This is a genomic window from Tenacibaculum tangerinum (assembly GCF_029853675.1).
GTDB lineage: Bacteria > Bacteroidota > Bacteroidia > Flavobacteriales > Flavobacteriaceae > Polaribacter > Polaribacter tangerinum_A.
The window spans coordinates 662,672-893,357 of the sequence record NZ_CP122539.1 but is presented as its reverse complement, the minus strand read 5'-3'; the positions used below and the strand labels follow the sequence as shown (position 1 = coordinate 893,357).

208 protein-coding genes, 1 tRNA gene, 9 pseudogenes and 1 riboswitch (2 of these 219 cut by a window edge) are annotated in these 230,686 nt (G+C 33.4%); of the genes and pseudogenes, 77 read left to right on the top strand and 141 right to left on the bottom strand.

The features are described from left to right. Both P8625_RS03805 and P8625_RS03800 read left to right on the top strand, forming a co-directional pair. Positions 1 to 35 carry the 3' portion of an ABC transporter permease gene (locus P8625_RS03805; RefSeq protein ID WP_279652169.1) on the top strand. 1,183 nt of this gene lie to the left of the window's left edge, so only the last 35 of its 1,218 coding nucleotides appear in the window; its start codon lies off the left edge, out of view; the stop codon is at positions 33 to 35. Between the two features lie 33 nt (positions 36 to 68). Then, on the top strand, positions 69 to 1,172 hold the full coding sequence (locus P8625_RS03800) for an efflux RND transporter periplasmic adaptor subunit (protein WP_279652168.1): 1,104 nt from the start codon (positions 69 to 71) through the stop codon (positions 1,170 to 1,172). A gap of 533 nt (positions 1,173 to 1,705) precedes the next feature. On the opposite strand, the gene P8625_RS03795 is transcribed toward P8625_RS03800, so the two are convergent. Together P8625_RS03795 and P8625_RS03790 are read right to left on the bottom strand one after the other, a co-directional pair. Continuing rightward, complete coding sequence (locus tag P8625_RS03795; RefSeq protein WP_279652167.1) at positions 1,706 to 2,593, bottom strand: 3-hydroxybutyryl-CoA dehydrogenase; 888 nt, start codon at positions 2,591 to 2,593, stop codon at positions 1,706 to 1,708. A gap of 326 nt (positions 2,594 to 2,919) precedes the next feature. Further along, on the bottom strand, positions 2,920 to 3,879 hold the full coding sequence (locus tag P8625_RS03790) for a Gfo/Idh/MocA family protein (RefSeq protein WP_279652166.1): 960 nt from the start codon (positions 3,877 to 3,879) through the stop codon (positions 2,920 to 2,922). 219 nt (positions 3,880 to 4,098) lie between these two features. Between P8625_RS03790 and P8625_RS03785 the strand changes: the two genes are divergently transcribed. Beyond that, entirely contained in the window at positions 4,099 to 4,740 is a 642-nt protein-coding gene (locus P8625_RS03785; RefSeq protein WP_279652165.1) for a protein-L-isoaspartate(D-aspartate) O-methyltransferase, read from the top strand. A 167-nt stretch (positions 4,741 to 4,907) separates the two neighbouring features. Here the strand turns inward: P8625_RS03785 and P8625_RS03780 are convergent, their stop codons facing one another. From P8625_RS03780 to rlmD, 10 genes are all read right to left on the bottom strand, one after another. Beyond that, on the bottom strand, positions 4,908 to 5,816 hold the full coding sequence (locus P8625_RS03780; protein WP_279652164.1) for a hypothetical protein: 909 nt from the start codon (positions 5,814 to 5,816) through the stop codon (positions 4,908 to 4,910). 251 nt (positions 5,817 to 6,067) lie between these two features. After that, the gene (locus tag P8625_RS03775) at positions 6,068 to 6,241 is read right to left on the bottom strand and encodes a hypothetical protein (RefSeq protein WP_279652163.1); all 174 of its coding nucleotides are present in this window, start codon (positions 6,239 to 6,241) and stop codon (positions 6,068 to 6,070) included. An 18-nt stretch (positions 6,242 to 6,259) separates the two neighbouring features. After that, on the bottom strand, positions 6,260 to 7,120 hold the full coding sequence (locus tag P8625_RS03770; RefSeq protein WP_279652162.1) for a substrate-binding domain-containing protein: 861 nt from the start codon (positions 7,118 to 7,120) through the stop codon (positions 6,260 to 6,262). Next, positions 7,121 to 7,990, bottom strand: coding sequence for a nucleoside phosphorylase (locus P8625_RS03765; protein ID WP_279652161.1), 870 nt, complete (start codon positions 7,988 to 7,990; stop codon positions 7,121 to 7,123). Next, on the bottom strand, positions 7,991 to 8,935 hold the full coding sequence (locus P8625_RS03760; protein ID WP_279652160.1) for a DUF1835 domain-containing protein: 945 nt from the start codon (positions 8,933 to 8,935) through the stop codon (positions 7,991 to 7,993). A 144-nt stretch (positions 8,936 to 9,079) separates the two neighbouring features. Next, positions 9,080 to 9,403, bottom strand: a complete 324-nt coding sequence (locus P8625_RS03755) for a translation initiation factor (protein WP_279652159.1) — start codon at positions 9,401 to 9,403, stop codon at positions 9,080 to 9,082. Positions 9,404 to 9,409: 6 nt separating this feature from the next. After that, positions 9,410 to 10,357 (bottom strand): isopenicillin N synthase family dioxygenase, encoded by a 948-nt coding sequence (locus tag P8625_RS03750; RefSeq protein ID WP_279652158.1) that lies wholly within the window; start codon positions 10,355 to 10,357, stop codon positions 9,410 to 9,412. A 62-nt stretch (positions 10,358 to 10,419) separates the two neighbouring features. Beyond that, the gene (locus P8625_RS03745) at positions 10,420 to 11,145 is read right to left on the bottom strand and encodes a DUF6048 family protein (protein WP_279652157.1); all 726 of its coding nucleotides are present in this window, start codon (positions 11,143 to 11,145) and stop codon (positions 10,420 to 10,422) included. Then, positions 11,126 to 11,602 carry a DUF6452 family protein gene (locus P8625_RS03740; protein ID WP_279652156.1) on the bottom strand — a complete coding sequence of 159 codons (477 nt, stop codon included), beginning with the start codon at positions 11,600 to 11,602 and terminating at the stop codon, positions 11,126 to 11,128. The genes P8625_RS03745 and P8625_RS03740 overlap by 20 nt, the downstream gene beginning before the upstream one ends. A 100-nt stretch (positions 11,603 to 11,702) precedes the next feature. Further along, the gene (rlmD, locus tag P8625_RS03735) at positions 11,703 to 13,154 is read right to left on the bottom strand and encodes a 23S rRNA (uracil(1939)-C(5))-methyltransferase RlmD (RefSeq protein ID WP_279652155.1); all 1,452 of its coding nucleotides are present in this window, start codon (positions 13,152 to 13,154) and stop codon (positions 11,703 to 11,705) included. A 165-nt stretch (positions 13,155 to 13,319) separates the two neighbouring features. Here rlmD and P8625_RS03730 point away from each other — a divergent pair. Continuing rightward, positions 13,320 to 13,508, top strand: a pseudogene (locus P8625_RS03730) (S16 family serine protease); the annotation flags it as partial. Between the two features lie 134 nt (positions 13,509 to 13,642). On the opposite strand, the gene argH reads toward P8625_RS03730, so the two are convergent. The 10 genes from argH to P8625_RS03680 form a co-directional block, all read right to left on the bottom strand. Then, positions 13,643 to 14,917 carry an argininosuccinate lyase gene (gene argH, locus P8625_RS03725; RefSeq protein ID WP_279652154.1) on the bottom strand — a complete coding sequence of 425 codons (1,275 nt, stop codon included), beginning with the start codon at positions 14,915 to 14,917 and terminating at the stop codon, positions 13,643 to 13,645. 839 nt (positions 14,918 to 15,756) lie between these two features. Beyond that, positions 15,757 to 16,815 carry a M20 family metallo-hydrolase gene (locus P8625_RS03720; protein WP_279652153.1) on the bottom strand — a complete coding sequence of 353 codons (1,059 nt, stop codon included), beginning with the start codon at positions 16,813 to 16,815 and terminating at the stop codon, positions 15,757 to 15,759. Then, a complete protein-coding gene (gene argB / locus P8625_RS03715; RefSeq protein WP_279652152.1) occupies positions 16,812 to 17,591 on the bottom strand; it encodes an acetylglutamate kinase in 780 nt (259 codons plus the stop codon). The genes P8625_RS03720 and argB overlap by 4 nt, the downstream gene beginning before the upstream one ends. Positions 17,592 to 17,599: 8 nt before the next feature. Beyond that, positions 17,600 to 17,731 carry a hypothetical protein gene (locus P8625_RS03710; protein ID WP_279652151.1) on the bottom strand — a complete coding sequence of 44 codons (132 nt, stop codon included), beginning with the start codon at positions 17,729 to 17,731 and terminating at the stop codon, positions 17,600 to 17,602. Between the two features lie 145 nt (positions 17,732 to 17,876). Next, positions 17,877 to 18,812, bottom strand: coding sequence for an N-acetylornithine carbamoyltransferase (locus P8625_RS03705; protein ID WP_279652150.1), 936 nt, complete (start codon positions 18,810 to 18,812; stop codon positions 17,877 to 17,879). Between the two features lie 124 nt (positions 18,813 to 18,936). Continuing rightward, positions 18,937 to 20,064 carry an aspartate aminotransferase family protein gene (locus P8625_RS03700; RefSeq protein WP_279652149.1) on the bottom strand — a complete coding sequence of 376 codons (1,128 nt, stop codon included), beginning with the start codon at positions 20,062 to 20,064 and terminating at the stop codon, positions 18,937 to 18,939. Then, positions 20,061 to 20,858, bottom strand: a complete 798-nt coding sequence (gene proC, locus P8625_RS03695; protein ID WP_279652148.1) for a pyrroline-5-carboxylate reductase — start codon at positions 20,856 to 20,858, stop codon at positions 20,061 to 20,063. The genes P8625_RS03700 and proC overlap by 4 nt, the downstream gene beginning before the upstream one ends. Before the next feature lie 11 nt (positions 20,859 to 20,869). Next, positions 20,870 to 21,847 (bottom strand): N-acetyl-gamma-glutamyl-phosphate reductase, encoded by a 978-nt coding sequence (gene argC / locus P8625_RS03690; protein WP_279652147.1) that lies wholly within the window; start codon positions 21,845 to 21,847, stop codon positions 20,870 to 20,872. A 255-nt stretch (positions 21,848 to 22,102) separates the two neighbouring features. Beyond that, on the bottom strand, positions 22,103 to 23,281 hold the full coding sequence (gene argG, locus P8625_RS03685; RefSeq protein ID WP_279652146.1) for an argininosuccinate synthase: 1,179 nt from the start codon (positions 23,279 to 23,281) through the stop codon (positions 22,103 to 22,105). After that, positions 23,278 to 23,889 carry a GNAT family N-acetyltransferase gene (locus P8625_RS03680; RefSeq protein WP_279652145.1) on the bottom strand — a complete coding sequence of 204 codons (612 nt, stop codon included), beginning with the start codon at positions 23,887 to 23,889 and terminating at the stop codon, positions 23,278 to 23,280. Before P8625_RS03680 ends, argG begins: the two co-directional genes overlap by 4 nt. Positions 23,890 to 24,783: 894 nt before the next feature. Between P8625_RS03680 and P8625_RS03675 the strand changes: the two genes are divergently transcribed. The 6 genes and pseudogenes from P8625_RS03675 (at position 24,784) to ilvA (ending at position 32,523) form a co-directional block, all read left to right on the top strand. After that, positions 24,784 to 25,671 carry a branched-chain amino acid transaminase gene (locus P8625_RS03675; protein ID WP_279652144.1) on the top strand — a complete coding sequence of 296 codons (888 nt, stop codon included), beginning with the start codon at positions 24,784 to 24,786 and terminating at the stop codon, positions 25,669 to 25,671. A 4-nt stretch (positions 25,672 to 25,675) separates the two neighbouring features. Beyond that, the gene (gene ilvD, locus P8625_RS03670; protein ID WP_279652143.1) at positions 25,676 to 27,352 is read left to right on the top strand and encodes a dihydroxy-acid dehydratase; all 1,677 of its coding nucleotides are present in this window, start codon (positions 25,676 to 25,678) and stop codon (positions 27,350 to 27,352) included. A 109-nt stretch (positions 27,353 to 27,461) separates the two neighbouring features. Continuing rightward, a pseudogene (ilvB, locus tag P8625_RS03665) lies at positions 27,462 to 29,196 on the top strand (biosynthetic-type acetolactate synthase large subunit). Positions 29,197 to 29,202: 6 nt separating this feature from the next. Beyond that, the gene (gene ilvN / locus P8625_RS03660; RefSeq protein ID WP_279652142.1) at positions 29,203 to 29,730 is read left to right on the top strand and encodes an acetolactate synthase small subunit; all 528 of its coding nucleotides are present in this window, start codon (positions 29,203 to 29,205) and stop codon (positions 29,728 to 29,730) included. Positions 29,731 to 29,750: 20 nt separating this feature from the next. Further along, on the top strand, positions 29,751 to 31,253 hold the full coding sequence (ilvC, locus tag P8625_RS03655; protein WP_279652141.1) for a ketol-acid reductoisomerase: 1,503 nt from the start codon (positions 29,751 to 29,753) through the stop codon (positions 31,251 to 31,253). Positions 31,254 to 31,257: 4 nt separating this feature from the next. Further along, entirely contained in the window at positions 31,258 to 32,523 is a 1,266-nt protein-coding gene (gene ilvA / locus P8625_RS03650) for a threonine ammonia-lyase IlvA (protein WP_279652140.1), read from the top strand. A 148-nt stretch (positions 32,524 to 32,671) separates the two neighbouring features. Here the strand turns inward: ilvA and P8625_RS03645 are convergent, their stop codons facing one another. Continuing rightward, on the bottom strand, positions 32,672 to 33,253 hold the full coding sequence (locus tag P8625_RS03645; protein WP_279652139.1) for a hypothetical protein: 582 nt from the start codon (positions 33,251 to 33,253) through the stop codon (positions 32,672 to 32,674). A 158-nt stretch (positions 33,254 to 33,411) separates the two neighbouring features. After that, positions 33,412 to 33,735 carry an FEKKY domain-containing protein gene (locus P8625_RS03640; RefSeq protein WP_279652138.1) on the bottom strand — a complete coding sequence of 108 codons (324 nt, stop codon included), beginning with the start codon at positions 33,733 to 33,735 and terminating at the stop codon, positions 33,412 to 33,414. A 1,054-nt stretch (positions 33,736 to 34,789) separates the two neighbouring features. On the opposite strand from P8625_RS03640, the gene P8625_RS03635 reads away from it, so the two are divergent. Continuing rightward, positions 34,790 to 34,942, top strand: a complete 153-nt coding sequence (locus tag P8625_RS03635; protein ID WP_279652906.1) for a transposase — start codon at positions 34,790 to 34,792, stop codon at positions 34,940 to 34,942. A gap of 250 nt (positions 34,943 to 35,192) precedes the next feature. On the opposite strand, the gene P8625_RS03630 is transcribed toward P8625_RS03635, so the two are convergent. The 3 genes from P8625_RS03630 to P8625_RS03620 all read right to left on the bottom strand — a co-directional run bounded on the left by P8625_RS03630 (position 35,193) and on the right by P8625_RS03620 (position 39,103). Next, the gene (locus P8625_RS03630) at positions 35,193 to 36,002 is read right to left on the bottom strand and encodes a toxin-antitoxin system YwqK family antitoxin (RefSeq protein ID WP_279652137.1); all 810 of its coding nucleotides are present in this window, start codon (positions 36,000 to 36,002) and stop codon (positions 35,193 to 35,195) included. A 155-nt stretch (positions 36,003 to 36,157) separates the two neighbouring features. Continuing rightward, the gene (locus P8625_RS03625; RefSeq protein WP_279652136.1) at positions 36,158 to 37,576 is read right to left on the bottom strand and encodes a hypothetical protein; all 1,419 of its coding nucleotides are present in this window, start codon (positions 37,574 to 37,576) and stop codon (positions 36,158 to 36,160) included. Between the two features lie 774 nt (positions 37,577 to 38,350). Beyond that, positions 38,351 to 39,103: a DUF4844 domain-containing protein gene (locus P8625_RS03620; RefSeq protein ID WP_279652135.1), complete on the bottom strand. Its 753-nt coding sequence runs from the start codon at positions 39,101 to 39,103 to the stop codon at positions 38,351 to 38,353. A 511-nt stretch (positions 39,104 to 39,614) separates the two neighbouring features. On the opposite strand from P8625_RS03620, the gene P8625_RS03615 reads away from it, so the two are divergent. Continuing rightward, on the top strand, positions 39,615 to 40,835 hold the full coding sequence (locus P8625_RS03615) for a transposase (protein ID WP_279652134.1): 1,221 nt from the start codon (positions 39,615 to 39,617) through the stop codon (positions 40,833 to 40,835). Positions 40,836 to 41,188: 353 nt separating this feature from the next. On the opposite strand, the gene P8625_RS03610 is transcribed toward P8625_RS03615, so the two are convergent. From P8625_RS03610 to P8625_RS03585, 6 genes are all read right to left on the bottom strand, one after another. Continuing rightward, complete coding sequence (locus P8625_RS03610) at positions 41,189 to 41,938, bottom strand: hypothetical protein (RefSeq protein ID WP_279652133.1); 750 nt, start codon at positions 41,936 to 41,938, stop codon at positions 41,189 to 41,191. Further along, entirely contained in the window at positions 41,925 to 42,626 is a 702-nt protein-coding gene (locus P8625_RS03605) for a hypothetical protein (protein ID WP_279652132.1), read from the bottom strand. The genes P8625_RS03610 and P8625_RS03605 overlap by 14 nt, the downstream gene beginning before the upstream one ends. Before the next feature lie 300 nt (positions 42,627 to 42,926). After that, on the bottom strand, positions 42,927 to 43,619 hold the full coding sequence (locus P8625_RS03600) for a hypothetical protein (RefSeq protein ID WP_279652131.1): 693 nt from the start codon (positions 43,617 to 43,619) through the stop codon (positions 42,927 to 42,929). A gap of 153 nt (positions 43,620 to 43,772) precedes the next feature. Beyond that, the gene (locus P8625_RS03595) at positions 43,773 to 44,090 is read right to left on the bottom strand and encodes a hypothetical protein (RefSeq protein WP_279652130.1); all 318 of its coding nucleotides are present in this window, start codon (positions 44,088 to 44,090) and stop codon (positions 43,773 to 43,775) included. Between the two features lie 182 nt (positions 44,091 to 44,272). Beyond that, positions 44,273 to 45,055 (bottom strand): hypothetical protein, encoded by a 783-nt coding sequence (locus P8625_RS03590; protein WP_279652129.1) that lies wholly within the window; start codon positions 45,053 to 45,055, stop codon positions 44,273 to 44,275. 149 nt (positions 45,056 to 45,204) lie between these two features. Beyond that, positions 45,205 to 46,431 carry a POT-type proton-dependent oligopeptide transporter gene (locus P8625_RS03585; RefSeq protein ID WP_279652128.1) on the bottom strand — a complete coding sequence of 409 codons (1,227 nt, stop codon included), beginning with the start codon at positions 46,429 to 46,431 and terminating at the stop codon, positions 45,205 to 45,207. A 232-nt stretch (positions 46,432 to 46,663) separates the two neighbouring features. On the opposite strand from P8625_RS03585, the pseudogene P8625_RS03580 reads away from it, so the two are divergent. Continuing rightward, positions 46,664 to 47,053: pseudogene (locus P8625_RS03580) on the top strand (transposase); the annotation flags it as partial. A 240-nt stretch (positions 47,054 to 47,293) separates the two neighbouring features. Here the strand turns inward: P8625_RS03580 and P8625_RS03575 are convergent. From P8625_RS03575 to P8625_RS03540, 8 genes are all read right to left on the bottom strand, one after another. Beyond that, a complete protein-coding gene (locus P8625_RS03575; RefSeq protein ID WP_279652127.1) occupies positions 47,294 to 47,980 on the bottom strand; it encodes a hypothetical protein in 687 nt (228 codons plus the stop codon). Between the two features lie 144 nt (positions 47,981 to 48,124). After that, complete coding sequence (locus P8625_RS03570; protein WP_279652126.1) at positions 48,125 to 49,210, bottom strand: ligand-binding sensor domain-containing protein; 1,086 nt, start codon at positions 49,208 to 49,210, stop codon at positions 48,125 to 48,127. A 773-nt stretch (positions 49,211 to 49,983) separates the two neighbouring features. After that, positions 49,984 to 50,364: a hypothetical protein gene (locus P8625_RS03565; protein WP_279652125.1), complete on the bottom strand. Its 381-nt coding sequence runs from the start codon at positions 50,362 to 50,364 to the stop codon at positions 49,984 to 49,986. 92 nt (positions 50,365 to 50,456) lie between these two features. Beyond that, on the bottom strand, positions 50,457 to 50,819 hold the full coding sequence (locus P8625_RS03560; protein ID WP_279652124.1) for a tyrosine-type recombinase/integrase: 363 nt from the start codon (positions 50,817 to 50,819) through the stop codon (positions 50,457 to 50,459). A gap of 143 nt (positions 50,820 to 50,962) precedes the next feature. After that, entirely contained in the window at positions 50,963 to 51,754 is a 792-nt protein-coding gene (locus P8625_RS03555; RefSeq protein WP_279652123.1) for a TrmH family RNA methyltransferase, read from the bottom strand. A gap of 211 nt (positions 51,755 to 51,965) precedes the next feature. Next, the gene (locus tag P8625_RS03550) at positions 51,966 to 53,267 is read right to left on the bottom strand and encodes an amidohydrolase family protein (RefSeq protein WP_279652122.1); all 1,302 of its coding nucleotides are present in this window, start codon (positions 53,265 to 53,267) and stop codon (positions 51,966 to 51,968) included. Between the two features lie 19 nt (positions 53,268 to 53,286). Then, the gene (locus P8625_RS03545) at positions 53,287 to 56,229 is read right to left on the bottom strand and encodes an amidohydrolase family protein (RefSeq protein ID WP_279652121.1); all 2,943 of its coding nucleotides are present in this window, start codon (positions 56,227 to 56,229) and stop codon (positions 53,287 to 53,289) included. A gap of 76 nt (positions 56,230 to 56,305) precedes the next feature. Beyond that, positions 56,306 to 57,352 (bottom strand): oxidoreductase, encoded by a 1,047-nt coding sequence (locus P8625_RS03540; protein WP_279652120.1) that lies wholly within the window; start codon positions 57,350 to 57,352, stop codon positions 56,306 to 56,308. Positions 57,353 to 57,502: 150 nt separating this feature from the next. Here P8625_RS03540 and P8625_RS03535 point away from each other — a divergent pair, with 150 nt between their 5' ends. After that, a complete protein-coding gene (locus tag P8625_RS03535) occupies positions 57,503 to 58,462 on the top strand; it encodes a patatin-like phospholipase family protein (protein WP_279652119.1) in 960 nt (319 codons plus the stop codon). After that, positions 58,459 to 59,352 carry a DUF72 domain-containing protein gene (locus P8625_RS03530; protein ID WP_279652118.1) on the top strand — a complete coding sequence of 298 codons (894 nt, stop codon included), beginning with the start codon at positions 58,459 to 58,461 and terminating at the stop codon, positions 59,350 to 59,352. The genes P8625_RS03535 and P8625_RS03530 overlap by 4 nt, the downstream gene beginning before the upstream one ends. A 28-nt stretch (positions 59,353 to 59,380) precedes the next feature. Here P8625_RS03530 and ric read toward each other — a convergent pair whose 3' ends face one another. Both ric and P8625_RS03520 read right to left on the bottom strand, forming a co-directional pair. After that, a complete protein-coding gene (gene ric, locus P8625_RS03525; RefSeq protein WP_279652117.1) occupies positions 59,381 to 60,100 on the bottom strand; it encodes an iron-sulfur cluster repair di-iron protein in 720 nt (239 codons plus the stop codon). Beyond that, complete coding sequence (locus P8625_RS03520) at positions 60,081 to 60,359, bottom strand: hypothetical protein (RefSeq protein ID WP_279652116.1); 279 nt, start codon at positions 60,357 to 60,359, stop codon at positions 60,081 to 60,083. The genes ric and P8625_RS03520 overlap by 20 nt, the downstream gene beginning before the upstream one ends. A 163-nt stretch (positions 60,360 to 60,522) precedes the next feature. Between P8625_RS03520 and msrB the strand changes: the two genes are divergently transcribed. From msrB to P8625_RS03490, 6 genes are all read left to right on the top strand, one after another. Beyond that, positions 60,523 to 60,969: a peptide-methionine (R)-S-oxide reductase MsrB gene (gene msrB / locus P8625_RS03515; RefSeq protein ID WP_279652905.1), complete on the top strand. Its 447-nt coding sequence runs from the start codon at positions 60,523 to 60,525 to the stop codon at positions 60,967 to 60,969. An 11-nt stretch (positions 60,970 to 60,980) separates the two neighbouring features. Further along, on the top strand, positions 60,981 to 61,535 hold the full coding sequence (gene msrA / locus P8625_RS03510) for a peptide-methionine (S)-S-oxide reductase MsrA (RefSeq protein WP_279652115.1): 555 nt from the start codon (positions 60,981 to 60,983) through the stop codon (positions 61,533 to 61,535). After that, entirely contained in the window at positions 61,532 to 63,097 is a 1,566-nt protein-coding gene (locus tag P8625_RS03505; protein ID WP_279652114.1) for a protein adenylyltransferase SelO, read from the top strand. The genes msrA (P8625_RS03510) and P8625_RS03505 overlap by 4 nt, the downstream gene beginning before the upstream one ends. Before the next feature lie 183 nt (positions 63,098 to 63,280). Then, a riboswitch (SAM riboswitch) is annotated at positions 63,281 to 63,394 on the top strand. A 198-nt stretch (positions 63,395 to 63,592) separates the two neighbouring features. Further along, positions 63,593 to 64,885 carry an O-acetylhomoserine aminocarboxypropyltransferase/cysteine synthase family protein gene (locus tag P8625_RS03500; protein ID WP_279652113.1) on the top strand — a complete coding sequence of 431 codons (1,293 nt, stop codon included), beginning with the start codon at positions 63,593 to 63,595 and terminating at the stop codon, positions 64,883 to 64,885. Between the two features lie 132 nt (positions 64,886 to 65,017). Next, on the top strand, positions 65,018 to 68,416 hold the full coding sequence (gene thrA, locus P8625_RS03495) for a bifunctional aspartate kinase/homoserine dehydrogenase I (protein WP_279652112.1): 3,399 nt from the start codon (positions 65,018 to 65,020) through the stop codon (positions 68,414 to 68,416). 108 nt (positions 68,417 to 68,524) lie between these two features. Further along, a complete protein-coding gene (locus tag P8625_RS03490; protein ID WP_279652111.1) occupies positions 68,525 to 69,703 on the top strand; it encodes an O-succinylhomoserine sulfhydrylase in 1,179 nt (392 codons plus the stop codon). Positions 69,704 to 69,768: 65 nt separating this feature from the next. Here the strand turns inward: P8625_RS03490 and gcvT are convergent, their stop codons facing one another. Continuing rightward, complete coding sequence (gene gcvT, locus P8625_RS03485; RefSeq protein ID WP_279652110.1) at positions 69,769 to 70,851, bottom strand: glycine cleavage system aminomethyltransferase GcvT; 1,083 nt, start codon at positions 70,849 to 70,851, stop codon at positions 69,769 to 69,771. 168 nt (positions 70,852 to 71,019) lie between these two features. Here gcvT and P8625_RS03480 point away from each other — a divergent pair, with 168 nt between their 5' ends. Then, a complete protein-coding gene (locus P8625_RS03480) occupies positions 71,020 to 72,645 on the top strand; it encodes an aminopeptidase P N-terminal domain-containing protein (RefSeq protein WP_279652109.1) in 1,626 nt (541 codons plus the stop codon). A gap of 61 nt (positions 72,646 to 72,706) precedes the next feature. Further along, on the top strand, positions 72,707 to 73,255 hold the full coding sequence (locus P8625_RS03475; RefSeq protein WP_279652108.1) for a TlpA family protein disulfide reductase: 549 nt from the start codon (positions 72,707 to 72,709) through the stop codon (positions 73,253 to 73,255). Between the two features lie 39 nt (positions 73,256 to 73,294). Here P8625_RS03475 and P8625_RS03470 read toward each other — a convergent pair whose 3' ends face one another. Then, entirely contained in the window at positions 73,295 to 73,645 is a 351-nt protein-coding gene (locus P8625_RS03470; protein WP_279652107.1) for a hypothetical protein, read from the bottom strand. Positions 73,646 to 73,894: 249 nt separating this feature from the next. Between P8625_RS03470 and P8625_RS03465 the strand changes: the two genes are divergently transcribed. Together P8625_RS03465 and priA are read left to right on the top strand one after the other, a co-directional pair. After that, positions 73,895 to 74,593, top strand: a complete 699-nt coding sequence (locus P8625_RS03465; RefSeq protein WP_279652106.1) for a hypothetical protein — start codon at positions 73,895 to 73,897, stop codon at positions 74,591 to 74,593. Next, positions 74,593 to 77,037, top strand: coding sequence for a replication restart helicase PriA (gene priA, locus P8625_RS03460; protein WP_279652105.1), 2,445 nt, complete (start codon positions 74,593 to 74,595; stop codon positions 77,035 to 77,037). Before P8625_RS03465 ends, priA begins: the two co-directional genes overlap by 1 nt. Here priA and P8625_RS03455 read toward each other — a convergent pair. The 6 genes from P8625_RS03455 to P8625_RS03430 form a co-directional block, all read right to left on the bottom strand. Next, positions 77,015 to 77,755, bottom strand: a complete 741-nt coding sequence (locus tag P8625_RS03455) for a hypothetical protein (RefSeq protein ID WP_279652104.1) — start codon at positions 77,753 to 77,755, stop codon at positions 77,015 to 77,017. The two genes, priA and P8625_RS03455, sit on opposite strands and share 23 nt — an antisense overlap. 271 nt (positions 77,756 to 78,026) lie before the next feature. Continuing rightward, on the bottom strand, positions 78,027 to 78,488 hold the full coding sequence (locus tag P8625_RS03450; protein WP_279652103.1) for a VOC family protein: 462 nt from the start codon (positions 78,486 to 78,488) through the stop codon (positions 78,027 to 78,029). Positions 78,489 to 78,672: 184 nt separating this feature from the next. Then, positions 78,673 to 78,876, bottom strand: coding sequence for a helix-turn-helix domain-containing protein (locus P8625_RS03445; protein WP_279652102.1), 204 nt, complete (start codon positions 78,874 to 78,876; stop codon positions 78,673 to 78,675). Between the two features lie 2 nt (positions 78,877 to 78,878). Next, positions 78,879 to 79,385, bottom strand: a complete 507-nt coding sequence (locus P8625_RS03440; RefSeq protein WP_279652101.1) for a DUF2975 domain-containing protein — start codon at positions 79,383 to 79,385, stop codon at positions 78,879 to 78,881. Positions 79,386 to 79,694: 309 nt separating this feature from the next. Next, positions 79,695 to 80,243: an acyl-CoA thioesterase gene (locus P8625_RS03435; RefSeq protein WP_279652100.1), complete on the bottom strand. Its 549-nt coding sequence runs from the start codon at positions 80,241 to 80,243 to the stop codon at positions 79,695 to 79,697. Then, on the bottom strand, positions 80,233 to 80,607 hold the full coding sequence (locus P8625_RS03430) for a 6-phosphogluconate dehydrogenase (protein ID WP_279652099.1): 375 nt from the start codon (positions 80,605 to 80,607) through the stop codon (positions 80,233 to 80,235). Before P8625_RS03430 ends, P8625_RS03435 begins: the two co-directional genes overlap by 11 nt. Before the next feature lie 105 nt (positions 80,608 to 80,712). Here P8625_RS03430 and P8625_RS03425 point away from each other — a divergent pair, with 105 nt between their 5' ends. Then, complete coding sequence (locus tag P8625_RS03425) at positions 80,713 to 81,888, top strand: GlmU family protein (RefSeq protein WP_279652098.1); 1,176 nt, start codon at positions 80,713 to 80,715, stop codon at positions 81,886 to 81,888. Between the two features lie 140 nt (positions 81,889 to 82,028). On the opposite strand, the gene P8625_RS03420 is transcribed toward P8625_RS03425, so the two are convergent. From P8625_RS03420 to P8625_RS03395, 6 genes and pseudogenes are all read right to left on the bottom strand, one after another. Then, positions 82,029 to 84,404, bottom strand: a complete 2,376-nt coding sequence (locus P8625_RS03420) for a TonB-dependent receptor plug domain-containing protein (RefSeq protein ID WP_279652097.1) — start codon at positions 84,402 to 84,404, stop codon at positions 82,029 to 82,031. Further along, complete coding sequence (locus tag P8625_RS03415; protein WP_279652096.1) at positions 84,401 to 85,318, bottom strand: FecR family protein; 918 nt, start codon at positions 85,316 to 85,318, stop codon at positions 84,401 to 84,403. The genes P8625_RS03420 and P8625_RS03415 overlap by 4 nt, the downstream gene beginning before the upstream one ends. A 71-nt stretch (positions 85,319 to 85,389) precedes the next feature. Then, complete coding sequence (locus tag P8625_RS03410; RefSeq protein WP_279652095.1) at positions 85,390 to 85,908, bottom strand: RNA polymerase sigma factor; 519 nt, start codon at positions 85,906 to 85,908, stop codon at positions 85,390 to 85,392. A 62-nt stretch (positions 85,909 to 85,970) separates the two neighbouring features. Then, the gene (locus P8625_RS03405) at positions 85,971 to 87,719 is read right to left on the bottom strand and encodes a M14 family metallopeptidase (protein ID WP_279652094.1); all 1,749 of its coding nucleotides are present in this window, start codon (positions 87,717 to 87,719) and stop codon (positions 85,971 to 85,973) included. Positions 87,720 to 87,738: 19 nt separating this feature from the next. Beyond that, a complete protein-coding gene (coaD, locus tag P8625_RS03400) occupies positions 87,739 to 88,191 on the bottom strand; it encodes a pantetheine-phosphate adenylyltransferase (protein WP_279652093.1) in 453 nt (150 codons plus the stop codon). Next, positions 88,191 to 89,173 (bottom strand): annotated as a pseudogene (locus P8625_RS03395) (D-alanine--D-alanine ligase). Before P8625_RS03395 ends, coaD begins: the two are co-directional and overlap by 1 nt. Positions 89,174 to 89,325: 152 nt before the next feature. On the opposite strand from P8625_RS03395, the gene P8625_RS03390 reads away from it, so the two are divergent. Both P8625_RS03390 and P8625_RS03385 read left to right on the top strand, forming a co-directional pair. After that, a complete protein-coding gene (locus P8625_RS03390; RefSeq protein ID WP_279652092.1) occupies positions 89,326 to 89,907 on the top strand; it encodes a PASTA domain-containing protein in 582 nt (193 codons plus the stop codon). Between the two features lie 10 nt (positions 89,908 to 89,917). Then, the gene (locus P8625_RS03385) at positions 89,918 to 90,952 is read left to right on the top strand and encodes an RluA family pseudouridine synthase (protein ID WP_279652091.1); all 1,035 of its coding nucleotides are present in this window, start codon (positions 89,918 to 89,920) and stop codon (positions 90,950 to 90,952) included. Positions 90,953 to 91,184: 232 nt separating this feature from the next. On the opposite strand, the gene P8625_RS03380 is transcribed toward P8625_RS03385, so the two are convergent. The 3 genes from P8625_RS03380 to P8625_RS03370 all read right to left on the bottom strand — a co-directional run bounded on the left by P8625_RS03380 (position 91,185) and on the right by P8625_RS03370 (position 97,282). Continuing rightward, positions 91,185 to 92,324, bottom strand: a complete 1,140-nt coding sequence (locus P8625_RS03380) for an NAD(P)/FAD-dependent oxidoreductase (protein WP_279652090.1) — start codon at positions 92,322 to 92,324, stop codon at positions 91,185 to 91,187. 14 nt (positions 92,325 to 92,338) lie between these two features. Beyond that, a complete protein-coding gene (locus P8625_RS03375; RefSeq protein WP_279652089.1) occupies positions 92,339 to 95,524 on the bottom strand; it encodes a LodA/GoxA family CTQ-dependent oxidase in 3,186 nt (1,061 codons plus the stop codon). 192 nt (positions 95,525 to 95,716) lie between these two features. Beyond that, a complete protein-coding gene (locus tag P8625_RS03370) occupies positions 95,717 to 97,282 on the bottom strand; it encodes a hypothetical protein (protein WP_279652088.1) in 1,566 nt (521 codons plus the stop codon). 132 nt (positions 97,283 to 97,414) lie between these two features. Between P8625_RS03370 and P8625_RS03365 the strand changes: the two genes are divergently transcribed. The 6 genes from P8625_RS03365 to P8625_RS03340 all read left to right on the top strand — a co-directional run bounded on the left by P8625_RS03365 (position 97,415) and on the right by P8625_RS03340 (position 105,362). Beyond that, positions 97,415 to 98,590: a 2-isopropylmalate synthase gene (locus P8625_RS03365; RefSeq protein WP_279652087.1), complete on the top strand. Its 1,176-nt coding sequence runs from the start codon at positions 97,415 to 97,417 to the stop codon at positions 98,588 to 98,590. Next, positions 98,590 to 99,972, top strand: a complete 1,383-nt coding sequence (gene leuC, locus P8625_RS03360; protein ID WP_279652086.1) for a 3-isopropylmalate dehydratase large subunit — start codon at positions 98,590 to 98,592, stop codon at positions 99,970 to 99,972. The genes P8625_RS03365 and leuC overlap by 1 nt, the downstream gene beginning before the upstream one ends. Then, positions 99,972 to 100,559: a 3-isopropylmalate dehydratase small subunit gene (leuD, locus tag P8625_RS03355; RefSeq protein WP_279652085.1), complete on the top strand. Its 588-nt coding sequence runs from the start codon at positions 99,972 to 99,974 to the stop codon at positions 100,557 to 100,559. The genes leuC and leuD overlap by 1 nt, the downstream gene beginning before the upstream one ends. 128 nt (positions 100,560 to 100,687) lie before the next feature. Continuing rightward, on the top strand, positions 100,688 to 101,803 hold the full coding sequence (gene leuB / locus P8625_RS03350) for a 3-isopropylmalate dehydrogenase (RefSeq protein WP_279652084.1): 1,116 nt from the start codon (positions 100,688 to 100,690) through the stop codon (positions 101,801 to 101,803). A 711-nt stretch (positions 101,804 to 102,514) separates the two neighbouring features. Beyond that, positions 102,515 to 103,387, top strand: coding sequence for a M57 family metalloprotease (locus tag P8625_RS03345; RefSeq protein ID WP_279652083.1), 873 nt, complete (start codon positions 102,515 to 102,517; stop codon positions 103,385 to 103,387). A gap of 544 nt (positions 103,388 to 103,931) precedes the next feature. Next, positions 103,932 to 105,362: an OmpP1/FadL family transporter gene (locus P8625_RS03340; protein WP_279652082.1), complete on the top strand. Its 1,431-nt coding sequence runs from the start codon at positions 103,932 to 103,934 to the stop codon at positions 105,360 to 105,362. Between the two features lie 329 nt (positions 105,363 to 105,691). Here P8625_RS03340 and P8625_RS03335 read toward each other — a convergent pair whose 3' ends face one another. After that, positions 105,692 to 106,144, bottom strand: coding sequence for a hypothetical protein (locus P8625_RS03335; RefSeq protein ID WP_279652081.1), 453 nt, complete (start codon positions 106,142 to 106,144; stop codon positions 105,692 to 105,694). A gap of 581 nt (positions 106,145 to 106,725) precedes the next feature. On the opposite strand from P8625_RS03335, the gene P8625_RS03330 reads away from it, so the two are divergent. After that, the gene (locus P8625_RS03330; protein WP_279652080.1) at positions 106,726 to 106,965 is read left to right on the top strand and encodes a transposase; all 240 of its coding nucleotides are present in this window, start codon (positions 106,726 to 106,728) and stop codon (positions 106,963 to 106,965) included. 120 nt (positions 106,966 to 107,085) lie between these two features. On the opposite strand, the gene P8625_RS03325 is transcribed toward P8625_RS03330, so the two are convergent. Beyond that, on the bottom strand, positions 107,086 to 108,183 hold the full coding sequence (locus P8625_RS03325) for a serine hydrolase domain-containing protein (protein WP_279652079.1): 1,098 nt from the start codon (positions 108,181 to 108,183) through the stop codon (positions 107,086 to 107,088). Between the two features lie 405 nt (positions 108,184 to 108,588). Here P8625_RS03325 and P8625_RS03320 point away from each other — a divergent pair, with 405 nt between their 5' ends. Further along, the gene (locus tag P8625_RS03320; RefSeq protein ID WP_279652078.1) at positions 108,589 to 108,774 is read left to right on the top strand and encodes a hypothetical protein; all 186 of its coding nucleotides are present in this window, start codon (positions 108,589 to 108,591) and stop codon (positions 108,772 to 108,774) included. 54 nt (positions 108,775 to 108,828) lie between these two features. Here P8625_RS03320 and P8625_RS03315 read toward each other — a convergent pair whose 3' ends face one another. After that, entirely contained in the window at positions 108,829 to 110,499 is a 1,671-nt protein-coding gene (locus P8625_RS03315; RefSeq protein ID WP_279652077.1) for a MutS-related protein, read from the bottom strand. A 163-nt stretch (positions 110,500 to 110,662) separates the two neighbouring features. Beyond that, positions 110,663 to 111,262 (bottom strand): DUF4738 domain-containing protein, encoded by a 600-nt coding sequence (locus P8625_RS03310; protein WP_279652076.1) that lies wholly within the window; start codon positions 111,260 to 111,262, stop codon positions 110,663 to 110,665. 356 nt (positions 111,263 to 111,618) lie between these two features. Here P8625_RS03310 and P8625_RS16430 point away from each other — a divergent pair. Next, positions 111,619 to 112,593 (top strand): annotated as a pseudogene (locus P8625_RS16430) (IS110 family RNA-guided transposase). Positions 112,594 to 112,638: 45 nt separating this feature from the next. On the opposite strand, the gene P8625_RS03300 reads toward P8625_RS16430, so the two are convergent. The 3 genes from P8625_RS03300 to P8625_RS03290 form a co-directional block, all read right to left on the bottom strand. Further along, positions 112,639 to 113,253: a hypothetical protein gene (locus P8625_RS03300; protein WP_279652075.1), complete on the bottom strand. Its 615-nt coding sequence runs from the start codon at positions 113,251 to 113,253 to the stop codon at positions 112,639 to 112,641. Positions 113,254 to 113,396: 143 nt separating this feature from the next. Beyond that, positions 113,397 to 114,491, bottom strand: coding sequence for an outer membrane protein assembly factor BamB family protein (locus P8625_RS03295; RefSeq protein ID WP_279652074.1), 1,095 nt, complete (start codon positions 114,489 to 114,491; stop codon positions 113,397 to 113,399). 1,653 nt (positions 114,492 to 116,144) lie between these two features. Next, a complete protein-coding gene (locus P8625_RS03290) occupies positions 116,145 to 116,477 on the bottom strand; it encodes a hypothetical protein (RefSeq protein ID WP_279652073.1) in 333 nt (110 codons plus the stop codon). Positions 116,478 to 116,613: 136 nt separating this feature from the next. On the opposite strand from P8625_RS03290, the gene P8625_RS03285 reads away from it, so the two are divergent. After that, positions 116,614 to 117,324 carry a hypothetical protein gene (locus tag P8625_RS03285; protein ID WP_279652072.1) on the top strand — a complete coding sequence of 237 codons (711 nt, stop codon included), beginning with the start codon at positions 116,614 to 116,616 and terminating at the stop codon, positions 117,322 to 117,324. A 326-nt stretch (positions 117,325 to 117,650) separates the two neighbouring features. On the opposite strand, the pseudogene mnmE reads toward P8625_RS03285, so the two are convergent. Beyond that, positions 117,651 to 119,044, bottom strand: a pseudogene (gene mnmE, locus P8625_RS03280) (tRNA uridine-5-carboxymethylaminomethyl(34) synthesis GTPase MnmE). A gap of 259 nt (positions 119,045 to 119,303) precedes the next feature. Here mnmE and P8625_RS03275 point away from each other — a divergent pair. Further along, entirely contained in the window at positions 119,304 to 119,639 is a 336-nt protein-coding gene (locus P8625_RS03275) for a DUF4870 domain-containing protein (RefSeq protein ID WP_279652071.1), read from the top strand. Between the two features lie 221 nt (positions 119,640 to 119,860). Here P8625_RS03275 and P8625_RS03270 read toward each other — a convergent pair whose 3' ends face one another. Together P8625_RS03270 and miaE are read right to left on the bottom strand one after the other, a co-directional pair. Further along, positions 119,861 to 120,298, bottom strand: a complete 438-nt coding sequence (locus P8625_RS03270; RefSeq protein WP_279652070.1) for a DUF4268 domain-containing protein — start codon at positions 120,296 to 120,298, stop codon at positions 119,861 to 119,863. A 273-nt stretch (positions 120,299 to 120,571) separates the two neighbouring features. Continuing rightward, the gene (miaE, locus tag P8625_RS03265) at positions 120,572 to 121,153 is read right to left on the bottom strand and encodes a tRNA-(ms[2]io[6]A)-hydroxylase (protein WP_279652069.1); all 582 of its coding nucleotides are present in this window, start codon (positions 121,151 to 121,153) and stop codon (positions 120,572 to 120,574) included. 241 nt (positions 121,154 to 121,394) lie between these two features. On the opposite strand from miaE, the gene P8625_RS03260 reads away from it, so the two are divergent. The 11 genes and pseudogenes from P8625_RS03260 to P8625_RS03210 all read left to right on the top strand — a co-directional run bounded on the left by P8625_RS03260 (position 121,395) and on the right by P8625_RS03210 (position 142,499). Further along, a complete protein-coding gene (locus tag P8625_RS03260) occupies positions 121,395 to 126,914 on the top strand; it encodes an alpha-2-macroglobulin family protein (RefSeq protein ID WP_279652068.1) in 5,520 nt (1,839 codons plus the stop codon). A 411-nt stretch (positions 126,915 to 127,325) separates the two neighbouring features. After that, on the top strand, positions 127,326 to 128,141 hold the full coding sequence (locus tag P8625_RS03255) for a hypothetical protein (RefSeq protein WP_279652067.1): 816 nt from the start codon (positions 127,326 to 127,328) through the stop codon (positions 128,139 to 128,141). Between the two features lie 19 nt (positions 128,142 to 128,160). Next, positions 128,161 to 129,402, top strand: coding sequence for a hypothetical protein (locus P8625_RS03250; RefSeq protein ID WP_279652066.1), 1,242 nt, complete (start codon positions 128,161 to 128,163; stop codon positions 129,400 to 129,402). A gap of 6 nt (positions 129,403 to 129,408) precedes the next feature. Then, a complete protein-coding gene (locus tag P8625_RS03245) occupies positions 129,409 to 130,329 on the top strand; it encodes a glycosyltransferase family 2 protein (RefSeq protein WP_279652065.1) in 921 nt (306 codons plus the stop codon). A gap of 7 nt (positions 130,330 to 130,336) precedes the next feature. Beyond that, positions 130,337 to 131,497: a phenylacetate--CoA ligase family protein gene (locus P8625_RS03240; protein ID WP_279652064.1), complete on the top strand. Its 1,161-nt coding sequence runs from the start codon at positions 130,337 to 130,339 to the stop codon at positions 131,495 to 131,497. 131 nt (positions 131,498 to 131,628) lie between these two features. Then, positions 131,629 to 131,946, top strand: coding sequence for a hypothetical protein (locus tag P8625_RS03235; RefSeq protein WP_279652063.1), 318 nt, complete (start codon positions 131,629 to 131,631; stop codon positions 131,944 to 131,946). An 80-nt stretch (positions 131,947 to 132,026) separates the two neighbouring features. Next, entirely contained in the window at positions 132,027 to 136,355 is a 4,329-nt protein-coding gene (locus P8625_RS03230; protein WP_279652062.1) for a CusA/CzcA family heavy metal efflux RND transporter, read from the top strand. Between the two features lie 7 nt (positions 136,356 to 136,362). After that, on the top strand, positions 136,363 to 137,487 hold the full coding sequence (locus P8625_RS03225) for an efflux RND transporter periplasmic adaptor subunit (protein WP_279652061.1): 1,125 nt from the start codon (positions 136,363 to 136,365) through the stop codon (positions 137,485 to 137,487). Between the two features lie 4 nt (positions 137,488 to 137,491). Then, positions 137,492 to 138,211, top strand: a pseudogene (locus P8625_RS03220) (VIT1/CCC1 transporter family protein). 139 nt (positions 138,212 to 138,350) lie between these two features. Further along, entirely contained in the window at positions 138,351 to 140,618 is a 2,268-nt protein-coding gene (gene pbpC / locus P8625_RS03215; RefSeq protein WP_322790507.1) for a penicillin-binding protein 1C, read from the top strand. Between the two features lie 57 nt (positions 140,619 to 140,675). After that, positions 140,676 to 142,499 carry a cation:proton antiporter gene (locus P8625_RS03210; protein ID WP_279652059.1) on the top strand — a complete coding sequence of 608 codons (1,824 nt, stop codon included), beginning with the start codon at positions 140,676 to 140,678 and terminating at the stop codon, positions 142,497 to 142,499. On the opposite strand, the gene P8625_RS16330 is transcribed toward P8625_RS03210, so the two are convergent. Then, positions 142,488 to 142,694, bottom strand: a complete 207-nt coding sequence (locus tag P8625_RS16330; RefSeq protein ID WP_407704785.1) for a hypothetical protein — start codon at positions 142,692 to 142,694, stop codon at positions 142,488 to 142,490. The genes P8625_RS03210 and P8625_RS16330 overlap by 12 nt on opposite strands. 143 nt (positions 142,695 to 142,837) lie before the next feature. After that, a pseudogene (gene dnaX / locus P8625_RS03205) lies at positions 142,838 to 144,184 on the bottom strand (DNA polymerase III subunit gamma/tau); the annotation flags it as partial. Between the two features lie 145 nt (positions 144,185 to 144,329). Here dnaX and msrA (P8625_RS03200) point away from each other — a divergent pair. Continuing rightward, positions 144,330 to 144,986, top strand: coding sequence for a peptide-methionine (S)-S-oxide reductase MsrA (gene msrA / locus P8625_RS03200; protein WP_279652058.1), 657 nt, complete (start codon positions 144,330 to 144,332; stop codon positions 144,984 to 144,986). A 79-nt stretch (positions 144,987 to 145,065) separates the two neighbouring features. Here the strand turns inward: msrA (P8625_RS03200) and P8625_RS03195 are convergent, their stop codons facing one another. The 6 genes and pseudogenes from P8625_RS03195 to purB form a co-directional block, all read right to left on the bottom strand. Then, positions 145,066 to 145,626 carry a type 1 periplasmic binding fold superfamily protein gene (locus tag P8625_RS03195; protein WP_279652057.1) on the bottom strand — a complete coding sequence of 187 codons (561 nt, stop codon included), beginning with the start codon at positions 145,624 to 145,626 and terminating at the stop codon, positions 145,066 to 145,068. An 11-nt stretch (positions 145,627 to 145,637) separates the two neighbouring features. Beyond that, positions 145,638 to 148,025, bottom strand: a complete 2,388-nt coding sequence (locus P8625_RS03190; RefSeq protein WP_279652056.1) for a TonB-dependent receptor — start codon at positions 148,023 to 148,025, stop codon at positions 145,638 to 145,640. 58 nt (positions 148,026 to 148,083) lie between these two features. Next, positions 148,084 to 148,344, bottom strand: coding sequence for a hypothetical protein (locus P8625_RS03185; RefSeq protein WP_279652055.1), 261 nt, complete (start codon positions 148,342 to 148,344; stop codon positions 148,084 to 148,086). 158 nt (positions 148,345 to 148,502) lie between these two features. Continuing rightward, the gene (locus P8625_RS03180; protein ID WP_279652054.1) at positions 148,503 to 149,291 is read right to left on the bottom strand and encodes a TerC family protein; all 789 of its coding nucleotides are present in this window, start codon (positions 149,289 to 149,291) and stop codon (positions 148,503 to 148,505) included. A gap of 2 nt (positions 149,292 to 149,293) precedes the next feature. After that, a complete protein-coding gene (locus P8625_RS03175) occupies positions 149,294 to 149,710 on the bottom strand; it encodes a hypothetical protein (RefSeq protein ID WP_279652053.1) in 417 nt (138 codons plus the stop codon). After that, a pseudogene (gene purB / locus P8625_RS03170) lies at positions 149,710 to 151,054 on the bottom strand (adenylosuccinate lyase). The gene P8625_RS03175 and the pseudogene purB overlap by 1 nt, the downstream one beginning before the upstream one ends. A gap of 245 nt (positions 151,055 to 151,299) precedes the next feature. Between purB and P8625_RS03165 the strand changes: the two are divergent. The 4 genes from P8625_RS03165 to P8625_RS03150 are packed head-to-tail and all read left to right on the top strand — an operon-like array spanning position 151,300 to position 153,254. Then, the gene (locus P8625_RS03165; RefSeq protein WP_279652052.1) at positions 151,300 to 151,608 is read left to right on the top strand and encodes a hypothetical protein; all 309 of its coding nucleotides are present in this window, start codon (positions 151,300 to 151,302) and stop codon (positions 151,606 to 151,608) included. A 12-nt stretch (positions 151,609 to 151,620) separates the two neighbouring features. After that, positions 151,621 to 151,836, top strand: a complete 216-nt coding sequence (locus tag P8625_RS03160) for a hypothetical protein (RefSeq protein WP_279652051.1) — start codon at positions 151,621 to 151,623, stop codon at positions 151,834 to 151,836. Between the two features lie 9 nt (positions 151,837 to 151,845). Beyond that, the gene (locus P8625_RS03155) at positions 151,846 to 152,760 is read left to right on the top strand and encodes a hypothetical protein (protein WP_279652050.1); all 915 of its coding nucleotides are present in this window, start codon (positions 151,846 to 151,848) and stop codon (positions 152,758 to 152,760) included. Between the two features lie 2 nt (positions 152,761 to 152,762). Continuing rightward, the gene (locus tag P8625_RS03150) at positions 152,763 to 153,254 is read left to right on the top strand and encodes a hypothetical protein (protein WP_279652049.1); all 492 of its coding nucleotides are present in this window, start codon (positions 152,763 to 152,765) and stop codon (positions 153,252 to 153,254) included. Between the two features lie 229 nt (positions 153,255 to 153,483). Here the strand turns inward: P8625_RS03150 and P8625_RS03145 are convergent, their stop codons facing one another. Both P8625_RS03145 and P8625_RS03140 read right to left on the bottom strand, forming a co-directional pair. After that, positions 153,484 to 154,095, bottom strand: a complete 612-nt coding sequence (locus P8625_RS03145) for an SH3 domain-containing protein (RefSeq protein ID WP_279652048.1) — start codon at positions 154,093 to 154,095, stop codon at positions 153,484 to 153,486. A 269-nt stretch (positions 154,096 to 154,364) separates the two neighbouring features. Continuing rightward, positions 154,365 to 155,057 (bottom strand): DUF6896 domain-containing protein, encoded by a 693-nt coding sequence (locus P8625_RS03140; protein ID WP_279652047.1) that lies wholly within the window; start codon positions 155,055 to 155,057, stop codon positions 154,365 to 154,367. A gap of 238 nt (positions 155,058 to 155,295) precedes the next feature. On the opposite strand from P8625_RS03140, the gene P8625_RS03135 reads away from it, so the two are divergent. Beyond that, positions 155,296 to 155,634, top strand: coding sequence for a transposase (locus P8625_RS03135; protein ID WP_279652046.1), 339 nt, complete (start codon positions 155,296 to 155,298; stop codon positions 155,632 to 155,634). Between the two features lie 85 nt (positions 155,635 to 155,719). Here P8625_RS03135 and P8625_RS03130 read toward each other — a convergent pair whose 3' ends face one another. The 3 genes from P8625_RS03130 to P8625_RS03120 form a co-directional block, all read right to left on the bottom strand. Next, positions 155,720 to 156,049, bottom strand: coding sequence for a hypothetical protein (locus P8625_RS03130; protein ID WP_279652045.1), 330 nt, complete (start codon positions 156,047 to 156,049; stop codon positions 155,720 to 155,722). Then, positions 156,039 to 156,440 (bottom strand): contact-dependent growth inhibition system immunity protein, encoded by a 402-nt coding sequence (locus P8625_RS03125; protein WP_279652044.1) that lies wholly within the window; start codon positions 156,438 to 156,440, stop codon positions 156,039 to 156,041. The genes P8625_RS03130 and P8625_RS03125 overlap by 11 nt, the downstream gene beginning before the upstream one ends. A gap of 159 nt (positions 156,441 to 156,599) precedes the next feature. Beyond that, the gene (locus P8625_RS03120) at positions 156,600 to 157,505 is read right to left on the bottom strand and encodes a hypothetical protein (RefSeq protein WP_279652043.1); all 906 of its coding nucleotides are present in this window, start codon (positions 157,503 to 157,505) and stop codon (positions 156,600 to 156,602) included. A 283-nt stretch (positions 157,506 to 157,788) separates the two neighbouring features. Between P8625_RS03120 and P8625_RS03115 the strand changes: the two genes are divergently transcribed. Continuing rightward, positions 157,789 to 158,682: an IS982 family transposase gene (locus P8625_RS03115; protein ID WP_279650008.1), complete on the top strand. Its 894-nt coding sequence runs from the start codon at positions 157,789 to 157,791 to the stop codon at positions 158,680 to 158,682. 553 nt (positions 158,683 to 159,235) lie between these two features. Here the strand turns inward: P8625_RS03115 and P8625_RS03110 are convergent. The 11 genes from P8625_RS03110 to P8625_RS03060 form a co-directional block, all read right to left on the bottom strand. Further along, positions 159,236 to 159,478, bottom strand: a complete 243-nt coding sequence (locus tag P8625_RS03110) for a hypothetical protein (protein ID WP_279652042.1) — start codon at positions 159,476 to 159,478, stop codon at positions 159,236 to 159,238. Positions 159,479 to 159,480: 2 nt separating this feature from the next. Then, positions 159,481 to 160,506 carry a nucleotide-binding protein gene (locus tag P8625_RS03105; RefSeq protein ID WP_279652041.1) on the bottom strand — a complete coding sequence of 342 codons (1,026 nt, stop codon included), beginning with the start codon at positions 160,504 to 160,506 and terminating at the stop codon, positions 159,481 to 159,483. A 586-nt stretch (positions 160,507 to 161,092) separates the two neighbouring features. Continuing rightward, positions 161,093 to 162,565 carry a hypothetical protein gene (locus tag P8625_RS03100; RefSeq protein ID WP_279652040.1) on the bottom strand — a complete coding sequence of 491 codons (1,473 nt, stop codon included), beginning with the start codon at positions 162,563 to 162,565 and terminating at the stop codon, positions 161,093 to 161,095. A 55-nt stretch (positions 162,566 to 162,620) separates the two neighbouring features. After that, a complete protein-coding gene (locus tag P8625_RS03095; RefSeq protein ID WP_279652039.1) occupies positions 162,621 to 163,232 on the bottom strand; it encodes an SPOR domain-containing protein in 612 nt (203 codons plus the stop codon). 106 nt (positions 163,233 to 163,338) lie between these two features. Then, entirely contained in the window at positions 163,339 to 164,073 is a 735-nt protein-coding gene (gene fdhD, locus P8625_RS03090; RefSeq protein WP_279652038.1) for a formate dehydrogenase accessory sulfurtransferase FdhD, read from the bottom strand. 220 nt (positions 164,074 to 164,293) lie between these two features. After that, positions 164,294 to 165,475, bottom strand: coding sequence for a class I SAM-dependent methyltransferase (locus P8625_RS03085; RefSeq protein WP_279652037.1), 1,182 nt, complete (start codon positions 165,473 to 165,475; stop codon positions 164,294 to 164,296). A 59-nt stretch (positions 165,476 to 165,534) separates the two neighbouring features. Next, a complete protein-coding gene (locus P8625_RS03080; RefSeq protein WP_279652036.1) occupies positions 165,535 to 166,227 on the bottom strand; it encodes a hypothetical protein in 693 nt (230 codons plus the stop codon). A 39-nt stretch (positions 166,228 to 166,266) separates the two neighbouring features. Further along, on the bottom strand, positions 166,267 to 166,710 hold the full coding sequence (locus tag P8625_RS03075; RefSeq protein WP_279652035.1) for a heme-binding protein: 444 nt from the start codon (positions 166,708 to 166,710) through the stop codon (positions 166,267 to 166,269). An 11-nt stretch (positions 166,711 to 166,721) separates the two neighbouring features. Next, entirely contained in the window at positions 166,722 to 167,624 is a 903-nt protein-coding gene (locus tag P8625_RS03070; protein WP_279652034.1) for an ATP-grasp domain-containing protein, read from the bottom strand. A 38-nt stretch (positions 167,625 to 167,662) separates the two neighbouring features. Continuing rightward, on the bottom strand, positions 167,663 to 168,322 hold the full coding sequence (locus P8625_RS03065; RefSeq protein WP_279652033.1) for a pyridoxamine 5'-phosphate oxidase family protein: 660 nt from the start codon (positions 168,320 to 168,322) through the stop codon (positions 167,663 to 167,665). Between the two features lie 103 nt (positions 168,323 to 168,425). Further along, positions 168,426 to 168,944, bottom strand: coding sequence for a DinB family protein (locus P8625_RS03060; protein ID WP_279652032.1), 519 nt, complete (start codon positions 168,942 to 168,944; stop codon positions 168,426 to 168,428). Positions 168,945 to 169,025: 81 nt separating this feature from the next. Here P8625_RS03060 and pdxR point away from each other — a divergent pair, with 81 nt between their 5' ends. Continuing rightward, positions 169,026 to 170,510, top strand: a complete 1,485-nt coding sequence (pdxR, locus tag P8625_RS03055) for a MocR-like pyridoxine biosynthesis transcription factor PdxR (protein WP_279652031.1) — start codon at positions 169,026 to 169,028, stop codon at positions 170,508 to 170,510. 205 nt (positions 170,511 to 170,715) lie between these two features. On the opposite strand, the gene P8625_RS03050 is transcribed toward pdxR, so the two are convergent. The 7 genes from P8625_RS03050 to P8625_RS03020 form a co-directional block, all read right to left on the bottom strand. Further along, positions 170,716 to 171,090 carry a hypothetical protein gene (locus P8625_RS03050; RefSeq protein ID WP_279652030.1) on the bottom strand — a complete coding sequence of 125 codons (375 nt, stop codon included), beginning with the start codon at positions 171,088 to 171,090 and terminating at the stop codon, positions 170,716 to 170,718. Between the two features lie 38 nt (positions 171,091 to 171,128). Continuing rightward, the gene (locus P8625_RS03045; protein ID WP_279652029.1) at positions 171,129 to 171,671 is read right to left on the bottom strand and encodes a PAS domain-containing protein; all 543 of its coding nucleotides are present in this window, start codon (positions 171,669 to 171,671) and stop codon (positions 171,129 to 171,131) included. 142 nt (positions 171,672 to 171,813) lie between these two features. Continuing rightward, positions 171,814 to 172,011 carry a hypothetical protein gene (locus P8625_RS03040; RefSeq protein ID WP_279652028.1) on the bottom strand — a complete coding sequence of 66 codons (198 nt, stop codon included), beginning with the start codon at positions 172,009 to 172,011 and terminating at the stop codon, positions 171,814 to 171,816. Between the two features lie 12 nt (positions 172,012 to 172,023). Continuing rightward, positions 172,024 to 172,395, bottom strand: coding sequence for a hypothetical protein (locus P8625_RS03035; RefSeq protein ID WP_279652027.1), 372 nt, complete (start codon positions 172,393 to 172,395; stop codon positions 172,024 to 172,026). Positions 172,396 to 172,430: 35 nt separating this feature from the next. Continuing rightward, entirely contained in the window at positions 172,431 to 172,760 is a 330-nt protein-coding gene (locus P8625_RS03030; RefSeq protein WP_279652026.1) for a roadblock/LC7 domain-containing protein, read from the bottom strand. Positions 172,761 to 173,379: 619 nt separating this feature from the next. After that, positions 173,380 to 174,270 carry a peptide chain release factor N(5)-glutamine methyltransferase gene (gene prmC / locus P8625_RS03025; protein ID WP_279652025.1) on the bottom strand — a complete coding sequence of 297 codons (891 nt, stop codon included), beginning with the start codon at positions 174,268 to 174,270 and terminating at the stop codon, positions 173,380 to 173,382. 25 nt (positions 174,271 to 174,295) lie between these two features. Further along, a complete protein-coding gene (locus P8625_RS03020; RefSeq protein ID WP_279652904.1) occupies positions 174,296 to 174,787 on the bottom strand; it encodes a GNAT family N-acetyltransferase in 492 nt (163 codons plus the stop codon). Positions 174,788 to 174,838: 51 nt separating this feature from the next. On the opposite strand from P8625_RS03020, the gene P8625_RS03015 reads away from it, so the two are divergent. From P8625_RS03015 to P8625_RS02990, 6 genes are all read left to right on the top strand, one after another. Continuing rightward, complete coding sequence (locus P8625_RS03015; protein ID WP_279652024.1) at positions 174,839 to 175,303, top strand: LEA type 2 family protein; 465 nt, start codon at positions 174,839 to 174,841, stop codon at positions 175,301 to 175,303. Positions 175,304 to 175,307: 4 nt separating this feature from the next. Next, positions 175,308 to 176,390: a bifunctional diaminohydroxyphosphoribosylaminopyrimidine deaminase/5-amino-6-(5-phosphoribosylamino)uracil reductase RibD gene (gene ribD / locus P8625_RS03010; protein ID WP_279652023.1), complete on the top strand. Its 1,083-nt coding sequence runs from the start codon at positions 175,308 to 175,310 to the stop codon at positions 176,388 to 176,390. Beyond that, positions 176,383 to 176,991, top strand: coding sequence for an HAD-IA family hydrolase (locus P8625_RS03005; protein WP_279652022.1), 609 nt, complete (start codon positions 176,383 to 176,385; stop codon positions 176,989 to 176,991). The genes ribD and P8625_RS03005 overlap by 8 nt, the downstream gene beginning before the upstream one ends. A gap of 1 nt (position 176,992) precedes the next feature. After that, positions 176,993 to 177,853: an EamA family transporter gene (locus P8625_RS03000; RefSeq protein ID WP_279652021.1), complete on the top strand. Its 861-nt coding sequence runs from the start codon at positions 176,993 to 176,995 to the stop codon at positions 177,851 to 177,853. Continuing rightward, on the top strand, positions 177,853 to 178,467 hold the full coding sequence (locus P8625_RS02995; RefSeq protein ID WP_279652020.1) for an IMPACT family protein: 615 nt from the start codon (positions 177,853 to 177,855) through the stop codon (positions 178,465 to 178,467). Before P8625_RS03000 ends, P8625_RS02995 begins: the two co-directional genes overlap by 1 nt. Before the next feature lie 122 nt (positions 178,468 to 178,589). Next, positions 178,590 to 179,042 carry a hypothetical protein gene (locus P8625_RS02990; protein ID WP_279652019.1) on the top strand — a complete coding sequence of 151 codons (453 nt, stop codon included), beginning with the start codon at positions 178,590 to 178,592 and terminating at the stop codon, positions 179,040 to 179,042. 323 nt (positions 179,043 to 179,365) lie between these two features. Here P8625_RS02990 and P8625_RS02985 read toward each other — a convergent pair whose 3' ends face one another. Next, positions 179,366 to 180,877: an NADP-dependent isocitrate dehydrogenase gene (locus P8625_RS02985; protein WP_279652018.1), complete on the bottom strand. Its 1,512-nt coding sequence runs from the start codon at positions 180,875 to 180,877 to the stop codon at positions 179,366 to 179,368. A gap of 285 nt (positions 180,878 to 181,162) precedes the next feature. Between P8625_RS02985 and rpsA the strand changes: the two genes are divergently transcribed. The 5 genes from rpsA to P8625_RS02960 all read left to right on the top strand — a co-directional run bounded on the left by rpsA (position 181,163) and on the right by P8625_RS02960 (position 188,027). Further along, on the top strand, positions 181,163 to 182,932 hold the full coding sequence (gene rpsA, locus P8625_RS02980; RefSeq protein ID WP_279652017.1) for a 30S ribosomal protein S1: 1,770 nt from the start codon (positions 181,163 to 181,165) through the stop codon (positions 182,930 to 182,932). A gap of 151 nt (positions 182,933 to 183,083) precedes the next feature. Then, complete coding sequence (glmM, locus tag P8625_RS02975) at positions 183,084 to 184,478, top strand: phosphoglucosamine mutase (protein WP_279652016.1); 1,395 nt, start codon at positions 183,084 to 183,086, stop codon at positions 184,476 to 184,478. Positions 184,479 to 184,942: 464 nt separating this feature from the next. Further along, positions 184,943 to 186,409 (top strand): aminotransferase class V-fold PLP-dependent enzyme, encoded by a 1,467-nt coding sequence (locus P8625_RS02970; RefSeq protein WP_279652015.1) that lies wholly within the window; start codon positions 184,943 to 184,945, stop codon positions 186,407 to 186,409. A 1-nt stretch (position 186,410) separates the two neighbouring features. Next, the gene (locus P8625_RS02965; protein ID WP_279652014.1) at positions 186,411 to 187,466 is read left to right on the top strand and encodes a M14 family zinc carboxypeptidase; all 1,056 of its coding nucleotides are present in this window, start codon (positions 186,411 to 186,413) and stop codon (positions 187,464 to 187,466) included. 81 nt (positions 187,467 to 187,547) lie between these two features. Continuing rightward, a complete protein-coding gene (locus tag P8625_RS02960) occupies positions 187,548 to 188,027 on the top strand; it encodes an Lrp/AsnC family transcriptional regulator (protein ID WP_279652013.1) in 480 nt (159 codons plus the stop codon). A 135-nt stretch (positions 188,028 to 188,162) separates the two neighbouring features. On the opposite strand, the gene P8625_RS02955 is transcribed toward P8625_RS02960, so the two are convergent. From P8625_RS02955 to hisG, 27 genes are all read right to left on the bottom strand, one after another. Continuing rightward, positions 188,163 to 188,870, bottom strand: a complete 708-nt coding sequence (locus P8625_RS02955; protein ID WP_322790506.1) for a pseudouridine synthase — start codon at positions 188,868 to 188,870, stop codon at positions 188,163 to 188,165. Next, positions 188,863 to 190,062 carry a multidrug effflux MFS transporter gene (locus P8625_RS02950; protein ID WP_279652012.1) on the bottom strand — a complete coding sequence of 400 codons (1,200 nt, stop codon included), beginning with the start codon at positions 190,060 to 190,062 and terminating at the stop codon, positions 188,863 to 188,865. The genes P8625_RS02955 and P8625_RS02950 overlap by 8 nt, the downstream gene beginning before the upstream one ends. 793 nt (positions 190,063 to 190,855) lie before the next feature. After that, positions 190,856 to 191,242, bottom strand: a complete 387-nt coding sequence (locus P8625_RS02945) for a hypothetical protein (protein WP_279652011.1) — start codon at positions 191,240 to 191,242, stop codon at positions 190,856 to 190,858. Positions 191,243 to 191,411: 169 nt separating this feature from the next. Further along, positions 191,412 to 191,600 (bottom strand): hypothetical protein, encoded by a 189-nt coding sequence (locus P8625_RS02940; RefSeq protein ID WP_279652010.1) that lies wholly within the window; start codon positions 191,598 to 191,600, stop codon positions 191,412 to 191,414. A gap of 138 nt (positions 191,601 to 191,738) precedes the next feature. Further along, on the bottom strand, positions 191,739 to 192,170 hold the full coding sequence (locus tag P8625_RS02935) for a hypothetical protein (protein ID WP_279652009.1): 432 nt from the start codon (positions 192,168 to 192,170) through the stop codon (positions 191,739 to 191,741). 79 nt (positions 192,171 to 192,249) lie between these two features. Then, a complete protein-coding gene (locus P8625_RS02930; RefSeq protein ID WP_279652008.1) occupies positions 192,250 to 192,810 on the bottom strand; it encodes a YcbK family protein in 561 nt (186 codons plus the stop codon). Position 192,811: 1 nt separating this feature from the next. Further along, positions 192,812 to 193,024 carry a hypothetical protein gene (locus P8625_RS02925; RefSeq protein ID WP_279652007.1) on the bottom strand — a complete coding sequence of 71 codons (213 nt, stop codon included), beginning with the start codon at positions 193,022 to 193,024 and terminating at the stop codon, positions 192,812 to 192,814. 2 nt (positions 193,025 to 193,026) lie between these two features. Then, positions 193,027 to 193,392 (bottom strand): hypothetical protein, encoded by a 366-nt coding sequence (locus P8625_RS02920; protein WP_279652006.1) that lies wholly within the window; start codon positions 193,390 to 193,392, stop codon positions 193,027 to 193,029. Continuing rightward, positions 193,392 to 193,541: a hypothetical protein gene (locus tag P8625_RS02915; protein ID WP_279652005.1), complete on the bottom strand. Its 150-nt coding sequence runs from the start codon at positions 193,539 to 193,541 to the stop codon at positions 193,392 to 193,394. The genes P8625_RS02920 and P8625_RS02915 overlap by 1 nt, the downstream gene beginning before the upstream one ends. Beyond that, on the bottom strand, positions 193,538 to 194,377 hold the full coding sequence (locus tag P8625_RS02910) for a hypothetical protein (RefSeq protein ID WP_279652004.1): 840 nt from the start codon (positions 194,375 to 194,377) through the stop codon (positions 193,538 to 193,540). Before P8625_RS02910 ends, P8625_RS02915 begins: the two co-directional genes overlap by 4 nt. After that, positions 194,370 to 195,137, bottom strand: coding sequence for a hypothetical protein (locus tag P8625_RS02905; RefSeq protein WP_279652003.1), 768 nt, complete (start codon positions 195,135 to 195,137; stop codon positions 194,370 to 194,372). Before P8625_RS02905 ends, P8625_RS02910 begins: the two co-directional genes overlap by 8 nt. A 100-nt stretch (positions 195,138 to 195,237) precedes the next feature. Beyond that, positions 195,238 to 196,296 (bottom strand): rolling circle replication-associated protein, encoded by a 1,059-nt coding sequence (locus tag P8625_RS02900; RefSeq protein WP_279652002.1) that lies wholly within the window; start codon positions 196,294 to 196,296, stop codon positions 195,238 to 195,240. A gap of 233 nt (positions 196,297 to 196,529) precedes the next feature. Further along, positions 196,530 to 196,826 (bottom strand): hypothetical protein, encoded by a 297-nt coding sequence (locus P8625_RS02895; RefSeq protein WP_279652001.1) that lies wholly within the window; start codon positions 196,824 to 196,826, stop codon positions 196,530 to 196,532. Positions 196,827 to 197,282: 456 nt separating this feature from the next. Next, positions 197,283 to 197,858 carry a hypothetical protein gene (locus P8625_RS02890; RefSeq protein ID WP_279652000.1) on the bottom strand — a complete coding sequence of 192 codons (576 nt, stop codon included), beginning with the start codon at positions 197,856 to 197,858 and terminating at the stop codon, positions 197,283 to 197,285. A gap of 925 nt (positions 197,859 to 198,783) precedes the next feature. Next, the gene (locus P8625_RS02885) at positions 198,784 to 199,701 is read right to left on the bottom strand and encodes a hypothetical protein (RefSeq protein ID WP_279651999.1); all 918 of its coding nucleotides are present in this window, start codon (positions 199,699 to 199,701) and stop codon (positions 198,784 to 198,786) included. 638 nt (positions 199,702 to 200,339) lie between these two features. After that, positions 200,340 to 200,525 carry a hypothetical protein gene (locus tag P8625_RS02880; RefSeq protein WP_279651998.1) on the bottom strand — a complete coding sequence of 62 codons (186 nt, stop codon included), beginning with the start codon at positions 200,523 to 200,525 and terminating at the stop codon, positions 200,340 to 200,342. 41 nt (positions 200,526 to 200,566) lie between these two features. Then, on the bottom strand, positions 200,567 to 200,743 hold the full coding sequence (locus tag P8625_RS02875) for a hypothetical protein (RefSeq protein WP_279651997.1): 177 nt from the start codon (positions 200,741 to 200,743) through the stop codon (positions 200,567 to 200,569). 222 nt (positions 200,744 to 200,965) lie between these two features. Beyond that, positions 200,966 to 201,640 (bottom strand): type 1 glutamine amidotransferase domain-containing protein, encoded by a 675-nt coding sequence (locus tag P8625_RS02870; protein WP_279651996.1) that lies wholly within the window; start codon positions 201,638 to 201,640, stop codon positions 200,966 to 200,968. A gap of 175 nt (positions 201,641 to 201,815) precedes the next feature. Further along, a complete protein-coding gene (locus tag P8625_RS02865) occupies positions 201,816 to 202,895 on the bottom strand; it encodes a class I SAM-dependent methyltransferase (protein ID WP_279651995.1) in 1,080 nt (359 codons plus the stop codon). Between the two features lie 232 nt (positions 202,896 to 203,127). After that, entirely contained in the window at positions 203,128 to 203,712 is a 585-nt protein-coding gene (gene hisIE / locus P8625_RS02860; protein WP_279651994.1) for a bifunctional phosphoribosyl-AMP cyclohydrolase/phosphoribosyl-ATP diphosphatase HisIE, read from the bottom strand. Next, positions 203,703 to 204,461 (bottom strand): imidazole glycerol phosphate synthase subunit HisF, encoded by a 759-nt coding sequence (gene hisF, locus P8625_RS02855; RefSeq protein ID WP_279651993.1) that lies wholly within the window; start codon positions 204,459 to 204,461, stop codon positions 203,703 to 203,705. The genes hisIE and hisF overlap by 10 nt, the downstream gene beginning before the upstream one ends. Before the next feature lie 3 nt (positions 204,462 to 204,464). Further along, positions 204,465 to 205,181 carry a 1-(5-phosphoribosyl)-5-[(5-phosphoribosylamino)methylideneamino]imidazole-4-carboxamide isomerase gene (gene hisA, locus P8625_RS02850; RefSeq protein WP_279651992.1) on the bottom strand — a complete coding sequence of 239 codons (717 nt, stop codon included), beginning with the start codon at positions 205,179 to 205,181 and terminating at the stop codon, positions 204,465 to 204,467. A 131-nt stretch (positions 205,182 to 205,312) separates the two neighbouring features. Continuing rightward, positions 205,313 to 205,897, bottom strand: a complete 585-nt coding sequence (hisH, locus tag P8625_RS02845) for an imidazole glycerol phosphate synthase subunit HisH (RefSeq protein WP_279651991.1) — start codon at positions 205,895 to 205,897, stop codon at positions 205,313 to 205,315. A gap of 85 nt (positions 205,898 to 205,982) precedes the next feature. Next, positions 205,983 to 207,116 carry a bifunctional histidinol-phosphatase/imidazoleglycerol-phosphate dehydratase HisB gene (gene hisB, locus P8625_RS02840; protein ID WP_279651990.1) on the bottom strand — a complete coding sequence of 378 codons (1,134 nt, stop codon included), beginning with the start codon at positions 207,114 to 207,116 and terminating at the stop codon, positions 205,983 to 205,985. Positions 207,117 to 207,130: 14 nt separating this feature from the next. After that, complete coding sequence (gene hisC / locus P8625_RS02835) at positions 207,131 to 208,189, bottom strand: histidinol-phosphate transaminase (protein ID WP_279651989.1); 1,059 nt, start codon at positions 208,187 to 208,189, stop codon at positions 207,131 to 207,133. Beyond that, entirely contained in the window at positions 208,182 to 209,471 is a 1,290-nt protein-coding gene (hisD, locus tag P8625_RS02830; protein ID WP_279651988.1) for a histidinol dehydrogenase, read from the bottom strand. Before hisD ends, hisC begins: the two co-directional genes overlap by 8 nt. A 10-nt stretch (positions 209,472 to 209,481) precedes the next feature. After that, the gene (gene hisG / locus P8625_RS02825) at positions 209,482 to 210,339 is read right to left on the bottom strand and encodes an ATP phosphoribosyltransferase (protein WP_279651987.1); all 858 of its coding nucleotides are present in this window, start codon (positions 210,337 to 210,339) and stop codon (positions 209,482 to 209,484) included. A gap of 651 nt (positions 210,340 to 210,990) precedes the next feature. On the opposite strand from hisG, the gene P8625_RS02820 reads away from it, so the two are divergent. The 5 genes from P8625_RS02820 (at position 210,991) to ccsA (ending at position 218,329) form a co-directional block, all read left to right on the top strand. Continuing rightward, on the top strand, positions 210,991 to 212,247 hold the full coding sequence (locus tag P8625_RS02820) for an alginate export family protein (RefSeq protein WP_279651986.1): 1,257 nt from the start codon (positions 210,991 to 210,993) through the stop codon (positions 212,245 to 212,247). A 3-nt stretch (positions 212,248 to 212,250) separates the two neighbouring features. Further along, entirely contained in the window at positions 212,251 to 212,973 is a 723-nt protein-coding gene (locus tag P8625_RS02815) for a DUF542 domain-containing protein (protein ID WP_279651985.1), read from the top strand. A 21-nt stretch (positions 212,974 to 212,994) separates the two neighbouring features. Continuing rightward, on the top strand, positions 212,995 to 213,591 hold the full coding sequence (nrfH, locus tag P8625_RS02810; RefSeq protein WP_279651984.1) for a cytochrome c nitrite reductase small subunit: 597 nt from the start codon (positions 212,995 to 212,997) through the stop codon (positions 213,589 to 213,591). 9 nt (positions 213,592 to 213,600) lie between these two features. Continuing rightward, complete coding sequence (gene nrfA, locus P8625_RS02805; protein WP_279651983.1) at positions 213,601 to 215,094, top strand: ammonia-forming cytochrome c nitrite reductase; 1,494 nt, start codon at positions 213,601 to 213,603, stop codon at positions 215,092 to 215,094. Positions 215,095 to 215,176: 82 nt separating this feature from the next. Beyond that, positions 215,177 to 218,329, top strand: coding sequence for a cytochrome c biogenesis protein (gene ccsA / locus P8625_RS02800; protein WP_279651982.1), 3,153 nt, complete (start codon positions 215,177 to 215,179; stop codon positions 218,327 to 218,329). Between the two features lie 62 nt (positions 218,330 to 218,391). On the opposite strand, the gene P8625_RS02795 is transcribed toward ccsA, so the two are convergent. From P8625_RS02795 to P8625_RS02760, 8 genes are all read right to left on the bottom strand, one after another. After that, entirely contained in the window at positions 218,392 to 218,946 is a 555-nt protein-coding gene (locus P8625_RS02795; protein ID WP_279651981.1) for a 3'-5' exonuclease, read from the bottom strand. A gap of 90 nt (positions 218,947 to 219,036) precedes the next feature. Next, the gene (locus P8625_RS02790) at positions 219,037 to 219,552 is read right to left on the bottom strand and encodes a hypothetical protein (protein WP_279651980.1); all 516 of its coding nucleotides are present in this window, start codon (positions 219,550 to 219,552) and stop codon (positions 219,037 to 219,039) included. Between the two features lie 6 nt (positions 219,553 to 219,558). Then, on the bottom strand, positions 219,559 to 220,245 hold the full coding sequence (prfH, locus tag P8625_RS02785) for a peptide chain release factor H (RefSeq protein ID WP_279651979.1): 687 nt from the start codon (positions 220,243 to 220,245) through the stop codon (positions 219,559 to 219,561). An 8-nt stretch (positions 220,246 to 220,253) separates the two neighbouring features. Further along, on the bottom strand, positions 220,254 to 220,805 hold the full coding sequence (locus P8625_RS02780; protein ID WP_279651978.1) for a hypothetical protein: 552 nt from the start codon (positions 220,803 to 220,805) through the stop codon (positions 220,254 to 220,256). Positions 220,806 to 220,923: 118 nt separating this feature from the next. Then, the gene (locus P8625_RS02775; protein WP_279651977.1) at positions 220,924 to 222,315 is read right to left on the bottom strand and encodes an RtcB family protein; all 1,392 of its coding nucleotides are present in this window, start codon (positions 222,313 to 222,315) and stop codon (positions 220,924 to 220,926) included. A gap of 705 nt (positions 222,316 to 223,020) precedes the next feature. Next, a complete protein-coding gene (locus tag P8625_RS02770; RefSeq protein WP_279651976.1) occupies positions 223,021 to 223,758 on the bottom strand; it encodes a hypothetical protein in 738 nt (245 codons plus the stop codon). A gap of 47 nt (positions 223,759 to 223,805) precedes the next feature. After that, on the bottom strand, positions 223,806 to 224,582 hold the full coding sequence (locus tag P8625_RS02765) for a M90 family metallopeptidase (RefSeq protein ID WP_279651975.1): 777 nt from the start codon (positions 224,580 to 224,582) through the stop codon (positions 223,806 to 223,808). Between the two features lie 119 nt (positions 224,583 to 224,701). Then, on the bottom strand, positions 224,702 to 225,583 hold the full coding sequence (locus tag P8625_RS02760) for an FKBP-type peptidyl-prolyl cis-trans isomerase (protein WP_279651974.1): 882 nt from the start codon (positions 225,581 to 225,583) through the stop codon (positions 224,702 to 224,704). A 79-nt stretch (positions 225,584 to 225,662) separates the two neighbouring features. On the opposite strand from P8625_RS02760, the gene P8625_RS02755 reads away from it, so the two are divergent. Both P8625_RS02755 and P8625_RS02750 read left to right on the top strand, forming a co-directional pair. Beyond that, positions 225,663 to 226,052, top strand: coding sequence for an RNA-binding S4 domain-containing protein (locus tag P8625_RS02755; protein ID WP_279651973.1), 390 nt, complete (start codon positions 225,663 to 225,665; stop codon positions 226,050 to 226,052). A gap of 27 nt (positions 226,053 to 226,079) precedes the next feature. Further along, positions 226,080 to 226,583, top strand: a complete 504-nt coding sequence (locus P8625_RS02750; RefSeq protein WP_279651972.1) for a phosphoribosyltransferase family protein — start codon at positions 226,080 to 226,082, stop codon at positions 226,581 to 226,583. On the opposite strand, the gene P8625_RS02745 is transcribed toward P8625_RS02750, so the two are convergent. Continuing rightward, positions 226,575 to 227,093: a shikimate kinase gene (locus P8625_RS02745; protein ID WP_279651971.1), complete on the bottom strand. Its 519-nt coding sequence runs from the start codon at positions 227,091 to 227,093 to the stop codon at positions 226,575 to 226,577. The genes P8625_RS02750 and P8625_RS02745 overlap by 9 nt on opposite strands. A gap of 106 nt (positions 227,094 to 227,199) precedes the next feature. Here P8625_RS02745 and P8625_RS02740 point away from each other — a divergent pair. Next, positions 227,200 to 227,272, top strand: a tRNA-Lys gene (locus tag P8625_RS02740). A gap of 137 nt (positions 227,273 to 227,409) precedes the next feature. Here P8625_RS02740 and P8625_RS02735 read toward each other — a convergent pair. The 3 genes in view from P8625_RS02735 to P8625_RS02725 are tightly spaced (at most 46 nt apart) and all read right to left on the bottom strand, a layout consistent with a single transcriptional unit that may run on beyond the window. Further along, a complete protein-coding gene (locus P8625_RS02735; RefSeq protein WP_279651970.1) occupies positions 227,410 to 229,146 on the bottom strand; it encodes an alpha-amylase family protein in 1,737 nt (578 codons plus the stop codon). Between the two features lie 15 nt (positions 229,147 to 229,161). After that, a complete protein-coding gene (locus P8625_RS02730) occupies positions 229,162 to 230,088 on the bottom strand; it encodes a carbohydrate kinase family protein (RefSeq protein WP_279651969.1) in 927 nt (308 codons plus the stop codon). Between the two features lie 46 nt (positions 230,089 to 230,134). Then, positions 230,135 to 230,686 carry the 3' portion of a trehalase family glycosidase gene (locus P8625_RS02725; RefSeq protein ID WP_279651968.1) on the bottom strand. 1,317 nt of this gene lie beyond the right edge of the window, so only the last 552 of its 1,869 coding nucleotides appear in the window; its start codon lies beyond the right edge, outside the window; the stop codon is at positions 230,135 to 230,137.

The window sequence follows — 230,686 nt, the reverse complement described above, 5'->3', positions numbered from 1 at the left end:
TAATTCAACCTATAGAAGCACTCAGAGAAGAATAAATAGTCAATTAACAAGAAAATAAATACAGACAAATGAAAAGAATAATCGTTTTTGGTGGAATAGCGTTAGCATTGATAGCGGTGTTAATATGGTTTGGTAAAAAAAACAGCGCATCACCAATTGAATATGAAACAGAAAAACCTTTTAAAGCTACTATTGTAAAAAAGAGTGTAGCTACAGGAAAAGTGGTGCCGTTAGAAGAAGTAGAGATTAAACCTCAAATAACAGGTATTATAGATAGAATTATTGTAGAAGAAGGAGCTATTGTAAAAGCAGGAGACTTGTTAGCAACAGTGAGAGTGGTGCCAAACGAACAGTCGTTACAAAGTGCCAGAGGAAGAATAAATTCAGTACAAATTCAATTAAACAATGCTCAGACTCAATACGAAAGAAATAAGAAGTTGTTTGATAAAGGAGTAATATCTAGTCAAGAATTTGAAGCCTCTCAATTGTCGTACAATCAAGCAAAAAACGATTTAAAAAATGCACAGAATGATTATCAAATCATCAAGAGAGGATCTGTAGGGTCGGCAGGAGCAAACACCAACATTCGAGCAACAACCTCTGGTATGGTAGTAGAAATTCCTGTAAAAAAAGGATACCAAGTAATCCAGTCAAATAATTTCAACGCAGGAACAACTATTGCCACTATTGCTGATATGACAAAAATGATTTTTGAAGGGCAAGTTGATGAGTCAGAAGTAGGTAAACTAAAAAAAGGAACGAATATAGAAGTAGCGTTAGGCGCAATTGAAGACAAAAAATTTCCAGCAGTACTAAATTTTATTGCACCAAAAGGAAAAGATGAAGGAGGAGCAGTACAATTTAAAATCAAAGCAGATGTTTCATTAGATGAAGAGCATTTTATTAGAGCAGGCTATAGTGCCAATGCAGAAATAGTTTTAAATAAGAAAGACAGTGTTCTATCTATAAAGGAGGCTTTATTACAATTTGATAGAAAAACAGAAGAACCTTATGTAGAAGTAAAAACGGGAGATCAAGAGTTTGAAAAAAGAGAGGTTAAATTAGGAATTTCAGATGGAGTTAATGTTGAAATATTGGAAGGAATAACCGAAGATGATGAAGTGAAAATTTGGAATAAAGTATCAAAAGATGAAGAGAAAAAAGAAAACTAAAATGATCAACTAACGGTATAAAAATTCAAGGCAGTCCTAAGGGCTGCTTTTTTTTTGAGATAAGATAACTAACACTAATGATGAAAAACAAGTCGCTTAAGGAAAAAATTAAGAAAACAACCATTTATTTTATGAACTTTGTATTGTTCAAAAACTACACATCTGAGTACTTAATTTAATTAGTAGAAATAAATTAAGTTATTTTACATTTAAGGGGAAATAAAAAACCGTCTAAAGAGTTAATTTTAGGCGGTTTTTTGATGAGCTAGTTTTTAATAAGTTGAAGCAAATTTAATTAACAGAACTCCTTAACCCTTGCGTCAGGTTTTGCGTAAAAATATGTGCTTTTTGAGTTTATGAAGATACACGTTCAAAGTCAAGATAAAGAACAGGAATCTCAAAAGATGCACAAGTCATAATTCAAATTGTTATCATGCCTCTTATTCTTGGATTTTGATAGTTCATTTTAAGCAAAAAGTCTCAATATAATAATATCAGTAAAACTTCCCTTTTTGTATGGTAAAAACCAACGTTTACGAAAACATCTTCGCTACTTTCTCCGCTTTTCTGCTTTCTGAATAATCGTAAAAACCTTCGCCAGATTTTACGCCTAATTTACCCGCAGTAACCATATTTACTAATAACGGACATGGAGCGTATTTCGGATTTTTAAATCCGTAGTACATTACGTTTAAGATAGATAAACAAACATCTAATCCAATAAAATCAGCTAATTGTAAAGGTCCCATAGGGTGTGCCATTCCTAACTTCATAACGGTATCAATTTCAGCAACACCAGCAACACCATTATACAACGTTTCAATACTTTCGTTAATCATAGGCATTAAAATACGGTTGGCAACAAACCCCGGATAATCATTAACTTCTACAGGAACTTTGTTAATTTTCTTAGTCAAATCAACAGTAAAGTCCATTACATCATCAGCCGTATTGTATCCTCTAATAATTTCTACCAATTTCATAATGGGTACAGGGTTCATAAAGTGCATACCAATTACTTTTTCAGGTCGATTGGTAGCAGCAGCAATCTGTGTAATTGAGATTGATGAGGTATTAGTAGCCAAAATAGTTTCTTCAGGACAAACTTCATCTAAATCTTTAAAAACTTTCAACTTTAAATCTACATTTTCAGTTGCAGCCTCAACCACCAAGCTAGCATACTGAACTCCCTCTTCGATAGAAGTGTAGGTAGTAATATTGTTTAAGGTATTATTTTTATCGTCTTCAGTAATTTTTTCTTTCGCAACCATTCTATCTAAGTTTTTAGTAATGGTGGCTAAACCTCTATCTAAGGCAGCTTGCGAAATGTCGATAAGTTGAACATTGTATCCAAATTGAGCAAAGGTATGCGCAATTCCATTTCCCATTGTTCCTGCTCCAATTACGGCGATATTTTTCATGTTTATTTTGTTTTTTAGTTTGAAAGTTAAAAGGTTAAAAGGTTAAAAGGTTAAAAGGTTAAAAAGTTAAAAAGTTAAAAAGTTAAAAAGTTTAAAAGTGTACCATTCATTAAATTCTGTTGTATTTATTTTATATGTTTTCATTAAGTGTGTATGCGTTATTTGGGCGTTCCCTTTGGGGCGGGCTTTCGTTACTCGCTTTTTGAGCATTTCGCCTACGCTAAATGCTCAAAAGAGCTCAAACAAACCACTCAATCCCTAACGCAATATTTATGAAAAGGTTTAAAAATAAAAAAAGTTGAAATCTTTAATCTGTTAAGTACCATTTAAAAACAATCTATAATCTGATGTGCTACACGTAAAGCTTCGGTACCTTGACGCAACGAAACAATAGGAGTTGTATTATTATGAATAGCATCTGCAAAAGACTCTAATTCATCTAAAATAGCATTGTTGGCTTCCACTTTAGGATTGTCGTAATAAATTTGTTTTTTAACACCTTCAGCATTCTGCAAAATCATAGCAAACTCGTCAGGTTTTTCGGGTACATCTTTCATTCTAACGACTTCAGATTCCTTTTCTAAGAAATTTACTGAAATATAGGCGTCTTTTTGAAAAAAACGACTCTTACGCATATTTTTCATCGAAATTCTACTCGCAGTTAGATTGGCAACACATCCGTTTTCAAATTCGATACGGGCATTGGCAATATCAGGAGTTTCTGAAATTACCGATACACCACTAGCATGTATATTTTTTACTTTAGATTTTACAACCGATAAAATAATATCAATATCATGTATCATTAAATCTAACACCACAGGCACATCGGTTCCTCTAGGATTGAACTCAGCCAAACGATGTGTTTCGATAAACATAGGAGTGTCTATCAAATCTTTTACAGCTACAAAAGCAGGATTGAAACGCTCTACATGCCCCACTTGTCCGAGAACATGGTATTGACTTGCCAAGGTTTTAATAGCTTCTGCTTCTAATAAGGTGCTGGTAATAGGTTTTTCAATAAAAATATGCTTTCCTTTTTCAATGGCTTGTTTAGCACAATCGAAATGAGAAAGTGTTGGAGTAACAATATCAACTACCTCAACAGCATCAATCAATTCTTCTACCGAATCGAATAATTTATACCCAAACTCGTCAGCTACTTTCTGTGCATTTTCTGTAAAAGAGTCGTAAAACCCTACTAATTCGTATTTTTCTGATTGTTGTAACAAGCGCAAGTGAATTTTCCCTAAGTGACCTGCGCCTAAGACTCCAGCTTTTAACATAAGTGAAAGATTATTAGTTATTTGATTGGTCTGTTTAAAAAGAAATTTCTTTAACAAAAAAATCAACGTAAACAAAGATACACTTTTATACAGATTTATTACTACTTTTAGCCTGCCGAAATTTTATAATTAGTAGCCCTATAATGGGTTTTTGAAACAAGAAATAATAGGTTTTACAGCAATATAAGGAGCCATTCCTATAGCTAGAGTAAGGTAATAATGAGGGACACAACTAAACATCAAGGACTTAGAAATCAATTAGCAAACGTTTTAGAAGCAAAAGGAATTACTGACGGAAAAGTGTTAAATGCGATTAGAAAAATTCCAAGACATTTGTTTATGGATAGTAGTTTTGAGGCACATGCGTATCAAGACAAGGCATTTCCTATTGCTGCCGAACAAACCATTTCTCAACCTTATACAGTGGCATTTCAATCACAAGTATTAGAAGTACAATCGGGTGAGAAGATATTGGAAATTGGTACAGGATCTGGATATCAAACAGCGGTATTATTAGAACTGGAGGCAGAAGTGTATTCGATAGAAAGACAACATGAGTTGTTTAAAAAAACTTCGCTGTTTTTACCAAAGTTAGGGTATAAACCAAAGCGTTTTGTTTTTGGAGACGGTTACAAAGGATTGCCAAAAGAAGCTCCTTTTGATAAAATTATTGTTACTGCTGGAGCTCCTTACGTACCCAAAGCATTGTTGTCGCAAATAAAAGTAGGAGGTAGGTTGTTAATTCCTGTGGGAAATCAAGAGCAAGTAATGACTCTTTTTATTAGAAAGTCGCCAAAAGAATTTGAAAAGCATGAGTTAGGTGATTTTAGGTTTGTACCTATGTTGGCAAAGAAGAATTAACAGTTTTCGGTAAAAAGAGAATTTTTTTATGTTTATTTCAAATTATAAAAACATACAATATCAACCGTATTCTTTATAAAATCTTATAGTAGTGTATAAAAAAATACCTGAGCAATACTCAGGTATTTTTATGATACATTTTTTGACTTGAATATGTTGTTATTTTACTAATAATCAAGACTCAATAAAAAGCCAATAGTGAAGTTAGCATCCCAGTCAAAAATAATGGTATTGGTTTGAGAAGCATCGGCAACTGCTTTAAAAATAGTTAATCCAGATGCTACTTTTTTCCCCTTTTTTTCTACAACTTCTTTATATAGTTTAGTGTCTTTATCTAAAACAGTATACCTTTCGTCACCTTGTCTTAAATATTTTGCTAATTCATAAGGAACGCCTCCAATCATAAAATTTTGAGCTCTCCTTCTTTCGGGTACTGTTTCGATAATGTTAAACACCTCTTTATACACGATACTATCGTTAATGTTTTTCTGAAAATATTTAGCACCATACGTTTCTTTACCAATGATTTCATCATCATTAATGTAAGATATTTTGGTATTTCCTGAACCGATATCAACCACAAAACCAGTTTGTTCAAATCTTTTAGGTAATACTGATTTTAAAGCGTACTTTCCTTCTTCTTCAGGAGTTACAATATTAATTACATATCCTATTTTTTCAAGTTCTTTTTTTATTGTTTGTGTCACATCTTCTTTTTCGGCACCAGAACTTACAACAAAGTGAATCTCGTCTGGAGCTACACCAAATTCAACAATTTTCTGAATGTACTGTTTTAATTTAGCATTGACTTCCTCAGGACTGGTAAGTCCTTCAGCAATTAAACTATTACCAAATTCTTTGCTTTTTACTTCCCAGTTTTTGTCTTTGTCTAATTCAATAATAAAAGAGTTAAAACCAGAGGCTCCTAGCTCAACAACTCCTTTTAGTTTGCCATTTACAGGTTTTTTGTTTTTGTAATTAAATTTGGCGAGTTTGGTTTCGGTTGCAGTGTTGTCTTGCGTTGCTTCTTTTTGGGGAGTGGGGTTGGTTGCTTCTTTTTTTCTTTGTTTTCGCAAGAAACAAAACTGAGTAACATAATTGATAGAATACTTAAAAGAATTTTTTTCTTCATAAAGTTGGATTTATTTATTAAATATTATTGATTTTTGTGAAGATATGTATTTTTTTGCTACAAATAAAAAGTAACTTAAAGAAGATAAAAATTAAAGAGAGAATTAGAAAGGAAAGCGTAATTTATATGCTCTATAAAATTAAAAAATCCGCCTGAAAAAGCGGATTTATTGAATTTGAATTAAGAAACATCAACTTATTCAGCAATCGCTACTACTGTTGCTTCGGCAGCTACTATTTCTTGTTGTTGATGTTGTTTTTGTTTGTTTTGATTAGTTTTTGCTAAACCACAAGGGCTCGTACTTCCACAAGAAGAAAAACCTAATAAACTAACAGTACAAATTGCAATAAATACTACTTTTTTCATCATTAATCAGTTTTATAAAAATCAAATATACATATTTCTGATAAAGTTACCAGAATTTTCCTTCTTTTCAATAACGTTAAAAGCTACCATTTTATTTTGTATGTCGGTAATTAAATTTTCAGAAATAGGTTCGCCATCATTCCATTCGGTAATAGATAACCATTCTTGAATGTCTTCTAGTTGTTGTTCGTATCTATTGGCGAGAATTTCATCAATATTATCAAAGTCTTTAAAATCTTTAGTACAATTATTAATGATATCGTGTACTTTTTTAACTTCTTCAAAATGATTTTCTAATATGTCATTACGAACGGCAATTACAAAACAAGGCCAAGGGGTAGGGCAGTTGCCAACTCTTCTAAAAGTGCCATTATCTACTAGGGGCTTGGTGGTAAAGTGTTCCCACATAAAGTAATCAGCTTCTCCATTGGTTAAGGTATCAATCCCTCCTTGTAAATCTCCAACTACTTTAAACTGTAATTTGCTAATATCCCAACCGTTGTTATGGGCATTTACGATTGCCATAAGGTGAGATCCTGAGCCAAACCGACTAATGGCTACGGTAGCATTTTCTAAATCATCAATTGTCTTGAATTTAGAATTGGCACCGACATGAATTCCCCATACGAGTGGACTTTTTACAAAGGTTTGCGTAATTTTTGAAGGATTTCCATTTATAATATCCTTTATAATTCCCTCAGTAAGTACCAAGGCAATATCAACTTCACCAGAACGTAGCGCTTTGCACATAGCTCCTGTACCTCCAGGATAATCTTCCCAGCGTAAGTTGATACCTTCTTTCGTGTATTCTTTATTTTTTAAAGTGATGTACCACGGATAATTAAAGTGTTCTGGAACACCACCTATTTTTAATTTCAGCATTTATTCAACTAATTTCTCAAGTGTATATACAATTAAATCATTTACCACTTTGTACGGATCTTCACTAAACGTTCCATTAGCTCTATTGGCAATTATAGCATTCATTGAAGCTGCATTATGTCCCATTAATTTAGCTAACCCATAAATAGCAGAAGTTTCCATTTCAAGGTTTGTAATTCGGTAGTTATTGAAATTGAAACTATCTATCTTCTTATTCAAGTCAGCATCTTGTAAGGGCAATCGTAGCACACGCCCTTGAGGTCCGTAAAAGCCACCAGCGGTAGCTGTAATTCCTATATAAACCTTGTCAGATAATAGCTTGTCTTCTAAAGTTTTTCCATTAGAAACAATTGTAGGATACGATTTCTTTGTGCTCCAATGGGTGTGTTTTATAAAAGCTTCTTCAATATCAGGATGTGAAATGTCATCTACTTGATAATACTGTAACATTCCGCTTAGATCTAATCCGTGAGAACTTAATAAAAAGCTATCTACAGGAATATCGGCTTGTAAAGAACCCGAAGTTCCTATTCTGGTAATGTTTAATTGTGTGAGTTCTTTTTTTACCTGACGTGTGTTCAAGTCGATGTTGACTAAGGCATCTAACTCGTTTAAAATAATATCAATATTATCAGGACCTATTCCTGTAGAAACTACAGAGATTCTTTTTCCTTTATAGGTACCTGTTGTGGTTTTAAATTCTCTTTTTTGGGTGCTAAATTCAATAGTATCAAAGTGTTTGGTGACTTTATCGACACGATATTGGTCTCCAACAAAAATGATATCGGTAGCAATATGCTCAGGTTTTAAATTCAAATGGTAAATGCTGCCATCTGGATTTAAAATGAGTTCAGAATGTTGTATGCTCATTTATGATGTAATTTTCAGTAGCTTACCTGTAGTGTTTACGTAGAGATAGCTATACTTTTTTGCGCCACCAAGATACGAAAAATCGGAACGAATTTTAGCATAATAGTTTGTTTGGTTTTGCAGTACTTTCTTTCCTGTTTTATTAAGTTTTACAGGGTCGAAAGAGGTAAATAATTTTTTAAGATTTTCGAGTTTGTTAACATATTGATTATCACCAAAACCATAGTTTTTTTGATGGGCTAAAAGGTCGGCTACAAATTCATTTTGATTAGCAAATGTGTGTTCGTTAGCAGTTTTTAAAATATTATTTTCTATATGGTTCAATCCGTTTTCGATAGAAGGAAAACGAAGTAAATGTGATTTTATCGCATCTTCTAAATATACGAATGGTGATTCTGGGTTAAATTTATGGGCGTTCTCAAGAGGTAACGGACTGTCAGAACAATACAATTGCCATATATAATCTGCATATTCTATATCGTCTTGCGTAAGTTCTATCTTATTTTCAAAGTGTTCTTTTAATTGACTATCTGATAATTCACCTAACCCATGTAGTTTTTTAGAGTCGTTTACTTTACCACTTGTAACTAAAGATATCTTATGGTTTTTGCGATATCTTTTTAGCCAGCTAATTACTGCAAGCATGTTTATTTGGCAAAATAGGTCGTATTCAAACCACAACACAATTTCGTCTTGTTGTTTATGGTTACATAGGTTGCGGTATTCTTTTAAGGTGTAATCTATAAACTTCTTTTTACTAACCTTATACGTGGTTTTTAAAAAGTCAAAACGTGTTTTCCAAAAGTCTTCACTACCTACATCTACTGATGTTTGACCTTCGCACAACATTTCACGCCATGTAATAATATCGCCTTCGATGTTTAATTTTTGAAGTCTTTGAGTTGTGATATCTCCATTGGTTATGTGTAATAAAGAATGTTTCATGATTTTAAGGGAATTGATTTGGTTTTCTTTACCTTGTATAAAATAAACGGTTTATTTTACACGTTATTATTAATTATGATCTTTTTTTGTAAAAGATGTAAATATAAAAAAAATGTCGAGGAATCAAATTCCTGACATTTTTACTTATCCTCCAACGCGTTTTACGTTGAATCCTTTGTCTTTTAAAAGTTGCATTATGGTATCTCTATAGTCTCCTTGAATAATAATAGTATCATCTTTAAAACTGCCTCCAACACTTAGTTTGGTTTTAATTTCTTTAGCAAGCTTTTTAAAGTCTTGTGTGGCTCCATTATAACCGTCTATGATGGTAATTGGTTTTCCTTTACGTTTTTCGTATTTACAAAGTAAGGGCTCTTCTTGTAACCAAATAGCAGGTTTTTTCTCGACGGTTTTTTCTTCGAACTGATGCTCTGGAAATAAATTTTTTAGTTGATCTTGTAAGTCCATGTCGATTTATTTTTTCAATCCTAATTCTCGCAAACGTTCTTCTAAAAATTCACCAGCCGTTATATCTTCAAACTGTTTTGGGTTGTTTTCATCAATACAGTTTTCTAAAACATCTAGTTTCATATCAGAAACGGGGTGCATAAAAAATGGAATTGAATAACGTGATGTTCCCCATAATTCTTTAGGAGGATTGGTAACACGATGTATTGTTGATTTTAATTTATTGTTACTATGGCGAGATAACATATCGCCTACATTGATCATCAATTCGTCTGGTTCTGCAATGGCATCAATCCATTCTCCTTTATGGTTTTGCACTTGTAGCCCTTTTCCTTGTGCTCCCATAAGTAGGGTAATTAAGTTAATATCGCCATGAGCAGCTGCTCTAACAGCTCCTTTAGGTTCTGTAGTAATAGGAGGGTAGTGAATTGGGCGTAAAATACTGTTTCCGTTTTTAATGTAGTTGTCAAAATAAGTTTCTTCTAAGCCTAAGTGTAATGCTAATGAGCGTAAGACATATTGAGCTGTTTTTTCTAGCATTTGATATGCTTTTTTACCTACTTTATTAAATTCAGGTAATTCTTCAACTTCTACATTTTGTGGGTACTCTTTTGCATATTTTGAGTCTGCATCAACATACTGACCAAAGTGCCAAAACTCTTTTAAATCGCCTTCTTTTTTTCCTTTAGCACTTTCTTTACCAAAAGAAACATAGCCTCTTTGACCACCAATTCCTGGGATTTCGTATTTTTCTTTAACGCTTGTAGGTAAATCAAAAAACTTTTTAATTTCAGTATATAAGTTAGCTACTAATTTGTCATCTAAAAAGTGCCCTTTTAAAGCCACAAACCCTATATTTTCATAAGCATCACCAATTTCATTAATGAATTTTTGTTTTCTTTCAGCATCGTCCGACAAAAAATCTGCTAAGTTTACACTAGGGATTTTATTCATTGTTAATAAGTTTTAGTTTTGAGAGAGAGTAAAGTTAATAAAACCAACTGTATGGCAATAATTTATTTATTAACAAAAGGAATTAAATACGATATTGTGTAATTAAACCCGAAACCAGTATCGCTCGCAAAAACACGATTAAACCCAGGGGTATATAATGTTTTAAACCCTGTTTGATCATCGAGACTTAACATAATTTTATACGAGAAGCTAAAGCCTATAAACAAGTTTTTTAAAGTTTCAGCTTTTATACCCAGCTGTAATTCAGTCCAATGAGCGGTTAGCCCTTCATCGGTTACAGATGTTTGTATTGTGTTGGGGGAGAAGTAAGGAGGAACTCCTGTAGTTCCTGTCGTAACATTAGGGGTATAGCTATTCAGCGTATGGTCAAACATGGCAAAACCATAGCGCATGCCCACATATATCTCGTTATTCATGTCTAACCAATTTTCGTATGCGTTGTAATTAGCTCCTAAACGTATATAACTTCCTTTAGAGGTTGATGCCGTAAAATCTTCAAAGGTAATTTCTTCTTCGTATCCTAGTTCTGTAGCAACATACCACTTTTCAGATACTCTATAATCCCCCACTATTTCTAGCCCGCTATAACTTTTATCAACAATAGCAAGCACGGGTTTACTAATATCTGCACCAATCCGCAGTCCGTAACCTGTTTTATAAATAACGGTATCTTTTTTTTCTTCAGATTTTTCTTTAGGCGTATTTTCTTGTGAATATCCGTTCACAAAAGCCAATACGAAGCATAGATTAATGAAATACTTGTACATGAGCGCGGGCTTGGTTATCGATTAAAGGAATTTCTTTGGTTGATAAACTATCTATCCAATTTGTATGGTCTAAGGTTACATTTTCAAAAATAATTCTGAAACCGCATGAGCGAGATACATAGTCTTCTTTTGGGTTATATTCAATAGTAAGCGTAGCAGTTTGATTGGTTGCTATCGTACCGTCTACGTCGTTTATTTTTAGATTATACACTGTTTTTTGCGATAAACTGTTTAATGGAATAGCAATACTGTCTGTCGTTCTATTTATAAAGAGACTGTCTGTTTTTCCTTCTGCAATTACAGAAAGTCGTGCTGCATTTTTTTTGTCATTGGTTTCATCTTTATCATAAAAGGTTAGTACCAAATTAGGAGTTACAGGATTTTGAGTACAGAAATCATCCTTTTCACAAGCTGCTAAACCCGCTATAAGTATGAATAAAGCAATGTATTTTTTCATTTAATTTAGATGTAAATTTATTTATGATTTTAATAGCTTCTTCTGTTTAGTAGTTTAAAATTAAACCTTTAAACAGTTAAACGTATTAATTCTTACTTAATTATTTCTCAAACAAAACAACTGTTTCTATGTGTGATGTATGCGGAAATTGGTCTACTAAACTAATCTTTTTTAATTGATATCCGTTTTTTATCAATTCTTCCGTATCACGAGCCTGTGTTGCTGGGTTACAAGATACATAAACCATTCTGTCTGCGTTTAAGTTGATGATTTTTTTTAGCGTTTTGGGAGCAATACCCGCACGAGCTGGATCTAAAATAAGGGTTCTTATATTGTTTTTATACTGTGGATGCTCGTTTAAGAACTTTCCTACATCAGCGGCATAAAACTGCAAACCGTCAATATTATTTCGCTCAGCATTTTTTTTGGCATCTTCAATGGCAGAAGCTACGATGTCGACTCCTACAATTTTTGTATTCGTTGCTTTTGAGGCGATAATTTGTCCAATCGTTCCTGTTCCACAGAATAAATCCATTACTACAGTATTGTCTATAGCCTCTTTGTTTTCTAATGCGTACTCAACTACTTTTGTATATAGTTTTTCGGCAGATTTAGGATTGGTTTGAAAAAAGCTTTTCATGCTAATTTCAAAGTTTAATCCTAACAGTTCTTCAACGATTTTATCTTTTCCGTATATCAATTGAATGCTTCCTGAGGTAGCGATGGTTCTATCGCCAGTTTCATCGTTAATAGTGTGCAGTAAGCCCGCAACTCTATCGCCAAATAACGCTACTAAATAGTTGGCAAATTTTTCTAAATCGAATTTTTCTAAATCGTGAGAAGTGGTAACTAAATTGAATAATAATTCATTGGTTTTGTACGATTTTCTTACTACAAAATACCTAAAAAAACCTTCCTTTTTAGGTCCGTGCCAAGGTGCTAAACCAGTTTTTTTACAATATTCTCTAATGTTTTTAATATTGTCTTCTACTTGTTTGTCGAACAAACCAGAATCTTTTTCAAGATTATCACCCATCCACCAAACACCACGACGTTTAAAGCCTAAAGTAAATTCATCTATATCGGTTTTATTTTCACGGTCGTAACCAATGGCAGAAAAACCATATTCCATTTTATTTCGATAGTGAAATACATTAGGGGAAGCAATAAACTCATCAAATAAATCTTCAATGTTTTCAACTTTACCAATACGTTTAAATAATGATAGGGTACTTTCTTTTTTGTATTGATGTTGTAATTCTATAGGTAATTGAATATAAGGAGCTCCTGGAATGTCTTGATACGGAACAGTTACTTCATCATCTGAATGTTGTAAAACATCAATCAGTTTACATTCAGCATATTTCTTTTTCGATTTTTCAACACGAGCTTTTACCAATTGTCCTGGTAACGTATTGGGTACAAAAACTACAAAGACACCTTCTTCAGAACGTATTCTTCCAATTCCTTTTCCGCCGAAGGCATAATCTTCAATTAAAATCTCAATTACTTGTCCTCTTTTTACAAACTTATTTCGCTCTCTTCTTGGCATTTTATGCTATGTTTTATAGTGTGCAAAATTAGGAAAAGATATGGTTTGTGTAACTTTAAACTCAAACATTAATTTTTGACTTTAATATGAAATTAAACCTCTTTGTTTTTTCTGTATTTATATAGAGTGTAATTAATTATGAAAAACTTGAAAAATAGGATCGATAAGATGTTGCCAGTAGGAGGTATCAAAGAAAAAATATTGACTGCTAAGCAAGTCAATATTAAAGAAATCGTCTTATGAGCAGATAATAAAAGAGATATAGAAGAAATAAAAGAAAGTTACTTAAAAGGACTCAAATTCCATTATGTAACTGATATGAGCGAGGTAATTGATATAGCACTTACCAAGTAAAAAGTTAAGAATGCTAAGAAATTAGTTTAAATACAATCTTATAAAGCTTTTTATTGGGGTTCGACTTCTTAAAAGTCGAACCCTTTTTTTCAGCAGAAAATTGACATCTATTTGTTGTTAATTTAGTCAAAAACTTACAGTTTTAACTTCTCTCTTATTTTCTCCAAACACAAATTATCAATACTACCAACGTGCGTATGTTTTTTAGAAGTATCGGGAGTATACGTTCCGTTATTTACCTCACCTCCAATTTTTTGGTAAGCCTCTCTGAAGCTCATACCATTTTCTACCAGCGTATTTATATTATCTACCGTAAATAAATACTTGTATTTCTCGTCGTGTAAGTCAACATCTTTTACAATAACTTGTTGAATGGAATAGTTAAAAATATCTAGCACATCTTTTAAATCTTCAAAAGCATTGATGATGTTTTCTTTCAGTAATTGATAATCTCTATGATATCCGCTTGGTAAATTGTTGGTGATTAATAAGGTTTCAGTATATAACGCCTGAATTTTATTACACTTTCCACGAATTAGTTCAAATACATCGGGATTCTTTTTATGAGGCATAATGCTACTTCCTGTAGTCAATTCATCAGGAAAGGAGATAAAATCAAAATTCTGACTCATATATAGGCAGATATCCATGGCAAAACGAGCCAGCGTGTTGCTAACACTTCCTAATGCCATCGTAAGGGTACGTTCGCTTTTTCCTCTACTCATTTGTGCGGCAACTACATTGTACTTCAACGTAGAGAAACCAAGTTCTTTCGTGGTAAATTCTCTATCAATAGGAAACGAACTACCGTAACCCGCGGCAGAGCCTAACGGATTTTGGTCTACTGTTTTTAAAGCAGCCTGTACCATGTACACATCGTCAATTAATAGTTCGGCATAGGCAGAAAACCACAATCCGAAAGATGAGGGCATGGCCACTTGTAAATGTGTGTAGCCTGGTAAAAGTTTCGATTTATACTGTTCGGCTAATGCTAATAAGGTGTTAAAAAGAGTATGTGTTTTTTTAGTAATTACTTGTAGATTCTCTTTGTAATACAATTGCAAAGCCACTAATACTTGATCGTTTCTAGAACGTGCAGTATGTATTTTTTTACCAATCTCACCGCATATTTTAGTAAGCTCGAATTCGATTTTAGAATGCACGTCTTCAAACTGCTCGTCAATTACAAACGTACTGTCTGTTACTTGTTGTTGCAGTAGGTCAATACCGTTTATTAATTGTGTTAGTTCTTCTGAAGAAATAATTCCTATTGAAGATAGCATTTTAGCGTGTGCTAACGACGCTTGCAAATCGTATGGAGCGATGTGCAGGTCAATTTCTCTGTCGTTTCCAATGGTGAAATGTTCAATTTTTTTGTCGATGGATATCCCTTTGTCCCAAAGTTTCATAATTTTTATGTTTTATTGTGTCATTACGAGTGTAGCTTGCGGAACGAAGTAATCTGTTTAAGGTTATTGCTTCCTTTCATGAGATAACCACGTCGCTATCGCTCCTCGTTATGACGGTTATTTTTTAGAACCAAGAGAATAGACCGTTTCACTGTTAGGGTTAAGACTTCTTAGAAGTCTATTTTTTCATCTCTTTTTTCTATGTTTTTTAATGTTTGTTGTCATTACGAGTGTAACTTGCGGAACGAAGTAATCTGTTTAAGGTTGGTGCTTCCTTTCATGAGATAACCACGTCGCTATCGCTCCTCGTTATGACGATTATTATTTAGAGCCAAGAGAATAGACCGTTTCACTGTTAGGGTTAAGACTTCTTAGAAGTCTATTTTTTCATCTCTTTTTTCTATGTTTTTTAATGTTTGTTGTCATTACGAGTGCAGCTTGCGGAACGAAGTAATCTGTTTAAGGTTGGTGCTTCCTTTCATAAGATAACCACGTCGCTATCGCTCCTCGTTATGACGGTTATTTTTTAGAGCAAAGAGAATAGACCGCTTCGCTGCTAGCGTAAAGACTTTTTAAAAGTCTATTTTCTCATCTCTTTTTTCTATGTTTTTTATTGTTTGTTGTCATTACGAGTGTAACTTGCGGAACGAAGTAATCTGTTTAAGGTTAGTGCTTCCTTTCATGAGATAACCATGACGCTATCGCTACTCGTTATGACGATTGTTTTTTAGAGCAAATAGAATAGACCGCTTCGCTACTAGCGTAAAGACGTTTCTATAAGTCTTTGTTCTTGTTTGTTTGTTTGTTTGTTTGTTTGTTTGTTTGCCAATTTCTAACTTCTACAATACTTTTTCTAATAATTTAATATACAATTCAATTCCGTCTTCAATTTCCTGAAGATAAATAAATTCATCGGCCGTATGCGAACGAGTACTATCACCAGGACCTAATTTTAATGACGGACAGCTCAATACAGCTTGGTCAGATAGCGTAGGTGAACCGTAGGTGTTTCTTCCCAAAGCGATACCAGCTTGTACCAAAGGATGCGTTACTGGTATGGAAGAAGAATTTAATTTTAAACTTCTAGGCTTTATGATACATAGAGCATTCTCTTGTAAAAAATCATTGATTTCCTGATTGGTATATTGGTCGTTTACACGAGCATCTACGACTAAGCTTACTTCAGCAGGCACAGCATTGTGTTGTTTTCCCGCATTAATTTGGGTAACTGTAAGCTTTACATCTCCGAGGGTTTCTGAGGTTTTTTCAAACGACAAATCTTTAAACCATTGCAACACTTCAATAGTATTGTAAATAGCATTGTTATTATTTGGGTGTGCAGCATGACCGGGAGTACCTTTTACCACGGCATCAAAAACTACCAATCCTTTTTCAGCAATCGCCAAATTCATTAAAGTAGGTTCTCCAACAATGGCAACATCAATAGTAGGAAGGATTTTAAGTAATCCGTTTAAACCGTTTGGTCCGCTACTTTCTTCTTCGGCTGTTCCTGCAAATACGATATTATAGTTTAGGTTTTCTTGTGCATAAAAATAGGTGTACGTTGCGAGTAGCGATACTAAACAACCTCCAGCGTCATTACTTCCTAGTCCGTATAGTTTACCATCTTCAACAATAGCTTTAAATGGGTCTTTGGTATAGCCGTTATTTGGTTTTACTGTATCGTGATGCGAATTAAGGAGCAGCGTAGGCTTGTTAGTATCAAAATGTTTGTTTGTAGACCATACATTATTTTGAGTTCTGGTGTAGGGAATATTAACCTCCTGAAACCAATTTTCTAATAGCTGTGCGGTTTGCTCTTCTTCGGAAGAAAAAGAAGGGGTTTCTATCAAGTTTTTTAATAAGTTGATAGCCTTTGTTGTCAGTTTTTGTATCATAATAATTGTAAAGAAGTGTGTTTGTTTTTTGAGTTGAAAAGCATGGCTGTGCTACCTATATGTACTGTTTTAACCTTGTTTTTGAGGGCATGAAAACAATTGTCTAATTTAGGAAGCATTCCTTCAAAAATTACTCCATCAGCTTTTAGTTTTCTATAGCTTTCGATATTGATATGTTCGATAACAGAATCGTCGTTTTCAACATCGGTGAGTACCCCAGGTTTTTCAAAGCAATAATACAATTCGGTAGCAAAATTATTGGATAATCCTATGGCAATTTCCGAAGCAATCGTATCGGCATTGGTGTTTAATAATTGTCCGTTTTTGGTATGTGTAATGGCACAGAATACAGGAGTTACATCGTTGTTGATTAACAAAGTAGGGATTTCTGGGTTTACTGTAATTACATCACCAGCGAATCCGTAATCAATAGGTTTTGCAGGACGTTTTACCGATACAATAGTATTTCCATCAGCACCGGTAAAACCTACAGCATTGGTATTGTGTGCTTGCAACTGTGCTACAATTTGCTTGTTGATTTTCCCTGCATAGACCATCGTAATCACATCTAGCGTTTGTGCATCAGTTACACGTCTACCTTCAATCATGGTTACTGGTATGTTGAGTTTTGTTGCCATTTCAGAAGCTAATTTTCCCCCTCCATGTACCAAAACCTTCGGTCCTTTCAATTCAGCAAAATCAGCTAAGAAACTGTGCAACGCTTTTTCGTTGTTAATTATGTTTCCGCCTATTTTAACAATCTTTATGGTTTTCATTTTTTATTCTAATTTATTTGTTCATTTTTTCTTGATAAAAAACGAACCAAAAAATCAAGTCTATATATAGAAAATTGCTGCGCACCACTCATTGCTAAAGCTTCATGCTTTAAGCTGTGCTTAGCACTTCCGCTTTTCATTCGTTATTTCTTATTATAGACAGTTATCATTTTATAGTTAAGTATTGATATTTAGTTTTTTATATTCAATAATCATTATCAAATCTTCAAATTATCTAAATTAAATAATAGCATTGTTACGTCGCTACATTACTACATTGGTATATTACAAGTTTGTTAAAATCTCCTGCAATACCACTTGAGCTGCAAAAGTTCGGTTGTTGGCTTGTTCAATCACAAGAGAATTATTACTGTCTAGCACAGCATCTTCAGCAACGACATTTCTTCTTATGGGCAAACAGTGCATAAATTTGCCATCACCCATTTTTTCCTCAGTAATCATCCAGTTTGAGTCTTCGTTTAGTACCTTACCATATTCGTTGAAAGAACTCCAGTTTTTTGCATAGATAAAATCTGCATTCTCAAAAGCTTTCTGTTGGTTGTATTCAATGTGAAACCCTTTCGTAACTTCAGGGTTTAACTCATAACCTTCGGGATGGGTAATTACAAAATCTACATCCATTCTATGCATAAGGTGTACAAAAGCATTAGGAACAGAGTGGGGCAGTGCCTTGGGGTGTGGCGCCCAAGACAATACAACTTTGGGTTTGCTTGTTGTTTTTTTTTCTGTAATTGTAATGGCATCTGCCAAGGCTTGCAAAGGGTGGTCAGTAGCACTTTCCATATTCACAATAGGTACGGTAGCATATTTTACAAAACTATTCAGTACTATTTCTGCAGTATCTTTTTCTTTGTCTTTTAACGTAGGAAAAGCTCTTACTGCAATAATATCAGCGTATTGCGAAATCACTTGGGCAGCTTCTTTAATATGTTCTGACGTGTTTACATTCATTACCGTACCGTCTTCAAACTCCATGCTCCATGCATTGGTAATATTTAGTACACTTACTTGCATGCCTAAGTTTTTTGCCGCTTTTTCCGTACTTAACCGAGTACGTAAACTTGCATTGAAAAACAACATGACTAGTGTTTTTTGCTTCCCAAGATGAGCAAATTGGTAGGGATTTTCTTTTAATTGAATTGCTTTTTGAATTGTTTCAGAAAGGTTTTCAATATCGTTAAGACTGGTGTATTTTTTCATCTTTATTTGTTTTGTCATTGCGAGTCTTTCGACTGTCGCTCAAGACAGGCTAAAGCGTGGCAATCTGTTCTAAATTCGTGTTTTTTGAGAGATAACCACGTCGCTCTCGCTTCTCGTTATGACGTTATTTAAGTTCTTTTTTTAGTGCATCAAAAAACACGTCGATGTGCTGTTTTTGCATAGTTAATGGGGGTAGAATTCTTAATAAATTCGGATTCTTAGCACTTCCAGTAAAAATATGGTGCTCATAGATTAACTTTTTTCTTAATGCTGCAACTGGAAAATCGAATTCCAATCCTAACATAAAGCCTCTCCCTTTTACCCTTGTTATCTGCGGAATTGTAGCAGTTTGTTTCATAATATAGTTTGAAACTTGTTGTACGTTTTCCATCAATTCTTCTTTTTTAAGCGTTTCGATAACCGATAGCGCAGCAGCACAAGCTAGGTGATTCCCACCAAAAGTAGTTCCCAGCAATCCGAAAGAAGCTTTAATGCTTGGGTGAATTAAAATTCCACCTACAGGAAATCCGTTTCCCATTCCTTTTGCCATGGAGATGATATGCGGAGTAATTCCGTGTTTTTGAAACGCAAAGAAATCACCTGTTCTACCAAAGCCGCATTGAATTTCATCGGCAATTAATACGGTGTTGTACTGATTGCATAGTTTTTCTAAGTGTTGGTAAAACGCAGTGGTCGCTTCGTCCAATCCGCCAACACCTTGAATAGTTTCTATAATAATGGCACAGACCTCATTGTTTTGTAAGGCTTTTTCAACATCGGCTACGTCTTCAAATTCTAAGAAAATTACTTCTTGTTGTGCGTTGATGGGTGCAACAATTTTTGGATTATCGGTTGCCGCAACCGCCGCTGAAGTACGTCCGTGAAACGAGTTTTTAAAAGCGATTACTTTCTTTTTATCGGTGTGAAAAGAGGCTAGTTTCAAGGCATTTTCATTCGCTTCAGCTCCAGAATTGCATAAGAATAACTGGTAGTCTTTGCAACCCGATACCTCTTCTAATTCAGAAGCTAATTGAACTTGTAGCGGATTTTGAATCGCATTGCTATAGAATCCTAATTTGCTTACTTGCTCGCTAATGTTTTTTACATATGTAGGGTGTGAGTGCCCGATAGAAATTACGGCATGTCCACCGTATAAATCTAAATATTCATTGCCCTTGTCGTCGTATACATACACGTCGTTGGCTGTTACTGGGGTGATATCAAATAGAGGGTATACGTTAAATAAACTCATGATTGTTTTTTTATGCTGTTAATTTTATTGAAAGAGGCTACCATTCCTTGTATGAGTGCTGCACTTAACCCTTTGTGTTCCATTTCATTCAAACCTTCAATCGTACAACCTTTCGGAGTGGTTACTTTGTCTATTTCTTCTTCAGGGTGATTTTGGGTGGTTATTAACAAATTGGCAGCACCTTCACTGGTATACATGGCTAATTTTTGCGCTTCTTTAGCATCAAAACCTAACTGAATAGCGGCTTGTGTAGTGGCACGTATCAAACGCATCCAAAAAGCGATACCGCTTGCACAAACCACGGTGGCAGCTTGCATTTGATTTTCAGGGATTACCATGGAAGTTCCTAGTTGATTGAATATTTTTTGAGCAATGGCTAGCTGTGTTTTATCATCGTTATTAGCTGCTAAACAGGTCATCGACTTTCCAACGGCGATAGCTGTATTTGGCATGGCTCTTACAATACAAGTTTCTGTGCCAATAATTGTTTCAATTCTATCAATAGAAAAACCTGTTATGGTTGATATGACTATATGATTTGTAGAGAGTAGTGGTGCTGTTTCTTTTAATATGGCTTCGAAATGAGCAGGTTGCACGGCAAAGATTAACACATCAGATTGGGTAATTGCTTCCTTGTTATTTGAACCGATGCAAACATTTGCCACATTTGTAAATTCATTCAATTCTTCAAGATTTCTTTTGGTTAGAAAAAGTTGCGAGAACGAATTATTTTTTATTAATCCCTTTGCGATAGATTTTCCTAAATTTCCTGTACCTATGATCGCTATTTTCATATTTTTTTAGTTTAAAAATAGGTTGCTTTGAGATGTAGTGCTGTATCTTCTTGAAGTCTAAACATGAGATTCATGTTTTGAATTGCTTGCCCAGAAGCACCTTTTAATAAGTTGTCAATAATGCTTGTGATGAGTAGTTTATCTCCGTGTTTATGCAAATGAATTAAACACTTATTGGTATTCACCACTTGCTTTAAATGCAATTCATTTTCTGAAACAAAAGTAAAAGCGGCGTCTTTGTAGTATTCTTTATATACTTGTGTTGCTTCTTCTAAGCTTCCTTCGAATTTAGTGTATAGTGTTGCGTAAATTCCTCTAGAAAAATCACCTCGGTTCGGTAAAAAGACTACTTCCGATTCAAAACTTTGCTGAAGTGTGTGTAGGGTCTGATTAATTTCTCCTAAATGTTGATGTGTAAACGCTTTGTAGTAAGAGAAGTTATTAGCTCTCCACGTAAAATGCGTAGTAGCAGAAAGAGAAGTACCTGCTCCTGTAGCACCCGTTACCGCATTGACATGAACATCATTTTGCAATAAATTGGCATTGGCTAACGGAAGCAATCCTAATTGAATAGCGGTAGCAAAACAACCCGGATTGGCAATATACGAGGCATTCTGTATGGCTTCTTTTTGCAATTCAGGCAAGCCGTATACAAACTCTTTTCCTTTAAAAACACTATCCGCTTTCAACCTAAAATCATTTCCTAAATCAATTATTTTTGTGGTATCTGAGAAGGAATTTGCTTCTAAAAACTTTTTAGAATTTCCATGTCCTAAACATAAGAATAGTACATCTACCGTGGTATTGATTTTATTGGTAAATTCTAGTGCCGTACTTCCTACTAAATCTTGGTGTATATTCGCTACTTTATTACCAGCATTTGAAGTGCTATATACAAAGTTGATAGTTGCTTTTGGATGCTGTAATAAAAGTCGTATCAATTCTCCTGCGGTATATCCTGCACCTCCTATAATTCCTACTTGTATCATATTGTTTGTTGTTTGTTTTGTAATCCGTTTTTTGAGATAACCAAGTCGCTCATTTCGACTTCGCTCCATGATCTTCTCATTATGACGGTTATTTTAGAACCAAGAACAAAGATCGCTTCGCTACTTGTGTAAAGACTTTTCTATAAATCTCTTTTCTTTCATCTCATTGCTTACTTCTTGATTCTTGCCTCTTGTTTTTATGGAGTTTAAAAATAGCTGAAATAACAAAATTCTAACTCCTATTTTGCCTACTGCCTACTGATTCACTTGTTGGTATATTTTATTCTGATTTCCTAAGATTTTGATAAAACCTTTCGCGTCTTCCGCTGTCCAACCTTTGTTTAGCTCCCCGTAGCTTCCGAATTTAGCATTCATTAAATCGTGCGGAGAATCAATTCCATCTAAAGTAAAATGATATGGTCTTAAGGTTACAAACACCTCTCCCGTGACTTTCGACTGACTGTTTTCTAAGAAAGCCTCTATATCTCTCATTACAGGGTCTAAATACTGACCTTCGTGTAAATGCATTCCATAAAAACTTGCCAAGTACTCTTTATGTTGCAATTGCCATTTCGTTAGCGTGTGTTTTTCTAACAAATGGTGTGCTTTAATGGTAATTAACGCTGCTGCTGCTTCAAAGCCCACTCTTCCTTTAATTCCTACAATAGTATCACCTACATGAATGTCTCTACCAATTCCGAACTCAGAAGCTATCGCATTCAAATACTCAATATTTTGTACAGGAGTTTCTTTATGGTCGTTAACGGCAACCAATTCTCCTTTTACAAACGAAAGTTTTACTTGCTCGGGTGTTGTTTTCGTTACTTGTGACGGATAGGCATGCTCTGGTAGTGGGTTCTTAGAGGTTAAGGTTTCTTCACCACCTACACTAGTTCCCCACAGCCCTTTGTTTACAGAATATTTAGCCTTTTCCCAAGATAAATCAATGCCGTTGTTTTTTAAATATTCGATTTCTTCCTGTCTTGAAAGTTGTAAATCTCTAATAGGTGTGATGATTTCGATTTCAGGAGCTAAGGTTTGAAAAATCATGTCAAACCTCACCTGATCGTTTCCAGCCCCCGTACTTCCATGAGCAATAGAATTGGCACCAATACTTTTGGCATACTCCACAATTTTGATGGCTTGTATAATTCTCTCGGCACTCACCGAAAGCGGGTAAGTGTTGTTTTTTAACACATTGCCAAAAATTAAGTACTTAATTACCTGGTCGTAATAATCTGTTACGGCATTAATGTTTTTATAGGTAGCCACTCCCATGGTGTACGCATTTTTTTCAATGTTTTTAATTTCTTCGGAAGAAAATCCACCTGTGTTCACGCTTACAGCATGCACTTCATATCCTTGTTTTGATAAACTAACGGCACAGTATGAAGTGTCTAATCCGCCACTATAAGCAATTACTAATTTTTTCATTTTTTGTCTTTTTTTAAGAAGATAGTTTCTTTGATTCTTTTAAGTCTTTGAAAAACTTTTTCTTTCACTTTAATATGTGGTGTCTTTTTATTAGGGTCGTATAACATGCCCGTACACAAACACATTTTTTGTTGAGTACGCTGTAAAACATCGTAGTTTTTGCAGGTTTGGCAACCATTCCAAAAAGATTGGTCATCGGTAAGTTCAGAAAAGGTAACAGGTTTATACCCTAAATCGCTGTTTAGTTTCATAACCGCTAAACCCGTAGTAATACTAAATATCTTTGCATTCGGAAATTTTGCTCTGGAGTGTTCAAAAACTACTTTTTTAATTTTCTTAGCCAATCCAATACCTCTGTAGTCGGGGTGAACAATTAACCCTGAATTAGCAACAAACTTACCGTGACTCCATGCCTCGATATAGCAAAATCCAGCGAACTTATCTCTGTCTAAAGCGATAACAGCGTTCCCATTTTCTAGTTTAGTAATAATATATTCTGGTTTTCTTTTGGCAATTCCTGTGCCTCTAACCAGAGCAGCTTCGTCAATAGTTTGACAAATAATTTCAGCATACTTACTATGCGATTGATTGGCAATAACAACTCTCATTGAAATTGATTTTTAAATATATTTTGTTAGTAATCTTTGAACTGAATGAAGAACCGGACACACCTAGGTTCCCAAAAGAAACAACACCCTTACGGGCGACGTCGGTTAAAAATAGGTCGTACACAAATTGCGTTATTAAAAATAATAACAGGAATTTGGAACGGTGTAGAAATGTAACTAGTTGAAATCAAAAGAAAAAAATAAAATTATACAATATTCAGTTTTGTGTAAGGGAAGACCTAGCGTCGGTTAACAAACCGCACTAGAAAACTGGGTATATGAGTATATGTTTTATTTGTTTGCATAATGCGACAAATCTATAAAATAAATTTTAATAATTACAACAAAAAAAAGTATTTTTTTTATAAGTGCAACAAATACAGTAGTTTATAAAGTTGTTTTTAGCAAAAAACACAGAAAAAAATAAAAAAGATTAGGATAATTAAAAAATAATTTTAAATATTTGTGACATCAGATGAAAAAACAAATGTTACATATCATTTCTATTATTGTCATTGTGATTAGCTCACAAGGATAGGGAAGTGGTATTTACAAGTTGAAAATATAAAGTACAAAAAGGCTTCCTAAATTTTAGGAAGCCTTTTTTAATATCGTAAAAAGATGAATCAATTTTTTAACATCGTAGTAATTAGTATTGTCATTATTAGCTCTCCACCGAGTTGATACAGATAATAATTACCTATAAGTAAGCCTGTATCTAATTTATGATACAGGCTTTTTTATTCTTGTGAATATCATAAGTTTAAAATGTTAAAACACTTAAAAACAGTTATTTATATTCTTTTTATACAGAATAGAAATCATTAAAATACTAAATACCAAAGTATAAATAAAAAAACGAAAAATAATTTTGAACACTGAAACCATTAAAAAATGTATTACAACGAACAAACAGTAATTTATCAGAATGGGCAATTTATTAAGGCAAAAGACGCCACTGCCAATGTATACAGCCAAAGTTTACACTACGGAAATGGAGTTTTTGAGGGTATAAGAGCATACCACACGAATGAAGGAACTAAAATATTTAAGCCGTATGAACACTATAAAAGGCTAAAGTTCGGAGCAGGAGTAATGAACATTCCATTAGCGTATTCAGAAGAAGAGCTAACCCAAATCACCTACGAATTGTTAGAACGTAATGGATTGAAAGACGCTTATATACGTCCGTTGGTTACTACCGGAGTCGATATGAGTTTGTTTAGCTCTAAAGAATCGAATTTAACTATTCAATGTTGGGAGTGGGGAAAATATATGGGAGATAAATTACTACGTGTAAGAACTTCCTCATTTCAACGCCCGAATCCGAAGTCATGTTTTGTAGAAGCAAAAGTAACAGGACACTATATCAACTCTATATTAGCAACAAACGAAGCAAAGAACGATGGCTATGACGAAGCGCTGTTGCTAGATATGAACGGTAATGTAGCAGAATGTTCAGGAGCAAATGTTTTTATGCAGAAAGACGGAAAATTATACACACCACCAAGAGGTCATATCATGGCTGGAATCACTCGTTCAACGGTTATCGATTTGTGCAGAGAAGAAGGAATATTGGTAACAGAAAAGCACTTTACCCTAGAAGAGTTAAAACAGGCCGATGCGTGCTTTTTTACAGGAACCGCAGCCGAAGTAGTAGGATTACAATCGTTAGATGAATATCAATTTCCATTAGCATGGGAAAAAACACACGGATATCAATTAATGAAATTATATAAAGACGAAGTATTAGGACTACGCCAAAAACGCAAAGCAAGCTAATAATATGGAATTAAATAAATTCAGTAAACAAGTAACGCAAGACGATACACAACCAGCAGCACAAGCGATGTTGCACGCCATTGGCTTATCAAAATCAGATTTAGAAAAACCGTTAATAGGAATTGCAAGTACGGGTTACGAAGGAAATCCGTGCAATATGCATTTAAATGATTTGGCAAAATTGGTAAAAGAAGGAACTGAAAATGCTGATTTAATTGGATTGATATTTAATACCATTGGCGTTTCTGATGGAATTTCTATGGGAACCCCAGGTATGCGTTATTCACTACCTTCTCGTGATGTCATTGCCGACTCTATGGAAACCGTAGTACAAGCAATGTCGTATGACGGATTGGTAACAGTGGTAGGATGCGATAAAAATATGCCCGGAGCCTTAATGGCAATGTTGCGTTTAAACCGTCCGTCAGTTTTAGTGTATGGAGGTACCATCGCATCAGGATGTCATGAAGGAAAAAAATTAGATGTAGTCTCTGCCTTTGAAGCTTGGGGAGAAAAAGTAGCAGGCACCATTACCCAAAAAGAGTACCAAAGTGTTATAGAAAAAGCATGCCCAGGAGCAGGCGCTTGTGGCGGAATGTACACCGCAAACACCATGGCTTCGGCGATAGAAGCTTTAGGAATGAGCTTACCCTATAATTCATCAAATCCTGCCATTAGTAACGATAAAGAACAAGAATGTATTGCAGCAGGGGAAGCATTGCGAGTATTGTTAGAAAAAGACATTAAACCATCAGACATTGTTACCAAAAAATCTCTAGAAAATGCGGTGCGATTGGTAACCGTTATGGGAGGTTCAACCAATGCTGTATTGCACTTTTTAGCCATAGCCAAAGCAGCAGAGGTGCAATTTACCCTAGAAGATTTTCAACGCATTTCTGATGAAACCCCATTTTTAGCCGATTTAAAACCGAGTGGAAAATACTTGATGGAAGACGTACACAAGGTAGGCGGAACTCCAGCAGTTTTAAAATACTTATTAGAAAAAGGCTTGTTACATGGAGACTGTTTAACAGTGACTGGAAAAACACTTGCCGAAAATCTTACCGAAGTTCCAAGTTTAACAAACGGACAAGAAGTTATCAAACCAACAGAAAACCCTATCAAAGCCACGGGGCATTTACGTATGCTCTACGGAAATTTAGCAAAAGAGGGTTCCGTAGCTAAAATAACAGGAAAAGAAGGCTTGTATTTTTCAGGAAAAGCCAAAGTTTTTGAAGGTGAATATGCAGCGAATGATGGCATACGCGACGGAAAGGTGGCCAAAGGAGATGTTGTTGTAATTCGGTATGAAGGTCCCAAAGGCGGACCAGGAATGCCAGAAATGTTAAAACCAACAGCCGCAATTATGGGAGCAGGATTGGGTAAAGAAGTAGCCTTGATTACCGATGGTCGTTTCTCGGGAGGTACGCACGGGTTTGTAGTCGGGCACATTACGCCAGAAGCTCAAGAAGGAGGTGTCATTGCTTTGGTAAAAGACGGAGATACCATCACCATCAATGCTGAAACGAATACCATTAATCTAGAAGTTTCAGAAGAAGAATTAACAAAAAGAAAACAAGAATGGGTGGCGCCACCTTTAAAAGTAACAAGAGGCGTACTCTATAAATATGCAAGAACCGTGGCATCTGCCTCTAACGGATGTGTAACCGACGAATTTTAGTTTGAGAAAAGAATAAAAGAGTCAAGATTAAAGACGATGTTGAATAACGTTAAAATTTAATAAAATAACTAAGCATATAGCCAAAAGCTAAAAGCACAAAGCTGAGTTTATGGAAGCAAAAACACAACAACAAACAGCACAAGAAACCACCCAAAAAGTAACCATTACAGGTGCAGAAGCCGTAATTAAATGTTTATTGGCAGAAGGAGTCGATTTGTTATACGGATATCCAGGAGGGGCTATTATGCCAGTATATGACGAGTTGTATAAATACCAAGATCAATTACATCATGTATTAACACGTCACGAGCAAGGGGCTACCCATGCGGCACAAGGGTATGCAAGAGCAACGGGAAAAGTGGGAGTAGCTATAGCAACTTCGGGTCCAGGAGCGACGAATTTAATTACAGGAATTGCCGATGCACAGATTGATTCAACCCCAATGGTTTGCATTACGGGTCAAGTCGGGTCTCACTTATTGGGTTCCGATGCGTTTCAAGAAACCGATATTGTAGGTATTTCAACGCCTGTAACCAAGTGGAATTATCAAATAACCAAAGCAAGCGAAATCCCTGAGGTAATGGCAAAAGCATTTTACATTGCCCGTTCAGGACGACCCGGTCCTGTTTTGGTTGATATTACCAAGAATGCGCAGTTTGAAGAGTTTGATTTCGAATATAAAAAGTGTACGTCTATACGAAGTTATCAACCAGTTCCTACGATGGATATGCAAAGCGTTGAAGCGGCTGTAGCCTTTATTAATGCGGCGAAAAAAGCCATTGGTGGTTTGGGGGCAAGGAGTAATTCTTGGAGAAGCAGAAGAAGAATTCAAAGCGTTTATACAAAAAGCAGGAATTCCATCGGCAAGCACCTTATTAGGCTTATCAGCTTTACCAACCAAACATCCGTTGCATGTAGGTATGGTAGGTATGCATGGTAATTATGGTCCGAATAAATTGACCAACGAATGTGATGTGCTAATCGCTATTGGAATGCGTTTTGACGACCGTGTTACGGGAGATTTGAGTCGTTATGCAAAACAAGCCAAAGTAATCCATTTTGAAATAGATCCTGCAGAAGTTGACAAAAACGTGAAAACAACTGTTGCTGTTTTAGGAAATGTAAAAGAGACCTTGGCAGCGGCGCAACCACTATTACAAGAAAATTCACACAAAGAATGGTTGCAAGAGTTTAGAAAATTAGATGCCATAGAGTTTGATAAAGTGATACAAAATGATTTGTACCCTACCAAAGAAGGACTCACGATGGGAGAGGTTATCAAACAGCTAAACGAAGCTTCAGAAGGAAAAGCTATTGTAGTTACCGATGTGGGGCAACACCAAATGATAGCAAGTCGTTATGCTGAATTCAATCAATCTAAAAGTAGTATTACTTCTGGCGGATTAGGTACCATGGGCTTTGCATTACCAGCAGCGATTGGAGCTAAAATGGGAACTCCAGAACGTGAGGTGATTGCGGTAATTGGCGACGGTGGCTACCAAATGACCATACAAGAATTAGGAACGATTTTACAAACGAAAGCTGCTGTGAAAATAGTGGTGTTAAATAACGAGTTTTTAGGAATGGTACGACAATGGCAACAATTGTTTTTTGACAAACGATATGCCTCGACTGAAATGACGAATCCTGACTTTGTTACGATTGCCAAAGGATATCATATAGCCGCAAATAGAGTAACTAAAAGAGAAGATTTAGCAACCGCTGTTCAAGAAATGATGCAATCTAAAGACGCTTATTTTTTAGAAGTATGCGTAGAAAAAGAAAACAACGTATTTCCAATGATTCCTACAGGAGCATCGGTATCAGATATTCGATTAAAATAACAAAAAATGAGTACAAAAAACACCTATACAGTTTCTATTTATACAGAAAACAATGTTGGATTGTTAAATAGAATATCAGCCATATTTCAACGAAGACATATTAATATTGAAAGTATAAACAGTTCTTCTTCGGAAATTAAAAGTGTTTCTAGAATTACACTTTTAGTAAAAATCACAGAAGAGCAAATGAAAAAAATAATTGGTCAAATTGAAAAGCAAGTAGAGGTTATCAAAGCTTTTTACCATACCGATGAAGAAACGGTTTACCAAGAATCATGCTTGTTTAAACTCAGTACCGATTTGTTAACCAACAACGATGAAATTCAAACGATTATCAATCAAAGTAAATCAAGAGTCATCAACATTAATAAAAACTTTTTTGTGTTGGAAAAGTCTGGCAAAAAGGAAGAAGTGGAAGAGTTGTATCATATTTTAGACAAACACGGTATCATGCAATTCGTACGATCAGGAAGAATAGCCATTACGAAGGATGAAATGCCCGTATCTCAATTATTACAATTAATAAAAGCATAAAAAACACAAATACGAAAGAAATGAAAAATTATTTCAACCAATTATCATTAAGAGAAAAATTAGCGCAGTTAGGAAAATGTAGGTTTATGAACACAGAAGAGTTTTCTGAAGGAATTGCCGCATTAAAGGGTAAGAAAGTGGTAATTGTAGGATGTGGAGCACAAGGATTGAACCAAGGATTAAACATGCGCGATTCAGGATTGGATATTTCTTACGCACTACGTAATGAAGCCATCAAAGAACAGCGTCAATCCTATAAAAATGCCACCGAACACGGTTTTAAGGTAGGAACTTATGAAGGGCTCATTCCAACAGCCGATTTGGTGTGCAATTTAACACCAGATAAGCAACATACTCAAGTGGTAGAAGCGGTAATGCCCTTGATGAAATCAGGAGCTACTTTATCGTACTCTCACGGATTTAATATTGTGGAAGAAGGAATGCAGGTACGCAAAGATATTACTGTAATTATGGTGGCGCCTAAATGCCCAGGAAGCGAGGTACGAGAGGAGTATAAGCGTGGATTCGGAGTACCAACACTTATCGCTGTACACCCTGAAAATGATCCAGAAAACAAAGGATGGGCGCAAGCAAAAGCCTATGCCTATGCAACAGGAGGTCATAGAGCAGGAGTGTTAGAATCGTCGTTTGTTGCCGAAGTAAAATCAGATTTAATGGGAGAACAAACCATTTTATGTGGGGTGTTACAAACAGGGTCTATCTTATCATTTAATAAAATGGTCGAAGAAGGTATTGAACCTGCGTATGCTTCAAAGCTCATTCAATATGGATGGGAAACCATTACCGAAGCATTAAAACATGGAGGTATTACCAATATGATGGACCGTTTATCGAATCCAGCAAAAATCAAAGCCTATCAACTTTCCGAAGAATTAAAAGAAATATTAGCTCCATTGTTTAGCAAGCACATGGACGATATTATGTCAGGACATTTTTCAAAAACGATGATGGAAGACTGGGCGAACGATGATGTAAACTTACATACATGGCGCGCAGCGACTGGAGAAACAGCCTTTGAAAAAACAGCCGCTACTTCCGAAGAAATTTCAGAACAAACGTATTTTGATAAAGGAACTTTGTTAGTTGCTTTCGTAAAATCGGGCGTAGAGCTCGCTTTTGAAACCATGGTAAAATCAGGAATTATTTCAGCCTCGGCCTATTACGAGTCGTTACATGAATTGCCATTAATAGCCAACACGGTAGCTCGTAAGAAACTGTTTGAGATGAACCGTATTATCTCTGATACTGCTGAATATGGGTGTTATTTATTCGACCATGCAGCAAAACCCTTGTTAACTGATTTTATGAAATCTGTACATACTGATGTTGTTGGGAAAGAGTACAGTACAAGCAATGAAGTAGATAATTTAGAATTAATTAAAGTAAACAACGCTATTCGCAATCATCCGATTGAAAAGATAGGAGCAGAGTTACGTGAGGCGATGACGGCGATGAAGGTAATTAAAACAAATGTGACTAAAGAAGAACCTGTGTTAGCATAAAAATATGGAAGTTCAAAGAAAAACTTATTTTCCTAAGTTAGAAGCAATAGAGGAAGCTGCTGCAACTTTAAAAGAAGTTGTGGCGGTTACTCCGTTGCAAGAAAATTTTAATCTGTCATCCCATTTTGATGCCAATATCTTTTTAAAGAGGGAAGATTTGCAACAAGTTCGTTCGTATAAAATTAGAGGTGCTTACAATAAAATAAGTTCTTTGACAAAAGAGGAATTAGAAAACGGAATTGTGTGTGCAAGTGCAGGAAATCATGCGCAAGGAGTTGCCTTAGCCTGTAGAAAGAAAGAGATTTACGGAACGATTTATATGCCCGCACCAACTCCGAAACAAAAGGTAGAACAAGTAAAAATGTTCGGAGGTGATTTTGTAGCTATCAAATTGGTGGGCGATACCTTCGACGATGCTTATAAAGCGGCGAAGTTAGTATCTGATAGCTTGCAAAAAACATTTGTACACCCGTTTAACGACGAAAAAATTATTGAGGGTCAAGCAACGGTAGGACTAGAAATTTTAGAACAAGCACAACAAGCTATCGACTATGTATTTGTGCCTGTAGGCGGCGGCGGATTGGCTGCTGGTTTGTCGAGTGTTTTTAAGTTGTTATCACCAACTACAAAAGTAATAGGAGTTGAGCCTTTAGGAGCCCCTTCTATGAAAAAATCTATAGAAGCAAATAAAAATATTATCCTAGATAGCATTGACAAGTTTGTAGATGGTGCAGCCGTACAACAAGTAGGAAAGTTGACGTACAAAATTTGTCAAGAGAACTTATCAGAAGTCGTTACGGTTCCTGAAGGAAAAGTATGTCAGACAATTCTAGAAATGTACAATAAAGAGGCCATCGTAGTGGAGCCTGCTGGCGCTTTAACCATCAGTGTACTTGATTTTTATAAAGAAGCATTAAAAGGTAAAAATGTTGTATGTGTGGTGAGCGGCAGTAATAACGATATCACTCGCACTGCCGAAATAAAAGAGCGTGCGTTGTTATATGGCGGATTGAAACACTATTTTATCATTCGTTTTCCACAGCGTGCAGGGGCTTTAAAAGAATTTGTTGCTGAGGTATTGGGCGAGAATGATGATATTACCTTTTTCGAATATTCTAAAAAAACCAATAGAGAAAACGGACCGGCAGTTGTGGGTATAGAACTAGAAAAGAAGGAGGATTTGCAACCGCTTATTGAAAGAATGAAAACACGAAATTTTTATGGTGAATATCTAAACGATAAACCTAATTTATTTGAGTTTTTGGTATAAAACAATTTTGAATTTGAAGTTTAAATTGTTAGGTTTTTGTGGATAGATGTCCGTTTGATTTAAGGATGCGTTACAAGCGTAATGCAAATACTGTAAAGAAAAGGAGTTTTCTATTTTGGTTGTTTGTTAACACCAGTATTTTTCTTTTTCATGGTAAGAGCAGAAATCTTATTCCGCCCCAATGGTTTCTATAATTACCTTCAAAACTCAAAAGTTCATTTGATTTAGGTAATTTATTATTTTCGGCATATTCATTAAACTCAGATTCTGTTTTGAATTCAGTTATTTTGTCCGTTTTCAAGTCCAATACAAAATATGTGTTCTCAAAGTCATAAAACCAACTTTTTAGATTTCCACATAATTTATCATTCGTAACTTTAAAGTGTGTTGTTTCTATATTAATTCCGTCGCTAGTTTTTTTTCCTTTCAAATATCCGTATTCAGTCCAATTTGTATTTTCAATCGTTTCCCAATGTCCGATTGGAATCATTGGTGCGTCTCCAAGTCCGTGATTTCCCCAATATGTAAAAGAGAAAATAAAAAGTCCTATTGAGATTAAAAGACCAAAAGAAAACCAGTATTTTTTCTTTTCTACTTTTACTCTTTTTATAAAATCAGTCGGTTTAAATTTTCCAATAAATAATAAAATTCCGATTAAAATAAAGGAATAAATAGACGCAAGAATTCCTATTTTAATTAACTGAAATATGAAGTGAAAAAGTACTTCCATGGATTTGGTTTATATTGTTGCTAACGTTTATGTATAAGAATAGTGTGGTCTTGTGTATGAGGATTTTCCGAAGGAAAATCAGACACAGCAATAGCAAAATGCCATTTAGTTAAGCACTAATTTAGCAACTATTTTTATACGGTTATACATAGGTTTTTTTATTCGGTCAATTTATTTTTAATCAAGTAGTCTAATTCCGCTTGATATTTTTTTCTCCAATTTTTTCCGTTTTTCTTGTTCAGATATTTTTCAATTTCAGCGTTATAAGAGTCAATTCCACGTAATTCTGGTTTAGTTACAATACATCCAGTATTTGATTGGTGAAATCCATATTTTTCATTAAGAGAAATAACTGGAACTCCATAGTTGAAATTAGGTATTCCAACTTGAACAATTCTTGCTTGATCTCGCCAAGAATCAATTTTTGCTGTTAAGTAATTATATCGAGTTAGGAATCCGTATTGCCAGAGTAATACTGTCAAGAGTATAACTCCAATTCCGATTTTTATTTTTTTTCTGCGTATCATTCGTCAACTTATTTGTGTATGATTTTTTGCGGGAAAATCAGAGGCAGCAATAGCGCAATGCCCTTTAGTTAAAGCACTAATTTAGTAATTGTTTTTATACTGTGTGGGCCACTGGCTTTTTTCAGTTTGCTAATTTCTTAATTATTAATCCGCTAATAAAAGTCGAGATTATTGTTAAAAATAAAATCATTCTATAATTCACATTATTTTGGTGATATTTTAAAATTCCGTCATTCATTATTGGGTTCGTTATTGTTATTTTTATGAACTGACTTTCGAGAAAGCAATAAAGACAGTAAAAGGTCGGAATTAAAATCAGATAGATTAGATTCATTCCGATTATTTTTTTCAGAGAATTTACCTTTCGAGATGTTAAATAAAATCCGATTGGTATTAAAGTCAGAATAAAAGCAACGTCCGTTTCAAAAAAACGAAAGTCCTTTCCGCCATAAAACCCGAGTTTGTAATTCGCCAAGTATTTTATCGCTTTGCGAGTCAAAATTCGATAATCCAATTCGTATCGCATTCCGAAAATGAAAGTCAGAATTACAATAAAAATTAGTAAAATCAGTTTTTGTTTTCCTTTCAGCATTTCGTTTTTCAGCTTGTTACCAACGTTTGGTGTTTTGACCCATATAAACCCAATGAATAAACAAGTAATTCCAAGTAAAAACAAAACTGTACTTGTCGGATGACCAATTTTTGTTGTAAAACCTATTCCAATCATTAACCAACCTGAAATTAGTAATATTATTGATGATAATATTTTCAATGTTCTACTCATTTCTCAAATGTGTGGTAACGTTTTGTGTATGATTAGTGGCGTGTTTAAGCACGCTCAAAACTAGCCATTAATTATAGCCATTATGCCTGTTAGACAACCCCAATATACGATTTTATTTTTTTCAATAAACGAGCTATTTCCATGTTATACTAGTATATCAATCACCTATTACCCCACCCAGAATGAGTTCAACATGCCTGGGTAAGACGTCTACAGGAAGGCTACATAAAAGCCAAACGGCAAAGCTCGGTAGAACTTTTTTTTGGAATCCCCACTCAGTATATGGGCTTGCGCAAAGTTAATGTTAGGGGTATCGATGGGGCCAACAAGTGCATGCTCATGGCTGTGGCGGCTTACAATATTAAAAAAAACTATTAAAACTCTTGGGTACACCTACTAAAACTGAGGCCAAAGCAGCTGCTTTTGTGTTTTGGTTAAAAAACGTACGATATCACTTAATAAATTTCGTTTTAAGCTCAGAAAAAAAGCAAAATAAGGAGTTAAAAATTTTGGCTTCGTTCTAAATACAACCCTTACATAGCTTTAAAAGGAAATCCGTTTTTTGAAATTTGGGGGTTGTGCATCAGCTACCATTGTTAGCCACTGGCTTTTTTTATTTCGGTTTCTATTATTTTCCATCTTTCCAAGTCTCAACTTTTGTAATTTCTCCTTTGGAATTATAGAAGTATTGTTTGTCAATTGGTTTGTCGTCTTTAAAAATCCCCTCGTATTTTGTATTTCCATTTTCGTAAAATTCACGATAAATTCCGTTTTTATCGAGGTCAATAATTTCGGACTCCGTTTTTAAAAATCCGTTTGGATAATATTCTTTGAAACTCTCTTTTTCTATGTCGTCTTTTAACTCTTGAATTACTCTTTGAATCTTTAGTGAACCGTCTTTATAATATTCCGTTTCGACAGTTCTTTTTAAATCGTGTCCATCGTGTTCGGAATATTCATAAGAGTAAGTTGAGATTTTTTCCAAAAGTCCATTTTCATAGAATTCTTGAGTTCCCATTTCTTTGTCGGCAGTATAAAAGTCAATCCAATATAATTTTCCGTCTTTTTGGTAATTGTAAAAATTCCCTTGTCTTAAACCACAGAAATAGTTGTATTTAGATTCGAGAATTCCATTTTCGTAATAATCTTTCCATTCTCCGTGTTTTTTTCCTTTTCTGATTGTTGAATTATTTCCAACTCCACAACCTGCAACGTAGATTTTTGTGTGATTAGTTTCGTATTCACAATTCTTGAATTCTCCAGTTGTTTTTACCTGTCCGTTTTTATAATATTCCGTGTATTTTCCAATTAAGACACTATCGATTAAAAATCCCTGAATTTTGATTTGACCATTATCATATTTTTCAGCATACTCACTCTGCGAGTAAATCAAACTCGAAACTAAAATGGTAAGAAGTAATGACAATTGGTATTTCATAAATTTGGTTTCAGCTTGTGGCTAACGTTCAGGCTATGAGTAGTTGCGTGACTAAGATATAACTTTTGCAAGTACACACCAAACTGAAAATTTCGCAAAAATTTTCAGATGTAGCCCATACCCAAGCAATTACTTATAGCCATTGTTGGCAACTGTTATTTTATTTCAGGAAACTTTATTAAATCTCCCAATTGTTTTTTTATTTCTTTTCTACATAATTCGGCAAATGTCAAATCATTAGATTCCTTTATATATCTGCTGACTAAAAATAAATCAACTGTATTTATTAGACCTATTTTCTCTCTTTTTGCTCCTGTTTTGCATTTTTTCGTAAAATCTAACTTTCGCTTATTTGGCTCAATTAGTCTCTGCGGATTTCCAAAAAGAAGTCCAAATGCTTTTTCTTCAACGTTTTCTTTTTCAAAATCAGCATTAAGTCCATCCAATAATTGTCTGAATTTTGACACATCAATATCTTTATTGTCTTTGCCTTCGCATTCTCCAATAAATCTATCTCCTTCAGGTGACACAATTATCTGGTCTAATTCAAGTTCTCCATCATCATAATTTTCTGCTTTATAGCCCAAGATTTTTAGAGCTAAAATAACAGCTTCTTCTAGAGGTTTACCTGTTTCAAAAAGTAAATCTTTTAATTTTTCTTGTTCATCAAAAACTTGAGATAAATTTTCATTTTCTTTGAGTCTCTTTTCTATTTCGCGTTGATTTTTGTCAATTATTTTCTTTGTTTCAACTGCTTCAAATATTTGATAATTTTTTTTGTCAACCCAGTTAGGTTTAGGTGATTTTTGATTGTTTTTTGATAGAACTTTATCAATTTCGACTAAACAGTTTACAAATATTTTTCCTTTAGTTATAGCTTCTTTTGTCCAAAACTCTTCATCAGTTTCTTTTTCATATCTAGTAAATGAAGGTATATCTAAATTTAGATTTGGTAGGAAAACTATATGACCTTCTTTGACTTTCAAGGTTGCTCCTAAAATTCTATCTTTCTTTTTTGTTGTGAATGTAGGTTTTTCAATTTTTTCGCTGACCAAATATGTTTCAAAAGAAAAGAAGTCTTTAAATTGATTTATAATATTCTTGTAAGTAGATGATTCGGTGTAAACGTTTTTACCACTCGCAGAATGATATTCTATCTTGGAAAATGGTAAAAACTCGTAATTGTTCAATGGTGCAACGTGATTTGTCGTTTTTTGATTTCGACCTGTTCCACTAATATCTTTTGTTCCAGTGTAAATAAAGAAATCTTGTTTTTTACAAAGCACAACAAACAAAGTTCCACCTTTTACAACAAAGTTCATTAACTCCTTTTTCCAGTGTTTGATATGTTCAAACATTTTGGCAGAAGATTCTTTATTGTAAAGTTTCTTTCCCTCGTATTCTTCGTGATTACTATTAAATACATCGCTATTGTAACTAGAATAAGAAGTTGTACTTAAATTCGGTGAAAATACTGCTATGTCTGTTTCTGAAAGAGAACTATTGCTATCAATACTTAAATGATCATCATTTTCAGATGGTATTGAAAATCCAATTCCTTTTATTTCTTTCATTTGCAGTTTGTTTTAATTGTTGCCAACTCGTTTTATACCAAACTTTAGTTTTGTTATCCCAATGAAAACATGGGATAAACTAAAATTTAACAATTATTATACGCTATCAAATATATCAAAACCAATGCTTTATCAAAAGTAAAGTTATTAACGAGTTATTGCTATTTGTTAATTAATTATAAAAATCGAGTTGTTCTTACAATTCTTGCGAATCTAAAACATTGATCACATACGATCTTACGGCATCCCATACCCCCCCATTATTTACGTAATAAAAGACGTTTCAAGGAGTATCAAAGGTTATACAGGTCGCAGCTATCACGGCGTGCTCCGCTAATACTACGGCATGGGTCGCAGCTATCACGGCGTGCTCCGCTAATACTAAGGCATGAGTCGCCGTTATCACGGCATGCTCCGCTAATACTACGGCATGGGTCGCAGCTATCACGGCACGCTCCGCTAATATCACGGCATGGGTCGCCGCTATCACGGGGGCGGGAAAGTTTATAAAAGTTGTACAATTCTTATTAAGCCGAATAGTTTTCGGCTTTTTACATCATATTTCTTTTCAAATCTGGGTTTTCTCCAATCTCGCTGCAGGCTTCTATACAAATGGAGTCTTTATTTAGGACGAATCATGTTAAAACAAGCCTTTGCAATTATAAAAAGTGGTTTGCCTTATGGTATAAACTATCAAAGTAGCTTGGAGTGAAAAAATATAAAAAAATTAGTTGTTTTTACCTCATTTCTTTGTTAGCTATAGTTTTTATTTAATTAATCTTCTTCGCCTTCTGGGACAATCACAAATGCCCATTCCGCTTCATCCGGAACTCCGTATTTTACTAAAAATTCTCCTCCAAGTCCACTGACTTGTGATTTTTTGTCTTCTATTTCAAGTCCGTAAGTTTCTCCAAACATAAATTTTACACCATTGTTTAATTCAAGCGTGTCTGTGTCTACCATATTGAAAACTTTGAATTTGTTGGGTTGTATTTTAATTCTTTCTGAAACTTGAATTTCATTTAGAGTTTCATTAAAAATAAACACCTTATAGGTTTTTTCAGTTTTCTCGTATTTAGCTGGAATGATGGAAACTTCATTTCCCTTTTGAATAAAGACATTTCCGTGTTCATCTGTCCATTTCGATTCTTTTGCTATTTCTATTGGGTCAAAACCGTATATAAATTTATTTAATTGTCCATTCGAGCTTTCTAGTCCAACTATATTCATTAATTGCTCAATATAAGCACAAACCATTTCTCGGTCTTCGGTATCTAATTCCAGATAGTTTTCTTTAAATCTTGAAAGACCTATTGCAATCTGTTTTTGATAATCTTTGTCAGTAGGATTTTCAGATTCCACAACGTTTTTAAAGTCAGATGCTATTTCGTTAATTTTCTCTGTGAAAATTGGTCTCATTTTTTCATCTGAGATTCCTGGATAATAATTCGGATAAGGTTGAGCAACAAATTTTTTCTTGGCAATGAATTCCGTAAACTGCTCATTAGCATTCTCAGGTGTTTTCATTTTAGTTGCTTTTTGTCCGCAAGCAGATAGGGTTAAAAAAAGTATGAAAATTTGTGTGTATTTCGTCATTTCTCAAATTGTAGCTAACGTGTTTCAGCAACTAATTTAGCAAATACAAACCGAATAGAAAATCCGTGAGGATTTTCGTAGGTAGGCTTGCACTAGGTATTAATTTTATAAGGTGTTAGTCACTGATCTTATTAAGATCTACATATTTTTTTACTTTCTGAATTTTCAAATAATCTTCGTTATCTAGGCACTTTCATAAAATAGAAATCCCTTGTTTTTACAGGGGATTTGTTGTACCTTATCTTCAAAACAAACCCCGAAAATCACCTAAAAAGGCAAAAAACGGGGTTTTCACATTACTTAATTATGAAAATACGAAGAATTTCTGAAATGCAACACCGTATTTCAATTTTTTCCCCTAAGCGAGAATTATGATGCTCATTATGCACGTTTTTTAGAGGGAGATTTAGGCAAAATCCATGCTGCTATTCCTTGGGATGATTTGGTAAATACTTTTGGTATCCACGAACAATCAACAGGGCGAAACTATCTTTTTAGTCCTAAAGGGAGGCTTGGTTTAATGTTTTTGAAGCATTACGCTAATTGTTCAGATAAGAAATTAATAGAGCAATTAAATTCTAATCTTGATTATCAATTTTTTTGTGATATTGAACTAGGATTTGAACGTTTGACCAATTATAAAATAGTAAGTCAAATACGTTGTGAATTATCAGAGAAATTAGAGATTAGTTCAGTTGAAAAAGTTCTTTTTTCTTTTTGGAAAGGTCAAATAGAGAGCGCCAATCAAATAGTTATGGATGCAACTTGTTATGAGAGTGAACTATCTTATCCTAGCATTCAAAAATTACTTTGGCAGTCTGTGCATTGGCTTTATAAACAACTACAAAAAACCTGCTCAGTGTTAGGAGTTAAAATGATTCGAAGTAAGTATTTGAAATGGAAGAAACGGTATCAAGGGTTTAGTAAAATGCGAAGAAAAACCAAATCAAAACGAATCTCATTAACTAGAGCATTATTAAAATTACTATTGAAGTTTATCAATTTTGAAAAAGAACTACAAATCCATTCTAACCTAGAGTTTACCCCACAATATTATAAGAGAATAACTACAATTCAAAAGATTTACGAGCAACAAAAGCATCACTTTGATACAGGAGAGAAAATAAAGGATAGAATTGTGAGTATTCATAAGGATTATATTCGTCCTATTGTCAGGGGAAAAGAAGTAAAACCTGTTGAATTTGGAGCAAAAGTGAACAAAGTTCAAATAGACGGGATTAGTTTTATAGAACACATCAATTTTAATGCTTTTCACGAGGGAAATCGTTTTATACAAACGGTTCAAAAAGTGCAAGGATTAACTCGAAAGAAAGTAAAAATAGCTGGAGCAGATAAAATTTATGCCACCAATAAAAACAGAAAATACTGTAGTTCTAAAGCTATACAAACAGACTTTATTCCTAAGGGGAAAAAATCTAAAAACCACAAAGAAAAACAGAAACTTAGAGCTATTATTTCCAAAGAAAGAGCTACAAGATTAGAAGGGTCTTTTGGTAAGGATAAAGAACATTATCATTTAAAAAAGATAAAGGCTAAAACTAAAAAAAATGAGATTCTTTGGATTTTCTTTGGAATACACACAGGGAACGCACTTGAAATTGGTCGTAGAAAAGCGAGAGAAATAGACAAAAAAACAGCCTAATTTTAAAGCCCAAAAATAAGGTTAATGAGAGAGGTATGTCTTGTCGGATCTTTTTCCTAAAATTTTACCTTGAAGAAACTCAAAAAAGCCACTAAAATCAAAAATCGGGATTAAATTTGTAAAATTCGAATACCGATTTTTCTTAAATCTCAGAAAACAATCTGTTTTCTGAAAGTGCCTATCTAAATACTGGCATATTTGATATGTTTTGAGCCCTCAAAAAAGTAAAATCAGGAGTTAAAATTTTGGTTTTGTTCTAAATAAAGCCCTTACATAGCTTTAAAATGAATTCTATTTTTTTAAAATTTGGGGTTGTGCATCAGCTAACATTGTTGCAGGCAATTATTTTCAGTTTATTTTTTGCTTTTCGAGTCAATCAGTTCAATTAATTTATTCAGCGATGACTTAATTTTGTTCGACTCAGCTTTTTTTAGGATTAATTGCGCTTTGTTTTTCATTCCGTTGTAATTTGCGTCTGGATAAAGTTCAATCAGGGCTGGAAAATAGTTGTCAATTCCGTTTGCAAGTTTTGTTTTTCCCTTTTCTGTGAATGCTTTTTCGTTATTTATCTCGTCCAGATAAATCAGATAGTTTTCTATTAAAGTACTTACGTTTGAGTTAATGTTATTTATAACTCTTGAAGAATTTGGGTCGTCTGCATTTTCTTTTATTTGGTCATTCCCTAATTTGAAATATTTGAGTTGAAGCCCTAAACCAAAATGCCAAACAGCAAGCATTTCTTTATCGTATAAATATTGGTCTTTTCTATCAAGCGCATCATAGATGTTATTCATATCTTTCCATTCGCTGAAGAATTTTTCTGCCACTTCGTTTCTGTGCTTTATTCCTAATTCGTTATCATCAAGAACAATATTAAAATTCTGTTGGTCAGTAAGTTTTTCAACAATAATTCTTGTTTGTGGGTCGTCAAAAGTTGGAAGTTTTTCGTCTGCTTCGTAACCATAATTTAATTCCAAAACTACTTTATCATAGTCGTTTAAGTCCCAATAGCGTTTGTCAAGTGGAAATTTGTGTTTTTCTGTATTGCAATTTGTAAGTGTTATGCTTATTAAAGCAAAAAGTATAATTCTAATTTTTATCATTAAATTCAATTTTTGGTTCTTTATATTCGGTCAGCAAATTTAGTAAACTGTCAACTTCTTTCTCGTATCTTTTTTGTTCACTTAAAACATAACTGTGAAAAGTGTTGTAGTCGTATTCCGTTTGAAATTTTCGTTCTTCTTTTTTTGCTTGTCTAATTACTCCCTTAATCTTGTTCTCGTCAAATCTATTGAGTTTTGATATTTTTTCTTTTGCTTTACGAGCGAACAGTTCAGTTATTTTGATGTGATATTTCTCGTGTGTTAATAGTTCTTTGCTGTTAGTATTCTTTTTGTAAACAAAAGAGCGAGATGGATAGAATAGAGACCGAATTTTTACAGAATTATCATCAATTTCACTCTCAATTGATGTAACAACATATGCAAACCTTTCATTACCGTAAAGTGATTTTTTAAAAAACTCTAATCCTCTAAAGTTTTCAAATGTTATTTGGTCATATTTGTCAAAAGTTAACGGTTTTTCATAGTTCAGATAGTTTGTGTGGCTCAAAACTCCAAATCCGATAAGAATGGGAACTATTATAGCAAGGCTGTATTTCAAGAATTTTTTAAACTTCTTTAGCGGAATTTTATTTCCGTCTTTATTTTCTTTTAAAGCGAGATACAAATGATAAAAGACTGGTGAAAAATAAACCATAAATATTAAAGTAAGAATTAAATAATCATTCATTTTATTTGATTGATTCTATTTGCCTACAACGTCAGTCTGTCTCAAAAGTAGCATATATGATTGAGTATTTTAGGTGAATACGTCATTTTTTGAGTAAAAAGGTTTCGTTTTTAGATTGTTTCAAAATGCATTCTTTTGGTTTGTAAAGCTTTTCTGTATAGTACTGAAATATGGGTATGGTTAGTTGCATGGTTACATGATTAATTTAGTAAACATTCTTGAAATATAAGAAAATCTGTAAGATTTTCTAAGTAAGAAGAAACCAAGCAATTAGTTGTAGCGATTATTGGCGATAGTTTTTTATTCGTTCATTTTAATTTTGTGTTCAGAATATTTTAAAGATTCAATGTCCAAAATATTAAATCCTTGTTCAGAAATATAGTCCACATTTTCTTTCATTGAAACTTGAATTTCTTTTTTAATTGTCAGATTTCCATATTCTTCATAGGCTTCTGGTAGGTAGATTGAAAATGATTCTCCGCTTCTAAAAGTTCCGATTAGCGTGTCTCCATATTCGTTTTCAGGGTCTAAAAAGCACAAGTAATCTTCTTGTGAATCAGCTTTATTTTTAGAAAATCCAATTGAAAGTTTGGGAATCGCTGTATCTTCCTCATAGCCACTTAACCAACAAACAAGATTGTGATAAACATAAAAACTAATCGATGGGTCAATTTTTATAATTTTCCAATCTCCGTATTCAGCAATTCCGAACGTGTATATTTTAAATTCTTCATTCCCTGATAGTTCTCCATATTCTTTAATTCCTTTGAGAATATAACTTTTGGTTGTGCTTTTTGTAAGTATATATCTGCTGTAATCTTCGCTATTTATTTTCTTCAGATTACTGAGAGTTGATTTATCTTTCTCAGAAGTATTGCCTTTAGTTTCAAAACTATTTCCGCTTAAAAGGATTAAATTATTTTTCTTTTTTCCTCTAAATTGATTGAAAAGAACTAAAATAATTGTGATTACGCCTATTATTATGTACTTCATTTGCTTTTTAAATTACTGGTATACTCCTTTTTTATGGGATAAGCGGCAGGCTTTAGCAACTCTATACGTTAAAATATTAAAATTAAACATAAGAATGTAAAGCTTATAAAGCTGAGAATTACTTTTTAAGGAAGCTATTCTTTACAACATCATTTATTCTTCATCATATTTGAATGTAAAGTTTTCGTCAGTTGTTAATGCTAATCTTTCAGATTTATTCTTTTTTACTAACCATTCAGCTCCATAAGATCCAGTTCCGTCCGAGAAGGTTCCGAAAACTAAAATTCCATTGTCATTTTCATTGAATATTATTTGATGATGAAAGACGTCTCTTTTTCCAAACCAAGGATTACACATTTTTGATGTTTCTAATGATATTTTTTGCCCATTTAGTTTAACGTAAGCTTCTGAAAGTTCATATTCAGGAAAGTCGCCGTCAGTTCCAAAGAAAGTTTCTCCGTCAATGGTCAATTTGCTTTTATCAAGTTTATGTTTTTCAGGCTCAAATTTTTTTCGAACAAGAAAGAACACAATGTCTTTATACTTAATTTTTACAGTATCGATTTCTGAAGGAATTTGAATTATTTAAATATCGCCAACATTTTGCGTAAAATGCGCTTTTCTGCATTTTTCCGCAGTATTGTGTAGCATTTTTATCCTATTTTTAATTTTATCAAAACGATTATGATTATGATATTTAAAGGAAGTAGCCACCAAACCCATTTCGTATTATTATTTCCGAATATAGTACCCGAAATAAACCCATCCATTTTATCATAAAGTTTAGTACTTGCTTCAACCTTATTACCTTGTGAAATATCTTCTTTTAAATCAATTAACATTCCCACGAATGGTATTTTGTTTAAGATCATAATAATTCCTTTTCTTAAAAATTTCGGTGTCTTTTGATATTTAGAGTTTACCATTTTACCAAAATCTAATGCTTTGGTTAATTGATTATCAGTCAAGTCAACTTTATTTTGAAATAAATTCTCTGCCTTGTCGATTATTAGTTCGCTTATTTTATGAAAAAATGACGATAAGTTTTCATAAATCACTCGCATAGTATCAATAATTACGTACTGATATGTTCTATATGCAGAGTAGATGGTGATTCCTAATCCAAGAACTAGCACTAATAAAACAAATAAGATTTTTATAAACTCAAAATCTGTAGAGAGTAATCGACTGATTGCATAAAAGAACAATACCGTATTTGAGAAAGCAAATAAAAACAATATGGTAAAAAAACGTTTTACCCCATTTACACCTAATTTTCCACCTTCTTTTATAAGTCGCCAAGGATAGTTAAGCAATTCCAACAGCTGGTTATTTCTTTCTTCATTTTCAGGTAGGTTGTCATATTCTATAGCAAATTCTTTTTCTTTATTACCATTCACTTGGTAAGTTCCATCTATTTTATATTTTTTTTCCATCTTTAATTTTTATGTTAGACAACTAGCTTATAAACAATATAAAATTACTGGTATACTTGTTTTCTAGTAGGATAAACGGAAGTTTTAGCAATTTTATACTTTCAAATATAAAGAATAAATATAAGACGTAAAGCTTATAAAGCTGAGAATTATTTTTCATAGAAATTATTATCGTAAGTATTTTTATTATTAATGATTATATACCCAATCAGTCCAATTCCGATAATAGTCATTCCAACTATTCCAATTTTTAATCCTAATATCGGATTGTCATACAATTTATCGTTGAACAGACCTAAAACTAAAGAAATTAACTTTGTTGGTAAAAATGCCAAGCTAATTAGAATTGCTAAATATTTAGGGTTAGAATACTTTGTTAAAATCGAATGAATTATTGGTGCAATATGAATTTCTGAAATTGCAAGAAAAAGTAATGAAATTAAATAGAGTATTGTATGTTGTTCAGTAGGTACTTCTGGAATTAATAATACTATTCCGAATGAAATTACTCCAAAAATAAACCCAAGCATTAATTTAAAGAATTGACTACTGTAAAAGTAAGTCCATAAAATAATTACAATTATACTAATTGGTAAAAAAAAAATAGAGTTGATTGATTGCCATAAATGATTTGGGATATCTAAAGTGGATATTTCACTCAATTGTAATTGTAAATCGAAAGTTCGAATGCTTGATACTTCGTAAAACCCCCAAAATAATCCAACAACAATAAATGCAATCAAGATGTTTAAAACTCTTTCATTTATTGGAAACTCATTTTTCTCAATTTTATCCAGCCTTTTTTCCTCTGAAAGAAAAATAGGGATTGTTGAGATTAACATTAATACTCCAGATATCACAAACCCTATATTATAGCCATATGTTTCTCCTAAATATCCAACTAGTAAAATTCCGAGGAAAGAACCTAAATTTATTGCGAGATAAAATATCATAAATGCTGAATCTAACAATTCAGTCTTATTCAAATATGTCTTGCCGAAATTTGAAATGATATTTGGTTTGAAAAGCCCGTTACCTAAAACGACAAGAAACAAGCCTAAATAAAGTGCTTTTGTGGACGGAATACACAAACTAAAAGCCCCGATTGCTTGAATAATTCCACCAATTATTATTGATTTTTTATTTCCGATAAGTAAATCTCCAAAAAGTGCTCCTATGATTTGAGAAAAAACTAATGAAGCTGTAAGCCAGACATAAATGCTTAACGCTTCTTTATCTCCCATTTTCAGTGTTTCTCCAACCATATAAAGAACCACAAGGGCACGAAAACCATAATATGATGCTCTTTCCAACATTATGGAAATAGAGTAGTGGAGCGTTTCTTTTGTGTGTTTCTGATTTTTAATTTTTTCCATTGGGTCTCTTGGATTGGTAAATTACTCACAACTAGTTTATAAACAGCATAAAATTAATGATATACTTCTTTTTCGGTAGGATAAGTGGAAGATTTCAGCAATTTTATACTTTCAAATGTAAAAAATATAAATAAGAAAGTAAAGTTGAGAGAATTACGCCTTTCTGTAAGCACAGGGTATCGAAGCTTACATTCCACCACACGGTACTTACAAAGGGGGGGCTGAGGGTTTTGTGTACAACCGCGAGAAAGACCATTACATTTGTCCTCAAGGCGAGGTTGTGCCCTTTAAAAAAGTATTCTTAGACTACAGAACCAAAACCAAAAAGAAGGAATACCGTACCAGTTCCCTACAGTGTAAAGGCTGCCCAATGGCAAGTGGCTGTCTAGGTAAAACAGCCAAAGAAAAGAAGTTTTCGGTAACCTATTACAGGGATCAGTACGAACGGACTAAACAGCGGCTCGAAACTCTTTTAGGCAAACGTTCCAAGGGGATACGGCAGAGCCGGGTGGAGCCTGTTTTTGGAACTCTCACGCAGTATATGGGCTTGTGCAAAGTCAATGTTAGGGGTATTGATGGGGCGAATAATTGCATGCTCATGGCGGGGGCTGCATACAACATTAAAAAACTATTAAAATTCTTGGGTAAACCTACTAAAACTAAGGCCAAAGCGGTTGCTTTTGTGTTTTGGTTAAAAAACGTACGATATCACTTAATAAATTTCGTTTTAAGCTTTCTAAAAGAAGAAAATCAGGTGCTTAAATTTTGGCTTCGTTCTAAATACAACCCTTACATAGCTTTAAAAGGAAATCCGTTTTTTGAAATTTGGGGGTTGTGCATCAGCTACAATTGTTGTAAGCAGTTATTTAAATCGGTTTATATTCTTCTTAAAATAATTCTCAATATTTGGTTTCTGTTCAGTTTGTCTAAATTGAAACACTGTGTTTTCAGTTGTTGTTTCGTTAGTTCTATATTCGGTTTCACTTTTAATAACAAAACTTAAATCAGATTTAATAATTCCGTTCATTTCATACAAATAAGCTGAATTAAATGAATCTTTTCCAGGTTTTTGCATTTCAATACTGTAAAACTGAATTTTGATTCTATCATTATTGATTTTAGCTAAACCTTTATTCCCAATGTCGTTTGGTTTAAACCCGCAAATCCGTTTAGTTCGTTTTTCTTCTGAATTTTGAGATTCAAGCATCAATTCAATTGCTTTGTGTGCACTTTCATAAGAGTTTTCAAAAGTTTTTCCTTGCGAACAAGTGTAATTTGTAATTCCGTCAATTCCACGAATATTCACAACAAAGCCATCTTCATAAATAAAAAATGCAGAAAGATATTTAATTTTTTCTCCTTGAATTTTGTCAAAACTTTGAGCTTCACGCTCTAATTCCGCAAAGTAATAACCATTCAATTTTAAAGTCTTTTGAAGAATTTGATTATTCTCAAAATCAATCAGTTTATCCTTATGATGAGTCTTAAAAATTCCGCAAGAATTGAAAGTCAAAACCATTATAATTATCAGTAATATTCTATTTCTCACGGTTTTTCTTTTAATTGCTGCTAATGGTTAGTGTATGAGTAGTAGTGGATTTTTACTCACAAACCTTTCGGTTGTCTACTGACCTTTGTTTTATGTTTATACTTTCGTTTTTATCACTTAAACCGCCATTACTTATACACCGTGTTAGCGGCTGCTTCTATGTTTTGGTTCAAATTTTTCAAATCCTTTTCCTGTTTGTTTGTAAACTCCGTCATTGTTTGTCCCGAGCCAAAGTGTTCCGTTAGTATCTTGATAGATACAAATCAATAAAAGATCTTCTTCTCCATTATTTATTTCAAAGTTCAAGAGGTCTTGTCCATCATATTTCCAAACGCCACCACCATAAGTTGTCATCCATAAATTTCCTTCATTATCCGCAATTCCAGAATTGAAGTACAGTATTTTATCTCTTACGATTTCTTCGGATAGGTCAACGGCCTTTATTCTCTCATATTCCTTGGTTGAATTTGGCGTAATACTATATTTGCTCTTAAAATTACTCAACCAAATATTTCCATCACTATCTTCTAAAATTGAGCGAACTCCAGGTTCTCGTCCATCCGGAAGTCTTGATAATTCTTTTTCTCCAATCCATAAAAATGACTTGCCGTCAAAACGAAATGCTCCTGCCAAAACAGTTCCAAACCAAATATTTCCGTTTTTGTCCTTATTAATTCCAAATACCGTGTATGGGTTTTCACTTTTCCTGATTCCTAAAGTGTTTTCTATATCTTGTGTTGGCAAGTTAAGCTCATATAAATTTTGTCCGTCATATCTGTAAACATTATTTGCATTACCATTACAGTTGAACCATAAATCATTTGGTTCTAATTTCCATCGATTGGTGGTTGATTTTATGACTTCTAGTGTGGTAAACTCTATTCCATCAAATTTATTTACTCCATCTGGTGTCTCGATGTAGACGTTGCCTTTTATGTCTTCTTGTATTCCACGAATTTGGTTACTAATTAGTCCGTCATTTTGGGTGAATTGCTTTAGCTCTTTTCCATCATAGAAATAAATGCCAGTTCCATTACTGCCGAACCAAAAATTTCCTTTTTTGTCTTGAAAAACTGCCCAAATTTGATTGTCAAGTTCTGAAACAGCTTTGCCTATTTCGGTGGTTTTAGTTTCTTTTTGTTTAGGTTCAGATTTGATCTGACCATTGCAAGATTGGTAACTATTTGAAATGAGTAATAAGAAAAATATTTTGGTTAAGTATTTTATCATTTCTGTTTTCGAGTTTTTTTCTCAAGTTGCCGCTAACGGTTAGTATATGGCAAGTAGGGCAGTAGAAAGCGATAAACTTTCAAATTTGCTCTGAGCCAAAGCGTTGTATTTTGTTTTTAATTTATTCATTTTTAAAAGCCAAATCAACGATTTGGCGGTGTTGGTAAATATCACTGAACTTTCGTAAACCACCGAACGCCCTATTTGCTATATACAGTGTGCCTGTTGCACAACCCCAATATACGATTTATTTTTTACAATATGGAAGAGGTTTTTTGTGTTAAGTTATTGTTTTTCAAATATATAAATCGTATATTTAATTATGCAAGGCAAAAAAACGCATCAAGAAAAACTGTTCACTTCCTTTCAGTTGAGTGCGCATGTACCGCAAGAAAATTTTTATCGTAGATTAAATTGTGGAGCCTGTTTTTGGAACCCTCACACAGTATATAGGCTTACGCAAAGTAAATGTTAGGGGTATTGATGGGGCGAATAATTGCATGCCCATGGCGGGGGCTGCATACAACATTAAAAAACTATTAAAATTCTTGGGTAAACCTACTAAAACTAAGGCCAAAGCGGTTGCTTTTGTGTTTTGGTTAAAAAACGTACGATATAACTTAATAAATTTCGTTTTAAGCTCAGAAAAAAAGCAAAATAAGGAGTTAAAATTTTGGCTTCGTTCTAAATACAACCCTTACATAGCTTTAAAAGGAAATCCGTTTTTTGAAATTTGGGGGTTGTGCATCAGCTACCGGTGTTGTAGTGCGTTTTTATTCTTTTGTCAAAATATAAACATCTCCTATAGAGTTTGTCATATTTAATGTGTTATCGTTAATTTGATATTTCCAGATTCCATTTAACACAAGATTTGGGTCAAATTCAGTTGTTATAATGAGTTGTTTATTATCAAAATTCAGAGTGTTGTTTTGGACTGAAAAGGATCCAAAGTATATAGCTGGAAAATTAATTCTATCGCTTTCTCCAGAAAAATTTCCCTTATTAAAATTAAGTTCAACTTTTGATATCATTCCGTTTCTTTCAAAAGTTCCAATGTATTGTCCTTCAAAATTTGGCTCAGTAGAGTCATCATCATTATTACAAGCAAAAGCCATAATTATTATTCCGATTAAAATTAAAATTTTTGTTTTCATAATTTTCCCTTTTTCATTAGATGCTTTTTTATGCAAAACGTTGCGTTAAAATGCACCACAACTTGTTATATACAAACAAATATATGGTTTATTTAGGTAATATTTCGGGATAAAAGAACATTAAGGTTGTTATTATAGTCTTTTTGAATTTTCTTCAAAGCTGAGTCAAGTGGGTTTGTAATTTCTAATAAATCTTTTCTTTGTACATGTGTATAAATCATTGTTGTTTCAGGTTTTGCATGACCTAATAATGATTGTTTATATCTTATATCCACTCCATTTTCTAATAAATGAGTTGCATAGCTATGTCCTAAGTTGTGTGGTGTAACTGTTTTATTTATGCTTGCTAATTTTGCACTTCTTTTTAAAAACTGTCTTACACTTTCTGCGCTATACATAAGACTATCTTTTCCTTTATATCTTTTGAATGAAATAGTAATGGTTTCTTTTTTCATCTTTTTCAATTTTACAATCTATTTTAGTTCTATAAAAATAACCATTTAATGAATACAAATAATACAATTAATATATAAAACATAGACATCAAATTATATGATTTAGATGTGTAAATGGTTTTAGTAAAAAAAGTAGTGGCTTTTTAAAATCCTCGTTGTCGTTTGGCTTCAAACGTTAAAATAGCTGCGGCTACCGACACATTCATCGAGTCTATTTCACCTTGCATAGGAATATGGATATTCTGAGTGGCTTGGTCTCGCCAAATTTGTGTTAGTCCTGTAGCTTCAGTTCCAACGACCAAAGCAGTAGCTTTGGTATAGTCGTTTTTGTGGTATTGGTTTGAGTTTTGTAGGGTAGCACTATAAATATTGATGTGGCGCTTTTGCAAGTATGTTACGATGTCTTCAGAAGTGCCTACACCAATCTGGTTGGTAAAGACACAGCCTACGCTAGAGCGTATAATGTTCGGATTGAATACGTCTGTTTTTGGATTGGCGATAAAAACAGCATCTACCTTAGCAGCATCGGCAGTTCGTAACATAGCACCAATATTCCCTGGTTTTTCAATGCCTTCCATTACCAATACCAGTGGAGTAGTGGTGTTGAATTCAATAGCGTCTATATCGAAGTTTTTAGCTTTCACTACGGCAATAATTCCTTCGGTAGTATCGCGATAGGCAAGTTTTTGGTAAACTTCTTTTGTTATTTCTATAAGGTTGGAAGCCTTATTTAGAATTTTGTTTGTACTTTCATCAGTAATCATATCAGCAACAAACAGTAGGGTATCTATTTCATAGCCTCCTTTACGCACCAACGAAATTTCACGCTGTCCTTCTACTAAAAACAGCCCTTTTTTCTTGCGTTCTCTAGATTTTTCTTGAAGTTTTAAAAGTTCTTTTATGTAGGTGTTTTGTGTACTGCTAATTTGTTTCATCGACTGTAATATCTGAATACAAAAGTACTATTCTGTTTTATAAAAAAACATCATCCTAGTAAAAGAATGATGTTTAATAGTTTATTAAATTGAAGAGATTCCTTTGTCATTGTTTCGACTTCGCTCAACAAACTCCTCGGAATGACGTTAAAATTGTTGTCATAGCGAGGAATGATAATGACGTGACTATCTCTTAGTTTAGAAAGACATTCTACTGGTTTTTATACTTATTAGCATAACGCTTCCATAATTTTGTTTGATGTGATTCTAGGCTGATTTTTCTTCCTTGTATAAAAGCATCGTTTAAACTATTGGTGCGCATATCTAAGGCATCGCCTTCAGAAACAAATAGGGTAGCGTCTTTACCAACTTCTAAGGTTCCTACCATGTCGTCAATACCTAAAATTTTAGCATTGTTTTGGGTAATTAATTGTAAGGCTTTCTCTTTACCCAATCCGTAAGCAGCATGAGTTCCAGCGTAAAAAGGTAAGTTACGTGTACTCATACGTTCCATGTCTCCTTCCATACCTAAGCCCACTAAAATACCCGCATCGGTTAATATTTTTGCCGCACGAAAGGGTTTGTCGTAATCGGTATCTTCACTATTGGGTAAGCGATGCGCACGTTCTAAAATAACAGGTATATTGTTTGCTTTTAATAGGGTCGCTACTTTTTCAGCTTCTCGTCCGCGAACAATCACGATGTTTTTAACGCCTACTTCTTTACAAGTAGTCACAGCGTCAGTAATTGCTTTTTCTCCCGATACGTGCACAAACATTTTTTGTGTACCGTTTAAAACTCCTTGTAAAGCTTCGTATGGTAAGTTTTTAGGTGTTTTGTTACCTGCTAGGTAGCTTTTTGCATTAGCGAAAAATTCTTTAAGGTTATCAATGCTTTTTTGATAGTTTTTGTTAGGTTTTAATCCTGGATCTTCACCCATCCACCAACGACCTCTAGAAAATACTTGAGGCCAGTTCATGTGAACACCATCATCGGTTTTGATAGTAGCATCTTCCCAGTTCCAAGCATCTAATTGTACCACAGAAGAGGTACCAGAAATAACACCACCACGTGGAGCAATTTGAGCCATGAACACTCCGTTAGGTCGCATAGTTTCTACTACTTTACTTTCGGCATTATAGGCTATAATACTACGGATGTGGGGTAGCATAGCACCTACCTCATCATCATCGATGGTGGCACGTACCGCATCAATTTCAGCTAAACCTAAAGAGGTGTTTGCTGCAATGAATCCTGGGTATATGTGTTTTCCTTTGGCATTGATCACAGTACCTTTTCTGGCTATTCTCATATTGGCACTTCCTACGAAGTCAATTTTTCCGTTAGAGAACATGATTAAAGAGTTTTCAATCACTTTTCCGTTTCCTAAATGTGCTGTGGCACCTTCAATACTATAAGCTTGCGTTTGTTTGGGTGCGGGTGTTTGTTGCGCAATCGTGTTTCCTAAGAATAAGAAACCTACTACTAAACTGTATATGTATTTAATTTTCATGTTATGTATTGTTAAGTTTCTATTCTGTATCACAGTGAAATAATTTTTGAGTTTTCTTTTTAGGAGCTTGTGTTTTGCCTCCTTTAATCTTCTCTTGTAACATCATATTGATTAGCTTGGCACGTTCTGCTTTTATCGCTGTACGTTTTTCTAAGTCTTTTTCAATATCAAAATAAATAGCTCCGTCAATAATAGTTTTTTCTGCTTTAGAATAGATGGAAAGTGGATTTCCGCTCCATACAACCACATCAGCGTCTTTACCTACTTTAATACTTCCTGTACGGTCGTTTAGGTGTAATAGTTTGGCAGGGTTGATGGTTACGGTAGCCCAGGCTTCTTGTTCGCTTAAACCTCCGTATTTAATGAGTTTAGCGGCTTCTTGATTCAGTCTGCGAGACATTTCTGCATCGTCTGAATTAATAGCAACAGTAACTCCTTGATTGTGCATAATTGCTGCGTTGTAAGGAATGGCATCGTTCACCTCATATTTGTACGCCCACCAATCTGAAAACGTTGAACCACCAGCTCCGTGTTCTTTCATTTTATCGGCTACTTTATAACCTTCTAAAATATGTGTAAATGTGTTGATGTTAAAGTTGAATTGTTCTGCCACCTTCATTAACATATTGATTTCTGATTGTACGTACGAGTGACAAGAAATAAAGCGTTCTTTATTTAAAATTTCCGCCAAAGTTTCTAACTCAATATCTTTACGATACGGTTGTCCGCTTTTCTTTTTTGCGTCGTATTCTTTGGCTCTTTGGAAGTAGTCTATATATACCTGTTCTACTCCCATACGTGTTTGCGGAAAACGAACGGTGTTCATTTCTCCCCAGTTCGATTGTTTTACGTTTTCTCCTAAGGCGAATTTGATAAATTTTGGGGTATTATTGTATAACATTCCGTCGGCATTCTCTCCCCATTTTAGTTTGACAATTGCTGAACGTCCACCAATTGGGTTTGCAGAACCGTGTAGTATTTGAATAGAGGTAACACCTCCTGCAAGATTTCTGTAGATGTTTACATCGCTAGGGTCTACAACGTCTTCAATAGTTACCTCAGCAGACGAGTTATGACCAGATTCGTTAATAGCAGAAGCGGCAATATGTGAGTGTTCATCAATAATACCTGCGGTTACATACTTACCCGTTCCGTCGATAATTGTTGCACCTCTAGAAGATAGGTTGGTACCTATTTGGGCTATTTTTCCATTTTTAATCAATACATCGGTATTGTTGAACACTTCCTTGTTCTCAGAAGTCCAAACCGTGGCATTTTTAATTAAAATAGTCTCTTTTTGAGGTTGAACAACATTTCCAAATCCGATGTTCGGATAGGTAACCGGTACTACTTTAGGAGTATTGTCTTTTTTCTTGTCATCTTTCTTATCGGTATCATTTTTTCCCATAAAAATAGCATTCCACTTACTTTCATTTCCATCATTGTCAATTGCAGTACCCTTGAGTTGTTTATCATCAACTTGACCTGTTAAACGGGTAAAGTTATCTTCTTCTCTTAATGTAATGTGCAACCAATCGTTGGCAAAAGAAAAATTGGACTTAATTTTGGTATCTTCTTTTTTAATTTCTGCGGTTTGTTTAGCTCCTGTACCCTTAATGGTCATATCATACGATTTCCCGTTCACTGTTAGGGTATACTTACCTGTAATATCTTTGATATCCATTGAATTGATGGTGTTTTTTGCACCTTGCACCCAGTTTTCATACAGGGTAGTTTGCTTGTCAAAAATATCACCAGAGGTAATTAAGAAGTTTGCATGACTCCCTGCTTTCAAATTTCCTATTTTATCATTCTTTAAAATTTGAGCAGGTACTGTTGTTAGGGCTTCTAAGGCAGTAGTTGTATCTAATCCGTAACCAATGGCTTTTTGAAGGTTGCTATGAAACTCTTTTGTCTTCTTTAATTTGTAGGTAGTCAGGGCAAAAGGAATCTTGTTTTTTGCAAATATTGATGGATTTGCTGGTTCTTGATTCCAAGCACGCATATCACTCAACGCAATTTTATCGGCTAAGAAAGAATTCGATACATCGTAAGCGTTTCTAAAATCAATAGGAAGAATGTAGGTAGCATTGGTTGCTTTGATATCGTTGATTCTTTCATACTCATTTCCTCCTCCTAGAATGGTATACTGAATTCCGAATTCATCCCCAATTTTATCAGCACGCATATTGTCTAGATATCCACCCGCATTAAATATTTGAGGTAGTTCTTTTTTATTTTGTAGTGCTTCTAAAGCCAAATCGGTGTTTTTAGCATTTCCTTTGGCATACCAGTCGGCATCTAAATAAGTTTGACGTAACAATGCCATGGCGCCCATACGTGAAGTAGGGTAGCTTTGACGTGTTTTAGCACTTTTAGTAAACGATAAATAGTTTCCTGATTGTTTATCTAATATTCTGTAGGCATCAGAACTATGTGGGTTTAAAGCAACCAAAATTCCGTTACCTTGCATAATACCATCTTCTACATGCGTATTAACAGCACCGAAACCTAATGATAATAATTCTTTGGCTTTTTTAGCATCAAAATTGAATTCGGTAGCAGCGTCTACATCCGGACGAATATGGTCGTTCCAATAATATCCTTTTCTACCAGCGTCGTATTGGGGTCTTCTGCTGCGACTGCTTTCGCGTTTAGGTGTTGCAATGCCAAAAGTAGAATAAGCATCTACGAACGAAGGATATACAGATTTTCCGTCTAAATTTATAATCTGTGCTTCTTTAGGAATGTCAACCGATTTACCTACAGAGACAACTTTACCGTCTTTAATAAGTAGTGTTCCTTTCTTTACTACTTGGGTAGGCGTCACATAAATGGTAGCATTGGTAAATGCGTATAGGTTGTTTTTTGAGGACTTTACTCCTGTATTGGTAGGGAAGTATTCTTGTGCAAAAGAAGTGCTCATACACAATGATAAGAGTAAGAATAGTATTTTTTTCATGTAAAATTGAGTTGACTCGCCTATAAAAATATAGAGTTAAAAAGGAAAATAGTTTCTTTTAACAAAACATTAAGAATTAATTAAGAACTAGCTTACCAATCTTTTCATGGCCAGATAACCAAGCAGTATTGCTATTAACAAACTGAATTGCATAGTAGCTTTCATTACTTACTTCTTTCCAGGTATATCCGCCATCGTTAGAAAATGAAATTCCGGTTTTTCCAACGGCAAAAATTTCCTTTCCGTTCGTATTGGGTACGTATTGTACGCAGCTTTTATAATTAGGATTCATATTGTCAGCTACGAGTGTCCATGTTGTACCACCATCGGTAGTAATCGCTTTATTAGCACAGTTGTCTTCAGGTTTTGAGTAGTTACCTCCAATAGCTATTCCATGGTTTTCATCGTAAAAGTCGATAGAATAAATTCCTTGTGGTCCGTCGCCTTGTACTATAGGCGTGTCAAAAATCTTCCATGTATTGCCAAAATCGGTCGATTTTAAAATACGTGCTTTGGTGCCTCCAGAGCCTATCCAAACAGTATTGTTTACGATAGCAATGTTGGTATTACTAGCGGCGAAAAAGGCTTCTCCTTCTTCGAAAGTAGGAAGTTGTGAGCAAGGAATCTTTGTCCATGTATTGCCTCCATCAGCGGTAAGTATAATAGATGGACAATCTTCCGTAGGGTCTCCAACAGCGATGCCGTGCTTTCCATCAGCAAAAAATTGTATACAATCGTAAAATACTTTTTCATGTTCTTCGGTATATACCAATTCATAAGCATTTTGATTTCCTTTATATAATAGTGCAGGGTTTGCAATTGATAAAGCAAAAATATGTTCACCATTTTTAGCAATACTTCTAAAATGCGGTACAATCGTATCGTTATACTTTAAACTTTGTGTTTGCCATGTTGCACCACCATCTTTTGTAGTGGTAATATCTCCTTTGGAACCAGCAAAAACCAATTCATCGTTGCTTATTGCCAGCATGGCTCTAATACTGGTGCTATCTTGTTTAAACTCGGTAATATTAATAGTTTCAAAAGTTCTTAGTGTTTTCTTTTTTTCTTTGCAAGAAAGTATTGTTAAAGAGAGTAAGAAAAGGGATATTAATTGTTTCATTGGTATGTTTTAATAGTTTTAATTTGAATAAATACCCGAAGTATGTAAAATAATTGGTAAAGATGTAGAGAAAGGTTCACTTTACCTATATAGGTTTCATATTTTTGATATTTTTACAGAACTAAAAATAGAAAAACGAAACGTAAATTAATGAAAAAAGCGCTAGTAATTTCAGGAGGAGGAAGTAAAGGAGCATTTGCAGGTGGAGTTGCTCAATATTTGATGAAATATAAAAATAAAGATTACGATATGCTCTTAGGAACCTCAACTGGTAGTTTGATGGTTTCGCATTTAGCTTTGGGATTAGTCGATGAATTGAAAGAATTATACACGTCGGTAGATCAGAAGGCTATTTTTAGCAATAGTCCGTTCAAAGTAAAGTCGGTACACGGAGAAAAAGTGGTTTCTATACGACATCGAAATACTTTTTGGAACTTTTTAAATGGTCGTAAAACCTTTGGTGAGAGTAAGAATTTACGCAAGCTAATAGGTAATAGCATTACTAGAGAAATGTATGATGAAGTTAGAAGGTTGAACAAAGAGGTGGTCGTAACCGTATCTAATCTTACTGCCAATCAAATTGAGTATAAGTCTATCTTAGAATGTGAATACGAAGATTTTTGCGATTGGATTTGGGGTTCGTGCAATTATGTTCCCTTTATGAGTTTGTTAGAAAAAGACTATTGTCAGTATGCAGATGGAGGTTTTGGAAGTTTAGTTCCTATTCGGGAAGCAATTTCTAGAGGAGCCACAGAGGTAGATGCTATTATTTTAGCTACCGAAGTAACACAAATGAATAGGTTGCCCGCTAAAAACCCTTTTTCGTTGATGATGGATACCTTTGATTTTATGCTAGAAAATGTAGAAAGGCACAATATTACCATTGGAAAATTATCAGCCAAACAACATGATGTAAAACTCAATTTATATTATACACCAACAGTATTAACAACCAATTCGTTAGTTTTTGATAAAGAGAAAATGAAGAAATGGTGGAAATCTGGTTATCAATATGCAAAAAAGCTAAATGATGATAAAATGACAGAGTTTAGACCAGAAATGGTAGAGAATCAAGATATAGAAGAAGGAATTGAAAACAGCGAAATATGAAATTTGGAAAAGTAGCACAACCAGAATTAGTAAATTTTACGTTACCAGAAACACACCCTAAAACAATTGAATTGTTAAATTGTTTTGAAGAAACGGCAACTCCTAATGTGTTTGTAGGCTGTGCAAAATGGAATAAAGCTGATTTAAAAGGATTTTATCCGAGAGGAACTAAAGACGAATTAGACTATTATTCAAGGCAATTTAACTCCATAGAATTAAATGCTACTTTTTACCGACAGTTTACAGCAGAACAATTTGAAAAGTGGAAAGCTAAAACGCCTAAAGACTTTAAGTTTTTTCCAAAACTAGGGCAGGAGATAAGTCATTGGAAACGTTTACAAGGAGTGCAAGATGCAGTAAATATTTATTTAGATAGTGCAGCACATTTACAGGAGAAATTAGGAACGATTTTCTTACAGTTACATGCTAATTTTGGAAATAAAAACTTCGATAGGTTGCAAAATTTTGTACTCAGTTGGCCCAAAGGAATACCATTAGCTATTGAGGTACGTCACCCAGATTGGTTTGAAGATACAGTGGTGTTTAACGAGTTTACACAGTTGTTTGAAGAGCATAACATAGCGAATATAATAGTAGATACCGCAGGCAGAAGAGATATGATGCACATGCGTTTAACGAATAATGAAGCTTTCGTACGTTATGTAGGGGCGAATCACTCGTCAGATTATACTCGCTTAGATGAGTGGGTAGCTCGCCTAAAAGAATGGAACGATTTAGGATTGAAAAATATTCACTTTTTTATCCATCAGAACTTAGAGGTAGAATCACCGTTGTTAGCTGGGTATTTTATAAAAAAACTAAATCCAGCATTGGGTATTAATTTAAAAATACCGAATGAAGAGAATAGCCAACAAATGACGTTGTTGTAGTATCAATTATCAATTCACAACTCGTAATTTAAAACATCTTTTTCTCTAGAAGAATTGCTTTTGGATGCAAAATATTATTTTCGAGATGAATGTGTTTATGTAAATCTTGTTCAAATTCATCTAGTTTTGCATACAAAGCACGAAAAGTATTACAAGCACCTTCTGGAGGCGTATATTTATGAGACAATCTTGATATTTCTTTAAAAATAGTTCCAGCATTTTCATGTTCGTGCTCCATTATTTGTATGGGGTTGTTCACAGTTTCAAAAGCAGGTGTTGTATTTTTTACCTCTTCTTTTTTTGCCTTTACTAGCTGTTTTATATACGGAAATAGTACTTGTTCTTCTTTTTGTAGGTGCGATAGTAACTCATTTGCTACTTCGTGAAATAATTGATTTATCGCAACTACTTCGGTATAATGATGTCCATGTACTTTGGCTACTTTAGTTGCATATTGAGAAATGATTGGTAAGCTTTCTCTTACATAGCTATGATGTATGTTCTCAATATAAACGATTAAAAAATCCAACTCCCATTTGTCATAATCTTCAATAACATCTTTTATGACATCAACTTCTGCTAGTTCTTGTTCAAGTGTTGCCTGATCTACGTTATTTTTCGCACAAGCTTTTTCAACAGTTATACCACCCCCACAACAAAAATCAATTCCGTATTTTTTGAAAATATGTGCTGTTTTTATGTTCTCGGTTACATAATCAGCTACTGTTTTATTGTTTGATATTACCATGATTTGTAGTTTTTAAGTCTGTAGGCTTTATAGTGACATGCCCAGTTATATTTGTATTATCTGTATTTTCTTTTAAAAACGCTACGCTCTCAGAACGAAATAAATGAGAATACTTAGCTTTAAAATCAATGTCTTTCATGAACACACATTCGTGCATAAGATTTATTTTAGCGTGTGTTTTCGTATCAATCTCTAATTGAGCAAAAATTGTAGCTACTGACAAAAAGAGTAAGACTATCAGGATTTTATATCCTTTCATAAAAATTAAGTATTTCTTATTTTTACACAAATAACTGAGTTTCTGAAGCTAAAAAACATGATAAAAATCATATCTTTATCAAAACAGATAAAAATATCTTTTTTTGAAAATAATTTGATATATTAACGACTTATCTTTAAAATGGCAACCAATGAATACCAAGATACTAACCTGGAAAGATGTAATTAGCTTTACAGTTAATGAGAATCCAATACCAGATAAAAGAGTGGAAAAAACGACTAAAGAATGGCAAGAACTTTTAACCCCCGAGCAGTTTAGAGTTACTAGACAAAAAGGAACAGAGAGACCCAACTCAGGAGCTTTGTGTAGCGTGTATGATGTGGGTAAGTATAAATGTGTTTGCTGTAATACCCCTTTGTTCGATTCAACAATTAAATTTAGTTCGGGTACAGGTTGGCCTAGTTTTACACAACCCATAAAAGAGAATGCTATTAAGTATGAAAAAGACACAACTTTTGGTATGGTTCGTGTCGAGGTAATGTGTAACACCTGCGATGCTCATTTAGGACATGTTTTTCCTGATGGACCCGCTCCTAGCGGATTACGTTATTGTATTAACTCAGCATCTATGATTTTAGATGCTCAATAATAAATAAACCAATGAAAAAAGATAAATTAGAAACAGTAACCGTTGGTGGCGGTTGCTTTTGGTGCGTAGAGGCTGTTATTAACCAGATAAAAGGAGTAGAAGAAGTTGTATCAGGTTATATGGGAGGAATTGTACCAGGAACGCCAACCTATAGAGAAGTGTGTTCAGGTTTAACGGGACATGCAGAAGTGGTACAAGCAACATTTAATCCTGAAATAATAAGTTATAAAGAGTTGTTAATGATATTTATGACAAGTCACAACCCAACAACCTTGAATAGACAAGGAGGTGATATAGGAACTCAGTATCGCTCTGTCATTTTTTATCATAATGAACAACAAGAACTAATTGCTCAAAAAGTAGTAGAAGAGTTAACACCTTATTATGAAGATGCTATTGTAACCGAAATAAGTCCAGCATCAAGGTTTTATCCTGCTGAAGACTATCATCAAAACTATTATGAAAATAATAAAGACCAAATCTATTGTTCAATGGTTATTTCACCCAAATTGGCAAAATTGAAAAAACTATATGATAGCAAACTAAAGAATAAAAGAGCGTGTTGAATTTCAATATAGAAAATACTTTTACAAACGAATTACCAGCAGACCCAATTCAAGAAAATACAAGAAGACAAGTTGCACAAGCTTGTTTTTCGTATGTAACTCCCCAAAAAACATCCCATCCAAAAATCATACATGTATCGGATACAATGCTAAAAGAATTGGGACTTTCAGAAGCAGACATAACTTCCGAAGAATTTAAGAATGTTTTTACAGGAAATGAAGTATTTCCGAATACCCAACCCTATGCCATGTGTTATGGCGGACACCAGTTCGGGCATTGGGCAGGCCAATTAGGAGATGGTAGAGCCATTAATTTGTTTGAAACAGTTTACCAGAACAAAAATTGGGCATTGCAATTAAAAGGCGCCGGAGAAACTCCCTATTCGAGAAATGCAGACGGATTAGCAGTATTGCGCTCTTCTATTCGAGAGTACTTGTGCAGTGAAGCCATGTATCATTTAGGTGTGCCTACGACAAGAGCATTATCGTTAGCCTTGTCGGGAGATCAAGTACTACGAGATGTGATGTACGATGGAAACCCTGCCTATGAAAAGGGAGCAATTGTGTGCAGAGCAGCCAAATCTTTTTTACGTTTTGGTAGTTACCAACTATTTCCAGCAAGGGGAGATGTAAAAACGTTAAAAACACTGGTCGATTATACCATCAGAAATCATTTTTCTTACCTAGGCGAACCGTCAAAACAAACGTATGTGGCCTTTTTTAAAGAAGTAGCCGAACGTAGTTTGAAGATGGTGATTCATTGGCAACGGGTAGGTTTTGTGCACGGAGTAATGAACACCGACAATATGTCGATTCTCGGATTAACGATTGATTACGGACCTTACGGATGGTTAGAAGGTTATGACCATGGATGGACTCCTAATACCACCGACAATACACACAAACGATACCGATATGGTGCGCAACCAGAAATCGTTTTATGGAATTTATACCAGCTGGCCAATGCGTTGTACCCTTTAATAAAAGAAGCAGCCCCTTTAGAAGCTGTTTTAGAAAATTATCAAGAGCAATTTCCTGAAAAGTATGTACAAATGATGCGAGAAAAAATAGGTCTTTTTTCTTCAAAAGAATCAGATGGAAAATTAATTGCTGACCTTGAAGAAGTGCTTCAAAAAGCAGAAACGGATATGACTATTTTTTTCAGACTGCTGGCAACTATTTTAAAAGAAGATACCGTTGAGAAAGCAATCGAAAAAATAGCAAAAGCATTCTACACGCCTTCAGAAGTTGTAGCCGAAATAAAAACATCTTGGGAAAACTGGTTTCAAAATTATTTGGAAAGATTACAAAGCGAAACTGTTTCAGACGAAGAAAGAAAAAGGAAAATGAATGCAGTTAATCCGAAATACGTACTCCGAAATTACATGGCACAATTAGCCATTGATGACGCAAATAAAAATGATTTTTCATTGTTAAATGAATTATGTACATTGCTAAAAAATCCCTACGATGAACAACCAGAATACGAAAAATGGTTTGCGAAACGACCAGAATGGGCTCGAAATAAAGTAGGAAGCTCTATGTTATCTTGTAGTTCTTAGAATATATGAAATATAAATCTTTAGTTTAAGTAGTTTATTTTAATTTTTTGATTATTAGATATTTATAGTTTTTATTTAAAAATATTACAAAATGATTTTTTAAATAAAAACTGAAATAAATTTGGAAAATCCATTTTTATAATTGAATATTTGTACTCGTAAAAGTTCAAACACTTATTGACGATGTTATCAAGAAAGGTGGAGGGATTAGACCCTGTGAAACCTTAGCAACCCTTTGTGCAAACAAAGAAGGTGCTAAATTCTACCAGAGCGTAAAAACTCGTGGATAGATAACCCAGAGAAGTTTTTTTCATAACTACAAGAAGCTTCTTATTATTTCTTAATAACATTTTTCTAGTAAGCAACATCTAATAAAGATGTGTTTTGGCTTTTGGTTTAATCTCAAAATGTTTCACAATACGCAGTATTGTATTCCTTTTGAAAATGTCATTCTCGCGAAAGCGGGAATCTAGTATTAACTCAAAAACAAGAAAAATGAGTACACAAAAATTCGCAACCAATGCGTTGCACGCAGGTCATGATGTAACCCAAAATGGAGGAGCAAGAGCGGTTCCTATTTACCAAACATCATCGTATGTTTTTAACAATTCAGAGCATGCAGCAAATCTGTTTTCGTTAAAAGAATTAGGATTTATTTACACCCGTCTAAACAATCCGACCAATCAAATTTTACAAGATCGTTTAGCTGCTTTAGAAGGAGGCATCGGTGCGGTGGTTTTTGCTTCGGGGACGGCAGCAATTTCAACAGGCTTATTAACTCTTTTAAAAGCAGGAGATCATATTGTAGCATCAAGTAGTTTGTATGGAGGAACCTACAATTTGTTAAGCGTTACCTTACCAAGGTTAGGAATAACCACCACCTTTGTTGATGCTTCTGACCCTGATAATTTTGCCGAGGCAGTACAAGAGAATACCAGAGCCTTTTTTGTAGAATCTTTAGGGAATCCGAAGTTAGACGTATTAGATTTAAAAGCCATATCTACACATGCTAAAAAAGCAGAAGTGCCTTTTATTGTAGATAATACAGTAGCCACACCTGCCTTATTAAATCCGATTGAACACGGAGCGAATATTGTAATTCACTCCTTAACAAAATACATTGGCGGACAAGGAAATTCGCTAGGAGGAGCCATTATTGATGCAGGAACCTTTAATTGGGCAAACGGTAAGTTTCCTGAGTTTACCGAACCTTCAGCAGGATATCACGGATTGGTGTACCACGAAGCATTAGGAGCAGCCTCGTATACATTTAAACTGATTTTAGAAGGATTGCGTGATTTTGGTGGCGCATTAAGTCCAACCAATGCCTTTAACATTATTCAAGGGTTAGAAACCCTGGAAGTAAGAATTCAAAAACATAGTAAAAATGCGTTGGAATTGGCTAAGTGGTTGCAAGAACAAGAAGAAGTAGCTTGGGTAAACTATCCTGGTTTAGAAGGAAACAACTACAAAGCGTTAGCCGATACCTACCTGCCTAAGGGTCAAAGTGGCTTGGTAACCTTTGGGGTAAAAGGTGGTTATGAAGCCGCTAAAACCATTGCCGATACTACCCAACTTTTTTCATTATTAGCGAATATTGGAGATACCAAATCGTTAATTATTCATCCAGCAAGTACGACACACCAACAATTGAGTGATGAAGCACAAGAAAGTACAGGAGTTACGAAAGATTTAATTCGTTTATCGGTTGGCTTAGAAAATGTAGAGGATTTAAAAACCGATTTACAAAAAGCATTTGCTAAAATTTCTAAAGAAGTATTGGCGTAAAATGAACTGCGTTAGGGATTGAAATGGCATCCTTTTGTGGTGAGTTCGAGTTTGCGCAGCAAGTATCGAGAACCCACAAAAGATATAATGTAAAGCCCGACCCTTTAGGGGAACGCCCATAAAATATTAATAATGAAAAGTGATCTACACCACATACACATTCTTAGTTATACCACCATAAGCGGTACACAATTCGATACCATTCCGTTAAGCTATCAAGTTTTCGGAAAAGCATTGGGTACCGCTCCTGTGGTGCTAATAAACCATGCACTCACTGGAAATAGTAATGTTGCAGGAAATGAGGGGTGGTGGCAAGATGTAATAGGGAAAAATAAGGTTATAGACACGAATGAATACACCATTTTGTGCTTTAACATACCAGGAAATGGGTATGACAATTTTTTAATTGATGATTATAAAAATTTGGTAGCACGTGATATTGCCAACATCTTTTTACAAGGATTACAACAGTTACAAATTGAAAAGCTATTTGCCTTAATTGGTGGGTCTTTAGGAGGAGGAATTGCTTGGGAAATGGCGGTATTGAATCCGAAGATTACAGCGCACTTAATACCCATTGCGACCGACTGGAAATCGACTGATTGGTTAATAGCCAATTGCCAAATACAAGAGCAATTTTTAACCAATTCTAGCAATCCTGTACACGATGCCCGTATGCATGCCATGCTGTGTTATCGAACGCCAGAGTCGTTTAAAAAACGTTTTCAACGCTCTAAGAATGAAAAATCTCAGCTTTTTAATGTAGAAAGTTGGTTGTTACATCACGGAAAAAAGCTACAAGAACGCTATCAATTGGCTTCTTACAAATTAATGAATCAGTTATTAAAAACAATTGATGTGACCAAAGGAAGAGCAAGATTGGATGTGTTAGAAACCATTGAAGCAGATATTCATATTGTTGGGGTAGATTCTGATTTGTTTTTTACTGCGGAAGAAAACAGAGCAACCTACAAACAACTGGCATTTGCCCATGCTAATGTTACCTATAACGAAATCAACTCTGACCATGGACATGATGCGTTCTTAATAGAGTACCCGCAATTAGAAAAAATTATTGAACCGATATTCAATCAAAAATCAACAAAAAAGAGGATGAAAATTTTAAAGTTTGGCGGAAAATCATTGTCGAATGAAGGGATACATCATGTAATAAGCATTATAGAGCAAAAAATTAACGAAGGAGAGCATATAGCCGTAGTTGTTTCAGCAAGAGGCAACGCTACCGATGAGTTGGAAGATATTTTACAAAGAGCATCTAAGAATGAGACGTTTAAAGAACAATTGGAAACATTTCGATTCGAGCAAACAAAATTAACTCCGTTCGTAGATTTCACGACTGAATTTAACACCTTAAAAAAGTTGTTTGAAGGAGTTCGTTTGTTAGGAGATTATAATCAAAAAATAAAGGATGAAGTACTTGCTCAAGGGGAGTTACTGTCCATAAAAACAGTTACCGACTTATTACAACAAAAAGGAATCAATGCGAATGCTACCGATGCCAGGCTTTTGCTTAAAACGGATGAGAGTGCAGGAAACGGACAATCAATCGTTGAGGTATCTAAAGAAAACGTGCTGAATTACTTTAAGCAACACAACGGAACAACGGTGAATGTAGTGGCAGGATTTATAGCCTCGAATCTAAAAAATGAAACCACTACCTTAGGAAGAAACGGAAGCAATTATACAGCTTCTTTATTGGCAAACTATTTAGATGCCGAAGAGTTACAAAACTACACGCATGTCGATGGTATTTTCACTGCTAATCCTGATTTAGTTGCTGATGCCAAAAAAATTGAACAATTATCATTCTCTGAAGCCAATGAGTTGGCAAACTTCGGAGCCACTATTTTACATGCCAAAACCATCATTCCGTTACTAGAGAAGAACATCAATCTACGAATTTTAAACACCTTCAATCCCAGTGATAAAGGAACGTTAATTACCGCAAAATCAACCTCGAAAGGAATTAAGTCTTTATCGGTATTAGACAAGGTTGCTTTAATCAATTTTGAAGGAAGAGGGCTGTTAGGAAAAGTAGGGGTAGATGCCCGTATTTTTAAAGCGTTGAGTAATCACGGAATTAGTGTAAGTATCATTTCACAAGGTTCTTCTGAAAGAGGTATTGGTTTAGTAGTCGATAAAAGTAATGCAACAGCGGCCGTAAAAGCCTTAGAACAGGAGTTCGAGAATGATTTACAAACAAAGGATGTAAACCAGATTTCCATACAAGAAGAGGTAGCAGTAATATCAATTATTGGGCAAGATTTAAGTGAATTTCATCACCCATACAACGCATTGATTAAAAACCAAATAGTACCGTTGCTATTTAACAATACAATTACAGGTAAAAATGTAAGTTTGGTGGTTAAAAAAGAGCAACTCAACAAGGCGTTGAATGTAATTCACGGTCAAGTATTCGGAGTTGCTAAAAAGATAAATATTGCTGTTTTTGGAAAAGGTTTGGTAGGGGGCACCTTGATAGCACAGATTATAGAAAACACGAAATCAATTTTAGAAAGGCGGAAAATTCAACTGAATATTTTTGCGATTGCCAACTCTAAAAAAGTATTGTTAGCTAAAAACGGAGTCGGTGCAAATTGGTCAGAAGAATTGGAGAAAGTACCAGAAGAGAAACACATAGTCAACCGTGTAATCGACTATGCAAAAGAACATCATTTAGAAAATGTAATAGCGGTAGACAATACAGCCAGTGCAGATTTTATAGAAAATTATATTCCGTTAGTCAATGCTGGGTTCGATTTGGTTTCGTCTAATAAAATAGCGAATACCGTTTCGTATGATTTTTATAAAAAATTACGAAAAACCCTAGATAAAAATAAAAAGAGCTACTTGTACGAAACCAATGTAGGGGCAGGGTTGCCCTTGATCGATACCATTAAATTATTACACGATTCAGGAGAGAACATTACAAGAATACGGGGGGTATTCTCAGGGTCATTAAGTTATTTGTTCAATAAATTTTCTGCGGAAGACGTGCCGTTTTCAACGGTGTTGCAAGAGGCTATTGACAAAGGGTTTACAGAACCAGACCCACGTGAGGATTTATGTGGAAATGATGTAGCTAGAAAACTGTTGATTTTAGCTCGTGAGCTCGATTTAGAAAATGAGTTTGAAGATATTCAAATAGAAAACCTAATTCCAGAAGCATTTAGAGAGATTTCTTCAAAAGAGTTTTTAGCAAATCTAGAAAAGTTAAATGCAACATTTCAGCAACAAAAAGAGGCACAGGAAGAAAATCACGTATTGCGATACATTGGTGATTTGCATGGAGACTTGCAGCAATCGAAAGGAGAATTGGATGTAAAACTCGTTTCAGTACCCATAAACTCTCCTTTAGGAAGTTTAAAAGGCTCGGATGCTATTTTTGAGATTTATACAGAATCGTACGGAGAACAACCGATTGTTATTCAAGGAGCAGGAGCAGGGCAAAAAGTAACTGCTAGAGGTGTTTTTGGAGATATTTTACGATTAGCGAAGAATAGTAGTTAATAGCCAAGAGCCAAAGAACCAAGAGAAGAGAGAAGAGAGAGTTAAGATTAAAAAGAAAACAATGTATATCATTGAATTTTTCAATCTTTGAATTTTTAAATAAACTACATGAAACAACATTTCGAAACCCAAGCCATACGAACGCAAACAGAACGTTCACAGTTTTCAGAACATTCAACCCCTTTATACCTAACTTCAAGTTTTGTATTTGATGATGCCGAAGATATGCGGGCATCGTTTGCCGAAGAAAAGCAGAGAAATCTATACAGTAGGTTTTCAAATCCGAATACCACAGAATTTGTCAATAAAATAGTGGTAATGGAAGGAGCAGAAGCAGGGTATGCTTTTGCCACAGGTATGGCAGCGGTGTTTTCAACTTTTGGCGCTTTGCTAAATGCAGGCGATCATATTGTGTCGTGTCGCTCCGTTTTTGGGTCTACCCACAGCTTATTTACAAAATATTTGCCTAAGTGGAATATCGAGACAAGCTATTTTAAAATTACCGAAGTAGACAAAATTGAAAGCCTGATTCAACCCAATACTAAAATATTGTATGCAGAAACACCAACCAATCCAGCAGTTGATATTTTAGATTTAGAGTTGTTAGGAAACATTGCAAAGAAGCACAATTTACTACTGGTAATCGATAATTGCTTTGCAACCCCTTATTTGCAAAACCCAATTAAGTTTGGAGCAGATTTAGTCATTCATTCGGCAACCAAATTGATAGACGGTCAAGGTCGCGTTTTAGGAGGGATAACCGTTGGTAAAGAGGAGTTGATTCAAGAAATTTATCTGTTTTCTAGAAATACAGGTCCTGCCATGTCACCATTCAATGCCTGGGTATTGTCGAAGAGCCTAGAAACCTTAGCTATACGAGTAGAAAAACATTGTGAAAATGCTTTGAAGGTTGCACAGTTTTTAGAAGAGCATCCAAAAGTAAACTTGGTAAAGTATCCGTTTTTAACATCGCATCCACAGTATGAAATCGCCAAAAAACAAATGCGATTGGGAGGAAATATTGTAGTTTTTGAAATAAAAGGGGGTATTGAAGCAGGACGTAGGTTTTTAGATAGCATAAAAATGTGTTCCTTATCCGCAAACTTAGGAGATACCCGAACCATTGTAACTCATCCTGCCTCAACTACACATAGTAAGTTAAGTGAAGCTGATAGACTAGAGGTAGGAATTACCGATGGATTGGTACGTTGCTCTGTAGGTTTAGAAAACGTACAGGATATTTTGAACGATTTACAGCAGGCATTAAACAACTGTCTGCCAGATTAAATCTTGTTCACGTACAATCACAAAAAAAAGAAGCTGACTTTATCAGCCAGCTCCTCTTTTACCTATTATCCTTTATAAAAAGGTAGCTTCACTACCTTTGCAGGAAGTTGTTTTTTACGAACTTGGATAAAAATAGTACTACCAACTTTTGAGTTTTCAATAGTAACATATCCCAATCCTATTCCTTTTCCTAACGACGGACTCATGGTACCAGAGGTAACACGTCCAATTTGATTTCCATCTGCATCAACAATTTCATAATCATGGCGAGGTACACCACGCTCTGTTAGCTCAAAAGCAACCAGTTTACGGCTAACTCCTTCTTCTTTTTGCTTCTTTAAAGCTTCAGCATTTACAAAATCTTTGGTAAACTTGGTAATCCACCCTAAACCAGCTTCTATAGGAGAGGTGGTATCGTCAATATCGTTACCATATAAACAATAGCCCATTTCTAAGCGTAAAGTATCACGAGCAGCCAATCCGATAGGTTTAATTCCCCAAGGGGCACCCGCTTCAAAAACCTTGTTCCAAAGTTGCTCAACATCTTCATTCTTTACATACACCTCAAATCCGCCAGAACCAGTATATCCAGTAGCAGAAACTACTACATTCGGAATTCCAGCAAAATCAGTAATCTCAAACGTATAAAATTTAATATTCGATAAATCTACCGAAGTTAACGATTGCATGGCTTCGGCAGCTTTCGGACCTTGAATGGCTAATAGCGACCAGTTTTCAGAACGATTTTCCATGGTAACACCTAAATCGTTGTGCTGAGAAATCCAATTCCAATCTTTTTCAATATTAGAAGCATTTACCACTAACATATACTCATTTTCAGCAATCATGTAAATAATTAAATCATCTACAATTCCGCCATCTGCATTGGGCATACAGCTATATTGCGCTTTTCCAGGAACCAATTTAGAGGCATCGTTAGAGGAAATTTTCTGAATCAAAGCCAAGGCATTTTCCCCTTTTAAAAAGAATTCTCCCATGTGACTTACATCAAAAACGCCCACACCATTTCTTACGGTTTCGTGTTCGGTGTTTACCCCCTCATATTGTACAGGCATATTATAGCCTGCAAAAGGAACCATTTTTGCCCCCAAAGCCTCGTGTATATGCGATAAAGCTGTATTTTTCATACTTATTGTATTGTTTGTTTTAAAAGTGTTGCTAAAGTATTGAAAAATTAGGAAACAAAATGAGCGAATCTGTGTAATATTATGTGCAGATATAACCTAAATGTTTGTTAATATTTTCGTAGTTCTAGAAGAGAATATTACATTTGAAAGTAACAAAAATAACTACCTATGTTTAAAAAAATATTTTTCTACTTTTTCATACTAACTATTTCGATAACTGTAGCACAAACGCCTACTGATTATTTATCGGCTGATTTTCACAAGGAAAGAAGAGCTATTTTAAGAGGAAAAATGACTAAAAATTCAATGGCGGTTATTTTTTCAAATCCTATTCGAAATAGAGCGAACGATGTAGATTACGTGTTTCATCAAGACCCTAATTTTTATTATTTAACAGGATTTAGAGAACCTAATGCAGTGTTGGTTGTTTTTTCTGAAAACCAAACAGATGCAAACGGGAATACTTACAATGAAATACTCTACGTACCTAAAAGAGACGCACGATTTGAAATGTGGAACGGAAAGCGACTAGGAGTAGAGGGAGCGAAAAGCGCATTAGGATTTACGATGGCTAAAACCTCAGAAGAGTTTGCTACCGATGCCATTGATTTTAAAAGTTTTGAGAACGTTTACATATTTAAATTTAGTGATGACTACAGGAATTCTTTAGGAGATAACGGAGAAGTTTATGATTTGGTAACAGCGTTTAAAGACCAGTCTGAATATCATAAAATAAAGATTGAACATCCGAATGTTGAGTACATTCATAAAGCCATCGCCAATGTACCAGATGCAAAATTAGAAGAGATAGCGAAGGGGCTCTCTAAAAATATAGATAAGTATCCAGAACTTAAAGAAGATACCTTTATCAAAGCATATATCTCTGCAGATACCGATGCACTGAGAAAAGAATTGAAACAAAAAATTAAGTTAAATCTCAATAAAAGAGAAACAAACATCGATTTAAAGTTTTTACCCACTATTCTCGCCGAAATGCGCGAAGTAAAAACTCCAGAAGAATTAAAACTGCTTACCAAAGCCATTCGCATTTCAGCAGTCGGACAAATAGAAGTAATGAAAGCGATGAAACCGAATATGTCTGAAACCGAAATTCAAGGAATCCACGAGTTTGTATATAAAAAATATGGCGCTGAGTATGAAGGATATCCTTCCATTGTTGGCGCAGGTAACAATGGCTGTGTGCTGCATTACATCGAAAATAACAAAACCAAATTAGGAAATGACTTGGTTTTAATGGATTTAGGGGCAGAATACAGGGGCTATACGGCAGATGTTACTAGAACCATACCCGCCAATGGAAAATTTTCTCCAGAACAAAAGGCGATTTACGAGCTGGTATTAAAAGCGCAAGACGCAGGGATTCGTGTATGCAAACCAGGCAATCAGTTTTGGCAACCAGGAGAGCAAACCAAACAGGTAATTAATGAAGGTTTGGCAGCGTTAGGTATTATTAGCGCACCTTCAGAAAAGCATACCTATTTTCCGCATGGTACTTCGCATCATATCGGATTGGATGTGCATGACCCAGGAACCTATGGAGCATTTAGAGAGAACATGGTCATTACGGTAGAACCCGGCATTTATATTCCCGAAGGAAGTCCGTGTGATAAAAAATGGTGGGGCATTGCCGTTCGAATAGAGGATGATATTTTAATTACTAAAAACGGACCCGTAAACTTATCGGCAGAAGCACCAAGAACAGTAGAGAGTATTGAAAAAATGATGGCTAAAAAAAGTATTTTAAATGATTTTTTATTGCCTGATTTAGATTAAAAATCTACAAACGAAACAACCTTTAAACAACAAATACACTACTCAATCTAAAAAAAACTACATGAAATTTAACAGAGAAACAATTTTAAATGGTGTATTTGTTATCGTTATTGCTTTGTTATTGTACAAACCAACAAGAGCATATCTTATTCGATTGGTTTCGTTTTCACCGTCAGCAATTGCTGAAGAAAAAAGAGAACAGTTAAAAGAGTATAATTGGAATTTAAAAGGAGTAAACACAGCTACTATTGATTTCAATTCCTTAAAAGGAAAAGTGGTATTTGTCAACTTTTGGGCTACTTGGTGTCCGCCTTGCGTTGCCGAAATGCCAAGTATTCAAAAACTATACGACGATTACAAAGACAAGGTTGAATTTATATTTATAAGTAACGAAGATTGGGCAACAATTGAAGGTTTTTATAAAGACAAAGGCTACGATTTGCCAACCTATAACATTTTATCTAAAGTTCCCGATCAATTAGTAAGTAATTCAATACCGGCAACGTTTATTATTGATAAAAACGGGACTATTGTCGTAGATAAAAAAGGACCTGCCGATTGGAATAGTACGAAAATTAGAATTTTGTTAGACGAGTTGGTAACAAAATAAGAAAACCGAGTATTTTCGTTAAATACTCGGCTTTTTACATTAAAGAGATTTTTTTACGCGCAGCGGTAAACGGTAAACCTCTCCATTCTTTACATTTTTGGTGCTAATTTTTTTGTAGTTTAGGGTGTTTTTAATAAAAGTAGATAGTTCTTTGTTTTTTGAAGCAACATCAACAATCACAATTTCATTTTTATGATTGACCATAAAAGAGATTTCAGTAGCAAACTCTTGCAAAACTTTTACAGGAATGTTTCGTCCTATCAAAGTAGCCATTTCATTCGATAATGCTTTTTTTGTATTTGATGTTGGTAAAAAATCAGTAGCATTAGCAGAAAACGAGGTTAGCATGCTTATTCCAAGCACCGCTAAAAATAATTTTAAATTCTTCATAAATTAATATTTTATAGGTTGTTTATAAGACTCTTTGAGCGATGGAAGTGTTTCAGTATAAGGAGGTTTTATCAAAAGATTAACGTGTTTTAACACAGTTTAAGAAGTTTTTCTAGCGACAATAAGGGTGCTTTTAACATAAATTTTAGTAAACTTTTAGTTCTAGTCGTGCTGTAATCTTATTTCTTGGGAATTTAAGTAGCACTTTCTGTTTTTTGTGTATTGAAATTTATGTAGTTTTGATATTAGATGAAGAAAACTACTTTTTATAGAATTCCTTTTTTGTTGCTGCTGATTATTTCTTGTTCAAAACAACCTAAAGAACGAGTTTTAACAATAAAAGATGTGTTTCCTACGCAACACAATACAGATTCAACTTTCGTTTTTGATTTAGATACAGTTAAAAATTTTGAATCATTAACTTCGGTTTTTTGTGAGAATTATGATGACAGAAAAATTAAGTATTATATCAGAACGTCTAAAAATGATATTCCTTTCTATATAAATAGTATGATTCTTTGTGAAAAAGCTATTTGTGGGTTAATAAAATATAGAAATGTATTGTTTATTGATAATTATTCTGATAGTTTATTTTTTCATAATGACATAAGCTATAATTTTAACAAAAGTGATTTTAGAATAATGCTCGAAAAGCAATTTTGTAACTATAGTGCGAATCCAGAGTTTGCTGACAGTCCTGATAAAAGTTTGATTTTTTTAGGGTTCATAAGAGATCTCAAGAATTCAGAAATAGATTTGAAAAACAAATTAGATACCATTTCAATATCTTATTTCCACTTTCTTAAAAGCTTAGAAAAGAAAAACATAGATTCATTAAGAAAAGTATACCCTTTACAAATTAGATTAGATGAAATGATTGAAATCGTAGAAGACAGTGTGGATTATGTGCAACCACCAATACCAGATCCATTAGAAATAATAGAATAATGTCATACTTCATCGACGTCATACTGCCCATTCCATTGCAAAAAACGTTTACCTATTCGGTAACCGAAGCAGAAGCCTCTTTTTTAAAAAGAGGAATGCGTGTAGCGGTTTCTTTCGGAAAAAGTAAGCTATATACCGCATTGGTATTTAATATTCACCAAAAAGCACCCGAAGTATACGAAGCAAAAGACATACACCAAATTTTAGACGAACACCCTATTGTTAACGAACAACAATTACAACATTGGCAGTGGATTTCGAGTTATTATATGTGTTCGTTAGGGGATGTTTACAGAGCAGCCTTACCTTCAGCGTTTTTGTTAGAAAGTGAAACGATTATTTACAAGAATGAGGCGTTTACAGAAGAAACCTTGTTAGCCGATGAAGAATTCTTAATTTTTGAAGCTTTACAGCACCATTCGCAGTTAACGATTCATCAAGTTTCAGATATCTTAGGAAAGAAAACCGTGCTGCCTATTATTAATGGGTTGATTGAGAAAAGTGCGATTTACATCAAAGAAGAAATTTATGAAACGTACAAACCAAAGTTGGTAAAATATGTGCGGTTGCATAGCAATTACACCACCGATGAAGGTTTGCACACATTGCTAGACGAACTTTCGAGAGCTAAAAAACAACGAGAGGCTATTTTGACGTATTTTCAATTAGCTGCGGCTAAAAAGCCCATCAAGGCAAAAGAGTTAGAACAGAAATCGGGCACTTCTTCTGCAGTTTTAAAAGCATTGGTGGATAAAGATATTTTTGAATTCTATCAGATTCAAACCGACCGAATCAATTACCAAGGAGAAACGAATCAGATAAAAGAACTCAATGCCTTTCAACAAGAAGCGTTTACCCAACTGAAAAGCTCTTTTGAAACTCAGCAAGTAAGCTTATTACACGGTGTTACAGGTTCTGGGAAAACCGAGATTTATGTAAAACTGATAAAAGAAGTAATTGCTGAAGGAAAGCAAGTCTTGTTTTTATTACCAGAAATAGCCTTAACGACGCAAATCATTACACGTTTGCAAAATTATTTTGGCAATTTTGTTTCTGTTTTTCATTCTAAATATTCGATGAACGAACGGGTAGAGGTGTGGAATAACGTGTTGGAAAACAAACCCAAAGCGCAGATTCTTTTAGGTGCTCGTTCTGCTGTTTTCTTGCCTTTTTCTAATCTTGGGTTGATTGTAGTAGATGAAGAACACGAAACTTCGTACAAACAATTTGAACCGTCGCCTCGTTACAACGCCCGTGATGCTGCGGTAGTTTTAGGGCATTTACACCAAGCAAAGGTACTGTTGGGTTCTGCCACTCCTTCTATAGAAAGCTATTTTAATGCACAACAAAATAAATACGGATTTGTAGAGTTAACCCGTCGTTTCGGAAACATTCAATTGCCTAAAATCGAATTGATCGACCTTAAAGAAAAGCATCGAAAAAAGGAAATGAAAGGGCATTTTTCCGACCGCTTGCTACAAATGATTACCGAAGCGCTGGACGAAAAAGAACAGGTAATTTTGTTTCAAAACAGACGCGGATATTCTCCTGTAGTAGAGTGTACCACTTGTGGCGTGTCTCCGCATTGCCCGAATTGCGATGTAAGTTTAACCTATCACAAATTGCGCAGAGAGTTAAAATGTCACTATTGTCATTACCAACGTGCGATGCCGAGTAGTTGTGGCGCTTGCGGAAGTACGACCTTAGACACCAAGGGTTTTGGAACGGAACAAATTGAATTAGAGCTCAAAGAACTCTTTCCGAATCATGCCATTGGGCGAATGGATTTAGATACTACCCGAGGTAAATATGGCTATCAAAAAATCATTGGTGCTTTTGAAGCCCAAGAGATTGATATTTTGGTAGGAACACAAATGCTTTCTAAAGGATTGGATTTTGACAATGTGTCGTTGGTAGGTATTATGAGTGCCGACGCGATGCTCAACTTCCCCGATTTTAGAGCGCACGAACGTGCTTTTCAGTTAATGGTGCAGGTATCGGGTAGGGCAGGACGTACCAAAAAACAAGGGAATGTAGCCATACAAACCTACAATCCGTACCATCAAATTTTACAGCAGGTGTCTACAAATAACTACATCGAAATGTATCAAGAACAGCTACAAGACCGATGGCAATTTCAGTATCCGCCCTACTATCGTTTGATAAAAATCACCCTAAAACACAAAGATTATACACGTGTTGAGAACGGCATCAACTGGTTGGCAAAAGCCTTGCAAAATGTATTTCACGACAATGTACTAGGACCTTCGGCACCTGCGGTTGCTCGTATTCGAAATCAGTATATTAAAAATTTGGTGATTAAAATACCACCCAAACAATCCTTAGGAAAAACCAAAGAGCAACTACAAAAAATTAAAAATACCTTTGAAGCAGTCAAAGATTTTAGACCCATCCGTTTTATTATTGATGTGGATGCTTATTAGGGCTTTGTTTTTCATAATCTTTAATAGCTTTATTTATTTCACTTTTCAAATTATTAAGAGGAATTTTTTGTAGATTAACTTTTCTTAGCTCTCTTTTCTTTCTTCCTAATTGGTAAAAGAATAATTCATTATTTTCTTCTCTCAATATGGCGTATGAGTTTAAATCAAACAAGATTATTTTAAAATCATTAATATTGAAAGTTTCATATTTACTTACTCTCCAATCATTAGCTTTTAGTTTCGCTTTGTTTAGGAAGTATTTTCTAGAGAAGAATACAGTGTCTATATAGGTAGAATCTTTATATCTATACTTTAATTTGTAAAGCTTATCGTATAATTTTACAATTCTTTTTTGTTTTAAATAATCTGGTATTTTTTTATATGTAGAGGTTTCGTAGTATGGGAAATTATCAAAAACGATGCTATCTCCGTCGATTTGCTTAATAGATATAGTATTTCGATAGTTCAGGGTATCAGTATTAAATAAAAAAATAATTTTACCAAAACTAATGGTAGTTTGGTCTATTATATTATTACCAAAAGAACTAGGGTAGTATTCACTTCTTTCAAAAAAGCTGAAATCAATAATAGACACTCCTTCGGTCCGTTTTTCAGATGATTTTACCCATGTACCATTAATTCTGTAGTTACTATATGAAAAATATAATGTAAAGCAGATAGTTAAAAGCATCAAAGCTTTTCTGAATTTTAACTTCATGGTTTAAAAATCCCGAATATCCACAATCTCCCCATTTTGTAGTTTGTTTTGGGTATGGATGTTAAAAATGGTTTTTGCAACATATTCTATAGAGCTGGTTCGTCGCTTTTAAAGCGATAATTTTTTTAATTTATTCATTAAAACCTTAACAAATTGACCTTCCTGTTCTTTTTTCAAATATAGAAAAAATCTTCCCCAGCCATTGTCTAAATTCAAAATCCATGTAAACTTCCCATTTTTTTGGGAAGCCTATATACGTTATTTTGTGACGTTATTTTTCTTTTGTTTCCAATTCCAGCCATCGTTCATACGAGATTATTCCATTTTCTGGCTTTCCTTTTCCGTCTAATACCGAAATAAATTCTAAATGATGTCCGTCTGGGTCGTCAAAATAAATTGCAATTGCAGGCACCCAAGCAAATACCATTGGTTGGTCAGTTCCGTCATTCAAAAAGTTAAATGGATTTAGTCCGTGTTCTTTTAAAAATGCTGTCGCTTCATTAATTATAAAATTTTTATCACACTTAAACGCAAAATGTCTTCTGTCAATTTCAGATTTAGGCTTTTCCCAAAGGCCTAACATTGATTCCTTTGGTTCGCCAATCCAAAAAAAGGCTGCTCGCCTTTCTTCTTCAAAATAGCATTGTTCAAGGCCTAAAATATTTTTATAAAATTCAATCGAAAGCTCAAGATTTGCAACAAATAAATGGGTTTCATATAGTCCTGTAATCATTGTTTTTTTTCGTTTGTTTCTAATTGTGAGTAATGTCTTCGAGCTAAAAGCAGTGCGGCGTCTTAATTCTTGTTATTTGATGAAAGCACGAAAAATTGAATATAAAAGTAGCTTTCTAAAAAACTAAAAAGAGCATTGTTTATAGCTCGTATTGTGCTCATTTATATATATTAAAATAATGTTTTTATTCTTTATATTCTAAAATATCACTTGGCTGGCAATTCAATTCCTTACAAATAGCAGAAAGTGTTGTAAATCTAATTGCTTTTGCTTTTCCTGATTTCAAAATAGATAAGTTCGCCTGTGTAATTCCAATTGCCTCAGCAAGTTCTTTGCTTTTTACTTTACGTTTTGCAAGCATTATATCTAAATTTACGATTATGGCCATAATTAAATAGTTAAATCGTTTTCCTTCTTCAGTTCCAAAGCTCTGTCAAATAATTTGCTTGTAAGCATTAAGAATAAGCCCATAACAATAAAGAAAAGATAAATAAATGTCTTATCGCTTACTCCTATTGAAAATTCATTTTTGAAATAAATAGAACTAAGCCCATCGAAAAGACACCAAAATACTCCTGATAAAATAAAGGATTTACCAGCTAAACTACAATTCTTACCCAATTCTAAATCGTAAAAAGTACCATTTAAAAATAACTTTGATACCTTTCTCAGCTTGAAAAGGCCATAAACAAATACCCCATAAACTATTAAGTTCAATGTCATAAATAGATAAACTACCCAATCTAATTCCGGAAAAGATACTTCACTTTTAAACATGCTATCTGGAATAGTCCCAAATGCTGATAAGATTGTTAGCATCAATCCAAATGAAATTGCTATTATAATTAAAAAAATAAAAGCATTTAGTGTCGAGAATAAGGTTTTAGGTGTGTCCATAAATCAAAATAGTTATTATTTACAATAAATATAAAAAAATTATTGAAAAACAATAAATTTTTATTTTAAAATGATAAAAATAAATTGATATTGATTTTAATTGAGCACAACGTCTCGGCTATGGTTAGTATGGAAATTAAACGTGGAACAACTACTTTTGTTGGTAGAGATTAAATAGAGATTTTTGCATAAACTAAACATTATGTCTAGAGTTGGATTTGATAAAGAATTTAAAACCGCAATTGTCAGTTTGTTGAATAATGGTCATCATGTAGATGCTCTGTTTACTGAATATGATTTAAAACACGATTACAAATTAATCTTTACGTTGTAGTTTCTTAACTCATCAAGATGATTTTCAGGCTTGAAATTGTCAATATCAAACTTTTCTTGCCTATTTTTTTTCATCTTTATTCTATGAATCGCTTCTAAAAAGCGGCGCATTTCATTTTGGCTATTAATGATAATTCCTGGAACTCTAGCATTCTCACCATTATCATTTTTAGCCACCATAGTGAAGTAAGAAGAATTGCAATGTTTGGTTTCTCCTGTTTGAATATTTTGAGCTTCTACTCTTATACCAATTACCATCGAGGTTTTTCCTACGTAGTTAATAGAAGCTTTCATAGTAACTAGTTTACCCACTTCGATAGGATTAATAAAATTAACCGTATCAACAGAAGCAGTTACGCAATAGGTACCCGAGTGTTTAGAAGCACAAGCAAAAGCAATTTGATCCATTAACTTTAAAATGTACCCACCATGAATTTTACCACTAAAATTGGCATGCGAAGGCAACATTAACTCTGAAATGGTAATGTGAGTATCTTCTATATTTTTATACTCCTTATTGTTCATTTCCCCTAAAATGAGGAGACTGCTCCTCTTGAACGTTGGTAATAAAATATTTAGTGTCTCCTAGCCAGAAAATTTTTCCGTAACGTTCTTTGTAAGCAACTTTAACATACCTGCCTTGATATTCTTGGAGCTTATTAATAACCTCTTTTTCACTTTCTTCTACCGAAAAAGAGAAAATTTGAGCACCAGAAATTCCCTGACTAATTTCTCCTTCCCAAGTTTTTATAATCACACCTTTGTGGCTAATTTTTATAAGTTCGCCAGAGCGAACCCCTTCACTATAAGGAACAAAATAAACAAATGCGTAGTATAAGGTAGCTATAAGTGCAATACCTAATAAAACTAGTCCTAGAATTTTTCTCATAATTAAAATGTTGAACAATGTTACTTTACAAAAGTAAGGTTTATATTTTGACTTGTAAAATGAATTGAAAGTAGTAAGTTTGCGTTACTTCAAAAAACGATTAAAATGAATTATATTTTATTTGATGGTGATGTTCGAACAGCTTTGTTGCCATTTACCTATACACGACCAGTAGCAGATATTAGAGTAGGGATTTTAACGATTAGGGAAAAATGGGAAAAATATTTAGGGCTAACTACGACGACTATAACAGAAGCGTATTTAGAAGAAAAATATCCTATGGTTGAAATGGAAGAAAATATATTGTTAAATGCTTCTTTCTTGCCTACAAAACCGTTGGTTGAAATGGTGAAAAACCTACAAGCCAATCAGGCAATTTTTAAAGGGGAAGATGTCATTGCTTTTTATACTAAAGATACACAAGATGAAGTTGATTTTTCATCTTATGAAGCTCTTGAATTTGAAGATGATATTATTCAAATTAAAAATACATGGGATATTTTTTCATCAAACGATAAGGCTATTCGTGCAGACTTTGATTTAATTACTGAAGGAAGAAAATCAGCACCCATCCCTGAAACTGTAAATTGTGTAAATAGAAATGACATTTTTGTTGAAAAAGGAGCTAAATTGACTTTTGCCACTTTGAATGCCGCTACAGGACCCATTTATATAGGAAAGAATGCCGAAATTATGGAAGGCGTAGTAGTACGTGGTGCTTTGGCTATGTGCGCACATTCGGTGTTAAAATTAGGAGCTAAAATATATGGAGCAACCACTTTTGGGCCTTACTGTAAGGTAGGAGGGGAGGTAAACAATTCGGTGTTGTTTGGATATTCTAACAAAGGACACGATGGTTTTTTAGGAAATTCGGTGCTTGGAGAATGGTGTAATATAGGAGCAGATAGCAACAATTCAAACCTTAAAAATAACTATGCTGAAGTAAAACTATGGAATTACGAAACAGGACGTTTTGCCAAAACAGGATTGCAATTTTGTGGTTTAATGATGGGAGACCATTCTAAATGCGGAATTAATACGATGTTCAATACAGGAACCGTAGTGGGGGTGTCAGCGAATATTTTTGGAAGTGGATTTCCTAGAAATTTTGTTCCTTCATACAGTTGGGGCGGAGCTTCTGGCTTTACAGAATATAAAACCAATAAAGTTTTTGAAGTTGCAGAGGTTGTAATGCAAAGAAGAGGTATTGAATTTGATGAAAGAGAAAAGCAAATTTTAGAACACGTTTTTGAAGAAACAAAACAGTATAGAAACTACTAAACTTAAAAAAGGCTTTACATCGAAAGTAAAGTCTTTTTTAATAAACTACACGATGAGAGCATACTGGGTATACAAAAAAGCTATTTAAGAGTTTCGAGGTAAGTCTTGGAGATTAAAACCCTTGGCTATCCGCCCTGCGACTAAAAACTAACTCTAAAAACAAAGTTAGGGGTTATACCTAACGAAACTTTATCTACTTCTTTTAATTGATACTTTAAGTTGTTTTGAGAATTTATAAAAGGAACTGTGTTGTAGGTTCTATTTAGTATGTTTTTTCTGTCAAAAATATTTAACAAAGAAAAACCGATTTTACTTTTCCATTTGTCAGAAAGGTTAAAAGAATAGGTTACAGAGGCATCAAACCTACTATATCTAGGAAGTCTTAAAGCATTGATATTTTCCCAATCTAAGTAAATAATAGGGTTTTGGCCATTTTCATCAGTTACAAATTCATTAATTTCCGTATATGGATTTCCAGTTCTTAGAATCCAACCCAATGAAAATTCGTAATTATTCAATTTGTACGCTTGAGACCAAGAAAAATAGTTGGTTATATCGTGGTTTGCAGGAAAGAATGTATTCTCTAAATCTAAAAACTTAAACCTATTTTTGGTGTAAGAATAGTTAATCCATGTTCTGTAATTGTTGAATTTTTTATGTACCAAAACATCAACCCCATATATTTTTCCTTCACCATTAGAAAAATCATTTGATTGATCATTGTAACCGCTAGTTAGTGAAGTCATACCACTAACCTTTTTATAATAAGGTTCGATATCAATACTCCAGTTATCTTTGTTAAAAAGAATTCCAGAAGAAACCTGTAAACTTTTTTGTAGAGGAACATTATCGTTATTTACTTGTGTCCATAATTGATTTTCTAAATCAAACCCTAGGCTAGCTGTTTGAAATTCTATTATTTGAACTAAGGTTTGGTGTTTTTGCTCGAAAGATGCTTTGGCTCTTAAATGCTGCGTAATTTTTTTTTCAAGATACAACCTTGGTTCTATTACATATTTATCAATCTTAGAAAAGTAATTAAGACGAGTTCCTAAATTTATATTCCAGTTGTCATTATCATATATAAACTCCCCAAAAAGAGAGCTAGTATTATTGTTGCCATTATTTTCTTCTAGCGAATTAAAAACATTTTGGTTTTGAATATCGTATAAATATTTTAGTTCATATTCAGATTCTGTAGAAGTAAAGTCATATCCAGCAAAAATACTAGCCTTGTCGTTTAACTCATAGTTAAAATTATAAGATACACCTACATCGTTAATTAAGTTGTTTTTTGATGAGAAGAAAATAAGAAAGTTATCTATATAATTGTATTTTCCGGTATAATTTAGTTTAAAACTTGAAAAGTATCCCTTTATGTGATGTGTTAGCCTTTCCGACACCTTTTTTGTCCACTGTATCCCAAAACCAGCATTTTTAATACTCAAATCGTCAGTATAAAAATCTTTATAATCAGGAATTTCAAAACTATTAAACAATTTGTTTTTTGTATATAAAAAACTTAGAGACAATTGCTCTTCTTCAGTAAGAGAAAAGTTTAGTTTTGCCGTATAATCAGCAAAATTAAAATTATTTTCTCTGTTAAATTTTATTCCATTACCAAAAATGTTTTTTTCTTGATTAACGTCAAATGTTTGAAATACTCTTGTAGATATGTTATTAAAAGTTGGTGTCTTGATAATATTAGCATAAGACCTTCTCATTGATAATAAAAAGGATGCTTTTTTAGAAACAGGTATGTTTACATAGGCATCAGCATGTGTCATGTTCAAACCAAAATTTCCTGTAGTTTTTTTAGGAATTTCATTGTTTGATTTAATATCTATTACACCAGAAACTCTATTTCCGTATCTGGCACTTGTACCGCTTTTAGAGAGCGTGATTTCTTCAGTTACATATGGATTGAATGCTGAAATCATTCCGAAAAAATGACCAGAGTAATACATTTTTATTCCATCCCACAAAATTAGATTCTGGTTTGGGGTACCCCCTCTTATGTACACACCAGCAGCAGTTTCATCAGGACTTTGAACACCCGGAATAATTTTTAAACTTTCTAACACATCAGGCTCTGTTAAGCCAGGTAAAACGCCTAAATCTTTAGGATGAACGGTTATGGTACCATTTCGTTTCTTATTAATACCTGACTTGATATGATTTGTAACAAGAACCTCGTTTAATAAATTGTATTCGTTTGGATTGAAATTAGAGTTCTTGGTTATATAATAATAACGCTCATTAATTTGATTAAAAATTAAAGGAGTTTTTCGCTCAATTTCATTTATAAGATATACTAATTCACATTCTTTTTTTGTAAAAGAGAAGCTCTTTTCTTTTATAATTTCTGGATTGAAAGAAAATTTTACCCCAAAACTTGCTTCCATTTGTTTTAAAACATCTTGCAAGGGGGCTTCAACAAAAGTAATGTCTACTTTTTCCTGAGAAAAAATAGACATTGCTAAGCATAGAAAAAGTACACTTAATTTTATCTTCATTTATTATATGTCAATACAACGAAACTATTTTTTGCTAATTTATAAGAAATTTTCATAGGAGCAAAAACAGTTTGTAACGCTATATTAACATTTTCATGCGTAAAAGTACCTGTGAACCGTTGGTTTACGTCTACTTTTGAGGTGTCGAATTTTAAGTTAAATTGATTTTCTAGTGATTTTACGACTTGTTCTAAAGGCACATTGTTAAAAGAACTTTCACCATTTATCCAAGAAGGTTCAATATTATTAAATATCCATTTTTCACTAGAGTTTTTATAATTTCTATAGGCTTTTCCTTTAGTTAAAAGAACTTCTTCGTTGTTTTTTGAGACAACTTTTACCTTGCCCTCATAACACATAACTTCAAAATAATCCTTAGAAGTATTTACGGTAAACTTGGTTCCTAGCACCGTTACTTTTCCTTGAGTAGAATTTACGGTAAAAGATTTTCCTTTTTCTACTTCAAAATAAGCAATTCCTTTTAAAGACAATGCTCTTTCTTTATTCCAAATTCTTTCTTTGTAAGTAATCTCAGAGTTAGGAGATAAATGAACTTTAGAGTTATCGGGCAAACTTACTGTTAATTGCTCTCCATAATTTGTAGAAAAGGTAGTAGTGTCGTTAAAATATAAAAAACTAATTAATAGAGCTATAGAAGCAGCTGCACCGTATAGCCATGCAGGAATCAGTTTGATAACTTTTTTACCTGTTTTTTTCGATTGTATCTTTTGAGTAATCATATCAAAAGCCGCCTCTTTATTATAAGAAGGTGCTTTTAATAGTTTAGAAGCATCGTTAATAGCTTTGAATTGATGATAATCTTCTGATTGTTGAAATTCTTTCAACTCCTCATCAGATAAATCATTAGCAATCCATCTTGCTAAAAAGGTGTTATTTTTATAATCTATGTTCATTCTTCTATTACGTGCTATTTGTATATAAAACAGGTGAAATACTAATTACCCTACTAAAAGTTTTATTTTTTTTACAATTTACCAATTTTATCTTTCAAAGTGAGTAAAGCATTACTCATTCTCTTTTCTACAGCCTTTACAGAAATTCCTACAATATCGGCTATTTCACTGTACTTTTTTTTATCTATTCTGCTCAGTAAGAATACTTCTCGCTGTTTTTCTGGTAGGTTAGCTATCGCTTGTTTTAGCTTTACATGAAACTCTTCTTGTTCTAAAATAAATTGAGGACTTTCATCTGTTTTTCCAGAAAAAACACTTTGTTTTTGATATTCCACTACCACTTTTTTATGAGCAATTTCATTTAAAAAATGATTATTAGCTATCGTATACAAGTAAGATTTAGCTTTTTCAAAAACAACCTTAGCACAGTTATTCCATAATTTTATATACGCCTCCTGGACGATATCCTCAGCTTGCTGAATATCGCCACATTTGTAATACATATAATTTCTTAAAGTTTGTGAGTGTTTGTTAAAAATTGCGTTAAAATTTTTTTGCTCACAAACAGATTTTAAGATTCCTTTATCCATTTAGATTAAATTCTTAATCGGTAACAAATGTAAGAAATTGTTATGAAGAGGTTAAAAAAATATTAATATAACTTGTATATAGGTAGTTTTTTGTGTGTTTCTTCGTAATGCGGAGTTTTTTTGTAAACCCAATATAATTGTGCTTGCGGATTTTTTGCAAAATCTTCTTCTATTGTTAACTTCTCTAAAAATTCTTGCTTTACTTGAGGGTTCTTGTTTAAGAAATCTTCGGCAATGTCTTCAAAAACATACGAAGAATATCCTTCCTTTTGCTGTAAAATAGTATCAAAAAAATTCCAGTTAAAAAAAGAGTCAATAGCTTCTGCTTCTAGAGTTTCTATAATGTAGCGTATTCCTGTTTGATTTGTTGGAATGTATATAGCTCCTTTCGAAAATTTAATTTGTTGATTTTTTGTCCTAGCAACTTGAGTATTGAAATGTAAATAATGACCTTCATAAGCCATTTTTCGAGTATCAAAATCTTTGATGTGTTGAACTTCTACAGTGAATACGGTGTCTTTTTTAATACGAGTAAATTCAATATTATTATTTTTTAATCGCTCTACAACATCATGCCATCCTTGTTGTAAAATATAGGCTTTTGGAATTGTAATTTCTTTGATTGGAAGATAATTGTTGTAGTAAGGAATTTTTTTATCATAAGGTTTTGTTTTGTCATACAACAAACGTTTTCCATTGGTAACTTTACTAGCTATAAAAGTCCCTTCATAACCTTTAAATTGAAGTGTGCTAGGAGTATCTCTATCAACCTCAAAAGTAATTGGGTATGTTTTTTTACTGATGATCTCTTCTACAGCTCTTTTTCGTAACTCTTTAATTTTACTACTGTTTTCTTCGGAAAAGTCTAAAACAGAAAGTAACAACTCATAGGTTTGTTCTACTCTAATTTTATAAGGTTTTAGCATGTGGGTTTCAACCATTAACCCTAAGGTATTGAATAGCGTAGTATAACCTGTAGAATATCTAGGAGAATCGAAAAACTGTGACCATCCGCTTTCAGGTGTGGTTCCCCAAACGTTTACATACGGAGTGATACTAATGCTCTTTTGTGCCAAAGATTTTTCTATATCAGGGCGCATTGTTGTTTCTATAAACGTACCCAATTTTCCTCCTAACTTGTTATGTTGTGTGAATAAATGTGTAATTGCGTATTGATAATCGGCACCGTTACTTACATGGTTGTCAATAAAAACATCGGGATTTATAGTGTGAAAAATCTCAGCAAAAGCAGCAGCATTTTTTGTGTCTTGTTTAATAAAGTCACGATTGAGGTCATAATTTCGAGCATTTCCTCTAAAGCCGTATTCTTTCGGACCATTTTGGTTGGCTCTTGTGTGGGAGTTTCTATTGAGCGCACCGCCAATATTATAGACAGGAATCACGCATATTAAAGAATTCTTGTAGCTGTTTTTTAAAGAATCGTTTTGAACTATATCTCTTAATAAAAGCATAGAAGCATCAATTCCGTCAGACTCTCCTGGATGGATACCATTGTTGATTAAAACCTTATTTTTAGAAGAATCTTGAAGCTCTTTAAGATTCGTTTTTCCATCTGTATTGAAAACAACTAAATGCAATGGTTTACCAATATCTGTACTCCCTATTTCAAACAAAGAAATTTCAGGATATACTTCGGCTAAATCTGTATAAAAAGAAATAACTTCATCATATTTAGGTGTTTCTGTTCCGTTTGAAGTTTCAAATAGCGTTGTAAAATCGACTGATTTTTTTACAGGTTTTTGTTTACAAGCCACAGCGATTAGTAGAAGTAATACAAATAGTTTTTTCAAAAGAATAGTATTTAAAAGTTTAGATTCTAACAGCGTCTGGTACCAGCCCGGTGTAGTCACCGTCGTTTCTAATTACATCTCTTACAATAGAAGAAGAAATATAACTTTTACCTGAAGAGGTTAATAAAAATACAGTTTCTATTTCAGAAAGTTTTCTGTTGGTATGTGCAATCGCTTTTTCAAACTCAAAATCGGCAGGATTGCGTAAACCTCTTAAAATGAATTGAGCATTTTGTTCTTTACAGAAGTTCACCGTAAGTCCGCTATAGGTCAATACTTTTATTTTCGGTTCGTGTTTAAACGTCTCTTCGATAAAACGTTTGCGTTCTTCTAAAGAAAACATGTACTTTTTATCTGCATTCACACCAATTGCAATGATTAATTCATCAAAAAGGGTAACACCACGCTCAATAATATCGAGGTGTCCTAAAGTAATCGGATCAAAAGACCCAGGAAAAATTGCTCTTTTCATTATATATTATCGTTTAAAGCCATTTCAATAGCATTTCCGAATAATTCGGTTAAAGAAATACCTGCATGATTGGCTTGCTGTGGTAAAATACTTGCTTCAGTCAACCCTGGAACAGTATTCATTTCTATAAAATGTGGCTCATCGTTCACCAAAATATATTCTGAGCGAGAAAAACCACGCATGTTTAAAATTTCATATACACGTTTGGCTACCTCTTCAACTCTCTTTCTTTGCGAATCAGTTAAACGTGCAGGAGTAATTTCTTGTGACTCCCCTTCATACTTCGCTTTATAATCGAAGAAATCATTTTCAGAAACAATTTCGGTTATGGGTAATACTGTGGTTTTTCCTTTGTATTGAATTACTCCAACAGAAACCTCAGTTCCATCTAAAAAGCTTTCAATTAATATTTCAGTGTCTTCTTCGTACGCTTTTTCAATGGCAGGAAGTAATTCTTCTTTGGTATATACTTTTGAAATTCCAAAGCTTGAACCCGAACCATTTGGCTTTACAAAGCAAGGAAGACCTACTTTGTTAATAAAAGCATCAGTATTTATTTCATCGCCTTTGTTTAAGTATATTGAGACTGCTGTGGGAATTCCGTATTGTTTAACGACACTTAAAGTATCACGTTTATTAAAAGTCAACGCCATTTGATAGAATGGGGCAGAGGTGTGTTGTAAGCCAATAAGATCGAAATAAGCTAATATGATACCGTTTTCACCTGGGGTACCATGTATGGCATTGAAAACACAATCGAACGTAATTTTTTTCCTTCAATTTCAATTGAAAAATCTTCTTTGTTTATTGGATGCTCTTTTTCATTATCATCAACACATATCCATTTATTTTCTAAAATATGAACTTTATATGCGTTGTACTTTTCAGTATCAATATGTTTGTAAACTACATGACCACTTTTTAGAGAAATTCCTACTTCAGAGGAATAACCTCCCATAATAATAGCGATGTTTTTTTTCACTTCAAATGTATTTCAGTTACTTTTTTATCATTGTTTTTTTAAAATCCGGATGTTGGATTATACAAACTTACCAAAAAAACTCGTTTAGGGGTTATTGAATTTAAAATAGTAATATATTTACTGTAAATTTGTGCGATATTACAAAAAATCATATGAGTAACTTTTCAGAAAGCCTACATGGTCTATTTCAGTTTATAAAAAGCAAAGCGTTTTTAAAAAACGTAATTATAGCCGTTGTTTCAATACTTGTTTTTGTATTTGTTTTGCAGTGGTGGTTGGGGGTAAGAACCAATCATAATCAGAAAATACAAGTGCCCGATTTACAAAAAATGTCTTTGCATGATGTTGAGGAAGCATTAGACGAATTAAATTTAGATTTTGTAGTTATTGATAGTGCGAGCTATAATCCTGATTATCCAAAGAAATCGGTTATTGAGCAAGACCCCGAAGCTGGTGATTTTGTGAAAGAAAAACGAAAGATATACCTAACGTTAAATCCATCGAAATACAGAGACGTAGAAATTCCTGATTTGAACGGACGTACCAAACGACAAGCAACGACACATTTACGCTCTATAGGTTTTAAAGTAGGAAATGAAGTAACATGGGTTAAAGATATCGGAAAAGATGTAGTTCGTGGATTAACGTATAATGGAGAAAAAATAGCACCAGGAACTAAATTACCAAAACAAACAACCATCAATTTGATTTTAGGTGATGGTGAGGGATACTAATACTCGATTCATGCAGGAAGATACCACCCCAGAGATTGAAAATGACGATTTGTATGAACACTATCGGTTTGTAGCAACTGATGGTCAAGTACCTTTACGAGTAGATAAGTTTTTAATGAATTTTATTGAAAACGCAACTCGAAATAAAATACAGCAAGCATCTAAGGCAGGAAATGTTTTGGTAAATGAGGTTGTTGTGAAGCCAAACTATAAGGTAAAGCCTAAAGATGTGGTTCGGGTGGTGTTAACTTATCCACCTCACGAAAATCTGTTAGTTGCAGAAGATATTCCTATTGATATAGTATATGAAGATGATGAAGTAATCGTGGTAAATAAGCCAGCAGGAATGGTGGTACACCCTGGTCATGGAAATTATTCAGGCACACTGGTAAACGGACTCATTCATCACATCGAAAACTTACCCAAAAACTCAAATGAGCGTCCTGGCTTGGTGCATCGAATTGATAAAGATACCAGCGGATTATTAGTGGTTGCAAAGACTGAATATGCCATGGCACATTTGTCCAAGCAGTTTTTTGACCGTACAACTGAGCGATTATATTATGCTCTGGTTTGGGGAAATATTGAAGAAGATGAAGGAACTATTGAAGGAAACATAGGGCGTAGTTTTAAAAACCGTCTTCAAATGGATGTTTTTCCTGATGGAGAACACGGCAAACACGCCGTAACACATTATAAAGTGTTAGAGAGGCTTACGTATGTAACCTTGGTGCAATGTAAGCTAGAGACAGGAAGAACACATCAAATTAGAGCACACTTTAAGCACATTGGCCATACACTTTTTAACGATGAACGCTATGGCGGAAATACCGTTTTAAAAGGAACTACCTTTACCAAATACAAACAATTTGTAGAGAATTGTTTTAAAGTACTACCGAGGCAAGCATTGCATGCCAAAACCTTAGGTTTTACACATCCTACAACGGGTAAGTTTTTACAGTTCGATTCGGAAGTACCAGAGGATATAAAAAATTGTTTAGAGAAATGGCGGACGTATTCCGAGCACTCTAAGTTAGAAGAATAAAGAGTCTTTAGGTCTTGTTTTACCCTGAGCATGAAAAAGAAAAATAGCTTGGAAAAGAGTATTCTATGTAAAATTTAAGTCGTTAAGAAAAGATGTCAATGGTAGACAATGGGTCTAAATGCGAAATAACAAAACATAAATGGTATTAAATCAAAGGTTACTTTCCCAAAAAAATAGCGGTACAATAACGATAATGAGCGGTATAGAGAAAGCCAAAAAGAAATACTTAGAATTATGAGTAGCTATTACGCCTTTTCCAAAAAGGAGAAGCTTTCCATCTCATTTCAGTACTGTAAAAAAAGTTTTTATGCTGTAGATAATGATTCCAAACCTGCTGTATTTGTTGCTTGTACATTACATTGAATTGTTTCTCTTTATCAGAATCTAAATCTTTAATAAAGTCATACTTACTAAGTAGCTTTTGAAGTTGCATGGCATTTGCCATGGCGTTAAACATTCCTTGAGAAGAAAGCGGATCAAAACTCATCGCAGCATCACCCAAAGCAACCCATTGTTTGCCTGTAACTTCTGCTAAACGTGTAGTGTTGGCACTTACCGTGCCATGAAAGTTGATAGTTGCTTCGTTTCCTTCAAGCAAAGGCAGAATAAGTTTTTGCTGTTTGGCAAAAGATAAAAAAGCAGTTAAACTCTTTATTGTATTTCTATCTATTAAATCAGCATCTGTTTGAAAGGCAATTACTCTTTTATTGTTAGGTATCACAGCACTGTACCACCAACCTAATTCAGCAGCAGCAATGGTACTCATGGTATTTTCTGTAGTATTGGGCAAGCTCATCCAACAAGATATCAACTTATCGTACGCTGTACGTTCAATACCCAAGCTTTTAGCGAAATGCGATTGTCTGCCAGTAGCATCGATTACAAACTTAGCATAAATGGTATGTGTAGTTCTATTTTTTAAATCATCAGACTTTGTTGTTATTTTCCAATAATTAGCTTCATAAGAACTACTAAAAAGACGTGTTCCCCAAATACAGTCAACACCTCTTTCAACAGCAATTTGTCTAAGATAAATTTCAAAGTTCTTTCTATCTAAACTTCTAGAGAAGCCATCAGGGTTTCGTAAGTAATCCACAATTTGAAGTTCATTGCTTCCCCAATACGATTGCATTCCCACATTGTTGCAGAATATTGTTTGTTTTACAATATCGGACTCGTTTTTTAATAAACTCAACTCTTTTAGAATGCGTTGTGCAGCAGGGGCGAGCGACTCTCCAATTCTATCTACAGGTTCGGCTAGTTTGTCTAGCAATGTAACCTTATAATCATTAGCTAAAGAAATGGCGGCAATGCAACCTGCAATGCCACCACCAATAATTAGTATATCAGTTGTACTAGTATATTTTTTCAACACGTATTTCGTTATTAAGGAGTATATCTTGAAAAACGGGTCATTTTCTCAGGAATACCCACTTCAACCTTTTTAGGAGTTATTTCTTGGTGTGAATCAGATTGTTTCATTGTATGTAATTTTGAAGCAATTAAATGTATGGTTTTGATAACATTAGGAGTTGCTTTAAAATCTTTCGACAATTCATCTTCCGTTAGCGTTAATAAACTACGTCGAGCATCTTCTAATACAAACTGTTCGTTTAATAAATTATCGTGTGATAATTTGTCTACGGCCGTGTCTATTGTATCTTGAATTCCTTTTTGTAATTCATGTTTAGTAGTTAAAATACCTTGTAAATCTTGTATCGTAGCCTTTAATAATGCTACCTCTTGTTCTGGAGTGGCAGTGATACCCACTTGCATCTCTTCAGGAAAATTAGGGTCATTTGGTACTCCTGGGCGCTTTTGTACCACGGCTAACTTATCGAAATATTGAATCATACTATTAATTTGATTCGTGTAGGTTGGTGCTTCACCATGTAGCGGAAGATCGTCTAACCAATCGGAACGGAAATTAAAAGCTTGCACACGTGTTTCTTCTGATAAATTAGAATTTACCGCTTCTTTGTAACGTTTTTCATTTAAGATGTTATTAGGTACTCTAGCAGGCCAAAAAGTTGGTAAATACGGATCGTATTCACTTGTATATCCATCTCTACAACTTGCGGTATCGGTCTGCCAAGGAATTGCCATCCAACGTGTAATTCCACCAGCTACTTGCCCGCCTAAAATAGGCCCTTTTGCCAAAGGCAATACGTCGTTGTTCATCATTGGGCCGTAATAGGTGGTATTAACAGGAGGTGTTTTAGGTGCGTGTTTAATTCTAAAAGGAGCCATATACATTCCTGAAGAACGCATAGGCCATGTCATTTCACAACCAGGGTGAAAAGCATCTGCTAAACAGAATTCCATAGCTGCTTTGGTAAGCATATCGGGTTGTTCAGATACAGGAAGCTCATCTATCGTCGGCGGTTTCGGTGTGTGCGGACATCCAGTCATGTCCACATAATCTGCTTCAAAATCACCTTGCACCCACTGGTCTAAAAATTCCAATTGCAAATCTGATAAGGTAGCGTGTTGACGCACAGAGCCTGTCGAAGGAATGCTAACAGCATCTCCATACATCCAAGGCCATAATTGCGGTGCTTCTGCACCAGATGCGTCAAGACGACGGAAATTGTTAGAAATTGTTCTTCGCATTTCCATGTAAGCTGGTGACGGATTTCCTAAGCGTTTTATCCATTCTTTAGTGGTATAATTAAACTGCCCTCCAAAACCAAAGGCTCCTGCAAAACCAGCATTTACCCATTGTAAATCGGTCATACGTTGAAAAATAGGTAAAATATCTTTGGTAAAAGAAGGGCGTATTGGTCGTACTAACATTTTAGATTTTACGGCCACATCACGCATTAAATCCCACATGGTACGTACCGATTTTTGCATGGGAGCATAATCTGGTGGTGCACAAATAACCCAGGCCGGATCTACTTTTAATTTTGTGCCTTCGTATTCTACTTCAGCAGTAACAGGACCGTCAGAAATGTCGTCATACCAACCTTCGTTATTGGCAAAAGTAATGGCAATATCTCCGTTGATGTTTTCCGATTTTCCATGTCCGCCTAACATAATCAAACGTCCTTTTTCATCGGTACGCATTTCCCCTAAATACACTTTTTTTGAAAGAAATGCTCCTTCAAAGAAAGGACCATCGGTGATATTGGTTCCAGTGATAGATTTGGCACCTCCATCAATTATTAGAGAGTTACGATCTTTTACATCAATATTACGTAACATAGAAGGAGGCATATCAGCAGCTTCTGGAATATCTAAGGCAATGTTAAATTGATACCAAGAGGATTTTTGATTGGCTAAATGACTGTGCCACGTGATTTTTGCATTTTCTGCTGTTAACTCCTTTACTGCTTTCCCTGCGGCATTAAATCCGTAAACTCTAAACTGTGCTGCTTGTCTTTTTAAGGCTCCTTTTTTATCTCGATAGGCATATGGGTCGGTTTGTGGTTCAGGATTATCTACTAGCGGACCGATAAAGTATTCGTGTTCACTATTTCCAACCCGCATCACACCAATAGGAGGGTAGATCCCCGCTTTGACAATACAGTCACTGTTTTCATCAGTGTTTCCTTGAAATTGCGGATTAATTTCTTTAGGTTCTTGTAATTGCTGTCCGTTAGCTTGATGTCTTGCTTCAGCACTTGCCGCATAGACTACTTTTCTAGCTTGTGCAATCGAGCCTAAAGGTTCGTGTTGAAGCAAAGTTCTCCAAATATTAAACGCCAAATTACTACCGAATTCTGCTTGCCCAATACTAGCTACATCTTGTTGCGGTAAATGCAATTTGGCAATACATATATACGGACTCTCTTCTGTACTCCAAACCACTTGTGCATCTTCTAACGGCATGGTAGCATCATTTGTACGTAGCTGTACTTCGAAACGGAAGGTCGCTTCTTTGGTTAACAAACGTTGTTGTAAATCGATACCTAAGTAATTAGTATCGTTAAAAGGAGTACCCGTATAAGTGTTTTCAGGAACTAAGCGATATTTTACAATTTGAGAATCACCTAATTTAAAAGGAAGAATTGCCCAGTAACTAGCGCTTAATACACTAGCTTCTTCTTTGGTCATTGCTTTTAGAATACTAGCTAATTCAGGGTGTTTTGCTATGTACGAATCGTAATCACGGTCAATAACTCCAGCAGTAGTAAAACTACACATTTGTTGTGCATCTCGTGCAAAAAAACGGTCGATGTTTTGAAAGATAAAATCGGCATTGGTACCATCTCCTAATAATTTAGGTCCTTCAACACCAAAGAGTTTTAAACCAACTCCTAAGGTAGAATGTAAATCGGGTGAAGTAGGACTGGTATCACTTGAAAAACGAACGGCACATTCGTAAGTATCGCCAGCAAAAATTCCGATTTTGAATTTTTTGTCAATGTCTTTGTTTACAACAAAACGACCGTAGGCAATACCGTGTTGTTTCCTAAAAACGGCTCTTTCGGCAGGCTGCTGTCCACTTTCAATACGTGTTTTTTGCCCCATTTCTACAAACATTTCTTTTAAACGTTGGGTAATTTGGCTAATATCTCCATCGCAGTTCCAGCATGATGAAGGTTGATTTTGTGAAGGTGTAGTCATTATTTGATTAGTTTGATTATTAAGATAGTTCTAAAATAGAAAATATAACAGAATTTGATTGCTAAATAACCATGAACGTTTGATATTTAGTTACGGATTGATTACCAGCTGTCAGTAATAAGTAGTCTATCCTCAATTTTATAAACTAACAACTGAAAAAACAGCCAACAACTAACAACTATTTACTATCTATCAACCGTTTTTAAGATTGATGAATTTCTCTTTTATGATTTGTGCAACAGGCTTATTTTCAATTTTACTTTCAAGCCAAGAAAGAATATCTAAATATAAAAAAGCTCTTTTTTCATAGGGGTGATGCTCGTAGACTTTCAGTCTGTCGTATACTTTTGTAAGCTCCTTTTTTATTTGATGTGGAAACGTGTCACCCAATATTTTAATAGAAGAAATAATTTCTTTTTGTACAGCTTGCAGATTTTCCATTTTTAATAAAAACCGATACGTATCTTTTAATTGTTGTTCTAAATCGTAATCTAAACCACATTCATAATGAGCAATTAAAGAAAGTATTCTGGCAAAACATTGCAAATCATTGGCAACCTGTATGTTTTTAGGTTTAATTATTTTGTTTAGGTAGTAAATACATTCTTTGTTCTTACCCATACCAAAATACAAACAGGCTATTTTGTAATAAAAAACAACAATATGGTGGTTGTCGAGTCGGTCTTTATAAAGATTAATTTTATCGTTAATAATGGCAACCCAATGTTCACCTTCAGCAAAGCTGCCCTCTAGAAAATGTAGGTGCAGCCTATTGGCATAATAGTAGAGAAAAGTAAGAATTTCTGTATTGCTGTTTTTAGGTATTGTTTTGTTTTCGATTTCCTTTTCAAAGAGGGAGAGCTCTTCCTTAAATTTAGTGTAATGCTTTATAAAAAAAGCACTTTCTAAAAGGTAATTTTTTCCTTTTAAATAAAAAACAGGATGTAAAGAAATATTTTTAGGATCAATTTTAAACAAGTCTACCCATTTGTTGGCATACTTATAACTTTGTAAAAAATCTTGTGTTAAAAAACTATGCCACAAGTGCGCTTTGTACAACCATAACTTTTCTCTAAAGCCTAAATTTTCATACGTGTATTTAGGTAATTTAGAATTAAAATAAGAGTTTATATGTTGTAGTTCTTCATCATTTTTTACGTAACCATTTTTTAATAAAGTTCCATATAGTTGCAGCGATAAGTTAGATAGCTTACTAGCAATTACATTTTGCTGACTAAGTTCTTTTGCTTGAATAGTCAATTCATCAGAGCGCGTATCAATACTTCTAGTTATATATTGACTTTCAATTACCTTTTCTAACTCTACAATTTCATAAGCAATATTCTTTTCTTCATTCTCAATAGCCATGTTTTTTGCTCTATCAAGAAGCTTTAAACTTTGCTTATACAACCCTTTTTGATATAAAACAGTAGCAAAATCTAGCTGCTCACGTATTTGAATTCTAATGTTTTTGTGAGCAGGATTCATTCGTAAACTAATTAGTATTTGCTTGTATAAATGTGCTTTTAAGTTAGATAATTGTTGCTTGCTAACGATACCACTTTTAATGATTGCTTTTTCGTCATATTTTTTTTGTTTCTCAAGTAGTTTAAAAAGCGCAAAAAATTTAGCATCAACATTACCACCCAAACGACCAACATACAAATTAAATTGACGCTTTTCTGACTTCGATAAAGACTTTATTAATACAAATAAAGCATCATTTTGTTGGTTGGCAAATGTAATTGGTTTATTCATAAAATATTGTTAATCAGTATTTTAATTCTATTTTTTGTTCTTTTGGTATCGTAATAAGCACTTTATAAAAGAACTTTATTGAAAAGCCAATATATACATTTGAATTTTATTTTGATAATCATAGTTAGATTTATGCAAAGCGATAAGATCCAAATTTTTGATACAACATTACGAGACGGCGAGCAGGTTCCAGGCTGTAAATTAGATACCCAACAAAAACTAATTATTGCAGAAAGGCTCGATTTTTTAGGAGTTGATGTTATAGAGGCGGGGTTTCCTGTTTCGAGTCCGGGTGACTTTACATCGGTACAAGAAATAGCGAAATTGGTTAAAAATGCTGCTGTTTGTGGATTAACAAGAGCTGTAAAAAAAGATATTGAAGTAGCTGCTGAGGCTTTAAAATTTACTAAGAAACCAAGAATTCATACAGGTATAGGTACGAGCGATTCTCATATTCAATTTAAGTTTAAAGCTTCAAAAGAAGAAGTAATTGCCCGTGCCAAAGAAGCGGTTTCGTACGCCAAAAATTTTGTAGATGATGTAGAATTTTATGCAGAAGATGCCGGAAGAACAGACAATGCCTTTTTAGCCAAGGTTTGTGAAGAAGTTATAAAATCTGGCGCAACCGTACTAAATATTCCAGATACAACGGGTTATTGTTTGCCCGAAGAGTACGGAAAAAAAATTAAATACTTAAAAGACAATGTAAAAGGCATTGAAAACGTAATAATTTCTTGCCATTGCCACAACGATTTAGGTTTAGCAACTGCAAACTCTATTGCAGGGGCAATCAACGGAGCACGCCAGATAGAGTGTACCGTGAACGGAATAGGTGAACGTGCAGGAAACACTGCTTTAGAAGAAGTGGTGATGATTTTAAAGCAACACCCTTATTTAAACCTTCAAACAGATATCAATACCAAACTGTTGTACGATACCAGTATGATGGTTCGCGAGCGTATGGGAATGCCGGTGCAACCTAACAAAGCCATCGTAGGTGCCAATGCCTTTGCACACAGTTCAGGAATACATCAAGATGGGGTTATTAAAAACCGTGAAACCTATGAAATTATCGATCCAGCAGATGTAGGAGTTACCGAGAGTGCGATTGTATTAACAGCAAGAAGCGGAAGAGCAGCTTTGGCATATCGAGCCAAAAAGATAGGGTATGAGCTAACTAAAATTCAGCTAGATACCGCTTACAAAACGTTCTTGCAATTTGCCGACAGACAAAAAGAAGTGATAGATGAAGATATTCATCAAATAATGAAACAAGTCAATAAAATTTCAAAAATAGCCGCAGCCTAATGGGAAAAACATTGTTTGATAAAGTATGGGATGCACATGTGGTATATACAGTGAAAGATGGACCACAAATTCTATATATAGATAAGCATTTAATTCACGAGGTAACCAGCCCGCAGGCATTTAACGAGTTGAAAGAACGTAAGATTCCAATTGCACGACCAGATAAAACAGTAGCAACAGCCGATCATAACACACCAACTGTTAACCAGCATTTACCAATAAAAGATGCGCTATCAAGAAATCAATTAGAACAGTTAAGCAAAAACTGTGAAGAAAACAATATTACTCTGTATGGTTTAGGACATCAATACAACGGAATTGTGCATGTAATGGCACCAGAATTAGGAATTACCCAACCAGGAATGACCATGGTTTGTGGAGATAGCCATACATCAACACATGGTGCTTTTGGTACGATTGCTTTTGGTATTGGTACCAGTCAGGTAGCACAAGTATTTGCAAGTCAATGTTTGTTATTAGAAAAACCCAAGAGTTTACGTGTAAATGTAAACGGAAAACTTAAAAAAGGAGTCCTTCCAAAAGATGTAATCTTATATATAATTGCACAACTAGGTACCAACTCAGGAACAGGATATTTCTGTGAGTATGCAGGAAATGTATTTGAAGAAATGTCTATGGAAGGACGCATGACCGTGTGCAACATGAGTATTGAAATGGGAGCCAGAGGAGGTATGATAGCCCCAGATCAAACCACTTTTGAATACGTGAAAGGACGTGAGTTTGCACCAAAAGGAGATGAGTTTGATAAAAAAGTAGCCTATTGGAAAACATTAAAAACAGATGAAAAAGCAGTATTCGATAAAGAATATTCATTCAATGCAGAAGATATTGAGCCAATGCTAACCTACGGAACCAACCCTGGAATGGGAATAAAAATTTCAGAAAACATTCCCCAACTAGAAGATGCTTCCTTTGAAAAGTCATTACAATATATGAACTTTAAAAAAGGAACATCGTTAATCGATACGCCTGTTAACTACGTATTTATAGGAAGCTGTACAAACTCTAGAATAGAAGACTTTAGAGTGGCTGCAAGCTACATAAAAGGAAAACAAAAAGCGCCGAATGTAAACGCTTGGTTAGTACCAGGCTCGCAACAAGTAGCCAAACAAATAAAGCAAGAAGGCTTACAAGAAGTTTTTGAAGCCGCAGGATTTGAATTACGACAACCAGGATGTTCAGCTTGTTTAGCAATGAACGACGATAAAATACCAGAAGGAGAATACTGTGTGTCAACTTCAAATAGAAACTTTGAAGGACGACAAGGTCAAGGAGCAAGAACCATCTTGGCAAGTCCGCTAATGGCTGCTGCAACAGCAGTAGAAGGAAAAATTACAGATTTTACAAAACAGCTAAACTGATGGAGAAATTTACGAAACTAATAGATACGGCAATACCACTACCTACTGAGAACGTAGATACCGACCAAATTATACCTGCACGTTTTTTAAAATCAACCAATAAAAAAGGCTTTGGAGATAACCTGTTTAGAGATTGGCGATATACAAAAGAAGGAAGCTTAAATAAACGTTTTGTACTAAACGACAAAAACTATAACGGAAGCATTTTAATAGCAGGAGATAATTTTGGATGTGGTTCGAGTAGAGAACATGCAGCATGGGCTTTGGCAGACTACGGATTTAAAGTTGTAATTAGTAGTTTTTTTGCCGATATTTTTAAAGGAAATGCACTTAATAACGGCATATTACCTGTACAAGTATCTAAAGAATACTTAGCAAAACTTTTAAAAAAAGTTACAGAACAACCAAATACAACCATAATTGTCGATTTAGAAGAACAGATATTAAAAACACCAATAGGAAATGTAAGATTTGAAATCAACCCATACAAAAAGCTATGTATGATAAATGGTTACGATGATATTGATTTTCTAATGAGTAAAAAAAATAGGATACAAGATTTTGAGTTAGCACATGCTAACCATTAGTTTTTTTAAATAATAAATTAAAAAATGTAATTAAAAAGGACACAGCAAACAACTAAGATAACGCCTATTTTAAGGTGAAGGGTGAAATAGGTGGGTTGTGTCCGAATTTAAAATAACGACGTAAAAGTATGAAATATACGATAGCAGTAATATCAGGAGACGGTATAGGACCTGAAGTAACAGAACAATCAAAAAAAGTGCTAAGAGCAGTAGGAAATATTTTCGATCATACGTTTTTGTTTAAAGAAGCCCTGATGGGAGCTTGTGCAATCGACAAAACAGGAAATCCATTGCCAAAAGAAACCATTGAATTGTGTAAAACAAGTGATGCCATATTGTTCGGAGCTATTGGAGACCCAAAATACGATAACAACCCAGCAGCAAAAGTACGTCCAGAGCAAGGGTTGTTACAGTTAAGAAAAGAATTAGGATTGTTTTGTAATGTGAGACCTGTAAAGGCATACGATACGTTACTACACAACTCTCCTCTTAAAAAGGATAGAATTGAAGGAACAGATATTACCATTTATCGAGAGCTAACAGGAGGCATTTATTTTGGACTTAAAGAATTGAGTGATGATGGAAAGCATGCTTTTGATGGCTGTTCATATACAATAGAAGAAATCGAAAGAATAGCACACCTAGCTTTTCAATCAGCTCAAAAAAGAAGAAAAAAATTAACTTTGGTAGACAAGGCCAATGTGTTAGAAACTTCAAGATTATGGCGTAAAACCGTAACAGCAATGGCAGTAACATATCCTGATGTAGAACTTGATTTTTTATATGTTGATAACGCAGCGATGAAATTAATATTAAATCCGAAAGATTTTGATGTAATACTAACAGAAAATCTTTTCGGAGATATACTCTCTGATGAAGCGAGTGTAATTGGCGGTTCGATAGGCTTACTAGCTTCGGCCTCTTTAGGAAAAGAGAATGCACTCTTTGAGCCAATTCATGGATCTTTTCCGCAAGCAAAAGGAAAAGATATTGCAAACCCTTTAGCATCGATATTATCAACAGCATTATTGCTAAGACACTTAGGTTTAAATGAAGAAGCAGAAGTAGTAGAAAAAGCAGTACAAAAATCTCTTGAATTAGGCATAACCACCGAAGATATCAATACGAAAAATCCGTTTTCAACAAGTAAAGTAGGCGATTTTATAGCAGACTATATATACAATCAAGAAGACAGTGATTTAAATTTTCAGAATATTCACATGGGTCAAAGTACCATTATATAATCTCAATATTTGTAATTATAAAGCTTCCTATCGTCAAGATAGGGAGCTTTTATGTATTGAACATGATTTCTGAACAACATATTCTAGTAAAATAACACTTTTATAAAATTTACGAATAATTTTTTCGTATAGTGTGAGTTTGAGACAACAGAAAAAAAATTGTCAAGCAAATCTAATGGTAGTTATAGAATTATTTTTGAGAGCAGGCTGGTTAAGACTAGATTTTTTGTTTCTTTTTCATCAATGGAAAAAGAAAAATAACTTAGAAAAAGAGTATTCCATGTAAAATCCAAGTCGTTAAGAAAAGAACTCAATGATAGTGATTTTTAAGAATGATAATGAATTAAAAATTGTACTTCGGCTGTACTGAGAAATATGCTATCACTCCTCAATACAAAATTATTTTCATTTCATTCAACTAATTTTACTCGAAGAGACAATAGACCTGAATACGAAATAAAAAACCATATATCGTATAAAAAGGGTTTCAAAGGAAAAAATAATAAAATCAATACTGCCATACCCCAAACTAAAATCATTGAATTGATATTCATTTTTTATATGTTTAGTTTTTATTTAAATTGTTTAATATTTAATATTTTATGATTTTTCTGTTTAAATATTCTTTTTTTTAACTTTTTCATTGTGATTATTTCACAATTTTGAATCTAATGTGTAGTTTTACTGCGAATTTTAAAAACCCTTCATACCATGAAAAAAACAAAGTTAGCCCTAATTATGGGCTTATCAGTGGGTGTGTTCTTCACCTCATGTTCAAGCGAAAACGACCAAGTTAAAGATTCAGGAATCGTAGAGCAATCTAGCGAAAACCCGGGATTAAAACCAGTTCCTCAAGAAGTTGTAGATGCTGCAGCTAAATTGGAACTTAACGTTGAGCACATTCGTTACGACAATTTTTATTTCCCTGACGGAACTTCTGAAGTACGTTTATTCATTGAAGAAGACGTAGTAATGACAGAAGAGCAGTTATTTACCTTAGCAAAAGCCAAAGAAGAAGGTTTATCAGGACGCCAGTATTCAACCAACAACTTAGTATCTCAAGGTAGAAATATTTCTATTATTGGATATACAGGAGGCGGTGGTTACGGTCTTTCTAGTAAAGAACAAACGGCATTGCAGTGGGCGGTAAACAACTACAATCGTTTAAGTGGAGTTTCTATAAGCTTTACATTAACGTTTGGTACCAACTATGATGATAAAGATATGGTAGTGTACCGCAATCCGAACCAGTCAGGTTCAGGAGGTAGTGCAGGTTTCCCAAGCGGTGGTTTACCATACAAGTTTGTACAAATCTACGGATTATCAGGGTATACAACCAACGTAAACGAGCACGTAATTACACACGAAATCGGACATTCAGTAGGGTTCAGACATACAGATTGGTTTAGCCGTCAAAGTTGTGGACAAAACGTAAACGAAGGAACTGCTGGTGTAGGAGCGAACCATCTATCAGGTACACCAACAGGATACGATTCAACTTCATTAATGTTAGCATGCTTTAGCTCAAACGAAGACGGTGAGTTCAACTCAAACGACATAAGAGCTTTACAAACAATGTATTAATTCAATATATTTGAGTAAATTAACTAAAAGCTAGTCCTGAAAACTATTATAGTTTCAATAGGATTACACAATAAAATCTCTCAATAAGCAACTGTTTATTGAGAGATTTTTATGTTTTAAAAATATTTACAATATGTTTATGAAAAAGAAAGCAAAGTTTTATCCAATAAAGTACACATAGTTTGTGTCGTACGCATACATAAATTAAGCATACTTTCTTTCCATATTACCTAAACCTTTAAAAGCACTAATTTCTAAATAGTTCAAAAAAAAAATAGAAGTTATACGATATTTTATAATCAAACATCGTTCTGTAACTAATGTTACAAAAGAAAAAAACCGCTATAACTCCTATCCTTATTCAGTTTTTAGCTTTTTTATTTACTTCAAAAAGTCATGAAATTCCAACAATGATAATTGTCATAACTACAGGAATAAATCACTCTTAATTTTGTGCTCGGTCAGTAATTAATTGAAGAATTCGCACAGGTGAATTCAATTTTAATACAGCCAAAAATTTATAGAATTTTTTAAAAATTTTACCATGAAAACAACATTTCCAAAATTAATTGTTTTATTTTTTTCCATAGGACTATATGCGCAAACAGGTCATATTATGCAAGGAGTAGGGGCTGTTAATATGTCTATGGGTGGAGCAGCAACTGCACAGCCTCTTGATATTTCTGGTGCTATGCATTGGAATCCTGCCTCTGTAGCTGCCTTCGATCATAAAGTTATAAAGTTTGATGTGGGTTTATTCTTTTCTTCTCCATCACTAAGTTCGAGTTTACCTAGCGGTATGCTCTTCCAAGCAGGTGATATGGGACCAGGATCACCTGAATCACCACCAGTTTTTGGCACTACCGAAGATGAAAGAGGATTGTCGTTAATGCCAGCCATTGCCATGCTCTGGGCTAAGGAGGATAGCAAACATACCTTTGGGCTTTCTGCCTTTGGTATTAGCGGATTCGGAGTTACTTTTCCGCAGGAAACTAACTTGCCTTTTAGTGCGGATGGAAATCCTAATATGAATTGGGATCCTAGTAATTCTAATCCTATTCTTTGGCCTCAAGCTTTTAGAGGATTTGGTCGCGTTCAATCTGATTACATGTTGTTACAAGTTTCAGGAACTTGGGCTTACGAACTATCAGACAAAGTATCTATTGGAATACAACCAAATATAAACTATGCCGCTTTAACTTTAGAACCCAATCCTTTGGCAGCACCAGACTTCCCTCAATTACCAAACGAAATAGGAAAAGGCTATCCAGTATCCGACAAGGCATCTGCTATAGGTTTTGGCGCACAATTTGGTATTTTCTATGATTCAAAAGCTGGTATCAAATTAGGAGCTTCTTATAAAACAGCACAAAAATTTAATGCTTTCGAATTTAAAAACACCTATTTAGATGGGTCATCTGCACCAGAAGTAGCATTTCAAATGGATTATCCAGCAATAGTTTCTATGGGAATAGGATATTCAATTAATAATATTGATTTAGCATTAGATTTTAGAAGAGTTTTGTATGAAGATACAGAGGGATTCAAAGCTAGTGGATGGCAAATGGGAGACAACGGTTTTCCAACAGGAGCCGTACAGGGATTTGGATGGAATAACATTTCAGTTTTATCTGTAGGTGCCCAATACAAAGGAATTCATAAACTACCTTTACGTTTTGGTTACACACACAGTTCTAATCCGATAGCAGAAGAATTAGCGTTTTTCTCTACCCCAGCTCCCGCAATTATTAGAAATGCATATCAGCTTGGTTTAAGTTACGAACTTACAAACAAATGGCAAATAGATGCGGTATACCACTATGGTACAAGCGATGGCAAAACTCAAGGAACTCTACTTGACCCGAGTGCGATTAGCCCTACAAATCCGCTTGGAAAAATCCCTGGAACTACAGTAGCTTACGATATGACTACATCTATGATAATGTTTGGTATTCAATATCAATTCTTGAAATAAAAAGGTACCTGTAAATCATAAGAACACCTCCAGTACAAATGTACTCGAGGTGTTTTTACCTATATAAACACCGTGTATAAGAATAATAGCAAAAAACAAGAAAAAGCACAAGTGTTCTTACTAACTGATTTTAATGTTTTAGTTAGGTTTTGTGTAACTAGTACCTCTATACAAAACAGAAATAATTTCTTGATTATTTTTCCAGTACAGAAAAACAGGTGTTAAAGTTTTGGCTTAGTTCTAAATAAAGGCCTTACATAGCTTTAAAATTAATTCCATTTGTTGAAATTTTGGGGTTGTGCATCAGCTACCATTGTTGTGTGTAGTTTTTATTCCACTATTATTGTTTTTTCAGTATTCGACATTTTTACTATACAAAAAGGTTGAGTCATAACTGAAGTCTCATATTCAGTTTCAAGAGTAGAAATAGTTATGTTATTCTCATTTTCAATAACATTTTCAGTTTGAATTCCCCATCCTTGTCCTTTTACTTCAAGGAAGATTGCGACGATTAAAAACTCGTCAAAGTCCACATTTATTTCTGTAAAATTGTCGCTTACATTATTTACAGAGTTCATTTGAGAAATTAGATTATGCCATTCATTCGTATTTTTAATAATCATATTAGATTCGGGGATTCCTTCTTGTCCATTTCCGTATAAGGCACCTTTTCCAATTTCAGTAAAATTAATTGACGTCGATTCAAAATCCGAATTATCATCATTATTACAACTGCTTAAAATTCCAATTCCAAAGAGAAATATTAAAATTTTTATTTTCATAGTTATTCATTTTAAAGTTACCTATAAGATGCTTTAATATTCATTTGGTTGCTTCAGATTCTGACTCAACCTTTTTTTATCGTTCTGAAAAGCAGCCATTAATGTTTCTGTTTTTTAGGCGTGTTTTTTACTTTTTTCAGCTAATTAAACGTTAAACTAAAGTAATTATTCATTTTTTCCATAAAGGTAGGAATTGGCTAGAACATCTCGGTTATGGTTAGTACGGGAATTAAAAGTAATGAATTTCCGATTAAGCACTTAGCTAAAACTTCTTATTTTGTTTTATCTTTTCATTTTTAAAGCCAAATCAAAAGATTTGGCAGACTTGGTTAAAAGCTATAAACTTCGGATTAAGCACCAAAACCCGTATTGACTATAGCCATTGTGTCTGTTGCACAACCCCAATATACGATTTATTTTTTACAATATGGAAGAGGTTTTTTATATTAAGTTATTGTTTTTCAGATATATAAACTGTATATTTAATCATGTAAGACAAAAAACGTATTAAGAAAAACTGTTCACTTTCTTTCAGTTGAGTGCGCATGTACCCCAAGAAAACTTTTATCGCAGATTAAATTGTGGAGCCTGTTTTTGGAACTCTTACACAGTATATGGGCTTGCGCAAAGTTAATGTTAGGGGTATCGATGGGGCGAATAAGTGCATGCTCATGGCTGGGGCGGCTTATAACATTAAAAAACTATTAAAATTCTTGGGTACACCTACTAAAACTGAGTCCAAAGCGGTTGCTTTTGTGTTTTGGTTAAAAAACGTACGATGTCACTTAATAAATTTCGTTTTAAGCTCAGAAAAAAAGTAAAATAAGGAGTTAAAAATTTTGGCTTCGTTCTAAATACAACCCTTACATAGCTTTAAAATGAATTCCATTTTTTTGAAATTTGGGAGTTGTGCATCAGCTACCGTTGTTAGGCAACGTTTTTTATTCACTCTCCTTTTCAAAATAATTCCAAACTTCATCTCCGAGTTTTTCTCCATACTCTGAATTGGTGAAAAGAATATATCCCCATTTTTTTTCTGTTTCTATAAGATATGAGCAAGTAAATCCAGCGTTGTTTCCTCCGTGAAAATAGGTGTTACTATAAACTTTATCAGCTGTTAAAAAACCTAAAGCATAATAAACACTAATTCCAGTTGAAGATGTAGATATTTTTGAATGATGTTTTAGCAATTCGGAATAACTTTCTTTAGATAAAATTTTGTTATTCATTATTCCAATCATCCATTTTGAAAAGTCTATCGGTTCTGTCAGCATAGATGAAGGTGCAACGAATTTTCCTTTATCTTTTTTGTACCAATAATCATTTTTTAAATCAATCCAATCGCCTTGATTGTTATAAGGTTCTGCCTTATTTTTTTCTGTATAAGATGTTGGTATAAATACTGTATGTTCCATTTTTAATGGTTCTGCGACTTTCTTTTGAAAAAGAGCTTCTAAACCGTTCCAATCCGTATTTTCTATTTTTTTCAGAACCATAGCGAGATATTGATAACCTTCTCCAGAATATTCATAAGCTGTTCCTGGGTCAAACTTTATTTTTAATTTTTTATCGTCTTCATTTTCTCTCCAATTCGGAAATCCTGACCTATGGCTTAAAACCATACGTGCTGTTATTTTCTTATACCTTTCGTCATTGGCTATATCTTCATATGGTAAATATTCATACAAGGGTTTATCTAAATCCAATTTGCCTTCTTCAACAAATTTCATTACAAAAAAAGCAAATACTGATTTTGAGATTGATGCAGCTTCGAAAATGGTTTTGTTGGTAACTGGTAACTTTTTTTCAACGTTGGCAAATCCAAAATTTTTGTGATAAACTACTTTACTGTCATTTATGACTGCAATTGAAAGTCCGGGAATATTCAATGAGTCCATTCTCGATTTGAGGAAAGTATTAATTGAGTCAGTTGAAACTTCAACTCCTAAAAGGTTCTTAATTTTGTTTTGTGATTCACAACTTGTAAATGAAATTGTTAAGAGTAGGAATATAGATATTTTCAATAAATTTTCTTTCATTCGATGGTGTTTTTTAAATCTTGCCTAACGTCTCGGCTATGAGTAGTTGCGTGGGTTAACACTTAACTTTGCAATTACACACCAAACTGAAAATCCGCCAGGATTTTCCGAGTAGGCTAGAACCAAGGAATTATTTTTACACGATGTGCCTGTTGCACAACCCCAATATACGATTTTATTTTTTTCAATAAACGAGCGATTTTCATGTTACATTATTGTATGTCAATTATCTATTACTAGGCGCAGTATGAGCGCAATATCGCCTAGGTAAACAGTCGACAGGAACGTTACATCAAAGCCAAACGACAAAGCACGGTAGAACCCGTTTTTGGAACTTTCACACAGTATATGGGCTTGGGCTAAGTCAATGTTAGTGGTATCGATGGGGCGAACAAGTGCATGCTCATGGCAGGGGCTGCATACAACATTAAAAAACTATTAAAATTCTTGGGTAAACCTACTAAAACTGAGGCCAAAGCGGTTGCTTTTGTGTTTTGGTTAAAAAATGTACCCAATTACTTAACAGCTTTTGTTGTAAGCTTTCTAAAAGAAGAAAATCAGGTGTTAAAGTTTTGGCTTCGTTCAAAATAAAGCCCTTACATAGCTTTAAAATGAATTCCTTTTTTTGAAATTTGGGGTTGTGCATCAGCTACCGTTGTTGCCAGTAGTGTTTTTCGCTAAATATGTTTTATCTAATTCTTTTGCTATTTCGATTGCTTCTTTCACAACCCCTTTTGGGTAATCATTAATTTCAAGTATTCTAATTGCGTTTCTATTTTTTAATTTTCCTACTTTCAGTTTGTAATCAAAACCTACATTCTTGTCATTTACTGTTTCACTAAAATGGTACAGATCATATTCGTCCGAAAGCATATCGGTTAATTCTATGTCGTGAGTTGAAACCAATATTTTATTATTATTCTTTGATAAAGCAGATAAAACAGATTTTCCAGCAGAAATACGCTCTACTGTATTTGTACCTTTAAATATTTCATCTAAAAGAAACAGGTTTTTATTTTTGCTTGCGCTCTCTTTAAGCATTTCCTTAATGGTTAATACTTCTTCAAAATAATAACTTTTGTCGTTCATTAAATCATCACTTATTCGGATAGCCGAAAACACTTTTAACAAAGGAAAAGTCATTGATTTTGCAAAACAAGTATTAATTGTAAATCCAGTTATTACATTTAGTCCAATTGCACGAATAAAAGAAGTTTTTCCAGACATATTTGAGCCTGTAAGAAGTATGGATTTTTCAGATATTTTTATACTATTAGTTGTGCAATTAAAAATTAAAGGATGACTGATATTTTCAACAATGATTTTATCTCCATCATTAATAATTGGCAAACAGAATGTTTTAAGTCCGTTTCTTAAAGACGCTATTGAAATTAGCATATCAATATGTCCAACAAACTTAAAAACGTTTTCTATTTCTTCTCTTTTTTTATTTAACCTTTTTAAAACTCCAAATAATAATAAAGGCTCAAGCAAAAACATTGTTTTAAAAATCTCAAATATAAACCAAGCTATGATTTCAAATTCTCCTTGAAGTTTAGCTTCGAGTTGAAAAAATGACATTCTATTTTTAACTTCATTTATTAATTTTATTGACTTTGGCAAGTCAGGATTTATTTTTTTAAATAATGGGTTTGTAAATAAATGAGAAGCGATATTATTAAGTCTTAAAAGCTGCGGAATTGAACTTACATATTGTACTAAATTATTTTTGTTCCAATAATGAAGCACAAAATTCACGCAGAAAACGCCTAATAGAACTATGAAAAATATAGGATTAAAAAATCCAAAAATCAATGATAGTAGACTTGTAAACGACAATAATTTTATAATAAAAAACCATTTTGGTTGATTAATGTGTTCTTCTTGAAATAATGTAGTTATGTAGTAAGCATCTTTATGTTTTAGTTTTTCAAGCTTTTTTTGAACCGAAATTCTTAATTTGAAATTTTTTGATAATTCGGTTACTATTTCTTCGTTTAGCTTGGTTTGCTTTTCATTTACTTTTATTGTCCGAAGATTATTGTAAAAGTATTGTTGACCTACTTTTGAATGAGTTCGGTCAAGAAACATAAACAAATCATCAAAATCCAAGTCGTTACAAGTTTTGTCTGATAATACTTGATATGCTTTTGAATTATCTTTATTTCTGAAGTATTTTTCTATGTTATTAAAGTCAAAGGAATCATCTTTCAGTTTTCCAAATGATTCTTTTAACCTTTGATTTAACTCTCTTTTTCGATTGAAGGATATTTGAGAAAACGAGTATTTTATTTGAAATATTATATCTTTAATCATTGAACAATTAGTGTTCAATTTCTATTTAATGTTACAAAAAATGTTCAGTTTATTGTTCATCTGCTGAATTTTAACGAGGTGTTTTTACATTACTGGCAACGGTTTGGCTATGCGCAGTATCCCGAAGGGCATTGCGTATAGGTTTTGTTGTGTGCTGCCTTTATTATATTTCTTCGTCAATATGTTCTTCGATTCTAAACTTTTGATTTGATAAGTCAAAAAAATGATAAAATGCATATGACCAATCCGTTTCGGGTTTGTTAATTGCTCCAAAAAATTCAAGTACGTTTTCATCAATTCCATTGAACCAATATCCGTGCAAATTCGCAATATCAAGGAAATCTTGTCCTGCATAATCCACAAAGGTTTCTTTAACGAACGTAGTGTCCAAGATTAATTGGTTTCCCTTTAGTATTCTTAAATGCTTTTTGCTGTCCCTATACTTATCAATATACTTTATCCCGTCACTTTCAAATTCGTTTGTAACGTATGAGTCAAGAGTTGTACTTTGAATCGAAATTTTAAGATTTTGAGCGGATATAATTGTGTCAAATTTTACGGTTTCATTTTCTTCAGGGAAGTATCGTTCAATGACGCTTTTGTCTGTTAAATTTTGACGTTCAGAAATTGTCAAAGTGTCGATTCGCTTTTTTGAAGTCTCAACACTTTCAGGTTTCTTTTCAACTGCCAATTTTTCTTTTTTCTGCTCACTGCAGCTGAAAAAAATGATTGACATTATCAATATTAGAAATTGACTTTTCATTGTTTCTTTTGGTTGCACGTTTGGTATAAAAATAGCTGCGGTTTTGTGTGAGAGGATTTTCCGCAGGAAAATCAGAGTTAGCAAAACTGCAATGACCTTTTGTTAGGAACTAATTTAGCAATTAATTTTATACGGCTTAAGTTAGCATTTTATTAAATTTAGGTACTAAATAAAATATAAATCAAAAGAACCAAAGAGAGGAATAAGGTTATTATATACGGTGAGAATTGTATCTCGTCAACATTCAAAATCCCCTCTCTTTTCTACGTTAAATTAGTTCAGTTCTATGAAGTAATAGACTTCGATTTTAAGTTGTTGAATTCTCTGTAGATTGGCTCTTTATCATTTTTTTTGTTATACATAAAAATACGCAAATTTTTGGAATAGACATTAGTAAAGATGTCTTTGATGTATGTGATTTTGACGGTAAAAATCATCAATTTAAAAATACCCTTTTAGGGTTTAAAAAATTTAAAAAGCTTCTTGTTGTTGACTCTCATTGTGTGATGGAGGCAACAGGTTATTACCATCATCAATTAGCGTATTATTTGTTAGATCAAGGAGTCAAGGTTTCTGTGGTAAACCCTTTAAAGATTAAGCGATTTGGACAGATGAAATTATCAAAAATAAAAACAGACAAGAGCGATTCGAAACTTATCCAAGATTATGGCAAACAAATGAATCCGAGACAATGGTTTGGTGATTCAAAAAAGTGACAAGAAAACTTACAACTATCTAGATTACTTAGTGTTTATACAAAACAAAGCACTCAATTAAAAAATAAAATCCATGGTGAAATGACTTTGGGCACACCTTCAAACATAGTCTTAAAGTCGTTAAAGAAGCAATTAAAAAGCTTACAAAAAGAGATGAAAAATTTGGAAAAGGAGCTTCTAAAAAGTGTAAAAGATAATCACCAAGAAAGTTTGACATTATTAAAAAGTATTCCTGGTATAGGAGAAAAAACAGCAATACAATTATTGGTTTTGACAGATAATTTTGAACGATTTGATAACTACAAACAATTGTGTAGTTATGCAGGAATAACACCCTTAATCAGGGAGTCAGGAAGTAGCGTAAAAGGCAAAGCTCGAATAAGTAAAATAGGCAATGTAAAACTTAGGAATTTATTGTTTTTATGCAGTTTCAATGCCTGTAAATACAACAAGGCATGTAAAGCACTTTATGACCGCATTGTGGCAAAAGGAAAGAGTAAAAAATTAGCATTAATAGCAATTTGTAATAAATTACTAAAACAAGCTTTTGCTGTGGTTAAAAATGGATTACCCTATGACGAAAATTACAGAAGTACTTTAGCCAAAATTTATTAAATTTTATTTGGTTTTATCCTCAGTTCTTTGTTAGGCACTGGCTTTTCATTCCAAAAGTGCTTTTATTTTCGACCAAAAACTATCTTTTTTTGGTTTTCTATTATTTTCTTTTTCCGCAATCTTATCAATAAATTTTTCTGGGTCTGTCAAAAATTTTACTGCGTTTGATTTTTTCAAGTCTTCAAATATCAATTCGGATTTTGGCTCAAGTAAAATTCCATTTGTATTAAAAACCATTAAATCATTTCGCTCACATAAATTGAGCATTCCGTTCAAAAAAATGGTAATATTTTCTTTTTTCCTTAAATCTGTTCGAAAATGAAAATCTTCTATAATTTGAGTTTTTGGGTCAAAAGATAAAAAACAGTCATTGTCTTCTTTAATTTCCGAATTTCCTTTCCAATTTATAGAGTCCAATGAATCTTGTCCCCAATTTGCTCGCGTAACTAATTTGTCAATCTGTTCAGTCGTTTTTTTTATTTCGATTTTAATATTTTTCCACCATTTTATGGTATTTGCATCTTCAAAATCAGGTTCAGGTAAGTTTTCAATATCAACTATATTTTCCCAATATTTTTCCCAACCTTCATCGTTAATTAAAAGTTCATTTGGAATAGTTCCGTATTTTTCGAGTATAGTTTTCTTTGGAACGATATTCAATTGGTATTGCCAAACTGCCATTTTATTCTCGGTTTTTTTTGCTTGTGCCTAACGTTTTGGGTATGCAATGTTTGGCTCTTCGGAGCGAATATCTGTCTCCCGTTGCGAAAAACGAAATGCGAGCTAAAACTGAACGCAAAACACTAATCGCCAAATGTTGCATACCCGATGTTGGCAACTGTATTTTTTATTTTGAATAATCTTCCATTTCCGTCGTTAACATAAATATCTCCTTTGTAAATAAATGGATTACCAATTCCATATTCAAATTCGGATTTAAATACTATTTCGCCTTTTCCATTTATTCCTAAAAATTTTCTGTCCTGTGTTCCAAAGTATAGTATTTCTTTATGAAGTATAAAGTCAGTTCCAGCATCTAAATTTTTATTTTTGGTATTCCAAATAATTTCTCCGTTTTTAGTGTCTAAACATATAATGCCATTTTCATAGGAATTTATATAAAGTTTATAATTATTTAGTAATGGTTTTAAGAATACTTCGGGATCTGTTCTAATCTTCCATAATATTTTACCAGTTACTAAATCCGCTTTGTAAGTGAACCCTTTTAGATATGATGAATCAGAATTGAAAAACACACTTTTATTATCAATAATTACTTGACTGTTTAAATATCCTTTATTAACAATTTCCCATTCAATATCCTTCTTGTTAAGATTAATACAAGTTAAATGATTCCCAATATTCTTTTTGTAATTAAAATTTCCAATAATCAATAGACTATCTTTTAGTGAAGGTTTAGATGTTGATAACAATTGATAATCAGGTTCAATACTCCATAATTCTTTTCCATTTTTTAAATGATTTGCAAATAGTCCTTTACTAGATCTAGTATTAAATATTATCGAATCAATAATTATTAGTCCAATTGTTTTTGAACTTGTGGATTCTGACCAAAGTAAATCTCCATTTGTGCTGAAAGCCTTTAATGCATCTGCTCCACCAAAATAAATACCTTCTTTGTAAATTTCAGGACTTAAATTAGCATAACTACCACGTGAATATCTTTTCCATAACATTTTTCCAGTAGATACGTTTAATTTAAACACACTATCATTCATTGTGTATCCATAGATAAAGTCACTATCTAATTTTAATGAACTTGTGCTCCAATTTACATCTTTAGTTTTCCAAATCAAATCAAGATTTTGATGAAATTCAATTTTTTCCTTACAACTGAATAAAAAAAATAGGAAAACAATACTGTAAATTATTCTCATTGTGTTTTTGATATTGTTGCCAACTCGTTTTATCCCAAACTTTAGTTTTGTTATCCCGATAAAAACATGGGATATCGTAAAGTTTAGCCATTTCTATATGTTATCAAATATATTAAAACCAAAGCTTTACCTAAAACAAAGTTATTAACGCGATATTGTTATTTGTTAATAAATTATATAACTCCAACGAACTTACTACAAGGGGTATACAAATTCTTACGGAATTCCAGAAACCTATTAATTTTTATGATATGTAACACACATTATTGAATGGTCTCTTTAAAGAAAGCTTTAACGATATAATAGACACACCACAAAATACAATCGTTCGGTAGCTGATTTCTAATATTATGTACAAAACTTAAAACAGGTCTGTAATAAGAAATAACGAATGTAAAAGCGAAATTGCAAAGCAAAGCTTTAATCATGAAGCTTTTAAAATGAGTGTTGCGTAGCAATTTCCTGATTACAGACTTGATTTTTTGATTCGTTTTTTTATCAAGAAAAAATGAATAACTAGAACTAAAGTACCTGAATAGTAGTTTTATAGATTATACAGTAGAAAAAGGTCAGTTAGATACTGTTTGCATTGAGGTTATATGAATTAATAGACGCACCACAAAATACAATCGTTCGGTAGCTGATTTCTACTATTATGTACAAAACTTAAAACAGGTCTGTAATAAGAAATAACGAATGTAAAAGCGAAATTGCAAAGCAAAGCTTTAATCATGAAGCTTTTAAAATGAGTGTTGCGTAGCAATTTCCTGATTACAGACTTGATTTTTTGATTCGTTTTTTTATCAAGAAAAAATGAATAACAATAACTAAAGTACCTGAATAGTAGTTTTATAGATTATACAGTAGAAAAAGGTCAGTTAGATACTGTTTGCATTGAGGTTATATGAATTAATAGACGCACCACAAAATACAATCGTTCGGTAGCTGATTTCTACTATTATGTACAAAACTTAAAACGGGTCTGTAGTAAGAAATAACGAATGTAAAAGCGAAATTGCAAAGCAAGGCTTTAAGCATGAAGCTTTTGAAATGAGTGTTGCGTAGCAATTTCCTGATTACAGACTTGATTTTTTGATTCGTTTTTTATCAAGAAAAAATGAATAACAGTAACTAAAGTACCTGTATTGTAATTTTATAGATTATGTAGTAGAAAAAGGTGAGTTAGATACTGTTTACATGTAGATTGTATGAATTAATAGACCTACCACAAAATGCAATCGTTCGGTAGCTGATTTATAATATTATGCACAAAACTTAAAACAGGTCTGTGATAAGAAATAACGAATATAAAAGCGAAATTTCAAAGCAAGGCTTAAAGCATGAAGCTTTTAAAATGAGTGTTGCTTAGCAATTTCCTGATTACAGACTTGATTTTTTGATTCTTTTTTTATCAAGAAAAAATGAATAACTAGAACTAAAGTAACTGTATTGTAATTTTATAGATTATGCAGGAGAAAAAGGTCAGTTAGATACTGTTTACATGTCGGTCGCATGAATTAATAGACACACCACAAAATACAATCGTTCGGTAGCTGATTTCTAATATTATTGACAAAACTTAAAACAGGTCTGTAATAAGAAATAACGAATGTAAAAGCGAAATTGCAAACCAAGGCTTTAAGCATGAAGCTTTTAAAATGAGTGTTGCGTAGCAATTTCCTGATTACAGACTTGATTTTTTGATTCGTTTTTTATCAAGAAAAAATGAATAACAATAACTAGAATACATAGCTCAATAAAAAATTGATAGAAATTCTTAATCGGGTAGTAGTACAACCCAACATTAACACCTAACAAGCTAAGAGAAACACCTAACAAGCTAAGAGAAACACCTAACAACCTAAGAGCAACACCTAACAAGCCAAAAGGAACGTATAACAAGCTAAGAGGAACATCTAACAAGCAAACAGGAAAGCCTAGCAGAGCAATAGGAATGTCTAACAAGCTAAAAGGAGCATTATACATTATAAAAATCTTAACAACAGTATCTTACGAAGCGTTAAATAGCTGTTAAAAACAGTGAATTGCGATACGATAATTTGACTAGCAAACAAATAAAATATAAGTTTAACCAAAATTGTTTAACCTAAATCAAATTGTTATGTCTTCAACATCACAGAAGTCATTTTCTAGCAGACTAGGAAATGCCAAAAAACTAAAAACCATTGTAAGCAACTTTACCAACTATCAACCACCGGTAGAAGAAGCATCTGTAGCAAAACTTACCGAAACTATCGAGCAGATAGAAACCCTACAAACCAATTACAACAACGTAAAAGCAGACTATACGCTAAAAACAAACGAACGAAAAAAGATTTTTACAGAAAATGAAAACGCTATAGACAAGCAACTAGCGCCCATAAGAGCCTTTGTAGAAGCCCTAAAAGGAAAAGATAGTATAGAACTCTCACAAATAAGTACCCTTGTAAACAAAATTCGCGGACAAGTGCCAAAAAAAGCGACAACCAAAGAACAAACCGATACCAAAACAATTAGTCAAATAGAAAGAACCTATGCAAGTCGAGTAGCAAACTTTAAAAACATCATCGACATACTCACTACCTTAGGAGAAAGCTATGCCCCAGCAAACGAAACCCTAAGTATAGCCTCTTTAACCACCTTGGCAACAGCAGCAGAAGCAAGTACAGAAGCAGTAAACACAGCATTGGCTACCTTAAAACCCGTCATAGAACAAAGAAAAGAACTATATAATACCCTAAGCAAACAAACACAGGATATAAAAAACTTTGTCAAAGCACAATACGGACAAACCTCTAACGAATACAAACAAATAAAAGGATTATCCATTTAAAAAAATTCCTCGTGGGCTTCTCAACCTACGAGGATTTTTAATTATCTAATGGTTAAAATCATTGTTCATCACAAACAAAGACAAATCACGTGAAGTTCATTTTTACATCATTACGAACAAAGCATAGTAATCTCACTATAAAAAATACGATACTTTAAAATACAAATATCTAATAACCATCAACTACATTTAAGACCAATAAAAGAGACACATAAGTGTATTATTTATGTTTTTCGTTATTTAGCAACCTCATGCGTTATACGTTTTACACATCAAGCCAAAGTATAAAAGAACTGTATACTATCTTTATAGAATTAGAACGTGAATTACTTGCCGATACAAAAATTTCCAAAAATATGACCTAAAATATCCTTATCAACGTCGTATTCACCAGTAATATTTCCTAAATGACGCAAACATTCACGAATATCAATAGCAAATAAGTCAGAAGAAATACCCAACTCAATACCATTTTTAACCGAATTAATACTCTCTAATGCCAAAGTCAATGCTTCGAAATGACGAGAATTCGTAACAATCGTTTCATTGTTACTTAAAGCCCCCATATTCACCAACGAAATAAGCTCTTTTTTTAAGGCATCCACCCCTATATTTTGTTTCGCAGAAAGTAAAATCAAGTTGTCAATTTCAGATTCTAAAATAGCAATATCATGACAAGATAACGTGTCAATTTTATTAGCGATGACCAACAAACGCTTGTTAGGAAAACGCTCTTTAATAGTTTCAATCTCTTCTAAAAATAATTCTTTAGAATGTATGTATTTATTAGCATCGATTAAAAAGATAATCAATTGGGCATTTTCAGCCTTTTCATACGCCTTTTTTATCCCAATACTTTCAACAATATCCTCCGTTTCTCGAATCCCAGCAGTATCAATAAAACGAAACACTACTCCCTCAATAATCAATTCATCTTCAATCGCATCGCGAGTAGTACCCGCAATATCAGAAACAATTGCCTTTTCTTCATTTAGTAAAGCATTTAATAAGGTAGATTTTCCTACGTTCGGTTCGCCAATGATGGCAACAGGAATCCCATTTTTCATGGCATTACCAAAAGCAAAAGAATCAATCAATCGTTTTAAAACAGCAGTTATTTTAGCCACCAACTCTTTAAATTTCGTTCTGTCGGCAAATTCCACATCCTCCCCAGAAAAATCAAGCTCTAACTCAATTAACGCAGCAAAATCTAATAATTGTCCACGCAATTCTTTCAACTCATTGGTAATACCACCACGCATTTGCTGAATCGCCATTTGATGAGAGGCAGCAGAATTTGAAGCAATCACATCGGCAACAGCTTCCGCTTGCGATAAATCCATCTTACCATTTAAAAAAGCACGCATGGTAAATTCGCCATTGTCAGCCATTCGACAACCATTCTTCAGAAATAATTGAATAATTTCTTGCTGAATAAAACTAGAGCCATGACATGAAATTTCTACTACATTTTCGCCAGTGTAGGAGTGCGGATTCTTAAAAATAGAAACCAATACCTGATCGATTACCACACCATTATGAACGATATGACCCAAATGTAAGGTGTGCGATTGTTGCTGAGTTAAAGATTTTCCTTTTCTTACAGAAGAAAAAAAGAATCAACCAGTTCAATTGATTTTTCGCCCGATAAACGAATAATGGCAATAGCACCAACTCCAGAAGGTGTTGCCAAAGCGATAATGGTATCGTTTTGTATCATGTTGCAAATATACACAGTCCATCATCTAGGCGCAAATAAGCAGTACGCTTTAAAAAGTAAAACAAAATAAAAAGAATGCAGCATAAACTACAGTAAAATATAGGAAAGAAACCACGAATGAGGTTAACATTTAATAAACCTGATTTACAAAAGAAATTTCATAGAGAATTTTGTTAGCATTCAGAGCGACCAAAAAGTACAAACTGTAACAAAACTGAAACCCAAACGTCTATTATATACAACCATTTATTTATACAAGATGAAAAGAAATAGTCAGTTATTAGCATTAACCCATTTAAGTCAATTGTTAGATTTTGTAACAGGAATAGGAGGATTAATCGTACCCCTAATTATATGGGCAGTAAAGAAAGATGAAGTAGTAGATATGGACGAGCACGGAAAATCTATTATCAATTTTAGACTCACCATGTTTTTATACTTATTAGTATGCATTCCATTAATCATTGTTTTTGGATTAGGATTGTTAGGAATGTTGGTCATTGGAGCTTTTTATATAATATTTCCGATACTCAATGCCATCAAAGCAAGCAACAACGAACAACCCAGTTATCCGTTTTCGATAAAGTTTGTGTAAAATTTTTAAAGTATACAGTATTTAAAAATCACCGTATTGGTGATTTTTTTATGAAATTTACTAAGCTTAGGTAACTCAACATCAAAAGCATATCATGTCGAATAACGCAAAATATAAGCGATGAGACCTCTCATTACTAAGAGTTACTTGTTTTAATGAAGATATGGTTTTGCTGAACTGTAAGGTTTCTCTCTAGTTGAGATTGTAAAGAAATAAGAATATCAAACCGCTTGTTTTATAAAATCTTCGTACTCATAAAAAAACAGCTCGAATTGTGTCATGGTTTCTACGAAAAATTCATAACAATCTCTCCAAGTATTTTTATTATGAATGCTAAATTTTTTATCGAAAGGAACATAAATCCTACGGATAATTTTGTGACTGTCGAGTTCAAAACTATCATCGTAAATAACCTCAGGCAAATACTCGGTTTCTAAGATATTTTTTAGAGAAAGCAACTGATCATAAAGCAACTCATTAGCAATATCTTCAGGATGCTCGAAATCTAAACAAACAGACGCTTTTTTTCTATCTGCTTGAAATTTAAACGCAAACCCTTTTATTTTGGTATTGTATAACAGCCACTTTCTAGGAAAAGACTTTCCAAAACTTGTCCAAAACTCTTTTCGTAAACGAGCAGACTCTTCTTTACTAAACACGTGTTTTATTAGTTATTAGTTATCAGCTATTAGTTTTTAGTTTTTATTTATCAATTATCAAACTTTTACCAAGCTGATCATTTTCAAATTCTCTAATCATCCAATTAAATAATTACATTGCTACATTGTTACATTGTTACATTGTTACATTGCTACATTGCCACATTGCCACATTGCTACATTGCCACATTGCGACATTGCTACATTGCTACATTGCTACATTGCTACATTGCCACATTGTTACATTACTACATTGTTCCACTTTCCACTAAATCACCCATGCACCTTGGCAGTTGTTCCTCTTTCGCGCATCATTGCAGCTTCAAAAGCGAGTAAATCATTCCATTTTTTATCCACAATTTCACGGTCCATATACTTACGCGCATAGCCTAAAAACAAGGTATAATGATTGGCTTCAGAAATCATTAAATCTAAATAAAACTTAGCCAATTGTTCATCTTCCATATTATCAGCAAACACTTTAAAACGTTCACAACTACGAGCTTCAATTAAGGCAGCAACCAACAGTCTGTGAATTAAAGCTTCAGTTCTGTCACCCGTATGCGGAAAGAACTTTTGCAATTTCAAAGCATAGTCATTTTTAGTAGCTTTTCCTAAAACCATACCTCGCTCTATCATGATGTTGTGTACCATTCTAAAATGTTCCATTTCTTCAATGGCAATATCACTCATATCTTTCACTAGTTCTGTCTCTTCAGAGTAATTAATAATAATCGATACAGCATTCGAGGCTGCTTTTTGTTCTGCAAAAGCATGGTCTGTTAATAACTGTTCTAATCCATTTTTAGCAACTTCAACCCATGAAGTTTCGGTATCAAATTGTAATCCAAGCATACTATAATATTAAGAGTGTAAAGGTAAAATATAAGAAAGAACTCGGCAACAAATAGCGTAAAATAGTTAAATTTGTTAGAATTGTTATAAAAAACAGTAGAAGAGTCAAAAAAGTTGCATCAAATACTTTGTCACTACGAATTCTCATTTAGTCACTACAAATTCTAAATAGATTCCTAAATAAAAAATAATTTATGTAGTTTTAAAAAGCAGTAAGAAAACAAACGTAACTTCTTGTAAAATGAAAACACCATTACCCAACAAAAGTAACCAACGACTAATTTATTTAACATTAATTTTATTCCTGATTATTACCTACGGATGTAAAAAATCTGAAACCTCTGAAAGTAATGTCCATGAATTTAGTGAGTATATTAGTGTTTTTCCAAATAAACTAATTTCTGCAACACCAAATTTAAAATTTCTATTAAAAAAGAAACCAACGACAAATTTTGAGGCAAGTAAAGTTATTACCATGCAACCAGCAGTAAAAGGCACGGTTGCATTTAACGATAACGAACTCATCTTTACACCTACCGAAAAGCTACAAAGCAATCAAGAGTACTTCATTACCCTTCACTTATCTGAACTTTATGACGATATTGATTCGTCGTTAAAAAAACTCACAGTAAAAGTAAAAACTAAGGAACTATTATTTAACGTTGCCTTACAATCTCCAAACGTTTACAATAAAGATTTATATACCGTAGAGGGAGAATTAATGGCGAGTGATTTGATAGAAACAGCTACTATATCCTCTTTGGTAAAAGCTACGTACAACGGAAAGTCGCTGCCCGTAAAGTTTAATACTGCAGGAAAAGTAAGTGCTCACATTTATTTTAAAATAGACAGCATAGAACGCTTTGAAGATGATAAACAGTTGAAGGTTACATGGACAGGGGCTCCGATTCAATCAGCATCTAAAGGAAGCAGAGAGGTAACCATTACAGGAAAAAATAACTTTAAAGTGTTGAGTGTAGATGTGTTGGATACAGAGAAACAACATATTGAAATAAACTTTTCAGATCCCATAGAAAAATCACAAAACTTAAAAGGATTGATTCAGTTTTTAAATACCCAAAAAAGAGCTTTTACCTACAAGATACATAGCAACAAAGTAACACTATATCCAAAATCGTCATTTACACAGAAGGTTGAGATAGAAATTTTTAAAGGAATTAAGAGTGTAGACGGCTATACATTGAAAGAAAATGTAATTAAAACGGTGTATTTTGAAGAGTTAAAACCAGCAGTAACACTTATAAAAAGCGGATCGATACTTCCGACCTCAGACAATTTAAAAATAAATTTTAGTGCCGTTAATTTAAAAGCTATTGATGCAACCGTATATAAAATTTATAAAGACAATGTATTACAGTTTTTACAATATAATAACTTGAATAACCAAGGAGATTTGCGTTATGTTGGGCGTCCTGTAGCAAAATACACCATGAACCTAAGCAATCAAGGAGTAGATTTGGGTAAAGAAAATGCGTTTGCTATTGATTTAGCGGATATCGTAAAAGTAGAAAACGGGGCGATGTATAGAGTAGAGTTTTCATTCAGTCAAGACTATTCAAATTATAAATGTGCTGAAGGAACTTCAACCAAAACCATCGTTTTTGGAAAAAAAGAGATTGCAACTGAAAGCTATGACAGTCCTAATTATTATAACGATTACTACTACGATTATAGATGGAGAGACAGAGAAAATCCTTGCACATCCTCATATTACTACGATAAAAGAATCAGCACCAACATTTTGGCTACAAATATTGGTGTTATCGTAAAAAAAGGGAATAATAATACAACTTTGGTAGCAGTTAGCGATATACTTAGTACGAACGTTATTGAAGGAGCAAAGGTAACTTTATACAACTTACAAAAACAGCCCATAGCGTCGGCTTCGACCGATAAAGAAGGAATGGTTTCTTTTTCTGATGTGACCAATGCCTTTTTTGCAGTAGTTACCAAAAACAACAATACCACCTATGTGAAATTGAAAGACGGAGAAGCACTTTCAATGAGTAAATTTGATGTTTCTGGAGTAAAATTACAAGAAGGAATTAAAGGATATATTTATGGAGAGCGTGGTGTTTGGCGACCAGGAGATCAACTGTTTTTAACCTTTGTTTTAAACGACAATGCGAACCCAATTCCAGAAGAACATCCCATAAAGTTTGAATTAATCAATCCACAAGGAAAAATAATTGATAGAAAAGTACTTCCAAAAAAATCAAACAATGTATATGCCTATGCACCAAGAACAAATCCAGATGCCATTACTGGTAATTGGAAATTACGCGTAAGTGTTGGAGGGGCTGTTTTCAACAAAACACTAAAGGTTGAAACCATCAAACCGAATCGATTAAAGATTAAACTGACTACAGATACAGAATTTATTAAAGCAAATTCAACAATTACAGGAAACGTAGCGGTAACATGGTTACACGGAGCCATAGCAAAAGGATTAAAGTTAGATATCAATGGCAAATTCTCACAAACAAAGACAGAGTTTTCAAAATTTAAAAACTATCATTTTGACGATGCAACGCGTCGATTCGGAACAGAAGAGTTTAAAGTATTAAAAGGAAATTTAAGCAATGAAGGGACAACGAAATTTTCGGTAAAACCCACATTAGATAGCAAAGCACCAGGAATGCTCAAAGCAAACTTTATTACTAAAGTGTATGAAAACGGAGGAGACTTTAGTACCGATGTGTTTTCTAAAAAAATATCACCCTATACATCGTATGCAGGTTTGCAAGAAGCAGAAGAACCAAAATCTAAAAACTATTTATTTACCGATGAAGACTATACCTTTAATGTAGCTTCTGTAAATGAAGAAGGTGCAGGAATTGAAAACACCTTAGAAGTAAATGTATACAAGTTATCGTGGCGTTGGTGGTGGAATACCTCAAATAACGGATTGTCTAGTTACGATGGTACTCGTTACCATGAACCTTATAAAAAACTACAAGTAACTACAAATGCGAGTGGTAAAGGTGCTTTTAAATTAAAGATTGATGAAAACGATTGGGGACGTTATTTAATAAAAGTAAAAGATTCAAAAAGTAAGCATGTAACCTCAAGTGTCGTGTATTTCGATTGGCCTTCTTGGTATGCTAAGAAAAAAGGAAATCAAGACAAGAGCAATGCTACCATGTTGGTGTTTACCACCGATAAAGAATCGTATGAAGTAAATGAAAAAGCAACCGTGAAGTTTCCGTCTTCAGAAGGAGGAAAAGCATTTATTACTATTGAAAACGGTACCGAAGTAGTCGATTATTTCTGGGTACCAACACAAGCACAACAAACCACGTTTAGTTTTCCTGTAAAAGCCAGTTATACACCGAATGTATTTGTAAACATATCGTTGCTACAAAAACACAGTCAAACCCTAAACGATTTGCCCATTCGTATGTACGGTTCTATTCCTATGTTGGTACATAACCCAGCCACGAAGTTAGCACCAAAAATTCAGTTAGCAGATGAGTTACGACCAGAATCAACTGCTACTATTCGTATAAAAGAAGAAAATGGAAGACCCATGACCTATACCATTGCTTTGGTAGATGAAGGCTTGTTAGACTTAACCCGTTTTAAAACACCGAATCCTTGGGATGTTTTTTATGCACGCCAATCTTTAGGCGTAAAAACGTGGGACATTTTTGATGATGTTATTGGTGCTTACGGCGGAAAAGTAACTCAAATACTGAGTATTGGAGGTGATGAAGCAGAAGCGGGAAGTAAAAACAGAAAAGCCAACCGATTTAAACCAATGGTTACCTATTTAGGACCTTTCGATTTAAAAATGGGTGATATAAGAGAGCATACGATTAACATACCAAAATATGTTGGTTCGGTACGAGCCATGGTAGTGGCTACAGACACTAACAAAGAGGCGTATGGTAGCGATGAAAAAACAGCTTTTGTACGAAAACCAGTCATGATTTTAGCATCATTGCCTCGTAAAATAACACCACAAGAAACGGTAACCTTACCAGTCACTGTTTTTGCGATGAAACCAAACATTAAAAATGTAAAAGTAACCGTACAACCGAACGAAGCATATACCATTGTAGGAAATAAAACACAAACCGTTTCATTTAGTCAGCCAGATGAGAAAATGACCTATTTTACCTTAAAAGTAAACGATTTTAAAGGGATAGGTAAGGTAAAAATAGACGCCAGTTCGGGAGGAGAAAAAGCGTCTTATGAAGTAGAGATTGATGTGCTAAATCCGAATCCAATAACTACAGAAGTAAAAGATTTGGTGTTAAAATCTAACGAACAAGGAGCAATTGACTTTACAAGCTTTGGAACTAAAGGAACCAATGAAGCTACGTTAGAATTGTCAACCTTACCTCCCATGAATTTTACCAAACGTTTGGAATATGTAATTCGTTATCCGCATGGATGTGTAGAACAAACAACCTCAAGTGCTTTTCCACAGTTATATGTATCTGAAATTTTTGAGTTGCCAAAAGAAAAGATAGCCTCAACCGAAAGAAATATCAAAGCAGCCATTCAGCGACTATCAGACTTTCAATTATCTAATGGAGGATTGTCATATTGGCAAGGAAACAGTACCGCAGATATTTGGGGCACCTCGTATGCAGGTCATTTTATGATAGAAGCAGAAAAGAAAGGCTATGTATTGCCTATCGGTTTCAAATCAAAATGGATTGGGTATCAAAAACAACAGGCACGTACTTGGAGAAACAGTACAGGCTACTATAACAACTCCCTTTCGCAAGCATATCGATTGTATACCTTGTGTTTAGCCAATAGTCCCGATGTAGCTTCGATGAACCGTTTGAGAGAATCAACAGGAGTTTCAAATGAAGCAAAAACAAGGCTAGCAAGTGCGTATGCCTTAATTGGCAAAAAGTCCATCGCTAAATCCATTTTAAAAGGAATCACAGAACAGAGCTACACAAAACAATATTATTCAAACTATGGTTCTGAAACGAGAAACAAAGCAATGTCTTTAGAAACCTACATGCTGTTGGATGATGAGAGCAAATCTATGAAACTAGCCAAAGAAATTGCCGAAAACTTATCAAGCAACCGTTGGATGAGTACACAAACTACAGCCTATAGCTTATTAGCCATGAGTCAATATGCTCTAAAAAATGGAGGCAGTAACGGAATTAATACAACCTATATATTAAATAAAGTCTCAGGAAAAGCAAGTACCTCAAAATCGTTGTTGGCAAAAGATTTAGTCGCTATTCAAAAAGAAAACTCTTTAAAAATAACGAATAAAAACAGCGGAGTTTTATATGTACGCATACTAAACAAAGGTATTTTACCCGTTGGTGAAGAAAAGGTATTCCAAAAGAACTTAGAAACCGCTATTGTATATAAAACAAAAGATGGCACTCGAATTACTCCAGATAATTTATCGCAGGGAACTAATTTTATAGCAGAAGTCACGGTGAAGAATCCAACAAGCCAAACTATAGAAAATGTAGCGTTAACACAATACCTTCCTTCAGGATGGGAAATTATCAATACTCGTTTTACTGATTTTGGAAACAATACCACATCTTCTGACGTAGATTATACCGATATACGAGATGCAAGAATTAGCAACTATTTTACGTTGAAAAAGTATGAAACGAAGACGTTTAATGTGTTATTAAACGCATCGTATTTAGGAAAGTATTATTTACCAGGCATACAAGTAGAAGCCATGTACGATAACGATTATATGGCACGCACGAAAGGACAATGGATTGAGGTAACGAAGTAGATGCCAAGGAAGAATCTAAACTAGAATATTTAAAAGCTCATAGTTGGTAGTATCTATGAGCTTTTTTTATGGAATGTCGACCTGATTAGGCTCGGGTTGTCGTTATGATTAGGCTTGGAGTGTCGACCTGATTAGGCTCGGGTCGTTAACCCGATTAGGCTTGGAGTGTCGTCCCGATTAAGTTTTGGGTGTTACCTGCACCTAAGAAAAGAGAATGGGTTAAAGTGATACGATAGATAAAAAAACAGACGGGTTGTAAGGCAGAAGTGCAGAAGTAATAAAAGAGATATATTTAGTAGATGGTTTTTGTTGCTTTCATACTTCAATTTTCAACGCTTAAGAATTTTTACAGTCGATGAGTAAATCATTAAATGTAATTTGTATGTATTATCAATTATAACAAACTACAATATGAACTTACTTTCAATTATTTTACCAGTTTTAAGTCAAATGAAAGACTCTCATTTGAAAAAACAATTGTTGGCGCATTTTCCTACTCAGGAAGAAAAGTTTAAAATAATAGAAGAGTCTTTTAAAACATTTACTTCACAAAAACAGCCTAAAGAAGTCTTAAACACTTTTTTTAAAAGTTGGAGTCAAACCAATAATAGTGCGATGACAGTTGCCGGGTTAAGCAATCGAATGACAATGATTGTTCATAAAAATAAAGAAGTAAAAAGTGAGTACGATTTATTTAGATCGGTTGCAAGTTTAAATAGGATAGTAGATGAAGATTTGGCAGTAGTAGGTAGGGTATTGCATTCGACTTTATTTTATAATATGGCTACCAGTATAGCAGGTGATGACTCTTGGTTGTCTAATACTTATTTGAGTAAAGAAGCGATTGCTTTCAAGGCATGGAAAGATAAAAACTCCCTAAGAGAGAAAGATATCATGGTAGGACTGCTAACTACCTTAGTACACGAAATATATACTCATGGAGAGGTAGAATTTATTATTCCGTTGTTTGAAAAGATGCTAGAAGAAGACGGACGTTTTTCAAAGAGTGAAATAGAGAAATCATTAGCGTGGATTACGGTGCATTGCGGACCAACAGAGAAAAACCACTTTTTTCATGCAGTAGATGCTATTCATTCATACTCTAAAGCATTCGATATTACGATTGAAGAATACGATTTAAAAGAAATTGTAGAAGATTACCTAAACCTAAAGGCAGATGTAATGAATGCTTTGTATACTCAGGTTTCGGAAGTATACGCCATATAATGATAAAAGGAGATTCTTGATGTTAGAAAAAGTACTAAATAAGCAGGCGTCTGAATATGAAGTAGTAGAAACAGGAATAGATTCAACAGAGTATAAGCAGTTTTTAAAGCAATCTTTATCTGAATTAAATCATAATTTTGAAGCCTTTAAAAGTAGTGCTGTGGTAGTTTCCAAAGCACAATTTAAGGAGTTAAAAAAACTGAATAAGCTACTGAATTATGCACTCCAGCAAATTGTAGCAAATTATTTCAAAGATGCCCGTATTAGAGAAATTTACAACTTAGATACTCAACTAGAAGCCATATTAAAAGAAGTAGCGTCGCTACCTTATAAAATTGGTATGTATCGACCAGATATAATTTTAGATACCGAAGGACAAACCAAAATATGCGAAGTAGGTTGTAGATATCCTATAAATGGATGGATGCTAAGTTATTACTTAAATAAAGTAATGGAAAAAACTCAGGTATTAGCCGAAGCAAATAAGCAACCATTTAAAGCATTGTTAGAATTCATACCAACTCTTGCTAAAGAGTTTAACAAAGAGCACCCCATTTTTTATTTGCATCATAAAGAAAAAGGAACAGAAGCATATTTACTTTTTAAAGAGTTAGAAAAACTAGGATATATCATACAAAATAGTTTTCCAGAAGAATTAGAACTAAAAGACAACGAAGTAGTAGTTGGAGAGCATCCTGCAAAACAGTTTGTCATAGAAATGGATCGTGAAGAGCTAAAAAATATTCCTTTAGAACTCTTAAAAAAAATAACCCAATGCAAAACATGTATAAACGATATAAGGTCTATCATATTAGTTCACGACAAACAAGTATTATCAGTATTATATAATGAAGAACTGATGTTGAGTTATATGAGTGCAGAAGAGTATTCTTTTCTAAGGAAATACTTAATTCCTTCTTACACCTTGCATTCAAAAGAAATACGAAACAGTCTTAAAAACACTAAAAAAAACTGGATATTAAAGAGAACAAGTGGAGGTAGAGGGATAGACATGTATGTAAAAAACGAATGTGCTCCGACAACATGGAATAGCCTACTAGAAAATGATTGGAAAAATTACATGGTACAAGAATACATAGCACAAAAAGAAATTCAATTAGAAGAAGAAGTAATCAATGTCGTAGGAATGTTATTGAATTATAATGATACATTACTTGGTTTGGGTATATACAGAGGTTCAGAAAAAAGCATTATCAATGTACACAGTGGAGCTTATATGTTACCTAGTTTACTAAAATGATAAGCGATGACATTTTCAGTAGTAATACCTTTATATAATAAAGCTTTATATGTTGAAGAAACATTAGCATCACTAGCCCTACAATCAAAAAAGCCATTTGAATTAATCATTGTAGATGATAACAGTACCGATGATAGCTTAAGAGTGGTAAAAGATTATATACAACGTAATCAGAAGCAATTTGAGAAAACTAGAATAGAAATAATAGAGTTAACAGCCAACTACGGTGTAGGTTATGCCAGAAACATTGGTTTTTCAAAAGCTACAGGTGATTTGGTGAGCTTTTTAGATGCAGATGATATTTATGAAAAAGATTTGTTAAAAACGGCAAGCTTGTTAATGCAACAGCATAGCATTGACTTTCTGGTAGTAGGAATTCAATTGTTCCCAAGTAATGTAATATATCCAGATGTTAAAAAAATAGCCAAAGAGTTATTCGCACTAACGAATGAAGCCTATTACATAAAACAACCACTAAAAACCGTTACCTCGCATAACTTTTATATGGGAGTTGGAAGCAATGTAATTTTTAAAAGAGAAAATGGATTGTCTGAGAAATATATAGAACAACGTATTTTTTATGAAGGTATAGATTATTGGTACAGGATAGTAAAGAAAATGGTACAACAAGGCACTCCAAAAATAGGCTTGCTTATGGGCGAATACTTAAAAGTAAGAGAAGTAGCAGGAAGTGCCTCAAGAAAAAAATATGAGAAGTGGAATGAAATTGATTTTCCACCTGTGTTAAGTAGATTTAAAAACAGTAATGATTATTACGATAAACGCTTAATGGGCGTGGTAGGAAGTAGATGGATAGAACATGCGATGTGTAACTTGAACTCAGTAGGACAAAAACTAAAATTTATGGTACATTATATAAGGGTATTTCTAAAGCAAGGATATTATTTCTTTCTACATAAATTCTAAAAAAAATATGGACGTTAGGCTAAAAAAACATTTTGATATCGTAAAAAAGTCAACTCTTTTCAAAGACCATTACAAAGAGGTTACTCATTACACAAATGCGCTTCCCATTGAAAAACATATGCTGCGTACGATATTAGCAAACCAATTTAATGTTGCATCTGAAAACAAAGGCGTTTATTTGGTACGTTCAGGAGGTTCAATGGCAAAACCCTTAATTTTTCCAGTTGATATTGAAGAAAATTTATACCAACGTGAATTGCTATCAAAAGAGTTAGTCGCTAACGATATATTTACTTCGCAGTCAAGAGTGCTCAATTTATTTAGTTACAACGGTATGTATCGCACTGCCGCCATAATGGATGATATTTTAGAACGGTGCAATGCAACAACAATTTCTTTAGGAGCAGTTTCTGAGCTAGACTTAGTGTACAATACAGCCAAGCAATTTGCAGCCACTATGATTATAGGAACACCATCAAAACTAACCTTAGTAGCACATTATATTTTAGATAACAAGTTAGAAGTATCGATTCCAAAAATTATGTATGCAGGTGAATTTTTATTGAAATCACAAGAAAGCCTACTAAAAAAAGCTTTTAACTCAACACACATATATACCATGTATGGTTCTGCCGAAACAGGAATTTGGGCATGGGCTAGTTATGAAAACGGACGTACTTCTTTTGAAACTCTTAACGATGTAATTGTTGAGGTAGAAAATCCAGATAAAGAAGGAAACGGACTTTTAGTAGTCACAAACCTATTAAGAAAACGCTTTCCTGTATTTAGATATGTCATGGGAGATATAGGGAGTGTTTCAAAAAAGGATAATAAAACGATTGTACACTTAAAAACCAGAGAACCCAAATCTTTTTCAATAGAATCGAATTCCTATTTTTTAAACGACTTTGATTGGTTATATGAAATTGCAGACAGGTTTCAAATTCAAATCTCAAACACCAAACCAAAACATATTGAAATCAAATTTTTGATAGTAAGTAATTCTACCAATTTAGTAGATGTATCTCTGATAAAAGATAAACTAGGAAGTATTTTTGAAATCAATCCTAAAACAACTGTTATAAAAGTGCAGCAAGTAAAAGAGGCTAGTTTATATCTCAATCCTACAACTTCTAAAACTCCATCTATTGCAGATTTTAGGAGATAAGCTATGTATCTTTTGTTACATAAAAATTATTTAAAATTAATATATTTGTTTTGGTGAAATTTTCAGCAATCATATTATCTATAGTAATACTTTTTCAAAGTTTAAATATTACATATAATGATGTTTTAAATATGAATGAGTTAATAGAGCATGCGCAGTATCATAAAAAAGCGTATAGTGATGGCTTTATTACGTTTTTATCTAAACATTATGGAAAATTAAAAGCAGAACACGCCAAAAAGCATCAAGAAGAAAGAAAAGAGCACGAAAAACTTCCTTTTCAGTTTGATTTTCATGTGGTAGATTTTCATAAAATAACATTTAATAATTTTGCTGTATTCATATCTTCGTCAATAACATTTGTTGAAAAAAAGGATTTTTTTCACCATCACAATTTTTATAATTCACCAGATTCACTAGGAATATTCCAACCACCTAGATATATATAATCCACCCACATTTATTGGCTTAAAGTACCAGCTTCTAAAATAGAAGCATTGGTAAAACTTAATTATTTAAATGATGAATTATGTTATCGAAAATCATACAATTCACCATAAAGAATAAATTTATAGTTCTATTATTTACCGTATTTTTAATAGGCTTTGGAATTTATTCTTTATCACAAATCTCAATAGGGGCAGTACCTGATGTAACTAATAATCAAGTACAAGTAATTACAACATCAAGAAATCTTTCTACTCAAGATATAGAACAGTTTATAACCTATCCTGTAGAGTTAGAAATGGCAAACTTACCAGGGGTAAAAGAAATTAGATCAATCTCAAAGTTTGGATTATCGGTAGTAACCATAGTTTTTGAAGAATCTATGGGAACTTATTTACCAAGGCAGTTAATAGCCGAAAAAATAAAAGCAGCTTCAGAAAAAATTCCAGAAGGTTTTGGTTCACCAGAAATGGGGCCTATTACTACCGGACTTGGAGAAATTTATCAATATATTTTAGATGTAAAACCACAATTTAAAGATCGTTATACATCTACAGATTTACGTACCATCCAAGATTGGATTGTAAAAAGGCAATTATCAGGTATTTCTGGTGTTGTTGAAGTAAATACTTGGGGAGGGCATTTAAAGCAGTACGAAGTAGCTATTAACACTCAAAAGTTAAATGCGATGAATATTTCAGCAAAAGAAGTATTCACAGCGTTAGAAAATAATAATAGTGTAACCGGAGGTGGTTATATTGAAAAAGTAAACCAGTCATATTTTATTAGAGGTGAAGGTTTAGTTAAAACGCTTAATGATATAAAAGACATTGTTGTGACCAATAAAACAGGAATTCCTGTATATGTAAAAGATATAGCAGATGTTGGTTATGGAAGTGCTACACGTTTTGGGGCTATTACAGCAAACGGAGAAGGAGAAAAGGTTTTAGGACAGGTAATGATGCTTAAAAATGCAAGCTCAAAAGATGTTATAGAAGCTGTAAAAGAACGTGTAGCTATTATTGAAAAAACGCTGCCTGAAGGCGTGTTTATTAATCCATTTTTAGAACGAAGTGAACTTATAGGTAAGACAACCTTTACAATTACAGAAAACTTATTACTAGGTTGTTTAATTGTGATTTTAGTGGTCGTGTTATTATTAGGAAACATCCGTTCAGGTTTGGTAGTCGCTTCAGTAATTCCTCTATCACTCTTATTTACATTATCATTAATGTACATTTTTGGTATTGATGCTAATTTAATGAGTTTAGGAGCAATAGATTTTGGAATTATTATAGATGGAGCTGTAATTATTGTTGAATATATTACTTTTAAAATTACACAACAAAAAGATACTTTCATTACATTAAACAAAAAAGAAAAACAAAAAATTAAAGATAACGTTAGTAATGAAGGAGCTTCAAAAATGATGAATTCTGCCGTATTTGGTCAATTAATAATCCTAATTGTTTTTATTCCAATTTTATCACTAAGCGGTGTTGAAGGAAAAATGTTTAAACCAATGGCACTAGTCTTTAGTTTTGCATTAATAGGAGCAATTTTATTATGTCTAACATACGTTCCTGTAATGTCTTCATTATTTTTAAAACCATCAAATATTACTGATAAAAATATCTCGGTACGATTAATTAATAAATTGAATCAAAGATACATTCCTATAATTGATTGGGCTTTAAAACACAAAAATGCAGTATTTGGAATTGCGTCTTTTATGTTATTACTTTCAGTATTTATCTATTCAAGAATGGGAGGGGAGTTCGTTCCTACTTTAGATGAAGGGGACTTTGTAATTCAACCCGTTTTAAAAACAGGAACTACACTAAGTAATACTATAGAAACAACGACTAAAATTGAAAAAATTTTAAAAGAGAATTTTCCTGAAGTAAAACAAGTTGTTTCACGTATAGGAGCAGCAGAAGTACCAACTGATCCAATGAGTATGGAAGAAAGTGATGTAATTATCACATTAAACCCAAAAAGTGAATGGACTTCTGCAAAAAGCAAGGATGAGCTAGCTGACAAATTTAAAGAAGCATTATCCATCATACCAGGCATGGAAGTAGAGTTTACACAGCCTATTGAGATGCGCTTTAACGAATTAATCACAGGAGTAAGAGCCGATATTGCTATTAAAATTTTTGGAGAGGATTTATCTGTTTTAGCACGTAAAGGAAATGAAATAAAAAGGCTGGTAGAAAATGTAGCAGGAGCTTCTGATATTGTTGTAGAGAAAATTGAGGGATTACCTCAAATGAATGTAGCCTATAATAGAGCAAAGATAGCAAGGTATCAACTTAATATTAATGAAGTCAATGAAATAGTATCTATGGGGTTTGCAGGAAGAACAGTTGGAAATGTTTTTGAAGGAGAAAAACGTTTTGACTTGGTGGTGCGGTTAGATGAATCAAAACGCACAGATATCAGTGATTTAAAGGAACTGTATATAGACTTACCTAATGGAGGAAAAATTCCATTAGAAGAATTAGCGACAATATCTTACCAAAAAGGCGCCGCAAAAATTTCAAGAGATGACACCAAACGTAGATTAGTTGTAGGAATTAATGTAAGAAATAGAGATTTGCAATCGGTAGTAGATGATGTACAACGGTTGATAGGAGAAAATATAAAACTACCTACAGGATATTCAATTACATATGGTGGGCAGTTTGAGAATTTACAAAGTGCTTCAAAACGTTTAATGATAGCTGTTCCTATAGCTTTGATATTAATTTTTATAATGCTATACTTTGCCTTTAAGTCGGTAAAAGAAGCTCTAATAATTTATTCAGCAATACCTTTTGCAGCTATTGGAGGTGTTTTATTACTATGGTTTCGTGATTTACCTTTTAGCATATCAGCAGGTGTTGGTTTTATAGCTCTGTTTGGTATTGCAGTGCTTAATGGAATTGTATTAATAGAACATTTTAAAGAATTAAAACATAAAGAATTTACAAGTGTTGAAGCATTAGTAAAACACGGAGCGACCAACCGTTTAAGAGCTGTGTTACTAACAGCCACAGCTGCAGCATTAGGTTTTTTACCAATGGCGATTTCAACAAATGCAGGAGCAGAAGTTCAACGTCCTTTAGCAACGGTGGTTATAGGTGGTTTAGTAACTTCTACATTGTTAACATTGGTTGTATTACCTGTTCTGTATTCAATCTTTCACAAACCAAAAAAAATAAAAATCAATAAAAAAACAGCAAGTTTATTTGTAGTTTTTCTTCTTGGAGGATTGTATACCACCATACAAGCACAACAAGCCCAAGAAAACTTACGAAGTTTAATTGATTTGGCTATTGTAAATAATAAAGGGTTACAGGCACAAGAATTAAAAGTAAAAAAAGCCCAAGCTGCTATTGCTTCAGCTTATAGTTTTGATAAGACTGAAGTATATTATAATAGAGATGAGAACAATACGGTTGCTAATCAACCATTAGATATTTTTGGAATTCAACAAAACTTTGATTTCCCAACAGTGTATAGTGCTAGTAAAAAAGTTCAAAAGTCAGTATATAACTTACAAAAAAATCAATTTCAAACAACTAAAAAGAGGTTGATTAAATCAGTAGTAAATGGTTATTATACTTATCAATATGTAAAAGTCCAAGAAAGTATTTACAAAAGCTTAGATAGTTTGTATAATAAGTTTTCATATGCTGCTAAAAGACGTTTTGATTTGGGAGAAACTAATTATTTAGAAAAAATAACGGCACAAGCAAAACATAAACAAATTAAAAATGATTATAGAAAAAAGAAGGTTGCAGCACGTATTGCTTATCAAAAAATACAGGCTTTAGTGCAAAGTAAAGATAGCTTAGATATTTTGGAAGAAAAGACGATTCAACCTCTAGAAATACAACACATTAATTTAAATGAAATAACTGAAATTCAAGAGTATTTTGAAAAAGAACAATTGGCTAAAAGACAATTATCGCAACAAAAACAACAGTTGTTACCAGGTTTTTCTTTAGAAGTATTTGGAGGAAGTAATAAACAAGTTGATAAAAACTTTTATGGATATCAAATAGGAGTTAAAATTCCTTTGCTGTTTGGAGGAGCGACCTCTAAAATAAAACAATCAAAAATAGCTAAAGACATAGCAGAGAGTGAAACTTCAAATTATAAAAAGCAATTACAAGTGTATTATAAAAACCTTCAAAATAAATTAGAAGAAAGTAAAACAGCACTTGCATATTATATAGACGAAGGATTGCCTTTAGCAAATGAAATTTTGAAAACCGCTAATACAAGTTTTAAACATGGTGAAATAGACTTTTTTCAGTATATACAAAGTATCGAAAATGCTTATCAAATAAAACTAGCTTATGTTAAAAATATAGAAGCATATAACAATATTGTAATAGATATTAACTATTTAACTTATTAAGAAGAAAATGAAATATATTTTATATAGTATCCTGTTTGTAATGATAATGGGATGTAAATCAAAAGAAAACGAAACTACTAGTAAAAATACAAGCCCTGTAGAAGAAGGTAAATTTTTTATAAGTAAAGAACAATGGGAAAAGAATAATATGAAATTAGTCTCTGTTAAAGAAAAACAGTTCCCTACAACAATTAAAGTTACAGGAAAAATAGACGTACCACCTAAAAATAAGGTAGTTTTAACAGCAAAAATGGGCGGGTTTGTAAAAAGTATTCCAATGTTAGTTGGAGATAAAGTACATAAAGGACAACGTTTAGTAACTTTAGAGAGCCAGAAATTTGTAGCAATGCAGCAAGAGTATCTAGAAACTAAGAAAGAAATAAATTATTTAAAATCAGAATTTAAAAGACAAAAGTTATTATTTGACGAAAATATAACTTCAGAAAGAAATTATTTAAAAGCAAAAAGAGATTTTGAAGTAGCACAAACAAAACTTGTGAGTTTGCAAAAACAATTACAAATGATAAATATACGTGTAGGTGAATTGGATGATGATTCAATAGCTTCTTTTACAGGTGTTTATGCACCAATTTCAGGAAGCGTTACAAAGATAAAAGCTGTTACAGGATCTTATATTTCATCTGCTGATGAAATTTTAGAGATTGTAGACAATAATCATTTACACTTAGAGCTCTCGGTTTTTGAAAAAGATGCTTTAAAATTAAAAATAGGACAAGAAATAAGTTTTATTGTTCCAGAACAATCACTTCAAAAATATAAAGCAAAAGTACATTTAATAGGAAAAAGTATCAATGATAACCGAACGGTAGATGTACATGCACATATTGAAGAAGAGCAGAAAGACTTTTTTTTAGCAGGTATGTTTATTGAAGCAGTAATAAAAGTTGATAATAAAAATATTTATGCTTTACCAGAAACAGCAATCGCAGAAGTTGAAGGAGAAAGTTTTGCATTAATATTAGACAAAAGCGTAAACGAAGGTTATTGGTTTCAAAAAGAAAAAGTAACTTTAGGAAGCACTTTTGAAGGTTTTGCTGAACTAAAAGATACAACACTCAAAACAGAGAGTAAGTTTTTAGAAAAAGGTGTATTCAACTTATTAATTGAATAAAAAAATGGAAAAAGAATCCACGAGTAATTTAGAAGAACATATAGAAAACCATTACATCAATAGAAGTAATTGGCTGAGAGCTGCTGTTTTAGGAGCTAATGACGGAATCTTGTCTACCTCGAGTATCGTAATCGGAGTTGCCGCTGCAAGTGATACCAAAGAGCCTGTGGTGCTTGCCGCTTTAGCGGGACTAATTGCAGGAGCTTTATCTATGGCAGCAGGAGAATACATTTCGGTGAGCTCATAAGCAGATATTGAAAAGGCTGATTTAAAAAGAGAGAGAGAAGCCTTGAAAGATAGTCCGAAAATGGAATTACTTGAGTTAGCAGAAATTTATGAAAATAGAGGGCTTGATAAAGAAACTGCGTTAGAAGTAGCGAAACAACTCACTGCACACAATGCCTTAGAAGCACATGCACGAGACGAATTAGGGATTAACAGTACCACACAAGCAAATCCTATACAAGCTTCGTTAGCCTCTGGAGCAGCGTTTATACTAGGGGCAATTTTACCCTTATTAGTGGCGATTTTTCTACCTTTAAAAAACATGATTTACTATCAATATATATTCTCAATTGCTTTTTTAATACTATTGGGTGCCATCGCAGCAAAAGCAGGAGGTTCTAGTATCTTAAAAGCAGTACTGCGCATCACCTTTTGGGGGACAGTTGCTATGGGATTAACAGCATTAGTTGGGTATTTATTTAACTTTAATGTAGACTAATTTTTATATATTTAAAGAGCAAAGAAGCAGTAAAAATGTAGTTCTTTGCTTTTTTATTTAAGAGAAGATGTTTCAGACTAAGAGAAAGAAAATAGCACTAATTTTAACTTTTGTAGGAATAGTTCTATACTATTTTTGTTTGCCTAAAAACTTATTTACAAACCCAACATCCACAGTTGTTACAGCAAAAAATAATGAACTGTTAGGGGCTGTAATAGCTGGTGACGGTCAGTGGCGGTTTCCCGAGTTAGATTCCGTTCCCAAAAAGTTTGAACACTGTATTCTGCAATTTGAAGATGCATATTTTTATAAACACTTCGGATTCAATCCTATTTCTATAGGAAAAGCAATGGTAGAAAATATCAAAGCAAAACGAGTTGTACGTGGAGGAAGCACCCTAACCCAACAAGTAATCCGATTGTCTAGAAAAAATAAAAAGCGTTCGTATGGTGAAAAGCTACAGGAGCTTATTTTAGCTACTAGATTAGAATTTAGACACTCTAAAAAAGAAATTTTAAAACTCTATGCTTCGCATGCACCTTACGGTGGGAATGTTGTGGGTTTAGAAATGGCATCGTGGCGTTATTTCGGGTTGCAACCACATCAATTATCATGGGCAGAGAGTGCTACCTTGGCAGTATTACCCAATGCTCCGTCTTTGATATATCCAGGGAAAAATCAACAAAAATTAAAAATTAAAAGAAATAAGTTGTTAGCGAAGTTACACGAAGAACAAATCATCGATCAAATTACCTATGAACTAGCGATTGAAGAAGAACTCCCTCAAAAACCGTATCCACTACCTACTATTGCACCACACTTTGTGCAAGAAGTAACGCAGCGATATAGCGGACAACGTATAAAAAGTTCTATAGATATTCATCTGCAAAAACAAGTGAATAACTTAGCAAAGCAACATTACAACCGTCAAAAACAAAATGAAGTATACAACATGGCGGTTTTAGTTTTAGATGTTAACTCAAGAAAAGTCTTGTGTTATGTGGGAAATTCCCCAACCGATAAAGCACATCAAAAAGATGTAAATAACATCATTTCCCCCAGAAGTACAGGAAGCACTTTAAAACCGTTTTTATATGCACAAATGTTACTTTCGGGCGATATTTTGCCCACCCAATTAGTAGCAGATGTGCCCACAGAAATAGCGGGCTACTCTCCTAAAAATTTCGATTTAACATTTGATGGTGCAGTACCAGCAAACGAAGCATTAACACGTTCGCTAAATATACCATCGGTACGTATGTTACAACGTTACGGATTGGAAAAATTTAGAGAAGATTTAAAAGCATATCACATCAATGATATCAACAAATCGGCAGATTATTATGGACTTTCATTAATCTTGGGGGGTGCTGAAGCAAGTTTATGGGATTTGTGCAAAACCTTTGCAGGCTATGCAGGAATTGTAAATCACTATGAAGATTTGAAACATAAATACTATCAAAAAGAATTTGCAGAGCCTAGCTTTTTATTTGATAAAAAAGCAAGCTTTGGAGAAACTCAAGAAAACTATGCTACAGTAGATGCCGGTTCGGCATTTTTAACCCTCAATACACTTACAGAAGTAAACAGACCGTATACCGACCAAGCTTGGAAATATTATGACTCTTCTCAAAAAATAGCTTGGAAAACAGGAACCAGTTTTGGTAATAAAGATGCTTGGGCAATAGGCGCAACACCAAAATATGTAGTAGGGGTGTGGATCGGGAATTCAGACGGAGAAGGACGCCCCGGACTTACGGGTGTTGGAAGTGCCGCACCACTGATGTTTGATGTTTTTAATGTGTTGCCAAAATCAAGTTGGTTTTTAGAACCTTATGAAGATTTGGTTGAAACTACGATTTGTGAAAAAAGTGGTTTTTTAGCCAAAACTATCTGTCCGTCAGTTATCAAAAGAGTTCAAAAAAGCGCTGTAAAAGCAAGATCTTGTCCATACCATCAGCAAATTACTGTAGACAAGTCCGAAAAATTTAGAGTAAACGCCAACTGTGAATCCACCAGCAATATGCTAACAAAATCATGGTTTGTATTACCACCATTAATGGCATACTATTATCAACAAAACAATGCAGATTACAAACCATTACCAAGATTTAGGTCAGATTGTAATCGATTAGAAAAAAATACAATGGATTTCATTTTTCCTGCAAAGTATGTATCGAAAATATCGCTAACCAAAGGAGAAGATAATAAACAAAATCCTATAATTATAAAGGTAACGCATGCTGAATTAGAAGCCAAAGTTTATTGGTATGTAGACAACGAATTTATAGGAATCACAGAACAATACCACGAGCAGGCAATTCTTCCAACAGAAGGTACGCACACAATTACAGTTATAGATAATATGGGCAATGAGTTAAAGAGAATCATTGAAATAAAAAATTAACGAATTATAAAAGGGGTTTAATTAAAAACTGTATTTTTAGTCCTTTAAAAATTATATATGTTAGAACTAGCAGGAATAATTATACTTGGAATTTTGGCGCAATGGGTAGCTTGGAGATTTAAAATTCCAGCGATATTACCTTTAATATTAATAGGATTATTAGTAGGTCCCATAGCCGCAGAATTTTTTAATGAAGATGGAAGCAAATGGATAGAACCTATATGGAATGGTACCAATGGCTTATTTCCAGGAGACGGATTGTACAATTTCGTGTCATTATCTATTAGTATTATTCTTTTTGAAGGAGGGTTAACACTACGCAGAGGAGAAATAAAAAATATAGGTCCCGTTATTACAAAACTAATTACTTTAGGAGCTGCTGTTACGTTTTTCGGAGGAGCCATCGTAACACATTACGTATTTGGCTTGAGTTGGGAGCTTTCCTTTTTATTTTCAGGATTAATTATTGTAACAGGCCCTACTGTAATAACACCCATTCTTAGAAACATACCACTTAAAAAAGATGTTTCGGCAGTTTTAAAGTGGGAAGGAATACTCATAGACCCTATAGGAGCTTTAGTAGCAGTACTTGTATTTGAGTTTATTAGTGTTGGAGGTGGTGCAGGATTTACACAAACAGCACTGTTAGAATTTTTGAAAATTCTTTTGTTTGGAACTACCTTCGGATTCACCTTTGCACACGCGTTAATTTTTGCAATTAATAAAAAATGGATACCGCATTATTTGTTAAATGTAGTTTCCTTGTCTACCGTGTTATTAGTATTTGTAGAGTCGGAACTGTTTGCACACGAATCGGGTTTATTAGCTGTTGTGGTTATGGGAATGGTATTGGGGAATAGCAAATTAAAGAATTTAAAAGAAATTTTATACTTCAAAGAATCACTAAGTGTACTGTTAATCTCGATTCTATTTATTTTACTATCAGCTAACATAGATTATAAAGAACTCATGTTATTGTATGAATGGAAAACCCTGATTTTATTCAGTATAATTGTATTCTTAATTCGTCCGATAGCAGTATTCTTAAGTGCTTATAAATCCAATTTAAAAACAAATGAAAAGTTATTTATTAGTTGGGTAGGGCCAAGGGGTATAGTAGCAGCAGGTATTGCCTCTTTATTCGGTAGTAAGCTGCTAAAACAAGGAGTTGCAGGAGCAGAATACATTACACCGTTGGTTTTTATGGTGGTGTTGGGTACCGTTTTATTAAATGCCACCACGGCAAGGTTATTTGCTAAGCTAGTAGGAGTGTTTTTAGAGCGTTCTAATGCCATAATGATTGTTGGAGCTTCTGATGTGTCAAGGTTAATAGCGAAGTACTTAAAAGATAATAAACGCAGAGTGGTGTTGATAGACTCTAATGTTGGCAACGTAGAAAAAGCAAAGCAAGAAGGCTTAGAGTCGTTTGAAGTCAACATATATGATGACGAGCTTACCAATAATATAGAATTGAATGATGTAGGATATTTAATAGCGATGACAGGTAACGATTCAATTAACAAATATGTGCTTTCTAACTTTTCATCGGTTTTTGGTGAACAAGGAGCGTATCGTTTAGCGACTTCTAAAGAAGTTATCACGAAAGATTACGACGATGAAGAACATTTATTTACTGTAGAAGACGATTATATCAACTTGGTAGAAGCAGTGAGAGACCACCCAGAAGTACACGAAACACAAATACATTCTATCGAAGATTATAAAAACAAGATAGAAGAAATTAACAGAGAACAAAAAGCAATTCCAATTTTTGTTAAGAATAAAAACAACGAACTGTTACTCATATCTGAGTTTGAAAAGAATGTAAAGAAAATAGAAGACTGGAAACTAACATATATTGGAAAGAACTTAAACATCTAACCCAAACGTATTTTTTAATTTTTCAATCAACGGATTTTTTTCTTTCAGTTTGTCGTATTTCTCTTGCGGGGTATAGGCAAACTTTTTTTCTACCGTTTCATTCACAATAATGTTGAGTTGAATACCGTAGTTGTTTAATTTCTCTCGTAAAAACTTCAATAGTTTAGGTTTACCTTTCTCTAGCTGCGTTTTCATTAAACTGTTTGGTAACGAAAACAAAATCGTAAAATCTTCTTGCAGCCTAGGCTCGTCAGAAGCTAAAATAGCTGCAATACTACGCTCGCCAAAATTTTGTAACTGAAAGTAATATTTTTTCCAAGCATCTTTTAATTCCTCTTGTGTAAAAGGAGTTCTTGGATGGTTGTCGTAATTTTCTTCTACTTCTAAATTATTTTTAACTTCCTTTTTTTGATGTAAACTTTTGAAAGATAGGGCAGAAGTACGACGTTTAATATTCTTTAAAACAGGCTTAGTGGGCGGAGTTGCGACTTCGCTAGTATGTACTACGGGAATAACTTTTTTAGGTGCTGTTGTCGCAATAGATTTAGCTTCAGTTTTTGTAACTAAAGGAGATAAGGATGTAAAAAAAGTAGCAGGAATTATGTAGTTGCTAGATTTTTTTTTGCTCCATCAAAAGTGATAGAGGCAATTTGCATTAACGTAAGTTCTACCAATAACCGTTGGTTTTTACTTCCTCGATATTTCAAATCGCAATCGTTGGCTTTGTCTATTGCTGCTAGTAAAAAAGACATACTCGCTTTAGTAGCCTGTTCTAAGTAGCTTTTTTTAATAGTATCACCAACCTCTAACAAAGCTACAGTAGCTGTATCTTTTGCTACGAGTAAATCTCTAAAATGCGAAGCCAATCCGTTGATAAAGTGATGCCCTTCAAAACCTTTATCTAATACCTCATTAAAAGCCATTAACACTTCGGGTATTTTATTTTCAAGTAGTAAATTCGTGATGTTAAAATACACGTCATAATCCAATACATTAAGGTTTTGTGTAACCGCTTCACGAGTTAAATTATTTCCAGAGAAACTAACCACTCTATCAAAAATAGACAGTGCATCACGCATAGCACCATCTGCTTTTTGCGCAATGATATGCAGGGCATCATCATCAGCGGTAATGTTTTCTCTTTCGCAGATCGTTTTTAAATACTCTTTGGCATCCAATACCCCAATGCGTTTGAAATCAAAAATTTGACAACGAGAAAGTATTGTTGGAATAATTTTATGTTTTTCAGTAGTTGCTAAAATAAATATTGCATGGGCAGGAGGTTCTTCTAAGGTCTTTAAAAAAGCATTAAAAGCAGCTTGTGAAAGCATGTGAACCTCGTCAATAATATATACTTTGTACTTTCCTGTTTGAGGCGGAATACGAACCTGATCGGTTAAATTACGAATATCATCAACCGAGTTGTTAGAGGCTGCATCTAGTTCAAAAATATTAAAAGCAAAATCTTCCTCTTCGGTAGTTGCATCTTCTTGATTAATGCGTTTTGCTAAAATACGGGCACAAGAGGTTTTACCCACCCCACGAGGTCCTGTAAATAATAAAGCTTGTGCTAAATGGTTGTTTTGTATCGCATTTTCTAACGTATTGGTAATGGCTTGTTGCCCTACTACATCCTCAAAGTTTTGAGGACGATATTTACGTGCCGATACTATAAAATGTTCCATTAAAGTTTACTATTTACCCGAACAAAAATAGAAAACGTAGTGGCAACGAGCAAACAAAATTCTTAAGGAAATGGTAAAGTTGTAAACAATTGTAAAATTTATAAAATTTGTACGACCAATCAACAGACACATAATATTAATTTATATGAAGATATTTAAGATAGTAACAGCGTTTACAGCTATTGTTTTAGCGATTGTCTTATTGAGTTTTTCACAAAAAAAAGAAGAGAAACGAAAAGAAAAGTCAGTACAAACAAGCTCAGAAACCAAAGTGGCTTATTTTGCCAGCGGTTGTTTTTGGTGTGTGGAAGCAATTTTTGAAAGCGTTTATGGAGTGGAGGAAGCAGTATCAGGATATGCAGGAGGGCATACCAAAAATCCTACGTATGAAACCATAGGTACGGGTAGCACAGGACATGCTGAATCGGTAGCCGTGTATTACAATCCTAAAAAAGTAAGTTTTCAAACTTTGGTAACCGTATTTTTTGGTTCACACGACCCAACAACTAAAAACGGACAGCATCCTGATTATGGTTCTCAATATCGCTCAATTGCATTTTATGAGAATCAAGAGGAAAAAGAAATCATAGAAAATACCATTATAAAACTAAATAAGGAGGTTTATGATGGAAGAATAGTTACCGAGGTGATGCGTATGGATACTTTTTATCCTGCGGAAGAATATCACCAAAATTACGAACGTTTACATCCTGAAAATCCGTATGTACGAAGCGTTTCAATTCCCCGATTACATAAATTCAAACGTAAATTCCCCAAGTTGCTTAAAAAGGAAGAAGAATAAATTTTTATCATAAAGTTTGTTTATATAAAACACCCCAGCAATAGTGATTGCTGGGGTGTTTTTATAAAAATACGATGTATTATTCTACCGTTATAGGGAAACTAATCTCTACATCAGTTTCTCCACCAGCATTAGTAATGTTGCCTTCTTTTACACCAGTAGCAGATTTATTAGGTTCGTGTCTTAAAGTTACAGTATACACTCCAGTTCCTGCACCTTCAGTAGATACTGTAAAATTAATACCCACAGGATTACCATTAGAATCATTAGTACCAGTATAGGTAAACGTACTGGCTATTCCGGCTGCGCTGTAAAAAAATTGATGCTCATCGGCTTCAGCTGCAACCTCATCCGTAATATTTTCGGCAGGTGTTTCTGTTTCGTTTAATAATGTAATTACTCCGCTGTAAGTTGTATTGGCTTTTAAAGTACCACCTTGTATTTCGGGAGCATTAGGACCATCACCATCCAAGTCTCTACTTTGTAAAATTACTTTTTCAGTACCATTTGTTAATTCGATGGTAACCGTTGTAATTACCTCTTCTTCGTTTACAGGTACTGGGTCATCATCATTTGAGCAAGCAGCTAGTATGGTTAATGATAAAATGAATAATACGCTTAGTGTTTTAATATGTTTCATAATAGTATTTTTTAATAATTAATTTTTAATTGAATTTTAAAGTTTCTTCCTAAATCATCAGCAAAAAAACGCAATCTATTGAGATAGTTTCTATAAGACTCATTCAATACATTATCAACAAATACATTTACATTTAAGTGTACTTTTGATAGTTTGAATTCAAATCCAGAAGAAAAATTTAATAGATGATATGCTGGTGGAGGAGTGCTAATATCAACGAGTACCGATTCATTCAAGGTGGGTAAAAACACATTGAAATTATTATTAGGATACTCGTTTTGCCTAGCATTAAATTCGCTTTCTATTGAAGCGAAAAAATGATTCCAGTTTTCTTTCTTAAAAACTAGCGAAGTTGTGGTTTTAAAAGGAGGAATGTCGAGTAGAGGTCTGTTTCCAGAAAGGTCTCTTCCTTTTAAAAGTGAACTTTTGTTGCTTACTGAAAAGTTATTGTTTATTTCGTATTGTATATCGGTGTCAATACCAAATAGTTGTGCATTAACTTGTTTATAAGACCAAACGGGGAAAGCTCCTCTGTTGGTTGTTTCTTGACCGCTTGGTTCTATGTAAATAAAATCTTTAATATGATTGTAAAACGTTTCTACACCTAGATTTAATTTTTCGTTATTAAATTTATAGGAAGCAGAAAATCTGTTAGAAGTTTCAGTCTTTATACGTAAATCACCTAACTCTATCCGAGCAGCAGAATGATGAAGTCCATCGCTAAACAACTCAGAAGGGTTTGGGGCTCTATTTGCTAAACCATAATTAACCGTAAATGTATTTTGTCTATTTACATTATAAGTTAAGCCAAGAGATGCCGAAATGTTATGATAGGTAAATTTCGGATTTGTTAATAACTGAGAACCAGACACATCGGGATCAATGATAATATCACTAAAATCATCTTGATAATTCAAATTATACCATCTAGATTGCTGATAAAACTTTTTGGCATTGATATGCTCTACATCATATCTGAGTCCACCAGAAAACATAAAAGTATCGAATTTGAAATTAGCAATGCTATAAACCCCGAAGTTAAACCTATCATAATCAGGTATTAATCTTCTAACTTTGGTAATAGGATCTGAGAAGTTGTTTTCATAAAAGCCATGAATACCAACTTTATAAATACGATCTAAGTTTGAGTCTAATTTTAAATCAGTTTTAAAACTATGTGTTTTGAGTTTTAAATCAACTGCTTGTAAATTAGCATTATCACCAATACGTCTGTCAAATTCTAATCTGTGATTAACTTGATAGTCATATTGCAAAGACAACATACCAAATCCTTTAAATCGTTTATAGAAATTTGTTTTGAGTAGTTGATGAGTAACATCTTGCTTAGGGTTATTAATGTCGTAACTAAAGTCTCTAATTATCGAAGGTTTGTCACTCTCGATAGCAGTAACTAAATCGGAAACATTACCAAAATGAGATGCACTTAAAATTCCTATCTCATTTGACAAATAACTGTAAAAAGCTTCAAAACCTTTTTCAAACTTTCGGTAACCAGTATTAATGGTAAACGCCTTTTGGTTAATTCCGGTATTGGTAAGGTTGTAATTAGCAGCTTCAAAGTCACCAGCTCTTTTAAAAGAAGCTTGTCCGTTTACATACCAACCACTTTGGTAACTTTTATTTAAACTTGTCATTACAGAAAATAAACGACCATTGGTTTGTTGCGAAATAATACTTTTACCGTATAAAGTATCTTTTTCGATACTACTTTTGGTTGGGTTTATAATTACAACACCACCAATAGCATCACCTCCGTATTGCAAAGCATTTGCCCCTTTGATAACCGATATAGATTGTGCGGCATTCACATCAATGTTAGGAGCATGTTCAACACCCCATTCTTGGTCGTGGAGTCTTACATTATTAAAAGAGATAAGAACTCTACTACCATTTAGCCCATTAATAACAGGCTTTACAATGTTATTACCTGTATTAATTGAAGATACTCCCGATATGCTTTTTATAGCATCACCTAAGCTACCACCGCTAAATTTCTCTAACGTTTTTGTTTTTAACAACGTTTCTTGAGCTGTTTTGGTTTTTAAACCTGTTGCCCCTTTTATGTGAATTTCTTTTAGCTCTTCTTCGTGGTGCTCTAAGTCTATTATCTTAAAGATATTACTTGAAACATTCAACTCAAAAGTTTGAGGTTCACAAGCTACGTGAGAAACTTCAATGGTACTATTACCCGAACACACATTAGGAATTGAAAATTTTCCTTCAGAGTTAGTCACCGCATATTTGTTTTGATTTTTAATAAAAACGGTGGCTCCTATTATAGGTGATTTATCATGGAAATCTTCTACTAATCCAGAAAATGTGTATTCGCAATTTTGACTTTCTACTGTGCTAAAAGATAGTAATAATATGAAAATCAAAATACTACGTTTTAATTTCATTAAATTTAAAAATTTTAGTTTTTTAATTAATTTGATATTAATAAAAACTATTTGGAGGGGCTCTTGAAAGTTTCTTTGAGTTATGGTATACTGATGCAATTTGTGATTTTAAGCTAAAAGTAGCCTTGAAAAAAGCGGGAACAATTACCTCAAAATCTTGTGCTAATCTTTGAGAAAAAAACTTAAATTGATAGTGTAGTTGATCACAGTCTATATCACTTTCATGAAAGTGATGATCGTTTTTAGAAACACAAATCGTATGCTCATGTTTTTCAAAAACATGAGCCAATTGTACCATCGACGGAGCGAGTAATACAAAAGCACTAAAGAGAATTATATGTTTTTTAAATTTTAACACTACACCTAAGTGACAAATATAGAAATAAACTTTAACAAATTACCACATGTATCATTCTATTATAACCTTTGCTAGTTACTTGGTATAATAACAATGCTTTAGCTTTTTTTACCAGAATTACCACTACCACGTATTTTCATGTTTAGCATTTCAACACCTAAAGAAAAGGCGATGGCAAAATATAAATATCCTTTAGGAATGGCACCAACCGATTGTCCGAAAATTACAGTGTGCGATAAATGTGCTCCTTCGGTAACCAACATAAAACCGATTAAAATTAAAAACGATAAGGCCAACATTTGAATTGTTGGATGTTTATTGACAAAATTACTAATAGGAGTGGCAAAAGCTAACATAATTAAAATAGAAACAATTACCGCAATGATCATAATTGTTAAAGCACCTTCAATACCGTTAGTCATACCCACAGCAGTTAGTACAGAGTCAAAAGAAAAAACAATATCAATAAGTACAATTTGTGTGATTACATTTAACATAGTACTACTCTTCTTAGGAGTGTCTGAAGATGCTGCTTCTTCTCTTCCTTCAACTTTATGATGTATTTCACTGGTACTTTTATATAATAAAAAGATACCTCCAGCAATTAAAATTAAGCTTTGCCCAGTAATACCTGCTGAAATCCACGACAACTCGATATTCCATATTGGGTCTTTCATACCAATTAAGTAAGAAACTCCTAACAATAATAGAATTCTAAAAACCATCGCCAGTAGAAGCCCTATTCTGGTCGCTTTTTTCTGTTGATGTTCAGGTAGTTTGTTAGAAGCAATTGAGATAAATATAATATTATCAATACCTAAAACTACTTCTAAAAATGTTAAGGTTAGTAATGCTACCCATGTGTCTGCTTGTAAAAAAATCTCCATAGTTATTTTATTTTATAAACGGTTCCTTTTTGTGTGAATTTAGAGTATCCAATTCTCGCTGTAAAATTGTATGAACTATCTGTTACTTTGGTTATTTGAACAAATATAGGATCTTTATCTAAATCGTTTTTCGGATTTTTCATTTGCAAGGTATATGCAAAGTTATTTTTCCATGTGATATAAAGTGTATCGATATGTTTTACTTCTTTTTCAGTCACTAAACTATCGGTTGAAATACTTATTTTTTTAATATATTCTTCAATTTGCAAACTGTCTTTTCGTACAATTGTGGTTTTTCCGTAGTTTTCACCAGCAGGAATTTCAAACGTTCCGTGAACAAAACGAGTCGGATCTCCCTTTTGCTCTGGGGCGCACGAACTAATTAAAAATAAAACTAAAAAAGTAGCTACATATCTCATTATATACCCGTGTAATTAGATGGTGTAATTTGTTTTAATTCGTTTTTTATTGCTTCTGAAACGTCTAATGTATCAATAAAATTAGCGATAGCATCTTTATTGATTTTTTCATTGGTACGTGTTAAGCCCTTTAAAGCTTCATACGGATTTGGATAGGCTTCGCGACGCAAAATGGTTTGAATAGCTTCTGCCACTACTGCCCAGTTGTTTTCTAAATCTTCGGCAAATTTAGCTTCATTTAACAATAACTTGTTCAATCCTTTTAACGTAGAGGCAAAACCAATTAGGGTATGCCCAAAAGGAACTCCAACATTACGCAATACCGTACTATCGGTTAAATCACGTTGTAATCTCGATATGGGTAATTTAGCTGCTAAATGCTCAAAAATGGCATTGGCAATTCCTAAATTTCCTTCAGAGTTTTCAAAATCAATCGGATTCACTTTATGAGGCATCGCTGAAGATCCTACTTCTCCTTTTTTAATTTTTTGCTTAAAATAATCGTTCGAAACATAGGTCCAAACATCGCGATCTAAATCAATTAAAATGGTGTTTACACGTTTCAATCCATCATACAAAGCTGCCATGTGGTCGTAGTGTTCAATCTGCGTAGTAGGGAAGGAGTGGTGTAATCCTAATACTTCCTCTACGAGAATGAGTTCCGAAGTTTTTCCAGTCAATATCAGGGTACGCTACTTTATGTGCGTTATAATTTCCCGTAGCTCCCCCAAATTTAGCTGCATGCGGTGTATGTTGTATATGAATAACTTGGTTGTTAATTCGCTCTACAAACACAAAAAACTCTTTTCCTAAACGAGTAGGAGAGGCAGGCTGTCCATGTGTTCTTGCAAGCATGGGTACGTTTTCCCATTCTTCAGATAAGTCTGCTAATTTACAAACTAAGGTATCTAAAGTTGGGTAGTACACTTCTTCCATCGCATCTTTGATAGATAATGGAATCGCAGTGTTGTTAATATCTTGAGACGTTAATCCGAAGTGAATAAACTCTTTGTATTTCTGTAAATTTAAAGCGTCAAATTGTTCTTTTATAAAGTACTCAACAGCTTTTACATCGTGATTGGTAACACTTTCAATGTCTTTGATTCGAAGTGCATCATCCGCAGAAAAAGTGGTGTAAATATTGCGTAAATCACCGTATGTATCTTTATCGAAATCGGCTAATTGTGGTAAGGGAATTTCACACAAAGCAATAAAGTATTCAATTTCTACTTTTACACGGTATTTTATTAAGGCTTCTTCTGAAAAGTAGTTGGCTAAGCTCGCTACTTTGTTACGGTACCTACCATCGATAGGAGAGATGGCGTTTAATTCTGTTAAGTTCATGTTTTGTTGTTGTGTTGAAAGACACAAAAATAGAAAATACTTCCCTTTTATTAGAGAGAAACGATTGGAATTTTAACGTAAATAATAACTTTAAACAGGTGGTTGGCTTTTGTGGGTATAAAATCAAATTTGAACCGTAATGATAAAAACCTTAATTTTATTGAAAATAAAAACGAAAAGAAGCTATCTTTACTAAAGTTACACCCTAATATTAGTACAATACTAACAAAATAATAGTAAGTTTAATGAACAAAAAACGATATACCTACACCTTGCTGCTTTTGTTACTGGTAGCTTTTTCTTTGCAAGCACAGGAAGAAGATGCTCATACAACAGTTAAAAGACATCAAATAGGTTTATTGTTGGCACATACCCACCTAAAGCATAAAGCAATAGAATTAGGTAAGAATAGATTGTCTTTACCTTCTTTTACTCTTTTTTATAATTACCATTTTAATGAGAAATGGATGTTAGGACTGCATACAGACTTTATTAACGAACAGTTTATAGTTGAAGAATCAGGAGAAAAAACCATAGAGCGAGAACGACCTTGAGCACCAGCTTTAATGGTAGGGTTTAAGTCAGGAGAACATTTTACATTCATGTTTGGTGGCGGTGTAGATATAGATACGATCGAAAGTTTAGGTTTGTTAAGAGTAGATGTTGAGTATGGGTTGGAAATTAAAAATAATTGGGAATTTATAGCTTCATTGGGCTATGACTTTCGTTTTGATAATTACGGATCGCTTCAATTTGGTGTAGGTCTAGCAAAATCTTTCTAATTGCAGTGAATGTTTAGATTTCATATACATATACTATTATTTGTTTTAGTGAATTCCGCTGTTTTTTTTGGACAGCAAAACTATAAATACGAAAATTTCGGAGATAAATCAATCGTATTAAACGGTAATGTAACGGGTAGTGTTAGTGATTTAGGAGCAACGTATTACAACCCCGCAAGGTTAACCACCATTACAGAACCGCTTTTTAGTGTTAATGGAAAAATATACCAATTGAATGTTACTAAAATTGAAGATTTTGTAAACAGTGGAAAAACCTTAAAAAGCTCTGAATTTTCAGGACTTCCGCAGATGGTGGCAGGAACTTTCCAACTAAAAAATTTAGACAATCACTATTTCGCATATTCGCTATTGTCTAAAAATAGATCTGATATTTCTACTACCTATCGTACGGGACTTCAAAATGCCGATAAAGGGTTACGATTATTGGGTATAGATAGGTATACAGGAACCGTTTCAATTGGTAGTAAAATAAGAGAAGAATGGTACGGTGGTTCTTGGGCTACTAAACTTACAGAAAGATTTAGTGTGGGGGTATCGGTATATTTTTCAGCTTATGAATACAGCGGAAACAATAATATAGAATATTCTGCCATCACAGAAGATTCATCGGTGGCTTTGTATAGAAGTAAAATAGGGTTTCTTCAAAAATCATATGGTTTTTTGGGTAAAGTAGGATTCTCATATACCTTTCCGAAGGTAAGTTTCGGTCTTAATATCAATGTGCCTTATATGGAATTAATTGGTGAGGGTAATTTTAACCAAGAAGAATTTTTATCCGGATTCGATTCAGCAAAAGACAGATTTTCTGCCAATAGATTTAATGACTTGAATGCAAAAAGGAAATACCCACTTGGTATACAAATTGGAAGTGGAATAAGAATTAAAAAAATTTACTGCACTTAAATATGAGCTGGAACAAGGCTGAGAAAATGTATGATCGTATTAAAATACCAGAACTTAATAGTGAATTTAGTCCCTTACCAAAACTGTATTTCAATGAAGAATTAACAAGTGTTATTAATTATGGTATAGGAGCAGAAATTTATATGAGCCAAAAAATGAATGCCTATGCAAGTTATTCGACAGATTTTTCTCCTTTTAAATCGAATGCTTCTTTGTTTGATTTAATGAATAAACAAAATGAAGATATTAACTACAGGGCAAACTTTCATCACTACGGACTTGGACTTGATTTTTCTATTAAAACAGTTGATGTTGTGTTAGGAGGAATATTTTCTTCGGGTAGAGCAGGGTTTGTTCGGCCTCTTAAGTTTCCTAATGAAACACATAATTCTGAAACAACCAAATCGAAAATACTATTTAACAGGTGGCGTATTTTAGTTGGTTTTAATATAAGTATTGATAAAAATAGAAAAGCAACAGACTCTGAAAAATAGGAAGTTCTAACTATTGAATTGGTTTTGAACATCCCCCCGTCTTTTAGATAGGTTTTAGGTTAAATTAAGTTCATGTTATTATTCATTTAAGCTTTCTAAAAGAACAGAATCAGGAGTTAAAAATTTTGTTTTAGTTCTAAATAAAGCCCTTACATAGCGTTAAAATGAATTCCATTTTTTTAAATTTTTGGGGTTGTGCATCAGCTACCGTTGTTAGCAACAGTTTTCATCAGCAACCTGGTGCTTGAAACCAAGATATAATTTTCCATTTTCCTTCGACTTTTGCTATTGTCATTTCTTTAATCACTTCGTATGATGTAAACTTTGAAGCAACATATCCTACATTATTGTCGTCAAGTTTTATTTCAATCCAGTTTATTCCGTCTACAGTTTGATAAGTTGTTTTTGTCATTGTCACAATACTGCAATCACATTTAAATTTCTCGTAAGATGTTGTTCGAATAATTTCTGAATTTAAACTTGGTTTCTCTCGAATATTTACATTTTCTGCTAATATCAAAAGTTCATTTTCCGTATCCACATTTTTTAAATAAGATGGTGCTTGAAAAACTACTTTTTCGTGCGGCACAATCCAATCGGTATTTTCATCAACTTTGCGAGTAAACCCAAACCTCAATAAAGTTAGCATATCGTTCCAAGACTCATCAGCCAAATCCGTAAAATAGTAGTTTATCAATTCTTCTTTTGTACAACCCGGATATCCACAAGTATCTTTGCTTTCATAAACTCTTTCCGCTAAAAACTTTTTTAGTTGCAAAGTGTCTTTTTGTATTACGCAATTGATAAGTTCCGTTTTGAATTTTAGAAAATCTAAATCCAAATAAGATTCGTCATTTATTATTTGACCATATGTCTTATAACAAAATGAGATTAGAATAATAAGTATAAATTTTTTCAATGTTGTTTGTCTTAAATTGTTGCTAACGTTAAATATATGGCGAGTAGGGTAGAAAACAAGAGATTATTTTCGGTTTAGCCATAAGCCAAATCTTTTACATTTTGTTTTAATTTTTTCTCATTGAATACCAAATCAAAAGATTTGGCGACTTTGCAAATAGACAAAAACTTTTAGATTAATAACTAATCGCCCTATTTGCTATATATAGTGTTATCTACTGGCTTTTTATTCCGATTTATTATCAGTCTGCCAGTATTTTCGTCCGATAACTGTATCAAATAATCATTTATTCTCAATATCTCAATTACTTTTTGCATATTATTTGATTCATCATTTAAAATTAAACTCATCTCTTTTAAAGACTCTGTTGTTTGTATAAATTTCAACAAATAATAAGCATCTAATTCTCCAAATTCGAGTCCGTTTATAATTTGGACATCTAAAAACTGTTCAGTGATTATATTTGTAAATGAGCATCCTTTTCCGTGAAAATAATATTTCCATTCATCATTTATTTGACCTCTTTGCTTTTCACTTCTGTTTTTCTTTAAATCATATATCTCACTTGAATTATTAAGGTCAATGTCAAATGTTTCTGCCATCAAATTCATAAGTGAATGAGCCGTTTTATCAAATAGCTCAATACATTGATAAAACTTGTTTAAATTTTCCAATACAGTCTTCGTGGATATACTAGGAACAATAACTAGTTTATTAATCCAATTAATTTCACTAACCACGTAGCTAGAAAGTTCTTTTTGAAGTTTTACTATATAATCTCTATTAAAACTTCCATTATTCAAGACAAATAGTATTCTCTCATTTTTTTCTAAAAGAGTTTTTATCTTTTCAATTCTGAGAGGTTTTTTAATTTCTATTGTCATATTTGTGCTTGTAGATAACGGTGAGGCTAAGCCTCGTTACGTAAAACTCAAAGATAGCAAAATCTCTGCTGACCGCAGGTCAGCCATCATGACCTTAGCGGAGCGAAAGGTCAGACGTAATGAGATTTAGCCAGTGTGCCTGTTGCACAACTCCAATATACGATTTTATTTTTTTCAACAAACGAGCGATTTTCATGTTATATTAGTGTATATCATTCACCTATTACCCCCACCCAGTATGAGCAACATCGCTCGGATAAACAGTCGACAGGGACGCTATATGAAAGCCAAACGGCAAAGCACGGTAGCACCCGTTTTTGGCACCCTCACACAGTATATGGGCTTGCGCAAAGTTAATGTTAGGGGTATCAATGGGGCGAATAAGTGCATGCTCATGGCTGGGGCGGCTTATAACATTAAAAAACTATTAAAATTCTTTGGTACACCTACTAAAACTGAGGCCAAAGCGGTTGCTTTTGTGTTTTGGTTAAAACGTACGATATCACTTAATAAATTTCGTTTTAAGCTCAGAAAAAAGCAAAAAAGGGAGTTAAAATTTTGGCTTCGTTCTAAATAAAGCCCTTACATAGCTTTAAAATGAATTCCATTTTTTTTTAAAATTTTGGGGTTGTGCATAAGCTACCGGTGTTGGCAACTGGCTTTTATTCATTAACTGCTTGTTCTTTATATTTCTCCACAAATTCTTTTGCATCTCTCATATTTTCTGGATAAGTCGCATAATTTTCTAAAACTGTTAGTCCTCTGACTTGGTAAATTCGTTTATAAACGTGTTCATATAAAAATCCTTTTTCCATTAAAAATTTAGCCACATTCCATTTCTTAATTTCATTTTGTTTTGGTGGTCTAAATCTATGAGTGACTTGAGTCATTAAAATACCACATTCAGGACATTTAGATTCACGAATATTTTTCAAATCTGTCCCTTGATTAAATGCCTTTCTGCAATCGAAACAAACGTTTTTATATCCCATTTTCAATTCGGTTTATTAGTTTGTCAAGTTTTTTCTCTCCAAGCTCGTTTTTTATCAATTCTGAATTCTGCTTAACAAGGTTTTTAAAAGTCAGGAATTCAGTCTTGTTTTTACTCCAAAATTCAGCCGGTAAACCTGAGACTGCAATAAGTAAATCTCCTTCATAAAAATCACATTCTGTTAAAATGTTCCGCTCGAGTTTTTCGAGTGCGATTCCGATTAAATATTCAACTCCGATTTTTTGAGAAATCAGAAGTCTTATTTGTACGTTGGTCAATTCTGCAATACTTATTTTCCGATAACGATAACATTTCTCAACCATATCAGTAGGAAATTCGGAATGATTTTTCCAGACATCTTTTTCTAATTGTTCGATTGATTTTGTTTCCATTCTCGGTTTTTTCAGCTTGTTGCCAACGTTGATGTATAAGATTAGTTGCGTGTTTAAGCACCTAATTTAGCAAATACAAACCGAATAGAAAATCCGCGAGGATTTTAGTAAGCAAGCTCGAACTAGCAATAAATTATATATGGTGTTGGCAAATCGTTTTTATTTTTTGTAAATATATGTTGTCAGTCGTTTGTCACTTTCTCCATAAACGACTTTCCTTTTTATCATTCCGTTTTTATAATATTCATAAGTTTTTTTGCTCTGCTGAATTGAGTCATTTTTCATAGTAACTTCTTTAATTTTTTGTCCAAATTTATTTTTGTAGACGAAAAATTTAAATTCCTTTTGAGTGTCCTCATTATTCCAATTTCGAGTAAAACTATATTCATTATTTTCATAAGAATAATTTTCTGTCCAAATTAATTCATTATGATTCCAAGATTCTTTAATCTTAATATTCCCTTTTTCGTCGTAGAACCATTTATATTTATTCTGATTATCCCAATGTAAATTAGGTGCATAATATTGAGTCTTTCGATCAATTGAATCATAGGAAAAGTCAATTTCGCTTATTTTATCCCAACTTCTATTTTCTTCATAATCTGTCTCGCTAATTATACAATCTGTGCTTTCTCTTTGTTTTTCAATTATTTCTGGACGTAATCTTTTCTTAAAAGTAAAATATTCTCGTTTGATTAATTGATTTCTATTGTTATAGGAGTAGACAACTTTTGTACTATCTTTTTTTTCGTTTACAGTTCTTTTTTGAACCAATAAAGAGTCTTTGTAATCATAAAAAATCTTTCTTCCTTTTTCAGTACTCGAAGAAGTCAATAAATGTGATTCGGATGCTATTTGATTGACAGAGTAAAATTTGGTTATTTTTTGAAGATTTAATTTAGAACTATCATTTTCGTGAAAATAGTATTCTTTAAGCGCAATTTTCGGAATTCGCCCTTTGTCAAATTCAATTATTGGCGGACTAATTCGGATAGGCTTTTCAAACTCTTTTTTATCTGAACAGCTTGTGAAAATTACTAAAAATATGATTATTATTCTATTCATTTTAAATGTTTGCCAACGTCTCGTATAAGAAACTTAGGGCAGGTGATAAGCGATACGTTTCGGATTGGTACTAAGCCGAATATAAATATTTTGCTTTTATCATTTTTTGTAAACGCCAAATTTTATATTTGGTGGACTTTCTAAAAATACACAAACCTTTCGGTTAAGCATTTATTAGCTAACGTGAGTTCGGGATAAAAAAGTTTTTTAATTACACGAAAAAAAGCGAAAAATTTAGTAAATTAAAGTGCTGATTTTTAATTGTATAACTAAATTTTCCACTATGATTTCTGATTTTAAAATTACTGAATTTTTCTGTTTAATTGATGATTTTTGTACCGAAATTAATCAAGTTATTGATAAAAATGCTTTAGAAACCTGTTCAAAGATAGTTAGACGAAGAAAGCCTAAACTCACCCAAAGTGAAATAATCACAATTATGGTGCTTTTCCATTTTAGTGGTTTTAGGTGTTTTAAACACTTTTATATCGAATATGTTAGCAAACACTTGTCAAAAGAATTTCCAGATTTAGTTTCCTATAACCGATTTGTTGAATTGAAAAAGCGTTGTTCAGTGCCTATGATACTGTTTCTTCAAATGCACTGTTTAGGTCAATGTACAGGGATCTCCTTTTTAGATTCTACCACTATTAAAGTATGTCATTATAAAAGAGAAAAGCAGAACAAAGTTTTTAAAAACACCGCAAAAAAAGGGAAAGGAACCATGGGGTGGTTCTTTGGTTTTAAACTTCATATTATTATCAATGAAAAGGGCGATATCGTTGACTTTTTAATTACGCAAGGTAATATAGATGACAGGCAACCACTTAAAGATAAAGCCTTTCATAATCGTGTGTTCGGAAAAATATTTGCCGACAGAGGGTATGTAGGTAAAGAACTGTTTGAACAGCTTTTTGTAGATGGAATACATTTGGTTACAAAAATTAGAAAGAATATGAAAAATACTCTTATGCATATCTATGATAAAATTATGCTTAGAAAAAGGGCTGTTATTGAAAGTGTAAATGATATTTTGAAAAACGTATGTCAAATAGAGCATACAAGACACAGAAGCTTCGATAACTTTATCTTAAATTTAGTCGCAGGGTTAATCGCTTATTCGTTTTATCCAACTAAACCTAATATCAATATCGATAACTTACAAAGAATAGGATAAACTATCCCGAACTCACGTTAGCTATGTTTTATACCCATTGTGCCTGTTGCACAACCCTAATATACGATTTTATTCTTTCCAATGAACGAGCGATTTCCATGTTATACTAGTATATATAAATCACCTATTACCTCACCCAGAATGAGTGCAACATGCCTAGGTAAGCCGTCTACAGGGAGGCTACATAAAAACCAAACGGTAAAGCACGGTAGCACCCGTTTTTGGATCTCTCACATTAAGAAAAGTCAATGTTAGGGGTATCGGTGGGGCGAATAAGTGCATGCTCATGGCGGGGGCTGCATACAACATTAAAAAACTATTAAAATTCTTGGGTACAACTACTAAAACTGAGACCAAAGCGGTTGCTTTTGTGTTTTGGTTAAAAAACGTACGATATCACTTAATAAATTTCGTTTTAAGCTCAGAAAAAAGCAAAATAAGGAGTTAAAATTTTGGCTTCGTTCAAAATACAACCCTTACATAGCTTTAAAATGAATTCCATTTTTTAAAATTTAGGGGTTGTGCATCAGCTACCAATGTTGGCAGTAGTAATTTACTTCTCAATAATTTCAACTATTTGATTGATTTTATGTTGAGATATGGTACAGTCGGTATCTTTAATCACTGTTGCAATTTCAGATAACTTAGTGTTTCCATCTCCCCTAAAAAAGCGAGTATTTGGTTTCCCTTTTTGTTTGAAAGTAACACCAAAATTAGGTCGAACATATATTCTTTCCTCTCGTTCGGGTTGAAGTGTGTAATTTCTGAGTTCTATTCTTTTTTTAATTCTTGTCATTATTATTCTGTTTTGTCAATTTCTAATAATATTTTTTCAATAATTGGTATGCATATAATTTCAAAAATCAATGAATGTACCATAGCTTTCATCCTATTTATTGGTATCGGATTTTTGACATCAAGACAAATACTAAACATTGGTTCGTTATTTTCGGTTTCTAACAAGCAATATGTTACATAGTCGTGATATATACCTTTGTCAATACTCTTATTTTTAGAAGTATAATGAAATTCTTTATTTTCCGAGTAAATTAACGGTTTGTCTCTTTTAGCAGATTCCGTTATTAAATTTTTAAAATTCATTGGAATTGCGCCTGGGATTGCATCTTGCCTTGTTGATATAAGTGATTCCATTGAATCTGTGGAAGGGTTATATTGTCTTAAAGTAAATCTAGCGTCATTAATCCCTATAAATTGATTGATAAATTTCGTTAATACTAGTATTACATATTCTTCTAGACCGCCCTCTTCTAAATCATAATTCCAATACAATTCAGAAATAAAATCTAATACTGATTTTCTCATATCTTCTTGGTATTCCATAAAATATTTAAAATCAATATTATCTGTGTTGATGTTTTTATCTTGAAATTTAATTTTAGGCTTGTTTATACTTTTTATCCAAGCCTTAAGTTCAATTTTGGAACTACTTCTACGATTGAAATTGACGAATGATAAACCATTTAAGTCTGATGGAATTTTAGATTTACTACCGCTAATAACAATTATAGCCTTATCTAAACCCAAAACACCAGAAAATAAACCGTGTTCAAATAATACATTGTCTCTTGGTTGGGATTTTTCACTTCCTCGGTACCATACCTTGTCATCAGGTGAAAATAGCATTATAGCAGCATCAACTTCGTCTTGTGCTATTTCTAAAAGGCGATTAGCTGTATAAGAACCTGCTAAAAAAAGACCTGGCTTAGTCCAAGGAATAGGTTCGTGCCCAATACTCTCTATCATTTGAGCTATTTCATCTAGTGTGTCATTATTTTCTGATGAAGAGCCTATAAATATTTTCATTTCATTCATTTTATTTCTTATTATTGCCAACTCGTTTTATACCAAACTTTAGTTTTGTTATCCCGATAAAAACATGGGATAAACTAAAATTTAACAATGATTATACGCTATCAAATATATCAAAACCAATGCTTTATAAAAAATAAAGTTATTAAAGAGTTATTGCTATTTGTTAATTAATTATAAAAATCGAGTTGTTCTTACAACTCTTGCGAATCTAAAACATTAACCCCATACAATCTTACGGAATCCCATAAGCTCGACTATTTACGTTATAAAAGTTACTTTTTAGAGTAGGAACGGTTTTTATATCACAAAAATGGGTCGCAGCTATCACGGTATGCTCCGTTAACACCACAGTCTAGTCCTGAAATATGTCTACAGGTTAAAATTGATTTTATTTGGTTGATTAATGTCAGTAAATTCGAATTTACAACTATCCTATTTTTCGGTAAGCCTACATAGAATTTTCGAAATAGGTTTTTCTTAGGTATGCATCTTCTAATAACTGAAAAGTTACTCTTCTTTCTAAAGATGGGGTGGATAGCTTACAAAAGCGTTCTCTATCTCAGTTTTTAAAATTGCGCTATTTCATATTTAGAAAAGAAAAACGATACGACATACCTAAATTTGCGTATGTATTACTTAAATTACCTCCTCTTGCTTTTACATAACCAGCACCAGCTCTTAAACTCAAGCTTTCTGTTAGTTTATAGTTGATTCCTATACTGGGTTTTACAATTAATCCTTGACCTGTGCTAATACCACCACCACCTGCTGCACCTCCTAAGAATTGGGCAAAAATAGAAGTTGTGTTATTGAAAAATTCATTGGTTTGAACTCCCAATCCAACAATTCCTTCTGCATAAGCTCCTGCGTCACCAAAATTAGCAAAAGATGTTTGTCCAGCAGCATACACGTATTTATTTAGAAAGAAATTTAGCTGTAACGATATTTGGTGCATATTCTGATTAAATCCTCCGTCTCTGGCAGCATCTAGATACAAATCTTGCTTTAGAATGGTTTCAAAACCTTTAAATTTTCCTGTTGAAAATTCATTTTTTTCAGCTAAAATTCCGTCTTTATCTACATAATATTTTAATCCAAGACCAAAAGTAGAAGAAACAAAATGTGAATTAGGACTCATTAAATATCCTTTATTTATAGAAGCATATACTTTACCAAATAGTTTTTGTTCTAAAGAAATATCTGGATAAATTAGAAAACCTCCTTGGGTGTCTACGCCACCACCACCGCCAGCTCCAACTCCAAACTTAGCTAAGATATTGGTGCGATTTTTATTCATTGACAAATGATAGCCACCTCCTAAGAACACGTCCATATAACCTGCTTTAATTCCGTGATAAGCACCATCAGCTCTTACAAAAAAGAAAAAATTATCTGCTATATACGAGTTCAATTCAAACCCTGCTAAACGTATGGTATTACCTTCATAAGAACCTTTAGTAACATGTGCATTGTTTAAATGCATTAGTAACGAAATTCTATTACTTAAGGCATTCCATGATGTAGTTTTTAGATCTTCAACTGAAAATGAGTTTTCTCTCTCTTTAAAACTAGCTGCTTCAAATGACAATGGAATTTGTACAGCTACATTGATTTGACTGCTCTTAATTTCGCCACCGTCAAAAAAGTTAATATAGCTATACCCAGCCGTTGCAGAAAAATGTTTAAAATCATAGCCTAAGTTTAAGTGGGGGAGTATAAAGGCGCCTCCACCATCTGGTGCAGAAGCACCACCACCGCCACCAAAATGAAGTCCAGCATCTACAAAAAGCTTATCGGTAATTTTTTGTTGGATTCCTGCATTTACACCTAAGGTAAAGAAACCACCTCGAATACCACCAACTGCACCATATAAACCAACTCCTGCATAACTCCAATCAGTTAGTTTTAAGTTGTAGTGAACCCCAGTATAATCCATATTCTGTTCTCCATCAGGCATTTTTATAGATAAAAAATCTAGTTGCCCAAAGCCTAGTTGTGTTTTTCTTTCAGGAATTTCGCTTGTTTGTGCATAAAAAAAATGAACACTCATAAATAAACTTACTATGAGTGCTCTATTAAAAGTAATTTGAAACATTAATTTTAGATTAGTTGTGTATTTTTTGACGTTCTCCATTTACATAAGAGGCTACGAAAGCATCTTTAAATCCTAATTTAACTAATTCTTTTTGCAAATCTTTAGCTTCTTCTATGGTAGAAAATAAGCCTAATGAGTATTTGAAATATCCATTGTTAGCAGTAACTGTCGAAGGAATAACTTCTGAAGAAAGTAATGGGTAATTATTTTCAGATAACACACCTATTTGTACTGAATATATAGTTTTTCCTTCAATATTTTCTGTTAGTTCATCAGTAACGGTATCTACATCTATATCAGAAGAGTTACTATTATTTCTCATGGCTCTAGCCTCAGCTCTACTAATACTGTCGATAACTCTAAAAGCTTCTTCTTTTTTTACCTTTTCGATATCTATATCATTTACAGAACTGCTTCCATTAGTGTAAAAATAGTACGTAGCTCCAAGGGCAAGCCCCAATAAAATTCCTAAGACCATTGGCAGTACTTTCGAATTTCTCTTAACTGCAGCAAGTTTTTCTTGCGCACTACTTAATTCGCTTTCTGCTACTTCTCTTTTTAATTTGGCGTTGTCTAAGTCTTGTTGCATTAACTTAAACTTCTCTTCTTCTATAAAAGGCATACGTATGTGGATTAGTTAATAATTATAAAAACACTAAAATACAAATCTTTTTTAATTCTTAAGTTTTTGTTAAAATAACTTCATGAGTTATTACGTTTTATACTTTTTATGTAATCGCTTCTAGATTTGAATAAATGGTCATGTTCGCCTCTCTACTAAAGCCAATAAGGGCGATACCAAATTCTTTTGCAAAATCGACAGCTAAAGAAGAGCAAGCAGAAACTGCTACTATGACAGGTATTTTAGCTAAAAAGGCTTTTGATACTATTTCGTAAGAGACTCTGCCACTTACCAGCATGTAACGAGATTCTTTCAGTTTTTTTTGCTGTATCAAATCACCTACACATTTGTCTACAGCATTATGGCGACCAATATCTTCTTTGATGGTGAGTAGTTCTTGACGTTCATTAAAAATGGCACACGCATGGCTTCCTCCAGTTTTTTCAAATACATATTGTCTTTTTTTCATTGTTAAAAACATATTGGGTACCGATTCAAGAACTGAATTCAGTTTTTTATTTTGATTATACGAAAGGGTACTTCCTTTTACATTTAGGTCTTTTAGTTCTTGTTTTCCGCAAATTCCGCAAGAAGAAACAGATAAAAGTGTTCGCTTGTTTAGATATCCGCTACCTAATTCATTTAGTGGAATTGTGACATTTAGTATGGTAGAAAAGTCTTTTTCACTTTTTACTACTTCGATACTGATATTTTTTTGCTTTTTATAAATGTCTTCAGCATACAATAAACCTCTAATTAACTCTTTGTCATCGCCAGGAGTTCTCATTACAACCGTGTAGGGTGTGTTGTTAATGTTTATTTGCAATGGAGCTTCTAACACAAGAGTGTCTTCAATTTTTTTGAAGATTTGTCTGACAGCTTTACGGCTTGGTAAGTATGTGTTTGTTTCATATTATCAACAAATGTAGACAAAAAGGTAAAATAAAAGCCTTGATAATAAAAATCAAGGCTTTCAATACATTTTATCTCCCCTAAATGACAAAATGTACTTTGTCAAACGATATATTTTAAACGGTAAAGTATGGTAGGTAGTATATAAATTAGTATGTTTTTTTACAGTGAATAATAACGAGCTCATTATCAATGTTTGTCGTAAAAAATAAGTAATCGTCACCACCATCTTTTATTTTAGTTTCTTTTCTTATTTGAGCCACTGTCTTTGGAAAATTGCGAGTGGTAATATTTGCTTTGGAAGTAGTAATTTGTTTTTTGATTTTTTTCTTGTGGTAAGTATATACATTCATTATTGTAAAACTTCTACCAGGAAAGTTTTCTATGAAATTTTTGGAAGTATATAGGTGAGAGTGTCGATGTAATTTATACACTTCTAATTGACTCGCAACTTCATCAAACCCGCCTGATTTTAAAATGGCAGCATTGGGTTCATAGAGATAGTTTTGAGGAAGTGAATATTCAAAATCCAAGGTTTTCTCTCGTGAAAAATAAAATTCTTCAGTGTTGTTTTTTAGTATGTTAACTGTTTTTATTTCAACAACATCTTTAAATCCTTTTTTCAAGATAAAAAGAAGCTCTTTTACTTCATTATAAACTGCAATTATATGTATTTCTTTAACGAATTTTAGTTCTTTTATAGTAGATGTAATATCTAAAATAGGTGAGTTTTTTATTAGGATAGTATCTGATTTTTCAAATAAAAAATCTAAATTTTCAGGTACATTAGGCAAACAATCTTTTAATAAAAATACTTTTCCTTTTTGGTCATTTCTTCTAGATGGGTCGATATAAATACAGTCAAATTTTTCAGAAGTATTTTTTAAATATTCCAATCCATCTATCGCTATTGTTTTAATAGTTGGTACTTTCATTTGTTCATAGTTATGAGAAACTATTTCTGATAATTCTTTATTTATCTCACAATGAACTACTTTTTTAAACTGTTTGGCAAATTCATAACAATCTACCCCAAAACCGCCAGTAATGTCAATAATAGAGTCTCCAGAGACTAATTTCGATTTGTAGGCGGCTGTTATTTCTGACGAGGTTTGCTCGATACTTACTTTTGGCGGATAATAGATGTTTTCTGTATTGAACCAAGTGGGTAATTTTTTTGCTGATTTTTGTTTTGCGATAATTTGATTTACCAATTCTTGAATTGAAACTCCTTCAAACGGACTTCCTTTAAAAATCAATTGTTCTATATTGGTGTTTAGATTGTTATTTATGTAGTTCTGAACGTTGGTATGTAAAATGTTTGTATTCAAGAAAGGTGTTAATTTAAGGTAATTTTAGCTACAATTATACTGTTTTGTATTTGATGTGTTTAGTTATATCCTTTTACATCTCCCATATCGAGTACACCAACGGGCATTTCATGTTTTGTAGGTAATAGGGCACCAGATTTTGTAGTGGTCCAATCGCTCCAAGTTGCTTCTATACCTCCAGTTGGAATTATAGAAACCCACATTTTATAGCTTACAGGCATTCCGTTATCGTCTAAAATCCACAAATAAGAATCTCCTGGGGTCGAACCTCCGGTAGTATATGTAATTAACAAGGCTTCTTTTCCTTCGTGCAGTACTATTCTTCTTTCTATTCCGCTTTCAAAAACTTTGTAAGGGGCTATTAGCCAAAAACTGTCATTATTAAAATAATCGATTGCATTTTGGAGTAGTTCTTTGTTTTCTACTTTTTCTCCATCAACTAAAACACTGCTTCTTTCGGGGTTTTTAGTGTGTAAGGTTACTTTGTTTGCATCCCAAGATACTTCTACAATGTCTTCCTGTTTGTCCCATTTATAAAAATGTTTTCCTCTAAAGCTCCATTCTATAAAACGGGTATTTTTATAGGCTTCATAGTTTAATGATTTGAGCATTTTTGTGGCTAAAGCATCTGCTTCAGCTCCTTGTTTTCCCTTGGGTAAACTCTCATCATTCATAAAATACACCGCTGTAAGTGCCACAACTCCTATGAGGAATAAGGCTGCTAATACCTTTAATAATTTCTTTATATTCATGATTTTATTTTTTAAAAAAAACAGTTAAAATATTATTTACTAATTAATACATTTTCCTTTAAGTGCATCGACAATAATCTTGTGGTCTTCTTCATCTTTGAGTCCAGAAACACTTATGAACGCTATCATTCCAGCATCTTTTACAAAAATAGGAATGGCGCCTCCTTTGGCAAGAAAATCTTTTGGATTTAAAGCAAATGTTTCTTTGAGAGTCATATTGCCGTTAGTTAAGTCGTGTTTTACACGCAACGAACTTTCTTCGAATCGTTTGGCTACGTTTGCTTTTCTTCTTAACCAATTAAGATTGTCAGAACATAAGGTATCATCAACAAATAAAAACACGGTGTAATGTAACCTTTCAACAGATATGGCTATATGTTGATTTTGTTTTTTCGCAAACTCAACGATGGCGAGCCCCATTTGAAGTGCTACTTCATTATTGAACTTAGTTAATTCTATCTTTTTTATAATTTCATCAGCCATTTTTAGCGTTTTTAGTTACGCATTAATTCTTTAATTCCTTTTGCTAGTTCATTAGCAGCAGCGGGATGATTTCTAAACCACAATTCGGGTTCTATGAGTTCTAATTCTGCAATGGCTAAGTTACCACTATTATCAGTAAAAACATCAACTCGAGCATATATAGGAAGTTCTATACAGGCTTTTACGGCGTTTTCAGCAAATGCAATTTCTTCTGGAGTAGGGGTGTAGTTATGAACCGAGCCTCCAAAATCGTCTTGTACTCTAAAATCTCCTGACTTTGCTCTTTTTAAAACGGCGTGTGTAAACTTTCCATTCATCACCATGAGCGAAATTTCTCCTTTTTCTACAATATTGTATTGAAAAGGTTGTATAATCATTGCTTCTTCAGCGATTAATTTTGAAAATATTTCTTCATGCTCTGTAAGGTTTTCTGAAGTAATCTTATAAGTGTGTCTTGCAGCACCTGAAATACATGGTTTTATAACAAAATCTGTTAAACGATACATTTTCGAAAGTTCGTTTAAGGTAATTTGGGTTTCTTTTTCTATGAAGTAAGATTCGCAAATAGATACCCCATTTTGCTGTAAATCTTGTAAATAGTGTTTGTCGATATTCCAACGAATAATTTTTTCTGAATTTAACAGGATGGTTTGTTTACTAACGTTGTTCAACCAAATGGAAAACTCAGTAAAGCGATCAAAATAGTCCCAAGTCGTTCTAAAAAGTATATATTTTGTTGTAGACCAATCAAAAGTAGCATCGTCCCAAGAAAGGCGAATCACTTTCAATCCTTGGTTTTCAAGAGCAATTTTTACATAATTGTCTTCATCTAATACATTTTGAATATAGTTAGTAACTTGTTTCGGAGTGACATACCTTTTATCTGTGAGGATAACAACATCGTATTTTTTCATAGTTGCAATGTACTATGATTTTGAGTATTATGAAACGCTTATTGATGCAATTTGTAATATTCTAATACATGACTTGGTATTGGAATATTTTCTCGTAAGTTTTCATCTGAAATAGGAGCTAACGCAACTTGTTTTAAAGGAACTAATCCTGCCCAAATAGGTAAATTATAATCTTCTGAATCGTCATTTACTCCCACATCTCTTATTTTTGCTGAAGCGGTTTCAATAGCCATTTCTACCACCAGCGTTCTGCTTAATTCTTCAGGTTTCATGGGCCTGATACCGTCCCAACGCCCTTTCATCATTTGTTCCATAAAGCAATGCAAAGCGGCTTCTTTTTCTGTAGCTTTTTCTATTTTTCTTACGGAGCCAAACAGCGTAGCAGAGCGATAGTTTACCGAGTGATGCAGCCCCGAACGAGCCAATACTAACGCATCTAAATGCATCACAGTCATACTCATTTTTCCTCCTTCTAAAAGCGATAACAGCATTCTGTTGGCTTGTGAGCCATGCAAGTATATTTTATTACCATTTCTTCCGTATGCCATGGGTAAAGAAATGGCACTTCCTTCATAAGTATAGCTTACAAATCCGATAAATCCTGCATCTAAAATCGTATTGATTTTTTCAACCTCATAAACGGCTCGGTTTTGTCCTCTTTTTATTCTATTGATTTTTGATTTTGAATATTTTTTCATGTTTCATTAGTTTTTATATGACAGATACTGTGAATTCGTGTATAGTATTCTACTTGATAAAGTCAGCACTTCAGTATCATATTTTTATGCTACTATCTACAATTTACAAGTAACGTTCTTTTATAATATCGATATGCCAGCTACTATGACCTAACAAGATAAAAGCACAAGCTCTTGCCGAAATAGGAGCGTTGTTAGCGATTCCCATTGTATATAAATCATCGTTAGAAATACTGTTCAATAGGTTTACTGAGTACAAACATGTTATTGTAAATTCTTCTAATAAAGTTTCAATTGTTTTGGTATTTGCGTTAGAGGGTTCTATATATATGTTTTGGTCGAAACCTTCGATTTGGGTGGTATCTTTTCTGGCTATTCGTAACAATCGATACATAAAAATACGTTCAGTATCAATAATATGCTGTAATACTTCTTTAACACTCCATTTTTCTGGCTGATAACGATATGCTAATTTTTCTTTTGGAATAGATGAGAAAAATCTCATTACAGTTTCTTCATCTTTTTTAAATCCTTCTTTTAACGTTGTATTGCCTGATACTTTAGATAGGTATCCTGCATAATACTCATTATACTCTGTTGGTTCTAATTGCTTTTTTTTCATTTTCTGTGTTGTTTTCTTTTCAAATGTACTATGTTTATGGTCTATTTAAATAATCCAGATTTTAAATACTAAATAGTCCAGATGTTTCCTTATAAAACTTCTTTACAACTGAATAAAGCTCTTAAAGAACCTTTATACCTACAGCTAGCCAACCAGTTTATTTTATTAATAAGAAATGGAAAGTTAGTTCCTGGTACAAAGCTGTTGGGCTCTAGAACCTTGGCGGATTTATTAAAAATTCACAGAAAAACAGTGGTAGCTTGTTACGAAGAATTGCTGTTGCAAGGTTGGGTAGAAAGTATTCCTAAGAAAGGTACTTTTGTAAATACGAAGCTACCACTTACCCAAAAAACAGCGATAACTGATAGCTTTTATATTTCTGAAAAGGAGTATTCAGGATTTTCTTTTTACAGAAATGATGGTCTTTTAGAAAAGAAGATTGAGAAAAGAGAAGGGGTTATGTATATAAATGATGGTGTATCTGATACGAGATTGGCTCCTGCTGAAGAAATTGCTAGAATTTACCGCAGAATCGCTTCAAGAAAATCGATTCCTACTTTTTTAGATTACGGTACTACTTATGGAAACCAAAAATTAAGAGAGGTTTTAGCGACATATCTCAATGAAACACGTGGTTTACAGGTTTCAAAAGAACACATATTAATTACTAGAGGAAGCCAAATGGGTATTTGGTTATCTTCGCAACTGCTTTTAAACAAAGATGATATCATAGTTGTAGGGGAAACCAATTATGCTTCTGCAGACATTACTTTTTTACAACGAAAAGCTCGTATTAAAAGGGTTTTGGTCGATGATAATGGTTTGGTTGTAAAAGAGATTGAAAAACTATGTAAAAAACGAGCGATAAAGGCTGTGTACGTTACTTCACATCACCATCACCCAACTACTGTTACCTTATCTGCCGAGAGAAGAATTCATTTGTTAAACTTAGCCAAGAAATACAATTTTGCAATCATTGAAGATGATTATGATTACGATTTTAATTATAATCATGCACCTATTTTACCCTTGGCAAGTCATGATACTCATGGAAATGTAATTTATATTGGTTCAGTTTGTAAAACTGTTGCCCCTGCATTTAGAGTTGGGTATTTAATTGCTTCAAAAGATTTTGTAAACGAAGCAGCTAAATTAAGAGGTTATGTAGATCGACAAGGCGATGCTCTTTTAGAGTTAGCATTTGCAGAGTTCATTAAATCTGGAGATTTAGACAGCCATATACGTAAGGTTATGAAAGTATACTTAGAGCGACGAGATATATTTTGTAAATTGTTAAAAGAGAATTTAGCAGATTATTTTAAGTTCGAGATTCCTAAAGGAGGAATGGCTGTATGGTTGCGTTTGAATAAGCAATACGCTTGGTCGCTAGTTGCAGAAGAGGCAGTAAAACATGGGTTAGTAATAGGAGAGTGGCAACGTTACGATTTAGCTAACAAAAAGCATAATGGCATACGAATTGGTTTTGCCAGTTATACCAAAGATGAAATAGTGCTTTTAATACAGCGATTAATAGCTACATGCAAAAGCATAAAAAAAGCGCTATAAAGCGCTTTTCTAAATCGTTTTGGTAGAATTAAATTACAGAACTTAACGAAATAGTTTGGCGTAAGTTTGTGTAATTTTACTCGTGTTTTCCCATAAAGTTGAGCGTCTAAGTGGAGGTAAAAAGAAGAGTTACTCTTTCTTTTACAAAAAAACTACATTATTTATTTCGACGCTACCATTTAGTAGAAAATATCAGAATTTTAAGTTAAACTAATAATTGCTTATTCTTTTTGTGAAATAGATTAACCATACCAATATTAGTTTCTTTACTATCTGCAACTAAATGAACAATAAGGTCTTTAGAGTCAGAAAGAAAAACAAAATGAGTTTGTTCTTCCAAACTAAAACTAAGACTTAAAATTTCTTTATTTTCTAGGTTATCAATATAGTTTAGTCCTCTTGTAATTTGTCTTAATACCTCTACTTGAAAAGAAGCGGCTAATTGGTTGTCAATATCTTCATCTTTACTATAATAATCAACCACCATACCATCGTCTGCAGTAATAACTGAAATTGATATTACACCTCCAAGTTGTTCACCTATTGTTCGTGAATATTTTTTTATGTCGTCTAAGTTCATAATTTTTACTTTTTTTATTTAATAATTTTAATTTTTTACTACCAAGAACTAACGTCTACTCCTTGATCAGATAATAATTTTTTAATAAAAGAGATGTAGTTTCCTCCTTTGTCTGCTAAATATTCCTTTAAGTATTTTTCGCTTTCTTCCATACCGCCTGAAGCTTCAACTTCAATTAGCTTTTCATATAAAGGTGCAATAACTTCTACAACTGGGTCTGGCACTGAACTTCTTGCTCCTAGGAAAGAGGTTGGTGTACCAGATGCATCTTTAAAGATATCAAAATTTGTTACGATCCAATAATATTTACCTGTCTTTGTAAGGTTCTTTACCACTGCGTTAAAATTATTTCCTTTCTTAAGGTTATCCCACAGGGTTTTAAATATTATTTTAGGCATATCAGGATGCCTTAGTATGTTATGGGGTTGTCCCATAAGTTCCTCTTTACTATACTCGCTTACATCGATAAAAACGTTGTTAACATAAGTAATGGTGCCTACTTCATCGGTTTTACTTTTGATAGTTTTCGTTTTGTCCCAAACTCTTTCTTCATTGATTGGTACTGGTCTTGTGTTACTCATAATTTATTGATTATTAGGGGTTAAACATTTAGTTTCACAGATTAGAAGCGAAGTCTGATAACAAAAAATTGCATAGAGAGAACAGTTACTAAATTTTTTTGTAACCAAAGTTTGCTGCTTAATCTTATTTTTTGAACTATGGTTAAAAGAAACTTTTCATTAAATCTCCCACAGTGTCATATTCGTCGAACAGTATGTCGAAAAGAACTTTTTTCTTCTTTCTTTTAGAGGGTACTGTATCTGGTTCGGAAAATCTATATTTCCTGAATTCTTTTAAAATTGTGTTTAGGTGTTTTTTTAAAGGTCTGTCTATAGATAAATGATTGGTGTTTTTCATCATAACAGGTTTTTTTTATAAAGCATTAATTAACTCTGCTTTATAGTTGTTTAATAAAGACTTAGTCATACTTAGGTCAGCACTTGAACTTACGGCTAAATAAATAAAATATGCACCACTAGGAGCTACATTAATGATATGAAACTGACTTGATAAGGTAATTGTAATGTCTTGGATTTCTTCATTTAGGTTCAAAGCTTTAATTGCTTTTAATTTAGCTTTTACAACTTCTAGGTTAAAAGCTGAAGCTAAATTAGGGTCAAAATTTTCATCCGTTGTAAACGAATCAAGTGATTCTCCAGAGCTAATATCTGTAATCGATACAGCGATAAAACCGGGAACGTTGTTTTTTAGATTTTCTATAAGATCTCTCAGGATTTCTTTCATGGTTAAGAGTCATAATTAATAAAAAGTTTTTGTGTTTATTGAAGTACTATTTGCCGTAATGATAGCTTGATCATTGCCGCTTTAGAAATATCATTTGTTAGCAAACAAACAATATGATCGTCATCATATTTATTTATTATAGCTAACCCTTGATCTGAAGTTAAAACTATCTGTTTCAGGCTCTCTATCGCTAAGGTATCCTGAAAAAATTCATTAGACATGGTTACAATCATATTTGCCATTGCTGCAGCGTTGTTGTCCTTAGTCATTCCGTAAGAATCTATCAGCTGACCTTCTGAATTAAATATTAAACCTTTTTCTGCTTTGGTTTCTTGTATGAGCCCTTGTAAATCTGTTTGTTTCATTGATTATGGGGGATTTGTAGTGTGTTTATAGATTCATAATTTAATTTATTAGATGTTCAATACTATTCCTAGTTGAGACACATTAATTTAAATGAAAATCTCAACTAAAATTTCAATAGAAATAATAGAACAAAACTGGGGGGGGTAAACAAATTTATAAAAAAAAAGGTTTAAAAAAAAGGATAAAAGCAAATAATATAATTTTATTTCTTAAACCTAAATTATACAGTAGAGTCTTAACATACACCCAAACATTTTATACTGTTGGTTGCATTTAAAATTAGCCTAATACCTTAATGATTAAATAGTTTCTATTGCTTTGTAATAGAAGAGTAAACTTCAATAATTTGTACATCAGTACTTTATGTGATTTTAATCTTAACAATCCAACTCTGTAATGTGAAATATGAGTTAGATAGTTAGTATTCCAAGGCTTGCCTCGTATGAAAAGAGTAATCTATAAGCATAATATCAAGCATTCGTCTTAACATCTATGATTCAATTTGTTCGACTAAGTACAAACGCTTTGCTTTTAGTATTGAAACTGATTGTATTTTAAAGCGGACTTTTTTGGTAATTCAAGGTAAATATGAGGTTCACTTTTTGAAAATGGGAGTAGTTATTTAAAAATGGTTTTTATCATTCTGTTATTTCCAAATAAGTCTTTTCGTAATTCAATTTGTTTAAAACCCTTGTTCTGAAGCATTCTAACAGTTTCTTTTCCTAAATATTGATTGATTTCAAAGAATAGCATTCCTCTTTCTTTCATATGAACCTTCGCCAAATCAGCAATCTTTTCATAAAAAACTAAAGGAGCATCATTTTCAACAAACAATGCCAAATGGGGTTCGTTCTCTAATACATTCTTTTTTATTGCTATTTTTTCTAATTCACGTACATACGGCGGATTAGAAACAATAATATCAAAGTTACCGCTTAATTTTTCGGTTGTTAAAATATCTTGCTGTACAAAAGAAACATCAACGTTGTTTAGTATTGCATTTTGTTTAGCAACTATTAAAGCTTCTTTTGAAACATCTATCGCATGAACACTAGCATTTGGTAAGTTCTTTTTTAAGCTGATAGGTATACAACCTGTACCTGTACCTATATCTAGAATAGTTATTTTTTTTCCAGATTTCTCTCTATTGTTGGTAATAACCTCATTTTCTTTGTTTTTTGTAATACTATCTAATATCCATTCCACCAATTCTTCGGTTTCAGGACGAGGAATTAATGTATTAGTAGTTACATTGAAAGGGAGTCCGAAAAATTCGGTTTTACCTAAGATATACTGAATGGGTTCTTCTTTTTTTAATTGCTCTAAAGCCTTGTCTAATAACGTTTTTTTATCCGTAGAAAGCTCCATAGTAGGCTGTAATGCAACATCGATTCGTTGTAGTCCTAGATATTCTTCTATTAATAAAAAGAAAAAAGTATCAATTTCGGTTTTTGGATAGACGGTGGCTAACTGTTCAGAGAAATAAGATTTGTATTGCTTTAATAGCATGTTGCAACTAACTTTTACGTATATTTTATAAACCCTTTAACATCCATACATTACAAGAATAATGTCCTGTATTTCCCATCGGCTTCTCTAAATCAATAAAGCCATTTTTTCTATACAATGCCGTTGCAGCTTTCATGTAGGGGAGCGTTTCTAAATAACAGTGCTTAAAACCGTGTTCCTTGGCTTTGTTCAAACAAAAATTAATTAATTTACTTCCTAAGCCTTTGCCTCTGGCTACTGGCAAAAAGTACATTTTTTGCAATTCACAAATATTTTCTTTGCAATTCTCTAACTGAGCATAACCAGCACCACCAACAACAGTATCTTGATATTCAACGACAAAGTATCTTGCCTTTTCTTTTTGATACGTTTCGTACATTTCATCGGTAGCCTTGTCTTCATAAGCAGTACCCACCTTAGGAGCACCAAGCTCCGTAATTACACTGCGAATTACCTTAGCCATATCGGCATTATCTTGTGGTTTTATTTCTCGAATAATAAAATCAGAAGGAGTCATAAGAATATAGTACTTTTGCACGAGCAAAATACCCAAAAAAGACGAGTTTTCATGAAGAAAATAATTTATTTTTTACCTTTTTTATTACTAGCAATGAGTTGCTCGGTAAAACAAAAACCAATCTTTTTAAAGGTTGATGATGTTAAGTTATTATCAGTCTCAGCCGATACTATTACGTTAGGGGCTAACGCTTATTTTGAAAACCCAAATGATATCGGAGGTAAAATAGCTACGGACGAAATAAAGGTGTTTATAGATGAAGTAGCCGTTGCACAAGTTTCTTCAGAAGAGTTTAAAGTTCCGGCTCGTAAAGAATTTCACATTCCTTTAAAAGTGGTTATTCCTTCAAGAACAATATTTGAAAATAATAAAAACGGAATTTTAGGAGGAATCTTGAACTCCTTGATGAATCAGCGTTTTAAAGTTCATTTTAAAGGAGATTTAACATACAAGGTATTGGGTTTTTCACATGTATATACAATTGATAAGGTAGAAGATGTAAAAATTAAATTTTAAGGCATTGAACCACAAAAAGTATATACAACGTTGCTTACAACTGGCAAAAAACGGAATAGGAACTACACGTCCGAATCCTTCTGTAGGAGCAGTAATTGTGCATAATAATACCATAATAGGAGAGGGGTTTACCTCACCTTATGGAGGTTCGCATGCAGAAGTGAATGCTATACATGCGGTACAAAACCAGGAGTTACTAAAAGAAGCAACAATCTATGTTACCTTAGAACCGTGCTCTCACTATGGAAAAACACCCCCTTGTGCCGATTTAATACTCGAAAAACAAATTCCCACTATCGTAATTGGTTGTGTAGATACGAATAGCTTGGTGGCAGGAAAAGGAATAGAACGACTACAAAAAGCAGGAAGAAACGTTATGGTGGGTGTATGTGAAGAAGCCTGTAAACAACAACACAAACGTTTTTTTACCTTTCAAAATAAAAAGCGTCCTTATATCATTTTAAAATGGGCAGAAACGAAAGATGGGTTCATCGCTCCATTGCAAAAAGAGGAGCAACAACCCGTATGGATTTCCAACAGCTATTCTCAGCAATTAGTACACAAATGGCGTAGTGAAGAACAGGCTATTTTAGTAGGCACAAATACGGTCATTGCTGATAATCCGTCATTAACTGTTCGTAGTTGGAAAGGAAACAATCCTACAAGGGTTGTTATTGATAAAAGCCTGCGAATCCCTTCAGAAGTAACTGTTTTTGATGGAAAGGTTCAAACGATTGTTCTTGCTAATACAAATGAGAAAAGAGGAAATAAGGGAGAAACTGTAGCTGTTACTTCGAACGATAGTGAGAACTCCCATGTACTCGTTTACGAACACATCGATTTTTCTTCTCGTGTAGCAGCACAAATTTGTGAGGTGTTGCATACACATCAAATACAATCGGTAATTATTGAAGGAGGCGCACAAACGCTACAAACGTTTATCGATGCAAATTTATGGGATGAAGCCAGAGTATTTATGGGTGATGTATCTTTTGGAGAAGGAGTGAAGCGCCCTGTTTTAAAGGCAAAACTATCTTCCGAAAAAAAAATAAAGAACGATATTTTAAGAATATATAGAAATGATTAAAAACATCATTTTCGATTTTGGTGATGTATTCATCAATTTAGACAAAGAAGCAACGTATAGAGAACTGGCTAGATTAGGAGTTACAGAAATTTCTGAAGACATGATGCAACACTATTATCAATACGAAATGGGATTGATAACTACGGATGATTTTGTGTCTTATTTTCACGATAAATTCAGTATTTCAAAAGAAGACTTAATCCGCTCTTGGAATGCGATTTTGTTAGACTTTCCTGAGCATAGGCTGCATTTTATAAAAGAATTGGCAGCCAGTAAACAATACCGATTGTTTTTGTTGAGTAATACCAACGATTTACACATTTCTTGGATTCAAGATAACTGGGGAGAAGAGTTGTATACTGAGTTTAAAAACTGCTTTGAGCAGTTTTATTTATCACACGAAATCAATCTTAGAAAACCAAATACCGATATCTTTGAATTTGTTTTGAAGGAAAACAAGCTACAAGCCTCTGAAACCTTTTTTATAGACGACACTAAAGAAAATACTGATGCGGCACAGCAGTTAGGAATTCATGTATGGAACAATTGCCCAAAAACAGAAGACGTGGTTGATTTGTTAACAAAACAAGCTTTTAAATAGTATGACGTACTTACTTCTCAGTATCTTATTTTCGACATCGTTATTTGTAATTTTTAAATATTTTGAAGTTTACAAAGTAAATACCTTACAAGCCATTGTAGTTAACTATATCGTTGCTTTTGTTTTAGGTATGTTTTCTGCCAACACTTTTGGTAAACTCGCTACTATTCCCTTACAACCATGGGTATATGGCGCTATGTTTTTAGGTTTCCTTTTTATCGTAATTTTCTTTGTCATGGCTCGTACCGCTCAAGAAAATGGCGTGTCGGTAGCTTCTGTGGCAGGAAAAATGTCGGTAGTAATTCCCATCATTTTCGGAATCGTATTGTATCATGAAAGTATCACTCCACTAAAAGCTTTTGGAATTGGTATAGCACTCATAGCAGTTTATTTATCGTCAGTAAAAGAAGAAAAAGAAAAGGCGAATGGCGGATTGTTATTTCCTATTTTACTTTTTTTAGGTTCTGGAATTATAGATACCACACTAAAATATGTAGAAACTAATTTTGTACAGGTAACCGATGTTGCATTTTTCTCTGGAAGTTTATTCGGATTTGCAGCAATCTTTGGCATACTCATCTTGGTAGGAACACAATTAGTATCAAGAAAAAAGCTATCGTTTAAAAGCGTGTTAGGCGGTATTGCTTTAGGAATCCCTAACTATTACTCCATAGTATTCTTAATTAAAGCCTTGCAAACAAAAGGGGTAGAAAGCTCTACACTCTTTACAATCAACAATGTTGGTGTGGTGGTGGTTTCTACCATCGTCGGATTGTTTTTATTTAAAGAAGAATTTAGCATAAAAAACAAAATAGGTATTGCCTTGGCAATTTTCGGAATTATTTTGGTTACTATTGCATAATGAGTGAAATTAAAGATACGTATAAAACCATCACAAAACCCTCTGGAGAAACACTGTTTAAAGATCGAAATAGTAAATTTTTCGGATACGCTTTTCCCGTTTTTTCAGAAGAAGAGATTAAAGAACGCTTAGAAGAACTTCGCAAACAGCATCATACCGCTCGTCACCATTGCTATGCGTGGCAATTAGGCACCGAAGAAATTCGTTTTCGTGCCAATGACGATGGAGAACCCAGTAACTCTGCTGGTCAACCCATTTACGGACAAATACAATCTTTCGAAGTCACCAATATTTTAATTGTTTCGGTGCGTTATTTCGGAGGAACTAAACTCGGAGTAGGAGGGTTGATTAATGCCTATCGTACTTCTGCACAACTTGCCTTAGAAGCTTCTGAAATTGTGGAGAAAACGATTGATATTCATTATAAACTAAAATTTCAATACGATATGATGAATAAAGTGCAGCGAATTATCAAAGAACGAAACATAGATATTATTAAGCAACAATTGGAATTAGACTGCGAGTACACTATTTCAGTTCGAAAAAAAGAAGCGGCAAGTGTTTTTGAGGTTTTTGATACGTTGTTTAAGGTGGAAATAAAAAAGATAAATTGAGTGTAGTTTATTCTTAAACTTAAAACTAATAACTTTGTTATAGAAGTAAGTTTTAATATCAATAATCATTTAGAGGCAACCTTTTCAAAAGAGCCCCATCTACATAAAAAAACAAATTCTAGATGAAAAAAAATAGTTTATTACTAGTGCTATTTATCATACTATTTCAAGGCTGTAAACAAGATGATGAATGTAACCAATCTTGTTTTACACCACCGGAAGCATTTTATTTTGAAATTGTAGATAAAGAAAGTGGGGAGAATTTATTTACAAACGGAACTTTTGATGCTAACGACATCAAAATAACGGATACTTTGAACGATAATGATTCCGTAGAATTTTCTTTTATTTCTGAAAACAATATTAACTTAATTCAAATCGGTTCAATTGGTTGGAAAACTGAAATAGTAAATTTGAGAATATACATCTCCGAAAATCCTATTTTTAATTTTTATATTGATGCCGAAAGAATAGAAGATTGTTGTAGTCATACAGATTATAATGAAATCACTCTAACAGATTCAGAATTTGAATTAGACAGTCAAACAGGAATTTACAAAATACTGGTGGAATAAAAAGAATTTTCTAATATACGTATAAGCCAATTTCTAATCTTACGTTATTTCTATTGCTGTATTTAGGTTACAATATAAATGTTGCTCGAACATTTTCTGCAACAAATCTTACACAACACCGATAAGTTCTACACGAATATCAGGATAAACGGTAATGACGTGAAGTAACGTCAATAAAAACATTAAATTTACCCGTTGTGCTTCACTAATTAAGAGAAAACAGGGAACGTAAATTAACAACTTTATTTTTTGGCAGGAAGATTAAGAATGTTAAAATCAGTATTGTTAAAATGCACAACGGGTAACTAAAAATTTACTAGGCTTTATTCTCCTTGCCCCAAAGAAAATCCTCTATTTCCATCGAACTCATATAAGTTTTCTGTTTTAATAACATCAAAACCTATTTCATTTAATTTGAATAATAAAGAAATTACTTGTTCATAAACAATGTTTTGGTATGACAATGCGCCATTAATTTGCGATTGTTTACCTACAAATCTACACCTCCAGTGATCGGTGCAAAAAGTTTCATCAAGACCCTTTGGATACACTTTTACACCTCTATTTGTAATCATTTTAAGTTTCATCTTGTAAAGATCTACATCAGATAATAGCTCTCCTAGTTTGTTTGCATCATTTCCTTGCCAATCTAAAAAAACATCAACACCCACTAGTTTTTTTTCTTGTTGTTTACGTACATAGTTTGGAATGTTAATATTTCCTGTTCCGCTTGAAAGATTACTTATCGGTAGTTTTACAGGTTTATTTCCCAAATTCTGTATGATTTTATCAGTAAATTGTTCAGTACTAACTTTTGCTAAACTATAAGTTTCATTAAAAATATCGGCAGTATGATACCCTTGTTCTAAGGTGGTTAACCATGCATTTTTAATTGTGTCGGCTACGTTAGTTTGCCCTATGTAAGATAGCATTGAGATAGAAGCATTAATTAAACCTGAAGGATTAGCGATACCTTTTCCTGCAATATCTGGTGCAGAGCCATGAATGGCTTCAAACATAGCAACTTTACTTCCAATATTTGCTGAACCGCACATGCCAACCGAGCCACCAATTTCCGCTGCAATATCTGAAATAATATCACCGTAAAGATTTGTTGTTACGATTACATCATATTTTTCTGGTTTGGCAGCTAAATGAGCAGATCCTATGTCAATAATTTGTGTATTATTCTCTATTTCAGGATACTCATTGGCTATTTCATCAAACACTTGATGAAACAAACCATCAGTGATTTTCATAATATTGTCTTTAACCATGCATGTGACTTTTTTTCTACCAAAAGCTTTGGCATACTCAAAAGCATATCTAATAATGCGTTCACAGCCTGGTCTTGTAATTAATTTTAAACATTGATAAACATCTTGAGTTTGTCTGTGTTCTATTCCTGCGTATAAGTCTTCTTCATTTTCTCTAATAATAACAACATCTAAATTAGGAAAATGTGTTTGTACATAAGGAGACAATGCTTGTACAGGTCTAACATTAGCAAACAAACCTAATGATTTGCGTAAAGTTACATTCAAACTTTTATAACCCTTTCCTTGAGGAGTAGTAATAGGAGCTTTTAAAATGATCTTATTTTTTTTAATAACATCCCAAGCATCATTGGTTATACCAGAGGTGTTACCAGATGAGTATACTTTTTTTCCAAGTTCTATAAATTCGGGTTCAATTCTAGCTCCAGCAGCTTCCATTATTCGCAATGTTGCTTTCATTATTTCTGGACCAATACCATCACCGTTGGCGATGGCAATTTTTACAGGAGTCATTGTGCTTTCTGTAATTTCTTGTTTTTCTTTTAGTTGAATGCTCATATTTCTTTATTTTATCATTTTCAGTTACAAAATTGAGAAATATTAATCATATATTTTTATTTATTTATTTTAAGATAATCATTAACATATTTTATGTATAAAATATAACCCACTTAAAATCAAAACATTTTAGGTTATTTTAAGAAATATTCGTAAATTTGCACGCCTTTTTACGAGTACAGATTTAAAAAAGGTGTAAAATAATAATTATCAAGTTTAATTTCTCTTGGCGTTAGTGTCGTTAAAAATCTGATTAACAAAAAGATACAAATATTTATTTCAGACATGTCTGAAGAAACAAAAAACACAGCAGAAGCTGTAAATCCAGCACAATTTTTAGCAACTTTTAACTGGCATAAATACGAAGAAGGTATTGATGAAGTTGATGAGTCTAAATTACAAGAATTTGAAAAAGCCTTAGAAGGTACGGTAGGGTTCGTAAACGAGCGCGATGTTATCGAAGGTGAAGTAGTACGTATTACCGATCGTGATGCAATTATCGACATCAACTCTAAGTCGGAAGGTGTAATTTCGTTAAACGAATTCCGTTACAACCCAAATTTAGCTGTTGGAGACAAAGTAGAAGTATTGGTTGACAAAAGAGAAGACGCTTCAGGTCAATTGGTATTATCTCACAAAAAAGCACGTGTAATCAAAGCTTGGGATCGTGTAAACAACGCACACGAAACTGGTGAAATCGTTAACGGTTTTGTGAAGTGTAGAACTCGTGGAGGTATGATCGTTGACGTATTTGGTATTGAAGCATTCTTACCAGGTTCTCAAATCGATGTGAAGCCTATCCGTGACTACGATCAATATGTAGAAAAAACTATGGAATTCAAAGTGGTGAAAATTAACCACGAATTTAAGAACGTAGTCGTATCTCATAAAGCATTAATCGAAGCTGATTTAGAAGATCAAAAACGTGAAATTATCGGTCAATTAGAAAAAGGACAAGTACTAGAAGGTGTAGTTAAAAACATTACTTCGTACGGTGTATTTGTTGACTTAGGAGGTGTTGACGGATTAATTCACATTACTGATTTATCTTGGTCTCGTATCAACCACCCGAACGAAGTTGTTGAATTAGATCAAAAATTAAACGTAGTAATCTTAGACTTTGATGATAACAAGTCTAGAATTCAATTAGGATTAAAACAATTATCTGCTCACCCATGGGAAGCTTTAAATTCTGATTTAAAAGTTGGTGATAAAGTAAAAGGTAAAGTAGTTGTTTTAGCTGATTATGGTGCCTTTGTAGAGGTTGAAGAAGGAGTAGAAGGATTAATCCACGTATCTGAAATGTCATGGTCAACACACTTACGTTCTGCACAAGATTTCGTAAAAGTTGGTGATGAAGTAGAAGCTCAAATCTTAACATTAGACCGCGAAGAGCGTAAAATGTCATTAGGTATGAAGCAATTACACCCAGATCCATGGACAGATATTACTTCTAAATACCCAGTAGGTTCTAAACACACTGGTACGGTACGTAACTACACTAACTTTGGTGTATTCGTAGAGTTAGAAGAAGGTATTGACGGATTGGTATATATCTCTGATTTATCTTGGACTAAGAAAATTAAGCACCCATCAGATTTCGTAACTGTAGGTGACCAATTAGAAGTTCAAGTATTAGAATTAGATGTAGAGAACCGTAAATTGAACTTAGGTCACAAGCAAACTCAAGACAACCCTTGGGATGCTCATGAAGACACTTATTCAATCGGATCTATTCACGAAGGTACTATCAAAGAGAAGAATGATAAAGGTGCTACTGTAGTATTTGCTGATGGTGTTGAAGCGTTCGCTCCAACTCGTTTCTTAGAAAAAGAAGACGGAGGTAAATTAGCTAAAGGAGACGAAGTTAAGTTTCAAGTAACTGAGTTTAGTAAAGAATACCGCAGAATCGTAGTTTCTCATACTTCTATCTTTAGAGAAGAAGAACAAAAGAACATCAAAGCTGCTGCTGCTAAAGCTCAAGAAGTAGAAAAAACTACTTTAGGAGATATCGGTGGATTAGCTGAGTTAAAGAAGAAAATGGAAGGAAAATAATCCTAATCACTTCTTAAAAATCAAAAACCGTTAAGTCTATAAAGCTTAACGGTTTTTTTTCCTTTAATACAGCTACTAGTAACTTTAAAGCATTCAATTTTTAAAGGATACTTTCTTAAATAACTTTATATTTGCTATCAAATAAAAGAATATGACACTTATTAAATCGATATCAGGTATTCGAGGTACCATAGGCGGAAACACAGGGGATAATTTAACCCCAATAGATGCTGTAAAATTCGCAGCAGCTTACGGTACATTTATAAAAAATAAAAACTCCCAAAAAGATAAAATAACCATTATAATTGGTAGAGATGCTCGTATTTCGGGTAAAATGATAAGTAACTTAGTAGTAAACACCTTAGTTGGTTTAGGAATTAATGTAGTCGATTTAGGCTTATCTACAACACCTACTGTTGAAGTAGCTGTGCCACTTGAAAAAGCAGACGGAGGTATTATTTTAACCGCTTCTCATAATCCAAAACAGTGGAATGCATTGAAACTCTTAAACGAAAAAGGAGAATTTTTAAATGGTGAAGACGGAGCTGAAATTTTGAAAATTGCTGAAAACGATGCCACTATTGAGTTTGCTGAAGTAGATGATTTGGGTTCTTATAGAAAAAAGAAAAACTACATTAAAAAACATATCAAAGAAGTTTTAAAACTTGATTTGGTTGATAAAAAAGCGATTAAAAAAGCAAAATTTAAAGTAGTGGTAGACGGTGTAAATTCTACAGGAGGAATTGCCATACCTGCGCTACTAAAAGAGTTAGGCGTTAAGTGTATAGAGCTGTATTGTGAACCCAACGGCCACTTTCCGCACAATCCTGAACCTTTAAAAGAGCATTTAACCGATATTTCTGAATTAGTAGTTAAGAAAAAAGCCGATTTGGGTATTGTGGTAGATCCTGATGTAGACCGTTTGGCCTTAATTTCTGAAGACGGATCGATGTTTGGTGAAGAATATACCTTAGTAGCTTGTGCCGATTATGTATTAGGACAGTTAGGAGGGGGAAATACAGTTTCTAACCTATCTTCTTCAAGAGCATTACGTGATGTTACTGAAAAACATGGAGGAACTTATACCGCTAGTGCTGTTGGAGAAGTGAATGTAGTACAAATGATGAAAGATACCGATACCGTGATAGGAGGAGAGGGTAACGGAGGAATTATTTACCCTGCATCTCACTACGGACGTGATTCGCTAGTTGGAGTTGCCTTATTCTTATCACATTTGGCACATAAAAAAATGTCTTGTAAAGAGTTAAGAGATTCGTATCCTAGCTACTTTATGAGTAAGAATAAAATCCAGTTAACACCACAAATTGATGTCGACAAGATCTTAGAAACCATGGCTAATACCTATAAAAATGAAGAGGTGAATACTATTGATGGTGTAAAAATTGATTTTGCTGAAGAATGGGTACACCTACGTAAATCGAATACAGAGCCTATTATTAGAATCTATACCGAAAGTACGAGTCAAGAAAATGCAGATGCTTTAGCCGAAAGATTTATTGCCGAAATACAACAAATAATACAATAGTTCTTTAAAATTAAAAATAGAATGTTGAGCTAAAACGTTTTGACCATGTGAGTCACTGCTTTGGTTTAACCTAGAAAATTTACAAATCAGCCTAACAGAAGGAGTAAAGATGGGTATTTATAGAAGAACCAATACCATCTTATTAGGTGTAAAGTAACATAACGATTTTCACTTTTTAGGATGCGAACCTTCAATTGGTGCTGGTTTACATATTGCTTTTTTAATTTTTCTATACAAGCTGATGTAAAATCAAGATATATTTATATACCTACTAGTAGAACAACGAATAATTTTATAGATTCAGTTTTACAGAGTTTCAATTTTTTTAAAATACTGTTTTAGTAGGAGGTAAATTTAGACTTTTACAAAGTGTTATAAATACGTTAATATTATATGTATTTTAGGCTAACTAGTAGTATACTACTAATTTTACAAAACATAACAAACAACTATAGATTTTAAACATGGATTTAGAGCAGTATTTTGATACTTTTAGAAAAAATATTGTAGGTATCGATCAAACTTTTCAAACACCCTATGGTGAAAAGAAAATGATTTATACAGACTGGACAGCAAGCGGAAGACTATATCGCCCCATAGAAGAACAACTTTTGCATAAGTTTGGACCTTTCGTAGCCAATACACATACAGAAACTTCAACATCAGGAGCGGCGATGACATTGGCGTATCGTGAGGCAAGAAATATCATTAAACGACATGTAAACGCATCTTCTAACGATGTGCTAATTACTCAAGGCTCTGGTATGACAGGGGTGGTAAATAAATTTCAGCGTATTTTAGGTTTAAAAGTAAGTGAAAATTTAAAGGAGAACACACAGGTACCAGATGAAAAAAGACCTATTGTTTTTGTAAGTCATATGGAACATCACTCAAATCAAACATCGTGGATTGAAACCATTGCAGATGTAGAAGTTGTTCCGTGTAATGACGAAGGCTTGGTATGTTTAAAAAAGTTTGAGGAAACGATACAGAAATACTTAGACAGACCTATTAAAATAGCTTCTATAGTAGCAGGATCTAATGTAACAGGAATCAAAACAGATTATCATAAAGTAGCTTCCTTAATTCATAGGTATGGAGGTTTGTGCTTTGTTGATTTTGCCTGTTCTGCACCCTATGTTGATATTGATATGCACCCAGAAAAAAAAGACGAGTATTTAGATGCTATTTTCTTTTCTCCACATAAGTTTTTAGGAGGCCCAGGGAGCTCTGGAGTATTGATTTTTAATAAAAAATTGTATAAAAACATGGTGCCTGATAACCCCGGAGGTGGTACCGTTAGCTACACAAATCCCTGGGGGCAACACGACTATTTTGATGATGTAGAAACGCGTGAAGATGGTGGTACACCTGCTTTCTTACAAACGATTAAAATAGCCTTGTGTATTCAGGTAAAAGACCAAATGGGGACCGATAAGATAAAAGAACGCGAAGACGAAATCAACCCAATCATTTTTAATTGTTTAGAAAATTTAGAGGGAGTTAAAATATTAGCTCCGAATCATAAAGACCGTTTGAGTATTTTTTCTTTCTACTTTGAAAAATATCATTTCAACCTTGTAGTGAAATTATTAAACGATCGATTCGGAATTCAAACAAGAGGCGGATGTTCTTGTGCTGGAACCTATGGACATTTCTTACTAAACGTAGATCAAATAAGATCGAATGAAATAAAAGGACAGATTTTAGAAGGCTGTAACACAGAAAAACCAGGCTGGATACGTTTATCGGTACATCCAACAATAACAAATGAAGAAGTACAATTTATCTGTGAATCATTACAAACATTAGCAAGCAATATTGAAGAATGGTCTAAAGATTATCAGTACGACATGTCTAAAAACGATTATATACATAAAACGGTAGAACCTATTGAAAAACAGTTAGTAGCCGATTGGTTTTTATTATAATATGACACACATAAATAGCTCTTTTTTAGAAGATAATTATTCAAAAATAAAAGAAAACTCTATATCTGGTAGATGGATAACACTCGAAGATATAGAGCCTTTGTATTTAAGTTTACAAAACTCAGGTATTCAAACAAAAATTATTGGAGAATCTGAACAAGGAAGAGCTATTTACCAATTAAAATTAGGCAAAGGAAAAAAGAAAATTCTTGTTTGGAGTCAAATGCACGGTAACGAGAGCACTGGTACCAAGGCAATTTTCGACTTTTTAAACTTTATTCAGCAATATTCTACTCACGAAATAACACAATCTATTTTAACAAACTGTAGCATTACCATTGTTCCTATGTTAAACCCAGATGGGGCACAAGCATATACACGTGTAAATGCGAACAGTGTAGACTTAAATAGAGATGCAGTAGAATTAAAGGCTAAAGAAAGTAAACTTTTACGCAGTGTTTTAGAAGAAGTAAATCCTGAATTTTGCTTCAACTTACACGATCAAAGAACCATTTTTGGTGTTGAAGGAACTCAAAACCCAGCAACCATTTCTTTTTTAGCTCCTTCTGAAGAAGAAACACGTGCAATTACAGAAGGAAGAAAAGAAACGATGAATGTAATTGTAGCAATGAATGATTTGCTACAAGAAATCATTCCCAATCATGTTGGTCGTTATACCGATGAATTTTACCCAACAGCAACTGGAGATAATTTTCAAAAGTTAGGACACAACACTATTCTCATAGAAGCAGGTCATTTTGCAAATGATTATGATAGGGAAGAAGTGCGTAAATATAATTTCTATGCCTTATTACAAGGTATGTATCACATTTCATCAACAGAAAACTTTACAGAATTTAAAAAATATTTAGCCATTCCGAACAATATCAAGAACTTCTATGACGTTATTTACCGCTCAAAAAATAATGAAAAAGATATGGCCTATCAGTATGTAGAAACTATAGAAAATGGTAAGTTTGCACTTGTTTTAACAAAGGAAAAAGAAGGTGATTTATCTTTATATCTAGCACATAAAGAATTCAAAAAAAACAATTGATCTTTCTTTTTTTATTAACTAAAACTTATTTTTTTTAGAAAAAAACTATATTTTAGCATAATTACTTGAAGATAACAAAAAATGAAGAAGTTCATATTAGATGAAATTGATCATCAAATTTTAGACATTTTAATAGAAAATGCGCGTACCCCTTTTACAGACATTGCAAAAAAATTATTAGTATCAGCAGGTACAATTCATGTTCGTGTAAAAAAAATGGAGGATGAAGGAATTATTCAGGGATCTACTTTAACCTTGAACTATGAAAAAATGGGATATTCATTCATTGCTCATGTGGGTGTTTTTTTAGAAAAAACATCTATGACACAGCATGTATTAGATAACCTGAGATTAATTCCAAATGTAACGGTTGCTTATGTAACTGCTGGTAAATACAATATTTTTTGTAAAGTACGAGCTAAAAACACCAACGATGCCAAAGATATTATTTATAGAATAGATGAAATTCACGGTGTTAATAGAACAGAAACCATGATTGCACTTGAAGAAAGCATTAATGATAAAAAACGTTTAATGCATGCCATTTTTAAAGATATTTAAATTTACTACCCAATAAAGGTAAAAAAAGGGTAGCATTCAAAATGTTACCCTTTTATATTGTTAATTATTGTATGCTATTTTTAAGTAAATAGCATCAAATTGTTTGTTTGAATTTTACGCATATTCTAAGGGTATTCAATACATTTGAAAAACCTTTTCTAAAACTACATACCAATCTTTAGGATAATCAGCTTTAATAAAAAGTTTTTTCTTTGAAAAAGGATGGATAAACTCTAGTGAGTATGCGTGTAAGAATAAGTTTTCACAACCAAAATTCTCTACAAACATCGTATTATGATTTTTATCTCCATACTTTGGATCTCCTATGAGTGGATGACTAATTTTATTCATGTGAATGCGTAACTGGTGCAATCTTCCTGTTTTAGGTTCTAGTTTTACCAAACTATACCTTGAGGAGTCATACGGCTTTACAGGGATGTTAATCGTGGCAGTTTTCATCGTAAACAAGTGTGTTTCTGCATCTTTATGCACATTTGCATCTCTTCCTTTAACAGGTGAATCAATAATTTTAGATTCTGGCGCATGCCCTCTAACAATACCGTGATACGTTTTTTGAATTTCATTGTTGGTAAATAACTCTTGAAATTGTGCTACAAACCTTGTTTCTTTAGCCAGTAGCATGATTCCTGAAGTTTTTCTATCCAATCGGTGTATGGGGTACATTTTCTCACCCAATTGTTGCGTAATCATTTGTAGTAAAGAGTCTTCCTCTGCAACATTTCTAGAATGATGCGCATGGTGTACCACCACATTATTTGGTTTTACGACACACAATATGTATTCATCTTCGTAAAGAATAGCTAACTTCATTGTATTATTCATTAACTGTTTTTAGCTTAGTAAAATTTAACAAAAGTAAAGAAGCCACCCCGCACACAAAAAAGCCGATAAAGAGTGGGAGCGTGGTCGTTTCGACATTTCTACCAATAAAGGTAGCAATAGGTACTGCCATTATTGTAGAAACAAATCCGTTAATCGCAGCCCCAATTCCTGCAATATGCCCCAAAGGCTGCATTGCCAAGGCACGAAGATTTCCAAATAAAAATCCGATAGCAAAAAATTGTAAGGCAAAAAATAGTAATAAGATAACGATACTTGGATTTCCTTTTTGAAAAAGTAGTATGTACATAATAGGAATTACAGAAAATACAACTAAAAAGAAAGAAACTAGTTTGTACATGCCAAATTTCATTACAAATGAGCCATTTAAAAAAGTTGCGAATCCTACTGAAATAGCCAATCCTGCAAAAATATACGGAAACTCATCTACTAAAGAGTATTGCTCTTGAAAAATTTGTTGAGAGGCACTTAAATACACCATAAACGACCCTGTGATGAATCCTGATATCAAGGTAAAAATAACGGCTTGTTTGTATTGTATAAATTCTTGCAAACCACTAAAGAACAGACCAAAGGATAGTGGAATTCTATTTTCTTTTTTTAGTGTTTCGGGTTGACGTTTCCACAGCCAAAACATAACGATAAATCCGAATAGTAATTGACTGTAAAATATTGATTTCCAACCGTAAAAATCTAATAGTAGCTTGCCAATAGCAGGAGCTACTACAGGAACCAAAATAAAAACAACAACGATAAACGACATAATTTTAGCCATGTAATTTCCGCTAAAACTATCGCGAACCATGGCAATACTAATCGTTCTTGGTGCCGATAAGCCAATACCTTGTAAAACTCTTCCAAAAATCATTATTTCAATACTTGTGGCATTTACACAAACAAAGCTTGCTATTACGAAAAGTAAAAAACCTCCATAAATGACTGGTTTTCTTCCTAAGCTGTCAGAAATTGGTCCAGAAATTAACTGACCCAAACCCAAGCCTAAAAAAATCATGGTTATTAAGAGCTGATTGTCATTAGAATTTTCTGAACTATGAATACTCAATCCGATTTCTTGTAGTGCAGGCAGCAATGCATCAATAGACAAAGCGACCAATGACATTAGAGATGCCATTAAAGCTATAAACTCTAATTTTGATTGATTATTTTTTTGCATTGGGCAAAAATAGTGTCTTTATTTGAGTTAAAGAGTTTGTATGCCCATAAAAAAGGGCTGTAAAAACAGCCCAAATAACAATTAGTGTGATGATTTTGTAAATTTTAAAAAAAACGCTGCTTAGAATATGTTTGTGGATTAGTTTAAAATCTGAAAAAATTGAAGGGTTTTTTATCCTAAAACAGCGTCTTTATATTTTTTATAGACTTACATATACTTAAACAGTCAGAATTGAATTTACCCTACTTTTTTCTTATAAATTTTATAACTTATTTAAAAGTTTTTAGCTTTTGTACCTAAATTATAGGTTTTAGTGACGTATAAGAAAGAATACTATTTTTTGTTTAAAAATATCTTATTTAACATAATATTAATTATAGTACAAATAGATACTCAAAAAAAAGCGTTAAAATAACGCCAACGGAACATATTTGAAGAGACATAAAACGCTATAACAAATGTTTTTATCTTCAATAACTATTTCTATGATTAAACATAATTTATGTAAATGAACGTGGTTAATAATATCACAAAAATAACGAAAATTATTTGTATTGGAAAATTAGCGTACTATTGAATCAAAATTGCAAAGGTTGGTTCTTTTTTTAAAAAGTTCCGCTGCGCTACACAAGAATTAAAAAAAACAACCTTTTAAGGCAATAAAATTCAAAAATTACTACGTGCGCTAAAGCATAAAAAAAAGTAAAAAAAAGTAAAAAAAAGTAAAAAAAAAGTGTTTTAAAAAAATTGATTGCAAAAAGAAACAGCACCTTTTGAGTGCTGTTTTTTTGTTTTATAAATAAACCTCTATTGTATCATAAAATGGAAGTGTTGGTTCAAATTCTCCTAACAATCGAAGCTTGAGACCGTTAAAAAAAAACTGAACAGGACGAAAAGTTGACAAGTTATCAAAAAACATTTTTCGTTTAAAGTCAAGCTCTGGGAAAGATAAGGAATATAATTCACCGTTAACCCCAACTTTAAATGATGTATCGGAAAAGCCATAAGTATCACAAGATAAATCACCGTAAAAAAATTCATTTTCTGATAAATATACCTTTTTTAACTCAGGAACACCGCCAGTGGCTTCAAGAGATAATTGTACAAAAACAGGTTCAGCAATAAATGTTAAACCATTTAACTTAATGTATTGTTTTTCTATTTGTATCGTTTCACTCATAATTTTTTATTTTTTTTGTGTTGTTTCGTAAAGCTGACAATCTCCACTTAATAAAGTGCTTCTATACTCCCTTAAATGCTTAAGTTTGTTTATTCTCAATAGTATAAAAATCAATAAAAAAGTAAGAGAAAAGAAACTAGCGAAAACTATCAACACTATTACAAAAAAACTAATTAACATTATTTTTATCTTTTTTGCAGTCATCACTGCATTGTTTTATTTTTGATTTTTTGTACTTGTATATCTCCGTGATAAGGAGAACAACCGCATAAATAATAACTGGTATTGGGGTGTTTTCTGCAATGCTTATAGAAAGCCCCGAAACACCGTTTAATGCATTTATAGCTAGATTATTCATTTATTTTAGTATTTTTGAAAGGTTAATTAAAAATTCGTCTTATGAAATACTTATTTATCGGAGTACCTGAATTAATTGTAATAGCTTGCATATATACAATTGCTGTAGGTTTACTGTTTTACTTCATAGGTAGAAAATCTAAAAGATAAGAGGATAAAGTCTTTTAAGCTCCAAAATTTCATAATTAGTTAACTCACTTTGAAACCATTGGGTTAAATTCAACTTAGTAGCGGTAGGTAAGTTAGTACCAACCCCAACTATGTCTATGTAACCACGAGTACCGAATCTATTATAAACCTTAGCATAATCAGAAGGAGAAAGACCAGATAAGGCTATTTTTATGCTTTCGAAATCAGTACCAATAGAAGCCATAGACACATGAAGAATGTCGGCTAAACGGTAAGCCTTTGAATCATCTATAGTCGCACCATTCTCGTCTAAGGAGTTAGAATAGTCATCGAAGCCAAATTTCTTTGAATTAAAAAAAGATTTTAGATACTGAAAAAAGAGGATAAATAGTAATAATAAGCCCCCTATTAAGAGGGCGTATTTTTGAATTATATTTTTCATTTTTTACGGTTTTTAATAAGCCTGTAAAAACCTACGACAGTCATCGCAGAAGCTATTATAGTTAATATCTGTTTCAGAATTAAAGGTGTAGAGCTTCCTTTTTTTTTAACTCATCGTCCTCGTCTCCCTCCCAATAAGCGTAGCCACCATCAGACTTTGGCTGTCTTACATCTATGTGGATAAAATTATCATTCTCATAAACACCGAAGCCATTAACACCAATAGCACGCAAAGTTTGATACAACTTGTTTTTAGTAGACAAAGCCTCTTTGACAAGTTCAACAAGTCCACTCCCTCGTAAGTCAAGAGCAGCACCGTAGGTATGTTGACTAGTGCCATCCCTCCCCTGCTTCTTTTCGTGTCTTTCACTTCTAAATGCACTATTAACAACTATTGGAGCGTTTAACGCATTTCTCAAAGCTTGAAATGCGTTAATTAATCTTTTGTCAAGAGGTATGTAAGTAAACAAATTTACCTCACCATCTACAACAGAAGACGCCTTTCTTATTTCGCCTAAAGTCAAATTTCTTGACAGTCTTTGATTGTCGTTATATCCATCTAACGGAGGTGCTAGATGGGTGTTATATTTCTCGACATTACTGGGGTAGTTATCTCTATATGGGCTTAAAAAATTTGACATATTATTTTGTTTTTTGTTCTTTATTTTGGGCTTTTTCTTCGCCATAAATCTCAATCCAGTCAGCACGGAAAGCTTTTAAGTGTTTGAAAAATGATTTATAAAGAAGTATACTTTTATAACCGCTATCACCGTACTCTATTGCTTTATCTACGTTTGAGCCAAATCCTTTTAAATAACTACCTACGTTTAAAAATTTTGATAAGATTTTTTTCATGATTAATAATTTTTAGAGATGTGTTTACCAAAATAACCACCGTTAGAGGCTTTAGGGTTAATGATCATATTCCAGTCTTTAAAATACACTTTGTGGTTAGATGTATTCATTAAACCCGAATGTACTACCGTATCACGCATAGGCGCTGATAACACTAGAGTAACACTACACCACTCCTTGCCATTTCTAGAGACTGTGGGCGCTACTTTGCTTTGCTTTTCGCTTCGGAATACTTTACCACTCCACATGACGCCATCGGACACCTTCCAACAAGTCATAAACAAACCTTCTTTACTACCGAAAGACTGGTGTAGCTTAGCACCACTCTTTGGGGTATAATTGCTGTTTTTATTCGTTCTTCGTGCCATTATTTATACCTTTTTTTTGGAATTAATAACATTGCTACTACTGCCACAGCAACAACACCTGTTGCATAACCCCATACAGGTATGCCATAGTATTCTTTAGTCATGAACTCTTTTGTTTTAGCCCATGTATTTTCAAACCATTGTTTCATTTTTGTTTATTTTTTTTGAATTTTTTATATAATACTTTACCTAAGTAAAACAAACCCGCACCAACTGCAGGAATGATTACAAAAAGCCAATTAAATGGTGTTTCATTGTTTTGGCTACTATTCCCATAATAAGGGCTATCAGTTGGAATACTTACATCATTTGATGTAATAGGTGTACCTACATTTTGAACTGGAGAACCCGAAATATCTACAGATTGAACAGGCTGCATTGATGTTTTGGGAGTGTATACATTGTATGTAATAGGCACAGAAATCCATTTTAATAAACTGGTTTTATTCCTATTACGTATATCGTACTTCGTAACGTTTTCCGTAAGAGGTGAAGCATTGTAATTTAAAGATAAATTACTTCTAAAGTTAGACAAAGTCTCTTTAACTAAAGTTATCCTATACTGGCGACCTTTAATTGAATTGGAGCTTTTAAAATCATCCTGACGCTCTACATTGTACTGTATATAAGCATTCAGATACATATCGAACATCGATAGCCTGTTTTCTAAAGAAATGGAAGTATTATTCAAGTACTTTTCTTGTGCGTACTGTAAATCTAAATTCCATTCATTTTGCTCATATTCTTGTACTTCAGACCATTCACGAGGACCCATACCTATGAAGTCCATAGCTCCTGAGACTAGAGAACCTCCGGGTATAGAACCTAAAACAGAATCTAATGTGCTGTAAAAATTATCCTCCAATGTAGTTGGAGTTATACCGCCAGACAAGTCTATAGAAGACAATAAAGAACCATTTGAAGATGTGGGAAGTATACTTCTTTCAAGCTGAATAGGCTCATAGTTTAAGGAATAATTAAGCATTTTTTAAGGGTGTTTTTATTGAATAATATTTGATGTCGATACGAGGGTCTGCATTGTCCTCTAATCGTACTTCTTGAGCCATTCTAACATCCAAAACAACAGATTTATATGTGCCAAATATTGGTTTATCATTTTCGTCAAATGCTATGACACCAAATCTGTCTTTTTGGTCTATTAATAAAGATTCAGCTGTTCTATTTATCTTTTCACCGTTAACTCTTATATCTATTTCAGAAGGTAATGCAGTAGCATCGAAAATCAAGAAATCAGTTTGAGTCAAATCTACTTTCTTATCAATTTCTGTTGATTTATAAGTTTGTTCCTTAACAACATAAGGATGTGGTGTTACTTTACCAGCTTCAAATATAAATAGAGAACTATCAGTAACTTTACCTAAAGTTGTTAAGTAGTTTTCAATGACGTCGTTTTGATTTTGTAATAATTCTCCACCATAAGCTAAATCAATGACGGCTTCTTTAACAACCACAGTAGTACCAGCATCGTCGTTAGCTACAGTAGCTAACTGAAATTGTTTAGGAGCATGTGATGTCAAGAGTGATTGAACTTTTATTTGAGCCTCGTTTAAAAATGCGACGTTCATTGTATTGAATAACCTTTCGTCTCTACCTTTTTCACGCTTTATTTCTGTTTTAATTTTGGCAGCAGTCGAAACATTTTGGAGGACTAAGAATTGTGTTTGGTCAGTGTCCTCTATTTTGTGAGTTTTTTGCGTTAAGCCATTTAAAAGTTCTTTTCTCATTTGTTTTGGTTTATAGATTAATATTAATGAAGTACAAATAAACCGCTATAGTGTTTTTTTTAACGGAAACTATTTCTTTGAGGTTATTATATTTTAACAGTTAAGAAAACAATCCATTCTCATATTTTGGAAAGTAAAGAGATAACTGTTTTTCTATGGGGGTTTTTTGGTTTTTTTCCTGTGAAGATATAACAAGCTCTTTTTCGTTTTGTTTGAAAGTATATTGCCTCGTGAGCCTATGATACTCTTTTTGCATCAATGTTCGGGGTTCTATATTGCCATTTTGAAGCTGAAAACATTCTTTTACGTCTTTCCATAAATTACGTGTACGTTTGCTGATTATTTCAAATGATTTACCCACCCAGTGAGCGAAAAAATCATCACAAACAACTTGCTTAAAGTCGTATTTATTTATAAGGTCAATTATTTTATAAAAATGGGTTTCTCCCTCTGCATATCTAGGATAGTCAAGTTTTTTAGTAGCATTAGAGCAACCCCATATTTTACCCAAAATAGGACGTTTACCGAACTCTCTTTTCGTCATGTATTTAATGATATAATTGCCTATATTTTTTAGTTTTCTGCCTTTCTTATCACGTTTTAAGCTATGTACATCAATGGTATTAGGGTTGCGGTGTCCGTACTGTTTTTGAAAAGTGTCTATATATCCCAGCTTGTCAAGTTGTTTATTCCAAAGCTTCCTATGAACTGTCCAATCAATCCACCTATCTACAAGTAGATGAAAATGTATATTTCCATTTTTTTGGGCTTCCGCTTTCCAAACGTAATGCTTGACACCGTATGTTTTTTGAAGATTTTCGATGTAACGTGTATGGGCTTTTCTTAAAACTTTGTCGCTATGCACTTGTTTTGACGGAAGTGTAAGGGTAACAAAAGCAGGGTATTGCTGTGTTTTGTAATGTATATTTTTATCTCTAGAAAAAATAATGGTCGATATCATGCACTCAACAGCTTTACGACATTTCTTAACCTGTGATTGCGACAAGGTACCTAAATCTTTGATTTGCTTGCCTCTTTTAGCCATTGTCATTTGGTGCAATTGGTGTTTAAACTCTATTGTTTCAATTACATCTAAGCTATTTTTTTTTGTTAGGTGTTTTATAGCCTCGGAATAAGGTGTTTTTGCATTTTGTTTCAATGAAGAAGTGTCTCCGTTTCTTGAAAACGACAAGTAACTCACATCGTAGAATTGTGTAAGTCCGTTATTTTTAACGATAAAGGTCGCAGGTGCGTTCATTTAAGGGGGCGATGTGAAATCAAAAATTCTCAGCAACCACAGGGGATTGCTTCGGATTTTCGATTTTCCCGTTATGTTTAGCCAAGCCAATAGAAGACGCCCGTTATCACGGACATCTAGACTAGTGATAACGGTTAATTGTTGTTAAATAATTGTAATTGGTTCGTTTTAGGCTGAAATAAAGACGTTTGCTGCTCCTTACATTGCCATGGATTTAACATGTTGTCAAAGCTTCTGTAATCGCAAAATAAATAACGTTCACAGATACGTTTTTTAACTTCAACGAAATCGGGATGATGTTTCAACATTCCTTTTTCTAGTTCTTCAAGAGTAAAGGTAATCGGATGACCTATTTCTTGTAAGACGTCGTTTACCCTATCTAGGATATATATACGCCTGTTTTCCCATGTTATTCTGTCTTTTGCAGGCATAATTAAGAATGTTTTTTGTTTAAGCCTGGAACTGACATTTTTACTGCAGTAAAATTGTCATATCTAGAAGAACGACTTAAGGTATTTTTATAATAACTATAAGAACAAGAATGTAAACAAATCCAATGAGGTAAACCAGAGTGTTTATCAAAGCTGCCGCTTTGGTGCATATATTTTCTATAGCGTTTTTTACCGCATTTAACACAAGTAGAACGAGACATAATACTATAATTTATACACCAAAGTGCGTTTGTTAAATGTCCTGATAGTACCGTCGAGGGTTTCGGCTTCGCACACATCATCGTATATACATACCATGTTCATGATGGTAGCACATGGCATACCATTGCGAGATTTTACAAATGTGTCGCCCTGCTGTAATGTATGTACAGGTACGACTTCGGGTTGAGGGTTGAAATATGACATAAAATTTTTATTTTATGTTCATTTCACAAACTAAGCTATATCTAAAATAAGTTCTGAATGAATGATATCAACATCTGTTTTAGTAACCTTTTTCATACCGTCTACATCAGTAAGCAACAAATCAAAATCTGTTTTTAACCTTTTTAATTGCTTTATTTGAACTCTGATTGAGTGATATTTTAAGTTATATCTATTATGAGACCTTAATAACTTTCTGTAAAATTCCTGTTGAGATTGGATAAAATTAAAAAGCTTGTAAAGCTCTGTACCTATCTCAACAGCAATACCTGAAGTATAACCCCTTAAAACCCTCCAATATCTCTCACAATAATAATCTATATCATTTCGCTTTTTCTGAAAATTGACAAAGCTAATAATATCAACACATGAGATATTTAATTCGTAGAGAGAAGATAAATAAGAACCAAGCTCTTTGTATAATTCGGTAGATTCTTTTGAAAACTTTGAAAGCCATCTTTCAGCCTTTTTCTTGTTAGAAAAATAAAACCTTTCACCGTTAGAATTAACAGTTAAAAAATAAGGCTTCTTTTTGTGTGGCTCATGACAGTAGTCACGGTAATCTTTTATACTAAAATTAATTGACATTTTTCTCTTTCTATTTTGAGAAAAAAGTTACAAAGATATTTGGAAAATAAAAGGGGCAGGTGTAGGCGAAGTTGTCTTAAAAATACGTTAACACCTTAAATAATTGGAAATTTCTATTTCTATAATATTAATTATAGTACATTTATGTAGTAATTTCTGTATAGCCGTATTTCAGGCTATTTACACATAATTGTAGATATAGCGCCTTTAGGTCTATATCGTCAACAATTATGTTAAAAGAAATTACGGCTTATCGTTTTAGATTCTATTTGACAGTTGTAATTCTATTCTAAGCATATGATAATCGTGTATTCGATAAAATGCACGTAATAAAAAATTTTAGACGATTCTCGTAAGCTTGCCACAAGAGTATAAAATTTTCCCTGGCTCAAATCCACGCTTTAAAATTTCTATACACTTGTTCACTATAGAACTATAATTAAACATTTTTAGAGTTTGCATTTCTTTTTGTCTTGATACAAAAAGAAACAAAAAAATCAAGGCTGCACAAACCTTTGGAAACAATATAAGGCTCATTCGCTATATTTTAGAAAACATTGGAACGTTTCAAGATTGCTTAGAACTTGCTTTAAAATTCTGAGATTATTAAGAGTATCTATTGCTAGCCCTCTAAAATATGCACGCTCATTCGCCTATTGTTTTAACCAAAATTTTATAAGGCCAACAAAACCATTAGTAAATGCAAAAAACCACCTTTATGGTGGTTTTTTGTTATATTAAAGAACCGTTCTAGCCAAATCTACTAATGCCCCATTTAACTTGTATTCTAGTGGAGCATACAGGAATCGAACCCGTTTCTGTTCAGTCTTTTCATTCCTAACATCAATAGGAAATATTTTATAATTTAATAATAATTTTAGTTTTAAAGCAGGCATTTAAGCCTGCCTTAAACTACTTCAATTACCTATCCAACATCTGAATATCCATCATCATATATGATTTCAATTATTTTATCATCTGTTAGGACTCTTAATCTGCCATTTAAATGATCTGTTTTATAATCAACTAATAGTTTACCAAAATGGATCGTCCAATTAGTCAAAGATACTTTAGACAAAGGATATTGAGACTTAATATCCCTTATAAGTATTTTACCATCTTTACCTGTAGGACTCACATCCTTTAGCATTTCGGTATCGTTGCTTACAAATTGTCTTATTGCATATCTATAAAAACAACTTACATTTTTTCCTGCTGAATTTTCTAATCTAACAATATTTTTAGGCACAAAAATTATTGGCTTACCAAAGTATTCAGGTAGTTCAACTTTTTTATTCAACCATTTTAGCGTATTAATATCAAAAATGTCTTTCTGTACAAAGTTCTTCATAGGTATTTTATGAATCCTACATTGCTCTTGAGTAAACTCAATTAAAACAGATTTAATAATTTTAGTTGTAATATCAGAAATTCTGTCAGAACTAATATCTTCAAAAAACAATTCAATATCGGCAAAGTGGCTTAAAACACCTGTTTTTACTGCTATATTATTGTAAATTGTGTCCGATATTCTTTGTCTTAATTTATTTCCAACTGAATTTCCATAATCCTTATTAAACGCATAACCCAATCTTGTTTCATTAGGCTCACTTAATCCTGATAATAAGTAATCTGCACTACTAAAAGATTTTTGTTTTACGTTTTTCAGTAATTCACCCCAGAAAACTTCTAAATGCTTTTGCATTTTTTTCGCTAAAGGTGTTCCCAAGCTTTCTATCAACCTTGGATCTACAAACAATAAGTTGTCTGTATTTAATTTGATATCAACAAAGTCTAATTTTTGTTGTTGATATCCTAACTTATAATATTCTGATATATTCATATCTCTATATATGTTTTAAAATTGTTACGCATTAACACTATTGTTAATACTTATTTAATAAAAGCACTTATTTGCTTTTTTATGTTTCTTGATATTTCAAAATTTACTTTCTAGGATATGAAATTTTTAATTTATATTTATTTTAACATTGTTATTAACAATTTATTTTTATATTTGCACACTGATAACATGGAAAATTATCTTTAAATAAACTTTTAAAACTTATAAATCGCTAATAGATAAAGGTCCTAAGCCTCTAGAATTAGAATTATTTACTTGTTTTAATTGCAACAAACAATAGTTGAATTTAGCACAAAACTCATGCCAAATGTCTTATTTAGGACATTATGGCATTTTTTATGCGTTTTTACTAAATATTTACTGACGAAAGCGTTAAAAAATCATTAAATGACAGTCCTATAGCATTTTGGCATACTAATCCATTTCATACACATTTTGCTACCACTCCTCTGCCCTTTCAGCAAAAAGCGTATTCCATTATAGTTGTAGAAGAAGCTTTTAGAATAATTTTTTTTAAGAAACTGTTGTATATATAATTAACACATTAGCGTTTTATATCTATTTGTAGTCATGAAATAAACAGGAGAAAAAAAAGCGAACCGAAGTTCGCTTAATGTTTAAACGTTTTCATCTAAAGGAACACAGATAGGAAGACCGTGAATATTACAGTAAAAAGGCCCTCCTGTATAGCAACCTAAAGCAGGGTTAGGTGTTGGGCATTCAGGATCAGTATTCCCTCCGTTAATTGATAGTTGTTCAGTTTTGTTTAAAGTAGTTCCTAAGTTTAAGATATTCTTTAACATAATTTGAAATTTAAAATTTATGAAAACTAGGTGTTTGATAATTAAATCTCTGCAGCACATTCGACATGTGGTGCGCAATAAACAATTTCTCCACCAAGTTCACTACAACGAACTAAATCACTGAAACTGTAGATAAAACAATAGTAACCACCACCATTAATAGACTGTTGTTGACCTTTACTTAAAGTCTGACCAAGATTTGAAATGTTCTTTAACATAATTTGAAATTTAAAGTTTATCAAAACTAGGTATTCAATAATTAAAGAAACGTAAAAAAAACGTAAAAAAAGTAAGGAAAAGCCTTATTTAACTAAAATTAATAAACAAATCTTAAGACCATAAAAGATCTAATATGCCATGCTTAAAAACAGCGTACAAGCTCCCGAAGCTTTGGGATTAACCTCTAGCCATATTTAATAACTTGACGCTTTACTGCTTAATTATAACTTTGCCAATAATTTTTCTGCTACTAGTTCTGATGATGCTGGATTTTGTCCTGTAATTAGAAGACCATCTTCAACAACGTGTTCTTGCCAATTTTCTGTTTTACTATAAATTCCTCCATCCTTTTTTAGTTCATCTTCCACTAAAAAGGGTACGACAGATACTAAATTCGAGGCTTTTTCTTCTGAATTCGAAAAACCTGTTACTTTCTTTCCTTTAACAAGAGGTTCTCCATCTATTTTCGCTTCTTTGAATACAATAGGCGCATGGCATACAGCTGCTACTGCCTTATTGTTTGTATAAAATGCTTCAATTAAAGCCGCAGAATCTTTACTTTCAGATAAATCCCATAAAGGACCATGACCTCCTGGGTAAAAAATGGCGTCGTAATCAGCTTCTTTAACTTCGCTCAACTTCATGGTGTTTGCCAAGATAGCTTGTAACTCTTCGTCTTCATTAAAGCGACGTGTAGCTGGGGTTTGCGCATCTGGTTCGTTACTCTTTGGGTCAATTGGTGGTTGTCCTCCTTTCGGAGAGGCTAAGGTGATATCGACTCCTTTGTCCTTCAACAAATAATAGGGAGCTGCAAATTCTTCAATCCAAAATCCTGTTTTTTTTCCTGTATCTCCTAGTTCTCCATGACTTGTTAATACAAATACTACTTTTTTCATATGATTGCTGTTTTAAAGTTATCTCAAAATTAACACATAAAGTCTGTAAAAAATCAATATATGGCAAAAAAGGGCAAATGAATACCGTTTATATTGTATTCTTTTGCATTTATACTCATTACTTATTCAGGTAAAGTTCTTTACAAAGGGAAACTTTTACATTGGGAATTGAATATTAAAGTAGTGTTTCTAAATAATGTTCTTCTATCTGATAGCTGTTTTTTAAGTCTGAAATTTTAGTCTCAATACGTTTTTTATCTATTTTTTTTGAGGATTTTGCACCTATCAGCATTACATTTTTACGGGTATGCTCATTACTAATAAATTCAAAAACCTTCGTAGTGTAATTATTTTTTTCCAAAATTAGTGCACGAATAGTATCTGTAACCATTTCAAACTGACGTTCTTTAAAAATTCCATATTTTAATAAGGGACTCTCCTGCTCTTTTCCTTTTACTTGTTGACGAATTTGTTTGTGACAACACGGAGCGCAAATAATCAACGCTGCTTTTGATACTAAGCCTTTGTAAATTGCATCATCTGTAGCAGTATCGCAAGCATGCAGTGCGATTAAAATATCTATTTTATTGCTATCATACTCTTGTATAGGTTGTGCTACAAAAAGCAATCCTTTAAACCCACATTTTTTAGCAATCGTATTGCAATAGTCAACCAAGTTTTGTCGCAATTCAATGCCGGTTACACTTGCCGTATATCCTTTTTGATTGACTAAATAATCGTACAGGGCAAAGGTTAAATACCCTTTTCCTGAGCCCATATCTACTATATTAATATGTTCAGGTAAGGTAACCGCTTGTATTTGTGCCTCTATAATTTCTAAATACTTGTTGATTTGACGGTATTTATCTGCCATCTTAGGAATTACTTTTCCTTCTTTATCAGTTACTCCTAAATGGTATAAATAGTCGCTATTTTTAGCTCTTTTCTCCTTGGGTTTATCATGGGTTTCAGGGAGTTTGTTCTTAAAACTAGGCTGGGTAGTTTTATAACTTACTTTTTTCTTTTTAGAAATAAACACTAACAAATCGTTTTCTAGCGTAAATAATGTTACCGCCCGAAACTTTTCTGAAAGTAAATGGGTTAATTCTTCAACGCTTTCTTCAAATGAATAGTTTTTTGTTTGATCGTTTGTTTTGTATCGATATAAAAACTGAAAATGGTTTTCTCCTCTTAATTCAATTTGACGCACATATACATTAGCGAGTTCTTCACTTTTATGAATTGGTTTACTCAAGGTTAATTTAACAAAATTATTTTTTTGTAAACTGGCTTGAAACTCGGTAAAAAATTGGTGTAAGGCTTCTTTCATAATGCAAAAATAGACAATCGAGTTTGTTTTATTGCAAAACTGTGAAAATGACTTTGAAATCTACAGAAAAAACCATGTTGGTTGAGTCTATAGGTGCTAAATCAATTATTATTAGTAACACTAGCACATCATCATTAAACACCTGCCTTCGCTATTTTTAATGTCGCTTTTTTAAAACTTCTTCAATATCCGTTAGTGTAAAACCTTTGGCTTTTAACAAAATTAAATAGTGATATAACAAATCGGCTGCTTCATTTTTAAATAGTTCGTCGTTATTATCTTTTGCTTCAATAACGACTTCTACAGCTTCCTCTCCTACTTTTTGAGCTACTTTATTTATCCCTCTTTTAAAGAGTTTATTGGTGTATGAGCTTTCTATATCATTATCTATTCGGTCGGCAATAACGCTTTCTAACTCGTATAAAAAGCCTTTAGAGGTCTCTTCGGCAAAGCATGAAGTGGTTCCTTTGTGGCAAGTTGGACCGACAGGAGTTGCTTTTATTAATACAGTATCATGATCACAATCGACCTGAATATCTTTTACCCATAAAAAATTCCCAGACTCCTCACCTTTTGTCCACAGCCTGCTTTTACTTCGGCTATAAAAAGTAACTTTTCCTTCTTTTTGTGTTTTAGTAAAAGCTGCTTCATTCATGTATCCTAGCATTAACACTTGCAAGGTGGTATGGTGTTGAATTACGACTGGAACGAGTCCATTTCCTTTTGTAAAATCTATATGCATCGTATGGCTATGTTTTGTTTTTTTAATTCATTTTTTAGGGTTGGTATGGGTATTTCTCCAAAGTGGAAAATACTCGCTGCCAATCCGGCACTGGCTTCAGTTTTTGTAAAAACTTCTGTAAAATGGGCTACTTTTCCAGCGCCTCCTGAGGCTATGACAGGAATATTTACGGCAGAACTCACTGCTTTGGTTACGTCAATATCAAATCCGTTTTTAGTTCCATCACTATTCATGGATGTTAATAAAATCTCACCTGCGCCTAATCGTTCTACTTCTTTCGCCCAACGAACGGTTTCGACTTCTGTTTCAAAAGTGCCTCCTTTGGTAAACACTTTCCAACTTCCGTTTACAAATTTACTATCTATAGCAACTACCACAAACTGACTCCCAAATCGGTTTTTTAAATCGGTGATGAGTTGCGGATTTTTAACTGCGGAAGAGTTGATACTCACTTTATCGGCTCCTGCTTGTATTAATGCTACAGCATCTTCAACAGTACTAATTCCTCCACCAACAGTAAATGGAATATTAATTTCTTGAGCAATTTTTTTAACCAATGCTACCAACGTTTTTCTATTCTCTAAAGTCGCTGTAATATCTAAAAATACCAACTCGTCTGCTCCTTGCTTTACATATTGTTTTGCCAACTCAACTGGATCGCCTGCATCTCTAATATCTACAAAATTAACTCCTTTTACAGTTCGTCCGTTTTTTATATCTAAACAGGGTATGATTCTTTTTTTTAACATGGTTTAGCTTATAAATTCTTGTAATTCTTTTAGACTGATATTTCCTTCATAGATGGCTTTTCCTACTATAGCTCCTTCACAACCTATTTCTTTTAAGCGGTGTAAATCGCTCATCTGCGCTACGCCTCCACTAGCGATAAGATTTACAGTCGTTTTACTCAGTATTTCTAAATACAAATCTACCGACGCCCCTTGTAACATGCCATCTTTGGCTACATCTGTACAAATAACATTCGTAACTCCTGTTTTTTGATATTTTTTTATAAAGTCCACCACGTCGATTTCTGAAGTTTCTAGCCATCCGTTGGTGGCTATTTTTCGATTCTTACAATCGGCTCCTAAAATTATTTTATCGCTTCCGTATTGGGTAAGCCATCCGGTAAATGTATCGGGGTCTTTCACGGCAATGCTGCCTCCTGTAATTTGAGAGGCACCACTTTCAAAAGCGATGCGAATATCTTCATCTGACTTTAAGCCACCACCGAAGTCGATTTTTAAATTTGTTTTTGTAGCTAGTTGTTCTAATACTTTGTGGTTGATAATTCTACTAGACTTCGCTCCGTCTAAATCAACTAAATGCAAATATTGAATTCCGTTTGCCTCAAATTCTTTTGCTATTTCTAACGGATTCTCATTGTATATTTTTTTTGTATCGTAGTCGCCCTTGGTTAGGCGTACACACTTTCCTTCTATGATATCTATGGCGGGTATAATTCTCATGACTCTTACTCTAATTTGGCTGTTGGTTGTTGTTTCTAGTTTCTTGGCTCTTGTTTCTTAGCTCTTGTTTCTTAGCTCTTGTTTCTTGTTTCTTGTTTCTTGGTTCTTGACTCTTGGTTCTTGGCTCTTGATTAACTTAGTTCTAAAAAATTCTTCAATAATTGCGTCCCTACATCGGCTGATTTCTCTGGATGAAATTGCATGGCGTAAAAATTATCGCGTTGCATAATGGTACTAAAAGGAAGGATATAATCGCAAGTCGCCACTGTGTTTTCACATACTTCGGCATAATATCCATGTACGTAATACACATCATCATTGAGGGTTATATTTTTTAGCAATGCTGCTGATTTCAATTCTGAAAAATTATTCCATCCCATGTGAGGAACTTTTTCTTTGGGTGGAAATTGCTTTGTTTGTGCATTAAAAATTCCCAAACATTTGGTATCTCCCTCTTCAGAAGATTTGCACATTAATTGTAATCCCAAGCAAATTCCTAGCACTGGTTGTTGTAAAGAAACAATTAATTTATCCAAGTTTCTTTCTCTTAAATATGCCATCGCCGAACGCGCCTCTCCTACTCCTGGAAATATTACTTTATCGGCTGATGTTATTTCTGCTGGATTATCGGTAATTATACTTTCATACCCCAAACGTGTGAGCGCATTTTGTACCGATCGTATGTTGCCTGCATTGTATTTTATAATCGCTATCATATTTTTATTATAAATTAGGATTTTTCAATTACGAATTAAATTTTTACACGTAGTAAGTAATTCATAATTTTAAATTCTTAATTATTTATAGAAGTCCTTTTGTCGATGGTAAAATCATCTTGTCAACATCTCTTTTAACGGCAACTTTGATGGCTTTTGCAAATGCTTTGAAAATAGCTTCTATTTTATGGTGCTCATTCGTTCCTTCTGCCTTGATATTCAAATTACATTTGGCTCCGTCGGTAAACGATTTAAAGAAGTGATAAAACATTTCCGTAGGCATTTTTCCTATCATTTCTCGTTTGAAATCAGCTTCCCAAACCAACCAGTTTCTTCCGCCAAAATCAATTGCTACTTGTGCCAAACAATCATCCATCGGTAAACAAAATCCGTAACGCTCGATTCCTAATTTGTTTTCTAATGCTTTGTAAAACACTTCTCCTAAGGCTATGGCAGTATCTTCAATTGTATGATGTTCATCTACTTCTAAATCGCCCGTTACTTGAATGTTCAAATCCATTTGACCATGACGCGCTATTTGGTCTAGCATGTGGTCGAAAAAAGCAATCCCAGTATCAATATTACTTTTTCCTGTTCCATCTAAGTTTACTGCTATTTTTATTTGGGTTTCATTGGTGTTTCTCTCTATGGAAGCAGAACGGTCTTCTAACTTTAAAAACTCATAAATAGCATTCCAATCGTTGCTTTCAAGAGCAATAAACTCATCTAATTCTGCTCTTTTTACCGTAATCTCATCTACACCTAAAAAGGTTTCATCATTGATATAAATAGCCTTACTTCCTAAGTTTTTAGCCAATTCTACATCGGTTAAACGATCTCCTATGACAAAGGAATTCTTCAAGTCGTATGCTTCAGAAAAATATTTGGTAAGCAACCCTGTATTCGGTTTTCTAGTAGGTTGATTGTCTTTAGCGAAAGTGCGATCAATAAGCTCTTCTGAAAACTCAATACCTTCTTCTTTCAAGGTGTTCATTATAAAGTTGTGTACTGGCCAAAAGGTGCTTTCTGGATATACCTCTGTTCCTAATCCGTCTTGGTTGGTTACTAGAACCAGTTCAAAATTGAGTTCTTTGGCTATCTTACTTAATCCTTGAAAAACTTTTGGGTAAAATTGTAATTTCTCAAACGAATCTGTTTGTTCGTCGGCGGGTTCTTTAATTAGGGTACCGTCTCTATCTATAAATAATACTTTTTTCATCGTAGTTATAAAATTTAAAGTGAGTTCTCAACTTCACTGGGTGTAACGCTCAGTTCTCGAAGTGCTTCTATTAATTTTGTGTTTTCTTTTTCGCTTCCTATGGTAATTCGTATGCAATTATTTACAAGATTATTCCTGTTTCTAGTAATAATTTTTTGACGTACTAATTGGTTGTACACTTCATTTGCATTGGTGACTTTAATAAGTATAAAATTAGCTTCTGAAGGATATACTTTTTTTATGAATGTTATTTCTTGTAACTTTTTTTCTAGTTTTTCTTTTTCATTCAGAATACAATTTTTCTCGATTTCAAACTCTGCCAGGTTATCTAACTTTTTTAGCACTGCTTCTTGGTTTAAGGCGCTTACATTATAAGGCGGTTTTACTTTGTTATACAGCTCAATAATTGCTGAATTTGCGTACGCTACCCCAACTCGCACACTCGCCAAGCCCCAAGCTTTACTGAAGGTCTGACTCACAACTAAATTAGGATAGTTTGTTAACTGACTTACAAAAGATTCTTTTTCGCTAAAATCAATATAGGCTTCGTCAATAATTACAATTCCTCTAAATGTATCAAGAATAAACTCAATCGTTTCTTTACTGAAACAATTTCCTGTCGGATTGTTCGGTGAGCAAATAAAAATCAACTTTAGATTCTCATCTTTTATATAGTCTTCTAAAGAATTTTTATCTATCTCAAAGTCTTCGGTTAATGGCAATTCAATTAGCGTAACATCGTTAACGGCTGCAGAAACGTGATACATACCATAAGACGGCGTAAACGTTAACGCTTTGTCTTTTCCTGGGTTGCAAAAAATACGAAAGGCTAAATCGATGACTTCGTCACTTCCATTCCCTATAAAAATTTGGTTTTTATCCACTCCTTTGATTACAGATAATCGTTCTTTAATAGTTACCTGTTGCGGATCTGGATATCGATTTAAGGTTCCGAATGGATTTTCATTGGCATCTAAATAAACCTCGGCAGTTCCTTTAAACTCATCTCTCGCCGAAGAATATGCTTTTAACTGTTGGATGTTTGGACGTACTATTTTTTCTAAACTAAACATTTCTAATTTCTTTTAATCTAACCGTAATCGCATTTTTATGAGCTTGTAAACCTTCTGCTTCCGCCATTAGTTCTATCGCCTCTCCTATGTTTTCTATGCCTTCTTGGGTGACTTCTTGAAAGGTGATTTTTTTTACAAAACTATCTAATGAAACCCCACTGTAGCTTTTTGCATAACCGTTGGTAGGTAAGGTATGATTGGTGCCACTTGCATAATCGCCTGCACTTTCACAACTATAATTTCCTAAAAATACCGAGCCTGCATTGATGATTCCGTCAATATATTTATACGCTTGTTCCGAAGCAATAATCAAATGTTCTGGTGCATAAGAGTTACTAAAGTCAATACACGCTTCTTTTGAACTTAACACCACAGCAAAACTATTTTCAATTGCTTTTTTAGCCAATTCTTTTCTAGGTAATTTGTCTAATTGTTGGTTCAGTTCGGTTACTATATTTTCAGCGACCTCGTTAGAAGTGGTCACTAAAACAGCCTGACTATCAGCTCCGTGCTCTGCTTGTGATAATAAATCAGCGGCCACAAATTCGGGATTGGAAGTTTCATCGGCAATTACGAGAACTTCACTAGGGCCTGCGGGCATATCAATAGCAACACCCTGTTGTTGCACCAATTCTTTTGCTTTGGTTACATACTGATTTCCTGGTCCTAAAATTTTATATACTTGCGGAATAGTTTCTGTTCCGTATGCCATCGCTCCAATAGCTTGTGCTCCTCCAACTTTAAAAATTTTAGTGACTCCTACTAAAGAAGCTGTATATAAAATAGCTGGATTGATTTTCCCTTCTTTATTGGTTGGTGTACATAACACAATTTCTTTACAGCCCGCTATTTTTGCTGGAATTCCTAACATTAAAATGGTAGAAAATAAGGGTGCAGAGCCACCAGGAATATACAAACCAACCTTTTCAATAGCTACGCTTTTTCTCCAGCAAGTAACTCCGTTTGTTGTAGTTACTTTTTTAGCCGTTTCTTTTTGAGAAGTATGAAAGGTTTCAATATTCTTTTTAGCCAATTGTATGGCCGACTTTAACTCACTAGCTACTAAACTTTCTGCTTCTTTTAGCTCTTCTTCTGAAACTTCTATAGCATCTAAAGCGACTCCGTCAAACAATTGGGTGTATTTTTTTAGCGCTGTATCTTTATTTTGTTTTACCTCTTTGAGTATAGATGCCACAGTTTCTTGTAAGCTATTTTCATTTATGGTAGCTCTTTTACACAATGAGCTCCAAGTTTCTGGTAATGGTCTTTTGATGATTTTCATTGGATGCTTTTTAAATTACCATTTTTTCTATCGGGCAAACTAAAATACCTTCTGCCCCATTGTTTTTTAACTCGTCTATAATTTCCCAAAACTGATTTTTATTCAATACTGAGTGTACAGAACTCCACCCTTCTTCTGCTAAAGGAAGTACTGTTGGGCTACGCATTCCGGGTAAAATATCAATAATTTTTTCGAGTTTATCGTTCGGTGCATTCAATAAAACGTATCTTGATTGTCTTGCTTTTAAAACTGATTGAAGTCTAAATTGTAACTTGTTGAGTATTTCTTGTTGAGCCTCTTGTATTTTAGGCGAAACCGCCAATACCGCTTCCGATTTTAATAAAACCGCTACTTCTTTTAAATTGTTTTTAAATAAGGTAGAACCGCTCGAAACAATATCACAAATCCCGTCAGCCAATCCTATATTTGGAGCTATTTCAACAGAACCATTGATAATATGGAGTTGTGCCTCTATATTTTTTTCTTTTAAAAATTTTACAACGGTATTTGGGTATGAAGTCGCTATTTTTTTATTCTGAAAGTAGCTAATTCCTGTATACTCTTCATTTTTCGGAATGGCTAAAGATACTTTGCATTTTGAAAATCCAAGTTTTTCAATAAACTCAATTTCTGGACCTTTTTCAATTAATAAATTTTCTCCTAAAATGGCTGCGTCTACCACTCCATCTTTTAGATACTGTGGAATGTCTCCATTTCTTAGATAAAATATTTCTAGAGGAAAGTTACTCGCTGAAGCTTTTAATTGGTCTTTACCGTTATCAACAGCGATTCCGCAGTCTTTTAAAATTTGTAACGAATCTTCATTCAGTCTTCCCGATTTTTGTATGGCTATTTTTAATTTACTCATGTTGTTTTTTAAATGTGTTTGAGTAAATCTTTGGAGGTTAATTTTTCTGGCGCCTTAGAAACAAAAAACCCATCTGATTTACTCAAACGGGTTTTAAATATATTTTCTTTTATTCAATACATTCTCAGCTCGCTTGAGTGCAAGTATGAAAATGATGATGATGTGATTGAATAAAATTCATTTGTTTTTATCTTTCACGCAAATATTTGTAATTTATTTTTAATTATACAAACTTTTTGTATTGTTTTTTATACGATAAATATAATTCCTGCCACTAATTAGGAGTATTTGCATTAGATATAAGTGCAAAACTGTCATACTGAAAATCCCCACCTGAAACATAAATAGTATGTATAATCATACCCGATAGTTATGTTCGTTAGAAATGTAAAAACCTGCCAATAAAAGACCGTTAAAAGGTTTAAAAATATGGTATTTCTATATTTTTTACTTTTTATGAGAAAAACAAAATTCTCATTATTAAATAGTTAAATTTTAATCGTTTTTTTTTTACAAATAGTAAATAGCTTTTATTACGCTAGTAACCAAAACCTTATCCTCTGTAAAGAATTAATTAAGTTCAAAATAGTTTCAAAAGATGACCTTTGTCATATTTTTCACTGTATAAAATCAAGTAATTTGTACAGAAATATGAAATATATAATTTTTATGAAAGCACACAGAATAATTACTACGTTTTTCCTTTTTGCTATTACAACAACATTCGCTCAGTTAAAAATTGATGCAGAAATTCGTCCACGTACTGAGTACAGACATGGATTCAAAACCCTATTTCCCGACAATGCAACCCCTGCCCTTTTTGTTTCGCAGAGAACTCGTTTAAACACAACTTATACTATTGAAAAATTAAATTTCTTTATTAGTTTACAAGATGTAAGAGTTTGGGGAGATGTACCTCAATTAAATACCACTGATAATAGTGGGCTTGCTGTACACCAAGCATGGGGTGAAGTATTTTTAACTCCTGAATTTTCATTGAAGTTAGGTCGTCAAGAAGTAGTGTATGATGATAGTAGATTTTTTGGTAATGTAGCTTGGGCTCAACAAGCTCGTAGTCACGATTTAGCAATGTTCAAATACAAAGAAAACAAATTTAAAATGGATTTGGGGTTAGCTTTTAATCAATCGGCTGAAAACCTTATAGGAACTAATTTAACTACGCCAAGAACCTACAAAGCAATGCAATATGTATGGTTACACAACGACTGGAATAATTTTTCAGGTAGCTTCTTGTTTTTAAATAACGGATTGCAATCTGATAGCGGTTTAAAATACAGTCAAACTGTTGGTACGCATTTAACTAGTAAACAAAAAGGCTTTAACCTAGCTGCAAACTTATATTATCAGTTTGGTAAAGACGTTTTAGACAGAGATTTAAGTGCGTATTTACTTGGTTTAGAAGCTATGTTTAAAACATCAGATAAAACGAAATTAGGCTTTGGTGTTGAATTACAAAGTGGTAATGATTATGATATTGCTGCTGATGAAAACAATGCTTTTAATCCTTTTTATGGTACCAACCACAAATTTAACGGTTTAATGGATTATTTTTATGTAGGTAACCATATTAACAGTGTTGGTTTACTTGATCTTTATGTGAAAGGGAACCTTAAATTTAATCCAAAATCTAATTTAACTGCAGCTGTACACAACTTTTCTGCAGCAGCAGATATCAATGATACCGTTTCTAAACAATTAGGTACTGAAGTTGATTTGGTATACAGCTATACATTTACGAAAGAAATTGGTTTAAAAGCAGGATATTCTCACATGTTTGCATCTGAAGGAATGGAAGTTTTGAAGAACAACTTCGATGGTAACACGAATAACTGGGCTTGGGCAATGGTTACTATCAAACCTACCCTATTTACCTCTAAAACAAAATAAGTTATGATACCGCTGCAACAAAAAACAATAGCCAATTATGTGACTGAAAATATTAAAACGGCAGATGTATTTAACAAATACGGAATTGATTTTTGTTGTAGTGGTCATATGACCATAGAGAAAGTTTGTATAGAAAAAAATATCAATCAAATAATTTTAGAAAAAGAACTATCAGAAGTAGATGCCATCAGAGATTTGATTGAAGATTACGATAAATGGGAATTACAGTTTTTGATGATTTATATAGAAACTATTCATCATACTTATATTAAAGAAAGTTTACCCATTATTTCACAGTACGCTAATAAGGTCGCCAAAGTTCATGGAACCAAGCAAGAGGGATTTATAATTTTAAATGAACTATTTTACGAAGTAGCCAACGAGTTGTTGTCTCATTTACAAAAAGAAGAACAAATCTTATTTCCTTTTATAAAACAATTAATAACAGCTAAAAAAGAAGGAAAAAAAATGATGACTACACCATTTAAAACTATCGATAATCCGATTTGTATGATGGAGTATGAACATAAAAATGTTAGAAATATCTTTAAAGAAATTTCAAGATTAACCAATAATTATACCCCTTCTACCGATGCCTGTAGTAGCTTAAAAGTTTTGTACTATAAGTTAAAAGAGTTTGAGCAAGATTTATACTATCATTTTCATTTAGAAAATAATATTTTACATCCAAAAGCGATTGAATTAGAAAAAGAAGTTTTACATTAGCGAATTTTAAATAAAACAAAGTTGAATATAAAACGCGAAATATTACCCAATAAAAAATCAAGATGGAGACGTGTTGCTATTATTTTGATAGGAATTTTGACAGGTCTTGGTTTTTTTATGGCAAAAGAAGCTTCGATAGTTTCTTATATGTCAGACGATCCGTTGGCATGTGTTAATTGCCACGTAATGACCCCTATGTATAATAGTTGGATGCATAGTTCGCATAGAGAACAAGCCTCATGTAACGATTGTCACGTTCCACATGATAATGTTTTAAACAAGTACTACTTTAAAGCAAAAGATGGCTTGCTTCATGCATCAGTTTTTACTGCTCGTGCAGAACCCGAAGTGATGTTTATGCGAGAAGAATCTGAAGAAGTAGTTCAGAATAACTGTATACGATGTCATGTGCAACAAGTTACGCAAGTAAAGTACGACGGTTGGCTTGAAGATCACAAAGAAAGTAGAACAGAACGCAAATGCTGGTCTTGTCACCAAGAGCTACCTCATGGTACAGTTCATGGACTTTCGACTGTTAGAAATAATATTGCTCCGATTCCTACAGACAATGTAGAAACAGTAATACCCGAATGGTTAAATCAACAAATAAGAAAATAAATTAAACAAATGAAAAACAAAGTATTATTTATAGTAACCGTAGTAGTCGTTTTTCTATTAGGCTTACTAGCTTCTAGTATTGTAAACAGAAAAAATGAAGCTAAATATAAATACGTACCTCAAGTAGAAATTAGCGAAAACGAACCTAGAAATGAAGAATGGGGAAAAAACTTCCCTGCAGAATATCAATCTTTTCTACAAACAGAAAATAGTGATTTCGAATCATTCCAAGGAGGTTCAAAAATGCGTGATATGCTTGAAGAAGATACTCGTTTGGTAGTTCTTTGGGCAGGTTACGGATTTGCTAAAGATTACAATCAAGGTCGTGGTCATCAATACGCAGTAACCGATTTACAAAATTCTTTAAGAACTGGTGGACCTAAAGGAAAAGGAGACGGTCCTATGCCAGCTACTTGTTGGACCTGTAAGAGTCCAGATGTACCAAGAATGATGAACGAAGTAGGAATTGCTGAGTTTTACAAAGGTAAATGGGCAGATAAAGGACACGAGGTGGTAAACCCAATTGGTTGTGCTGATTGTCATGATTCAAAAACAATGAAGTTAACCATTACCCGTCCTGCATTAGTTGAAGCTTTTGAAGCTATGGGTAAAGATATTAACAAGGCTACCCATCAAGAAATGCGTTCGTTAGTGTGTGCTCAATGTCATGTTGAATACTATTTTGACAAGAAAAAAGCAGGTAATGAAGGTGTTCCTTATTTAACATTCCCATGGAAAAATGGAATGTCTGTAGAAGCCATGGAAAAGTATTATGACGATATCAACTTTAAAGATTGGACACACAAATTAAGCCGTGCTCCTATGTTAAAAGCACAACATCCAGGATACGAAACCTATTTAACAGGAGTACATGCCGATAGAGGTGTTTCTTGTGCCGATTGTCACATGCCTTACAAGAGTGAAGGCGGACAAAAGTTTACCGATCACCACATTCAATCGCCTATGAACAATGTAGCGAATTCATGTCAAGTATGTCACCGTGAAGATGCAGACAAGTTAAAAGCGAATGTATATGAGCGTCAACAAAAATCAACCGAAGCTCGATTAAGATTAGAAGATGCGTTGGTAAGAATGCATGTTGAAGCAAAAAAATGTTGGGATTTAGGAGCTACAGAAGAGCAAATGAAAGATATTTTATTAGATATTCGTCATGCTCAATGGCGTTGGGATTACGCAGCAGCAGCTCATGGTGCTTCTTTCCACTCTCCAGTAGAAACAGGAAGAGTTATAGCTAGTGCCTTAGATAAAGCTACTGAAGGACGTGTAAAAATAGCTCGTTTATTAGCTGAACTAGGTCATAATAAACCTGTTGAAATGCCTGATATTTCTACCAAAGAAAAGGCGCAAGAGTACATAGGATTAGATATAGAAAAACTAGAAAAAGAAAAAGAAGAATTTAAACAAAACTTATTACCAAAGTGGATGGAAGAAGCTAAACAACGTGAAGCTACTTACGGAAGCAAAAAGGTTTCAATGAAATAATCACTTAATTCAAATTCATTTACAAAAAGGATAATTTTTAGAAATAACATTCTAAAAATTATCTTTTTTAACTAGTAGTCAGATGCAAAAAATTTATAAGTTCTTCTCATCCTCATCATTAGCGCTAATTTTATTACTAATCTTTGCTATAGCTATGGCTGTGGCAACATTTATAGAAAATGATTATGGAACAGCAGTAGCATGGTCTAGTATTTACGATGCCTGGTGGTTTGAAATCGTTATGATAGGGTTAGCCATCAGTTTTTTCCTACATATTTTCAAATACAATTTAGCTACGAAAAGAAAATGGCCTATTTTTCTTTTTCACATTGCTTTTGTTATTATTTTATTAGGAGCAGGAATTACACGTTATACCTCTTACAGTGGTATTATGCGAATTCGAGAAGGTGCTAGCTCGAACGTTATCATTTCAGATACCAATTTGTTAACCGCTATTATTCAAAATGGTGATAACTCAAAAACAATTCAGAAAAAACTTAGTTTTTCACCTATAGAAGACAACAGTTTCACATTAAAAGAGACTATTAACAACAAACCTGTGGTTATTTCTTTTAAAGAGTATATTCCAGATGCTTCTCCAGAAGTGATTAACGATAGCATAAATGGTACACCACTCTTAAAAATGGTAACTACTGTTGGTGAAGGAAGAAACACGGTATATTTAAAAAAAGGAGAAATTGAAAAGATCGGCCAACACCAACATGAAGTTGGTTTTGAAGCTGAAAAGGAAGGAATTATTAATATTTTTGAAGATGAGGGAAAGTTTAAGATGATAACCCCCCACCCTATTGATTTCTTTATCATGTCTAGCCAACAAGCGGGTAGAGTTCAGCAAGATAGTTTACAAGATATTACACTAAGAACTTTATACAGAGCAGGAGATTTTTCTTTTGTACCAACTTCTTATCACCCTAAAGGAAAATTTAAACTCGTAAGTACGGTGGAAGAAAAAACAGATAATGACGCTACCAAAGATGATGCGCTTATTTTAAACGTTGCTGTGGGTGAAGAACAACAAGAAGTTAATTTGTTATACCGTCAAGGATTTTTACCTATAAAGCACCAAGTTCAATTTGATGATGGAACATCGCTTGTCTTATCTTATGGAGCTGGGGCGATTCAAACTCCATTTTCTATAAAGCTGAATGATTTTCAACTAGAGCGTTACCCTGGTTCTTCAAGTCCGTCGGCGTATGCCAGCGAAGTAACCGTGCTCGACAAGGAAGAAACTTTCGATTACCGAATTTTTATGAATAATGTATTAGATTACAAAGGGTTTCGATTCTTTCAAGCAAGTTACGATACCGATGAACGCGGAACAGTACTTTCTGTAAATCATGATTTTATAGGTACTTGGGTTACCTATTTGGGATATTTGTTAATGGGAATTGGTATGTTTTTTACACTCTTCGGAAAAGCTTCTCGTTTTCAGTCTGTTAACAAAAAATTAAAGAAGCTAAAAACCAAAACTGCAGTAGTTGCTTTATTGGTGTTAGGAGCAAATGCAGCTTTTGCAAATACCCCGCAAGATACCATTGCTAAGAAAGTACCTGTTGATAAAATTGTTGCCTCTCAACAAATAGACAAGCAGCAAGCTGAATTTTTTGGTCGTTTGTTAGTGCAAGACTTAGACGGGCGTATCAAACCAATCAACACCTTAGCTTCAGAATGTATTCGTAAAATTTCTAGAAAGTCTAATTTTACCTACCCTACTGCCGAAAAAACGATTCGTTTAGATGTAAATCAGGTGTTTTTAGGACTGCACATGATGCCTCAATTATGGCAACGAATTCCAATTATTAAAGCAGATACTGAAAAAACGGGGGAATTATTATCTACCGTAGAACAAGGTAAAAACGGTTTGTATTCATTTGTAAGCTTCTTAGATGCTAACGGAAATTATTTATTATCTGAAGCGGTAGAGAATGCGAATAAAAAGAAACCTGCTGAGCGTAATGAATTCGATAAAGAAGTGTTAAAAATAGATGAACGCTTTAACATCTTATACAATTTATTTACGGGTAACTACCTAAAGATATTTCCCAATAAAAATGATGAAAATAATACGTGGTTTAGCTACAACCATCATTTTAATGATTTTACCGAAGAAGATGGTCGTTTTGCTAAAACCATTTTACCTAGTTACTTTAAAGATTTAGGACAACGAAAATTTGACGATGCACATGAAAAAATGCTGTATATCAAAAAATACCAAGAGGTTCTTGCTGCCGACATAATACCTACTCCTGAGCGTTTAGAAGCTGAAATTTGGTACAACAAGGCAAACATTAATTTCTGGTTGTTCCAAGTATTTTTTACACTCGGATTTTTATTACTAGTGATGGCTATCATAAAAATGTTTACCAATACAAAACTGGTAAATTTATGCTGGAATATCCTGATCATTTTAACCTTAGTTGCATTTTTACTGTTTACCTTCAATATTATTTTACGATGGTATATTGCGCAACATGCTCCTTGGAGTAACGGATATGAAATGCTTATTTTCGTCGCTTGGTGTTTATTATTAAGTGGTTTGATAACCTTTAGAAAGTCAGATTTTGCCTTACCGCTTGCTACCTTATTTACTGGGGCGTTGTTATTTGTTAGCTATCTAGACTGGTTAAGCCCTGAAATAACCAACCTTATGCCTGTATTAAAGTCGTACTGGTTAAAAATTCATGTGGCTACCATTGTAAGTAGTTATGCTCCTTTGGCGTTATCAGCAGTTTTAGGAATTATGGCTTTAATTTTAATGCTATTTACTACAGAGAGAAATAAAACAATTATTGAGGTAAAAATTAAAGAATTAACTTATATCAACGAACTTTCAATGACTATTGGCTTGTTTACACTCGCTATCGGAACTTTTTTAGGTGGTGTTTGGGCAAATGAAAGTTGGGGTCGTTACTGGGCTTGGGACCCTAAAGAAACTTGGGCGTTGATTAGTATTATTATGTATGCAATAGTACTGCACTTACGTTTTGTACCTAAGCTTAATAACCTGTTTACATTGAATGTAGCGAGTATGTTTGCTTTTTGGTCAATTATTATGACTTCTTTTGGTGTTAATTATTACTTATCAGGATTGCATAGTTATGCTTCAGGAGATCCCATACCGATTCCTAATTTTGTATATGTTATTTTCTTTAGCATGATTTTGCTTACCATCTTAGTGATTTATAAAAAACGTACAACTGCAACTAAAAAGTAATTTTGATGTTACTTCTTACCAATGTAAAAGTCTCTACACCTTTTGGTGTAGAGACTTTTATATTAAACATACTTTTTGTTCTTGAGGCACCAATTCAGAATTTTCGCAATATTTCTGGCGTCATCTACCCCACGGTGATGCGTTCCTTCTAACTCAAAATTTAGCATGTGTAAAGCTCCATTCATACCAACCTTTTTAGAAAGACCTTTTACTTCTGCAAAGAGTTCTTTTACATTTATATGTTCTTGAGATAAAGGATATTCAACTTTTCTGATTTTACATTGATTTTTCATCATCTTCAAATCATAAAAACCATAACTGGCCCAAACATATTCTTTGGGGTTGTATTCTTTTCTTAAGTATTCACATGCTTCTTTAAATGAAATTCCTTCTTGATCTAATAACTCTTTTGTAATGGTTGTAAGTTGTGTACAAAAAGAACTTATTTCCGATCGCTCAGGGGTTATCAAAATTCCTTTGTTTTTCGATATTGTACCCTCTTCTGTGTCTAACAGACAGATGCCTATTTCTATAATTTCGCTAACTTGTCCGGAAGGAATTTTTCCGTTCCAACAAGTAGCTTCTAAGTCTATTACTAGTATTTTACTTGTATTCATTTTCTTTAAAAATTTTAATAAAGTTGTCTTTTTCATAAATACGCTACAAATATTACACAATAGTGCGTAATGTTTTTGCGTAGTTTGAAATTATTTCTGCTTTTTCTTACTCTTTTTCTTCTTTTTCTTCGGAAGTTTGTCCTTCACTCGTTCTGTATGCTCTTTTATAATTCGCATATAATCATCATTATAGGTGTATCTTTTAGCGAGTTTTAAACAGTGTAGCGATTTTTTATATGCTTGCTTTTGTTCATGTAATTGCGCTTTTCCTACATATAAAATTGCTTTGTCAGAGCCTTTTACAGTTCGTGCAAAATCAATAAATCGTTTAACTTCCTCATAATCCTCATTCCATAATAGCACATTAATATAATGTGGATATACGTTAAATGCGTACATGTTTTCTGCCAAGGCTTCGGTATAATACTTCTTTGCCTTCTCAAAATCACCCAAATGTTCGGCATAAATGCGTCCCATTAAGCACAGTGCTACCACATTTTTTTCTTCATAGGCTAAAGCATAGGTCAATGCTTCTACGGCTTCTTCTAAATCATAAGGAAAAGCGTCTAACGCCTTAAATATGTAATTGTTTGCTAATGTTTTCATTTTAGTTTAATTGTTTGCGCAAATCATTTTCAATTGACTGCGTGTCTTTTTATATTTTTTCTTGTTGTTTTGCATCTTAAAATCAGTTCCAACAAATACTTGTACTGGATTTCCTCTTTCTAAATTCAGATGATTTTCCCATTTGCTTTGTAGGTTCTTTTGTAATTGCTGTATATTAAAATTTGCCAACTGCTCTGTTAATCGCTGCATCGCTATCTTTTTATTTTGATGCTGTGAACGACTTTCTGAAACCAATACTTGAATTCCTGTTATGCTGTGTTTTGCACGAACTGCCGAACTCACTTTGTTTACATGCTGCCCCCCTGGACCAGAACTTCGAATCGCTTGAAACTCGATATCCTTTTCATGCATTTTCAGCTCATTACTGCACTCCAATTCAAAACAACCAATAAACCAGTTTTTACGTTGATGGTATTTTCTGAATGTCGATTTTCCTATCCATTGTATGGTGCCAAGCCAATCTTTTAAAAAGCTTGTCAAATTTTCACCTTTGAGTTGCAACGAAACAGATTGAACTGTTCCGTTTTCAACCCCTTTTTCTTGGTGCAGAATCGTGTATGCTATTCCTGCATTTCTACAATTTTGAATGAACCTTTTTAACACTTTTGCAACTACCCAAGTACATTCTGCCGGACCTCGTCCTGCTGTAAACTGAATTGTTTTTGTTTCCATGTATTAAACTATCCTTCTAAAGGATTTTTAGATAACAATGGATTACCAACTGGATTTTTACGTTCCGATACTAATTGTAATGCTCCTTTTACCGCCCAACATTTATCACTTGAATGAATATTTGAATAGAAACTCAATAAGGTTTCAGGATCTACAACATTCCACCCATTTACTTCAATAGTTTTAAGCGATTTTGATTCGAAAAAATCAATGGTAATTCTTACTTCTCTTCCAATATCTAACCATTCTACTTTTTCGTATCGTCTAAAGTTTTCATTACTTTGTAGTTTATCGTATCGTGTCCAAACTTTTTGAAAACCTTCTTCCAATAAAATCTGCATTACAATTCCTACATTTTTCGGATTTACAAAAATGTCTATGTCTTTGTGATCATGCGCATGTTTGTATTCTTTATGGTTTACTTCTGACATAAAATGCCATGCCCAACCTCCAGAAACAATAATCCATTGTTTTAATTTTTCTAATATTTTCAAGCCTAATTCTATTCGGTAATCAGGCCATAATTCTCCATATCTTCTTGTGTTATGATTTGCTCCCATAGTTTTCTTTTATTTGTCATTGCGAGTGAAATGAGGCAATCTTTTTGTTTAAGCCTGAATTTAGTTCAGTAAACAACAGATTCCTTCAGTCGTTATCTCCTCCGGAATGACGATTTTTTTACCTATCCATTCGTACAATCTTTGGTGTAAATGTTCCAACAACTTCAACTAATTCTTGCTGATTCGCCATGATTTTTTTAATGTTTTTGTATGCCATGGGCGCTTCATCTACTCCGCCTCCAATAAGCGTAACATCGTTCATTTTTAATTGATGTTTGATATCACTTTTGGTAAATTTCTCTTTACACTTTCTTCTAGAATGTTTTCTACCTGCTCCGTGTGATGCCGATTGCAAACTTTCTTGGTTTCCTAAACCTCGAACAATAAATCCTGGTGCGGTCATAGAACCTGGAATTATTCCTAAAACTCCTTTACCTGCTGGTGTTGCTCCTTTTCTATGAACAATTCTTTCTTCACCATGTACTTGTTCTTTCCAAGCAAAATTGTGATGATTTTCAATCATAGTTAATGGTTTTACACCTAGCAACTTGGTAATTCGTTTATGAATACTATCGTGACATGCTTTTGCATAATCGCCCGCTAAATTCATGGCTAACCAATATTCTTGTCCGTCGTGCGTATTCAAATCTAACCACGCTAAATGCTGTACATTTTTTGGTAGCGGACACTGTTTTGTTGCTAAATAGGTATAGTGTTTCGCTATATTAGCACCTAAACCTCTTGATCCGCTATGCGTTAGTAATCCTACGTATTCACCTACTGGAACATTAAATTCATTGTTCTCATCTGTTATGTTTACAATTCCAAACTCCACAAAGTGATTTCCACCTCCAGAAGTTCCTAATTGGTTGTATGCTTTTGTTTTTAACTTTTTTACTAATGGAATGTCTTGAAATTCCTTTCGTTCAAAAATTTCATGATCTTGTTTTTTATCATGTGTTTCATACATTCCAAACTTGGTGTGTTCTTTTAAAATATTTTCTAGTTGGTGTTGCTTCCCTTTTAAATACGATGCTTTCATTGGAAGAATACTCAATGCCATTCTACACCCAATATCCAATCCTACACCGTAAGGAATTACAGCATTCTCTGTTGCTAAAACACCTCCTATGGGCAAACCGTAACCCGAATGTGCGTCGGGCATTAATGCGCCTTGCACTGCTATGGGTAGTTTTAATGCATCGTACAATTGATACTTTGCTTGCTCATCAATTTCGTTTTCTCCGTAAATTGAAAAGGGTGCTCTCGTATTTCGTAATTGATGCATTTTAACTTCTACTGGTTTTGTTAAACCTTCTGCAACTTTCCCCCAAATCGCATTTCCTTGATAGTTTTCTGGATGAAGCAACACGTCTTTTGCTTCTTCTAAAATACGCTCTTTCTTTTCTTTTTTTCTGTATCGGTTAATTTGCCCTAAGGCGATGTTTATGCTATTATTCTTTGGAAATCCTAAATTGATTAGGTCTTTCCCTTTTAATTTTTTCCCCATTATTTCTAATTTTCTGTAATCAATAGTAATAGCTTTCTTTTCTCAAAAATCATTCGAGACTATTACTTTAAAAGGTAGGTTTCGGAAAAATTGTACTAAGACGGAAATGTATAGCATAAAAAAAATCCGAAACTTTAATTTGGCTTCGGATTTTTCATATATAAATTGTGTTATTTCTATGTATGAAGAAAATCGCGAAGCAGTTGTACACAAGAACCTAGTTCTTTTGATGTACTTATGTTTAATTGATATTTGAACATGTTACTTCGTTTTTAAAATTGTTTTTGCATAATTGCGATGCAAAGATGTGAGGCTTTTTTGAATTATGCAACTATTTTTTAATTTTATTTTATTGAAAATCAAATAGTTAAACTGAATATAAGAAATAGAATTCCTGTCCGAATTTCTTCAGATAACTAATCTACTGATGCAGAACGATGTAGTACTTTACACGATGTTTTCAATAGCTTGAAAATTTTTTATAAAAAAAGCGTCCAAATTTTACAACTTGGACGCTTTTAAGTGATTTTATACTACAATAACCTATTGGTAACACCATAGAAATCGCTTTTGTGCGTCCATTATGTAATCAAATAGTATTATCATAGGTTAATATTTTATTGTTTTATTATGTATTTGACGACAAATATGCCATTTTTATTTGAGTAAAGTGCTTAGATTGATTATAAATTAAGGTTTCTCAAGCTATTGTGAAGGTAAATATTCTAAAATCACATACCTCATAGGGTTCGATTTTGAAACTTTTAACTTCATTTTGTCTCCAATTTTTCTCTTTCCTACAAACCTATTGATTCTTGTAATATCGTTGTAATTCTTTCCTTCAAATTTGAATTTATAATAAATTCTTTGATAATATCCTCCACCTGGAACATAGGCCTTATTTGTTTTATAAATTTCCGCTTGAACGACTTCGGTCTCTTGACCAATGAACTTATAATTTCCAGTATACAATAAATTTAACACATACCAAGCCAATAGAATTAGCGACAAACCAACGATGATACTTTTGGTAATCTTTGCTATATTAGTTTTTTTTGAATTCTTATATTCCCTTTTCCATTTTTCATATTTTACTTTCTCTTCTTCCTTCTTTTTTGAAGTTAATTTTTCAAATAAATTTTTTGTCTTCTTCTCTTTCTCATTTAGAAAGTTTCTCAAATAACCATAATAATCAGAAATAGAATAAATTTCATGCTTATCAAGATTTGATATATCCTGATCAAAATACTCAATGTAATACTGTTTTCCGTTTTTGTTCAATCTTATTCCTTCATAATCTTCCTCTGAATTTACTTTAAATACAATAAAATTAAATTTAGAATAGAACTGAATCTGCTTTAGCGTAATCATCACATCTTCTAAAGAAGCTACTTCATAAATTCTGTCTTTAAATTCATACAGTTCTCTAATAACTATTTTCATAATTACCTATTTGGTTTATATGCTAAAATTATATTTAACATAAGTCATTAATCAATGTTAAAACAATCATCTAACATTTTATAAAGCTCAGGATGTTTTCTCTTTAACAACATCGGACGTTCAAAAAAATATTCGGAAGCCACTGCAAAAAACTCTTCTTTAGAAGTTCCGCCATAGTTTCTTATATCAGATTTATCTTTATTAATTGCTTCCATTTTATCATGTACCACATCTAACCATTGCACCAAATTTTCATTGTCTAATAAGGCTTTCGGAATTCCATCGATAGTACCGTCTAATTTGTCAAGCAAGTGAACAAACTCATGAATTCCCGTATTTCCTTTATCTGTTTTGTTAGCGAATCCATGGTGTAAGGCTCTTCTTGATAAAATCATTTTATTTTCAAACATTCCGTTTCCAACCAATCCACCAATGATTTTATTTTTAGATTTTGATGCAAACTCAAGGTTATCGTTAAAATAATCGGGATAGATAATCACTTCTTTTAGGTTTGGATACATCCAGTTGTTGAATCCGAATACTGGAATAACGGCACTTGAAGCGACTAAAAGTATGTCTAAATCTTCGAGTTCAAAATCTACCGCGACTATTTCAACACTATTCAGAAAAGATTGAATTCTCTTTTTAAAATGTAACCGATCTTTGGTATTCAATTTTTTGTAAAACAACACATTTTCTTCTAGTAATGGATACCAATGCGCTGGAATTTCAACTATATTGACAATCTTTGGTTGCTTTTTTTCTTTTTTAAGAATCTTGTAAATGATAAATAGAAGTAAAATAGTAATAATTATATAGGCCATTAGACTTTTTCTTTTTGAGTAAAAGTAATTAAATTAACAGAAAATCTCTCAACAAAGCACCGTTTGTTGAGAGATTTTTTAACTTTAATCCTAATAAAAACTATGACTGTTATTCAGGATTATACAGATTTTACTCTGATATCTCTATTCAAATAATCAGGAACAGTTGGTTTATCTGGATCATTAAAATCATTTGCTGGATTTCCATCACCATTTCTATCTTCATCTTTTGTTAAAACGCCATCACCATCATCATCGGTATCTACATAATTAGGTATTCCATCTTTATCAGTATCATCATTCCTCGCATTCCCATCTCCATCAATATCTTCATCCATAGAAGGCACACCATCACCGTCATCATCAGTATCTTCTACAAAATCCCACAATTCAACGTAAAATAACAATATTGAATTAGAAGGTATATTCGTCGTTCCTCTATTTCTATAAGCCAAACCAGAAGGGATAAATAATATTCCTTTACCTCCGTCTTCAAAAGTTATAGGACCGTTATCGGTAACATTGTTTCCACCTTTAAATTCAACAAGACTATAGGTCCAGCCTCTAATTACATTATTTAGAGAAAACCAAGTGGTGTTTTTATCAAAATCACGGCTTAAACTATCTCTATTAACAATTCGTTGCCCTCTGTATTTCGCATATACCGAATCCATTACGGTTGGAAAACCTTTATCTTCCGCAGGATTACCAACTCTATTTACGTAATAATATAGTGTATAGTTAATATCATTTTCGGTTACTTCTTTAGTTACTAACTTATCATCTTCAAATAAAGGAGTCTCACCGTTTGTAATTGGTTTTACAGAGTCGAGAACTTCATTATAATAGTTGTTTTTTAAAAACACAACCAAAGAATCGTTGTCAATTACAGCTTGGGCCTCATGGTCAAAATCATCCACCCGAGGATTCGTATCACTTCCACAGGCATACAATACTACACTTACAATCGCTGTACACAGTACATGTTTAAATTTTATCATTTAGTTCTGAAATTTTAACGCGCAATTTACCATTTTTATACCTTTGCAAAAAATGAATTGGTAAAAATTAACTTTTAATATGAGAATTGACAAATATTTGTGGTGCATTCGCTTATTTAAAACCCGCAGTATTGCCACAGATGCTTGTAAAAAGGGGCATGTAAAGCTACAGGGAACAAATCTCAAACCGTCAAAAGAAATCTTTGGCGATGAAGAAATTACGGTTAGAAAAAACCAAATCAACTACAAAATAAAAGTGCTCGATATACCCCCGAACCGTGTAGGTGCTAAATTGGTAGATTTATACAGAAAAGATTTAACCCCGAAAGAAGAGTTTGAAAAAACCGAATTATTAAAATATTCTAAAGATTACTATCGCAAAAAAGGAATGGGGCGTCCTACTAAGAAAGATCGCCGTGATATTGACGATTATTACGAGGATTCTAACAAAAATGATGTTAATTTGTAATCTAGAAGTACGTAAAACTGTTATAAAATGACCGAAATAAACAATATTATTCTTAATACTACTCAAATTGAACAGAAAATTCGCCGAATTGCCTTTCAAATCTACGAAAGTAATAGTAGCGAGACAGCGATTATTATTGCTGGTATTGCCGATAATGGTTTCTTTTTAGCAGAAAAAATTGCCACAGTTCTAAAAGAAATTTCACCTTTAACAGTACTATTGTGTAAAGTTACGATTGATAAAACAAATCCAATTAACCCTATCAAGACCTCTATTACTAAAGAAGAGTACCAAAACAAAGCATTGGTTTTAGTAGATGATGTTTTAAATTCAGGAACGACCTTAATATACGGAGTAAAACATTTCTTAGAAGTTCCTTTAAAAAGATTTAAAACAGCAGTACTCGTAAATAGAAATCATAAAAAATACCCTGTAAAAGCCGATTTTAAAGGAATTTCATTATCAACTTCAATTAAAGAACACGTGGTTGTAGAGTTTAATGATGATGAAACAATCGCTTACTTAACTTAGTATAACCTGTAAATCGTCTATAATGTCATCTACACTTTTATTGTCTAAAACTATCATATAATTCGCTTGATTATAATAATAACTGCGTTCAAATAAGTGCTTTGCCACAAATTCTGACAACGCTTCTTCTTTTAAACGAGCTACCAATGGACGTTTACTTTTCTCGTTCATCAATCTGTCTACAATTGTTTTGATTGATGTTTTTAAATACACCGAACTTACTTCTTCATGGCTTGATAGTACATCCATGTTTCCTGCATAGCAAGGAGTGCCTCCTCCTAAAGACAGCACAAAGCTTTCTTTTTTATCTAACAACTCTTTTAAGTACTTATGTTCTTGCTTACGAAAATAAATTTCTCCTCTTTCTTCGAAGATTTCAGAAATTGTTTTTTCTTCTTTTTTCTCTATATAATCATCTAAATCGATAAACGAAATTTGCTTTTTTTCAGCAAAACCGCGTCCAATAGTCGATTTGCCACTTGCCATATACCCTAATAATACTATTTTCATAAACTAATACTTAAGCGGTTACAAATATGAGTAAAAATATTATAAAAAATCTTTTTTGGTTTAAAGAACAGTTGTATATTTGCAACCGCTTTCACAAAGAAGCAATGACCGGGTAGCTCAGTTGGTAGAGCATCTCCCTTTTAAGGAGAGGGTCCTGGGTTCGAGCCCCAGCCCGGTCACTTAATTAAAAACAAAACCTTGCTAATTATGTAGTTAGCAAGGTTTTTTGTTTTTGAACCTTTAGTGAGAATGAGTTCGCTACAGTAAATTTTAATAGCAATACTTTCTTTCACAAAAAAACACAATGATTCTATAGTTAAAATGACATTGTTTTCAACTCTCCAGATTCAGTATAATTTATAGTAAAGCTACAGGTGCGGAGGTTCGCTTTTAATTGAGCGAATTCATTATTAAAAGTCCATGAAATATCCATTTCTTCTTCTGAAGTATTTCCAATGGTTATGATTCCTGTAAATGCTCTAGAAGTATTTCTTAATCGCATGATTTGAAGTTGGTTTAAAACAATATCCTCTTTTAGTCCTTGTTTTACCTGTTTTAGACTAAGATTGGTTCTATTTATTTCTTTATGGCCGCCACTACCCGCTTTATCTGCTGCAGCATAGTCGTTCTTTCCTGCGAACAAATCTAAATACCAAATTTGAGGGATACCGGGCATAAATAACTGTATGGCTCTTGCCAATAACATTTTTTTATTACTCTCTCCTAAAGCACTATAAAACGTAGCGTTTACTTGATAGTAAGACAATTTTTGTCCTGATGCACTATACAGATTTTTAATACGCCCACCTCTTTCCAATATCACCTTCATCACCTGTTCTATTTCGCTTTCACTTAATAGTCCTTCGTAGTATACGCAATCTACTTCTTTTCCCTTAAGGTCTAAAACGGGAATGCCATCATGGCAACCAAGCATGTTTACGGTTTTAAAACCTTTAGAAACCAATTCATTCATCCAAGCCAAAAGTGCTTTATTTGAAGCTGTTTCCAGTGTATGTATCATTAACCCAGGTAAGAAGAAATCATAAATTTGATAGTTCTTGGCAGCGACTTTATCGTGCAAATGCAATCCGTATTCGGCATGAATTTCTGGTAAAACGGTTAAACCATGGGCATTGGCAATTTCTTTAATGCGTTCTAGATAGTGCCATGTTCCTGGTGTATTAAAAAAGTTTGAATGACCTACTGCCTTATGTAAATATGCAAACGCATCTAAACGTACTATTTTACAACCAAACTCTTTTAGTTTCATCAATGTTTCCTTATAAAAATCCCAGACCATTTGAGATTTGGCGTTCACATCCATTTGCCCTAGGTAGGTGCTCTTTTGATGCACTATAGATAGCACGCCCTTTTTGTAGGCACTAAGCTCTTTAAAATCAAGTGAAGTCAAATCCTTACCGCTATCAATAGCCGAATTGACTAAATCACATAGTAGTTTGGCTTGAGTTGAAGTCAATCCTTCAACGTTTTCTATATCATTAATCATTATTTTTTGATATGCTATTTTTTGATAAAACGTATTCCAATACGGCTGTTCTGTACCATCGGGAAACTGGACTTTTAATATGGGCAGTCCCGATTTTCGCATAAATAATTTATTAAGATATTTCTTTTTCGGAATTATAACCCCATTGTTATCATATTCACCGTGTCCTTCCCAAAATGTATTCCAGTTTATAAAAAAATCTTTATAGTGAGATTGGTCTCCCTTTTTCAATAAGTCTTGAAATTGTGGAGAAGCTACTGACAAATGGTTTAAAACGATATCGAACTTTAACTTGATTTTTAGGGCGTCTAGTGCTTTTAAATTAGCTTTAGAAACCAATTCTTTATTGATATTATAATCAATGATTGAAAACCCTCTGTCTAAATCACTATTGAAAAAAGTAGGCAGAATATAGAACAAAGAAAACACGTCTTTAAATGCTGGCATTTCAAGCATCGTTATCATATCACCAAGATTATTTCCTATACTATCGGGGTAAGCATTCAACATAACCCCATGTATTATGTTATTGGTTTCTTGTTCCATGTGGTAACTATTTTCCTATAAAAGTTCGGATAAAATATTGCTATTATCTGGTAGCCTTCCAACATTTTGTAGCTTTAATGCAGCAAGCTTTAGGGCTACTTCTAAACAGTCTTCTACAGGTTTCTCTTGTATGTAAGCATACAAGAAACCAGACCAGAAGGCATCTCCCGCCCCCGTAGCATCCATTACCTTTTCTATTTTTTTTGCAGGCAACTGAATGATTTCATTTCCTTTTTGGGAAAGTTTAACACCACTGCTTCCCAGTGTTAAACATACCGTATCAACACCATTTTTGTGAAAAAACTCAAAAATATCCTCATGGGGTAGTTCTTTCTCAAAAAACCGAAGCATATCATCCTCACTAATTTTAATTAATGGATTAAACTGGCAATAGGCTTTTATTATCTTTAGAGCGTCTTCTCGGCTATTCCAAATCTTATTTGAATAATTGATGTCTATGCTCAACTTACAACCCATCTCATAAGCTTCTTTGGCTTTTTTTAGTATGGTAGTTTGTGCGGGCATCTTGCTTAAAGCGAAACAGGTGGTATGGAATATTTTCGTTCTTTTAAGTATGTCTTGAGTTATTTGATCTTCTGATATAAAGATATCAGCTTCACGAAACGGAATAAAATCTGGGGTACCATCTGTTTTAGATACGAATATAACGCTCGTTGGCTTATCGTTTATCTTTTTTACATATGCTGTAAGTACGCCAGCTTCAGAAAGGCGTTGAAAGATATATTCACCAAACCCGTCATCTCCCACAGTTGAGACTAATACTGGCTTTAATCCTAATCTAGCCATATTCATAGCCACATTAGTAGGCGAACCTCCTAAATACCTATGATAATCTCTTGTGTTATTTATTTGAACTCCGTGTTGATGTCCTATAAAGTCTATTAAAACTTCTCCGACACATAAAATATCAATCTGATTCATGAACGCTTAAATATTATTAACACTGTTAAATCTTTAATCTTAATGGTTAAAACAAATCCTCTGGATATGTTAAACTGTTTAATTTGGGTATGTATGCTTCGTCCAATAAAGATAATCCGTATTGGTATGATGCATTCATCCAGCCAAAGCCTTCTTGAGTGATATACTCAAAATCGGTTCCAACGTTACCATACTCTGCAAACACCTTATGGGTAGCCTCTACAACATCGTATTTTTCTGGAATGGTACCGTTGTAGTCAACCACATTCTTGGTAATCATATACAGCCAACGATAAATTAACTGTTGTGCTTCTTGGTGGTATCCGTAGTTTAATAGTCCTTTCCAAATCATCATTTGATGCGGTGCCCAACCGTTAGGATAATCCCACTGTCGTTGCGGACGCTCGTCAGAAATCTCTCCCCTACTTTCTTCGGTACTTCCTGCAATACCTCCTTTTTCCAATAAAAGTGGTAACGCCTTTTCTAACAATTGTTGTGCCTGCTCTTTACTTGCCATTTCTGCCCACATTGGGATAAAGGTTGTCGCCGCTATATAGTGTGACTGTTGCTGGGTTTTAGTATCATAATCAAAATACAT

What these genes read in the sequence shown, in the direction of transcription:
- P8625_RS02765 (WP_279651975.1), bottom strand. Translation starts at nt 224,582, where the DNA reads ATGGCCTATATAATTATTACTATTTTACTTCTATTTATCATTTACAAG.
- P8625_RS03765 (WP_279652161.1), bottom strand. Translation starts at nt 7,990, where the DNA reads ATGAGCATACAACATTCTGAACTCATTTTAAATCCAGATGGCAGCATT.
- hisA (WP_279651992.1), bottom strand. Translation starts at nt 205,181, where the DNA reads ATGAGAATTATACCCGCCATAGATATCATAGAAGGAAAGTGTGTACGC.
- P8625_RS03565 (WP_279652125.1), bottom strand. Translation starts at nt 50,364, where the DNA reads ATGAAAACAAAAATTTTAATTTTAATCGGAATAATAATTATGGCTTTT.
- P8625_RS03095 (WP_279652039.1), bottom strand. Translation starts at nt 163,232, where the DNA reads ATGCCTTTTATAGAAGAAGAGAAGTTTAAGTTAATGCAACAAGACTTA.
- P8625_RS03160 (WP_279652051.1), top strand. Translation starts at nt 151,621, where the DNA reads ATGGTAGGGTTTAAGTCAGGAGAACATTTTACATTCATGTTTGGTGGC.
- P8625_RS03225 (WP_279652061.1), top strand. Translation starts at nt 136,363, where the DNA reads ATGAAATATATTTTATATAGTATCCTGTTTGTAATGATAATGGGATGT.
- P8625_RS03235 (WP_279652063.1), top strand. Translation starts at nt 131,629, where the DNA reads ATGAATGAGTTAATAGAGCATGCGCAGTATCATAAAAAAGCGTATAGT.
- P8625_RS03745 (WP_279652157.1), bottom strand. Translation starts at nt 11,145, where the DNA reads ATGTACAAGTATTTCATTAATCTATGCTTCGTATTGGCTTTTGTGAAC.
- ilvA (WP_279652140.1), top strand. Translation starts at nt 31,258, where the DNA reads ATGGAAGTTCAAAGAAAAACTTATTTTCCTAAGTTAGAAGCAATAGAG.
- P8625_RS03760 (WP_279652160.1), bottom strand. Translation starts at nt 8,935, where the DNA reads ATGAAACATTCTTTATTACACATAACCAATGGAGATATCACAACTCAA.
- P8625_RS03100 (WP_279652040.1), bottom strand. Translation starts at nt 162,565, where the DNA reads ATGAGTGTTCATTTTTTTTATGCACAAACAAGCGAAATTCCTGAAAGA.
- leuD (WP_279652085.1), top strand. Translation starts at nt 99,972, where the DNA reads ATGGAGAAATTTACGAAACTAATAGATACGGCAATACCACTACCTACT.
- prmC (WP_279652025.1), bottom strand. Translation starts at nt 174,270, where the DNA reads ATGCTATTAAAGCAATACAAATCTTATTTCTCTGAACAGTTAGCCACC.
- P8625_RS02910 (WP_279652004.1), bottom strand. Translation starts at nt 194,377, where the DNA reads ATGCTTAATTATTCCTTAAACTATGAGCCTATTCAGCTTGAAAGAAGT.
- ilvN (WP_279652142.1), top strand. Translation starts at nt 29,203, where the DNA reads ATGAGTACAAAAAACACCTATACAGTTTCTATTTATACAGAAAACAAT.
- P8625_RS02995 (WP_279652020.1), top strand. Translation starts at nt 177,853, where the DNA reads ATGAGTGAAATTAAAGATACGTATAAAACCATCACAAAACCCTCTGGA.
- P8625_RS03005 (WP_279652022.1), top strand. Translation starts at nt 176,383, where the DNA reads ATGATTAAAAACATCATTTTCGATTTTGGTGATGTATTCATCAATTTA.
- P8625_RS02815 (WP_279651985.1), top strand. Translation starts at nt 212,251, where the DNA reads ATGATACCGCTGCAACAAAAAACAATAGCCAATTATGTGACTGAAAAT.
- P8625_RS03630 (WP_279652137.1), bottom strand. Translation starts at nt 36,002, where the DNA reads ATGAAATACCAATTGTCATTACTTCTTACCATTTTAGTTTCGAGTTTG.
- P8625_RS03435 (WP_279652100.1), bottom strand. Translation starts at nt 80,243, where the DNA reads ATGAACAATAAGGAGTATAAAAATATAGAAGATACTCACATTACCATT.
- glmM (WP_279652016.1), top strand. Translation starts at nt 183,084, where the DNA reads ATGACACTTATTAAATCGATATCAGGTATTCGAGGTACCATAGGCGGA.
- P8625_RS02790 (WP_279651980.1), bottom strand. Translation starts at nt 219,552, where the DNA reads ATGAAAACATTAGCAAACAATTACATATTTAAGGCGTTAGACGCTTTT.
- P8625_RS03130 (WP_279652045.1), bottom strand. Translation starts at nt 156,049, where the DNA reads ATGGGATATAAAAACGTTTGTTTCGATTGCAGAAAGGCATTTAATCAA.
- P8625_RS03175 (WP_279652053.1), bottom strand. Translation starts at nt 149,710, where the DNA reads ATGAGATATGTAGCTACTTTTTTAGTTTTATTTTTAATTAGTTCGTGC.
- P8625_RS03335 (WP_279652081.1), bottom strand. Translation starts at nt 106,144, where the DNA reads ATGAAAATAAAAATTTTAATATTTCTCTTTGGAATTGGAATTTTAAGC.
- P8625_RS02935 (WP_279652009.1), bottom strand. Translation starts at nt 192,170, where the DNA reads ATGAAAAATATAATTCAAAAATACGCCCTCTTAATAGGGGGCTTATTA.
- P8625_RS03045 (WP_279652029.1), bottom strand. Translation starts at nt 171,671, where the DNA reads ATGAGTAACACAAGACCAGTACCAATCAATGAAGAAAGAGTTTGGGAC.
- P8625_RS03475 (WP_279652108.1), top strand. Translation starts at nt 72,707, where the DNA reads ATGAAATTTAACAGAGAAACAATTTTAAATGGTGTATTTGTTATCGTT.
- hisB (WP_279651990.1), bottom strand. Translation starts at nt 207,116, where the DNA reads ATGAAAAAAGTATTATTTATAGATAGAGACGGTACCCTAATTAAAGAA.
- P8625_RS03185 (WP_279652055.1), bottom strand. Translation starts at nt 148,344, where the DNA reads ATGGTACAATTGGCTCATGTTTTTGAAAAACATGAGCATACGATTTGT.
- P8625_RS03240 (WP_279652064.1), top strand. Translation starts at nt 130,337, where the DNA reads ATGGACGTTAGGCTAAAAAAACATTTTGATATCGTAAAAAAGTCAACT.
- P8625_RS02780 (WP_279651978.1), bottom strand. Translation starts at nt 220,805, where the DNA reads ATGGGAGCAAATCATAACACAAGAAGATATGGAGAATTATGGCCTGAT.
- P8625_RS02880 (WP_279651998.1), bottom strand. Translation starts at nt 200,525, where the DNA reads ATGTTAAAGAATATCTTAAACTTAGGAACTACTTTAAACAAAACTGAA.
- P8625_RS03135 (WP_279652046.1), top strand. Translation starts at nt 155,296, where the DNA reads ATGAGCAACATCGCTCGGATAAACAGTCGACAGGGACGCTATATGAAA.
- P8625_RS03065 (WP_279652033.1), bottom strand. Translation starts at nt 168,322, where the DNA reads ATGAAAAAATATTCAAAATCAAAAATCAATAGAATAAAAAGAGGACAA.
- argH (WP_279652154.1), bottom strand. Translation starts at nt 14,917, where the DNA reads ATGAAACTTTGGGACAAAGGGATATCCATCGACAAAAAAATTGAACAT.
- P8625_RS03795 (WP_279652167.1), bottom strand. Translation starts at nt 2,593, where the DNA reads ATGAAAAATATCGCCGTAATTGGAGCAGGAACAATGGGAAATGGAATT.
- P8625_RS03120 (WP_279652043.1), bottom strand. Translation starts at nt 157,505, where the DNA reads ATGAATAGAATAATAATCATATTTTTAGTAATTTTCACAAGCTGTTCA.
- P8625_RS16330 (WP_407704785.1), bottom strand. Translation starts at nt 142,694, where the DNA reads ATGAAAACGCAGCTAGAGAAAGGTAAACCTAAACTATTGAAGTTTTTA.
- P8625_RS02730 (WP_279651969.1), bottom strand. Translation starts at nt 230,088, where the DNA reads ATGAATCAGATTGATATTTTATGTGTCGGAGAAGTTTTAATAGACTTT.
- P8625_RS03140 (WP_279652047.1), bottom strand. Translation starts at nt 155,057, where the DNA reads ATGACAATAGAAATTAAAAAACCTCTCAGAATTGAAAAGATAAAAACT.
- P8625_RS03800 (WP_279652168.1), top strand. Translation starts at nt 69, where the DNA reads ATGAAAAGAATAATCGTTTTTGGTGGAATAGCGTTAGCATTGATAGCG.
- P8625_RS03530 (WP_279652118.1), top strand. Translation starts at nt 58,459, where the DNA reads ATGAAATTTGGAAAAGTAGCACAACCAGAATTAGTAAATTTTACGTTA.
- nrfA (WP_279651983.1), top strand. Translation starts at nt 213,601, where the DNA reads ATGAAAAACAAAGTATTATTTATAGTAACCGTAGTAGTCGTTTTTCTA.
- P8625_RS03710 (WP_279652151.1), bottom strand. Translation starts at nt 17,731, where the DNA reads ATGAAAAGCGGAAGTGCTAAGCACAGCTTAAAGCATGAAGCTTTAGCA.
- P8625_RS02870 (WP_279651996.1), bottom strand. Translation starts at nt 201,640, where the DNA reads ATGAAAAAAGTAGTATTTGTATTAACAAGTCATGGAGAACTAGGAGAT.
- P8625_RS03070 (WP_279652034.1), bottom strand. Translation starts at nt 167,624, where the DNA reads ATGAAAAAATACGATGTTGTTATCCTCACAGATAAAAGGTATGTCACT.
- P8625_RS02970 (WP_279652015.1), top strand. Translation starts at nt 184,943, where the DNA reads ATGGATTTAGAGCAGTATTTTGATACTTTTAGAAAAAATATTGTAGGT.
- P8625_RS03750 (WP_279652158.1), bottom strand. Translation starts at nt 10,357, where the DNA reads ATGAATAAAATCCCTAGTGTAAACTTAGCAGATTTTTTGTCGGACGAT.
- P8625_RS03465 (WP_279652106.1), top strand. Translation starts at nt 73,895, where the DNA reads ATGAAGAAAACTACTTTTTATAGAATTCCTTTTTTGTTGCTGCTGATT.
- P8625_RS03015 (WP_279652024.1), top strand. Translation starts at nt 174,839, where the DNA reads ATGAAGAAAATAATTTATTTTTTACCTTTTTTATTACTAGCAATGAGT.
- P8625_RS02750 (WP_279651972.1), top strand. Translation starts at nt 226,080, where the DNA reads ATGACCGAAATAAACAATATTATTCTTAATACTACTCAAATTGAACAG.
- P8625_RS02920 (WP_279652006.1), bottom strand. Translation starts at nt 193,392, where the DNA reads ATGGCACGAAGAACGAATAAAAACAGCAATTATACCCCAAAGAGTGGT.
- P8625_RS03555 (WP_279652123.1), bottom strand. Translation starts at nt 51,754, where the DNA reads ATGAAACAAATTAGCAGTACACAAAACACCTACATAAAAGAACTTTTA.
- P8625_RS03115 (WP_279650008.1), top strand. Translation starts at nt 157,789, where the DNA reads ATGATTTCTGATTTTAAAATTACTGAATTTTTCTGTTTAATTGATGAT.
- P8625_RS03210 (WP_279652059.1), top strand. Translation starts at nt 140,676, where the DNA reads ATGTTAGAACTAGCAGGAATAATTATACTTGGAATTTTGGCGCAATGG.
- P8625_RS03315 (WP_279652077.1), bottom strand. Translation starts at nt 110,499, where the DNA reads ATGATTAAAGATATAATATTTCAAATAAAATACTCGTTTTCTCAAATA.
- rpsA (WP_279652017.1), top strand. Translation starts at nt 181,163, where the DNA reads ATGTCTGAAGAAACAAAAAACACAGCAGAAGCTGTAAATCCAGCACAA.
- P8625_RS03385 (WP_279652091.1), top strand. Translation starts at nt 89,918, where the DNA reads ATGCAGGAAGATACCACCCCAGAGATTGAAAATGACGATTTGTATGAA.
- P8625_RS03255 (WP_279652067.1), top strand. Translation starts at nt 127,326, where the DNA reads ATGAACTTACTTTCAATTATTTTACCAGTTTTAAGTCAAATGAAAGAC.
- P8625_RS03645 (WP_279652139.1), bottom strand. Translation starts at nt 33,253, where the DNA reads ATGGAAGTACTTTTTCACTTCATATTTCAGTTAATTAAAATAGGAATT.
- hisD (WP_279651988.1), bottom strand. Translation starts at nt 209,471, where the DNA reads ATGAAAATCATCAAAAGACCATTACCAGAAACTTGGAGCTCATTGTGT.
- P8625_RS03610 (WP_279652133.1), bottom strand. Translation starts at nt 41,938, where the DNA reads ATGATAAAAATTAGAATTATACTTTTTGCTTTAATAAGCATAACACTT.
- P8625_RS03080 (WP_279652036.1), bottom strand. Translation starts at nt 166,227, where the DNA reads ATGAATATAAAGAAATTATTAAAGGTATTAGCAGCCTTATTCCTCATA.
- priA (WP_279652105.1), top strand. Translation starts at nt 74,593, where the DNA reads ATGTCATACTTCATCGACGTCATACTGCCCATTCCATTGCAAAAAACG.
- P8625_RS03110 (WP_279652042.1), bottom strand. Translation starts at nt 159,478, where the DNA reads ATGACAAGAATTAAAAAAAGAATAGAACTCAGAAATTACACACTTCAA.
- ric (WP_279652117.1), bottom strand. Translation starts at nt 60,100, where the DNA reads ATGGTAATATCAAACAATAAAACAGTAGCTGATTATGTAACCGAGAAC.
- P8625_RS03545 (WP_279652121.1), bottom strand. Translation starts at nt 56,229, where the DNA reads ATGAAAAAAATACTATTCTTACTCTTATCATTGTGTATGAGCACTTCT.
- P8625_RS02895 (WP_279652001.1), bottom strand. Translation starts at nt 196,826, where the DNA reads ATGCCTGCAAAAGACAGAATAACATGGGAAAACAGGCGTATATATATC.
- P8625_RS02945 (WP_279652011.1), bottom strand. Translation starts at nt 191,242, where the DNA reads ATGAGTGAAACGATACAAATAGAAAAACAATACATTAAGTTAAATGGT.
- P8625_RS03430 (WP_279652099.1), bottom strand. Translation starts at nt 80,607, where the DNA reads ATGAGAAAAATTCTAGGACTAGTTTTATTAGGTATTGCACTTATAGCT.
- P8625_RS03790 (WP_279652166.1), bottom strand. Translation starts at nt 3,879, where the DNA reads ATGTTAAAAGCTGGAGTCTTAGGCGCAGGTCACTTAGGGAAAATTCAC.
- msrA (WP_279652058.1), top strand. Translation starts at nt 144,330, where the DNA reads ATGAAGATATTTAAGATAGTAACAGCGTTTACAGCTATTGTTTTAGCG.
- P8625_RS03440 (WP_279652101.1), bottom strand. Translation starts at nt 79,385, where the DNA reads ATGGACACACCTAAAACCTTATTCTCGACACTAAATGCTTTTATTTTT.
- rlmD (WP_279652155.1), bottom strand. Translation starts at nt 13,154, where the DNA reads ATGCCAAGAAGAGAGCGAAATAAGTTTGTAAAAAGAGGACAAGTAATT.
- P8625_RS03470 (WP_279652107.1), bottom strand. Translation starts at nt 73,645, where the DNA reads ATGAAGAATTTAAAATTATTTTTAGCGGTGCTTGGAATAAGCATGCTA.
- P8625_RS03295 (WP_279652074.1), bottom strand. Translation starts at nt 114,491, where the DNA reads ATGAGAATAATTTACAGTATTGTTTTCCTATTTTTTTTATTCAGTTGT.
- P8625_RS03425 (WP_279652098.1), top strand. Translation starts at nt 80,713, where the DNA reads ATGAATTATATTTTATTTGATGGTGATGTTCGAACAGCTTTGTTGCCA.
- P8625_RS03075 (WP_279652035.1), bottom strand. Translation starts at nt 166,710, where the DNA reads ATGGCTGATGAAATTATAAAAAAGATAGAATTAACTAAGTTCAATAAT.
- P8625_RS03520 (WP_279652116.1), bottom strand. Translation starts at nt 60,359, where the DNA reads ATGAAAGGATATAAAATCCTGATAGTCTTACTCTTTTTGTCAGTAGCT.
- P8625_RS03035 (WP_279652027.1), bottom strand. Translation starts at nt 172,395, where the DNA reads ATGAAAGAAATCCTGAGAGATCTTATAGAAAATCTAAAAAACAACGTT.
- P8625_RS03030 (WP_279652026.1), bottom strand. Translation starts at nt 172,760, where the DNA reads ATGAAACAAACAGATTTACAAGGGCTCATACAAGAAACCAAAGCAGAA.
- P8625_RS03770 (WP_279652162.1), bottom strand. Translation starts at nt 7,120, where the DNA reads ATGCTGAAATTAAAAATAGGTGGTGTTCCAGAACACTTTAATTATCCG.
- P8625_RS03570 (WP_279652126.1), bottom strand. Translation starts at nt 49,210, where the DNA reads ATGATAAAATACTTAACCAAAATATTTTTCTTATTACTCATTTCAAAT.
- P8625_RS03705 (WP_279652150.1), bottom strand. Translation starts at nt 18,812, where the DNA reads ATGAAAAAATACACCAGTCTTAACGATATTGAAAACCTTTCTGAAACA.
- P8625_RS03285 (WP_279652072.1), top strand. Translation starts at nt 116,614, where the DNA reads ATGTCTTCAACATCACAGAAGTCATTTTCTAGCAGACTAGGAAATGCC.
- P8625_RS03560 (WP_279652124.1), bottom strand. Translation starts at nt 50,819, where the DNA reads ATGAAAAAAGAAACCATTACTATTTCATTCAAAAGATATAAAGGAAAA.
- P8625_RS03345 (WP_279652083.1), top strand. Translation starts at nt 102,515, where the DNA reads ATGAAAAAAACAAAGTTAGCCCTAATTATGGGCTTATCAGTGGGTGTG.
- P8625_RS03375 (WP_279652089.1), bottom strand. Translation starts at nt 95,524, where the DNA reads ATGACTACACCTTCACAAAATCAACCTTCATCATGCTGGAACTGCGAT.
- P8625_RS03245 (WP_279652065.1), top strand. Translation starts at nt 129,409, where the DNA reads ATGACATTTTCAGTAGTAATACCTTTATATAATAAAGCTTTATATGTT.
- P8625_RS03365 (WP_279652087.1), top strand. Translation starts at nt 97,415, where the DNA reads ATGCAAAGCGATAAGATCCAAATTTTTGATACAACATTACGAGACGGC.
- P8625_RS03785 (WP_279652165.1), top strand. Translation starts at nt 4,099, where the DNA reads ATGAGGGACACAACTAAACATCAAGGACTTAGAAATCAATTAGCAAAC.
- hisF (WP_279651993.1), bottom strand. Translation starts at nt 204,461, where the DNA reads ATGTTAAAAAAAAGAATCATACCCTGTTTAGATATAAAAAACGGACGA.
- P8625_RS02795 (WP_279651981.1), bottom strand. Translation starts at nt 218,946, where the DNA reads ATGAATACAAGTAAAATACTAGTAATAGACTTAGAAGCTACTTGTTGG.
- P8625_RS03410 (WP_279652095.1), bottom strand. Translation starts at nt 85,908, where the DNA reads ATGGATAAAGGAATCTTAAAATCTGTTTGTGAGCAAAAAAATTTTAAC.
- P8625_RS02990 (WP_279652019.1), top strand. Translation starts at nt 178,590, where the DNA reads ATGAAAAAAAATAGTTTATTACTAGTGCTATTTATCATACTATTTCAA.
- P8625_RS03450 (WP_279652103.1), bottom strand. Translation starts at nt 78,488, where the DNA reads ATGATTACAGGACTATATGAAACCCATTTATTTGTTGCAAATCTTGAG.
- P8625_RS03675 (WP_279652144.1), top strand. Translation starts at nt 24,784, where the DNA reads ATGTATTACAACGAACAAACAGTAATTTATCAGAATGGGCAATTTATT.
- thrA (WP_279652112.1), top strand. Translation starts at nt 65,018, where the DNA reads ATGAAAAGTGATCTACACCACATACACATTCTTAGTTATACCACCATA.
- P8625_RS03000 (WP_279652021.1), top strand. Translation starts at nt 176,993, where the DNA reads ATGACGTACTTACTTCTCAGTATCTTATTTTCGACATCGTTATTTGTA.
- argB (WP_279652152.1), bottom strand. Translation starts at nt 17,591, where the DNA reads ATGAAAACCATAAAGATTGTTAAAATAGGCGGAAACATAATTAACAAC.
- P8625_RS03585 (WP_279652128.1), bottom strand. Translation starts at nt 46,431, where the DNA reads ATGGAAAAAATTAAAAATCAGAAACACACAAAAGAAACGCTCCACTAC.
- P8625_RS03420 (WP_279652097.1), bottom strand. Translation starts at nt 84,404, where the DNA reads ATGAAGATAAAATTAAGTGTACTTTTTCTATGCTTAGCAATGTCTATT.
- P8625_RS03155 (WP_279652050.1), top strand. Translation starts at nt 151,846, where the DNA reads ATGTTTAGATTTCATATACATATACTATTATTTGTTTTAGTGAATTCC.
- P8625_RS03700 (WP_279652149.1), bottom strand. Translation starts at nt 20,064, where the DNA reads ATGAGTTTATTTAACGTATACCCTCTATTTGATATCACCCCAGTAACA.
- P8625_RS03600 (WP_279652131.1), bottom strand. Translation starts at nt 43,619, where the DNA reads ATGAAGTACATAATAATAGGCGTAATCACAATTATTTTAGTTCTTTTC.
- proC (WP_279652148.1), bottom strand. Translation starts at nt 20,858, where the DNA reads ATGAAAATAGCGATCATAGGTACAGGAAATTTAGGAAAATCTATCGCA.
- P8625_RS03370 (WP_279652088.1), bottom strand. Translation starts at nt 97,282, where the DNA reads ATGAATAAACCAATTACATTTGCCAACCAACAAAATGATGCTTTATTT.
- P8625_RS03620 (WP_279652135.1), bottom strand. Translation starts at nt 39,103, where the DNA reads ATGAAAACACCTGAGAATGCTAATGAGCAGTTTACGGAATTCATTGCC.
- P8625_RS02755 (WP_279651973.1), top strand. Translation starts at nt 225,663, where the DNA reads ATGAGAATTGACAAATATTTGTGGTGCATTCGCTTATTTAAAACCCGC.
- leuC (WP_279652086.1), top strand. Translation starts at nt 98,590, where the DNA reads ATGGGAAAAACATTGTTTGATAAAGTATGGGATGCACATGTGGTATAT.
- P8625_RS03250 (WP_279652066.1), top strand. Translation starts at nt 128,161, where the DNA reads ATGTTAGAAAAAGTACTAAATAAGCAGGCGTCTGAATATGAAGTAGTA.
- msrA (WP_279652115.1), top strand. Translation starts at nt 60,981, where the DNA reads ATGAAAAAAGATAAATTAGAAACAGTAACCGTTGGTGGCGGTTGCTTT.
- P8625_RS02905 (WP_279652003.1), bottom strand. Translation starts at nt 195,137, where the DNA reads ATGAGAAAAGAACTTTTAAATGGCTTAACGCAAAAAACTCACAAAATA.
- P8625_RS03275 (WP_279652071.1), top strand. Translation starts at nt 119,304, where the DNA reads ATGAAAAGAAATAGTCAGTTATTAGCATTAACCCATTTAAGTCAATTG.
- P8625_RS02940 (WP_279652010.1), bottom strand. Translation starts at nt 191,600, where the DNA reads ATGAATAATCTAGCTATAAATGCATTAAACGGTGTTTCGGGGCTTTCT.
- P8625_RS03125 (WP_279652044.1), bottom strand. Translation starts at nt 156,440, where the DNA reads ATGGAAACAAAATCAATCGAACAATTAGAAAAAGATGTCTGGAAAAAT.
- P8625_RS03680 (WP_279652145.1), bottom strand. Translation starts at nt 23,889, where the DNA reads ATGAGAGTTGTTATTGCCAATCAATCGCATAGTAAGTATGCTGAAATT.
- P8625_RS02915 (WP_279652005.1), bottom strand. Translation starts at nt 193,541, where the DNA reads ATGAAACAATGGTTTGAAAATACATGGGCTAAAACAAAAGAGTTCATG.
- P8625_RS03590 (WP_279652129.1), bottom strand. Translation starts at nt 45,055, where the DNA reads ATGGAAAAAAAATATAAAATAGATGGAACTTACCAAGTGAATGGTAAT.
- P8625_RS03060 (WP_279652032.1), bottom strand. Translation starts at nt 168,944, where the DNA reads ATGAAAAAAAAGCAATTAGAACCAACAGAGTATAATGAGTATTATGCA.
- P8625_RS03050 (WP_279652030.1), bottom strand. Translation starts at nt 171,090, where the DNA reads ATGAACTTAGACGACATAAAAAAATATTCACGAACAATAGGTGAACAA.
- P8625_RS03230 (WP_279652062.1), top strand. Translation starts at nt 132,027, where the DNA reads ATGTTATCGAAAATCATACAATTCACCATAAAGAATAAATTTATAGTT.
- P8625_RS03755 (WP_279652159.1), bottom strand. Translation starts at nt 9,403, where the DNA reads ATGGACTTACAAGATCAACTAAAAAATTTATTTCCAGAGCATCAGTTC.
- gcvT (WP_279652110.1), bottom strand. Translation starts at nt 70,851, where the DNA reads ATGAAAAATACAGCTTTATCGCATATACACGAGGCTTTGGGGGCAAAA.
- P8625_RS02985 (WP_279652018.1), bottom strand. Translation starts at nt 180,877, where the DNA reads ATGAGCATTCAACTAAAAGAAAAACAAGAAATTACAGAAAGCACAATG.
- P8625_RS03455 (WP_279652104.1), bottom strand. Translation starts at nt 77,755, where the DNA reads ATGAAGTTAAAATTCAGAAAAGCTTTGATGCTTTTAACTATCTGCTTT.
- P8625_RS02775 (WP_279651977.1), bottom strand. Translation starts at nt 222,315, where the DNA reads ATGGGGAAAAAATTAAAAGGGAAAGACCTAATCAATTTAGGATTTCCA.
- P8625_RS02960 (WP_279652013.1), top strand. Translation starts at nt 187,548, where the DNA reads ATGAAGAAGTTCATATTAGATGAAATTGATCATCAAATTTTAGACATT.
- P8625_RS02950 (WP_279652012.1), bottom strand. Translation starts at nt 190,062, where the DNA reads ATGCAAAAAAATAATCAATCAAAATTAGAGTTTATAGCTTTAATGGCA.
- P8625_RS02735 (WP_279651970.1), bottom strand. Translation starts at nt 229,146, where the DNA reads ATGGAACAAGAAACCAATAACATAATACATGGGGTTATGTTGAATGCT.
- P8625_RS03105 (WP_279652041.1), bottom strand. Translation starts at nt 160,506, where the DNA reads ATGAAAATATTTATAGGCTCTTCATCAGAAAATAATGACACACTAGAT.
- P8625_RS03180 (WP_279652054.1), bottom strand. Translation starts at nt 149,291, where the DNA reads ATGGAGATTTTTTTACAAGCAGACACATGGGTAGCATTACTAACCTTA.
- miaE (WP_279652069.1), bottom strand. Translation starts at nt 121,153, where the DNA reads ATGCTTGGATTACAATTTGATACCGAAACTTCATGGGTTGAAGTTGCT.
- P8625_RS03490 (WP_279652111.1), top strand. Translation starts at nt 68,525, where the DNA reads ATGAAACAACATTTCGAAACCCAAGCCATACGAACGCAAACAGAACGT.
- P8625_RS03020 (WP_279652904.1), bottom strand. Translation starts at nt 174,787, where the DNA reads ATGACTCCTTCTGATTTTATTATTCGAGAAATAAAACCACAAGATAAT.
- P8625_RS03320 (WP_279652078.1), top strand. Translation starts at nt 108,589, where the DNA reads ATGGCAGGGGCTGCATACAACATTAAAAAACTATTAAAATTCTTGGGT.
- P8625_RS02820 (WP_279651986.1), top strand. Translation starts at nt 210,991, where the DNA reads ATGAAATATATAATTTTTATGAAAGCACACAGAATAATTACTACGTTT.
- P8625_RS02890 (WP_279652000.1), bottom strand. Translation starts at nt 197,858, where the DNA reads ATGTCAATTAATTTTAGTATAAAAGATTACCGTGACTACTGTCATGAG.
- ilvD (WP_279652143.1), top strand. Translation starts at nt 25,676, where the DNA reads ATGGAATTAAATAAATTCAGTAAACAAGTAACGCAAGACGATACACAA.
- P8625_RS03325 (WP_279652079.1), bottom strand. Translation starts at nt 108,183, where the DNA reads ATGAAAGAAAATTTATTGAAAATATCTATATTCCTACTCTTAACAATT.
- coaD (WP_279652093.1), bottom strand. Translation starts at nt 88,191, where the DNA reads ATGAAAAGAGCAATTTTTCCTGGGTCTTTTGATCCGATTACTTTAGGA.
- hisIE (WP_279651994.1), bottom strand. Translation starts at nt 203,712, where the DNA reads ATGCATATAGATTTTACAAAAGGAAATGGACTCGTTCCAGTCGTAATT.
- P8625_RS03150 (WP_279652049.1), top strand. Translation starts at nt 152,763, where the DNA reads ATGAGCTGGAACAAGGCTGAGAAAATGTATGATCGTATTAAAATACCA.
- P8625_RS03550 (WP_279652122.1), bottom strand. Translation starts at nt 53,267, where the DNA reads ATGAAAATTAAATACATATACAGTTTAGTAGTAGGTTTCTTATTCTTA.
- P8625_RS03040 (WP_279652028.1), bottom strand. Translation starts at nt 172,011, where the DNA reads ATGATGAAAAACACCAATCATTTATCTATAGACAGACCTTTAAAAAAA.
- P8625_RS02885 (WP_279651999.1), bottom strand. Translation starts at nt 199,701, where the DNA reads ATGAATATATCAGAATATTATAAGTTAGGATATCAACAACAAAAATTA.
- P8625_RS02925 (WP_279652007.1), bottom strand. Translation starts at nt 193,024, where the DNA reads ATGAAAAAAATCTTATCAAAATTTTTAAACGTAGGTAGTTATTTAAAA.
- P8625_RS02770 (WP_279651976.1), bottom strand. Translation starts at nt 223,758, where the DNA reads ATGAAAATAGTTATTAGAGAACTGTATGAATTTAAAGACAGAATTTAT.
- P8625_RS03720 (WP_279652153.1), bottom strand. Translation starts at nt 16,815, where the DNA reads ATGATACAAAAACTGACAACAAAGGCTATCAACTTATTAAAAAACTTG.
- P8625_RS03605 (WP_279652132.1), bottom strand. Translation starts at nt 42,626, where the DNA reads ATGAATGATTATTTAATTCTTACTTTAATATTTATGGTTTATTTTTCA.
- hisG (WP_279651987.1), bottom strand. Translation starts at nt 210,339, where the DNA reads ATGAGTAAATTAAAAATAGCCATACAAAAATCGGGAAGACTGAATGAA.
- P8625_RS03195 (WP_279652057.1), bottom strand. Translation starts at nt 145,626, where the DNA reads ATGAAACATATTAAAACACTAAGCGTATTATTCATTTTATCATTAACC.
- ccsA (WP_279651982.1), top strand. Translation starts at nt 215,177, where the DNA reads ATGCAAAAAATTTATAAGTTCTTCTCATCCTCATCATTAGCGCTAATT.
- ilvC (WP_279652141.1), top strand. Translation starts at nt 29,751, where the DNA reads ATGAAAAATTATTTCAACCAATTATCATTAAGAGAAAAATTAGCGCAG.
- P8625_RS03480 (WP_279652109.1), top strand. Translation starts at nt 71,020, where the DNA reads ATGTTTAAAAAAATATTTTTCTACTTTTTCATACTAACTATTTCGATA.
- P8625_RS02875 (WP_279651997.1), bottom strand. Translation starts at nt 200,743, where the DNA reads ATGTTAAAGAACATTTCAAATCTTGGTCAGACTTTAAGTAAAGGTCAA.
- P8625_RS03415 (WP_279652096.1), bottom strand. Translation starts at nt 85,318, where the DNA reads ATGAACATAGATTATAAAAATAACACCTTTTTAGCAAGATGGATTGCT.
- P8625_RS02745 (WP_279651971.1), bottom strand. Translation starts at nt 227,093, where the DNA reads ATGAAAATAGTATTATTAGGGTATATGGCAAGTGGCAAATCGACTATT.
- hisH (WP_279651991.1), bottom strand. Translation starts at nt 205,897, where the DNA reads ATGATAGCGATTATAAAATACAATGCAGGCAACATACGATCGGTACAA.
- pdxR (WP_279652031.1), top strand. Translation starts at nt 169,026, where the DNA reads ATGTTTCCTTATAAAACTTCTTTACAACTGAATAAAGCTCTTAAAGAA.
- P8625_RS02760 (WP_279651974.1), bottom strand. Translation starts at nt 225,583, where the DNA reads ATGATAAAATTTAAACATGTACTGTGTACAGCGATTGTAAGTGTAGTA.
- P8625_RS03340 (WP_279652082.1), top strand. Translation starts at nt 103,932, where the DNA reads ATGAAAACAACATTTCCAAAATTAATTGTTTTATTTTTTTCCATAGGA.
- P8625_RS03260 (WP_279652068.1), top strand. Translation starts at nt 121,395, where the DNA reads ATGAAAACACCATTACCCAACAAAAGTAACCAACGACTAATTTATTTA.
- P8625_RS02965 (WP_279652014.1), top strand. Translation starts at nt 186,411, where the DNA reads ATGACACACATAAATAGCTCTTTTTTAGAAGATAATTATTCAAAAATA.
- argG (WP_279652146.1), bottom strand. Translation starts at nt 23,281, where the DNA reads ATGAAAAAATTAGTAATTGCTTATAGTGGCGGATTAGACACTTCATAC.
- P8625_RS03625 (WP_279652136.1), bottom strand. Translation starts at nt 37,576, where the DNA reads ATGAAAGAAATAAAAGGAATTGGATTTTCAATACCATCTGAAAATGAT.
- P8625_RS03775 (WP_279652163.1), bottom strand. Translation starts at nt 6,241, where the DNA reads ATGATGAAAAAAGTAGTATTTATTGCAATTTGTACTGTTAGTTTATTA.
- P8625_RS02930 (WP_279652008.1), bottom strand. Translation starts at nt 192,810, where the DNA reads ATGTCAAATTTTTTAAGCCCATATAGAGATAACTACCCCAGTAATGTC.
- P8625_RS03290 (WP_279652073.1), bottom strand. Translation starts at nt 116,477, where the DNA reads ATGTATAATGCTCCTTTTAGCTTGTTAGACATTCCTATTGCTCTGCTA.
- leuB (WP_279652084.1), top strand. Translation starts at nt 100,688, where the DNA reads ATGAAATATACGATAGCAGTAATATCAGGAGACGGTATAGGACCTGAA.
- P8625_RS02955 (WP_322790506.1), bottom strand. Translation starts at nt 188,870, where the DNA reads ATGAATAATACAATGAAGTTAGCTATTCTTTACGAAGATGAATACATA.
- P8625_RS03390 (WP_279652092.1), top strand. Translation starts at nt 89,326, where the DNA reads ATGAGTAACTTTTCAGAAAGCCTACATGGTCTATTTCAGTTTATAAAA.
- P8625_RS03535 (WP_279652119.1), top strand. Translation starts at nt 57,503, where the DNA reads ATGAAAAAAGCGCTAGTAATTTCAGGAGGAGGAAGTAAAGGAGCATTT.
- P8625_RS03310 (WP_279652076.1), bottom strand. Translation starts at nt 111,262, where the DNA reads ATGAAAAGTCAATTTCTAATATTGATAATGTCAATCATTTTTTTCAGC.
- P8625_RS03540 (WP_279652120.1), bottom strand. Translation starts at nt 57,352, where the DNA reads ATGAAACAATTAATATCCCTTTTCTTACTCTCTTTAACAATACTTTCT.
- P8625_RS03500 (WP_279652113.1), top strand. Translation starts at nt 63,593, where the DNA reads ATGAGTACACAAAAATTCGCAACCAATGCGTTGCACGCAGGTCATGAT.
- prfH (WP_279651979.1), bottom strand. Translation starts at nt 220,245, where the DNA reads ATGGAAACAAAAACAATTCAGTTTACAGCAGGACGAGGTCCGGCAGAA.
- hisC (WP_279651989.1), bottom strand. Translation starts at nt 208,189, where the DNA reads ATGTTTAGTTTAGAAAAAATAGTACGTCCAAACATCCAACAGTTAAAA.
- P8625_RS03165 (WP_279652052.1), top strand. Translation starts at nt 151,300, where the DNA reads ATGAACAAAAAACGATATACCTACACCTTGCTGCTTTTGTTACTGGTA.
- argC (WP_279652147.1), bottom strand. Translation starts at nt 21,847, where the DNA reads ATGATACAAGTAGGAATTATAGGAGGTGCAGGATATACCGCAGGAGAA.
- P8625_RS03740 (WP_279652156.1), bottom strand. Translation starts at nt 11,602, where the DNA reads ATGAAAAAATACATTGCTTTATTCATACTTATAGCGGGTTTAGCAGCT.
- P8625_RS03445 (WP_279652102.1), bottom strand. Translation starts at nt 78,876, where the DNA reads ATGGCCATAATCGTAAATTTAGATATAATGCTTGCAAAACGTAAAGTA.